Genomic DNA, 228390 nt, shown 5'->3' on the forward strand with positions numbered 1-228390 from the left:
GTGAGACACGAGGACCTCCTGATCGAAAACCGGAACCTAGACAGCTCCACTCTCGATCGGAGGTCCTCCTCGCGTCCAGAACCTACGACGCGTCCTCACACATCAACCAACGTCCCTGGGCAGTACATCTAGCGACGCGGCACAGGGCGGATACGCGCAGACCCGTCGCATCGTGGGGGAGTCGCCGTTTCGTGCGAGTTCCAGGGGCGGTCCCCAAACTGTGCAAGCAGCTGCCTCCGTAGCGTCACGGAACGGAAGGCGTCGGCGCTCATTGATTTTGACTCCCCCTCCCTGGTCAGGCGCGGCCGGTTCCAGCCGCGGTGCGCGTTTCTCCGGCGTTGCCGTGCCGTCTGCGGGTGCTCGGCCGGCGGGGGGCTCGTCGGACCGCCAGCGGGCGCCGTGGGGCTGCTGACGGTCTGGCCGTTTCCCGTTCCCAGAGGCAGAGCTTGGGAGGTTCATCGTGGGTTCACCTCTCGTGTGCGTTTCGGTCGTTGTCTCTGGCTCGGAGTCTTCCCACCCCAGACGCCCGCTGGCTCTCTATGGGTGCGCTGATAGGAGCCGCACGCTTCAAGAACTGAACAACTTCGGCAAGCACGCGCGGCCGCTGCTGCCTCGTCTGGATCATCCGAGATCCAGGCGAGGGGATGGTCTGAGGACTGGCACGGCACGGGGTCGGTGGCGACGGTGATGGCAGCGTGCAGAGTCTCCAGGTCGCGAGCCTTTCGAGGGCTGAGACGTGGCGGAGCGGTCGGCCTGCCCGTTGTGCCCGTGGTGGGGGTGCTGGTGGTCATGGGTGTCCCTCCGTGGGGGTGTGGCAGGTGTGTGGGGCACGGCGGCTGACAGTCCACCCGGCGGGTGTCTTTCGCAGGTGGGGCTTGCAAGTGAGACAGGGGATGGGTTGGCCGGCTTCGTCCTCTCCCAGCCACCCGCCCTCGCAGCGGTGCGGAGCAGGGGCCGGCTTCCAGGGTGAGAGCCCGAGGTCAGTGGGGTCGCGCTCGTTCGATGTCCGGAATAGTGGCTCGCTCATGCCGACTTCACCTCAGCGCAGCCGTTGCAAGTTCTCGCGCCCGTCGGGTACCCCACAAGGGGTGCGAGGCAGACTGAGCATTGAGGCTGGTGCTTGCCGACGTACCGGAGATCCCGTTCCCCTACCTTGCGATCTGCCTGACAGGACCGGCAGTTCGCCGCCGCTTCAGTCGGATGGTCCTCGCACTTCGCCCCCGCCTCGAACACGGACCGGCGCTGCGCTTTGACGGCGTCCCGGCAGTGCGCGAGGTACGCGGGCAGCTGGAGTCTCCGGCGAGGTGTCGTCGTCGTCGTGCTGTCGTCCAGTGCATGCGACAGGACAGAATTCGCCTCATCGTCGTCGAGGCCGGCCCCGGCGAGGTCTTTGAGGATCAGAGCTTCCTCCCCCTCCCGTTTATCAGCCGATGCGCGGCTGACGTTTCGATTTGGTGGGGAGACGGGCTCCTGGTTGGTGAAAATTGATTGGTGTAAGTGATTGGTGGGGTGCAGCCCACTGCGAGTGGTCGAGCCTAAAACTGCGAGTGATGGAGTTGAAAGCTGCGAGTGATCAGATTGATCACTCGCAGTGGACTGCGACTGATCAGCATTCGCCCCGCGGTCATCACTCGCAGTGGGTTGCGAGTGATCAATCGAAGGAAGATCGTCGCTGTGCAGGTCAAGGAGTGTCATACGGTCGGATAGGTCGCTCGGAAGCGTGAGCCGATACTCTGTCGCGAAGCCCCGGCCACCTGCGCCGCGCCCGCCTTTCCTCACTAGTTCGAGGAGCCCGACGTCGCACAGCTCGTCCAGCGCGCCGTCGATTGTCCGCACGCTTTTCCCGATCACAGTCGCGAGCCGTTCACGTCCTGGGTGGATCTGTCCGCCCGTCTCTGCCGTCGAATATCGGGCGAGGACCCATCCCACGTACTTAGTTGTCGGTTTGATGCCGAGTGGACCGGTGGGGACGCGCTCGAAGATACGCTCCCAATCGAACCGACCGACGCTCTTTAGGTGCCTGATTCCCTCTGGGTTAGTCACTGTTCCCGCCGCCGTCGTCTAAGGGAGCCTGGGCGGCGGCTATGCAGTCATGGGTGTACATATTCATTGCGGGGCCGGCAGCGGGGCAACTGCTGGCGTTCACGCGGACACCTGCGTGTCTCCAGTCCGCTGGCGGGTCTGCCCGTCAAGCCATGCGTTGATGTCAGATTCGCGGTACCGGACTGCGCGCCCGATCTTGACGAACTTCGGGCCCATTCCCATGTACCGCCACTGTGCGAGCGATGCGGGAGTCTTGTTGAGCTTCGAGCCGAGTTCTGCGGGGGTGTAGATCCTGTCCTCCACGATGTGATTCCCTTCGTTTTCAAGTAACCGTTTATTCGGTTACTTGGTCGAAGCGAATCACAGTATTTCAAGGCTTGTCAAGTATCCTGTTTTCCGGATACTCTTCCTTCATGTCTGAACCCATTACCCTTGCCCTCGCTGTCGGGCAAAGTGCTCGAAAGATTCGCATCGACAACGCGGTAACGATGGATTCGCTTGCCGCCGAGGCACGGAAGGTCGGGCTCAAGTGGTCCACAGCGCGCGTGGGCGATTTGGAGCGGGGGAAACTCAGTCCGACCCTGCCCATGCTGTTAGCGCTCTGCCTTGCGCTCGGACGAGCCACGGGACAGGAGCTCCGGTTAGCCAACCTGGTAGACATCGACGGGCAGATAGAGGTCAACGAGAAGCTGACAGCGCCTGGCGGGGAACTGCAGGGCGTCCTGAAGGGGAAATCCGTGCGGTTCTGGGATCGCACGTTGAGTGCCGTTGGCGAAGCTGCGGAAGCGCTCCCTGGCAGCGTCCATGCGTTGAGGGACGCGTTCGAGTGGGAGCGGTTCGGTCTCGGTGACGAACGGGCCGCGCGGAAGCTAGGGCTGACCAAAGAGGAGATGTTCCGGAGATCTGCCGCTCTGTGGGGGCACAACCTCTCAACGGAGCGGGATAAGCGTTCAGGTACCGACGCGAGTGCGCAGAAGCGTGGCCAGGTGACGCGGGCTCTCTTAGATGAACTGCGGAGAGCTGCTGATGGCGACAGTTGAGCCTTATGACACGAAGGGCGGCCGACGATATCGGGTCATCTACCGGACACCGGAGCGGAAGCAGACGAGCAAGCGGGGCTTCCGGACGAAACGGGACGCGGAGCTGTTCCTCGCATCGGTCGAGGTCTCGAAAGCTCGTGGCGAGTTCATAGACGCCGGCGCGGCTCGCGTCACGATCGGCCAGCTCGGCCCCGATTGGCTGCGCCGGCAGTCGCACTTGAAGCCGTCCTCTTACCGGCCCGTCGAGGCGGCGTGGCGTAACCATGTGCTGCCGGAATGGGGCGGCACGCCTGTCTCTGAGATTCGGAAGACGGCAGTACAGCAATGGGTGTCGGGCCTGACCACCGGCGAGGAAGAGGCCATGCCGCCGCGCAAGCCGAAGTCGGCAACTGTCGTCATCCGCGCCTATGGCATCCTCGCGGCGATCCTCGACGGGGCCGTGGACGATCGGCGGGTCCTGTCGAATCCCGCGCGCGGCGTGGTGCTCCCCCGCAAGGGCAAAAAGGCGCACGTGTACCTGTCGCACGCGCAAGTGCACCTACTGGCCGAGGAGTCCAAGCACGAGACGCTGGTCCTCACGCTGGCCTACTGCGGGCTGCGGTGGGGCGAAGCTGTCGGGCTGCGCGTCAGACACCTTGACATGCTGAAACGGCGAATCCGTGTCGAAGAGAACGCCGTCGAGGTCGGAGGCCGCGTAGAAGTCGGCACCCCGAAGAACCATAAGCGGCGGACGGTGCCCTTTCCTCGCTTCCTCGCGGAGCCATTGGCGAGGCAGTGCGAGGGTAAGGGCCGTGATGACCTGGTGTTTCCCGGCGAGGACGGCGGCTACCTGCGGTCCACTCGGGTGCAAGAGGATCGGGGCGGCTGGTTCTCGGGTGCTGTGAAGCGGGCGGGGATTCCACGGATCACGCCGCATGACCTCCGCCATAGTGCTGCGAGCTTCGCGGTGTCGGCCGGGGCGAACGTTAAGGCGGTGCAGAGGATGCTCGGGCACAGCTCGGCGGCCATGACGCTGGACATCTACGCGGACCTCTTCGACGCGGACCTGGACGCCGTTGCGGACGCCCTAGATCACGCTGTCTCTGCTGCGGGTGTTGCCAAAAGGTTGCCGCTCGCCTGATCCGGGCAAAGCGAAAGGCCGGTACTTCCCCTGTTTCTAGCGGAAGTACCGGCCTTTCCTTGCTGTGGCAGATGAGGGATTCGAACCCCCGTAGGCGTTGCCAGCTGATTTACAGTCAGCCCCCTTTGGCCGCTCGGGTAATCTGCCGAACGTCTTCTCAAGAAGACCACCCGCAGCAAGCGCGGGCAAGACAACTTTACAGACAAACCTCCCCGCTGACGAATCGGCGACGCTAGAGACCTGCCGCGACCCGCCGTTCGATCTGGGCGTAGAAGCCGTCCGCCTGCTGCGACGTCACCATCCGCAGCAGGACGGCCTGGTCCAGTTCGGCGCGCACCCCTGCGAGCCGCTCGGTCGAGGACGGCGCCCCCGACGCGGTCGCCACGGCCGACCGGATAACTGGCGTCGACGCCGCATCGCGTTCGAGGAGGACGTCGCCGGCGTCGTAGTCTGTGGCCGACGCCGCGAGGACCGGTGGGGCGGCCTGAGCAGGAGCCGCCGCGAAGCCCAGAGCGGAGGTAGCGGTCGCAGCTGCCAGGAACGTCCCGGCCACGGCCCTCCGGAGCCGAACGGGGTGGCTGGGTTGATCGGTCTCGGACATGATGCGCGCTCCTCGTGTTCCCGACGGGTGGACCGGCTGACGGTTCCACCCTGCTCCCCGGGTGTGTGCACGGGCCCGGGGAGGACTGTCAACTCCCTGTGAACGGCCGGACGTCCGCGAGGAGGCGTTGAGGATAGTCTTGATGCCAGGAAACCCAACCATCCCTAGGAGGCATCGTGGCAAGCGAATCCACATTCGACGTCGTCAGCAAAGTGGACAAGCAGGAGGTCGCCAACGCGCTCAACCAGGCGCAGAAGGAGCTCGCGCAGCGGTACGACTTCAAGGGGGTCGGCGCGGAGGTGGACTTCAGCGGCGAGAAGATCCTGATGAAGGCGAACTCCGAGGAGCGCGTCATGGCCGTTCTCGACGTCCTGCAGTCCAAGATGATCAAGCGCGGCATCTCCCTCAAGTCCCTCGACACCGGAGAGCCCTACCCCTCCGGCAAGGAGTTCCGGCTGGAGACCTCAATCAAGGAGGGAATTGCCCAGGACATCGCGAAGAAGATCAACAAGCTCATCCGTGACGAGGGTCCCAAGGGCGTCAAGTCCCAGATCCAGGGCGACGAGCTGCGTGTGAGCTCGAAGTCACGTGACGACCTCCAGGAGACCATGACGCTCCTGCGCGGTTTCGACGAAGCCGATCTCCAGTTCGTGAACATGCGCTGACCCGATCAGCGTACCGACAACAGCACGGACGACGGCGGCCCACCTCCTGCGAGGAGATGGGCCGCCGTCGTCGTAGCCGGCGTCGAGCGTCAGCGCAGTCGGCGCCCGGCCATCCCCTCGAGGCGGGCGATGCGCTGGTCCATCGGCGGATGCGTCGCGAACATCTTCGCCACACCACCGCCCTTGAACGGATTGGCGATCATGAGGTGCGAGGTGTTGACGAGGCGCTGGTCCTGCGGGAGCGGCGCACGTTGGGTACCGGTGGCCAGCTTGCGGAGCGCCGACGCGAGCGCCAGCGGGTCGTCGGTGAGGATGGCGCCGTCCTCGTCGGCGTCGAACTCGCGGGTGCGGCCGATCGCCGTCTGGATGAGTCCGGCAGCGAGCGGCGCCAGGACGGCGAGCAGCAGTGCGCCGATCGCGTTGCCGCCCTGATTGCGGTTGCCGCCCATCAGGCCGGTGAAGGCGAACATCTGGGCCACCGACGTGATCACGCCGGCGACGGCTGCCGCGATGGACCCGGTGAGGATGTCGCGGTTGTAGACGTGCATCAGCTCGTGCCCGAGGACTCCCCGCAGCTCCCGCTCGTCGAGCAGGCGGAGGATTCCCTCGGTGCAGCACACCGCCGAGTTCTCGGGGTTGCGGCCCGTGGCGAAGGCATTGGGCGCGGCGGTCGGCGAGACGTACAGCCGGGGCATGGGCTTGCCGGCGCGCGTGCTGAGCTCACGGACGATCCGGTACATGGCCGGCTGCTGCTGCTCCGTGACCTCCACGGCGCGCATGCTGCGAATGGCGATCTTATCGCTGTTCCAGTAGCTGTAGGCGATCGAACCGACGCCGATCAGGGCGAACAGCCAGATGAACATGGAGCTGCCCGTGGCCCCGGCGATGACCGCTCCGAAAACGAGGAAGATGCCCATGAGGGCGCCGAACAACAACGCCGTCTTGGCACCGTTGAAGTGGTTGTGCACGTCTGACTCCTTGTGGTCCCGGGGCTTCCCGCCCGATCAGGAGAACGGAGGACGGAAGCCGCCTGTCCCACTCATCGTAGGCCGTCACCCTGCGGCGACGCTGGGAGGGACAGCGCGGTCAGGGCTCGGGGCTGCGCGAATCGTACTGCGCGAACCGCGGCTGCCACCGGGCCACGGCGAGCACCAGGACGATGCAGGCGGCGCCGCCCACGACGGCGGTCCAGCCCTCACCGAGCCAGGTGGCCTGGCCGCCGGCCACCATGTCCCCGAGGCGCGGCCCCCCGGCGACGACGACGATGAACACGCCCTGGAGCCGCCCCCGCATGGCGTCCGGGGTGGCCGATTGCAGGATGGTGTTGCGGAAGACGCTGCTGACGGAGTCCGCGATACCGGCGAGCACCAGGCAGGCAGCGGCTGCCCACACCCACGCTGACAGCTCGCCCTCACCCGGTGTGGGCAGGGTGGACGAACTGGCCATCACGACCACAAGCCCGAAGCCGCACACCGAGGCGCCCCAGCCGACGATCGACCAGATGACGGCCTTTCCGTGCCGGTGGATGCGGCCGAGCGGGCCGGAGAAGAGACCTGCCAGGACGGAGCCGAAAGCCCCGGAAGCGAGCAGGAGGCCGACGGTCAGCTCTCCCCCGCCGATGAGGACCGCGCCGACGGCGGGCAGCAGCGCGCGCGGCTGGGCCGTGATCATGGCGATCAGATCGAGGATGAAGGTCATGCGGATGTTGGGCCGTGTGCCGAGGAAACGGAAACCCTCGAGCACCGTCGCGAGACCGGCGCGTCGCTGCGGACCCTCGGGCGGCAGCGGGGGCAGGCGGTACAGGGCCCACAACGCGAACGTGAAGGTGACGACGTCGACCGTGTACGTCCAGGCGTACCCCACCTGCGCCACGAGGACTCCGGCGAGCAGCGGGCCCACGGTGAACGCCAGCCCGAACGTGATCATGCTGAGCGCGTTGGCGGCGGGCAGCAGCTCCGGCCGGACGAGGCGCGGGATGATGGAGCTGCGCGTGGGCTGGTTGATCCCGGCGGCGCCCGACTGGACGGCGATCAGGAGGTAGAGCAGCCCCACACTGTCCAGGCCGATCCAGGCCTGCGCAGCGATGGCCATGGTGGTGGCCCACAGCGCGAAGCCGGAGTACAGGGCCACCTTGCGACGGTCCTGGGCATCCGCGATGGCACCCCCGCACAGGCCGGCGACCACCAGCGGCACGAGCGCGAAGAGGCTGAGCAGGCCCACACTGAGGGTCGACTGGGTGAGCGCGTAGATCTGCAGGCTCACGGCCACGATGGTGAGCTGGGTTCCGATGGCCGAGAGCGCCGTCCCGATGTAGAGCCTGCGGAATGCCGGGGACTCCTTCAGCGGGGTGATATCGGCGAGGAGTCTGGGCACGGGGAAAGTCTAGTCGCGCAGTGGTTCGCGTCAGCAACCATTGTCCTAGGACGCCGCGGGCACCACTGTTCCATCCGACCGGCGCACGCCTGCGAGCTCCAGCCGCACCGTGGCCAGGATCCGGTACGCAAGGCTCTCGCCGACGCCCAACGCCTCGGCGTCGTCGGGTTCGATGTGCTGTGTCCGGGCACCGTTCCCGTCCGAGTAGGGCCAGTCGAGGGGCCCACAGACGGCGAGCAGCCCGCCCTCGTACTGGATGCCGACGGCGACCATCCTCTCGTTGGACGCCGTGGCGACGAAGGCGCTCTGGCCCGCGGGCAGGACGAGACGGCTTGCCACCCGCTGGGGTGTGGCGGCCAGCCCCGCCTCGAGGCTCTCGACGACGTCGCAGGCCGTCGGAGGAGCGCTGACCGCGCGCACCGGCCGGCAGGCGCCGCTGACGGGCTCGCAGATGATCGCGGACCCCGTGGTGCCGGTCAGGCCGTCGGGCAGGAAACGAACCCGAGGAAGCCGTAGGGCCACGAGACGGCCGTGGAGGCCGCACCCCCGAGGCAGAGGAGGGCGACGCCGGCGAGCACCCGCTGCCGCACCCCACCGATGCTGCCGCGCCGGGTGGACGCCCTCGCCGTCACTGCTCCCCCGCCGCGATGGCGCGGTCGACCTCCTGCAGCACGCGGGCGTCGGCGATGGGGCGGAAATGACCCATCGTGTCGAGTTGGATGTTGCGGGCACCGTCCACGAAGCTGCCAGCGGGGATGTGCGGATCAAAGCGGCCGTAGATGGACGTGATGCGTCCGTTGAGTGCCCGGTTGTCCCGCAGTGTGCGCAGCGTGGGGTTCTGCGGCGAGAACGCCCGAATGCTGGGAAGGATGAAGAAGCTCGCGTAGATGGAGCCGGAGAACGGTGTGTTGATGGCCACCAGCCGGCTCACGCGCCCACCGGCGCTGGACATGGTCATGAGGAACTTGCCGATCAGCCCGCCCTTGCTGTGCGCCACGATGACGACGCCCGTGAGATCGTGCTCCTCGAGGTAGCCGGCGGCGAGCTGGGCCATGGCCTCGACGGTTCCCCGGTTGTACCCGAGCTTCTGCACCACGTGGACGGGGTGGCCCGCGCGGTGCAGGTGCTCGGCGACGGGGCGCATGAACTGCCAGGTCTCGTAGATGCCGGGAATCAGCAGCACGGGCGCCTTGCCGCCGGGGGCTCCCTCGGGAGGGACCAGATAGGCAGCGGGATCGGCCCGGACGAGCAGCGCGTGGACCTGCCAGAACCCGACGTATGCATAGTCCAGCGCCCAGGCCCAGCCGCGCTTGATGAGATTCACCCTGCCAACGGTACCCATCCCCGACGCCGCTCGGGGCGCAACTTAGCCCCGCCTTATTATGAGTTGATCAGAATTACTGGTTGACTGAGACCATGATGCAACCAGCAGCGACGCACGAGGGCCACGAAGCCCAGTGGTCAGCTGCCCTGCACGCGGCCGGCCGGCGTGTGACCCGTCAGCGACTCGCCGTCCTCGCCGCCATCGATCGTCTCCCGCACGCCACCGCGGACGACGCCGCAGCCGCCGTGCGCGCCGGCCTCCCGCAGATCACCGTGCAGTCGGTCTACGTGGTCCTCGCGGATCTGACGGACCTCGGCCTGCTGCGCCGCGTCGAGACACCCCACTCCCCTGCACGCTACGAGACGCGCGTCGGCGACAACCACCACCACGCGGTCTGCACCGGTTGCGGGCGGATCGAGGATGTCGACTGCGCCGTGGGCCACGCACCCTGCCTCACGCCCGAATGGTCACCCGGCGCCCGCCGCATGACCATCCAGATCGCGGAGGTCGTCTACCAGGGCCTCTGCGACGACTGCCGCGCGGCAGTCCCCAGCCACCAACCAGCCACACCACAGGAATAGGAGCACCATGTCCGCCAACTTCAGCACGACACAATCCGGCGCCCCCGTCATCGATGACAGCAACTCGTCCGTCCTCGGCCGCGACGGCGCCATCCCGCTGACCGACCACTACCTGATCGAGAAGCTCGCGCAGTTCAACCGCGAGCGTGTCCCCGAGCGCGTGGTCCACGCCAAGGGTGGCGGAGCCTTCGGTGTCTTCGAGACCACCGAGGACGTCAGCATGTACACGCGGGCGGCGCTGTTCCAGCAGGGCACCACCACGGAGACGCTCCTGCGCTTCTCGTCCGTGGCCGGCGAGCAGGGCTCCCCCGACACATGGCGCGACCCCCGCGGCTTCGCGCTCAAGTTCTACACCTCCGAGGGGAACTACGACCTCGTCGGCAACAACACGCCGGTGTTCTTCATCCGCGACGGCATCAAGTTCCCGGATTTCATCCACTCGCAGAAGCGGCTTCCCGGCACCAACCTGCGTGACGCCGACATGCAGTGGGACTTCTGGACGCTGAGCCCCGAGTCCGCCCACCAGGTGACCTGGCTCATGGGTGATCGCGGCCTGCCGAACTCCTGGCGCACCATGAACGGCTACGGCTCGCACACCTACATGTGGATCAACGAGTCCGACGAGAAGTTCTGGGTCAAGTACCATTTCAAGTCCAACCAGGGACACGAGGTCCTGACGGTGGACGAGGCCGAGGCTCTCGCCGGCTCGGACGCCGACCACCACCTGCGCGATCTCTCCGAGAACATCGCGAAGGGCAACCACCCGAGCTGGGACCTTAAGGTCCAGATCATGCCCTACGACGACGCGAAGAACTACCGGTTCAACCCGTTCGACCTCACGAAGGTCTGGCCCCAGGCCGACTACCCGCTGATCCCGGTCGGCAAGCTCACCCTGAACCGGAACCCGGAGAACTACTTCGCGCAGATCGAGCAGGCCACGTTCGCACCGTCGAATTTCGTGCCCGGTATCGCCGCCAGCCCGGACCGCATGCTGCAGGCCCGCATCTTCTCCTACGCGGACGCGCACCGCTACCGCGTGGGTACCAACCACGCACAGCTGCCCGTCAACATGCCGAAGAACGAGGTGCGCAACTACTCGAAGGACGGCGCCGCGCGCTACCACTTCAACTCCTCCTCCACCCCCGTGTACGCCCCGAACTCCGTGGGCGGACCGGCAGCGGACCCGGCCCAGTACGGCGCGCACGGTGGCTGGGAGAACGACGGCGACCTCGTGTACGCCGCGCACTCGCTGCATGCCGAGGATGACGACTTCAGCCAGGCCGGGACGCTCTACCGTGATGTCTTCGACGACGCGCAGCGCGCCCGCTTCCTCGAGACCATCACCGGGGCCGTGGGCGGAGTGCAGAGCGACGACATTCGCGCCCGCGCCATCCAGTACTGGACGCACGTCGATACCGAACTCGGCGCGAAGCTGGCTGCCAACCTCGGCCACGGCGTCACACCGGCCACCGAGTCCGAGGCCGCGCTCTACTAGGCGCACCGCACCACCGCATCACCTGAAGGAGGGCGGGCCCGCATGGGTCCGCCCTCCTTCGTCCTTCCACCCCGCGTCGGCATCCGGATGCCGGCGCCGGCGGGACGGCAAAACAACTCAGCGGCGCGCCTCCCCCAGCAGGTCGACGGTCACCTCCCACAGTCGGTCCGCGTTCTGCGGATCGAGCGCGTACGGGCGCACGCCCGAGACGCCGTCGATGATCGCGGGCACGACCTCCGCCTCCCGGCAGTCCTCGAGATAGAGCCCGCCGACGCCGTCGAGCAGCGGCGAGGTCGCTGCGAAGACGGATGTCGCAGCGCCCTGTTGCGGGGTCTTGGCGCTCATCCCGGCGGCGGCCGCGCGCGCCTTCGTCGCTGCAAGGACCTCCGGATCCCAGTGGCGCTGCAGGTTCGTCCAGATGCCGCCCGGCATGACGGCGTTCGCGGTGATGCCGTCCGCCTCCCAGCGGCGCGTCGCTCCGACGGCGAGGAGGACGTTCGCGGTCTTGGACTGCCCGTAGGCGTGGCCGGCGTCGTAGGGCCGTTGCCGGAAGAAGAGGTCCTCGTACACGATGTCGGACATCCCGTGACCGCTGGAGCTCACGGAGATGATCCGCGCCCCGTCCGCCTCCGCAAGGGCACCGTGCAGGCCGATCGCGAGCGCGGCGTGACCCAGGTGGTTCGTTGCGAACTGGAGTTCCCACCCGAGGGGCGTGTGCAGTTCGGGCGTCATCATGATGCCCGCGTTGTTGACCAGGAGGTGCAGGGGCCCGGTCCATTCGGTCGTGAAGCGGTCGACGGCGGCGATGTCCGCGAGGTCCAGCGGACGCACCTGCACGACGGCGCCGCCGCTGGATCGGGCGATGTCGTCGGCGACGCGACGGCCGGCGTCGAGATCGCGGACCGCGATCGTCACGTCGGCGCCGGCGTGGGCCAGCGCCCGCGCGGTCTCGATGCCTATCCCCGATGCGGCGCCCGTGACGACTGCGGTGCGGCCGGTCAGGTCGATGCCTTCCACCACCTCGAGAGCGGTACTCGCAGCTGTGAAGGGGGAGTCGAACGTGTTCATCGTGAGGGTCCTGACTGTCGTCGTGGTGTGCGGGCTGTTCCTCATGCTCCGCGCGTCGAGGAGATACCGCCGTCGACCGCGAGGATACTCCCGTGCACCATCCGGGCGGCGTCCGAGGCCAGGAAGAGCACGCCGTCGGCGATGTCGGCCGGGCGCACGACGACACCGGCCGGAGTCCCTGCCGTCATGGCGTCCAGCACCGCGCGCGCGGCCTCGTTGCCCGGCGTGAGTGTCGCTCCCGGGGACATCGTGTTCACCCGCACTCCCCGTGGGCCGAACTCCGCGGACCAGGACCGTGTCAGTTGCTCGACGGCAGCCTTGGTCGCCGTGTACATGGCGGCGAACGGGTTGCCGACCGAGGCCATCCAGGACCCCACGTTGACCACCACACCGCTGCCGCGCTGCGCCATCGCCGGGAGGATCTCCGCCGCCAGGACATGCGGGGCGCGGACGTTGACGGCGAGCATCGCGTCGAGGTCGGCGTCCGCGAGGTCGGGTGTGGTGGGAGCCGGGTAGATGCCGGCGTTGTTGACGAGGATGTCGATCCGGCCCCCGAGCAGGGCGGTCGCTTCAGCAACGAAGGCGCGCAGGCCGGCATAGGAGCCTCCGAGGTCGACGGCGAGGAAGCGTGCGCTGCCGCCGTCATCGTCGATCTCCTGCACCAGTTCCCGGCCACGCGCCTCGCTGCGGCCGGTGACCAGGACAGTGGCGCCTGCCGCCGCGAGCGTCCGGGCGATGGCCGCGCCGATACCGCTGGTGGCTCCGGTGACGAGGGCGGTCCGGCCGCCGAGGGGGGCATGGGCGGCAGGGGAAAGTGCTGGTGAAGGTGAAGCGATGGATGTCATGCTCCAGTTCTAGGCCGGTACACGCAGCAGGCACCAGAGCACGTCCAACCGGGGCATGGCAGGACCACGCTGGGCCCGCCACCACGGCCTAGAGTGGCATCATGCCTGCAGACCGGTCCCAGCTCGGCGCCTTCCTCCGCGCGCGTCGTGACGGCCTGACCCCGACTGCCGCCGGCATGCAGCCCTTCCCCGGTCCCCGGCGGGTCCCCGGCCTCCGCAAGGAGGAACTGGCCGTCCTTGCGGGAGTGAGCGCCGACTACTACAGCAGGCTCGAGCAGGGTCGGCAGGCGAACGTCTCCCGCAGCGTGCTCGACGCGCTGGCGCGGGCGCTCCGGCTCGACGAGGTGGAACGCGCGCACCTGTTCGTCCTGGCGGACCCGACAATTGCACGGCGAGCGCACCCTACCGCCGTGCAGCAGCCCGATGCGGGGCTGCTGCGGCTGATGACCGCGCTCGACCACCTGCCCGCCCTGATCCTCGGGCGCCGCGGCGAGATCCTCGCGACGAACACCCTCCTGACCGCAGTCCTCCGGGACCTGCCGCCGTCGTCATCGCTGGTCCGGTTCATGTTCTTCGACCCCCTGGCACGTGAGCGGATCATCAACTGGGAGCACTTCGCCGCTACCTGCATGTCGGCGCTGCGCGGCGAGCTCGGCCGCCATCCGGAGGACGTGCAGTTGGTGGCGCTGATCGACGAACTCCGGACCGGGGATCCCGACGCTGCGCGATGGTGGGCGGACCATGGTGTCCAGGACTACGCGTCGGCGCCGAAACGCATCCTGCATCCGGTGGCCGGCGAGCTGTCCTTTGACATCGAGACCGTCCTCCCGCCCCGGACCACCGAGCAGGTCCTGATCATCTACACCGCGCAACCTGACTCCCCTACCGCGCGCACCCTCCCGCTCCTGGCGAGCTGGAACGCAGTACAACCGGCCGCACGATGACGCGGATGCCCGTCCGGACGTTCCATGGGACCGCGACGGGCCCGATGCCCCTCCCCGCCTCGTAGGCTGGGGCGATGCAGTCCTTCCCGCCGTGCGCCGAACTCCATCTCCACATCGAGGGCACGCTCGAACCCGACCTCGTGTTCGAGCTCGCCGCCCGCAACCGCATCACCCTCCCCTACGCGGATGCCGCGGACCTCGCGGCCCGCTATGCCTTCACCGACCTGCAGTCCTTCCTCGACCTGTACTACGCCACCATGGACGTCCTGCGCACCGAGGCGGACTTCGCGGACATGACGCGCGCCTATCTGCGCAGGGCCGCGGCCGCCGGGGTGCGCCACGCCGAGATCATGATGGACCCGCAGGCACATCTCATCCGTGGCATCCCCCTCGCCACCTGCGTGAACGGTGTGTCCTCCGTCCTGGCCACGAGCGAGGCCGAGTTCGGCGTCAGCACTCTCCTCATCGCGGCCTTCCTGCGCGACCGCCCTGCAGCGGAGGCACTCGACGTCCTGCGGGACCTCCTCGACATGAAGGCACCGATCGTCGGCATCGGCCTCGACTCGGCGGAGGTCGGCTACCCGCCGTCCCTCTTCGCAGAGGTGTACGACGTCGCCCGTTCGGCAGGGCTCAGGTGTGTTGCCCACGCCGGCGAGGAAGGCCCGCCGTCGTACATCCGGGAGGCGCTCGACGTTCTCCGCGCGGAACGGATCGACCATGGTATCCGATGCCTCGAGGACGAGGCCCTCGTGGAGCGGCTCGTCGCGGACCGCGTGCCGCTCACCGTGTGCCCGCTCTCCAACGTCCGGCTCGGCGCTGTCGACGACCTCCCCGCTCATCCCCTCCCGGTAATGCTCGCCCGCGGGCTGAACGTGTCGGTGAACTCCGACGACCCCGCCTACTTCGGGGGTTATCTCGACGACAACCTCATGGCAGTCGGGGAGACCTTCGGGTGGGGTGCCGCGGAGCTCGCGATCGTCGCGGGGAACTCCCTCCGGTCGGCGTTCCTCGACGACGCCCGGCGCTCCCTGCTGCTCGCGGAGCTCGAGGTGTGGGCGTCGGAGCAGGAGCGCGACGGCGTGGTTCAACACCCGCGGACCAGATGATGGGAGACTTCACCTCGGAACGCCTGCGCTGGTAGGTGCTGATGAGGGAGGCGCCATCCTGCAGGACTTCGCGATCACCGACGACGACCGCATCGTCGAGATCCTCTGGCGCCCGGGCATCGTGATCGGTCCCCCTGAACTCGACGTCCTCGGGAACACCATCACACACACCTCGGGGTGGCTCGTCAGACCCGTCCTGATCCACCTCGACCTGATCCATCACATCACGCCACCTGCGCGTCAGATGCTCCTCGCGTACCGGCACCGGGCGCCGATCGCGCTCACCGGTTCCGACCCGGTTGATCGGGTCCTCGCGGCGTTCATCGCTCAGTCGCGCAGCCGGACCAGGTACTTCACCGATCCGGCGGAGGCCCGCGAGTGGCTGTCCGGGATCCTGGCGGAGACGATCAGCACCCCGGACGGCCGGGCCCGGACCCTCCAGCCATAGGCATGGCCCCCGCTCCCCACTAGACTGACGAACCAGGAATGGGGGCAGGATGGCGACAGCTCACGCGCGCTTCTCGGTGACGGTCGACGACGCGCACCTGCTGCGCGTCCGGTGGCAACCCCGGATCGTGCTGCGGGACTGCGACGGCGAAGTACTGACGGCAGCCATCCGGGAAGCACTCCCGGGCCGCCGCGTGCACCTGATGATGTTCCTCAACGGGATGGAGTCGCTCAGTCAGGACGCACTGGCGTTCTTCGCGCGCAAGGCTCCGCTCTCGGCCGTCGCTCTGATCGGACCGTCCGTGCTCGACGAGGCTCTGATCGAGCTGTACCTGGAGGTGTACCTTCCACCGTTCCCCGTCGCGTACTTCGACCACGAGGACGACGCCGGGGACTGGCTGGCTGCCCGACCCGCGCCCTGATGCTCCCGCCGTCGACCCCCGGCCCCGAGGCCGGCCACAGCGGCTAGTCTTGCGTCCCGCCCTCCCTGCCGAGCAGCTTCGCGCCTTCGACGTCCACATCGGGAAGGATGCGCTGCAGCCAGCCGGGTAGCCACCAGGCGTGCTTCCCGAGCAGGTACATGGCGGCAGGGACCAGGGTCATGCGCACCACGAACGCGTCCAGCAGCACGCCGAACGCCAGGCCGAAGCCGATGGGCCGGACCATCGCCAGGTGCGAGAAGACGAAGCCGGCGAACACGGACACCATGATGATGGCCGCCGCGGTCACCACCCGGGCACCGTGACTGAAGCCGATCCGCACCGCGGCCTTCGGATCGTCCCCGTGCACGAAGGCCTCCCGCATCCCCGACACGAGGAACATCTGGTAGTCCATCGCGAGGCCGAAAAGCACGCCGATGAGGATGATCGGCAGGAAGCTCAGGATGGGCCCGGGATTCGTGACGCCGAAGACGTCCCCGAGCCAGCCCCACTGGTAGATCGCGACCGTCGCCCCGAAACTGGCGAGCAGCGAGAGCAGGAACCCGGCCGTCGCGATGATCGGGACGAGAATGGATCGGAACACGAGCAGCAGCAGGATCAGCGACAGCCCGACGACGATGCCGAGGTAGACCGGCAGTGCCTCCATGAGCTTGGCGGAGACGTCGATGTTCGCGGCGGTCTGGCCGGTCACGGCGATCGCGACGCCGGTCTCCTCCTCGAAGCGGTCGGTGGAAGCCCTCAGGTCGCGTACGAGGCTCTCCGTGGTCTCGCTGGCCGGTCCCTCCTCCGGGATGACCTGGAAGATCGCGGTGCGCCCGTCCTCGCTGACCGCCGCCGGGACCGAGGCCGCGACGTCGGGAACCTCGAGGAGGAGGTCGTTGACGTCGAGCCGCAGGGCGGTCTGCTCCGCCTCGTCCGCGGTCTCAGGGAGGGAGCCCACCACGATCAGGGGACCGTTGGTGCCGGCACCGAACCTGTCCCCGATGGTGCTGTAGGCCTGGAACGCCGTGGAGTCCGCCGGCTCCGTGCCGCCGTCGGGCAGCCCGACGCGCAACTGGGCGGCGGGGACGGCGATCACGCCGAGCAGCACCACGCCGGCGAGGACCGTCAGCACGGGCTTCCGGGTGACGAGTCCACCCCAGCCCGCGCCCATCGCGGCGCGCTCGTCCGCCAGCGAGGTACCGCCGTCGGCGGCGACGGGCGCGGCAGCGGAGTGACGGGGCCCGGCTGCCCGGGCCCAGCGGCGCTTGGAGACGACGCGACGGCCCATGAGCGCCAGCAGCGCCGGCGTCAGGGTGAGCGCCACGAGGACGGACACGGCGACCGTCCCGGCCGCCGAGAGACCCATGACCGTGAGGAAGGGCAGCCCCGGGACGGCGAGCGCGGCGAGGGCCACGATCACGGTGATACCGGCGAAGAGCACCGCATTTCCCGCCGTACCGGTGGCCCGGGCGATCGACTCCTGCAGCTCCATGCCATGCAGCAGCTGTGTCCTGTGCCGGTTGACGATGAACAGCGAGTAGTCGATCCCGACGGCCAGGCCGAGCATGAGGGCGAGGACGGGCGAGATGCTGTTCATCTCGATGATGCCGGACAGCGCGAAGGTGAGGCCCACGCCTACCCCGACACCGATGACGGCCATGAGCAACGGGAGCCCTGCGGCGATGAGGGTGCCGAGCATCAGGATCAGGACGACGGCGGCGACGGCGAGGCCCACGGCCTCCGTGGCGCCGACGATGCCGGAGACGTCCTCGACGATCTCCTTGCTGTAGTCGACGGTGATCCCCGAGCTCTCGGCCTCGGCTGCGGTTTCCTGCACGGCTTCACGCAGTTCGGGTGAGACCCCGTTGATCTGCTGTTCGAACTGCACGCTGGCAACGCCCGTCGAGCCGTCCTCGGAGAGGAGGCTCACGCCGGAGGTCGCCTCCAGCTGCCGTTGTGCCAGATCGAGCTCCGTGCGACCGGACTCGAGCTGCTCCCGGCCCGCCTCGAGCTCGGTGCGACTGGCGTCGAGCTGGGCCTGGCCCTCGGTGAGCCGCCGCTCGGTCGCGGTCGCCCGCTGCGGCGGGAGCTGGTCGCGGGCCTGGTCGAACTGCCGGCGCTGCGCGTCGAGGTCCGCCTGTCCCTGCGTGAGTTGCTGCTCCCCTGCGGTCAGCTGCTCGTCGCTGGCCTCGAGCTCCGCACGGCCCGCCTCGAGCTCCTCGGTGCCGGCAGCCACCTGATCGGCGACATCGAAGGGATCGACGACGCCGCGGATGCCGTCGAGGTCTGCGATCTCCGCGAGCGCCGACTGGACGTCATCGCGCTGCTCGGTGGAGAAGGCCGAGCCGTCGTCGGTCGCGAAGACCACCGTGCCCGTGCCGCCGACGGCCTCGGGCAGCTCGTCCCTCAGCCTGTCGGAGATGCGCTGCGACTCCGTCCCGGGGATGGTGAAGTTGTTGGTGAGCGTGCCGGAGAAAGCGACCGCGGCGCCGCCCACGGCGAGCATGATCGCGAGCCAGGCGGAGATCACCCACCAGCGCCTGCGGAACGCGAATGAGCCGAGCCGATAGAGCAGAAATGCCATGAAGAGGTCCTCGGGGGAGAAGAGGTGGTGCGGACGTGGACGGGTACGGCTCAGGCGAGCCGGTGGGGCGGTGGGACTGCGGCCTCGGCGGGCTGGCTGCCGGCACCATCGCCCGCACCCGCGGTGCCATCTGCGAGCGGGACGGCGACAGGGCCCGAGAACCCGTCACGCAGCATGGTCAGCGCAGCGAGGATGCGCGCTTCGAGCTGCTCCCCGGAATCCGTGGCGTCCTCTGCCGTGGTGGCAGCCCAGTCGCGCATCGCGGCCTTGGTACAGGAGAGGACGGAGCCCACCAGCGCGGTCAGGTAGAGATCGTGCGTGGCAGGGCCGAGGCGGCGCCTGAGGGCCTCGGCGATCAGCACCTCCGCGCGTTCCCAGGAGTGCAGCTGGGCGCGCAGCAGATCCGGGTCGGAGTTCGCCATGCGGAAGAGCTCCCCGTGCTGAGAGAGCCCCTCCATGCGCGTGGTCTCGCTGAAGGCTCGGATGATCGAGTCGAAGAGCGGCTCGTCCTGGGGCAGACGCCCGAAGACCCCCAACGCCAGTTCGAGGAAGCCGTCGATCCGGACGGCCAGGGCGTCCTCGGCACTGTGGAAGTAGTTGAAGAAGGTGCGGCGGGAGACGCCTGCCCGGGCGGCGATCTGCTCGGCCGTGAAGGCGCCGGGCCCCTCCGAGCGTGCGAGGTCGAAGGCGGCGTCGGCGATGGCCCGCCGCGTGTCGATCTTGTTCTGTTCGCGGCGACCCACAGGCTCCGCGCTCTCCGTCGTACTCAGCACGAGCCAAGCCTAGGCGAATAGTTGCACGCCGTGCAATCTGGTGCTGCAGTCGCCGCTCTCGCGCGCCCGATCGGCGTAGGCTGGCCGAAGAATCACACCCCACCCCTCGACTCCCCAAGGCGGCCCCATGAAGACCATCACCCTCGGTTCCGGCCTCGACGTCTCGCGCCTCGGGCTCGGCTGCATGGGCATGTCGGCGTTCTACACCGGGAGCGGCCAGGACGATGCCGGTGCGACGACGACGCTGCACCGAGCGCTCGAGCTCGGTGTCACCTTCTTCGACACCGCGGAGATGTACGGCCCCTACACCAATGAGGAGCTGCTCGGCCGTGCCCTCAGGGGCCGGCGCGACGACGTCGTCATCGCGACGAAGTTCGGGACCATCCGGCACACAGCCGGTGACGCCATGGGGCTCGACGGCAGCCCGGAGAACGTGCGGCTCTCGGTCGAGGGCTCCCTTCGACGGCTGGGCACCGACTACATCGATCTCTACTACCAGCACCGGATGGATCCCTCGGTTCCGGTCGAGGACACCATGGGCGCCCTCGCCGGTCTCGTGCAGGAGGGCAAGATCCGGCACATCGGCCTGTCCGAAGCCGCACCCGACACGATCCGTCGAGCGAACGCGGTCCATCAGGTGACGGCGCTGCAGACCGAGTACTCCCTCTGGAGCAGGGACCCGGAACGTGAGATCCTCCCCCTCGTCCGGGAGCTCGGCATCGGTTTCGTCCCGTACTCGCCGCTGGGTCGCGGCTTCCTGACGGGTAGCATCCGCTCCGTCGACCAGCTCGACGAATCCGACTTCCGGCGCAACAACCCCCGCTTCGCGGGTGAGAACCTCCAGGCCAACATCCGGATCGTCGAGCAGGTGGACGAGGTCGCCCGGCAGGTCGGCGCGACCGCCGGCCAGGTGGCGCTCGCCTGGCTCCTCGCCCAGGGCGACGACGTCTCACCCATCCCCGGGACGAAGCAGGTGCGCTACCTCGAGGAGAACGTCGCTGCCGACGCGCTCAGCCTGACGTCGGATCAGCTGGCGGCCCTCGATGCCGTGGCGGCGCCGGTCGGGGACCGCTACGAGGACATGTCGAGCGTCAACCGCTGACGGCCGGGCCGCGCTTCCGGCGCCGCTCGGGGAGGCTCCCGGTGTTCGCCAGTTCGTCGGCCACGGCGAGGAGCTTCGTGTTCGTGTCGGTGGATACCCGCACCAGCATGAGGAATGCCTGACCGGACGTGATGCCGTACCGCTCCATCAGGATTCCCTTCGCCTGGCCGATCAGGTCACGGGTGGCAATGGCATCCTCGAACTGGTGCAGCTTCTGCGCGTCCGCGAAGGCCACGGCGGCATGCGAGGCCACGAGCGCTCCCACGTACTCGGACTCCGCCGTGAAGGCGTTTGGTGCGCAGCCGATGAGGTTGAGGGCGCCGAGGTTGTCGCCCTCGACGAAGAGCTGGAAGGAGAGCATGCTCCCGGCACCGGCATCGGCGGCCCTGGACGAGAACTCGGGCCAGCGCCCCTCCGTCCGCAGGTCCGGTACCCTGACCGTCCGTTCGTCGTACACCGCGCTGAGGCAGGGTCCCTCCCCCGTGCGCTCCTGAAGTTCGTCGACGAGCCGCGCGAGTTCGCTCGACGGCGCTCTCGACGCGACCCTGCGCCTCGCTGTCACGAGCGTGATCGAGGCTTCGTCCGCCCCGGGCACCAGGTCGATGGCCGCCCGGACCAGGCGGTCGAGGACGGCGGCCTCCGAGTCCTCCCGCTGCAGGGAGCGGGCGAAATCGCTCAATTTGCTCGCGACGTCGTCCTGCGGGGCGCTCCAGCCACCCTCCCGCGCGTCCGAGCCGTCATCCGAAGCCATGAGCTCTCCTGCCGTCATCGGTACCGTGCAGCGTGCGGACGTGCCGCCCGCCCGGTGGCCGCGGACCCTCACCGTACCAGCGGGCACTGCTCCACGTTCGCTGTTCACGCACCGCTGTACTCTCGGTACATGGGTTCGCACCACCACACCAGTCCGACGTCGGCCCCGCGGGGACCGCTGGCCGCCGCTCTCGGCATCACCCTCGGCGTCTTCGTCCTGCAGGTGATCGGAGCGGTCTGGACCGGAAGCCTTGCCCTCCTCTTCGACTCCGTCCATGTCCTGACCGACGCTGCGGGCCTCGCCATGGCCCTCGGGGCAGCAACGCTGGCAACCCGCCCGACCACACCCCGACGCTCCTGGGGCTTCCGGCGCGCCGAGGTGATCGCGGCCCTCCTGCAGGCGGCGTTCCTGCTGGCGGTGGGCGCCTACGTGCTGGTCGAGGGCGTACGCCGGCTCATCGATCCGGAGGACGTCGCGGCACCGCAGCTGATCATCTTCGGCGTCGTCGGGCTCGCCGGCAATCTTGCGGCGCTCGCGATCCTCACGCGGCATCGCGCCGCGAACTTCAATCTGCGGGCCGCTTTCCTCGAGGTCCTCAACGACGCCCTGGGGTCGGTGGCCGTGATCGTGGCCGCCGTGGTGATCACCCTCACGGGCTGGATGCGGGCGGACGCCGTCGTGGCGATGCTCATCGGCGTATTGATCATCCCGCGGACGCTCACCCTCCTGCGCGAGACGATCGATGTCCTGCTCGAATCGACCCCGGCGGGTATCGACCTCGAGGACGTCCGCGCGCACATGGCCCGTCTTCCCCAGGTGCGTGATGTGCACGATCTCCACATCACCCAGATCGCCACGGGCCTGCCGGTCCTCACAGCACACATCGTGGTGGACGATGCCTGCTACCGGGACGGCTCCGCCCACGCCGTCCTCGACCAGCTGCAGGAGTGCGTGGGCCAGCACTTCGAGGTGGGTATCGATCACTGCACCTTCCAGATCGAACCGCTCGGCCACATCCCCCACGAGACGGAGTTGAGCCACTGATGCTGCAGGCCATGCCGTCCCTGTCCGCGCTCGTGGTGGAGGCCCGCCACCGGGACAACACCCGCGTGACGATCTGATCGGTCGCCTGATCGGCTACACAGGAAGGGCCCGGTGGACACCGTGTCCGCCAGGCCCTTCCCCGCGAGGCCGGCTACTGCATCAGGCGTGAACGGATGAGGAACCTCTTCCCTTCGGGTGCCTCGACGGAGAAGCCGCTTCCCCTCCCCGGAACGACGTCGACCGTCAGGTGCGTGTGGCGCCAGTACTCGAACTGCTCCCTCGACATCCAGAAGTCGATCAGCCGGGGGGCGCCGTCCTCCTCGGGGCCGGCCCTGCCCGCGCTGCCCGATGTGATGTCGAGAACACCCAGCAGGACGTCCGCCTCGGCGGTGATGAACTCTCCTGCCGGATAGCACATGGGCGATGAGCCGTCGCAGCACCCGCCGGACTGGTGGAACATCAGCGGCCCGTGGATGAGCCACAGCTTGTCCAGCAGCTCGACGGCACCGGCGGTGAGCGCCACGCGGGAGAAGGTCTCCCCCGGGATGGTGACGGAAGCCTCGACGGTCATCGCATCTCCTAGAAGAACCCGAGCTTGGATTCCGAATAGCTGACCAGGAGGTTCTTGGTCTGCTGGTAGTGATCGAGCATCATGGCGTGGTTCTCGCGCCCGATGCCCGAGGACTTGTAACCGCCGAACGCCGCTCCTGCGGGATAGGCGTGGTAGTTGTTCACCCAGACACGCCCCGCCTGGATCTCGCGGCCGGCGCGGTACGCCACGTTGCCGTTCCGGGACCACACGCCGGCTCCCAGCCCGTAGAGGGTGTCATTGGCGATCTCCATGGCCTCGGCGTAGTCGCTGAAGCGCGTCACGGACACCACGGGCCCGAAGATCTCCTCCTGGAAGACATGCATGTTGTTCGTTCCCTCGAACACCGTGGGCTTCACGTAGTACCCCTCCGCGAGATCGCCGTCGAGCATGTTCCGCTCGCCGCCGATCAGGACCTTCGCCCCCTCCTGCCTGCCGATGTCCATGTAGGAGAGGATCTTCTCGAGCTGGTCGTTCGAGGCCTGTGCTCCGACCTGCGTATCCGTGTCCAGCGGATTGCCCTGCACCATCTTCTCCACGCGGGCGATCGCGTCGCTCATGAAGGAGTCGTAGATGGAACCCTGGACGAGCGCGCGCGAGGGACACGTGCACACCTCGCCCTGGTTCAGGGCGAAGAGCGCGAAGCCCTCGAGTGCCTTGTCGTAGAACGAGTCGTTGCTGTCGGCGACGTCCGAGAAAAAGATGTTCGGGCTCTTTCCACCGAGCTCCAGGGTGACCGGGATCAGATTCTGGCTCGCATACTGGCTGATGAGCCGGCCCGTCGTCGTCTCCCCGGTGAAGGCGATCTTACGGATGCGCTTGCTCGACGCCAGCGGTTTGCCCGCCTCCACACCGAACCCGTTCACCACATTCACCACACCGGCCGGCAGGATGTCGCTGATCAGCTCCATGAGGACCAGGATCGACGTCGGCGTCTGTTCCGCGGGCTTCAGCACGACGGCGTTGCCGGCAGCGATGGCGGGCGCCAACTTCCACGTCGCCATGAGGATGGGGAAGTTCCACGGGATGATCTGCCCGACGACGCCGAGCGGCTCATGGTAGTGATAGGCCGTCATGTCCTCGTCGAGCTGGGACAGATGGCCCTCCTGCGCCCGGATGGCGCTGGCGAAGTACCGGAAGTGGTCGACGGCCAGCGGCATGTCCGCTGCGAGGGTCTCGCGGACCGGCTTGCCGTTGTCCCAGGTCTCGGCGACCGCCAGCAGCTCGAGGTTCTCCTCCATCCGGTCCGCGATCCGGTTCAGGAACGAGGCACGCTCGGCGACGGAGGTCTTGCCCCACGCCGGAGCCGCCTTGTGGGCGGCGTCGAGGGCGAGTTCGATGTCCTCGGCCGTTCCACGCGCCACCTCGCAGAAGGCCTTTCCCGTCACGGGCGAGATGTTCTCGAAGTACTGTCCCTTGATGGGTGGAGCCCACTCACCGCCGATCCAGTTCTCGTAGCGCGGCTTGAAACTGACCTTCGATCCATCCTGGCCAGGCTGGGCGTAAACAGTCATTGTCCAACTCCTTGAACTCCGTGTGTGCAGGACGTCGTCGTCCCTGCTGCACAGCGTAGAAGTCAGATGGTTGCATCAACGTTGCACGACTGCGGCACCCTCCGCCAGGAGGCCGGCACGTACTCGGTGCGGTCGGCCTAGCCCTGGGTGGTGGCCGGAACCGGGGTCGCGCTGCCCGGTTCCGCCTGGCCGGTCGCGGGCTCGGCTGCCGGGACGGATTCGCTCGCGGGGGACGTCGGCAGGCCCTGCTCAGGCTCGGCAGGATCCCCACAGGGGTCCTCCTCGGTCCCGGCAGCCGGCGGAATGTCCGTACCCGGCACAGCACCCGTACCCGGTGCAGCACCCGTACCGGGAGCGGCGTCGGTTGCCGGCACGGAGTCGGCCGTCGGTGCTGCCCCGGCGCCAGTCGTCGCGTCGGTGCCTGCAGTTGGATCGCCCGCGATGTCGCCGTCGGCAGGGTCCGTCGCGGGTCCATCTCCCGATGACGGGTCGGTGTCGCAGGACGCCGCCGGGTCCGGATCGGACGGGGTCGCATCCGGCGCGACGACGACGGGGGGAACATCGACAGGGGGCGTCGGAACGGTCGGAAGATCGACGGGCGGCTTCGCACCTGGCGTCGTGCCAGGCTTGGTCGCATCCGGCACCTGCACATCCGGCTTCGTCGTGCCCGGCTTCGTCGCATCCGGCACCTGCACATCCGGCTTCGTCGTGCCCGGCTTCGTCGCATCCGGCACCTGCACATCCGGCTTCGTCGTGCCCGGAGTCAGGGCGGGCTTCTGAGTCCCGGGCTTCTGTGTCCCAGGAACCGTAACGACAGGCTGTGGCGCCGCAGGCGCCTTGACCGGCCCTGATGATGCCATCGGCCCAGCCGGGCTAACACTGCCCGCGGCGATACCGGACGGCAGGCCCGAGAGTCCCGAGGGGACGGGCAGCACGTCGATGTCCGCCGTCGGTGCGGGCTGGTCGGAGCGTGTCGAGGACTGCGCCCAGGTCGGGACGTCGGTGGCGGCCCCGCCGCCGGGCGTGTAGTCCTTCATGTCACCGTCGCGCGTGCCGTGGCTCGTCTGCACGAGCGTCCACCGGAGGGGGTCGACGTGCTCCCCGTCGAGGATCGTCTCCAGATGGAGATGACATCCCGTCGAGGAACCGGTGGTGCCGACCTCGGCGATGGGATCGCCACCGTTGACGGTGTCCCCCTGCACGACGGAGATGCCCTGGAGGTGGTTGTAGGTGGTGATCAGGCCGTTGCCGTGATCCACCTCCACGCGGTTGCCGCCGCCCCACGGGTGCCAGCCGACGGCCCGGACGGTTCCGGCATCGGCCGCGTGGACGGGAGTACCGCACGGCGCCGAGTAGTCCTGGCCGGTGTGGAACTCGCCGGCCTCCCCCGTGATCGGGCTGGTGCGGAAACCGAACGGCGACGACGGCGTGAGCTCGTCCAGCGGCGCGAAGAGGGTGCCGGCCGCAGGGTGTTTGACGTTCTGTGCCGAGATCGACTCGGTCGAGGCGGGCGTCTCACCGGCCGCCGCGGCCGCGGCTGCGCCGTCGAACGTGGCGGGGTCGAGGGTGTCGACCGCTGTGATGCGCTGAAGGAGTTCCGTACCGACGGTTCCTGTGGGCGACAGCGCGTCGTCGGTGAGGATTTCCGTGAGGCTGGTGCGGGGTGCGTCGGGGCCGATGGCCGACGCCGCTTCCCAGGGCTGCGGAACGATTCCCTGGAATCCGACGAAGCAGACCACCATCGCGAGGCTCGCGTTCATCTTCGTCCGGGACGTGATGGCGGACCGCGCCTGCACCTTCGACGTACCCAGGTGCTTCTGAGCCTGCTTCACGAATATTCCCCTTGTTGATCCACTGCGAGCGGCGGTCCGTGCCGTGGGCATCCTCGCCCGCCGAAATCGTCAGCCACCATGCACAACGTTAGCTGTACCACGGTCGCTTCGGCGACGATTTATCTCAATCCGCTAACAAAATTTGGCAGAAGTTGAGGTTCAGGCGCGTTCCCACCCCAGGTCCGCCTCGAGGCGCTCAACGTGCGCCACGACGACCGCCCGCCGAGGTGACCGGCGGGGCAGCAGTCGAAGGGCGAGCCGCCACGCCTCGACGTCGTCCTCGGCCTCCGCAAGGCCGAGGTAGTGCAGCACGATATCCGGGGCGCCGTCCCCGAGGACGGCGTCGCGCAGGAGCGTCGAGACCTCGCTGCGCAGGCGGACGATCGCCGGGGACTGCGATCTCGGCAGGACAGGACCCCGATAGATGGCGAGCGCCATGCGGTGGGCCCCCCGGTGCAGGTAGTTGAGCACCTGCACCGCGTCGACGACCAGCTCGTCCGGCAATCGATAGGGCCGCGACCGGGGCATCACTCCGTCGGACTGATCGGCGAGCACCCGGCGCAGGCGCAGCATCTCCGCGCGGACGGTCGTGGCGGACGCATCCTCCGGGTAGGCCATGACCGCCATCTCGTCAGCGCTGAGCCCCTTGGGATGCAACGCCAGGAGCGTGAGCAGTTCGGCGTGCCGCAGACTCAGCTCGAGCGGGGGTCCGCCGGCGTGGACCATGCCGTGATCGGTCCCGAGAATCTGGAGGCTGGGCCGGTACAGCGCGGTCGGGGTGTGCGGGGAATGCTGGCGACGCGTTCTCGGAAGGCGGCTCCGCAGCCGGTGAACGCTCAGCTCGGCCTCCGCGGCAGCCACGGCCGCCTCCACCAGCGCGAGCGTGTGCGTCGCTACGGCCTCGGCCCTGCCCGTGATGTCGATGACGCCGAGCACGGCGCCGGAATCGGGGTCGTGGAGCGGCACCGCCGTGCAGCTCCACGGATGAACGACGGGGTTGAAGTGCTCTGCACCGGCGATTTGGACGCTGCGCTTCAGCGCCAGTGCAGTGCCGGGCGCGCTGGTACCGACCGAGGCCTCCGACCAGTCCGCGCCGGCCACGAAGAGCATGCCCTCCGCCCTCCGTCGGAGCTCGAGGTCGCCATCGACCCAGAGGAGGCGTCCGTTCTCGTCCCCGACGGCCACGAGCATGCCGGCGTCGAGGCTCGGCTGGACGAGCAGGCGGTCGATGACGGGCTTGATCGCGGCGAGGGGGTGCGCCTGGCGATAGAGCTCGAGTTCGTCCTCGGAGTAGAACAGGCTGGCGTGCGCTGTGGCGGGATTCGGGAGGAAGGCGAGGGAACGGCGCCAGGAGTCCTGGACGAGCCCCCGGACGCTGCCGCCGACACTGCCGTCCTGGCCGAGCGCCTCATGCGCCGCGAAGGCGTTGCGCTGGAGCGTGTCGGAGGACAGCTCCACATCTGCGTGTGAACGGGACGGCGACATCGGCACTCCGCTTCATGACCTGCCCCGCGGACGGCGTGGGGCAGGTCACAGTCTAACCGGACTACTCACCGCGGGAAATGGCGACCATGTCCTCACGGGGTACCAGCTTCACGCGCTCCCGCACGAGCTCCGCATTGGCCGAGGTGTTCACGAAATTGGCACCGGACTTCAGCTCGTGGGCATCCAGCTTCAGCCAGCCGTCCCAGGTGGTGTACCGGACACCGCGTTCCTCGAGGAGATCGATGATGGCGTTCTCCGACGGGTTCTCCGCGGGCGGCAGGTTCAACCGGTCCTCGAGCAGGTATCCGATGGTCTCGAGGGCGTCTCCCTTGGTGTGGCCGATGAGCCCGACGGGTCCGCGCTTGATCCAGCCGGTCGCGTAGATGCCCGGGACGGGCCTGCCCGTCTCGTCGATGACGCGGCCGCCCTCGTTGGGGATGACCCCCCGCTTGTCGTCGAACCCCACCTCGGGCAGTTCGGATCCGAAGTAGCCGATGGCCCGGTAGACGGCCTGGACGGGGTAGTCGACCATTTCGCCGGTTCCCCGTACGCTTCCGTCCCCGGTCAGCTCGGTGCGCTCGAACCTCATTCCGGCCACTTTGCCCGGGGTCTCCGCGGAGTCGTGGATCTCGACGGGTGAGTGCAGGAAATGGAGGTGCAGGCGGCGTGAGGCGCCGGTCGGCTCGTCCTCGACGAGCCAGTTGGTCAGCGTCTTGACCATCGTCTTGGTCTGGTTGTTCGTGGCGATCTGCGCTTCCGAGCCGGCGTCGAAGTCGAAGTCCTCGGGGTAGAGCACGATGTCGACGTCCCGCGAGTGGGACAACTCCCGCAGTTCGAGCGGGGTGAACTTCACCTGTGCCGGCCCGCGGCGGCCGAAGACGTGGACGTCGGTGACGGGTGAGGCCTTCAGCCCCCGGTACACGTTCTCGGGGATCTCGGTGGAGAGGAGGTCGTCAGCGTGCTTCGAGAGGATGCGGGCGACGTCGAGGGCCACATTGCCGTTGCCGATCACCGCGACCTCCTTCGCGTCGAGTGGCCAGTCACGGCTCACATCAGGATGTCCGTCGTACCAGGACACGAAGTCGGCTCCGCCGAAGGACCCCTCGAGGTCGACGCCGGGGACGTCCAGCTCGGCATCCCTGATGGCGCCCGTCGCGAAGATGACGGCGTCGTAGAACCGCCGGAAATCGGACAGCGTGAGGTCCCGCCCGTAGTTGATGTTCCCGAGGAACCGGATGTCTCCGCGGTCCAGCACCTTGTGCAGGGCGTTGACGATCCCCTTGATACGGGGATGGTCAGGCGCCACACCGTAGCGGATCAGGCCGTACGGCGCCGGGTACTGGTCGAAGAGGTCGATGCTGACCGCGAAATCGCCGCCCTTCACCTCGTTCGACTTCGTCAGGATGTCCGCGGCATAGACGCCCGCCGGACCGGCGCCGATGATCGCGACCCGCAGCGGCCGTGCCGCAGCTGAGGTAGACACTGAAATAGCCCTCTTCCCGGTGGAGATGCTCCTGCTGATTGCCGTGACGCGGAATTAGCGCACAGGTCACTATTCTAAATGGAATCGATCCGTCCGGATCATCGAAGTGGCACGCGTCTCCTTCCGCCGGATGCCCACCTCCCGAGCGGGTGGGAATAAAGGGCCCGCACGCCCCGTTCCCGACCTCGTGAACGGAACAGGAACAAAGGCAGAGCGGCAGCCGCGGAGCGAGAACTCCACCGGCATCCTCTTCGGTGTCAGCGCCTACGGCCTCTGGGGGCTCCTCCCGCTCTACTTCCTCATCCTCGCGCCTGCCGGGCCCACCGAGATCGTGGCCAACCGCGTCCTGTGGTCCCTGATCTTCTGCGCGATCCTCCTGACGGTCCTCCGCTCGTGGCGACCGGTGATCGCCGCCCTGCGCACGCCGCAGATCTCCGGCACCCTGGCCGTCGCCGCACTGCTGATCGCCGTCAACTGGTTCGTCTACACCTACGGCGTCACCTCCGGGCAGGCCATTGAAGCGTCGCTCGGGTACTTCATCAATCCGATCGTGTCCGTGCTCCTCGGTGTCTTCGTCCTGCGGGAGAAACTGCGCCCCCTGCAGTGGGCCGCCATCGGCATGGGCGTCCTCGCCGTGGTGGTCCTGGCCGTCGGGTACGGGTCCGTGCCGTGGATCGCCCTCACACTCGCCTTCTCCTTCGGTCTGTACGGGTTCATGAAGAAGCGGGTGGGCTCGCGCGTGGACGCCGTCTCCAGCCTCAGCATCGAAACGCTGGTGCTCACCCCCATCGCGGCCGTCGTGATGCTCTGGCTCGCATCTCGGAACGAGGCCACGCTCACCACCGAAGGCCCCGGTCACTTCTGGATCATGGCAGCCTCGGGCGTGATCACCGCGGTTCCGCTGATCTTCTTCGGTGCGGCGGCACGCAGGCTTCCGCTGACCACCATCGGGCTGCTCCAGTACCTGGCCCCGGTGCTCCAGTTCCTCCTGGCACTCCTGGTCCTCAAGGAGGAGATGCCGTTCGAGCGGTGGATCGGCTTCAGTCTCGTATGGGTGGGGCTCATCCTGCTGACGATCGACATGCTCCGGACGGTGCGCCGCCAGCCCCGGCTCGCGAGGGCGCCCGAGCCGGCCGCAGCAGGGTGACACGATGCCGTCGCATCGACCCTCGGGTCTCCAGGACGGCGTCGTCCTCCGGGGACGGCTACTCCCCCACTGCCGGTGAACCTGGCACCCCGGGGAGCTCCGCCATCAGGTAGGCCTCGTTGAAGCGTGCCAGCAGGTCGGCGAGCTCGACGATCTCGACCGTGGGCCAGCCGCGGAGCTGCGCCCTGAAGTAGGTCCGCCGTCCGGTCCGCGCTCCGTCCACGCGACGGCGACCGTCGTCCGTCAGCGTCACGCGGCGGGAGCGCTCGTCCTCGACGGCCTCCACACGGCCGACGAATCCGAGCCCCGCCAGGGCTGCGACATGTCCGCTGATGGCCGAGGCGCTCATCCCCAGTGTTACCGCGAGGTCCGTCACCCGGCAGGGGCCGAGCCTCCGGGCGGCCGCGAGGACACTGTAAGCTCCCGGTTCCATCGCGGCGCTCACGCCGCGAGCGAGGGTCCAGCAGACCCGCTGCTCGTTCCGGCACATGGCCGCGGCACTCTCCTCGAGGGCGCCGAGCACCGTGTCCCGCGGGCTGCTACCGCCCCACCCGCCGTCGCCGCCCATGACCGGATTCTAGGCGCGGGGAACCCGCCCGGGAACAGATCCGCCCAGCATTACCCAGGATGTCAGCGTTCTGCTCGAACCCAGTCGCGGGGCACGACGACCATGGGTACGGGGAGCGCGCGCAGCATCTTGTTGGCGGTGGCCCCGAGAAAGATCTGGCGGTGCTGTGCGAGGCGGCTCGACCCCACGATCACGAGTTCGCCCGCGTCCCATTCGATGTCGTCGATGGCCTGCTCGATGGTGCGACCGTGCGCCACGATGATCGACGCCTCGTGCCCCGGGGGCAACTGCCCGGCGGCGCGGGCCAACACCGAATGGGCGTGCTGATGGGCCTGATTGATGGCCTCGCCCGAGTCGGGGGCTTCGTGGACGTCGAGCGCCACGAGGGAGACGAGCCGCAGCGGGAGGCCTCGGCGTGCGGCCGACTCGACGGCGACGTCGACGGCGCCCTCGGCACCCGGGCGGGTACCGACAGCGCAGGTCATGCGGCTGAAGGTGGCCCGGTGGCGGTAGCCGCGGGGAGCGAGTGCCACGGGCACCTTCGAGCTGTGGAGCACCGCATTCGCGACGCTGCCCACGGTGAACCGGCGCAGGAGGCCGCTGCTGGAGGCACCGATGACGATCAGTCCGGCGTCGACGTCGTCCGCCAGTTCGAGCAGTCCCTGCGCGAACGAATCCGCCAGCCGGACATGCGTGGCGACATCGACGCCGTCGGGCACGCTCTCCCGGGCGCGATCAAGAGCCTCCTGGGCCCGGCGACCGCCGGGCGCCATGCTGCCGTCCTGCGGCCAGTCCAGCACCGTGACGAGGTCGATACCAGCCGATTGCGTGAGCGCCATTGACGTGGCCAGCTCGAGGGCGTCCTGCCCGCGGTCATTCTCGGTATAGCCAACGACATAGCGCACGGCGGGTTCTCCTCGGTGTGAACGGTGCGGGATCGCCCCGCGCAGGGTGGCTGGCGCCACGCGCGCGGCAGGCGCTGCACGGAGTCGATTCACTCTAGCGCAGCGCCCGCCGGGCGATACCGTCCCTACTCCTTCGGCGCCGCGCCCTGCGTGAGGACCTCCTGCCGGAAGAACGCCGGGTTGATGCGGGACCAGACCAGCATCAGCACGGCGCCGAGCAGGATCACGCCGATACCGAGGATGAACACCATGCCGATCCCGAAGAGCTCGGAACCCGAGCCGTATCCGGGGTCCATGGAGTCGACGGCCGTCTTGAAGAACATGACCAGCAGGATCACGCCGCCGAGCAGCGGTGCCAGGAAGCGGAACACCGTGTTCCTGACGCTCGAGAAGGCCTGGGCGCGGAAGTACCAGACGCACGCCAGTGCGGTGATGCCGTAGTAGAAGCAGATCATGAGGCCGAGAGCCGTGATGGTGTCCCACAGCGCGTTCTCGGAGACCAGCCGGGTGAACACGTAGAAAGCGGCGGCTGCCACCGCGGCGGCCACCGTCGCATAGCTGGGCGACTTGTGGGCGGGGCTGATCCGCCCGTAGCCCTTGGGCAGGGCCCGGTAGTGGCCCATGGCCAGCAGCGTGCGGGCCGGCGAGACGAACGTCGACTGCAGGGATGCTGCCGAGGAGCTGAGGACGGCCATGGACATCAGGATCGCGAAGGGGCCCATGACGGGACCCGCGAGCGTCGCGAAGATGCTTTCCTGGTTGTCCGGGTTGCCGGCGCCGAGGTCGCCGTCGCCCACGCCCGCGAAGGAGAGGGTGGCGAGCGCGACGGTCAGGTAGATGACCACGATCACGACGACGGTGAGGGCGCCCGCACGTCCCGGTGTCTTCTGCGGGTTGGTGGTCTCCTCGTTCATCGTCAGGGTCACATCCCACCCCCAGTAGATGAAGATGGACAGGGAGACGCCGGCCGCGAAGGCGGAGAAGGAGCCGACGGCGAAGGGGTTGAACCACTCGGCGCTGATGCTCGTGGCGTCGAAGGCCGTGCCGTTGGCCACGTGGATGAAGGCCGCGATCGCGAACCATGCGAGCACCACGAGCTGGAAACTGACGAGCACGTACTGGACGGTCTTGGTCGCCTCCATGCCGCGGTACGAGACGTAGCAGGCGAGGGCGATGAACACGAGGGTCGTCGCGATGTTCACCGGGAGGTCGAGGGTCAGGTCCGCGATGCCAGGGTTGTCGAGCAGTTGCGCCAGCATGAGGTAGAAGAAGTCGACGGCCACGGCTGCGAGGTTGGAGAGCACGATCACGGTGGCCGCGATGAGACCCCAGCCTCCCATCCACCCGATCCACGGACCGAAGGCACGCGTGGCCCAGGTGAACGAGGTGCCGGAGTCGGGCATGGAGCTGTTGAGCTCCCGGTAGCCCAGCGCCACGAGCAGCATCGGGATGAATCCCACGAGGAAGATCGCCGGGAGGTTCACCCCGACCTCCGCGACCGTGGGGCCGAGGGCCGCGGTGAGGGTGTAGGCGGGGGCCACGCAGGACACCCCGATCACGACCGCTCCCAGGAGACCGACCGTGCCCGAGTCCAGGCCCTTCTTGCTGAGCCCCGTTCCCCTTTGTGTTGTCTCGTCGATACTCATGCATCCGCCTCTGTGGATAAGGGGCCCGGGCCGGAGGTGGTTCCGGGCGTTGCGTACGTACGCGGGACGACGACCATGGGGATGGTCAGCGTACGCAGGATCTTGTTGGCCGTGGAGCCGAGGAAGAGCCGCATGTGCTGTGCGAGCCGACTCGAACCGACGAGCAGCACCTCGCCCTCGTCCCAGGCCAGGGCTTCGATGGCGTCCTCCACGGAGGAGCCGTGCGCCGTCTCGACGCTCACGCGGCCGCCGGCCGCGAGTGACGACGCCGCCTCCGCCAACCGGCGGTTCGCCTCGTCCTCCGCACCGCCGGAGTCGGGTCCGCCGGCGTCGAGCGCCACCAGCGAGACGAGGCGCAGGGGCAGGCCGCGCCGCTCCGCGGAGGACACCGCGACGGAGATGACGTCGTCGGCGCCGGCGCGCCGGCCGACCGCGCAGGTGAGGCGCGTGACCGGATCGGTGCGGCGGTACCCCTGCGGCGCCAGCGCGACCGGGACCGGCGCGGCGTGCAGGAGGCCGCGGGCCACGTTCCCCACGTTGAAGCGAGCCGCAAGGCCACGCGAGCTCGCGCCGATGACGATCAGCGACGCCTCCGTGTCCTCGGCGGCCCTGATGAGACCCTCGGCGTTGGACTCGGCGCGAACGACGACACCGCGGGCCGTGACGTCGTCGGGGACCAGGGCGAGGCCCTCGTCCATCCACTCGCGCATCTGCCCGGAGAGGAGCGTGTCGAAGCCCTTGTCCGGCGGATAGGTACCGGAGAAAAGGGAGTGCTCCGGTGTAACGAGGACGAGGTCGAGGGTGGCGTCCTGGCGCCGGGCGAGGGCGACGGCGAGGCAGATGGCGTCGTGCCCGCGCTCGTCCGCGGTGTAGCCGACGATGTAGCGCATGCTCAGGCCCCCTGCGCGGTGCCGGCGGACTGCAGTCCGGAGGACAGCTCGAGGTGGATCGTGGTCGCGGTCCGCTGACCCATGCGGATGGCACCGTCGACGTGCTGGTAGCCCTCCGCCGCGATGTCGGAGCAGGACCAGTAGATGGGGCCGACCGGCGTTCGCTGGTCCCGGCCGTACCGGTGCAGGCCGCCGAGGTCGTAACTGGAGGCGTAGGCTCCGCGGGTCCACTCCTCGGAGGCCCAGTCGGATTCGTAGTAGACCTCGGGTTCGAGGGCCTGCGGGCCGAGGAACCCGGCGATCGAGGACAGGATGCGCTCCCGCCGCTCGTGCGGGGCGAGCTCGAACATCGCGTCCGCCTTCTCGTCCGAGACGAAGCCCACGAGGGTGCCGCGCGGATCCTCGTAGTTCGAGTTGTCGTAGACCTCCTGCACGATCGAGCCCGCACTGAAGCCCGTGCCGCACAGTCCCTCCTGCCGCCAGAACGGCGTCGCGTACACGGCATGCACCTTGATGACGAGGCCCAGGGACTGGTGCTGGTGCATCTGGTGCTGCCGCCGGGGCAGCGGCGGTTCGTAGCTGATGCGCGAGTACAGGTTGGGTGGGACCGCGACGACGGCGTAGCGCGCGTGGACCGTCGTCGTGTCCGAGACGACCGTGACACCCTCGACGCCGTCGCGTCCGTCCATGCCGCTCCAGCGCAGCGTGCGCACGGGGCTCGAGAGGATGACGTCCTCGCCGAGATCCGCTGCCATGCGCTCGGACACGGACTGCATACCGCCGACCACCCGCCGGTCGAGGATGAAGTCCTCGTCCACCAGGTTCGAGAAGGACCCGGCCGTCGCAGCCATGAGGATGGCCTGGAGGGCGGAGAAGGAGTGCGCGGGCTTGGTCAGCATGCCGCCGGCGATGAAGAGGCCGATGTTGTCGCACGCCTCCTCGTCGTCGGACTGCTGCCGGAGCCAGTGGTGGAACGAGATGGTGTCGAGGGCCCGCGCGTCCGGGTGGTTCCACGGTGCCTCGGGACCCGCCTCCGCCACAAGCCGGTCGAGGAGATCGATCAGGCGCTGCATCTCGTCCCGTGTGTAGTCGTTCACCGGGAACATCTCGCCCGCGTAGCGGATCGGCTCGCCGTCGGGCCCGATGTAGATGGAGTCACCCTCCCGGTAGCGGGGGAAGGTCGACATGCCCAGTTCGTCGAGGAGCCCGATCAGGGCCGTCTGGTCGGGCGAGACCCACTGGCCGCCCACCTCGAACACCGCTCCGTCGATGATGTCCGTGTGCGTCCGCCCGCCCACGCGGTCCCGTGCTTCGAGGACGGCGACGCTGTGTCCGTCCCGCTTCAGGGCGCGCGCTGCGGTCAGGCCCGAGGGCCCTGCTCCGATGATGACGACGTCGCGTTCGATGATGTTCACGTGATCCTCCCGGCCGCATGACGCGGACCACAAAATGAATGGCGTTCATTATTTCGCCCTACTATAGCGATGGGCGCGTCCGGAGGGAAGGGCGCAGCCCTAGAGTTAACCGCGACGCAACGAGAGGACAGAAGCCGTGACTGCTTCCACCCCCGAACCCCGACGGGCGGGCAGGCCGCCGCGCAGCGTGCTCTCGAAGGACCGCATCACCGGTGCCGCCCTCGATCTCATCGCCGCAGAAGGGTACGAGGGCCTCACGATGTCGGGACTCGCGCGCAGGCTGAAGGTGGCGCCGTCGGCACTGTACAACCACGCGGGGTCCAAGCAGGAAGTCCTCGGATGGGTACAGGACCACGTCATGACCATGGTGGATTTCAGCGCGTTCTCCCGGCAGCCGTGGGACGAGGCGGTGCGCCGGTGGGCGTGGTCCTACCGTGAGGTCTTCGCCCGACACGCGCCACTGGTGCCGGTGATCGCCGTCATGCCCGTGACCGATGCCGCGCAGACACTGAGGATGTACGAGGAAGTCGCTCGCGGCTTCCTCGACGCGGGGTGGCCCGAGGACAGGATCGTGCCGGCGATCGTGGCACTCGAGTCCTTCATCTACGGGTCGGCCCTCGACGTCGCCGCGCCCGGGGACATCTTCGATTCGGGAACCCTGGGCGACCAGTTCCCGGTCTTCACCGCGGCGGTCCGCCGTGCAGCAGCGGTGCCGGGCGCCGACAGCGCCGCGGACGCCGCCTTCCGGGCGGGCCTCGACGGCATGATCACCGGCCTCCGGGCACAGCTGGCCACCTACTCGTCCTGACGCGCGGGGCGCACGAGGCGAACCATCCGGTAGGCGGTGGAGTGGAGGACGTCCACGAGGGATGCGCCCTCGGACGTGAGCCAGTCGGTGAGCGCCAACTCGAACACCGTGACCGCGTAGCGTGCGACCATGCGGGCCTCGTCGCCGTCCACTCCGTGCCGACGCTCGAGCGCCTCCCCGATGACGTCGCCGAGCAGGACGTTCTTCAGCAGTCCCCGCTCCCGGAGGCCCTGATCCGACCCGATGATGGCGCGTCGGATCAGAAGGTCCTCACGCCGCCCCTCGAACAGGCCCGTCGCCACCGCCTCGAACCCGTGCATCACGAGGGCCAGTGGTGACAGGAAAGCAGGAGCACCGGCCACCAGCGCCGCGACATCAGCGGGGAGCTCCCGCTCGCGCAGGAAGAGGACGTCGCGCTTGTCGGGGAAATGCCGGAAGAACGTGCGCGTGGTGAGACCTGCGCGAGTGGCGATCTGCGGCACGGATGTGCCGGCGTACCCCTGCTCGGTGAAGAGGTCGACGGCGGCGCGCTCCAGGCGGAGAGCGGCGTCCGGGGCCCATCTGCTCATGGGTCCACCGTACTCGATGACATTGTGTGTCATAAAGTACGGGAGGATGATGACACGCCGTGACATCCCGGACCTTTCCGGGTCGTCAAGGCTCATTCGGTCATTCCTGCGGCTGCCGAGGCTGGCCCGTGCCGGCCCTCGCCGAACTGCCCGGCGGGGTGCTCGCCGGTCTTCTCGGTCGTGAGTACCAGCGCGCGAAACCTCCGTGAGGCAGCCCATCGTGATCCGCCGGCGGCCGGGACGCAGAAAGGCCCCGCAGCTCGATGCCGCAGGGCCTTTTCCGTATCGGACGTGTGGTGGGTCAGCCCGCGTTCACCGTGCGGATGGCCTGCTCGAGGACGTCGAGGCCGTCGGCCAGCAGCTCGTCGGTGATGACGAGCGGCGGCAGGAGACGGACCACGTTGCCGTAGGTACCGCACGTCAGGATGATGACACCCTCGCGCAGGCAGTGGGCCGCGATGGCCTTCGTGGCATCGGCGTTGGGGGTGCGACCGCCGCCCTGCTCGACGAACTCGATCGCCAGCATGGCCCCGCGGCCGCGCAGCTCACCGATGATGCTGCCGTCCCCGAGGTCCGCCTGCAGTGCTCCGAGCCGCTCGGTCACCTGGGCCTCGATGTGACGGGCACGCCCCGCCAGGTCCTGCTCCTTCATGGTCCGGATCGCGCCGAGCGCTGCCGCGCACGCCACGGGGTTGCCGCCGTACGTGCCGCCGAGGCCGCCCGCGTGCACGGCGTCGAGCAGGTCCGCGCGACCGGTGATCGCCGAGAGCGGCATGCCGCCCGCAATGCCCTTGGCCATGGTGATGATGTCCGGTACCACGCCCTCGTGGTTCACGGCGAACCACTCGCCCGTGCGGCAGAAGCCCGACTGCACCTCGTCGGCGATGAACACGACGCCGTTGGCCTTGGCCCACGCAGCCAGCGCCGGGAGGAATCCGTCGGCCGGGACGATGAAGCCGCCCTCCCCCTGCACCGGCTCGATGATGATGGCGGCGACGGAGTCCGAGCCGATCTGCTTCTCGATCATCGTGATGGCACGCTGCGCCGCCTCGGCACCCGTGATGGCGGGATTCTCCTCACGGAACGGGTAGCTCATCGGGACGCGGTAGATCTCCGGCGCGAAGGGCCCGAAGTTCGTCTTGTACGGCATGGACTTCGCGGTCAGGGCCATCGTCAGGTTCGTGCGGCCGTGGTAGGCGTGGTCGAAGGCGACGACGGCGTTGCGGCCCGTGGCGAGGCGCGCCACCTTCACGGCGTTCTCCACCGCCTCGGCACCCGAGTTGAACAGGACGGTCCGCTTCTCGAAGTCGCCGGGGGTCAGCTCGGCGAGCTGCTCAGCGACCGCGATGTACCCCTCGTAGGGCGTGACCATGAAGCACGTATGGGTGAAGTGCTCCACCTGGTCCTTCACGGCGCCGACGACGGCCGGATCCGAGGCGCCGACACTCGTGACGGCGATGCCGGCGCCGAGATCGATGAACGAGTTGCCGTCCACGTCGTGGATGATCCCGCCGTCGGCGTCCGCCACGTACACGGGGACGCCGGAGGCGACACCCTTCGCGACGACGGCGGCCCGCCGGGCGGCGAGCTCGGTGGACCGCGGTCCGGGGAAGTCCCCGGTGATGCGCCGCTTCTGCTCGAGCCGGAAGCTCGGTGCGGTGACGCCGGGAGTGGTTGCGTACGTGGTCATCGTGAGGTCCTTTGTCTCGGGGACGACTAGGCGTCCAGCACGCTCATGACGTGCTTGATGCGGGTGTAATCCTCCACGCCGTACATGGAGAGGTCCTTGCCGTAGCCGGAGTTCTTGAAGCCGCCGTGCGGCATCTCGGCGGTCAGCATGATGTGCGTGTTGATCCAGACGGCCCCGAAGTCGAGGTCCCGGGAGACACGCATCGCGGTGCCGTGGTCGGTGGTCCAGACGCTGGAGGCGAGCGCGTAGTCCACGCCGTTGGCCAGCTCCACGGCTTCCTCCTCCGTGGCGAAGGTCTGGACGGTGAGCACGGGACCGAAGGTCTCCTGCTGCACCACCGGATCATCCTGCCGCGCCCCGGTGATGATGGTGGGCTCGAAGAAGTAGCCCTTCTCCCCCGCGCGCTTGCCACCCGTCGCGATGCTGCAGTGTGCCGGCAGTGCGTCCATGACGGAGGTCACCGCGTTGAAGTGGTTGATGTTGTTGAGCGGCCCGAAGTAGTTCTCGGAATCGTCGGAGCTGCCCGTCCGCAGGGTCGCCGTGTGCTCGACCATCGCGGCGACGAGTTCGTCGTGCGCCTCCTCCTGGACGAGGACACGGGTGATCGCGGTGCAGTCCTGGCCCGCGTTGAAGAACGCGAACTCGGTGATGGCCTCCGCGGTCTTCCTCAGGTCGGCGTTCGCGAAGACGACGGCGGGAGCCTTGCCCCCGAGTTCGAGGTGCGCCCGCTTGAGGCCCTTCGCGGCGCTCGAGGCGACGGCGATACCCGCGCGGACGGACCCGGTGATGGAGACGAGGCCCGGTACGGGGTGCTCGGTCATGGCCGCCCCGGTCTCGCCGGTCCCGAGGACGACGTTGAGGACGCCGTCGGGCAGGATGCCCTGGGTCAGGCGCGCCAGGACGAGGGTCGACTCGGGGGTGGTGTCGCTCGGCTTCAGCACCACGGTGTTGCCGGCCGCGAGTGCGGGCCCGATCTTCCAGATGGCCATGAGGAAGGGGTAGTTCCAGGGTGCCACCTGCGCGACCACACCGATCGGCTCGCGGCGTACGTAGGAGGTGTGTCCCTCCATGTACTCACCGGCGGACTTGCCCTCGAGGATGCGCGCGGCTCCGGCGAAGAACCGCAGCTGGTCCGCGCCGACAGCTACTTCCTCCGCCGCGATCATCTCGCGGACCTGGCCGGTGTTGCGGTGCTGCGCCTCGACGATCTCGTCGCTCGCCGCCTCCACGGCGTCGGCCAGTTTCAGGAGCAGAAGCTGACGCTGGCTGGGCGTGCTCCGCTTCCACGTGGTGAAGGCCCTTTTGGCCGCCTGCATGGCGTCATCGACGTCCGCTGCAGTGGAGACGGGCGACTGCGCCACGACCTCGCCGTTGGTCGGATTGACGATGTCGAGGAGTTGATCGCGAGCGCCGGCGGGCGTCACGAACGCGCCGTCGATGTAGTTCTGAAGGGTCTCGGCCACGCTGCAGTACCTTTCACAAGAGGTCTCGCGCTGCTGCCCAGGACGCTGGGCGTGCGCGTTTCGTGAAAACGCTACCGGTGGGCCGCACCGCCTGCCACGTGTACCTGCACAGTGAGACATAGTCCGGGCGGTGCAGTGGTACAGCTCCGGGTCTACGCTGATCCCATGGCCATCACTCTGCCCGTCCTCCTCGCCGACAGCGCCCTCGGACTCGTCGCCCAGGGCCGTGCCGAAGCACCGAGCCAGCCGGTGCAGTGGGTTGCCGTCACGGAGCTCGAGGACCCGCGTCCATTCCTCAACGGGGCCGAGGTGGTGCTCACCACCGGCGTACGTCTCAAGACCGGGACGGCGCAGCGGTCCTTCGTCCAACGGGCCCACGAGGCGGGAGCCCTCGCCATCGGCTTCGGCGTGGACCTGACGCACCGCCGGGTCCCCACGGCGCTGGTGGCGGAGGCGGACCGCGTCGGCCTTCCCGTGTTCAGCGTCCCGTACGAAGTGCCCTTCATCGCGATCGGGAAGAAGGTCGCCGACGCCCTGTCCGCGGCACAGTATGCCGGACTTGAGGAGCTCCTCGAGGGGCACGCCGTCCTCGCATCCGCACTCCTCGGCGCGGGCGGGCTCTCCTCGCTCCTCGGCGAGCTCGCGCGCATGCTCGGGACCGACGTCGCCCTGCATCAATATGGCACGCGGATCGCAGGCGCCGAGGCTCCGCGCTCCTCGGGCGGGCCCCGGCTCGACGGCGAGGCCTCCCCCGGCTCGCCCGACGCCGCGTCGGGCCCGACGGCGGGGTGGCACCGGGTGCCGATCGCCACGGGGCTGAAGGACCGGTGCACCCTCGCCATCGCCGAGCCGTACACGCGCGCCGCCGTCGTCGACTACGCCCAGAGCCTCATCTCGGTCGAGCTGACCAACCAGGCCCGGAACCGGACCGGCACCCGCACCGCCACGGGCCAGCTGTTGCTCGATGTGGTGCGCGGCACACTCGCCGGCCCCGAGGCGGCAGCCCGGCTCGTGAGCTCGGGAATCGACACGACGGTGCGCCACGGCGTCGTCATCATCGACGTCGCCTCCGGTCAGCGCCGGGCGCTGCGAACCCTGCCGCTGCCGCACGGCTGGGCGCCGGCCTCCGCCGGGCTCGTGGAGGACCGGCTCGTCCTGGTGGCAGCCGCCTCGCTCGCCGCCGAGCCAGCCGATCTGGCCGGGTACCTGCACGGGGCAGGACTGACGGCACGCATCGGCGTCGGCGGGGCGTATGCGCAGCCCAACGGTGTGCGCTGGAGCTATTTCGAGGCACGTGAGGCCCTGCAGCGGGGCCAGTCCATCAACCTGGCGGATCGCCTCAGCCTGACCTCTCTCCTGATGTCCAGCGCAGACGTCCCGCTCGCCGACCTCGCCGCCGAGACCCTGCGACCGCTCGAGCGGTTCGATGCCGCCCACGGTACCGATCTGCTCACCACACTGCAGCGATACCTCGATCTCGACGGCTCGGTGGCGGCCGTCGCCGCGGACCTCTCCCTGCACCGCAACACCATCCGGTACCGGCTGCAGCAGGTGATCACCCTGACCGGGTACGACCCGTCGGTCACCTCCGATCGCGTACACCTGTATCTGGCGCTCCGGGTCAGGGCCCTGGGGTGAACGAGCAGCACCTCGTGCACCGGCCCGGAGCCCTACCCCGGTACCAAGGGTGCTGAGGACCCATCCGGCCCGGATTCCCCGCCGAAGAGCAGCCGGGTGCACTCCGTGTCCTTCGCACTCGTGGAATAGTTGGGCCTACATACACCGGTCTCTAGGTTGTTCGGGGGTATAGACATGTCGCTGCGGCACGCCGAGGATATGGAACTGCAGGAGCTCGCCCGGCAGGCGGTCCTGCAGGAGTACCGGCTGCCCTACGGGGAAGCCGACGGCCTGCCGATCGAGAAACCCGACTACGAGACCCCTTCGGAGCTGCTCGATCTCGTGAAGCTCGCGGTGCGGGTCACCGGCATGGACTTCGGCGTCATCAACATCATCACTGCGGACAAGCAGCACCAGATCGCGGCGGTCGGGGTGGACGCGGGTGTCTGCTCCCGTGAGGACTCCATGTGCTCGAGGGTCTTCACCTCCGGCTCCATCACGGCTGTCGCGGATGCCTCGCTCGATCCCCGTTTCTCGGACAACCCGTTCGTCAACGGCGGCATTGCCGACGTCCGTTCCTACGCGTCGATGCCGCTCGTCACGGAAGAGGGCTACGCGCTCGGATCCCTGTGCGTGTTCTCCCCCCGCGTCCTCGGACTCGATGCCGACCAGCGCGAGGGGCTCGAGATCCTCGCACGGCAGGTGGTGGAGATCATCGAGCTCCAGTTCAGGACGCGGCAACTGGTCGAGGCCCTGGAGGTGGTCCGCCGCAGCAACGAGGATCTCGCCGGGTTCGCCGCGCGCGTCAGCCATGACCTGCGGAATCCCCTGACGGCGATCCTCGGCTACACCGAACTCAGCGAGCAGGACTCGGACGTCGAGGCGTCGGGCCCGGCGGCACGGTACTTCAGCATCATCAGGGGAAGCGCCAGCCGCATGCTGACCACGGTCGAGGAGGTCCTGGAGTTCTCGAGGATCGGCGGTGCGATCACTCGCCGTCCCGTCCGACTGACCACCATGATGCATGCCGTCCTCCAGGACGTGCTGCCGCTCACCAGCTCGTGCGACGCCGTGGTCACCCTGCAGGACGCCGAGCTGCGCGTGGACGAGGCGCAGGTCACCGCGCTGCTGCAGAACCTCGTGTCCAACGCTGTCTCGTACTCGACGCCGGGGTGCCCGCCGCACATCGAGGTGATGGCCGCCGTCGGGGACACCCAGGTACTGCGCGTGATCGACCACGGCAAGGGCATCGCACCGGAAGATCGCCGCCGGGTCCTCGAACCCCTCGTCAGACTGCACCGCGACGGAGATCCGGCCGGCAGCGGAATAGGACTCGCGACATGTGCCCGGATCGCCGCGGCGCACGAAGGGTCGATCACGCTGACCGAGACCCCCGGCGGCGGGACCACGGTGACGATCGACCTGGGCCCGGCCTGACCCTGCCGCCGGCAGGACGCCCGCCATTCGCCTGCCGGTGTGACGGGCGGAGGAGGTCGGTTGCGTCCTACTGGTCCTGTGACTGCAGCCGGTGCTCCTGGAGGCCGTCGCGGGCACCAGGGCTGTCCGCAGGCGCCAGCGGAAGGCGGAAGGAGAACACCGACCCTTCGCCCTCGACGCTGCTGCAGGAGATCGTGCCTCCGTGCCGCTCCACGATCGCCTTCGAGATGGCGAGCCCGAGCCCCACACCCGGGATGGCGGCGTTGCGGGCCGCTGACGTGCGGAAGAACTTCGAGAAGACGCCCTGCAGCTCCTCCTCGGACATCCCGCTGCCCTGGTCCGTGACGGTACACGTCACATGGCTGTCGGACTGTGCTGCCTCCACCGTCACGTGGCCACCGGCGGGCGAGTACTTGATGGCGTTGGACAGGAGGTTGTCCAGGACCTGGGCTATCCTCGCTCCGTCGCACAGCGCCACGAGACCGGACTCCGAGCGGTCCTCGAAGGTCACCAGCGGATTGGCGTTGCGGAGCTCCGCCGTCGCGATCCGCTCCCGCACGAGCGCCGAGAAGTCGGTGGGAACCGGCACGATCTCCGGTGCGCCCTCCGCCGTCGCGAGGAGATCCACGACGAGCTTGTGGAGGCGCTCGGAGTTGCGGGAGACCACTTCGAGACCCGACGCCACATCGGGCTCGAGTCCCGGCGTGCCCGTGAGCAGCTCGAGATAACCGCGGATCGCGGTGAGCGGCGTGCGGAGCTCGTGCGAGACCGTCGCCACGAACTCGTCCTTGGCATTGAGGGCCGTGACCAGCTCCGTGACGTCGTTGAACGTCACCACGGACCCCTCCCGCTCACCGGACTGGTTCCGCATCAGGCGCGACGACGTCGACAGCACACGCTGGTCCGGGCCGTCACCCCACCAGATCAGATAGTCGGAGAAGACCTGGCCCTCCGCGGCCCGCCGTGTCGGCCGCCGGGCGTCCGCCATCACCGTCTCGCCGTCCTGCTGGTAGAGCCGGAGTTCCGATTCCCCCGTGTCGGGAGCGCCTCCGGCAGCGACCCGGAACTGGCCGAGCTTGCGGTTCGTGAGCATCGGCTTTCCCGTCTCGTCGACGGCGATCAGTCCGATGTCCACGCTGTTCACCACGGTGTCGAGCAACCGCTCCCGGCGGGCGCTCTCCTCGAGCAACACCTGCAGGGCGCCGTCCTTCTCCTCCACCATCTTCTGCTGCGCCATCATGCTGGCCGTCATCACCCGGATGGTCACGCCGATCGCGAGCATGATGAAGGGCAGCAGGAACGATTGCGTCAGGGACTGCGACGTGACGGCGGTGTCCGTCACGAAGACGGGCACCCAGACGATACCGAGCGCGGCGAGGAATCCGGCAGTGAGGGCCGCGCGGGGATACCGGCCGGACGCCGCCAACCAGATCACGGGAAAGACGGTGAGCAGCCCGACACCCGTGATGACGGTTCCGGCGCCGTAGCGCATGAGGCCGATCGGGATGAAGTCCAGGAGCGGGATGACGAGGAAGGCGGGGTACGGCAGCCGGTCCCACGGGACGACGACGCAGGCGGCCAGCAGGACGGCCTGCAGTGCGATGCCGATGACGAAGGGCTGACTGGCGAAGAGATCGCGGTGGAAGAAGAAGCCGCCTACGAGGATCAGCACCACGGTCAGCGACAGGGGCAACTGGCTGAGGACCACGCGCGAGCGCATGGTCAGTTCGTGGAACTGGCGGGTGTTGAACGTGAGGTAGGAGAGAACCCGGTCCATCGTCCTGCCTTTCCCCTGATCGTCGTGCGCGTCCGCCGCGAGAGACGGGAAAGCGGGCGCACCCCGCGCCGGCTCCCACAGAATAACGCGGCCGCCGGTCGATTCCGGGGGCGGACCGCAGTCGTCTTCCTCAAGATCAGCTCAACTTCGGCGCAACAACCCGGGCAACGCCGACGCGGCCCATCGAACGGCTCGACGACGCGTGTTCGTAGCGTTTAATGAGGACCATGACTGCCGCCCCGGAGCTTCGCCGCGCACTCGTCGTCGAGGACGACGTCGACATCCGGGGCCTGCTCGTGCAGATCCTCACACGCGAAGGATTCGAGGTCGCCGAGGCCGCCACCGCGAAGGAGGGCCTGGAGAAGGCCCGTGCAGGCGCAGATCTCATCACCCTCGACCTGAACCTCCCGGACGGGGACGGCGTCGAGATCTGCCGTGAGGTCCGGACGTTCTCCGATGCGTACATCCTCATGATCACGGCCCGCACGGACGAGATCGAGCGGCTCACGGGGCTGGAGACCGGCGCGGACGACTACATCAGCAAGCCGTTCAGCCCCCGCGAGCTCGTGGCCCGCATCAACTCGCTCTTCCGCCGCCAGAGCCGCCAGGCCGCCGCCGACGTCGCCAACGCGGACGAGCGCCAGCGTGCAGCCGAAGTGCAGCAGAATCTCCTGCCGCGCGAGAAGCTCGCGGTCCGCGACTACGAACTCGCGGGCCGTTTCCGGCCGTCGAGGAGCGTCGGAGGGGACTTCTACGACTGGTACGGCACCTCCGACGGCCTCCACCTCACGGTCGCGGACGCGATGGGGAAGGGAATGGGGGCCGCCCTGATCGCGGCCACCGTCCGCGCGATCATGCGCTCGGTCTCGTCCCAGCCGAGCCTCGATACCGCCTTCGCCACCGCCGCGCGGGCCACCGACGCCGACCTCGAACAGACAAGTTCCTTCGTGACCCTCTTCCACGGGCGCCTCGAAGCATCCTCAGGCACCGTCGGCTACGTCGACGCCGGCCACGGGCTCGCCCTCCACGTCGCGGCGGACGGCAGCGTCAGCCGGCTCCCCTCCTCGGGACCTCCCGTCGGCGCCTGGCCCGACCAGGCCTGGCCCTCGGGCGTCGTCACCCTCGGCCCCGGCGACTCGCTCGCGATCGTGAGCGACGGCCTGCTGGACATCTACGAGACCGTCGACCAGTTCACCGTGGCCGTCGCCGAGGTCGTCGCCTCGGCCGCGAGCGCCGAGGACGCCTGCGCGGTCCTGCTCGGCATGGCGGACGTCCCCGAGGTCGCCGACGACGTCACGGTGGTCATCCTCCGGCGGTCCCCGGCCTGACCGGGCCGTTCCCGCCTCGTCGCCACCCCGGCTGCGGACTGCCAGCCCACGGCTCACGCATCGCATCGCAAACGCATCGACCAAGGAAGTGCACATGGAATTCACCACGCAGGACAAGGGGCTCTACACGGAGGTCTCCGCCAACGGACGGCTCAACATGGTGGCGGCGCCGAAACTCCGCGAGGTCATCGCGGGAGTGGTCGACGCCGGAGGCAAGCGCATCGTCGTGAACCTGACGGACACCACGTTCATGGACTCCTCGGGACTCGGGGCGCTCATCGGCTGCCTCAAGCTCGCCCGGCAGTCGGGTGGCGATCTCCGCATCGCCGCGGTGCAGCCGCAGGTCAACATGGTCCTCGAACTGACCAGCATGCACCGGGTACTCACGCCTCACAGCACCCCGGAAGAAGCCTTCCGCAATGACTGACGTCGTCGCGCGCCGCACCCTCCAGGAGCCTGCCACCGATCAGGCCATCGAGGACCTGCACGACGCACTCGACCAGCTCTGGGTCGACGCCGGCTTCGTCCCCGCAATGGACCAGATGGCGTTCACGACGGCTGTGATCGAAGCTGCCAGCAACGTGGTCCAGCACGGTGTGCCGGCCGAGGGCGCCGAGCTGAATCTCGGCGTCGAGCTCACGGTCTCCTCGGAACGGCTCCGCGCCGTCATCAGCGAGATCGGGGCGGCGGCACTGGATCCCGTGCCGGATCTCGACGGCTCCGCTCCCTCCGCCGACGCGGACGACGACGCGCTGCTGGAGGACTTCGACGAATCCGGCCGCGGTCTCTCCATGATCCGGGCCCTCGTCACCACCGTGACGGTGGAGCGCCAGGGCGACACCAATGTGTGGGTCCTCTCCAGGGACTCCACCGGGTCCTGACCGGCGCAGGTCCGCACCGCGATCGAGGAGCCACCCGCTCCTGCCCTACGGCAGAGCGGGGCGGCCGAGGAACGCGGCGATGTCCGCGTAGACCTCCCTCGACTCCGGCAGGCGCGGGAACGCCGGGAAGACGTGGAAGCCCCCGGGGTAGACCGTCATGGTGACGTCAGCCCCCGCGGCCACCGCCCGGTCCCGGAACACCGTCGCATCAGCCATGCAGACATCGCGCGTTCCCTGGTAGATGCGGGTCGGAGGCACCGTCGCGAGCATCTGCTCGGGAGCGCACGCGGGGCTGACGAGCGGGGTGCGGGGATCGTCGCCGCCGGCCCACCAGAGCCCGGCCTGCACTCCGCCGGCCACGGACAGCATCGGGTCGACGGCGTCGTACTTCGGGATCTCGGGGTTGGTCCCCGTCACATCCAGCCATGGCGAGAAGGCGACGATCCGTCCCGGGGACGGCAGTCCGGCATCGCTGAAGGCCCACGGTTGCGCGATCGCGAGTCCGCCGCCCGCGGAATCGCCCATCAGGGTCACGTCCTCGGGCTCCGCCGTCCGGAGGACCTCCCGGTACACCGAGACGAGGTAGGGGAAGGCGTCACGGTAGGTGCTCTCCGGTGCCAGTCGGTAGAGCGGGACCGTGACCGCAGCGCCGGTTCGCCTGGTCAGCTCGGCGATGATCCACCAGTGCGGCCTGCCCAGCTCGTTGATGTAGATGCCGCCGTGCGTGTAGATGATGTGTGAGCGCGTGGCGCCGAGCAGGGGGCGCACCGTGATGGTGCGGACGCCGTCGATCCGGGTCTCCTGGATGGTGTGCGTCTGCTTCAGGGTCCAGGAGATGGCCGCGGTGGGCGGGTAGGTCCGCCCGGGGTACTTCGCGTTGACCCATTCCGTGCCGTTGAGGTTCCTCTTCGTCGGCAGGAGGCCGATCAGGCTGCATGCCACGCGCATGGCCCGCGAACCGTCCTTTACGCTCGGCTCGACCGTTCCGGGACCCGCTGCGTATCGGCTCGTCATGGGCCCAGCCTAGTGCGGTACACGGGCGCGTGCGCCTCTGTCATGCTGGTCGGGGTCGTCCGGACGGCGGTCGGCCGGCTCGTCGAAGGCATGCGCGCATCAGCGGTCGGGCTGCCTGCCCGCGCGGCCCGTGATCTGTCCGCTGGAGGCGGGCTTCGTCGAGAAGAAGGAGTTGCACGCACAGATGGACGCTGCCTCGCACGTGGGCCTCGCCGCCGATCTCCTCGGCGTGTTCTTCTTCGCGGTGTCCGGCTCCCTGCTGGCGGCACGCAAGGGCTTCGACCTCGTCGGCTCGTTGCTGCTGGCGTCCCTCGCCTCCCTCGGCGGAGGAGTGGCGCGCGACCTCATCATCGACGTGCCTCCGGCGGCCTTCAACAATCCGCTCTATCTCGTCCCTCCGCTGCTCGCCACCGTCCTCGTGTACTTCGTCTTCTCCGGCGTCGAGCGGGTCAAGCGGGTCCTCGTGATCTTCGACGCCGGCGGACTGGCCCTGTTCTGCATCACCGGCAGCGTGAAGGCGCTCGACGTCGGCCTCAATCCCGTGGCCGCCGTGCTGCTCGGCGTCACCACCGCGGTGGGCGGCGGGCTGCTGCGCGACGTCGTCGCGAACGAGATCCCCCAGCTCTTCGACCCGCGCGACATCTACGCGCTGCCCGCCCTGCTCGGCGCCGTCGTCGTCACCGCCCTGTACCTGACCGGGACCCTGACCCTCATCACCGGCACGCTTGCGGCGTCGCTCGTGTTCTCGCTCCGTGTCCTCGCCTGGCGCTACGGCTGGCATGCACCCCTCGCAGCACGGACGTGGAGCGCGCGGAGGTAGCCCGCGCGAGGTAGGTGGCGGCTAGGATGGAGCTATCCCCACCACCACTCCTGGAGTACTTGTGACTGAGCTGTTTTCCGACAAATTCCGCGCCCTGGTGCCCTCGTACTTCGAGGACGACTGGGCCGAGGAGGACGGCCTGAGCGAGGACGAGCTCGCCGAGATGCTCGAGGGCAAGGACTTCGACCTGCCCCTGGCACTGCGCGATTTCTACCGCGCGGTCGGTGCCACCGAGGACATCATGGAGGCCTTCCACTTCTTCTGGGATCCCGACGAGCTCGAGATCGAGGACGGCTTCCTCCTGTTCCTCGAGGACGAGGACGAGCAGTACACGTGGGGCATGCGGGCCGATCAGCTCGACGTCCCCGACCCGATCGTCTGGCGCCGGAACAACGCGCGCGGAGAATGGCAGAGCGAGGAGGGCACCTTCACGGAGTACGTCCTCGACCTGTTCGAGTGGGTCTTCGAGGAGAACGAGGAGGACTGATGGAGTTCGCCCACCATGCGCCCGAGGGGTATCGCTGCCCCTTCTGCGATCTGGCGGCCGGGGACTTCAGCAATCCAAAAAACCTCTGCCGCCCCGGCGACGTCATCTACTCGGACGATCTCGCGCTCGCCTTCATCGCCTCGCACGGCTTCGACCCGAACCCCGGCCACGTGCTCATCACCCCGCGGGCGCATGTCGAACTCCTGTACGAGCTGCCGGACGACGCCGCCGCCCGCATCATGACGCTCACGCGTGATATCGCCGTCGCCATCAAGCGAGCCTGGGAGCCTGACGGCGTCTCGACGCGGCAGCACAACGAACCGGCCGGCAGCCAGCACGTCTGGCACTACCACCAGCACGTCCTCCCGCGCTGGCACGACGACGGCTTCTACTTCACCCCCAAGCGGCCCATCGTCGACCCGGAGGTCAGGGCGCGCAAGGCGGACGAGCTGAGGGCGTTCCTCCCGGCATCGTAGGCACCGACGCCGGCTATTCACGGCTGCTGCGGCCTCGTGCCGCCCACCGGGCATCGTTCCGAAGCTGCTGCGGCCTCGAACCGCCCACCGCGCATACTTCCGGAGCTGCTGCCCCCCTCGTGCACGCGCTTCCGCCCTCAAAGCGCGTGTCGCGCCGGGACACGCCAGTGGCCCGGAGCAGTCGGCCCGGAAGGGCTTGCACGAAGCAGCAGCCGGGCACACCATCAGCGGACGGGACGGCGTCCGAGGGCCGTGAGGACCATCGCGAGGACATCGTCCGGCTGGAACATGACGTCCTCGTAGCAGAAGCGCAGCACCAGATAGCCGCCGATCACCGTCATGTTGTTCCTCCTGCGGTCCCGCCGGAGCGCCTGCCGGTCCGAATGGAACGCCGCGCCGTCGATCTCGACGATGAGGAAGCCCTCCACCAGGAAGTCGACCCGACCCACTCCCGCGATGTGGACCTGTGGGCGGACGTCGAGGCCGGCACCGCGCAGTAGCAGCCGTGCCACCACCTCGATCGCGGACTCGCCGGTGAGGTCCACCGACCCGAGGGCGGCGCGAGCCCGGCCGTTGAAGGGACCGGTGAGCCTCGACTCGATGAAGGCCGCCGTCGTGGCACCGCGTCTGAGCGCGGATTCCACCAAGGGCACCGACTCCTCGGCCGGCCGGCACCGCAGGACGTGGACGAGGACATCGGCGAGCCCGACGAGCGGCAGGCGGGGGTGCGGAGGGACGGTTGCCGCCCGGTGGTTGATGCACCCCTCCGCCGATCGCCCCAGGCGGCTGACATGCAGGTCCGACGACGGCCGGACACACCAGAGCCCGTAGTGGGTGGCAGCGGACAGGCAGGTCAGGCGTGCTCCTGCCGCCAGCGCACGGATGAAGTCGGGCGGCGCATCGGGAAGGGCCAGCACTCCCCGCCGGATGCGGAGGACCCGGCCGTCGTCGATGGAGCGCTCGATCGCGCGCTCCCCCACCCCATGCTGCAGGAGGGTGTCCGTGCGGGCCACCCCGCCGGAGGACTGGAGGATCTGCTCGGGTGTCATGAACCCAGCCAAGGTGCTGCCGCCGGCCGTCGCCACAGGCTCCGTGGCTATGTGGATCGGCCGAGCCGATGCGACCGGCAACAGCGCACGTGGCGTCGTGCACGCGCTTCAGCAGGCAAAGCGCGTGTCGTGGTGCGACACGCCGGGCATCGACGGCGACCGGGCGGAAAGCCCGTGCACGAAGCCGCGGAGGTAGGGAGGACCGGGCTAGACGTCCCGGCTGACGACCGCCTGAGCGAAACTCTCCAGCGCCTGCTTCACGACGCTGTCCGGCAGGGGCCGGAGGGCGGCGACGGCGTCGTCCGCCCACTGCTGCGCCACACCCCAGGCCGCCTGCGTCTGCGGGTGCGTGCGAACGGCCGCAACGGCCTCGGCCAGGGCCTCGTCGGAGCTGAGATCACCGTCGACGAGCGCGACGACGTCGGCCGCAGAGGAGTCACCCGCAGCCGCTGCACGGCGCAGCAGGATGACCGGAAGGGTGGGAACACCCTCGCGGAGGTCCGTGCCGGGCGCTTTCCCGGACTTCACCTTCAGGCCCGTGACGTCGATGACGTCGTCGGCGAGCTGGAACGCGACGCCCACCTTCTCGCCGTAGGACACCATGACATCCACGACCTCGCGGGGAGTATCCGCGAAGAGCGCACCGAGCTGGCCGGACGCGGCGACGAGGGAGCCGGTCTTGTCGGCGATGACGGAGAGGTAGTGCTCGAGGTCGTCCTGGCCGTCACGCGGTCCGACGGTCTCGTGCAGCTGGCCGATGCAGAGGCGCTCGAAGGTCCTCGCCTGGATGCCGAGGGCTTCCCCACCGAGTTCGGAGACGAGGATGGACGCCCGGGCGAAGATCAGATCGCCGGTCAGGATCGCCACCGAGTTGCCCCACACCTCGTGCGCCGTCGGTGCTCCGCGACGGTACGGCGCGGAATCCATGACGTCGTCGTGGTAGAGCGTGGCGAGGTGGGTGAGCTCGACGACGACGGCGGCCTGCACCACCTTCGCGCGGGCGGGGTTGCCGAGGTGCGCGGCCAGGATGGTGAGGAGGGGACGGATGCGCTTGCCGCCCGCTTCGACGAGGTGGCGGCTCGTGGCATCCGCCAGCGGGTCCGAGTTCGAGATCGCGCTGCGCAGCTGCTTCTCCACCTCGGCGAGGCAGGACGAGACGGACGGGCCGAGGTCGGGATCATCGGCGATGAGCGCGAAGCCGGGAGGCAGCCGCAGGGCCTCGGCGTCGTCCGGGGACTCGGCGGTGTCCAGGGCGCTGCCCCGACCCACACTGGCCCACCCGGAGCTGAAGGATTGTGTCACCGTCTAAGACTAACCACGTGCGACGGCGCCGCGCGCACGCAGATGACCGCTGATGGACGGCTGGTTGGTGGTCGGCGGGACCAGTGCCTCGAGGAGGTGGATGACGCGGTCCTCGAAACCGCGTCCTCCGGCGTCGGTGAGGTTGGCGAGCATCCGCACCACGAACCGCATGAGCAGCGGGATGGGCATCCCGGTACGCAGCGCCAGGGACAGGATGGCCGGCTTGCCGATCAGCTGGGCGAAGATGCGGCCGAGCGTGAAGTGGCTACCCCACTGAGCGCGGACGTGGGGGGCGTACCCCGACATGACCTGATCGCGCCCGATCGGCGAGGAGACCGCCTGGGCCCGCTCGATGAATTCCGCCGCGTACCGCGCGGACTCCATCGCATAGGAGATGCCTTCGCCGTTGAACGGCGACACCATGCCGCCGGCATCACCGAGCAGCAGCAGCCCGGGGCTGTAGTGGGGCGTGCGGTTGAACCCCATGGGCAGCGCGGCGCCGCGGATCTCCCCGACCTGGTTCTCGGGGGAGAACCCCCACTCCGACGGCATGCCCGCGGTCCAGTCGCGCAGCACCTGCTTGTAGTCCAGCTTGCCGAACTCCGCGGAGGAATTGAGGATGCCGAGGCCCACGTTCGAGGTGCCGTCGCCGACCCCGAACACCCACCCGTACCCGGGCAACGGCTTCCCGGTGGCGTCCGGCAGTTCGAGCCAGCCCTCCATCCAGTCGTCGTCGCTCCGCGGGCTCGTGAAGTAGGTGCGGACGGCGACACCGAGCGGCCGGTCATCCCGCTTCTGCATCCCGAGGCTCACGGCCGTCCGGGTCGAGTTGCCGTCGGCAGCGAGGACGACGTCGGCCGTGAAGTCGCGGGTCTCGCCCGTCTTGCGCCCGTCGGCGTCGAGCAGGTTCACGGTGACACCCGTGACCCGGCCGGTCCTGTCCCGGAGGGCCGTCGACACCGAGTGGCCCTCGAGGATCGTCGCACCCGCCGAGCGGGCGTGCTCGGCGAGGGCCTCGTCGAAGCCGAGCCGGGTGCGGACCAGCCCGTAGTCCGGGAAATCGCTGAGTTCCGGCCAGGGGACCTCGACGGTGCGCTTGCCCGCGATCAGGCGCAGGCCCTTGTTGCGGCGCCAGCCCTCGCTCTCCTCGTGCGGGAGCCCGAGCAGCTGCAGCTCGCGGGTGGCGCGCGGCGTGAGGCCGTCGCCGCATACCTTCTCCCGCGGGAACCAGGTCTTCTCGAGGACGGTGACCTCGATGCCCGCGCTCGCGAGGTAGTAGGCCGCGGTGGAGCCGGCCGGACCGGCACCGACGATCAGGACTGACATCTAGTCCGCCGCCGACGTGCGACGGCGCAGCCGGACCTGCCCGGGGAGCAGTGGTTCCTCGCCGGGTGCGGCGGGAGCCTTGGTGGCACGGTGCACGGCGACGATGCCGCCGTTCAGGTTGCGGTACGCGACGTCGTTCCAGCCGCTGTCGCTGATCCAGGCCGCCAGCTGGTCCTGGTCCGGCCAGGCACGGATGGATTCCGCGAGATACACGTAGGCGTCCGGGTTGGAGCTGACCTTGCGGGCGATCGCGGGCAGCGCACGCATCAGGTACTCGGTGTAGGTGGTGCGCCAGAGGGCCACGGTGGGCTGGGAGAACTCGGCGATGACGAGCGTGCCGCCGGGCCGCGTGACCCGCAGCATCTCGGCGAGCGCCTTCTTCGGCTCGTTCACGTTGCGCAGCCCGAAGGAGATGGTCGAGGCGTCGAACGAGTTGTCGGCGAAGGGCAGATTCGTCGCGTCCCCGGCGACGAAGTCGATGTCCGGCCGCCGGCGCTTGCCCACCTTCAGCATGCCGAGGGAGAAGTCGCAGGCGACGACGTCGACCCCCGCGTCGGCGTAGGGCTCGCTCGACGTCCCGGTGCCGGCGGCCAGGTCCAGGACGCGCTGTCCCGGCTCCGCGCCGACGGCGTCCACGACGATGCGCCGCCAACGGCGCGTCTGTCCCATGGACAGGACGTCGTTGACGACGTCGTACTTGGGCGCCACGTCGTCGAACATGGCTGCTACTTCGTCAGGGCGCTTCTCCAGCGATGCACGATTCACCCTCACATTGTCTCAAACAATGCCGCGCCGTCCGACCGGCATCGAGTGGTGTGACGTGGCAGCAGGAGTGGGGACGGCGCCCGGGCACAGGATCGCGGGCCCGCACGCACGCGCGACGTGCCCAACCTCACGGCGGAGGCCCTGAGGCAGCGGGGAGGCGGGAGAAGCCGCCGGAGTACGCTTGGACCATCATGAGCACTCCGTCCCTCACCGCGCTGACGCCTGCGCCCGGACAGTCCCGCGGGCTCCGCAGCATCACGATGGCTCGCGGCGACATGGACCCCCGGACCGGTCTCCTCGACTACGTGGTGCGCAACGACGCCCACACCTGGATCCGGCGCGGTGGAGGGCTCGTCGCCTATGGCGAGACAGCACGCTTCACCGTCACAGGGCCGGACCGCTTCACCCGGGCACAGGAGTGGTGGCGCAGTGAACTCGCGGGAGCGGAGGTCGAGGACCACCTCGGCGTCCCCGGGTCGGGGCTGATCGCCTTCGGCTCCTTCGCCTTCTCGAAGACGTCGCCCCACGAGTCGCGCCTGATCGTCCCCCGGGTGGTCATCGGCTGCAGCGAGGGCCGCACCTGGCTGACCTACATCACGGACGACGCCGAGGCAGAGCTGACCGCGGAGTCCGCGGAAGCGGCACTTGCCGCCTATCTCGCGGAGCCCGCCCCGGACCGGGTGCCCGATGCGGCGGACCGTCTCGGCCCGGGTGTGCTCAGCGAGGACCAGTACAAGCTGGCCGTCGCCGACGGCGTGCAGCACGTGCAGGCCGGCGAACTGAGCAAGCTCGTACTGGCCCGCGACGTCGTCGCGCACCTTGGAGGCCCGGTCGCCACGGCCCAGGTGCTGCGGGAACTCGCCGTGCGCTACGAGGACTGCTGGACCTACGCCGTCGACGGCCTGATCGGATCGACGCCGGAGATGCTCATCAAGGTGGAGAACAACACGGCCCGCGCGCGCGTCCTCGCGGGGACGCTCGACCGGAAGAACGCTCCGCAGGGCGATCCCGATTATCCCAACCGGGTCCTCGCGGGATCGGACAAGCAACTGCACGAGCACCAGATCGCGATCGACTCGCTCACCGAGACCCTGCAGCCGTTCACGAGCTCCATGACCTCCCACAGCGAGCCCTTCGTGCTCCAGTTGCCCAACGTCTGGCACCTTGCGTCGGATGTCACCGCGGAACTGGTCGCGGACGAGCGCGGCGAGGTGCCGACGTCGCTGGCCCTCGTCCAGGCCCTGCATCCCACCGCCGCAGTCTGCGGCACCCCGACCACGGTGGCCGGGGCCCTCATCCGTCAGCTCGAGCATCTCCAGCGCGGACCGTACGCGGGTCCGGTGGGCTGGATCGATGCGGGCGGCAACGGCGAGTGGGGCATCGCCCTGCGCGGGGCCGTGGTGGAGACGCCCACGCGTGTCCGCCTCTACGCGGGCTGCGGCATCGTCGAGGGATCGCAGCCGGAGGCCGAACTCGCCGAGACCTGGAGCAAGTTCCGGCCCATGATCGAGGCCCTGGGCCTCACGGGCCCGTCCGGATCCTCTGGTTACCAATAGGCAAGACATGTAGCCTGTGATGCACATCTCGTTTTCCTCGCTAGAATCAGCAGGACCTTTTTCCAGACACCGATCACACCCGCACAAGTGAGGCTCCCATGCTTTCGAAGAACACTGCACTGCTGGCCGCCCTGGCCGCCGGCACCCTTGCACTCAGCGCCTGCGGCGGAGGCTCCGACGACGCCGGCACGGGTTCGGGTTCTGCCTCGGCGGCAGCCGGCGGACTCGACCTCGTGGCCGAGGGCACGCTGACCGTCTGCTCGGACATCCCCTACCCGCCCTTCGAATTCGAGGAGAACGGCGAGTACACGGGCTTCGACATGGACCTGATGCGGGAGATCGCCACCGGGATGGGCCTCGAGCTCGCGGTCCAGGACGTCGGGTTCGACGGACTGCAGAGTGGCGCCGTCCTGGGCGCCGGCCAATGCGACATCGGTGCGAGCGCCGTGGCCATCACGCCGGAGCGCGAGGCGAACCTCGCGTTCTCCGACCCCTACTACGACTCCCTGCAGTCCATCCTCGTGCCCGAGGACTCGGACATAGCATCCATCGACGACCTCGCAGGCAAGAAGGTCGGCGTGCAGCAGGGCACCACCGGAGCCGACTACGCCGCGGAGAACGCACCCGAGGCCGAGCTCGTGCAGTACCCCTCCGACGCCGAGATGTACGCCGCGATCCAGGCCGGCAACGTCGACGCCCTGCTGCAGGACCTCCCGGTCAACCTCGGCCACACGGAGGACGGCGCCTTCACCATCGCCGAGGAACTGCCCACCGACGAGCAGTACGGCTTCATCATGGTCAAGGACGGCAGTGAGGACCTCGTCGCCGCCGTCAACGAGCAGCTGACCGCACTGCGCGACGACGGCACCTACCAGGACATCTACGACTCCTACTTCGCGGAGTAGACCGCTTCCACCGCCAGGGCCCCGGTGACCACCGGGGCCCTGGCGGTGCCCTCCCCGAAGGAAGGTAGTTCCCCGCGTGAAACGTTCAACCCGCAGGCGGCTGACCCAGGGCATCCTCTACGCAGTGTTCGCCGCCGTCATCCTCTTCATCCTCCTCTCCGCCGACTGGGGCCGGATCCAGCCCTACTTCTTCAACCTCGGCGTGGCGCGGGAGACCTTCCCGGAGATCCTGACGGTGGCTGCGAAGAACACCGTCATCTACACGGCGATCGCGTTCGTGGGCGGCATGCTCTTCGGACTGCTCCTGGCCCTCATGAAGCTCTCCCCCGTGCTCCCGTACCGCTGGCTCGCGACCGGATACATCGAGCTCTTCCGCGGTCTGCCGGCCCTGCTCGTGATCTTCGGCTTCGCCTTCGCGGTGCCGATCGCCTTCCAGTGGCAGGCGCCGGGCGGCAGCGTGGGCGCCGGCCTGATCGGGCTGATCGTCGTGTCCGCGGCCTATATCGCCGAGACCATCCGCGCCGGCATCGAGGCCGTCCCCAAGGGCCAGGTCGAGGCGGCACGATCCCTCGGCATGAACTCGGTGTGGACCATGATCACGGTGGTCCTCCCCCAGGCCTTCCGCATCATCACCCCTCCCCTGACCAACGAGCTCGTCATCCTCATCAAGGACACCTCGCTCCTGTTCATCGCGGGCATGGCCATCGCGGACCGCGATCTGACGACCTTCGCGCGCGATTCCCTCACCAACCAGGCCAACGCCACCCCCCTCGTGGTGGCTGCACTGCTCTACCTGGTCATCACGCTCCCGCTCACGCAGCTGGTCGCGAAGCTCGAACAACACAACAAGAGAGGCCGGTGATCCAGGTGTCCCACACAGCACCGGACGCGACAGGGCACGGATCAGGAGCAGCGGTACCGGCCATCGAGGTCAGGGCCCTCTGCAAGAACTTCGGGGACAACGAGGTCCTCAAGGGCATCGACTTCCATGTGGAGCAGGGCGAGGTGGTGTGCGTCATCGGCCCCTCCGGCTCCGGCAAGTCCACCCTCCTGCGCTGTGTGAACCGCCTGGAGGAGCCGACGAGCGGGACGGTCATGGTCGAGGGCATCGACATCACGGACAGTGAGACGGACCTCGACGACGTCCGCACCCGCATCGGCATGGTGTTCCAGCAGTTCAACCTCTTCCCGCACCTCAGCGTGCTGAGGAACCTCACCCTCGCCCAGCAACGGGCCAAGAAACGCGGCAGGGCCGAGGCCACCGAGGTGGCGCGGCGCAATCTCGAGAAAGTGGGCCTGTCGGAGAAGGCGGACGCCTTCCCTGCGCAGCTCTCGGGCGGACAGCAGCAGCGCGTCGCCATCGCCCGCGCGCTGTCCATGGATCCCGACATGATGCTCTTCGACGAGCCGACCAGCGCGCTGGACCCCGAACTCGTGGGCGACGTCCTCGAGGTGATGAAGCAGCTGGCCCGTGAGGGGATGACCATGATGGTGGTCACGCACGAGATGGGCTTCGCCCGGGAAGTGGGTGACCGCGTGGTCTTCATGGACGGCGGCGTCGTGGTGGAGCAGGGCAAACCCGAGGACGTCCTCGGCAATCCCCAGCACGAGAGGACAAAGCTGTTCCTCTCGAAGGTGCTGTAGCTAGAACACCGTCACGGCCGCCACGGTCCGGCGGATCCGTGCGTGCAGGTCACGGAGCGTCCTGCGCTCCGTCCGGACCTCGAGGATGGAGCGGCCCCTGATGGGCCGCTCCATCGCCGTATCCAGCTCGTCCAGCGTGGTGGCGTGCTCGTACCGGAGCCCGTAGGCCGCTGCGAGCGCCGCGACGTCGACCGTGTGCGGTGTCCCGAACAGGCGCTCCACCGCGGCACCGTACCGCGCCGTCGTCGTCTCGGCACCGTGCTCGAGGAGCCCGAAGATACCCCCGCCGCCGTCGTTGAGGACCACGATGTGCAGGTCCGGCTGCGGTTCACCGGTTCCGATGAGCAGGCCGCCGACATCGTGCAGGAACGTGAGGTCCCCCAGCAGGACCCGCGTGGGAATCCCTGCTGCCAGCGCGACCCCGGTGGCGGTCGAGATGGTGCCGTCGATCCCGGCCAGCCCGCGGTTGGCGAAGACCTCGAGGGGGTGCCAGTCCGTCGCTGCGACGAGGTCGACGTCGCGGATGGGGTTCGACGAGCCGAGCACCAGGTTGCCGTCCGTGTGCTCCCACACGGCGTCGGCCACGTGGAGGCCCGTGATGTGCTCCTCGTCGGCGAGGAGCGACTGGATGGACGCATCGGCTGCCGCCCCGGCCTCCCGCCAGCGCCGCAGCCAGCCGTCCGCACCGCGTCCGGCGAAGTCGATCAGCTCGGGGAGGGTGCCGATGATGCGTTCGATCCGCCGTCCCTCCTCGAACCAGGCGACGGGCTCCGGCACGTACAGTGCATGCTCGACGTCGCTCCTCGCGAGCAGCGCGGTGACCGGGCGCGAGAGCGTCGGTCTGCCGAAGGTGACCACACGCGTGACCGCCGGCCCGAGATGCTCGAGCAGCAGCCGGTAGGGCGCTATGGCGCTGCTGCCGAACCGGGCGTTCGAGGAGGGTTCGGCCAGCAGGGGCAGGTCGAGATGGGCGGCGAAGACGGCCGCGATGTCCCCCGCCCCGTGCCCGGCGACCACCACGGTGGTCCTGCCCGGGGCGAGGCTCCCACCGGCCCGGTCGGAACGCGCGGATCGATGACCGGCATCGTCTGCGGGAGGGGACACCGAGGAACGGGCCCACGTCGCCTCCGCCCTTTCCGCCGCACCGTCCAGCACGGGGTCGGGAGCGCGGTCGCCGGGAGTGCCCGCAGCTCCCGCAGTGCCGGCACTGCCCGTAACTACCGGCGATCCGCCCTGGGGCACGAGCGGGTCGCGGGAGGCGAGATTCAGGTGCACGGGCCCGGCCGGGCGGGTCGCCCTGCCGCCGACGGGACGACCCAGGGCGGCGTGCAGGGCGTCGGCGATCGCTGCCCCCGGGTCCTCCCCCGCGGCGACGTCGAGGCTCGTGCGGACGTGCACCCCGAAGAGGTCCGGCTGCACGGTGGTCTGGTTCGCGCCCGTACCCCGCAGTTCCTCCGGGCGGTCGGCCGAGACCACCACCAGGGGCACCGCCGCATGATTGGCCTCCATCACGGCGGGCAGCAGTTCACCGACCGCGGTGCCCGACGTCGTGACGATGGCTGCGGGCCGTTGCCCGCCGAGGGCCAGCCCGAGTGCCGTGAACGCGCCTGATCGTTCATCGGTCCGCACGTGGAGCGTCACCCGCCCCGCTGCCTCGGCGTCCGCGAGGGCGTAGGCCAGCGGGGCGCTGCGCGAACCGGGCGCGACGACGACGTCGGTGACCCCTGCAGCGACGAGTGCCGCCACCGCTCGGGCGGCCGCCGTCGCGGAATCGAGGGACGGGAGGGAGGGTTCGGCTGCAGTCACGCCTCCATCCTCACATCCCGCAGCAGAACGCACCCCCTCCGCCGAAGGGGTGCTTCTGCGGTGCCGTGCGCTGCCTACTTGCCGTCGCGGCTCTCCCGAGCACTGCTGACGCCCGACGTCGGCCGCGGCTTGCCGGGCGAGCGCCGCCCGCGTCCGCGGTGGTCCTCGGCGGACGATCCCGTACCGCGGTAGACCTGGATGACGGAGGGGCGGGGAATCGCGGCCTCACCCTTGCCGGGCCGCCCACCGAGCGGCACGTAGTCCGGGAAGAGGGAGGCCTGCTGGCCCCAGCTGCCGTCCTCGCCCGGGTGCTGGACGGCCACGAAGACACTGCCGTCCTGGTCCCGGATGATGGGTCCGCAGGTCTCGGCGTCGCGCGGGACGGCCAGGAACTGCTGCACCCGGCCGCGTTCGGCCCCCTCGAGGCCCACCTTGAACAGCCCGTCGTTGAAGCCCACGGTGCCGGGCTGTCCGTCCGTCGAGATCCAGAGGTTGCCCTCGGAGTCGAACGCCACGTTGTCGGGGCAGGAGATCGGGGACACCCTGTCCTTCGGGTACCCGCTGAAGTAGGTCGCCGGGTTGCGCGCCGGATCACCGCAGACCAGCAGGAGGGTCCAGGTGAAGCGGGTGCCCGACGCATTTCCACCGGCCTCGGTGATCTCCACGACGTGGCCGTCGCGGTTCTGCGTGCGGGGGTTCGCTTCGTCGGCGACAGCGTTGGAGCCGATACCGCGGTTCGTGTTGTTGGTGCAGGCGATGTACACCTTCCCGGAGACGGGGTTCGGCTCCACGTCCTCGCAGCGGTCCATCTTGGTGGGACCCACGGTGTCGGCGGCCAGCCGGGTGAAGACCGAGACCTCTGCTGCCGTCATGCCGGGCACCACGGACCGGTTGTCGATGAGCAGCGGCAGCCACTCGCCGACGCCGTCGAACGCGCCGTCGGACGGGAGCGAGCCGCTGCCGTCGATCTCGGCGACGGAGTTGCCCTGGAGACGTGCCACGTAGAGGGAACCCTCGCTCAGGAGCGTCATGTTGGCGCGGCGCGCGGCCGGGGACGCACCGGGTGTGACCCTCCTCGTCGAGACGAACTTGTAGAGGTAGTCGAACCTCTCATCGTCGCCCATGTAGGCCACCACCCGCCCGTCCGCGGCGACCGTGACGTTGGCTCCCTCGTGCTTGAACCGCCCCAGGGCCGAGTGCTTCTTCGGGGTGGAGGTCGGATCGAAGGGATCGACCTCCACGATGTAGCCGAAGCGGTTCGTCTCGTTCTCGTAGCCCGGGTTCCGGGTGTCCCAGCGAGGCTCGTCGATCTCCCAGCCGCGCGCCGTCGGGCGGCTGCTGATGCCGTACCGGCGGTCCCCCGCGCTGGTGCCGGGTGAGACGAAGTAGCCGTTGAAGTTCTCCTCGCCCGAGAGGATGGTGCCCCACGGCGTGGTGCCGCCCGCGCAGTTGCCCAGCGTGCCGAGGATCGTGCGGCCCGTCGGATCGTCCTTGGTCCTGAGCAGATCGGAACCGGCGGCGGGGCCGGTCACCTCGTACGGCGTCGTGGTCAGGTAGCGGCGGTTGAGCGGCGCACCCTGCACGTAGGACCACGGCTTGTTGGCGTTCTTGCGCTCCAGTTCGACGACGGAGAGGCCGTGGGCGGCCTTGCCGATCCCCCGTACCTCGGCCGCCGGGAGAGTGGGCGGAACCATGATGTTCTCGTTGGTGTACTCGTGATTCGCGAAGAGCACGGCGCGCCGCCCCTTGCTGCCCTCGATCTCGATGATGTCCGTGTAGTCGCAGTTGTAGCCGAACTGCAGTGCCTGCGCGGCGGCCGTCTGGTTGTCCGCGTCGAAGGCGGGCGAGGACGTGAAGAGCGGATCCCCCCAGCGGATCACGGGCTTCCAGCCGTAGCCCTGCGGCACGGTCATGTCATCCACGAGGGCGTCGACGGGCTCGATCGCCGTGAAGGCGAGCGCTCCTGCAGGCTTGCCCGGCTTCTGCCCGGGGGCGGCGACGGCGGCACCCGCTCCGGCGTGCGTGCCGATGAAGAGCGTCAGCGCTCCGGCGGCACCGGCGCCGAGCGCGCTGCGGCGGGAGAATTCGCTGGAGACGATGTCGCGGAAGTAGTCGTTCTTCGACGTGTTGCAGACAGCTGCGGAGCACGCATTGTCACACTTCAGCGCGCAGGTCACGGCGCTGCGCTTGCCCTTCGTGTGACCGAGCATGGGCAGCAGGCGGCGCGTGATGTCGGTCATGGGGTAGTACCTCTCACAGGGATGAACGGGTTCGGGCCCCACCCTTCCGAGGGCAGCTGAACAACCCTGGTGACCTGCGGTGAACGAGGCGTGAACGCCGATCGAACAGCCTGCCGTCCTGGCCTAGGCGATCTGCGCGGCCTGCCGCTCGGACAGCACCGCGTGGACCCGGCCGAGGCGCCCCAGCCACCACGACGTCCGGGAGTCCGTCGCGGCGAACCGCTCCAGCCTGTCCTCGGACACCACGACGTCGCGGACGGGCAGCCTCCCTGCCTGCGGGACCAGCGATTCCTCCGTGACGTCCCCGTCCATGAGGGAGACGGTCGCCAGTCCGCAGGCAAAGGGAAGCTCGGGCAGGGCGGCGGCGAGGGCCACACCGGCGCGGATGCCGACGGAGGTGTCGAGGGCGGAGCTGACGACCACGGGCAGTCCCGCCTGACCGATGATCCCGAGGGCCTTCCGCACGCCGCCCAGGGGTGCGGACTTGATGACGAGGAGATCGGCGGCGTCCTCCCGCGCCACCAGCAGGGGGTCCTCCTGCCTCCTCACGCTCTCGTCCGCTGCCACGAGGATGGCGTGACCGCGGCGCCGCAGCTCCGAGCGGACGGCACGAAGACCCGGGATGTCCGGCACCGGCTGCTCCACGTACTGAAGGTCGAACCGGGCCAGCTCCTCGAGCGCGACGAGCGCACCGGCCACGTCCCACCCGCCGTTCGCATCCACCTTCACGGCGGCGGCAGGCAGCAGGCGGCGCACCTCGGCGAGCCGTGCGACGTCGTCCGCCAGCGTCTGGCCCCGCTCCGCGACCTTTACCTTGACGGCATGGACGTCGCCGAACCGGGACAGGACGCCTTCCACGGCGTCGGGGCCGACGGCGGGCACTGTCGCATTGACCGGGACGCTCGTCCGCACAGGTTCGGGGAACCCCAGCCAGGCGGCGTCGACCGCTGCCGCGAGCCAGGGCGCCGCCTCGTCGTCGTCGTACTCGAGGAACGGGCAGAACTCGCCCCACCCCGCGGGTCCGCGCACCAGCAGCACCTCCCGCTCCAGCACTCCACGGAACTTCACGCGCATCGGGACCGAGACGACGCGCGCCGTGGCCCGCAGCTCCTCGAAGGGCGGGAGCTCGGGTGGGGGTGGGGTCTGCGTGATCACGGGTTCAGGCTACGTCAGGCGACCTATGCCGCACGGGCCACGCGGTGGTCACGGGACGGTGACGGCGCTCTCTGGGCGATGTGGAACGATTGGGGTGATGACCTCGCAGAGACCCTACAGGACCACCGCGCGGGCGGCACGCTCACCGCACGTGTTCCTTCTGGCCGCGGTGGCCTGCGCCGTGGCGCTGGGCTGGACCTACTGGGCCTTCGTCCGGACCACGACCGGGCAGTTCGCCGACGAGTCCGCGTGGCAGGAGGCCGGGGTCGCCGCACCCGACACGCAACTGCCGTTCCTCCGGTTCCTCGACACCCTGCCCGTCATCTCGGTGGTCCTCGCCGCTGCGGCCATCCTGTACGTCGTCGTTCGGCGTCAGCGGTATCTCGCTGCGAGCATTGCCGTCGCGGTCATCGGGACGTCCAATCTGACCACCCAGGTGCTGAAGAATCTTGTCTTCGACCGCCCGGACCGGGGCATCGCCACCCTGGATTTCAACTCATTACCTTCAGGGCATACAACGCTCGCGGCCTCTGCGGCTGCAGCCGTCTTCATCATCATGCCGCCACGGTGGCGCCCCTTCGCAGCGGCGATGGGCGGCGCCTACTCCGTTCTGGCGGGCGTGGCGACCTTCATCAATCTCTGGCACCGCCCCGCGGATGTCGTCGCGGCACTCCTCGTCGTCGGTACCTGGACCCTGGTCGGCGGCCTGATCATCATGCGCACGGGCGACGGATGGAACAACTGGCAGGGCTTCGGACGCGGGTGGGCCTCGGCCCGGGGCTGGCTGGCCGGGTGCTGGCTGGTGGGGCTCGGCAGCCTCGTGGTCTCCGGCGTCCTCTACTTCGCCGTGCAGGCCATCGGTCCGGCCCCCGTTCCCGGGACCGCCACCCTTCCCCTGTTCTTCTGGTGGGGCCTCACCTGGATCGTCGGCGTAGGCTTCACTCTCTCCGCCGCGGCGGGCTGGCTCTTCTCGGCGCAGGCCCGCCGCACACCGGCCCCCGAGCGTCGCCCGTAACCGCCGTCGACAGCCGGCACGCAGCCCCGCACGCGCGACCCACACCCGCCCTGCCCTCGGCATCGTTTCTCCCACAGAGGCTCCTCCGTCGCCGGGGGAGGGGCGTTCGTGCCCGTCGGCCGCGCGCCGCCAGCGGGACCGACCGCAGGGCCGGCCGTGCGGTCACCCCTTCGACACCGCCGCCTCCGCCGAGCCGGGGGCAGCACGCGGGATCCAGTACCAGAGCACCGCCGCTCCGAGGAAGCCGAGGGCGCCCGTGGCCCAGATGCCGGCCGAGAGGGTGACGAGCGCCGTCACGAGGGAGAGCAGCGCCGGCCCACCCATGGTCCCGACATCGGTGAGCAGACGCCAGATGCCGAGGAACTGGGGGCGGCCGGGCGACGGCGAGAAATCCGCGCCCAGCGTCATGACGATGCCCGAGCCGATCCCGTTGCCGAACCCGATCAGGAGGGCGACCAGCAGGAGACCCACCGCACTGCCGGTGAACGGCAGCAGGACCAGGGCCGTCCCCATGATCAGCATGCAGGGGACGGCGATCCAGCGGCGGCCCCTGAGGTCCATGATCTTGCCGGAGGGGTAGAAAATGAGCATGTCGATGGCACCCGAGAGACCGTAGATCAGCGCTGTCGCGGAGGCGTCCAGCCCGATGCTCTCGGCCCAGAGCGGCAGCACCGCCTGCCGGGTGGCCCGCACCGCGGCGATGAGCAGCACGCCGATCCCGACCGTGAGGAACACGCGGGAGTGGTGCCGCATGATGGAGCGCACCGTGGGGGCGTGGTGGGCTGCCGGGTCCGACGTCGGGGACAGCGCGGCTTCCAGCGGTGTTGCGGCCGTCAGGGCGACGCGGCCCGGGGCTCCGAGCTCCGGGACGCGCCAGCTGAGTGCTGCGGCAGCGAGGCTTGCACCCCCGCCCACCCAATAGGCCCCGTCGAGGCCGATCCGGCTCATGGCGAGAGCCACCGCGAAGGGTCCGAGGAAGACGCCGATGCGCGTGACTCCGCCGAGCGTGGAGAGGGCACGCGCCCGGAAGCGGGCCGGCACCGCCTCCGTGAGGTAGCTCTGCCGTGCGAGCCCGAAGACCGCGCCGGCCATGCCCACCATGAAGATGGCGGCGGCGAAGACCGGCAGGGTCGGAGCCGCGATGGCGAGGAACATCGCCGCCGCGCACCACAGGGCTGCCCCCACCAGGGCCTTCCGCTCTCCGAAGCGCGTCGCGATGAGCGTCGCGGGGACGTTCGTGACGAGGGACCCGATGCCCGAGAGGGTGATGACGAGGGCGGCCGTCGCGAGGTCGGCACCGAGATCCCGTGCCGTCAGGGCGATGACCGGGAGGATGGCTCCCGTCGCGACCCCGTAGAGCAGCGAGGGCCCGTAGGCTCCCACCGCGATTCCGCGAAGATCAAAGGTTTCCTTGGGCACCCTTCGAGCCTAGTCGTGGGGCACCGCGGCGCTCTAGGCGATGAGGAGCCCGAGCCACAGGCCGACGCCGGCAGCGATGAGCGCCGCCACAGCCGTGCCGACGCCGGAGGCGAGGGCCGCCCGCACGGAGCCCGACCGCAGCAGGCGGACTGTCTCGTGGCTCGCGGTGCTGAAGGTGGTGTACCCGCCAAGGAATCCCGTGCCGACGACGAGCGTCCACGTCGGCGAAAGGGCCGCCGCCAGCACCAGGCCCGTCAGGAACCCGAGGAGCAGGGACCCGGTGACGTTGATCGTGATCGTGCCCACGGGGGTGGACGTGCGGACCCGCGACCGGATGACGCCGTCGAGCACGAAGCGCGCGACCGAGCCGAGCCCGCCCGCGCCACCGAGGACCAGGACGAGGACGATGCTCACCTGGACTCCGGCCCGGGATCGGGCTCGATCCGGGGCGTCGACCCCGAATCCCAGGCACCCGTTTCCGTAGCGCCTACCTCCGACGATCCCGCGTCCGGGGCGCCCGCGCCCGACGAACCCGCGTCCGACGACGGACCAGCGGCGGCACGCACTCCGCTCCCGGCGGCGATCCCGGCCGCTGTCGCCAGGAGGCCCAGTGCCACCGACAGTGCGAGGTAGCCGACCCCCTCGATGGCCCGGCCGTCGGAGACCAGGAGCGCGGAGTCGGCCGCGAGCGCGCTGTAGGTCGTGAAGCCGCCGAGGAATCCGGTTCCGGCGAAGAGCCGCAGGGCCCGGCGCGATCCCACGTCCGGTCCGCGACGCGCGAGGGCCTCGAGGAGCAGGCCCAGGGCGAAGGCGCCTGCCAGATTGACCAGGAGGATGCCGACCGGCAGGCCTGCAGGCGCTGGGAGGGCCTCGGCGAGCCCGAAGCGGGCCAGTGTGCCGCCCATTCCCCCGAGGAAGACGAGGCCGAGATATGCAGGGCGGAGATGTACGGCACGTCCGCCGGGCGCGGTCCGGGCGGCTCCCTGATCAGGCAAGGTGCTGTGCGAGGAAGTCCAGCGTGCGGCGCCAGGCGTCGTCCGCGGGAGCGGCACGGTAGGCGAAGCGGTTCGAGTCGTTGAAGAAGGCGTGCCCGGCATCGGGGTACACGACCGCCTCGAACCGGACCCCGGCGCGGTGCATTGCAGCCTCGAGCGCGGGCAGCTCCGCGGTGAGGCCCGTGTCGTCCTGACCGTAGAACGCGAGGACGGGTGCGGCGATGCCGGCGAGCTCCTCGGCCGAGAAGTCTGCGTGCCCGTAGAAGGGTACGCAGGCGAGGAGGCGCGGCTCGTGCACGGCGAGGGAGAAGCTGTAGCTCCCGCCGAAGCAGAAGCCCGTGATGCCGACCCGCCCGGCGACCTCCTCGTCGTCGTGGAGGTACGAGAAGCAGGCGCGGACACGCTCGGTCGTGAGCGCGCCGAACCCGGGGTCCTGCAGGGGTGCGAGGAGCGCGCGGAGCTTCGGCTGCGCCTCGTTCCGGGCCTCGTCGTCGGGTCCTGCGATCGCCTCACCGAGCCCGAGCGTCGTCTCCTCGGTGACGCCCTGGTCCGCGAGGAGATCGGGGGCGACGACGGCGTAGCCCTCACGCGCGAACCGGTCGGCGACATCGCGCGTGTGGCCCACCAGCCCCCAGACCTCGTGGATCAGCACGAGCCCGCCCTTCACCGGCCCCTCGGGCCGCGCGACGTAGGCGGAGACTGTTCCGGAGGGGGTCGCGATGTCCTGGAGGGTGTTCACCCGCCTAGGCTTGCACGCCTGACGATGCCGCGCCAGCCGGCCCTCGGCGGTGAACGACCGGCCATGACCGACGAGGGTCTGCCACGACGGCGGCGCACCGGCCGCGCCGATGCTGGGCTACAGTTGCGCGGGTGTCACGCCCTACCCTGCCGTCCGGGACCGCCCTGCGCCTGCTCACGCCCGCCGACGCGGGCGCACTGGCGGCGGCCTACCGGGACCACCGGGCGCACCTGGCACCGTGGGAGCCCCTGCGCACCGAGGATTTCTTCACTCCCGCGGGACAGGCCGAGCAGATTGCAGCGAGGCTGGCGGATCTGGCCGCGGGTACCGAGATCCCCTGGGTCCTGGTGGCGGAGGACGGGATCATCGGCACCATGACCCTCACGGGGATCGTTCGTGGGCCGTTCCTCAGTGCCCACGTGGGCTATTGGGTGGACACGCGCCTGCAGAACCGGGGGATCGGCTCGACCGCACTGCACCTGGCCCTCCTCCACGCGCAGGAGGAACTCGGCCTGCATCGCGTGCAGGCATCGGTGCTGCCGCACAACACGCCGTCCCGGGCGGTTCTGCAACGGGCCGGCTTCACGATGATCGGCATGGCGCCGTCCTACCTCCGGATTGCCGGGCGGTGGCAGGATCACCTGCTCTACCAGCGCCTGCTCTCCTGATCGTGCCGCTCGGCGCCACGTGGGAAACCCCTCCGCCGCATCATCAGTAGCCCGGTCCGCCACCCGACCCTCCAGCCATTGATGCAGGACCACCCGACTGTTAGGTTGTGACGCAACACACAGTGACGTGCGGAGGCTGAACCATGAGTCATCAGTCCGAAGAAGCAGGGACCAGGAACGGGACGGCGAACGGCAGGCCGGATGCGACGGACCCTCCGCAGTCCGCGGGCAGGCTCTGGCTGATGCGGGGCCTCGGCCTCGTGATCGCCCTGGCGATCTACCTCCTGCTGGGCGGCTCCGACCTCAGCAACGACGGCAGGATCGTCGCCGCCGTGGCGGGTCTCATGGCGGTGTGGTGGATGACGGAAGCCCTGCCCCTCCCGGTCACCTCGCTGCTGCCGATCGTCCTCCTACCGATGCTGACGGAGTCGACCGTCGCCGAATCGACGGCCCCCTACGCCAACGCCATCGTGTTCCTCTTCCTCGGTGGCTTCCTCATCGCCATCGCGATGCAGAAGTGGAACCTCCACCGACGGATCGCCCTGCTCACACTCCGCCGCGTGGGGACGCACCCGCGCCGGATCATCCTCGGCATCATGATCTCCACGGCCTTCCTGTCGATGTGGGTCTCCAACACCGCGACGGCCCTCATGATGCTGCCGATCGCGCTCAGCGTCCTGACGCTCGTCGTCGAGAACAGTCGTGGCAGCACCGCCACCCGCGGGGCCACCGGAGAGGAACTCGCCGCCGGCAGGGCCGTCAGCGAGGTGGTGGAGGACAGGGAGGTGCGCATCTTCGGCGTCGCCCTGATCCTCAGTGTCGCCTGGGCCGCGACCATCGGAGGGCTCGGGACCCTGCTCGGCAGCCCACCCAACGCGATCGTCGCCGGCTACATCAGCACCGAACTCGGGGAGGACGTCGGCTTCGTCCAGTGGATGATGCTCGGGGTGCCGATCGTCATCGTCTTCATCGGGCTCGCCTGGCTGCTCATCACCCGCGTCATGTTCAGGTTCGCGCTGCAGGAGATCCCCGGGGGCAGGGAACTGATCGACACCGAGATCGAGAAGCTCGGCCGGATGAGCCAGGGCGAGAAGGTGGTGCTCGCCGTCTTCTCCGGCGCCGCCTTCCTCTGGATCGTGCCCGGGCTGGTCTCGAACATCGGCTGGGTCGCCGCCGCCCTCCCCTGGCTCGGCTCCTTCGACGACACTGTCATCGCCATCGCCGCCGGAATTGTCCTCTTCATGATCCCCGCGGACAGGAAGGGGAACATGACACTCGTCTGGAAGGACGCCGAGAACGGCCTGCCGTGGGGCGTGCTCCTGCTCTTCGGCGGAGGCCTCTCCCTGGCGGGCGCCGTCGCGCGCACGGGCCTCGATGCGTGGTTCGGCGAGCGCGTCAGCGGCCTCGGCGCCCTGCCGATCATCCTCGTGCTGGCGATCGTGGTGACCATCGTGCTGTTCCTCACGGAGATCACGAGCAACACCGCGACGGCGGCCACGTTCATCCCGATCCTCGGGGGCGTCGCCGTGGGCATCGGCATCGATCCCCAGACGCTGCTGATCCCTGCAGCGCTGGCCGCCACCTGCGCCTTCATGCTCCCGGTCGGCACCCCACCGAACGCCATCGTCTACGCCACGGGCAACGTGAAGATCTCCGAGATGGTGCGGGGCGGCATCGTGCTCAACATCGTCGGCATCATGCTCATCACCCTGTTCACGGTGCTGATCGGACCGTTCGCACTCGGTCTCGTCCTGTGAGCCGTGCCGCGACACGCGGACCGGGACCCCGCGGCGGGTAGGACGGCGTACCATCGGTGCAACCACCCGCAGTCAACGACGACGGACGCGTGATGATCGCTCGACTCCCTGTTCCCATCGGCATGCTCTGCATCGCGCTCAGCAGCCTGGCCCTGATGGCCGGCGATCGGGGCATCTCCCTGCTCCTGCTGGCGCTCGGCGGCTTTCTGCTCGCCCGGTCCTGCTTCACCTGCGGAGGTGCTCCCCCGACGTCCCTGCGGTCGGCCGACGACGCCCGCGCCCCGTTCCCGGTAGCATCCCTCGGCGACTGCCCGCCCGAACGCCTCCGTGAGGCCCGCGAGCTGGCCGCCCGGGTCGCGGACTCGACCCGTGACGCCCGCCGGAAGGCGCGCGATGAGCAAGCGGTAGGCCCCAGATCTCGCGCCGGCGAGTCACCCCGGCGCCGAGTAGGCCCGTGAGGCGCGTCCTGATCCTCGGCGGTACCGCCTGGCTCGGCCGTGAGCTCGCACGGGTGTTGGTGCGCGACGGCGATCACGTGACCTGCCTGGCGCGCGGGATCGCCGGGCCGCCGGCGGAGGGGGCCGTGCTCGTCGCCGTCGACCGGGCACAGCCAGGTGCCTACGCAGCAGTGCGCGGTGAGGAGTGGGACGAGGTCATCGAGCTGTCGTGGAACGTGCAGCACGTGACCGATGCCCTCGCCGCGCTCGCCCCCGGGGCCGCCCACTGGACGCTGATTTCCTCCTGCTCCGTGTACGCCTCCGATGCGGAGGTGGGCCAGACCGAGGCGGCCGCCCTGATGGAGCCGGGTCCCGATCCGGACATCGAGGACTACGCAGTCGCGAAAGTGATATGCGAGCGGGTCTCGGAGGCGGCCCTCGGCGGACGCCTCCTGACCGTGCGGGCAGGGCTCATCGTGGGACCGGGTGACCCGAGCGACCGCTTCGGCTACTGGGTCTCGCGCTTCGGGCTCACGGGCGACGGCGCCGTCCTCACGCCGACGCTCGCCGGCCGCCACGTCCAGGTGATCGACGTCCGCGACCTCGCCGCGTGGACGGTCGGCGCCGGCCGCAGGGGCACCACCGGCGTGGTCAACGCCGTCGGCGAGATCCACGCCTTCGGCGAGGTGGTGGCGCAGGCCCGGTCGATCGCCGGCCACACCGGCCCGGTGCTGGAGGCGGCGCCGGGGTGGCTCGTCGAGCAGGGTGTGGCCTACTGGGCGGGCCCGCGGTCGCTGCCCCTGTGGCTGCCCGAGAGCTTCGGCGGCTTTTTCCGCCGCAGCAACGCCACGTTGCTCGCAGCCGGCGGCGAGCTGCGGGACATCCGAGGCACTCTCGAGGACACGCTCGACGACGAACGGGCACGGGGACTTGGGCGCGACCGACGGTCCGGACTCACCCGACCCGACGAAGTGGAGCTACTCACCGCACTGGTGAGCACCGGGTGACGGGCGGGGAACGGCGCTTCCGTGTGTTCCGTTGAGGGAGTTACCCGGGTCCGACCGGCCACTCATGAAAGGCACTCCCCTGCGCATCCTCCTCATCGGCATCGACGGTTCCGGCAAGAGCACGGCGGCGCGGAAGCTTGAGGAGGCCGTCGCAGCCCGGGGCCGGGCTGCCAGGGTCTTCAGGAATCCCGCCGGACGCCGGACGATGGCGGGCTGGTGGGCGGTCCTCTCCTGGACGCCAGGCCCACGGGTTCTCGACGCCTTGGAGACCAGCGCCAGGGTGACCAACGTGCTGGTCAACCAGATGCGTCTGCGGAGGTTCGACGGAGTCGCCGTGCTCGACAGGGGCCTCGAGTGCCAGCTGGCGCTGCGCGCCGCTCGCGGCCTTCCGCGCGGCGTCGTGCTGCCCTGGCTCCTGCGCGCCCTTCCCGCTCCCGACGTCGTCGTCTTCGTCGATGTCCCCGTCGGGCTGGCGCTGGAACGGGTGGGGACCCGCGCCACGGACCATGAGGACCCTGCCGCGCTCGCAGCGCTGGACGAGGGATATCGCGGGCTGCCCGGGTTCTCCTCGTTCACCGCGGTCGACGGAACCCGAACCGCGGCGGAGGTCCTCGGCGACCTGCTCGCACTCGTCGAGGGGACTGCCCCTGCGGTGTCGACGCACCGTGGGCCGGCCGCCTGACGCTGCAGTGTCCGTCTCCGCGATCGTGGCGCGCGCCTACAACGCCGTGATCGTCCAGCCTGTCCGGTGCGTCTCGCCCTGTGCAAGCACCACGAGGTCCTCGCCGGAGTTGAAGGCCTCGGGCGGGCACGTCATCGGCTCCACGGCGAGACCGAGGCGCGTGCTCTCGGGCTTCTGCGGGAGGTCGGCCGTGTGGATCTGCACCCAGGGACACGTGGTGTCGAAGATCATGGCGGTCCCCGTGCCGGCCCGCGGGTCCGTGACGCGCACGCTGGCGAGACCTGCCGCATCCCGGCGGATTCCCGTGAAGGCATGGTCGATCTGCACGTCGCCGAGCGCATGCGCGGACCGGAAGTCGAAGGGCGTTCCCGTGACCGGTTCCTTGGCGACCGGCAGCAGCCGGTCGGGCGTCACGGTGAGGACGGTGTCCGCGGGGAGCTCCAGCACCCAGTCGTCGAGCGGAGACGTCCCCGCCAGGAGGTAGGGGTGGGGACAGACGCCGTAGGGGGCGCGCGCCGTCCCGGTGTTGAGGGCTGTGACGTCGGTCCGGAAACCCGACCCGTCCACGGCGAACCGGACCTCGAGCGCCAGCTCGAACGGGTAGGCCTCGGTGGGCCGGATGGTGCAGGACAGCGTCACCGAGGACGCCGTGTGGTCCACGAGGTCCCAGGGGACATCGAACACCAGCCCGTGCAGGGCCGTGCCGCGTTCGGGCTCGTTGACGGCCAGCTGGTGATCGGCCCCATCGAACGAGTAGCGCCCGTCGGCGATCCGGTTGGGCCACGGGGCCACGAAGGCACCGCGGAAATTCGGCATCTCCTCGTGGGGCCCGAAACCGACCACGAGCGGACGCCCGCGGTAGGTGAGTTCGCGGACGGCTGCTCCGAGACCGAGGACGACGGCCGTGTAGCCGTCGCCCTCGATCCTGTATTCGGCGTGGGTCATGCGAGGGATACAGCCGTCCACGACACGGGGGGCAGCGTGACGGTGACGGCGCCGCCGTCGAGCGTCACTGAGGTGTTCGGTGTCATGGTCACGCGCTCGGGCTCCTCGAGAGTGTTCTTGGCATATACGTCCGAATCGTACAGCGACTCGGCGCTGACCTGCGTGAGGCCGTCGAGGGCGGCGACATCGATCGTCACCGTGAGTTCCTCCGTCTGCGAACGGTTGACGAGGAAGACGGCGGCGGCGCCCGTCGTGTCGTCGTGCGTCGCCACGGCGTCCACGAGCGGGACGACGCCGTACTCGCCGGTCTCGTAGGTCCCGGCGTCGAGCTTGAGCTCGAGGACGGAGCCCTGCGCGAGCCGCGACGTGATGGCGAAGGGGAAGAAGGTGGTCTGGCGCCAGGAGGGGCCGCCGGGCTCGGTCATGATCGGCGCGATCACGTTGACGAGCTGTGCCAGGGACGCCGAGGTGACGCGGTCGGCGTGCTTGAGCAGGGAGATCATCAGGTTCCCGAACACCACGGCGTCGGCGACCGAGTAGTTGTCCTCGAGGAGGCGGGGTGCAACGGGCCAGTTGTCGAGGCCCTCGATCTTGTCGACGTTCTCGAAGCGGCTGATGTACCAGACGTTCCACTCGTCGAAGGAGATGTTGATGGTCTTCGAACTGCCGCGGACGGCCTTCACGTGGTCCGCGGTCGCGACGACCGACTCGATGAAGTGGTCCATGTCGACGGCCGAGGCGAGGAAGGACCCGAGGTCACCGTTCTTCTCCTCGTAGTAGGCGTGGCACGAGATGTAGTCGACGTCGTCGTACGTGTGCGAGAGGACCACGCGCTCCCATTCGCCGAAGGTGGGCATGTGGGCGCTCGAGGAGCCGCACGCCACGAGTTCGATGGAGGGGTCGAGCTGGCGCATGGCTTTCGCGGTGCGGGAGGCGATCTTGCCGTAGTCCTCGGCGGAGCGGTGGCCGAGCTGCCATGGCCCGTCCATCTCGTTGCCGAGGCACCAGATCTTCACGTCGAAGGGGTCGGGGCGGCCGTTCGCCATCCGCTGGTCGGCCAGGGCCGTGCCCTTCGGCAGGTTGGAGTACTCGAGGAGTTCGAGGGCCTCCAGCGTGCCCCGGGTTCCCAGGTTCACGGCGAGCATGAGGTCGCTGCCGACCTTCTGGAGCCAGGCCGCGAACTCGTGCATGCCCACCTGGTTGGTCTCCGTGGAGTGCCATGCGAGGTCCAGGCGCGTGGGTCGTTCGTCGCGCGGGCCCACGCTGTCTTCCCAGCGGAAGCCGGAGACGAAGTTGCCGCCCGGGTAGCGGATGGTCGAGACGCCCATCTCCTTGACGAGGTCGATCACGTCCTGGCGGAAGCCGTCGTCGTCCGCCGTGGTGTGGCCGGGCTCGTAGATGCCGTCGTACACGTGGCGTCCGAGGTGCTCGACGAATCCGCCGAAGATGTTGCGGTTGATCCGCCCGACCGTGAAGTGGGGGTCGAGGGTGAGGCGTGCGTTCTGCATCGAACTACTTTCTGTGCGGAGGTCGGGGTGGTGTGGCGGTCGGCCGGGCTACTTGAGCGAGCCCAGCGAGAGACCGCCCTGCCAGTATTTCTGGAGGGAGAGGAAAGCGATGATCAGCGGGATGATCGAGATGAAGGCGCCGGCGGTGATCAGGTTCCACAGGGCCTCGCCACCACTGCCCGCGTTGGACAGGGCCGTCCAGCCGTTGAGCCCCACGGTGACGGGCAGCAGCAGCGGATCGGTGAGCACGGCGAGCGGCAGGAAGAAGTTGTTCCAGGTTCCGACGACGGACAGCAGGAGCACCGTGACGATGCCCGGGCGGAGCAGCGGGAGCGCGATCTGGAGGAACGTCCGGAACTCGCCGGCCCCGTCGATCCGAGCCGCGTCGAGAAGTTCGTCCGGCACGCTCTCCTGGGCGAAGACCCTCATCAGGTAGACGCCGAAGGGACTGAGGAGCGAGGGCAGGATGACGGCCCAGATGGTGTTGACCAGGCCGACCTCGCTGAGGAGGACGAAGGTCGGGATGACGAGGGCCGTGAGGGGCACCATGACGGCGCCGAGGAGGATGCCGAAGAAAGCGGTGCGGCCGCGGAACCTGTACTTCGCGAAGCCGTATCCCGCGAGGACCGCGAGGACGGTCGCACCCACACCACCGGAGATGGCGTACAGGAAAGAGTTCCCGAGCCACCGCCAGTAGATGCCGTCCTGCCGTTCGAACAGGCCCTGGACGTTGCTGAAGAAGTGGAACTCGTTGTCGAACCAGAGCGGCCCGCCGCTTCCACCGAACAGTCCGGCGGTGTCCTTGGTGCTCGCGACGGTCAGCCACCAGAGGGGCGTGATGAAGTAGATGACGAGGATCAGCAGGAAGATGTGCGAGCCGATCCTGGGGCCACCGTTGCGGGCCCGGTTCCGGGACGCGGTGCCACGGGGCTTCCGCCGTCCGGCCTGCTGCTGGGGGGTTTCTGTGCCGAGTGCCATGGCTTATTTCAGTCCGCTCTGCTTGCGGGTCAGGAAGAGGAAGAAGAACGAGAACACGAAGACCACGATGCCGAGGGCGAAGGAGATCGCCGACGCGTAGTTGAACTGGCTGTAGGAGAACGCCAGGGAGAACGCGTACATGTTCGGGGTGTAGGACACCGGGATTGCTCCCTGCGCCACGGCGCGGAGGACCTGCGGCTCGGTGAAGAACTGCAGGGTGCCGATCAGGGCGAAGATGATTACCATGACGAGCGAGGAGGAGATCATCGGGATCTTGATGCGCGCCGCGATCTGCCGGTCCGAGGCGCCGTCGAGCACTGCGGCTTCGTAGATCCCGGGGTCGATGCCGCGGAGGGCCGCGTAGATGATGATCATGTAGTACCCGGCCCACTGCCAGGTGACGATGTTCACGAGGCTGCCGAAGATGTTGTCCTGGGAGAGGAATTCAGGGGCAGCGAGGCCGACGAGGTTGAAGATGTTGGAGGCCGGACCGAACCGGGGGCTGTAGAGGAAGCCCCACATGAGGGCTCCGATGACCACCGGTACCGCGTACGGGACGAAGATCATCAGGCGCGAGAACTTCGACGCCCACGTGGCCAGGTTGTCGAGGACGAGCGCCGCCAGCAGGGCGACGATCATCTGCGCGGGGATCATGATGAGCGCGAACTTCGCCACCGTGCCGAGGCCCTGGAGGAAGATCGGGTCGGTGAACGCCTTCACGTAGTTGGCCGCGCCCACGAAGTCGGTGCCCGCGGCGAGGGTGTTGGTGAACAGGCTCATCCGGAAGGCGAAGGCCAGCGGGAGGATGAGGAACGTGACGAAGATGAGCGCGAAGGGGGCCACGAAGAGCCAGCCCCACCGTTGTCTGCGTCGGTAGTTCCGATCGGGGCGGTGGTCGGCCTTCTGGGGCACATCGGCGCGGTGGGACGACGTCGGCGCGGTGGTCGTAGCCATGAACAGTCTTTCTCGGGCTGGCGGATGACGCGGGTGGGACGGCCGCTGGGGCCGGGAGGGAAGGTGCCCGCGCAGCGCGCGGGCACCTTCTGCTGCAGTTACTTGATCGTGAAGCCCTGCTCCGTCGCGTACTGCTCCAGCGACGACTGCAGGTCGTCGAGCGCCTGGTCGGCGTCCTTCTCGCCCTGGACCATGGCGTAGATCTGCTCGGTGAGCTGATCGTAGGCGTAGTTCTGGAACGGGCTGAAGGTCGCGCCCTCGTAGCCTGCGGCGGCGTCGAGGAAGACGTCCTTGTTGATCTGCTGACCGCCGAAGAACTCGTACTCCTTGTTCTCGAACTCGGGGGACTCGAGGACGGGGAGGTAGGACGGGAAGAGGGCTCCCTCGTCCACGCCGAGGTTCATGCGCTCCTCGTTCCCGAAGATCTCCATGGCGACCCGGGCTGCGAGCTCCTTGTTCTCGGCCTGCTCGGTCACCGCGAAGGTCGAACCGCCCCAGTTGACCTGCACGGGGTTGGCTTCGTCCCACAGGGGAAGCGGAGCCGCACGCCAGACGGCGTCGGGGTCGGAGTCGGACAGGCCCTGGAGGTAGCCGGGACCCCACGCGGCGGCGAGGTAGACGGCGTAGGAGCCGTCGACCAGCTTGGTGTTGTAGTCCGCGGTGAAGGCGTCATCGGTGGCGACCAGTCCGTCCTCGACGAGGCCGTTCCAGTACTCGAGGACCTTCTTGGCGCCGTCGTCGTTGACCGTGATGCCGATCTCCTGCGGGTTGGCGGAGTCGTAGACGAACGGCTCGGAGCCGGCCTGGGCGAACAGTGCCTGATTGAAGGCGCGTCCGTTGGTCGGGAAGTCCGCGATCACGGCCCCGTCGCCCGAGTCCTTCAGGGTTCGTGCTGCCGCCTCGAACTCTTCCCAGGTCGTGGGGACTTCGATGCCCGCGGCGTCGAAGATGTCCTGTCGGTAGAGCATGCCCATGGGACCGCCGTCGACGGGAATCGCGTACACGGCGTCTCCGCTCGATGCGTCCTCCCATGCACCCTCGGCGTAGTCACCCTCGACGTCGTTCGCGCCGTACTCGGTCAGGTCCACGAGGGCATCGCGGATGGTGAAGCTGGAGAGCACCTCGGACTCGAGCTGGATGACGTCGGGGGCGCCCGAGCCGGACTCGATCGAGGTCGAGAACTTGGTGTACTCGTCATTGCCCTGGCCGGCGTTCGTCCAGCAGATCTGGACGTCGTCGTTCGCGTTGTTGAAGTTGTCGACCACCTGGTCGAAGGCGGGGTACCAGGCCCACACTGTCACCTGGGGCGCTTCGGCGTTGACGATCGTGTTGGTGCAGGATGCGGCCTCGGAGCCGCCGCCGTCGCCGCCTCCGTTTCCTCCGGAGCAGCCGGTCAGTGCTACAGCAGTGGCGGCGACGATGCCTGCCGATGCCAGGAACTTGGCTTTCATATCTCTTGCTTCCTCTCGCGGTGGCGTTCCACCGTGGTCCGCCCGCAGGCGGCCGGTCCAGGTGCTGCAGGGAGGAGGATCGCTCGGGGCAGCTACGCCACCCGCTCGAATCTTCCTTGATCCGGGTCCGTCCTCCTGCAGGAGCACCTCGTGATGAGAGGGTTCCGCAGGCGTCCGTCCGTCATTTACATCGTTGTAGGTAAACGATGTAGAAGAAGCATGCAGAGTGAGGCGGGTCACTGTCAAGCATCGTGGGCTCACGAAGCGGGCCGCAACCGAACCGTTATGGTCGCCGCTCCCCCGGCAGCTGCGAGGATTCGCGCTCGATGACCTCGAAGCGCGCCTCGAATTCGCGGGGCGCGGCATCGCTGTCACGGCGGGAGATCCGCTCCTGCAGCACCCTGACCGCGGTGTCCGCGATCTCGACACGACCGGGATCGATCGTGGACAGCGTGGGCAGCGAGTACCGGCCCTCGTCCAGATCGTCGAACCCGATCACGGCGACGTCGTCCGGGATGCGGCGGCCCGCCTCCTGCAGCACGCGCATGGCACCCAGCGCCAGGGTGTCGTTCATACCGAACATCGCGTCGAAGGCGACCCCCGACTCGAGGAGCTCGCGCATCGAGGTGGCGCCGTTCGCCCTGTGCCAGAACGTCGTGTAGGCCACGAGCGCGGGGTCGAAGGGGATTCCCGCCTCCTCCAGCGCCTGCTGGTAGCCGCGCAGCCGGAGGCCGGCGGAACCGATCACCTCGCCCCGGTGTCCGCCGACGACGGCGATGCGCCGTCGTCCCTTCGAGATGAGGTGTGCCGTCGCAGCCCGAGCGGACTCGACATTGCTCATGGTCACGTGGTCCGTGGGACCACCGAAGATCCGTTCTCCGAGGAGGACGAGCGGGAAGTTGACGTTCAGGTAGTGGGCGTCCTCGTTCGCCATCCCGAGCGGGCTGAAGAGGAGGCCGTCCGTCATCTGCAGACGCGGGCTCGAGAGGATCTCGAGTTCGTGCGCGCGGTCGCCGCCCGTCTGCTCGATCAGCACCTTCAGGCCGCGGCGCTCGGCCGCCTTGATGATCGAGTCCGCGAGTTCGGCGAAATAGCTGAGGGACAGCTCCGGCACGGCGAGACCGATGACACCGGTCTTCCCCGAGCGCAGGCTGCGCGCGGAGAGATTGGGGCTGTAGCCCAGCTCGGAGATGGCCTCCATGACGCGTTGCTTGGTGTCGGCGCGGATGTGCTGGTAGTCGTTGATGACGTTCGAGACGGTCTTGATCGAGACACCGGCCGCCAGCGCAACGTCCTTCAGTGTGGCAGCCATGCCGCTCCCTCGATCCACCGGTGATGCCCTGTACGTCACGCGTCCAGCGAGTGTACAACGTTGTAAGATGGCCGGGCACCTACCGCACGTGTTGTCGCAGCGTCCACTCACCGGAGGCACGGCACCGGCCAGAGAAGGACCACCATGATCGAGGAACAGGTACGGGACCGGCTCAACTGGGCAGGCAACTACGAATACCGCGCCCGGAGCCTCGAGCGGCCCACGTCCCTCGCCGAACTGCAGCGGGCCGTCGGAGAAGCCGGCACCGTCAGCGCCCTCGGCTCCCGCCACTCGTTCAACGACATCGCGGACTCTCCGGGAACCCTCGTCTCACTCGACCTCCTGGACCCGGCGGTGGACATCGACGAGGCGGCACTCACCGTCACGGTCGGCGCCGGGGTGCGCTACGGGGTCCTCGCCGAACACCTGCAGCGCCGGGGGTTCGCCCTGCACAACCTGGCCTCACTCCCCCACATCTCCGTCGGCGGCGCCATCGCGACGGCCACCCACGGCTCCGGCGACGGGAACGGGAACCTGGCCACGGCCGTCGTCGCGCTGGAACTCGTCACCGCGTCCGGGGACGTCCTCACGGTCGCGGCGGGTGATCCCGACTTCGAGGGGATGGTGGTGGGTCTCGGGGCCCTCGGCGTCACCCATCGCGTGACCCTCCGGGTGGAACCGACGTTCGACGTGCGGCAGGACGTCTTCACGGGCGTGCCGTGGGACGCGGTCCTGGCGGACTACGACGCCGCCACCTCCTCGGCCTACAGCGTCAGCCTCTTCACCGACTGGGCGGGTGACACGATCGGGCAGGCCTGGCTGAAGAGCCGTCTGGACGGCGGGCCCGTTCCCGCCGAGTACTTCGGAGGCATCGCGGCTGACCGTGCCCTGCACCCGGTTCCCGGGGTCGCCGCGGATCACTGCACGCAGCAGCTGGGCGTCGCCGGACCGTGGTCCGACCGGCTGGCGCACTTCCGTCTCGCGTTCACCCCGAGCAACGGGGAGGAGCTGCAGACCGAGTACCTCGTGGGCCGGGAGCACGCCGTCGAGGCCATCCAGGCGATGCGCTCCCTCGCACCGCGCATCACGCCCCTGCTGCAGGTGTCGGAGATCCGCTCGATGGCCGCCGACGAGCTCTGGCTCAGCAACAACTACCAGCGGGCCGGGATCGGCCTGCACTTCACCTGGAAGCCGGCGCAGCCCGAGGTCGAGGCCCTCCTGCCGGAGATCGAGGCCGCGCTCGCGCCGTTCGCGATGCGGCCGCACTGGGGCAAGCTCTTCGTGGCGGACGCCGCCCAGCTCGCGCCCCTCTACCCGCGCTTCGACGACTTCCGCGCCCTGGCCCACCGCATGGACCCCGACGGCAAGTTCCGCAATGCGTTCCTCGACCGCACGGTCTTCGGGCAGTAGGGGCACGGAGCGGGGATTCCGCCCTGGCTCCTAGTGCTTGCGCGTCAGCCACTTCCAGTGCGCGAGGGTGCGCAGCCGGATGAGGAGGGCACGCGACTGCTCGGGGCCGTACGGAAGGATCGGGATGGCCTTGGTCATGTCCACCGAGGCCTCGTCCATGGCGAGCCGTGTCACCCGGACGGCACTGCGCATCTTGTTCATCTGCGTCGTCACCTCCGTCACGCCGACGGGCGCCCCGTGGCCGGGAACGAAGACGTCGTAGAGGTCCTCGAGTGCCACCATCTTGCCGAGAGTCCGCACCCAGTCGATGGGGAAGGAGTCCTCGAAGGCGGGATCGGTGCCCTCCTCGACGAGGTCACCGGCGAAGAGGACGTTTCCTGCACCCACGAGGAGATCGTGGTCGGTGTGGCCGCGGCCCAGGTGGAAGAGGGTCACGGACACCCCGCCCAGGTCCAGGTCCACGGGCTTGCCCTCCACGAGCCGCGTGGCGGGGACGATCGCGGTGTGCTCGCCGTCGCCGGCCGCCATGGCGGGTTCGACGGCGGCGACGAGTGAACGCTGCTCCTCCCCCGTCTCGGCCTGCACCGCGCTGCAGCGGGACGTCGCCCAGAAGTCCTCGACCCCGTGCCCGGCGAGATAGGCATTACCGAAGAAGTGGTCCGCGTGGGCGTGCGTGTTGACCGCGATGACGGGAAGATCGGTGACCTCGCGGACGTGGGCGAAGATCCGGGCGGCGGCGGCGGGGCCGGCACCCGTGTCGACGACCAGCGCGCGGTCGGCGCCGACCACGAGTCCGACGTTCATGCGGAAGCCGGCCGTTGTCAGGACATAGATTCCCGGTGCCAGCTCGCGCCAGGGACGGTCGGTCTCGGCGCTGGGTGCCTCGGTGGTCATGGAGTCCTCTCGGTGACGGCGGGGATTCCAGTCTAGGTGGGAGCCCACGGGGCAGGACCGTCGCGCCGCGGCGGTCCTCGACGCCCGCGACGTCGTCAGGTGCCGGTGACCACCGTGTCCGGAACGGCGGAGGGCCGCTCGGGAACCCGGAACACAGGCAGCATGAGATTGATCAACGGTCCGATCAGCAGCGCGAAGGCCACGGTCCCGACACCCACCGTGCCGCCGAGCAGCCAGCCCAGGAGGAGGACGGTCCCTTCGATGCCCGTGCGGACCAGCCAGATCGGGAGACCGAACCGCGCGTGGAGCCCGGTCATGAGGCCGTCGCGCGGGCCGGGGCCGAGGCGCGCCCCGATGTACAGGCCGCTCGCGACCGCGAGGAGCACCAGGCCACCCGTGAAGAGCAGGATCCGCGCCCACAGCGCCGAGGGTTCGCCGAGCAGGGCAAGTCCCACTTCGGCGCTCGGCCCGACGAGCAGCACATTGAGGATGGTCCCCACGCCGGGTCGCTGGCGGAGCGGGATCCAGAGCAGGAGGACGATCAGGCCGATGATGTTGGTCATGAAGCCGAACGGGATGCCGGTCTGCAGCGACCCGCCCTGGCTCAGGACGTCCCAGGGGGAGACGCCGAGGGTGGCGCGGATCATCATAGCGAGCGAGAAACCGTAGAGGAAGAGGCCGATCAGCAGTTGCAGGCCGCGTCGGACACCGAGGAAGGTCATACCTCAGTAGAACCGGTGATTGGACTGACAACAAGAGGCCAATCATGGCATCGTGGCCTGATGATGATTCTCCCGGCCCGTCGCCTCGCCGCCGATCTCGGCTCCTGGCGGACCTCCGGACCGGCCTATGCGGCGCTTGCCGATCGGATCCGCCTGCTCACCCTCGACGGCCGGATCCCGCTGGGGACCCGGCTGCCGGCGGAGCGGGAACTCGCAGCACACCTGGCCGTCAGCCGCACGCTCGTGGCAGCTGCCTACGGGCGGCTCCGCGACGCCGGGTACGTCGAGAGTACGCGCGGCTCGGGCAGCGTGGTCGCCATGCCGGGCAGGGGTACTCCCGAGCACGACGACGGCGGGGCCGCCGTCGTGCTCGATCTCAGCAAGGCGGCGCTTCCCGCCGCACCCCAGGTCGGCGAGGCGGCGGCGCGGGCCGCCCTCCACCTTCCCGCCTACCTGAACGGCGACGGCTACGATCTGCTGGGGCTCCCCCGCCTGCGCCGGGCGTTGGCCGACCGCTACACCGCGCGCGGGGTGGCGACGTCACCCGAGCAGGTGATGGTGACCCTCGGCGCCCAACATGCCATCTCCCTTCTCGCCCGGACCCTCCTGACGCGCAGCGACACCGTGCTCGTCGAGGCGCCGAGCTACCCGCATGCCTACGAGGCACTCCGCTCCGCCGCGCGCCGACTGGTTCCCGTCAGCGTTGACGCGTCGGAGGGCTGGGACGAGGACGGCCTGCACCAGGCGATCGCCCGCGCGAACCCTGCCCTCGCCTACCTGATGCCGGACTTCCACAATCCCACCGGGGCCGTGATGCCGGCTGTGCAGCGCGAGCGCCTGATGGCCGCGGCCGTCCGCCAGGGCACGATCGTGGTGGCCGACGAGACGATGGCCGAGCTGCGCATCGAGGGTGGCACCGAGCTGCCGCTGGCCGCGTTCGGCCCGGCCGTGCTGATCGGCTCGATGGGCAAGACGGTCTGGGGTGGCCTGCGCATCGGCTGGATCCGGGCGGAGCCGGAGCTGATCCAGCGGCTGCACCAGGCCCGGTACGGGCAGGATCTGGGAACCCCCATCCTGGAACAGCTGATCGCCCTGGAGATGCTCGGGGACTACGACGCACTGCTGCGGTTCCGCGCCCAGCAGCTCGCCGACGGCCAAAAGGCCCTCGCGCAGCTCCTGGCGAATACGTTCCCTGCGTGGGAGGTCCCGAAGGTCGCGGGAGGACTCTCCACCTGGGTCAACCTCGGGGCTCCGCGGAGCTCCGACCTGGCGCTCGCGGCTCGGGATCGCGGGCTGCTGCTCGGCGCCGGCCCCCGCTTCGGCCTGAACGGGGTGTTCGAGCGGTTCCTCCGCATTCCCTTCAGCTATCCCGCCGAGGACACCCGGCGCGCGGTCGCGATCCTCTCCGAGGCGTGGCTCTCGCTGGGTGATCATGTACCGGCGTGCGACGACTTCGCACCGGCCCTGGTGTAGCTCCTCCTCGCCGGCACCACCTCGGGGCGGCCGCCGTCCCTGGAAGCCAGCCGGGCTAGCGACCACCCCGAGTCCCTACCCGATAAGGGCGGACGAGTCGACGCAACGGGCCGCGGAGCCGGCCTCGAGGTGGGCCGCGAGATAGGGCGCCGTGATGCTCGTGCCGGCATCGAGCCGCGCGATCTGCCCCGGCGTTCCGGTGGCGACGATCGTCCCGCCCGCGGAACCGCCGCCCGGCCCGAGGTCGATCACCCAGTCCGCCGCCGCGACGACGGCCATGGTGTGCTCCACCACCACCACCGTGTTCCCGGCCTCCACGAGCCGGTGCAGCTGGGCAAGGAGCAGCACCACGTCTGCCGGGTGGAGCCCGGTGGTCGGTTCGTCCAGCAGGTAGAGCGTGTGGCCGCGTCGCGCTCGCTGGAGCTCCGTGGCGAGCTTGATGCGCTGGGCCTCACCGCCCGACAGTTCGGTGGCAGGCTGGCCGAGCCGGAGGTACCCCAGGCCCACTTCGCGGAGCGTCCCGAGGGCACGTGCTGCTGCCGGGATGCCACCGAGGAACTCCGCCGCGTCGTCGACCGTCATGGCGAGCACGTCGGCGATGCTGCGGCCGTCGAGCGTGACCGCGAGCGTCTCCTCGTTGTAGCGAGCTCCGTGGCACGTGGGGCACGGCCCGTAGCTGCCGGGCAGGAAGAGCAGCTCGACGGATACGAACCCCTCGCCCTGGCATGTCTCGCAACGGCCGCCCTGCACGTTGAAGGAGAAGCGCCCGGCGCCGAAGCCCCGAGTGCGGGCCTCCTCGGTGGCCGCGAAGGCCTTGCGGACGGCGTCGAAGAGGCCCGTGTAGGTTGCGAGGTTGGATCGGGGCGTCCGGCCGATCGGCTTCTGGTTGACGCTGACCAGGCGGTCGATGGCGTCGAGCCCCGTGATCCCCCCGACCACTGCCTCGCCGCCCGTGTCCGTCTGCTCCTCGGTGTCGTCTCCCTCGTCCGGGGTGTCGTTCCGGACGTGCGCGCCCACGGCTTCGGCGAGGACGGTGCTGACGAGGGTCGATTTCCCCGAACCGGACACACCGGTCACCGCGGTCAGGACACCCACCGGGATGTCGGCGTCGAGCCCCGCCAGGTTGTGGCGGTGGATACCGGTGAGGCCGAGCCAGGCCGACGGCGAGCGCGGCTCGCGCCCGTCTGTGCCCGCCGTGCCGCTCCGGGAGAGGAACGGCGCGGTGAGCGATTCCGGCACCGAGGCGAGGCCGCCCACCGGGCCGCTGTAGAGGACCGTGCCGCCGCCCTCGCCCGCGCCGGGTCCCACGTCGACGATCCAGTCGGCACGGCGTACCACGTCCATGTTGTGCTCGACGACGAACACGGAGTTCCCGGCGTCCTTCAGCGCTGCGAGGACGGCGAGGAGCGGCTCGACGTCGGCCGGGTGCAGGCCGGCCGAGGGCTCGTCGAGGACGTAGACGACGCCGAACAGGCCGGAGCGCAGCTGCGTGGCGATCCGGAGTCGCTGCATCTCGCCGGGAGAGAGCGTGGGTGTGGCCCGGTCCAGGCTAAGATAGCCGAGTCCGAGGTCCACCAGGACGGTGAGCCGCTGGACGAGGTCCCGGCTGATGGTGACGGATACCTCCGTCCCCTCCCCCGAGGTCCAGGACCGGTGGGCGGCGGACGGGTGTTCGAGGGTCGCCGCGGGGCCGAGGTGCGCGGCGAGGTCGGCGAGCGGCAGGGCGTTGGCGTGCGCGATCGAGCGGCCGGCGAAGGTGACCGCCAGGGCTTCGGGGCGCAGTCCGCTCCCGCCGCAGAGCCCGCACGGCCCGGACTCCATGAACGGCAGCACGCGGTCGCGCATCTGCGGGCTCTTCGAATCGTGCAGGGTGTGCAGGACGTAGCTCTTCGCACTCCAGAAGCGCCCCTTGTAGGGCTTGGCCACACGGTCCCGCTGCGGCGTGACCTCCACGACCGGCTGCTCCTCCGTGAACAGGAGCCATGTCCGAGCGTCCTCGGGCAGGTCCTGCCAGGGGACGTCGATGTCGTACCCGAGTTCGCTGACGACGTCGCGCAGGTTCTTGCCCTGCCAGGCGCCCGGCCAGGCGGCGATGGCACCGTCGCGGATGCTCAGTGTCGGATCCGGTACGAGGGACTGCTCCGTGACGTCCCGCGCGATCCCGAGGCCGTGGCACCGCGGGCAGGCACCCGTGGCGGTGTTCGGCGAGAAGGCGTCCGATTCCAGCCGGCCGGCGGCATCGGCCGGATACGTACCGGCACGCGAATAGAGCATGCGGAGCGAGTTCGAGATGGTGGTCAGCGTACCGACGGTGGAGCGGGCGCTCGGCGTCCCGCGGCGTTGCTGGAGCGCGACGGCGGGGGGAAGCCCTGTGATCGATCCGACGTGCGGCGTGTGCCCCTGCTGGATGAGGCGCCGCGCGTAGGGCGCCACCGACTCGAGGTACCGCCGCTGGGCCTCCGCGTAGATGGTGCCGAACGCGAGGGAGGACTTGCCCGAGCCTGAGACGCCTGTGAAGGCGACGACGGCGTCACGCGGGCAATCGACGTCCACGCCGCGCAGATTGTTCTCGGTGGCGCCGAGCACCCGGACGAAGCCGCCCCGGGTGGCCTGCTTCTCGGAGGGTGCGGTTTCTTTTGATTCGATCACTGGTCCCACCCTACGGCCCTCAGGACGCCGGGCTCCGTCACGACGGCGGACAGGCGCTGACAGCCTGAGCCGCCCATAACGGTGCTGTTGCGGATCACCCGTTCCGGGGTGATCTGCAGCACGGGGTTGCTATCGTCGGACGCATCGCCGGCCGGCACCAACCAGGGGAACACCATGAATGCATCGACCTTGACCCGGAAGACTCTTCGTGCCGGCATCCTCGTGGGACTTGTCGGACTGGCCGTGATGATCGCCACCGGTCCCTGGCTGAACGGGCTGTACCAGAACGGATCGATCCAACCCGGAACGTTGATGCTCCTCAGCTCCCTGATCTCCGCGATCGGCTCGTTCTGCCTGCCCTTCAGCGCCGCCCTCATCGCGGCGTCGCTGGTCATGAGGCACAGGGACGGCTCGGAGGGCGGAGCGGTGGGCGACCGGCGAAATCCGGAGGGCGCCTCCGAGGACGCGACGCGTGGCGTTCCCGCAGCACCGAAGGACCACGGATCATAGGTCGCCGCGCTCGCGGGTGGAAGGCCCGGCGCGGAGGCAGCAATCCGTCGCGGAGCGTGATGCCCCTTCCTAGGGTGGAGGGATGGCTGACATCAACGAAGAGTTCCCGACCCTGGACGACCTCAACCCCGACAACGACGCCCTGCCGCAGCCCTCACCCCGGACCCACGGCAAGTCCGACGACCACGTGGACGACGACGCCCTGGCGCTCGCGACGGAGCGCGAGGAAGTGGCCCTGGGCCTGAAGAACTACGTCCCGGACGACGTTCCCGACGCCACGGATCCACTGCCCGAGGAGGCCGCGCCGGACGCCGACCTCGCGCAGCGCGGGCTCCTCGGCGACCCGGACGGGACCTGACGCCTCGACCTCGGACGGCTCCTTCGCACCGGAGGGACCGGCAGTACGCCGTCCTCACCTGCAGCTGAGACCTTTACTTTGTTTCTACAGAGCGTAGAATACCCCCACACACTGTGTGGAACAGGACAGTTTCCATTGTCCACCGTTGTGCAGGGTTCATTCCGATTCTGTGCAAAGGAGCACCATCATGATCCCAGACAGCCTCACGCAGGCCCAGTTCGATACCGTCTACAACTCCCTGTCCCTCGTGATCGCGTCGCAGTTGTTCACCGCGATCTTCCTCATCCTCGCTCTGCCCCGGGTGCTGCCCCGATACCGCCAGGCGATGGTCATCGCCGCCGTGGTGTGCGGCATAGCGGCCTACCACTACTTCCGCATCTTCGACTCCTTCAAGGGCGCCTTCGTCACTGACGCCGTGGGTGGGCGGGGAACCTACACCCAGGCCGAGGGCGTCTCCTTCAATGAGGGCTACCGATACGTGGACTGGCTGCTCACCGTGCCACTGCTCCTCGTGGAGCTGATCGCCGTCCTCGCGCTCGCGCGACGCGTTCAGGCGTCGCTTCTCCGGAAACTCATCCCGGCTGCCACCCTCATGATCGTGCTCGGGTATCCGGGGGAGATCAGTTCGACGGATGGCGCCCGCGTGCTCTGGGGAGTGCTCTCGACCATCCCCTTCCTCTTCATCCTCTACGTCCTGTTCGTCGAGCTGACCAGATCCCTGGACCGCCAGCCCGTCGCCGTGAGGGCGCTGATCAGCCGGCTGCGCATCCTGCTGCTGGCGAGCTGGCTCGTCTACCCGCTGGCCTACGCCCTCCCCGTGCTGGGCATCTCCGGCGCCGACGCCTGGGTGCTCAAGCAGGGCGGCTACTCCCTCGCGGACATCGCAGCCAAGGCGGTCTACGCACTGATCATCTATCGGATCGCGCGGCTGAAGTCCTACGAGGATGACCCGGCCTTCGCCGCCGTCGAAGGCGAGCCGACGGAAGGGAGCACGACAGTGTCCACTCCGACGGCCGGGTAGGAGGTCCCAGCAGCAGAGCCGCGCGAAACTCCGAAGGGTTTCGCGCGGCTCTGTCCGGGCAGGATATCCATGCGGTCAGGACCGGGTTAGAGGTCGGCCAGCATCCCGCCCGGATTCTCCATGGCATCGGCGACGAAGCGGAGGAAGCCCCCCGCCGTTCCGCCGTCGCAGACGCGGTGATCGAACGCGAGCGTCAGCTCGGTCACCTTGCGGACCGCCAGCTGACCGTCGACCACCCAGGGCCGGTCCATGATGCGCCCCATGCCGAGGATCGCTGATTCCGGGTAGTTGATGATCGCGGCGCTGCCGTCCACACCGAAGACCCCGTAGTTGTTGAGCGTGAAGGTGCCGGAGGACAAGTCTGACGGCGTCGCCTTCCCCTCCCGGGCCAGCGTGGCCAGCCGTCGGATCTCCAGGTCGAGCTCGCGCGCGGTCATGGTGTCGGCCCGGCGGACGCTCGGGACCACGAGGCCGCGTCCGGTCTGCGCGGCGATGCCGAGATTCACACCGTCCACACGCACGAGTTCCTGGCTGCCGTCGTCGCCCGTGGCGATCCTGCTGTTGAGTTCCGGGTAGCGGGCCAGCCCGGCCACCACGAAACGCGCGACGAACGCGAGGATGCCGGGGACGCCGTCCGGCGTGCGGCGCTTCAATCCCTCACGGAGGTCGACGAGAGCCGTGACGTCGACGTCCACCCAGACGGTCGCCTCGGGGATCTCGCGACGACTGCGCGACATGGCGTCGGCGATGGTCCGGCGGACCCCGCGCAGGGGCGCCCGGTCGAGGACAACCAGGCCGGAGCGGGAGTCCCGCCCGGCGGCGGGGGCCGCGGTCTCGGCGGGTGACCCGTCCCGGGCAGAACCCGCCGGTCCGGATCCTCCCTCGATCTCGGCAGCCACCGGGGCACCCGGCCGCGCCTCGATGAGGGCATCGATGTCCCGTCGGAGAATGAGCCCCTCGTCGCCCGACCCCGCGACGTCGGCGAGCCGGATCGCATGATCACGGGCGAGCTTGCGGACCAGCGGCGAGATGCAGAGGGGCGCCCGCCGGTCCGACGGTTCCCCGGCAGGCGCCGGGATATCAGCGTGCGGCGCCTGACCATCACCCGGCACGGCGCCGACCTCACGGCTCCTCCGTGCGGCGCCCTTCCGTGGACGCGTCCGCCCTCCGGTCGGACCTCCGGGCGTGCCGTAGCCGATCAGGACGTTGCCGGAGCCCTCGCTCACGGTGGGCGCGTGATCGTCGGGGCGCGTAGCCGTGGTCGGGACCCCTGCATCCTCACGCAGACCGGCCGCGGCGTCCTCGATCTGCTCCTCAGCCGGAGCGGGCGCCTCCATACCCTCGGGCCGGACGGTCAGGAACGGCGCCCCCACATCGAGCACTTCCCCCGGCCGCCCGTGCAGCACGGCGACCGTCCCGGCGAAGGGCGACGGCACCTCCACGACGGACTTCGCGGTCTCGACCTCTGCGACGGGCTGGTCGACGGCGACCGCGTCCCCTTCCGCGACGAGCCAGGACACCAGTTCCGCCTCGGTCAGACCCTCCCCCAGGTCAGGGAGCAGGAAGACGAGAAGCTGCTGGGCAACGGTGGGCGTGGTCATCTCAGTCCTCCCACTGCAGGCTGTCCACCGCATCGAGGATGCGGTCCACGCTCGGCAGATGGAAGTGCTCGAGCTTCGGCGAGGGGTACGGGATGTCGAAGCCTGTCACGCGGAGTACGGGAGCCGCGAGTGAGTGGAAGCATCTCTCCTGCACCCGCGCGACGATCTCGGAGGCCACGGAGGCGAAACCGGGAGCCTCGGCGACGACGACGGCGCGTCCGGTGCGCCGCACGCTCTCACAGACGGTCTCGTCGTCGAAGGGCACGATGGATCGGAGATCGATGACCTCGATCGAGCGTCCCTCCTCGGCGGCAGCTGCCGCCGCGGCGAGCGCCGTGGGGACCGAGGGTCCGTACGTGATCAGGGTTGCGTCGGCACCTGCGCGGGCGACCACGGCCCGGCCGATGCGTCGCGGCGCCTCCCCCTCGTCGTAGGTCCTGCGGAGTTCGGCGAGGTCCACGTCCTCCTTGGACCAGTACAGCTTCTTGGGTTCGAGGAAGACGACAGGGTCGGGTGACGCGATGGCTTCGCGGAGCATCACGTAGGCGTCACGGACCGTCGCGGGGGCCAGCACGGTCAGCCCGGGTGTGTGCGCGTAGTACGCCTCGGAGGAGTCGCAGTGATGCTCCACCCCGCCGATGCCGCCCGCGTACGGGATACGGATCACGATCGGCAGGCGCACCTTGCCGCGCGTCCGGTTCGCCATCTTCGCGACGTGACTGACCACCTGCTCGAAGGCCGGGTAGGCGAAGGCGTCGAACTGCATCTCGACGACAGGCTTCATCCCGTTCATCGCCATGCCCACAGCCATGCCCATGATGCCGGCCTCGGCGAGGGGGGTGTCGAAGCAGCGTTCCTCGCCGAACCGCGCGGTGAGGCCGTCGGTGATGCGGAAGACGCCGCCGAGCACCCCCACGTCCTCGCCGAACATCAGGACCGAGGCGTCAGCCTCCATGGCATCCGCGAGCGCCGCGTTGAGTGCCTTCGCGAAGGTGGAGGTGGAGGTGGATCGGGATGCCGCCGCTGTGGTCTCGCGTACAGGCGCGTCCGTGGTCTGCGTCATGGCGTGTCCCCCTCCGTGCCGTCACCGGGCTGCTCGCCGGCGCCCGCGGCGTCCCGCGCGAGTTCCTCGCGCAACTGCTCCGCCTGCTCACGCAGCTGCGATGTCTTCTCGGCGTACACGTACTCGAAGAGCTCTGCCGGGTTCACCTCGACCTCCAGATTGAGTCCGTTGCGGATGGCGGCAGCGATGCTGTCCGCCTGGTCGCTGAACGACCGCTCGCCGTCGCCGTCCAGCAGGTTGAGCGCCGTGAGGTAGGTGCGCATCCGCAGGACCGGGTCCCTGGGCACCCACCGCTCGACGTCGTCGGCCGATCTGTAGCGCGTGGCGTCGTCCGCATTGGTGTGCGCCTGCATCCGATACGTGTGTGCCTCGATCAGCGAGGGTCCGCCGCCGTCCCGGGCGCGGTCGACGGCGATACCGAGCACCGACAGGAGCGCCGCGAGGTCGTTGCCGTCCACCCGCTCGCCGGGCATGCCGTACCCGATGGCCTTGTGCGCGAGCGACGGCGCGACGGACTGGTGCTTGAGCGGCACGGAGATCGCAAACTCGTTGTTCTGGATGAAGAACACCACGGGGACGTGGAACACGGCGGCGAAATTGAGGGCCTCATGGAAGTCCCCCTCACTGGTGGCACCGTCACCGCACATGGCGAGGACCACGGTCGATTCCCCGCGCAGCTTCGCGGCATGCGCCACTCCGACCGCGTGCAGCAACTGGGTGGCCAGTGGCGTGGCCTGCGTGGCGACCCTGTGCTCGTACGGGTCGTAGCCGCCGTGCCAGTCGCCGCGGAGGAGCGTCAGCACCTCGAGCGGGTCCACGCCGCGGGTGATCACCGCCACCGTGTCGCGGTAGGTGGGAAACAGCCAGTCCTGGTCGTCGAGGACGACGGCGGCAGCGACCTGGCACGCCTCCTGTCCGTGCGACGACGGGTAGACGGCCATGCGGCCCTGGCGGACGAGGGCGTTCGCCTGGTCATTGATGCGGCGCCCGGTCACGAGGCGACCGTAGGCACTGAGCAGGCTCTCGCCGTCGGGCAGGGGATAGCGATCGTCATGGACGTGCCGCCCGTCCGCGTCGATCAGCTGAACCGGAGTGGACGACGGCAGCAGGGCGGTATCCGCCGTCGGCTCTGTGGCGCCGATGGGCATCTCGCCCATCAGCCGTCCGCGGTCCTCGTTGGTCGCCGTGCTCATCTCGCCTCCATCGCCGGCCGCTGACGCGGCACCTCCACCGTGCGCCGGCAGGAGCCGACGCGCTGGATACTGTGTGGCTCCAGTATGGCCATTCGTCCCGTTTTGTATCCAGAGAAGGTGCGAAGTGTGGATATTGCATGAGCTGGAGGCGTAGTGTGTGGACGAAACGGCAGTGTGAGCTGGATTACGCGAAGGAGCGTGGACACGTGGTGGACGGCAGGCTGGACGACGTCGATCGGAAGATCCTCGCGGAGCTGACCCGGGACGGCCGCGCATCTGTCACCGCTGTCGCCGAGCGCGTCCACATCTCCCGGGCGCACGCGTACTCGCGGATCGCCAGACTGACGGAGGACGGGGTCCTGACGCGGTTCACGGCGATCATCGATCCGACGAAGGCCGGCCTGCGCTCGTCGGCCTACGTCACCCTGAAGGTCCGGCAGCACTCCTGGCGCGAACTCCGGGACACCCTGCGGAATGTGCCGGAAATCCACCACATCGCCCTGGTCGGTGGGGACTTCGACGTCATCCTCCTGGTGCGCGCCGAGGACAACGTCGGCCTGCGGCGCGTGATCTTCGACCAGCTGCAGTCGATGCCCGGCGTGCTCGACACGCAGACCTTTCTGGTGTTCGAGGACCTCGACACGCGCTGAGGCCGTCGCGGCTCCACGCTGTCGCGCTTCCCCCACGGCGGGGTGGCCGCGCAATCGTCGTGCTGGGAGCACTGGTCCGGCAGTCCCGAGCTGTGCGCGTTCACCCTCTGGCAGGCATGAAGTACAGCAGCAGCCGCCGAGTGACCGATCAGCCTATTGGCCCCCGAAGCGGGGCTGGCGCTTCTCGCGGAAGGCTGCGAGGCCCTCGCGGTAGTCCTCGGAGCTGCCGAGCACTCCCTGGGCGTCGTTCTCCCCGCGGATCGCCTCCCACAGGCCCAGGCGCTCGTCGCGGATACGCCCGACGAGCTGATGGGAGGCGACGAGCGACTGCAGCGGACCGCGCGCGGCCCGGTCAGCCTTGGTCCGTGTGAACTCGAGGAGGTCGGCCGCGGGGACGGCGCGGCTGAAGAGGCCACCGGCCACGGCGTCGGCTCCGGTCATGAGATCGCCCGTGTACATCAGGTCGAGGGCACGGTGCGAGCCGAGCCGTTCCGTGAACAGCCAGTGCCCGCCGGAGTCCAGCATGAGCCCGAGATTGGCGAAGGGCGAGCCGATCTTGGCGTCCTCGGCGACATAGACGACGTCGGTCGCGATGAGCAGCCCGAGCCCGACGCCGAGGCATGCGCCCTGTGCTGCGGCGAACGTCGGCGCGGGGAAGGCGGCCATGGTCCGGAGCAGGGGAGTCAGCGTCGCGTCGAGGAACTCGTACGCGTCGTCGTCCTCGAAGGTGATGGCTCCGAGGTTCCTGCCGGCGCAGAACGCGCGCCCCTCGCCCCGCAGCACCAGGGCCCGGACCGTACCCTCCTGCACCCCGGCTGCGGCCTCGTCGTAGGCGGCGGCGAGGTCCTCGAGCGCCCGGACGTCGACGGCATTGAGCCGGTAGGGCGCATCCAGCACCACCTCGGCGATGCCGTCCGCGATCACCAGCCGGACCATGCTGTCCGCGCTGTTCCCGCCGCTGGTCGATGGATCTGCAGGTGCCGCGTTCATGGCTGCTCCTAGGCGTCGTAGTCGACGGTGACGGCGTCGCTGGTGGGGTGGGCCTGACAGGTCAGCACGAAGCCCTTCGCCACCTCGTCGGGCTCCAGCGCATAGTTCTCCGTCATGTCCACGGTGCCTTCCACGACCTTCGCGCGGCACGTGCCGCACACTCCGCCGGCGCAGGCGAACGGTACGTCGGGGCGGACGCGCAGGGCTGCGTTGAGAATGGACTCGCGGGCGTGGGTGGGGCTCTGGACGGATCCCTGGAGGCCGTCCAGGTTGAACGAGATGGTGTAGTTCTCACCACTCTCCGCGGGCGCGACCGGACGCCCGATGCTGCCCTCCGGGCGTGTTGGCTCGCCCGTCGTGAACAGCTCGAATCGGATCTTCTCCGCGGGGACGCCGCGCTCAGCGAGCGAATCCCGGCAGAGCTGCACCAGCTCGAAGGGGCCGCAGAGGAACCATTCGTCCACCCGCTCGGCGGCCAGGACCGTCCCGAGCAGCTTCTCCAGCTTCTCGGCGTCGATCCGTCCGGACAGCAGCGGCGAGATGCGCTGTTCGCGGGACAGGACGTGGTGCAGCGCGAACCGCGAGGGGTAGCGGTCCTTGAGGTCGGCGAGTTCTTCGAGGAACATCACGTCCATCGCGGCCCGGTTCGCATAGATGAGGTCGAAGCGCGCATTCGGGTTTCCCGCGAGCATGGAGCGGGCGATCGCGATGACCGGCGTGATCCCGGACCCGGCAGCTACGGCGACGAGCGAGACGGCCTGCTCCCCCGGCGTCGTCCGCGGGGTGAACTGCCCCCGCGGACTCATGACGTCCAGGGTGTCCCCCGCCGCCAGCGACTCGTTGGCCCACGTCGAGAACACCCCGCCGAGATCGCGTTTCACGGCGACACGGAGCTCGCCCGGCCGGGGATCCGCGCAGATCGAGTAGCTGCGGCGAACCTCCTTCAGTTCGCCGTCGACGTCGAGCGTCGTCCGGAGCGCCACATACTGCCCCGGGAGGTAGTCGTACCTGTCCTGGAGCTCGGCGGGCACGTCGAGGGTCACCTCCACGGCGTCCTCGGTGAGGCGACGCACCGCACGCACCGTGAGGCTGTTGAAGGCGCTCCTCCGCTTGGTGGAGGGGGCGAGGACGACGGCCATCAGTGCACCTTGAAGTAGTCGAAGGGTTCCCGGCAGTCGTTGCAGACGTACAGGGCCTTGCAGGAGGTGGAGCCGAAGCGCGTCATCTCGCGCGTGTTCAGCGACGAACACTGCGGGCACTTCACGCTCAGCCCGATCCGGACGGGGCCGGCGGCGGCCGTACCCGTGGGCGGGGCGATGCCGTACTCGGCGAGCTTCGCCCTGCCGTCGTCGCTCATCCAGTCCGTGGTCCAGGCCGGGGCGAGAACCAGGCGCACGGCGACGTCGTCGTACCCGGCGCCCGTCAGCGCGGCGGTCACGTCGTCGCGGATGGCATCCATGGCGGGACAGCCCGAATAGGTGGGCGTGATGGTCACAAGCACCTGCCCGGTCGCGGCCACGTGGGCGTCGCGCAGGATCCCGAGGTCCTCGATGGTGAGGACGGGAATCTCCGGATCGCAGACCGTCGCCGCGATGTCCCACGCAGCAGCATCGACGGCGGAGGCGGGTCGCAGGTCGGTGACGGTCACCATGACGCTCCGGGATACTCCCTCGCGAGCACCTGGAGCTCGGCGAGGATGTAGCCGAGGTGTTCGCTGTGCCGGCCGAGGCGCCCACCGCCCACGGAGCCGGGCACCTGCGGCACCTCCAACTCCGCCTCTGCGAGGACGGCCTGCACGGCCGCGTCGAACGGCTCCCTGAGGCTGCTCGGCCGGACTCCCGCGTCACCGAGCTCGTCGACGAGCGGGTGGTCGGCGAAGAGTTCCTCGACGTAGGGCCAGGTCAGCGAGAGACCGGCGACCATCCTGCGGCGTGACTCCTCGGTGCCCTGGCCGAGGCGGAGGACCCACTGGATGCTGTGGTCCCGGTGATAGTCGACCTCCTTCACGGCCTTCGCGGCGATGGCGGCGAGGGTCGGGTCGCTGGAGTGGACCAGGCGCGAATACAGCTCCCACTGGTAGAGCGCGACGACGAACTGCCGCGCGATGGTGCGCGCGAAGTCCCCGTTGGGCTGCTCGACGAGGTGTACGGAACGGAACTCGGGTTCCCGCCGGAAGTAGGCGAGATCGTCCTCGGTCCTGTCCCACGCCCGGCCCGCGTAAGTGAGGAACGAGCGTGCGTGGCCGATCTGGTCCAGTGCGATGTTGGCGAGCGCCACGTCCTCCTCGAGTTCGGGCGCGCGGGAGATCCACCAGCCGAGCCGCTGGGCGAGGATCAGGGCGTCGTCACCGAGCCACAGCGCGTACTGCGCGACGGCGTCCGCAGGCTTCGTGTCCAGCAGCGCGATGTCCTCGGGCCGCAGGGCGTTGCCCGGGGTGATGCGGGTGGCACTGGCATTGGCCTCGCTCACAGGTGCTTCACTCCCTCGCTCTTCGTGTAGTACGTGGCATGCCGATAGTCCTTGCCCTGCGGGGACTCGAAGAACTGGTCCTTCGCATAGGGATCACTGGTGATGATCGCGGTGGCCGGGACCACCCACAGGCTGACTCCCTCGTTGCGGCGCGTGTAGAGGTCACGTGCGTTGCGCACCGCCATCTCGGCGTCGGGCGCGTGCAACGACCCGGCGTGGACGTGCGAGAGACCGCGAGAGGACCGCACGAACACTTCCCACAGCGGCCATGCAGCGCGCGGTTCCTGCGGGCCCGACGACGGTGCGGTCGCGCCGTCGTCTCCCGTGGTCGATCCGCCGGTCATCTAGGCCGCCTGAGCGTGCTTGAGTGCCTGCTTCTCCGCGTACGCCGCCGCGGCCTCGCGCACCCAGGCGCCGTCCTCGTGCGCCTCGCGGCGCCGTTCCATGCGCTGGGCGTTGCAGGGCCCGCGACCGGCGAGCACTTCCTTGAACTCGTTCCAGTCCAGGGGCCCGTGCTCCCAGCGGCCGGTCTCCTCGTTGAAGCGGACGTCCTTGTCGGGGAGTTCGAGGCCGAGAACCCGGACCTGCTCGACCATCATGCCGACGAAGCGCGAGCGCAGCTCGTCGTTGGAGAAGCGCTTGATGTTCCACAGCATCGACTGCTGCGAGTTGGGCGAATCCTCGTCGGGAGGGCCGAACATCATGAGCGACGGCGCGTACCAGCGGTTGACGGCGTCCTGGGCCATGGCGCGCTGTTCCGGGGTGCCGTTGGCCAGTTCGAGCAGGATCTCGAATCCCTGCCGCTGGTGGAACGACTCCTCCTTGCAGATGCGCACCATCGCGCGCCCGTAGGGCCCGTAGGACGCGCGGCAGAGGGGCACCTGGTTGCAGATGGCGGCGCCGTCGACGAGCCAGCCGATCGCACCGATGTCGGCCCAGGTCAGCACGGGGTAGTTGAAGATGCTGGAGTAGCGGGCCTTGCCGGCGATCAGGTCCTCCGTCATCCTGTCGCGTGGCGTCCCGAGGGTCTCCGCTGCGGAGTAGAGGTAGAGGCCGTGCCCGGCTTCGTCCTGCACCTTCGCCATCAGGACGGCCTTGCGCTTGAGCGACGGCGCCCGCGTGATCCAGTTGGCCTCGGGCTGCATCCCGATGATCTCGGAGTGCGCGTGCTGGGAGATCTGGCGCGTCAGCGACTTGCGGTAGTCGGCCGGCATCCAGTCGCGCGGTTCTATCCGGGAGTCCTGGGCGATGAGTTCGTCGAACTGCCGCTTGCCGGCGGCGTCGTGGTCCTCGCGGCTCCGCGCGTCAATTGCTGTCGTCGTCATCGTGCTACCTCGCTCGTCTGGGCATCGGGCGTATTTACCGACCGTTCGTTCAGTATAGGGAGCGGGGCGAGTGCCAGTCAACGAATCGGATCGTCTCCGGGCATGGATCGCCTCTCCTTGAGACGCTCCTCCAGCCAGCAGCAGGCCTGCTCGGCCGAGGTGAAGTAGCGGGTCGGATGGACGGCCTTGCAGGCGCCCGCCGCCAGCACCTCGTCCATCGGTCCGTCGCCGAGCAGTGCTGCGGCGACGACGAGCGTCTCCCCATTGAACACCTCGCGTGCACGGGGTGGGAGATCCACCGTCGTCGTCATGTCGACGAGGATCGCGTAGGGACGACCGCGCGAGATGCGTCGGCTCGCGGCGAGGACCGACAGCGCGTCACCACGGTCGATGTGGACACGCGGGCTCCAGACGAGATGGTGCAGGTCAGGCGCGACGACGGAGAGTGTCGCCCGTCCGCTCGCCGCCACAACTGTCTCCATGGACTTCCTCGCCGGCCGCCCTGCCGGCCCCGGGGACGTCCGGGCCCTTGCTGCGCTGCACGTGCGCAGAAACTATCACGGCCGACCGCGCTCCGTAAGGGGTGCCGGAACAGGCTCAGACGGTGTGGGAGAGCCCGCCGACGGCAACAGCATCGAGGATCGAACGCAGCGCACGCAGCGGCTCGGTCTCGGCGCCGCGGCCGGAGAGTTGCGCGTGCATCCACAGAGCGAGGCGCTTCTCGCCCGCCGACGTCGGCGATGCCAGGGAGGGCAACCGCCCCTCCTCCTCGAGGAATTCCGCCAGACTGGCGACCCTCAACCAGGCGGTCCCCGTCCGCGGCGCGGCTCCGTCGTCGCCGGCGGCAAGGACGCCAGCCTCGCGCAGTCGGTCCTGGCGAAGGATCGCGAGGCGGCCGGATCGAGCCGCCTTACGCTGCTCGTCCAGCCACAGCGCCAGCCGGTGCTCGCCGGGTACCACCGATCGCGTCGAGGGCTCGCGGCCCTCGGCTTCGCGGAATGCGGTAAGGGCGTGCAGGCGGAGGTCCCAGGATGTGGTCGGCACGGATGCGCCCTTTCAGAGATGGTGCGGAGTGACGATAGTAAGGCTACTACTAGCTAGGCAAACGAAGGATTATGTTGGAATGTGACGGGACGCCCTGGTCGGGCTTCCTGACTGAACGTTCGTGCAAAAATGGGCCTATGACCGTCGCCGGAGCCTCGCCATCCCCCACCGCGCGGAGAGGGAGACCCGGCTACGACCAGCAGTCGGTCCTCGCCGTGGCCGTGGCGGCTTTCAACCGGTACGGCTACGAGGCCACCTCGATGGGCATGCTGGCCGAGGAACTAGGCATCAGCAAGTCGGCGATCTACCACCACGTCCCGTCCAAGGGTGACCTGCTGCGGCTCGCCCTCGACCACGCCCTCGGCGGCCTGGAGTCCATCCTCGACGACCCCCGCGCGGGCGAGGGCGCCGCCGATGCCCGTCTCGAATTCGTCCTCCGCGGCACCATCGCCGTGCTGACGGAGCGGCTTCCCTTCGTCACCCTGCTGCTGAGGCTGCGCGGAAACACGGAGATCGAGAGGGAAGCCCTCGAACGCCGTCGGACCTTCGACCGGCAGATCGCCGCGCTCGTCGATGCGGCGCGTCAGGAGGGCTCCATCCGCGACGACATCGACCCGCGAACCACCACGCGACTCATCTTCGGGACCATCAACTCGATCGTCGAGTGGTACCGGCCCGGAGGCCCGCTCACCGCGGACAAACTGGCCGACGACGTCATCCTGATGGTGTTCGACGGCCTGCACCGCCGCTGACCGGGGCCCGTCCGGCTCTTCCGCGGCGTCGTTCGCTCCCACGCGCCGGCGCCTTGAGTGGGAATGTTCGAACACTCCCACCCACACAGGCACGAAGTGGGACACTGCCACACGTCCGACGGCGATCAGGCGCCGCTCCCACGCGCCGGCGCCTCGGATGGGAATGTTCGAAAACTCCCGCCCACGCAGGCACGACGTGGGACACCGCCGCACGTCCGACGTCGATCAGCGCCGCTCCCACGCACCGGCGCCTCGAATGGGAATGTTCGAACACTCCGCCCACCGAGGCACGGAGCGGGACTCTGCCGCACGTCCGACGTCGATCAGGCGTCTCTCCCACGCACCGGGTGTCCACATAGCGCTTGTCCCGACGCCGGACGTACCGCATGCTGACCAAGCTGACCCCATGGATATTGTTCGGTTGCTGACGGAGCGCGGTGGTTCCGCACGCGCCAGGGATCTCGTCGCCGCAGGAGCAAGCGGCTCGGCTCTCACGAGGGCCTGTCGGCAAGGAGACGTCGTCCGGGTCGTGCGCGGTGTGTACGCGCTTTCTGAACGGGACGAGGACGCACTCACGGCGCTGCGCGTCGGAGCTCACCTCACATGCATCAGCGCCGCCGTGCAGCGGGGGCTGTGGGTGCTGCGCGCACCCGGGTTGGTCCATGTCGCCGTCGATCACGGCCGGCCGCTCGGCTCCGACCGGCTTCGCAGACATCGATGGGAGGGACCTGTCTCGGCGTTGACATTTTGCGTGCACGCGGTCCGCTGCCTCCCCGAACTCGACGCCCTGTGCATCGTCGAGTCCGCCGTCGTACTCGGGCAGGTGCGCCTGGGCGACCTACGGACGCACGCAGATCGACCGCGGGCACGCGCCCTTCGCACCGTCGTCGAGCTCATCGACCCTCACGCGCAGTCCATTCTCGAGACCGCAGCCCGGTACCTCCTGGTACAGGCCGGTTTCACCGTGGCATCCCAGGTGCACGTTCCTGGCGTCGGTCGGATCGATCTCTTCGTCGACGGCGTCCTCGGGATCGAAGTAGACGGACGCCACTTCCACAGCGACCGTCGTGAATTCGAGGAGGATCGACGCCGATGGAACCTCCTGACCGCTCGCGGCATCCCGATCCTGCGCGTCACCAGACAGCTTCTTCTCGGCGAACCCGGCCGCTTCGTCCTCGTGATTCGCGCCGCCCTGGCGGCACAGCAGGCGTCCAGACCCAAGGACTCGCCTGCCAGCATCCCAGTGGCTCCGACGTCGCGAGGACCTGTCGCGCGATGATGAACGATGCGGTCCGCTGGTCCGTGGTGCGCGGCTCAGCGGACCCTGCGACCCTGCGACCCTGGGCCCTCGTCGACCACACCATCCACTCGCCCGCCAAGCGCCCGGCGACGCGCCCATCGCCGCCCGGCAGGGATGGGAATGTTCGAACATTCCCATCCCTGCGATTCCAGCGCGGGATCGACGGACCGATCGCTCCGAGTCGTCCCCCGGCAGGAACGGGGCTACTTCTGCACGAGGGTCAGGACGTCGTAGGTCGCCACGATCTCGTCGTCCTGGTTGTGCAGCACGGCGTCCCAGGCGACCTCCCCGTATTCGTCCGTCTCCCGCGGCGTGATCCGCTTCGCCGTGAGCGTCACCCGGATCGAGTCGCCCGCGGCGACCGGCGTGATGAAACGCAGGTTCTCCAGGCCGTAGTTGGCCAGCACGGGTCCGGGCTCGGGATCGACGAACAGCCCCGCACCCCAGGAGAGGAGCAGATACCCGTGTGCCACGATGCCCGGGAAGAACGGATTGGCGGCGGCGGCCTCCTGGTTGGTGTGCGCGTAGAAGGTGTCACCCGTGGTCTCGGCGAAGGCGCTGATATCCGCCAGCGTGACCTGGCGGAGGTCGGAACGGACGCTGTCGCCGATGCGTAGCGTCGCCAGGTCCTTGCGGAACGGGTGGACGTCGTCGAACCGGCGGTCGGCACCCGTGTGCCACTCCCCCGTGATGCTCGTGAGCATGTTCGGGGACCCCTGGACGGCGGTGCGCTGCATGTGGTGCAGCACGGACCGCATGCCGCCGAGCTCCTCGCCGCCGCCCGCGCGTCCCGGCCCGCCGTGCACGAGGTGCGGGACGGGCGAGCCGTGGCCCGTCGAGGAGCGCGCGTCCTCGCGGTTCAGGATCAGGACACGGCCGTGGTGCGCGGCGATGCCGAGGACCAGCTCCTGCGCGACGGCGGGATCGTTGGTGCAGACCGTGGCGACGAGCGATCCCGATCCGAGGGCCGCGAGGCGGACGGCGTGCTGGACGTCGTCGTACCCGATCACCGAGGCAACCGGACCGAAGGCCTCGACCGAGTGCAGCGCGCCGGCCTCGACGTCCTTCCAGGTCAGGAGCACGGGCTCCATGAAGGCCCCGTCGGGCGCCTTGCCGGACGTGTTGTCCCCGAGGACGACGTCGGGCGCGTCGAGCGAGCCGAAAGCGAGGGACGCACCGCCGTCGAGCAGTGCGCGCACGGCGTCCTGCACCCCCTCGAGCTGGCCGAGGGAGGCAAGCGCTCCCATCGTGACGCCCTCGGCACGCGGATCCCCGAGTGTCACCCGTTCCCGGATGCGGTCGCCGGCCGCACGGACGACGTCCTCCACGAGGGCCTCGGGCACGATGGACCGGCGGATGCTCGTGCACTTCTGGCCCGCCTTGACCGTGATCTCGGTGACCAGTGACTTCACGAAGGCGTCGAACTCGGGGGTGCCGGGGACGGCGTCGGGGCCGAGGATCGCGGCGTTCAGCGAATCCGTCTCGCACGTGAAGCGGACGCCGCCGCGGGCGATCGACGCGTGCGACTTGAGGTGGTTGGCCGTGGAGGCAGACCCCGTGAAGGACACGAGGTCGCGGTAGTCGAGGTGGTCGAGGACGTCGCGTGCCGGTCCGGAGATGAGCTGCAGCGCGCCCTTGGGCAGGATCGCCGAGCCGATGATGAGCTTCACGACGGCGGCGGTCAGGAATCCCGTGGGGGTCGCGGGCTTGACGAGGGTCGGCACGCCGGCGAGGAACGCGGGGGCCAGCTTCTCGAGCATCCCCCAGACGGGGAAGTTGAAGGCGTTGATCTGCACGGCCACGCCGGGGATACGCGTGTGGATGTGCGTGCCGAGGAAGGAGCCGTCCTTGGAGAGCACCTCGGGCGGTCCGTCCACGATCACGTGCGAGTTCGGGAGTTCGCGGCGGCCCTTGGACCCGAAGGTGAAGAGCACGCCGATGCCGCCGTCGATGTCCACCATGGAGTCGATCCTCGTGGCGCCGGTCTTCGCGGACAGCTCGTACAGCGGCTCGCGGTGCGCGTTGAGGTACTGCGCGAGCTCCTTGAGCTTGAGGGCACGCTCGTGGAACGTGAAGCGGCCCAGCTCGGCCTGCCCGGTGGTGCGTGCGAAGCCGATGGCAGCTGCGGTGTCGAGCCCCGCGGTGCTGACGATCGCGAGTTCCTCGCCGGTGCTGGCATCCCGCACCACGGTCCCGTCGCCGTCGGCCGCGGAGCGCTCGGGCGTCCACCAGGCGTCCTCGATGAAGCTGGGGACGACGTCGATCTGTACTCGTTCCGGGGCGGTTGTCATGGCCGCTCGCCTTTCGCTGGTTGTGCCGGGGATACGGGAGCGGACGCGCCGTCCTCCCAGTCGAAGAAACCGCGGCCGCTCTTGCGTCCGAGGTGTCCGCGGGCCACGGTGTCGCGCAGGATGGCCGGCGGGGTGAAACGGGGGCCGAGCGTGGACTCGAGGTACTCGGCGATGCCGAGGCGGACGTCGAGGCCCACCATGTCCGTGGTGCGCAGTGGTCCGACCGGGTGGCGGTATCCGAGCACCATGGCGGCGTCGATGTCCTCCGCCGTCGCGACGCCCTCCTCGAGCATGCGCATGGCCTCGAGCGCGAGTGCGACACCGAGCCGCGAGCTGGCGAAGCCGGGAGTATCCCGGACGACGACGGCTGTCTTGCCGAGCGCGCCCACCCAGGCCCTGGCCGCTTCCTCGAGCTCCGTCGAGGTCCGCGCGCCGAGCACCACCTCAATCAGGGTCGACGCCGGCACCGGGTTGAAGAAGTGGAGGCCGCAGAACCGTTCCGGTCGCTGCAAGGCAGCGGCCAGCTCGTCGACCGAGAGCGAGGACGTGTTCGTGGCGAGCCAGGCGCCGTCGTCGAGCACGTCCTCCACGGCCCGAAGCGCATGCCGCTTGAGCTCGGGGTCCTCGGGGACCGCCTCGACGACGAGCCCGCAGGCGGCGAAGGCGGCGTGGTCCGTGGACACGGAGACGCGGGCGGTCAGCGCGGCGAGGTCCTCCGGTGTGGTGCCGCGATCCACGCTGCGGCCGAGGGCCTGGGTGACGCGTTCCAGCCCGGCCTCCGCCGCGGCGCCGTCCCGCTCGACGACGACGACGTCGGCGCCCGCGAGGCAGAAGGCGTGCGCGATGCCGGCGCCCATGCGCCCCCCTCCGAGGACGCCGACGTGCGCCGGGATGCCGGTCGGCGTCGTCATGAGCCCTTCTTCCTGTCGAGGAACTGCTGCATGCGGTCGAACTTGGCGTCCGACTCGAACAGGATGGCCTGGGCCAGCTGATCGATCATGGGGTGGGCCTCCCGGGGCGCGTGGAACACGCTCTTGGTGATGCGGACGGCCAGGGGATCCTGGCGTGCGATGCGGTCCGCGAGGTCGTGGGCTGCCCGGAGGAGCTCGTCGGGTTCGTGGATCGAGGTGATGAGTCTCGCGTCGAGGGCTTCCTCCGCGGTGAGGATGCGCCCGGCCAGGAGGATCTCCTTCGCCAGGGGCTCCCCCACGAGTTCCTTCAGCCGCCAGGTGGCGCCGGCGGCCGGCAGGATGCCGAGCCCCGTCTCCGGGTTGCCGATCCGGAGTCGCGGTGTGGCGATCCGGAAGTCCGCGGCGAAGGCCAGTTCCGCACCGCCGCCGAGGGCGTACCCGTCCAGTGCCGCGATCACGGGCATGGGAAGGGCCGCGATGCGCGCGAAAAGGGTCGAGTTGATGCCAGCCAGGGCGTCGTCGCGCCGGCGCTCCCGCAGTTCCGCGATGTCGGCGCCCGAGGCGAAGATCCCGCCGGAGCCGGTGATGATCAGCGTCCGGGGTCGCTCCTCGAGGTCGCCGCAGACGCCGTGCAGGTCGTCCACCATCCTGCGGTCGATCGCATTGCGGACCTCGGGCCGGTGGAGTTCGACGACGAGGCGGTCCTCGGTCTCCGTGACGTGCAGCGCCGCGGGCATCAGATCCCCTCGACGAGCATGGCCGTTCCCTGGCCGACACCCACGCACATGGTCGCGAGGCCGATCCGGCGGGAGGCGCCGGCGAGTTCCCGCTCCATGCGCCCGAGCAGCGTGACGGCGATGCGGGACCCGGAGGAGCCGAGGGGGTGACCGAGAGCGATGGCACCGCCGTCCCGGTTCACGAGCTCCTCGTCGAGCCCGAGGCGGCGGATGCACGCGAGCGACTGCGTCGCGAACGCCTCGTTGAGTTCGACCGCGCCGAGATCCGCGATGGAGAGTCCGGTGCGGTCGAGCACTTTCCGGGTGGCCGGGACGGGGCCGATGCCCATGGTCTCGGGCGGCACACCGGCCGAGGCGCCGTCGAGGATGCGCGCCCGGGGCGTCAGCCCGTAGCGCTGCAGTGCCGCCTCCGAGGCGACGATCACGGCGGAGGCGCCGTCATTGAGCGAACTAGAGTTGCCGGCCGTGACGATCCCGTCCGGCCGGACGACGGGCCGGAGCTTCCCGAGCACCTCGAGGGTCGTGTCGACCCGCGGTCCCTCGTCGGCATCGACGGCGAACGACGTCCGGCCGCGATTGACCTGGACGGACACGATCTCGTCGTCGAAGCGCCCGGCCTCCATGGCGGCCAGCGCCCGCTGGTGCGACCGGAGAGCGAAGGCGTCGGCGTCGTCGCGCGTGATGCCGTCCACCGCGGCGACTTCCTCGGCCGTCTCGGGCATCGAGTACGTGGTCTTGTCCTGGGCCGCGAGCAGCGGGTTGGTGAAGCGCCAGCCGATGGACGTGTCGAACACGTCGCCAGGTTTCGCGAAGGCCCGGTCCGGCTTCTCCATGACCCAGGGCGCGCGGCTCATGGACTCGACGCCGCCGGCGATCACGATGTCCGCGGCACCCGCCTTGATCATGTGCGAGGCCATGATGATGGCCGAGAGTCCCGACGCGCAGAGACGGTTGACGGTGATACCCGGGACCGTGACGGGGAATCCCGCGAGCAGTGACGCAAGACGGGCCACGTTGCGGTTCTCCTCGCCGGCGCCGTTGGCGTTCCCGAGGATCACCTCGTCGACGGCGGCGGGGTCGAGCCCGGCACGCTGCACCACGGAGGAGAGCACCAGGGCTGCGAGGTCATCGGGGCGGACCCCGGAGAGGGCACCGCCGTACCGCCCCACGGGTGTGCGGACTCCCCCCACCAGGAATGCCTCGGCCATGGTCGTCTCCCTCGTCGTCTCGGCCCCGTCACCGTCACCGTCCCCGTCGCCGGGATCGAATTACTGAACGCTCGTTCTGTAAAAGCCTGCTCCAGAATTGCATGCCCGTCCGGTCGGGTCAACCGGTCCACAACGCTGGGCCGGGACAGCGCCGGCGGTCCGTGGGGCCCGCACCCGCGGTGGCAAGATGGGAGCCATGACCGCTGACACCACCGCACCTGTTGTCCCCGTCCCGCCCGCAGCCACGAAGGTCCCCCTCGAACGCACGCATCACGGTGACACCGTCGTGGACGACTACGAGTGGATGCGGGACAAGGAGAGCCCGGAACTGATCGAGTACCTCCAGCGCGAGAACGCGTACACGGAAGCCGTCACCGCTCACCAGGCCACGCTGCGCGAAGCCATCTTCGCCGAAATCAAGGACCGGACGCAGGAGACGGATCTCTCGGTGCCGGCGCGCAAGAAGGGCTGGTGGTACTACTCCCGCACCGAGGAGGGACGGCAGTACGGCATCCAGTGCCGTGTCGCCGCCGAGGACACGGGCGATCTCACCCGCGACTGGACCCCGCCCGAGGTGGTGCCCGGCCGTCCCGTACCCGGTGAGCAGGTTCTGCTGGACGGCAACGAGCTCGCCGAGGGCAAGCCTTTCTTCTCCCTCGGCGGGCTGTCGGTGACCGAGGACGGCACACTGCTCGCGTACTGCGAGGACAACGCCGGCGACGAGCGCTTCACGCTGCGCGTCAAGGATCTCGCAACCGGTGAGCTCCTGCCGGACGAGGTACCGAACATCTTCTACGGTGTGTCCTTCTCCCCCGACGGATCGCGCGTCTACTACACCGTCGTCGACGACTCGTGGCGCCCGTATCAGGTGCGCTCGCACACGCTCGGCACGCCGGTGGCTGACGACGTCGTCGTCTTCCAGGAGGACGACGTCGCCATGTGGACCGGTTTCGAGATCTCGGCCGACCGGACGCAGCTGCTCATCAGCATCGGCTGCTCCGAGTACAGCGAGTACCGCGTGCTGGATCTCGCGCACCCGGATGGCGGCCTGACCACCCTGGTATCCCGGGACGAGCGGATCCTGTACGACGCCGAGCCCGTCACGATCGGCGGCGTCCCGCACTACCTCCTCACCCACAACCGCGACGCGACGAACTCGATGGTGAGTCTGGTCGCCGCGGAGCAGTTCACCCGGCCGCTCGCCGACCAGGAGTGGACGACCGTCGTTCCGCATGACGACGCCGTCCGCGTGAACGGCCTGACGGTCACACAGACGCACGTGGTGCTGTCGGTACGCAAGGACACCATCGAGCGCGTGCAGGTCCTGCCGCTGGCAGGGCTCGGAACGGCGGAGCAGGATCTGCCGACGGAGCCCGACTTCGACGAGGAGCTCTTCACGAGCAATCTGGCGAATGCGGAGTTCGACTTCCCGATCATCCGTTTGTCCTATGCCTCGTACCTGACCCCTCCGCGCGTCTACGACTACGTGCTCGAGGACGGATCCCTGGAGCTGCGCAAGGAGACCGAGGTGCGGGGCGGCTACGATCCCGCCGACTACGTGGCGGAGCGCCGGTGGGCGCCGGCCGCCGACGGCACGCTGATCCCGCTCTCGGTGGTCCGCCGCGCGGATCTCGCGCAGGACGGCACGAATCCCGCGGTCATCTACGCGTACGGCAGCTACGAGGCCAGCATGGACCCGGCTTTCTCCATCGCACGGCTCTCGCTGCTGGACCGCGGGATCCTCTTCGTGACCGCGCACATCCGCGGCGGCGGCGAGATGGGACGGACCTGGTACGAGCAGGGCAAGAAGCTCACGAAGAAGAACACGTTCACGGACTTCGTGGACGCCACCACGTATCTCGGCACGTCGGGCTGGGCCGACCCGGAACGCATCGCGGCCATCGGCGGGTCGGCAGGGGGCCTGCTCATGGGTGCCGTCGCGAACCTCGCACCGGAGAAGTACCGGGCCATCGTGGCGCAGGTGCCGTTCGTGGACGCCCTGACCACGATCCTCGACCCTGAACTGCCGCTCTCCGCGCTCGAGTGGGAGGAATGGGGCGACCCCATCACCGATGCCGAGGTCTACCGGTACATGAAGGAGTACACGCCGTACGAGAACGTGCGGCCCGTGGCCTATCCGCGCATCGCGGCCGTCACCAGCTTCAACGACACGCGGGTGCTCTACGTCGAACCGGCCAAGTGGGTTGCGCGGCTGAGGGAGACGACGACCGGCTCGGAGCCGATCGTGCTGAAGACCGAGATGGACGGCGGCCACGGCGGCGCCAGCGGCCGCTACTCGCGCTGGCGCGACGTGGCCTGGGACTACGCGTTCGCCGCGGACGCGGTCGGCGCCACGGAGGTGCTGGCACGTTCCACGAGCTCGGTCGAGTAGATCACGGGCTCCGGGTGGGAGCCCGGAGCCTCGATCTCCTCGAGGAGCATGGTGCCGGCTTTGACCGCCATCTCGACCATGGGCTGGGTGATGGTGGTCAGCGGGGTCGAGGCGGTCTCCGCAACGGCATGGTTGTCGTAGCCCATCAGCGCGATATCGCCCGGCACCGTCTTGCCTGCCGCCTGGATCGCCTCCATGACGCCGAGGGCCATCAGGTCGGAGGCAGCGAAGATCCCGTCGATGTCCGGGTGCTCGGCGAGCAGCCTCCGCGCTGCCGCGGCTGCGCCCTCGGTCGTGAAGTCGGCGTGGACCACCGGGCCCGCGGGCAGGCCCGCCGCTGCGAGTCCCGACGTCCAGCCTCGCAGCCGGTCGACGGCCGCGGTCATGTCGGCGGGCCCGGCAACGGTCGCGAGATGTCGTCGGCCGATACCCGCGAGATGGCGGGCCGCCAGCCGGCCGCCGCCCTCGTTGTCGGTATCCACATAGGTGACGTCGGCCTGCATGTCCCAGGGGCGTCCGATGAAGATGGTCGGGAGCCCGGTCTCGGCGAGTGATCTCGCCCAGGAATCGGACTCGTGGTGCGAGACCACGATCGCGCCGTCGACGTGCCCGCCGCGCAGGTACCGCAGGGTGCGCGCCGAGTCGTCGTTGGTCCTCGACATCAGCAGCACCAGCTGGACGTCGGTCTCCCGGAGCGCCTCGGTGATACCGGTGATCACGACGGCGAAGAAAGGGTCCATCATGACGCGGACATCGGGCTCGGGGATGACGAGCGCGATGGACGATGTGCGGCGGGTCACGAGGCTCCGCGCGGCCCTGTTCGGGATGTACCCGAGCGCCAGGACCGCACGATCCACTGCGGCCTGCGCTTCCGGGCTCACCCGGTCCCCGCCGTTGATCGCCCTCGAGGCCGTGGAGCGCGACACCCCTGCGGCCAGCGCCAGGTCCTCGAGCGTGGGGCTCGGGCGGCCTGGCACCTGGCGCAGTGCCCGGGGCAGTGATCGGGTCGGAGACGTGTCCATCACCTCGACAATACGACACCCACCTTGCCGGCGTCGGGCTCCGCGGAGTCGGGGGACGCCTCGTCCTCGGCCTGCCCGCGGCCCGCGGCGTCAGCGTCAGCGTCAGCGTCAGCGTCAGCGTCAGCGGGGATCGTGTTCGACGCGGCCAGGCGTGCGTACCAGAGAGCGCTGGCCTTGGGAGTGCGCTCCTGGGTCTCGTAGTCCACCCGCACCAGGCCGAAGCGCTGGTGGTACCCCCAGGCCCACTCGAAGTTGTCCAGCAGGGACCACGCCAGATAGCCCCGCAGGTCCACGCCGTCGTCGATCGCGTCCTTCATCGCCCGCACGTGGACGTCGAAGAAGGACAGCCGCTCCTGGTCGTCGACGAACCCCGCCTCGTCCGGGGAGTCGTCGTAGGCCGCCCCGTTCTCGGTGATGTAGATCGGGATTCCCGCCGGCCCCGTGTACTCGTGCTGCAGCCGGTTCAGCAGTCGGCGCAGCCCGTCGGGCTGCACTTCCCAGTCCATGGCGGTGACCGGCAGACCGCGCGGCACCGAGCGTACGCCGTGGGCGGCGACGTAGGGCGAGGACACCGGCCGTTCGAGCGGCGCGTGGCCCTCCTGCGGCGCGGACCCGCCCGACGGCGTCCTGGTCACGGCCTCGCCGTGGTAGTAGTTCACGCCCAGGACGTCGATCGGGGCCGAGATGATCTCGAGGTCGCCCGCGCGGACGTGGTCGGTCAGGCCCAGGTGCCCGACATCGCGGAGGACATCCTCCGGATAGGACCCGCGCAGCACCGGGTCCAGGAAGATCCGGTTGAACTGTCCGTCGATGCGACGCGCTGCATCGCGATCGGCGTCGCTCTGCGGATCGAGCGGGTCCGGCACCGTGAGGTTCAGGGTGATCCCGAGCGTGGCCTCGGCGTCCCGGCGCCGCAGCTCCTGCGTCGCCAGCCCGTGGCCGAGGAGGAGATGATGCGCCGCCGCGAGTGCCGCCATCGGCTCCTGCCGCCCCGGCGCGTGGACACCGGCCGCGTAGCCGAGGAAGGCCGCGCACCACGGTTCGTTCAGCGTCGTCCAGATCCGCACGCGGTCTCCGAGCGCCTCGTGCAGCACGGCTGCGTACTCGGCGAAGCGGTAGGCGGTGTCCCGGTTCGTCCACCCTCCCTTGTCCTCCAGGGCCTGCGGGAGGTCCCAGTGGTACAGGGTGAGCCAGGGCTTGATACCGGCTGCCAGCAACTGGTCCACCAGGTCGGAGTAGAAGCGGATTCCCTCGACGTTCGGGGTCACGCCGTCCGCCATGCAGCGGGACCACGACGTCGAGAATCGGTAGGCCTGCAGGTTGAGGTTCTTCATCATGGCGACGTCGTCGGCCGACCGGTGGTAGTGGTCGCACGCCACGTCGCCGTTGTGTGCATCCGCCACGGCTCCCGGGACCCGCGAGAAGGTGTCCCAGATGGAGGGCCCCCTGCCGCCCTCGTCCGCCGCGCCCTCGATCTGGTACGCGGCCGTCGCTGCTCCCCAGAGGAAACCCTCGGGGAAGGTGATGTCCTTGCTGCTCATCCTTTGACTGCTCCTTGCATGATTCCTGAAACGAGTTGGCGTCCCGCGACGGCGAAGAGGAGCAGCAGCGGGATGGTGGACAGCACCGCACCGGCGAGCACGATCGAGTAATCGACGAAGTGCGCGGCCTGAAGCAGCTGCAGCGCCACCGGGAGGGTGGGGTTGGAGGGATCCAGCACGATGAACGGCCAGAAGAAGTTGGTCCACGTGGCGACGAACGTGAACAGCGCCAGCATGGCCGCGGCCGGCCGGGCCGCCGGCAGACCAACGTACCAGAACGCCTGGATCATCGAGGCGCCGTCGATGCGGACGGCCTCGATCAGTTCATCCGGCAGCGCGTCCCGCAGGTACTGGGTCATCCAGAAGACGCCGAAGGCCGTGACGACACCGGGCACGATGACGGCCCAGAGAGAGCCGGTCCACCCCAGCTTGGCCATGACGATGAACAGGGGCACCACACCGAGCTGCGTGGGGACCGCCATCGTCGCGATCACGAAGACCAGCAGCACCTTGCTGCCCCGGAATCGGAGCTTGGCGAAGGCGAACCCGGCGAGGGTGGAGAACAGCACCACGGATGCTGCCGTCACCGTGGACACGATGATGCTGTTACCGAGTGCCTTCCAGAACGGGATGCTGTCCAGGACCGTGGATGCGTTGGCGAGGAAGTTGCCGCCCGGGATGAGGGGGACTCCCTTGCTGATCACCGAGCTGTCGTGGGTTCCCACCAGGAACGACCACCAGAGTGGAAAGACCGAACCGAGGATGACGGCCCCGAGGAATCCGTAGGTGAGCGCGCCGGGCCGGCGCATCGTACCGCCTGGGCCACCCCGGCGTTTCCCGCCGAGGCCCCTCTGCGCAGCGCGGGCGGCCCCCTTGCCCGCGGTCTGCTCGATCATGGGGATGGAGCTCATCGTCGACCTCCCTGGGTTGCGATGCGGCGGGTGATCAGGAAGTTAGCCATCGCGATGATGATGATGATCAGGAAGAGGAGCCAGGCGACCGCCGAGGCCCTGCCGAAGTTCCGCTGCCCCCAGCCGAGCTCCCAGATGTACATGGTGAGCGTCTGCCACTGGCGGTCGGCCCCACCGAGACCCGCCTGGTCGAAGACCCGTGCCTCGTCGAAGATCTGGAGTCCGCCGATGGTGGCGGTGATGACCACGAAGATGATGGTCGGCCGCAGCATCGGGACGGTGACGGAGAAGAACTGCCGAAGGCGTCCTGCGCCGTCGATGGTCGCCGCCTCGTAGACGTCCCTGGGGACGGCCTGCATCGCGGCGAGGAAGATGAGGGCGTTGTAGCCCGTCCAGCGGAAGTTGACCATCGTCGCGATGGCCGCGTGACTCGCGAGCGAGTCGGCGTGCCAGCGGACCGGCTCCAGCCCCAGCCCCGTCAACATCTCGTTGAACAGGCCTGCCTGGTCAGCGAAGAGGTTGTTGAAGATCAGCCCGACGGCCACGGGGGCCACCACGAAAGGTACGAGCACGCCCATCCGCCAGAACGTCCTGGCCCTCAGGTTGGCGTCGAGCACCGCGGCGATGGCGATGGCGAGAACGACCTGCGGGACGGACGAGAGGAGGAAGATGCTGAACGTATTGCCTACGGCATTCCAGAAGAACGGCTGCGAGAGCACGAACTGGAAATTCTCGAATCCTGTGAACGCGCCCTGGCCACCGATGAGGTTCCACTCATGGAGCGAGACCCATGCCGTGTACAGCAGGGGGAACAGCCCCGTGATGGCGAAGAGCAGGAAGAACGGCGAGATGTAGAGATACGGGGACAGTTTGACGTCCCATGTCGATACCTTCTGGGAGAACGCCAGCCGCTTCACGTGCGTGGTGCGCGGCCGCTGGTTCGTGTCGGGGGGTGGGGTCTGGACCCGGTCCGTGACTGCCATGCGCTACAGGGCGTTCACAGCGGTGACGAACTTGTCCCAGGAGGACGCGGCGTCGTCGGTGTTGTCGACGTCGACCCGGGTGAGGGCCTGCTGCATCGCATCGTTGATCGCGAAGTACTTGGGTCCCTTGAACGGGGTGACTTCGACGGCGGTCGCGCGGTTGGCCAGGATCTCGCCGGTCGGTGCGTCATTGAAGAACGGATCGACCTGGCCCAGGAGTTCGTCGCTGTCGAGCGCATCGACCTGGCTCGGGAACGTGCCCTTGGACTCGAAAGCCTTGATCTGCTGCTCCGGAGCGGTGAGCCATTCGGCGAGCTTCTTGGCTTCGGCCTGGTGAGCACCCTGGGTGGGAACGGTCAGGTAGGAACCGCCCCAGTTGCCGCCGCCACCGGGGAAGACATCGGCGATGTCCCAGCCCTCGATCCCCTCGGCGTTGCCCTCGATAATGCCGAGCATCCAGCCGGGGCAGAGCTTCGTGGCGAAGGCGTCGGACTGGAAGCTCGCGGTCCAGTCGTCCTCCCACTGCGTGAGGTGGGCCGAGAGGTCGTCCTCGACGGACGCCTGCAGGACCTGCTCGTAGATGTCCTTGACCTCGGAATTCTCCGTGGCCATGACGGTTCCGTCGTCCTCCTCATAGGCGTTCTGGACCTGGTTGATCATGCCCTGGTAGGTGGCTCCTGCCGAGTCGAACCAGGCCACGCCGTCGCTGGCGGCGACGAACTCCTTGCCGGCGTCGAAGTAGTTCTGCCAGTCACCCTCGAGCATCTTCGCGACGGACTCCCGATCGCTCGGCAACCCGGCTGCCTCGAAGAGGTCGGCGCGATAGCAGACGCCCTGGGGCCCGACGTCCGTTCCGTACCCGATGAGCTGTCCGTCCTCGGTGGTGGCCGCGGCGGTCTTCCAGTCGAGCCATCGCCCCTCGACCGCGGGGTCGGTCAGGTCGACGAACTGGTCGGGGTACTCGAGGAGCTCGGGAAGCCAATCGACCTCGATGCCCTCGATGTCCGAGAGTCCGGACCCGGCGGCGAGCCGCGTGGTCAGATTGTCGCGGGCCTCGTTCGACGTCGCGGCCTTCTTGTGCTGGATGGTGACGTTCGGGTTGAGCTCCTCGTATTCGCCGAAGAGTTCCTCGTAGCCGAATTCGTTGAACGTGCCGATGGAGAGGGTGACGTCCTCGGTCCCGGTCTCGCCTTCGACGCCGGCGCTGTCGGAGCCGTCGGATCCGCCCGAACCGCAGGCGGTCAGGGCCATGGCGAGGCATGCGGCGGCGGCGGACAGTGCGGTGATGCGTGCTCTGCTGTGCACGGGTGACTCCTTTGTCAGATTGATGCCCTGCGAGCGCAGGGAATCGGGGTGTATCGGCGGGCGATGGTGCCTGGTCCGGGGTTCCCTGCGCTCGGCAGGGGAGCCCGGTGTCCTGGGGGTTGCGGCGGCGGATCGCGGAGCACCCGCGACCCACCGCCGGTGCGAGTGGATGGCAGTCGCGGAGCTTTCCCTGCAGGATGATCAGTCCCGGTGGGAGCGCTCTCACTCTGTGCGATCATCCTGACTATGACCTACACCACTGTCAAGTGGGAGCGCTTCCACCGAGGGTGGGCGGGATCGGAAACCGCGCATCACCGCAGGTCAGAAGCACCTCGCTGGTCTGTACGACACCGAATCGTTACCGGTCCGTCGATTTTTCGGGCCGACCACGGGCACGCGCCAACCCGCTAGAGTGGCCGACGACCGACCCCTCGAACCTCGCCTGGAGCATGTCATGACGCACGAGCCCCTCCCCCCGTGGACCATCACCCTCGGCGAGCTCGACGAGAAGATGGGCGTCCAGATCCTCGAACAGTCAGTGGACCGCGTCGTCGCGACCATGCCGGTCGAGGGCAACCGCCAGTCGTTCGGCCTTCTCCACGGCGGGGCCTCGCTCGCGGTGGGCGAGGCCGTCGGCTCCTGGGCCGCCGTCATCCATGCCTCCACCCTCGGCCGGACCGCCGTCGGCGTCGACGTCTCGGCGACCCATCACAAGGGGGCACGGGAGGGCTCCGTGACGATCACCGCCACCCCCCTCCACCTGGGCAGAACGCTGACCACGCACCAGGTGCTGATCACCAATGCGGCAGGTCAGCGCCTGTGTACCCTGCGGATCACGAATCTCCTGCTGGACAAGCACTGATCCGCGAGTACCGTTGGGCCATGACTCCCCCCGCGCGCACCCCCCGGAAGCACCTCCTCAGGTTCATCACGTTCGCCGCGACAGCGGGCATCCTCCTGTCCGGTGGTGCCGGACCGGCCGTTGCCGCCCCGAAAGCCCCCCTCTCCTACGTGGCGCTCGGGGACTCCTACGCCTCCGGTTTCGGCGCGGGCTCCTATGCGGCCTGCGGCCAGTCACCGCTCGGCCTGCCGGGGCTCCTCGACCGCAAGAAGCAGGTGGAGCTCATCGGGAACGCGACCTGCGCCGGAGCGAAGGTCGTGACGGAGCCGGGAGGCGCGCTCGACCTCCCGGAGCAGGTCACGCGGGCGCGAGGGGCCGGAGCGCTGTCCCCCGCCACGGATCTGGTCACCATCTCGGCGGGTGGGAACGACGCCGGCTTCGGAGAGGTCGCCGGTGTCTGCGCCACCCAGCCCACCGAGGTCTGCATCCGGGTCATCGCGGGCCAGAACGCGGCCGCCCTGCCGGTCCTGAGCCGGAATCTCGACACCCTCTACACTTCGATCGAGTCGGCCGCCCCCGGCGCCACGGTGGTGGTCACCGGATACCCGCACCTGTTCTCCCCGGAGTTCGGGAACCCCGTCATTCCCCTCGCCTCCCAGACGGCGTTCAATGCGGGTACCGATGCGCTCAACAGCGTCATCCGCCAGCAGGCCGAAGCACACGGCTTCACCTTCGTCGACGTCGTCCCGAAGTTCCGGGGCCACGGACTCGGTTCCCCGGATGCCTGGATCACGTTCCGCGTCGGTGCGGAGGACAACCTGCATCCCACGGCCGAGGGCTACGCGTCGGGCTACTTCCCTGCTGTGCGCAGCTCGGTCAACCTCGCCCAGCTCCAGCGCTGACCGCTCACGGGGCGGGAGTCCTGCCCAACCGGATCGTCACGGCCGGCGAGGCACCGGGCCCGGTCCGGTGAGCCGTTCCCTGAGCAGGCGGAGATCGCGGTCGCTCACTCCGGCGTGGGCGAGGAAGCGGCCGGCATCGAGCGCTGCGAGGAACTCCGCGAGGTGTGCCCGCGTGTGCGCAAGCCACGCGTCGAGTTCCTCGTCCGAGCGCGGCCTCTCGTGGGGCACCTCCTGCGTCCGGTACCGATCGTTGATCGCCCTGACCGCAGCGGCGTAGTCCTCGACGATCGCCGCGTGGGGCACTCCCACGGCGTCGAGCAGCAGCGCCACCACCATGCCGGTGCGGTCCCTGCCCGCCGCACAGTGGATGACCACGCCACCCGGTGGCGCAGAGATCACGGCCCGGACGATCTCCGCGAACTTGGCGGGCCATCGGTCGAGGTTCTCGCGGTAGTGCTCGGGAGTGCTCAGATAGGGGCCGGTGAGTGCCAGGAATTCCTCGTTCGAGCGGTCCTCCGTGGGCAGGTTCAGCACCGAGAAACGCTCGAGCACACCTGGCTCGACCACGGGGTCGGCCTGTCGCCTCCCGAGCTCGAAAGGATTTCGCAGGTCGATGACGGTGCGCACGCCCTGGTCCCAGGCCTGGTCCCAACCCGTCGCAGTCAGCCACTCGTGACGGCCCATGCGGTAGAGGCACCCGGGAACCACCGTCCCGGTCCCGCCGAGATCCCGGGCGTTGACGGCTCCCTCCCACAGCGGACCGCGAGGGCCGGGCGTGGCGATCGGTGCGGCGGCGCCGGACAGAGCCTGCGCCACCGCCGGGGACGGGGAGACGGGAGTGGCTTCCATGGGCGAAGCGTAGCAAGCACGATCCCGCGCGCGAGGGGCAGGCACAGGGCGGACAGACGTTCGCGGCCGGCTCCATCCGTCGCACACCGGGCGGGCGTGGGCCGGTCCCGCGCGGCTAGACTCGTCGGGTGACTTCAGAGCTCCCGCCGACGGTATCCGACATCTTCGACCCCTTGCGGTGGAGGCTCGTGGCGGGGTTCGAGGACTTCGCGGACATGACCTACCACCGCGAGGTGGAGCGCGACGCGGACGGCACCGTGATCCGGGACCTGCCGACCGTCCGGATCGCGTTCGACCGGCCCGAGGTCCGCAACGCCTTCCGGCCCGGGACCGTCGACGAGCTCTACCGGGCCCTCGACCACGCACGCATGACACCGGACGTCGCCACCGTCCTGCTCACGGGCAACGGGCCGAGCCCCCGCGATGGCGGCCACTCGTTCTGTTCGGGCGGCGACCAGCGCATCCGGGGCCGTGACGGCTACCGCTACGCGGAGGGCGAGACCAGGGAGACCATCGACCCCGCGCGGGCGGGCCGCCTCCACATCCTCGAGGTGCAGCGCCTCATCCGGACCATGCCGAAGGTCGTGATCGCCGTCGTCAACGGGTGGGCGGCGGGGGGCGGGCACAGTCTCCACGTCGTGGCCGACCTCACCATCGCTTCCGCCCAGCACGGGAAGTTCAAGCAGACGGATGCAACCGTGGGAAGCTTCGACGCCGGCTACGGGTCCGCCCTCCTCGCACGGCAGATCGGTCAGAAGAAGGCGCGGGAGATCTTCTTCCTCGCGCGGGCGTACTCGGCAGCCGAGATGGTGGAGATGGGCGCCGTCAACGAAGCCGTGGACCACGCCGAGCTGGAAACCGTGGCACTCGGTTACGCGGCCGACATCGCACGGCAGAGCCCCCAGGCCCTCCGGATGCTCAAGTTCGCCTTCAACCTCGCGGACGACGGCCTCGCGGGCCAGCAGGTCTTCGCAGGGGAGGCGACACGCCTGGCCTACATGACGGACGAGGCGGTGGAGGGCAAGGAGGCCTTCCTCGACAAACGCGCGCCCGACTGGTCCTCGTTCCCCTACTACTTCTAGGAGCGGCGTGGAACTTCTTCCCGTCCACACCCCCGACGGCTACGACCCCCTCGAGCTGCTGAAGCCGCTTGCGGCTGCCCTCGCCGGAGAGGGACCCGCCGTCGCACCGCATGCGGTGCCCGGCCAGGTGTTCGAGGGCACCCTGCCGAATGACGAGATAGCCGCCGTGATCAGCACCTCGGGGTCCACGGGCACCCCGAAACAGACCATGCTGAGCGTCGATGCCCTCGCGGCGTCCGCCATGGGCACCGCCTTCGCCCTGAAGGCCGAAGGCCAGTGGCTCCTCACGCTGCCCGTCCACTACGTCGCAGGGTTCCAGGTCCTGGTCCGTTCACTCTTCGCCGGCACGCAGCCCTGGGTCATGGACGCCTCCCACGGCTTCACTCCGGAGTCCTTCACCAAGGCCGCGGCCGAACTGACGGACCGCGTCCGCTTCACCTCGCTGGTCCCCACGCAACTCCACAGGCTCTTGACCGACCCGACTCCCGAGACCCTGCGCCTGTTGCGCCGGTTCGACCGCATCCTGCTCGGTGGAGCGCCGGCCGGTGCTGCACTGCGGTCCCTCGCACGGAGCCATGACCTGAAGATCACGGAGACCTACGGCATGAGTGAGACGTGCGGCGGGTGCGTCTACGACGGCACCCCGCTCGACGGCGTCGAAATCACCTCGGTGGGCGGCCGCCTGCGCATCGGCGGGGGCGTCCTCGCGGACGGCTACCTCGGCTCGGCCTCCCTGACCGAGGAGAAGTTCGTCTTCAACAGCGGACGGCGCTGGTTCGTCACCGACGACGCCGGCGACGTGGCCCTGGACGGTACCGTCACCGTGCACGGACGGCTCGACGACGTCATCATCACAGGCGCCCTCAAGGTGTCGGCCGCCAGGGTGACCGACGTCATCGAGGAGCTTCCCGGCGTCGAACAGGCCATGGTCATCGGCATCAGCAGCGAGGAATGGGGGTCTGCCGTCGCTGCGGCGATCGTCGGCGACGTCGACGCGGAGGTCATCCGCCAGGCCGTGCACGTCGAACTGGGTGCGCATGCGGTGCCGAAGGCGATCGTGACGCTGGATGCGTTCCCGCTGCTGCCCGGCGGCAAGCCAGACCGCAGGACCGTCCGCGCCCTGCTCGAGCGCGCCTAGGACACTGCCCGGGGGAACCCCCACCAGCACTCTCACCAGCACGGATCTCCAACACCGACTTCCGCCCCGCTCGACCCGTTCGACCGACCCGAAGGACTTTCCTGTGGCAACTGCCGCCCAGTGGCTCGAAGGAGCCCGTCCCCGCACGCTGCCCCTGGCGTTCGCCCCCGTGATCATCGGGAGCGCCGCGGCCTTCGGACTCGGCTCGTTCGCGCCGGTCAACGCCGTCCTCGCCGCGGTCGTCTCCGTTCTGCTGCAGGTGGGCGTCAACTACGCGAACGACTACTCGGACGGCATCCGCGGGACCGACGACGAACGTGTGGGTCCCCTGCGACTGACCGGCTCCGGCGCAGCCGAGCCCCGCCAGGTGAAGCTCGCAGCCTTTGCCAGTTTCGGCGTCGCCATGCTGGCCGGACTGGTGCTGATCATCCTGTCCGGCGCGTGGTTCGGCCTCCTCGTCGGCGTGGGCTGCATCGCGGCGGCCTGGGGCTACACGGGCGGCAAGAACCCCTATGGTTACCGCGGCCTCGGTGACGTCTTCGTCTTCGTGTTCTTCGGGCTCGTCGCCACGCTCGGCATCACCTTCACGCAGGCCGACCGGTTGAGCGCCGCCGCCTGGGTGGGCGCCGTCTGCACGGGGCTCATAGCGACCGCCCTCCTGATGGCCAACAACGTCCGTGACATCCCGACGGACAGCGTGGTGGGCAAGAAGACGCTCGCAGTGCGGCTCGGGGACACCGCCGCGCGTGCCAGCTACGTGGTGATGCTCGCCGTCGCCATCCTGCTGCCACTGCTGCTCAGCCCCACGTATCCCTGGATACTCCTGGTCCTGCTGCTCGTCCCGGTATGCGTGGTGCCGATCAGGCTGATGCTCACCGGAGACAAGCGTGCGAGCCTGATCCCCGTGCTGAAGCAGACGGGACTCATCAATCTCGCCTTCAGCCTGCTGTTCGCCGCAGGCATCGTCCTCACCGTGGTCATCGCGTAGCCGGTCCCGCGCTCAGCCGATGTGCGGAGTGACGCTCGCACCGGGCTCCTCCGATCGCGCGCGTCCGGGGCAGCTCACCGCCGCTTGCGGTCCGTGTTGACCGGGGTGTTCGGGTCCAGGGCGTCCTCCGCCGCGGCGTCGTCGAGTTCCACGGCCGTCCGGACCGGAGGGGCGCCGGGCGTGAGCCTTCGCTGCAGGGTAGCCGCTGCGGCGTCCCTGAGATCGCGGGCGAAGAGGTAGGTCACGCACCAGGCGAGGATCGCCGCCACGACGGCGGAGAAGAAGATGCCCAGACCCAGCAGCATGCAGGCTACATAGAACACGACGATCAGCAGGAGGCGCAGGGCGCTGAATTTGAGGAAGGCCACGCTTCAAGGTTACTCGCCTACACTTGGCAGATGCCCCGCCTCCTGCTCTTCGCCGCGATCCTGGGGGTCGCCGTCATCATCTACGCGCTGATCGATTGCGTGATGAGCCGCAAACACGAGGTGCGGAGCATCTCCAAGACGGCCTGGTTCATCACCATCCTGGTCCTGCCGATCATCGGGGCCGGTATGTGGTTCCTCTTCGGCCGGCCCCGGGGGGAAGGGCCCTCCGGTCCGCGCCGTCCCGCACCACGGAAGCCGACCGCGCCGGACGATGATCCCGCCTTCCTGCAGAACCTGGAGACACAGCGCCGGCAGCAGGCCCGCGAGCAGGAACGGCGGCGTCGGGAACGCGAGGAGCGGGATCGTGCGGCCGAGTCGAAGGAGAACGGCCAGGACAAACCCGTGCAGGACGGAAAACAGGACGGAAAGCCGGACGGCGAGGGCAACGACGACGCCGGATCGGGGTCCACCGGCGCTCACCGGCCCTGAGGGATCGCGGCGCCCGCCTCCCGAACGAACGAAGGCAGGGGACGAGACGGCCCTCGCCCATGCACACGAACCGAGCAGACCCACCACGAAGCCCCGCGGCTGCAGTCGCGGGGCTTCGTCATTCGGTAGCCGTCCTCAATATCGGTCCTCGGTATCGGTCTTCAGTGTCGATATTCAGTGTCGATACTCAGTGTCGATCCGGTCCGTCGAGGCTGCACAGCTACTCCTAGACGCCGGAGTAGCTGTGCAGTCCCGAGAAGTAGATGTTGACGATCGTGAAGTTGAACACGATGCAGAGGTAGCCGACGATCGAGAGCCATGCCGCGCGCGTACCCGTCCACCCGCGGGTGGCCCGGGCATGCAGGTACCCCGCGTAGACGGTCCAGATCACGAACGTCCAGACCTCCTTGGTGTCCCAGCCCCAGTACCGGCCCCAGGCCTGCTCCGCCCAGATGGCACCCGCCATGAGGGTGAACGTCCAGCCGACGAAGGCGATGGCGTTGAGACGGTAGGAGAGGTTCTCCAAACTCAGGGCGGACGGCACGAGGCGGAGGAACCTGGCCGTGTCCGTCCTGCCGGCGAGCAGCTTCGCCTCGCGGGACGTCTGCAGGAGCTGCAGGACCGACATGGCGAAGGTGATGGTGAACAGGGCCGAGGAAGCGACGGCGATGGAGACGTGCACGATCAGCCAGTAGCTCTGCAGGGCCGGGATGAGCCGGGCGACGGGTGTGGGGAAGCCCACGGTGGCCGCACACAGCATGACGACCACGAGCCCCAGGACGAACGAACCGACGAAACGCAGGTCCTTGCGCGTGAGCGTGATCAGGAAGATGGCCGCGACGAGGAAGGCGCCCGTGGTGCAGAACTCGTACATGTTGCCCCACGGAACGCGGTGAGCAGCGATGCCCCGGGTGACGACGGCGGAGCCGTGGATGATCGCCGCGACGACCGTCAGGGCGACGGCGATGCGGGCTGCTCCACGGCGTGGGCCGGCGCCGTAGTCCATCGAGTCGTCGGCCGTGGCCGGCATGGATGACGGGACGGACTCCGCGGTGCCGCCGCGTCCGCCGACCCCTGCGAGGCTGCGCTCCGGAGCGGCCTTCCCGCTCGCGAGCCCGGACTCGAGGGTGCCGATGGTCGTACTGGACTTCACGAGGTCCAGGACGAAGAAGATGAGGGCCACCACATAGGCGATGGAGGCCAGCAGCATGAAGAGCTCGCTGATCTGCCCGAGCTCGGCGTTGACGGGTTGTGGCATCAGTTGTCCTTAGTCATGGTGCGTGAGTCCCCCGTGCCGGCGGCCGTCGGAACGGTCTCCTGCACGCTATTTTCCCCTGCGGTGCCGCTCGGCACCAACCAGTGATCCGCGAGCAGCTTCTCGACGGCCTCGCCCTCACCGGACAGCCGGTGGTCCTCACCGCGTGCGAGCAGTCCGTACTCCACCAGGATCCGGCCGTCCGGGTGTTCGCCCGTCCGGACCCAGAGCCGGCGGCGCCCGATGAACAGGGACGCCGTCAGGCCGAGCAGGGCCGAGGTCGAGAACACGAGCGCCCCGACCTCCCCGGGGTCGTGGTGGATGTCGAGGGCCACGTAGCGCCTCAGCCCGTCGAAGGTGACCGAGCCCTTGCCCTCCGGGAGGTCGTAGGTCTCGCCGACACCGAGGACGATGCCGCCGTCGTCGTTGTTGCGGCTGTTCAGCTCCGTCAGGCTCTCGGTGTCGAGGACGTACACGTTCTCCGGCGTTCCGTCGTCGAGCCCGAGATCACCGTAGTAGGAGTTGAGGTTGAGCTGCGGGTTGAACGGATCGGGATCCCGCGAGAAGGAGACCCCCTCGTCGTCGACGAAGGCGGTGGGCAGGAAGAACCCCACGAAGCCGAGCTGGTCCGGCTTCGCATCGGGTGCCTTGATCACGATCAGCGAGGTGTAGAGACCGTCCGACGGCACGGAGACGACCGGTCCCTCGGATGCGATGTTCCCCTCGCCGTCGCGCACGGTCACCATGGGCGCGTAGCCGTTGCCCACGAGGTACACGTTCGTTCCCCCGATGGTCACGGGTGCGTTGACCTTGAGGACCTGCTGCTCCTCCGCGGCGCCCGGCCCGTCCTGCGTGGTGATGTTGGCGGTGAAGTCCAGCGGCTGGCCGTAATGGCTCGTCTGCTCGCGATCGAACCGCACGTCGAAGGAATCCAGGGTGATGGAGTAGGGCTCGAGCCGGTTCGCCGAGAAGTTGGAGCCGGGGTTGAAGCTGTCGTAGCCGATCAGGGTGTTGACGAAGCTGTCGCCCTCCACGACCACCTTCTGCCCGTTGTAGCCGAAGAGGCCGCCGATCGCGACCGACACGAGCACACCGATGAGGGAGGTGTGGAACACCAGATTGCCGAGTTCCTTGGCGAGCCCGCGTTCCGCACCGACCGAGGGTCTGTCGGTCGCCGCATCACGCACGTCCACCCGGTAGCCGCGCTTCTTGAGGAGGACTGCGGCCTGCTCGGCCGCGCCGGACGGCGTGAGGCCCGCCGCGCGCGCGCGCTCGGCAGGTACCTCGAGCGTCCCGTGGACGGGAAGCCGTGACAACCGCTTGGGCGTGCGTGGGGGCGTGGAGCGTACGGCCCGGAAGTGTGCCCGGGCCCGGGGCACCACACAGCCGATGAGGGAGATGAAGAGCAGGAGGTAGATCGCGGAGAACCAGACCGACGAATAGACGTCGAAGAGCTGGAACCAGTCGAGGACCGGGCCGGTGTCCGGGTTGTCCTGGATGTACTGCGTGACCACCGCGGGATTCGCGGGCCGCTGCGGGAAGAGTGATCCGGGGACGGCCGCGACGGCCAGCAGCAGCAGGAGGAAGAGCGCCGTGCGCATGCTCGTGAGCTGCGTCCACGCCCAGCGGAGGGTGCCGAAGAATCCGAGGGAGGGCAGGACGACGTCGGCCCGGGCGGTAGCCGCCCTGCCCTCCGTGCCCTCTGCGGCGTCCTGCTTCACTGTGCCCTTCCCGTTCGTCGATTCCCGTACCGGCCTGCTCCGCTGACACGCGTCATATCGGCAGCACCACGTTCCCGATCAGGAGGTCCTGCAGCCGGGTGATCCAGGTGTTCCAGAGTCCCGTGACCATGAGCACGCCGACCAGGACCAGCAGGCCTCCCCCGGTGCGCTGCAACAGCAGCCGGTGCCTGCGGAAGAAGGCGAGCGCTCCCATGCCCCGCCGCACTCCGAGCGCGATGAGGAGGAACGGCACACCGAGTCCGAGGCAGTAGGCGAACGTCAGCAAGGCGCCTTTGAGCGCCGTCGCGTCGTTGCCCGAGATGGCCAGGAGCTGGACGGCGCCGAGGGTCGGGCCGATGCAGGGCGCCCAGCCGAGACCGAACGTGAGGCCGAGCAGCGGGGCTCCCAGGAGACCTGCCGGCACCCTGGCGTGGACGCGGCTCTCGCGCTGGAACCAGGAGAAACCACCCATGAACACGATGCCGAGGAGGATCACCACCACGCCGAACACCTGGATGAGCCAGCCCTGCGAGACGCGCAGGAAGGCGCCGAGTTGGCCGAACAGCGTGCCATAGGCCATGAAGATCACGGAGAAACCGAGCACGAACAGCCCGATGCCGGCGAACATCCGTCCCCTGCGCTGCTTCTCGAGGTCCACTCCGGTCAGTCCGGTGACGTAGCCGAGGTAGCCGGGGACGAGGGGCAGCACGCAGGGCGAGGCGAACGAGACGAAACCCGCCAACAGCGCGACCGGCAGGGCGAGGAGCATGGAACCGTTGAGGACGGCGTCGGCGAAGGCGTTCCCCACGGTGAGGGGAACGACGGCGGAGGACGACACTGCACTCGCCAGGATCACGGGTGCCGTTCGCGCGGAGCGCTACTCGGCGAGAGCATCGGTGATCAGTGCCTTGAGCGTGCTGCGGTCCGCGAGGCCGAGGATCCGCGCGGCCACCCGACCCTCCTTGTCGAGGACGATCGTGGTGGGGACGGCCTGCGGCGGCACGTACTGCGTCATGTCCAGCAGCACCCCGCCGTCCTTGTCCTCGAAGCTCTGGTACGGGATGCCGAAGCTCCGCTCGAAGGCCTCGGCGGTGGCCTGTTCGTCCCGGATGTTCACGCCGTAGAACTCCGCCCCCTGGGGAGCGTACTCGTCGTGCAGGGAGACCAGGTCGGGGGCTTCCGCGCGGCAGGGGGCGCAGGACGCGTACCAGAAGTTGAGGACGGTCACCTGGCCGTCCCACTCCGTGCTCGACACCGTGGTGCCGTCGAAGAGTGTTCCGGTGACGTCCACCGGCTCCCCACGGTCGTCGGCCGCGTACTCGGTCACGGATCCATCGCCCGCGATGTAGTTCTTGCCGTCGCCGGCTGCCGCCTGCTGTGCCAGCGGGTCCTCCGCGGCGCAGGACGTCATGACCAGCGACACGGGCACGCTGAGGGCCAGAGCCACGCCCAGCCTGAGCAGGGGGCGGCGCCTCGTGGAGCGGGCGTTATCGGTCACGGCTTCTTCCGTTGATTTCTACGACGTGTAGTAATTCTATTACGCGCCGGGGACATTCGCGGCACCGGGGAGCAGGTCCGAACAGGGCTCGCTGTAGCGCACGCGCCGGATGGCCTCCCCGTCGAAATCGAGGGACGTCACCGATGTCAGTGTGCACTCGCGCTGACGCGGGTCGTGCCAGAGCCTGCGGTGCTCGGCCGCGAGCCGCGTCACCCAGATGGGGAGCTGGTGGCTCACGAGGATTGCCTCGGGCGGCGCTTCGCCCCCGGCCGAGCCGGCGCCGGGGCCGGCGAGCGCCAGGGCGGCACGGCGCGCGGACTGCACTCCCTCCAGGACGCGGGAGACCTGCTGGCTGTAGGGCTCGCCCCAGGAGGGGAGAAAGGGATTGACGAGCAGTGGCCAGTACCGCGGCTGGCGGAGCCTGCTCTTGATGCGGGACATCCCCTCGAAGCGGTTCTCCGCCTCGATGATGCGCTCGTCCGTGGTGATCGGGAGACCGAGTGCCTCCGAGACGGGCTGCGCGGTCTCCTGCGCCCGGGTCAGGGGGGACGCGACGAGCAGCACGATGTTGGCGCCGCCCTCGCGCCGCTGCTCGAAGTAGCCGGCCATCTGGTCAGCCATACGCCGACCCAGCTCCGAGAGGTGGAACTCGGGGAGGCGCCCGTACAGGACACCCTCCGGGTTGTGGACCTCACCATGGCGCACCAGGTGGACAGTAGATCGCTGCATCCCCCCAGTTTCCCGCATCGGCCGCGCGACGGCCAATCACCTCGGTCGGCCCCAGGGCATGACGGGGACGGACGGCTCTCGTGCACCACGCCGTGGCGGACCGGGGATTTTGTTGAACCTTTGATAGAAAAGGTGGAATAAAACATGCATACGCATGCTTTTGCTCTTCGTAAGCATTCAGCCCACCCTCACAGGAGTTCATCATGACTGTCCCCACAGGCCTCACCTCCGGCACCTGGTCCTTCGATCCCGCGCACAGCGAGGTCGGCTTCAGTGTCCGCCACGCCGGCATCAGCAAGGTGCGCGGCTCCTTCAAGGACGTCGACGCATCGCTCGCGGTCGGCTCGTCCCTCGAGGACTCCGCCATCACCGTCACGATCATGACAACCTCCTTCACCTCCGGCGACGAGAACCGCGACGGCCACGTCAAGGGCGCCGACTTCTTCGACGTCGAGCAGTTCCCCGAGATGACCTTCGTCTCCACGTCCCACGCGGGATCGGGCGAGAGCTACAGCATCACCGGTGACCTCACCATCCGCGGCATCACCCACTCCGTGGTCCTCGACGCCGAGTTCAACGGAGTGGCCGTCGATCCCTTCGGCACCACCCGCGCCGGCGTCACGGCATCCACCACCATCTCCCGCAAGGAGTTCGGCCTCACCTGGAACGCGGCCCTCGAAGCCGGCGGCGTGCTCGTCGGTGACAAGGTGACCATCAGCATCGAGGCGGAGTTCGTCGCACCGGTACCCGCCGCGGTCTGACCCGCGCACTCCATCCCGCAGGAGCAGCCAGGCCGGCGCCGTCCCCGTGACGGCGCCGCCTGCCGCTCGGCGCGGGGCCGGCGCGGGGCCGGCGCGGCCGACCCGTCGTGCGTCCTGCATCGGCGCCTGCCACGAACTAGGCTGGGTCCACCACATCCGCCGGGGAACGTCCATGGGGGCACCTGCGCGGATGACCACCCACCAGTACGACGGAGGACGCCGCGATGAGTACACCACAGGACACCCCGGGCCACGGACGGGACGACAGCAGACCGGATGGCCAGGGCTGGAACCCGCCCGGACCGGACGGCAACCAGCATCCGTATGGACAGCGGAACGACGGCGGCCAGTACGGGTCCCCGCAAGGCCCGACGTCGGGTTATGCCTACCCCTCGTCCGCGCCCGAGGTCGGCACGAGGGACAAGGGTCCCGCTCCCAAGGAGGTGATGCGGGCCTACTACCTGATCCTGGCGGCCGGCATCCTCTCACTGGTGGCGTCGCTCGTCTCCGCCTTCTCCGCGCCCTCGTCGGACATGGCGATGGCGGGCGTGGGTATCGGCATCACCCTGGTCTTCGCCGTGATCGTCTCTGCCATCTACGTGGTTCTCGCCGTGTTCATCCGCAAGGGTCACAACTGGGCACGCATCACGGCTACCGTCTTCGCCGCCCTGAGCGTGCTGGGCGTGCTGGGGACACTCCTGCTCCTGCCGCTGGCGAGCCAGGCAGCAGAGACGAGCGGGCAGCAGCTGCCGCCCGTCTCCGGTCTGGGTACCGCGCTCGACGTCGTCGTCATGCTCCTCGGCGTGGCCGGCGTCGTCATGACGTACCTGAAGCCCGCACGCCCCTACTTCGCTGCGCAGAAGCTGGGCTACTGACCCTCGGCCCCGATGATCACTGGGCGCGGGAGACCGGACCGAGGTCCGGCTCCTGCGCCCTTTGCGCGTGATACGCGAGGATCTGCAACTCCGTCGACATGTCCACCTTCCGCAGTTGCACGTGCGGCGGCACCTGGAGCACCACCGGGGCGAAGCTGAGGATGCTCGAGATTCCCGCGGCCACCAGCCGGTCGCACAGTTCCTGTGCAACGGACCCGGGAACCGACAGCACGGCCATGTTGGTGCGTGTCCGCTCGATGACCGTCTCCAGATCCACCACGGCGCTGACCTTGAGATACCCGACCTCGGTGCCGACCACCAGCTGGTCCGCATCGAACAGCGCCACGATCTCGAACCCCCTCGACACGAACCCGGAGTAGCCCGCGAGCGCGCGGCCGAGGTTTCCCGCTCCGATGATGGCCACCCGCCAGTCGAGCGTCAGACCGAGCGCCACGGAGATCTGGCGGTTGAGGTACTGGACGTCGTAGCCGACACCGCGTGTTCCGTACGAGCCGAGGTAGGAGAGGTCCTTGCGCAGCATCGGCGAGTTCACGCCGGCGGCGTCGGCCAACTCCTCGGACGAGACGCGCTCCGTACCCTCGGCCAGAAGGGAGTTCAGTGCGCGCAGATAGATGGTCAGCCTCGCCAGGGAGGCCGGCGGGATGTGGCGCACAGGATCATCCACGGGATGGAGGCCCGGCGCGTGGGGCACGCGCGGCCTGTCCGGCATTGTCACTGTCATCGGCTCCGTTGCTAGCGCTGCCTCGCCTCACCGGCGGGAGCGGGTCTTCCGGTCCCTCGACGTCGCGAGCGGCGGTGACCACCACTGTATGCCGACGATGCGGGGGTACCAAGCCGGTCGGAATGCGCGGGCCTGCACACGCCTGCACGGCCAGGGCTCCTGCTCCGACCGGTCAGGCCGGCGAGAGCAGCCGCCGCAACCGTGCCTCGTCGATGGACCAGAAGTCGCGCTGCACACCGTCGATGAACAGGACCGGCAACTCCTCCGCGAACCTCCGCCCCAGGTCCGGCGCATCCGCCACCGACACCTCCCGCCAGCCCAGGCCGAGATCAGTGGTGACACGCTCGACCACGAGCCGGGCGTCCTCGCACAGGTGGCATTCGGCGCGCGTCAGGAGCGTCACGCCGGGACCGGGGACCTCGTCCTCTTCTTCCATCCCACCACCGTACTGCCGCGCCGCGCCGGGACGGTCGGCCGCGAGGAGCCCTGTCGGAGCGACGAACTAGACTCGGAGCATGCCGGACGCAGCCCGGGCCACGAAGCCCACGCCACAGCCTCCGGCGACCGCGGGCGAGGCCGCGTTCTTCGACGTCGACAACACGCTGATGCGCGGCGCGAGCCTGTTCCACGTGGGCCGCAAGATGTACCAGCGCAGAGCCTTCACCCTCCGATTCGCCGCGGGGCTCGCCTGGAAGCAACTGCGCTTCATCATGCGCGGCGAGACCATGACGGACGTCAACTCGGTGCGGGACGCTGCGCTCGCCTTCGCGATCGGCATAGCCCACGAGGACATCCTGGCCCTCGGCGAGGAGGTGTACGACGAGATGATCGCCTCCAAGATCTGGCCCGGGGCCCGAGCCCTGGCCGACCACCACCTCTCCTCGCAGCGCCAGGTCTGGCTCGTGACGGGAACGCCCGTCGAGGTGGCGGGGGTGATCTCGAGCCGCCTGGGACTGACGGGTGCCCTGGGGACGGTCGGTGAGGTCGTGGACGGCCTGTACACGGGGAAGCTGGTGGGCGATTTCCTTCACGGCCCCGCGAAGGCCGCTGCCGTGCTCGCCCTCGCCGAACGCGAGAACCTGGACCTCCAGCGGTGCTGGGGCTACAGCGACTCCTACAACGACATCCCGCTCCTGACGGTCGTCGGCCATCCTGTGGCGATCAATCCCGACGCCAGGCTCCGCCGTCATGCCCGGGCCAACAACTGGCCCGTCTACGACTTCCGGAGCGGCAGGAGGGCCGCGACGCTCGGCCTGCGCGCGGCGACCGTCGCCGGATCGGTGTACGGGTTGTGGCGGGGGTTCGCCCGCTTCCGGAGCCGCTGAGCCGGGCGCCGATCGGCTCCGACACAGCACAGGAGGCGCGGGAACGACGACGGCCCGGCACCTCCGCTCGAGCGGAGAACCGGGCCGGTCTGCAGATCCGGTGTGGAGCCGGACCCTGACTACTTCTTGTTGCGGCGCTGGTGGCGCGTCTTGCGAAGCAGCTTGCGGTGCTTCTTCTTGGCCATCCGCTTGCGGCGCTTCTTGATTACTGAACCCATAGAGTCCTCACAGACTGTTGTGGTGCCAGCGCACTCTCCGGCCGGGAGCCGGGACCGTGCACTGGGGTGGCGAAGGACGCGTGCCTGCTGGCAATCGCCCGGATGATGCTGTACCTCGAGCGGGCCTGTGCCCGCCCAAAACGCTCCTTAACAGGGTACATGCGTTTGGCGAACGGTCGGGACGGCTCAGGCGCTCTCCGGGTGGGAGTCGACCTGCGCGCGGTGGAGGAACTCCTCGACGGAGGATTCGGGGACGCGGTAGGAGCGGCCGAACTGCACGGCAGGTAGATCACCCGCGTGGACAAGCCGGTAGACCGTCATCTTCGACACCCGCATGAGATCGGCGACTTCCGCGACCGTCAAGAACTGCACATCCGAGAAGTTAATCCCGTCTGCCATTTCACCACTATTCCTTTGCATGGGAGCCTGTACGTCATCCTGAGACCGGCGTCGTGACCGACACCCGCGAGCGACACCGGGCTGCCTCGCCCTGCCGCCTGAGGACTATCCGCCCAGAGGATCACTGTAGTGGCTGATGTGACCAAAGTGAAAGGACGCGAGCCATCCGGGGGCACTGCTGCTGCGTGTGCCGGCTGGAGCACCCCGGTGCTGTGGGACACCTCCGGCTCGCCCGCAGCCGCGTCAGGGGCGCTAGGCCGACGGGTCGCGCCGACGCCGTAACTGCGAGATGAGGTCCGCAGCCCGCTCGGCGGCGCGTCCCACGGTGCGGCCTATCGGCGGCCGTGAGGCAGCGCCGCTCGACCCCTCCACGTCCGATCCGATGCCGACCGGCGGACCCGCGTGCGCCTCCTCCTCGACAGGGGCATCACCGCCGTCAGCCACGGGCCCTGCGAGGACGGCAGCGGCGAGCAGTCCTCCGTCCACGCTCGAACCATCGGAGACGAGCGGTGCGATCGGCTCGCCCATCGCGCCGCCTGCCGACGGGGACGGTGGGGTGGCTGCGCCTATCGGGGTGAAGGCGCTCAGCCACTCCTGCACCCGCTCCAGGGGCGTCGTCTCGAGCGAGTAGAACCGCTTCTGCCCCTGGGCCCTCATCGTCACGAGGCCTGCCTCGCGGAGGACCTTCAGATGCTTGGACACCGTCGGCTGGCTCACCTGCAGCTCCACGACGAGCTCCCCTACCGCTTTGTCACCGGCGCGCAGACTCTCCAGGATCTGCCTGCGCGTGCCTTCGGCGATCACCGCGAACACACCATCGATACCCATTCGACCACCCTAGCGATATATACGCCGAACAGCATCCTGGTTCGGCGTCGTCAGTCGAACCACGGGTCGAGGCCGTGGAGCGGAAAGACAGCCCTGCGCGTGGCCATCACCGTGCGGTCCAATTCGTCATTGGGGTCGTAGCCGATCTCCCAGGACCTCCACCACGTGTCCGCGCCATCACCCATGAGCCGTGGGGTATCGATGCCATGGCGCTCCAGTACGTAGTCCCGCCAGGCGGCAGGCACCGGCGTCGACGGTGTTGTCGTCGCACCGGCGGCGACCGCGACGAGGAGCGCCCATGATCGCGGCACCACGCTCGCGAGCGCGTAGCCGCCTCCCCCGGTCGCGATCCATCGACCACCGCACAGGCCGTCGGCCAGTTCCCTCACGGCCAGCATAAGCGCGTACTGGGCGTCCACGCTCACCCTGAGGTTGGTGAGCGGGTCCTCCCGGTGGGAGTCGCATCCGTGCTGACTCACGATCACCTCGGGTGCGAAGGCCCTGGCGAGTTGGGGCACCACGGCATGGAACGCCCGGAGCAGCGCGGCATCACCCGCCGTGGTCGGCAGCGCCACGTTCACCGCATAACCCTCTGCTCCCGCGCCGCCCATCTCGTTGGCGAACCCGGTGCCCGGGAAGAGGCTCATCCCCGTCTCATGGAGGGAGATGGTCATGACGCGGGGATCGTCCCAGAAGATGCTCTCCGTACCGTCCCCGTGATGGGCGTCCACGTCGACGTACAGCACGCGCTGCGCACCGCGGTCGAGCAGGCGCTGGATGGACGCGGCGGCGTCGTTGTAGATGCAGAAGCCGCTGGCGCGGGACCGTGCGGCGTGGTGCATCCCGCCGCCGAAATTGACGGCCCTGACCGCGCCCCCGCCCAGGATCGTGTCCGCTGCCCCGATCGACCCACCGGCGAGCCGCGCGCTCGCCTCGTGCATGCCCGCGAACGCCGGATTGTCCTCCGTGCCGAGCCCGTGGGCGGCATCGGAGACGTCGGGATTGCTGCTCACGTGCCGCACCGCACGGATGTAGTCGGGGCTGTGCACCGTTGCCAGGTCCCCGTCGGAGGCGACGACGGGAGCGGTGACCCGCACGCCGTCGAGGGCGAGCAGCCCGCAATCGCGCACCAGGCGGGCGGTCAGGTGGAGGCGCTCGGGGTTCATGGGATGCTGTCCGCCGAAGTCATAGGCGAGCATGGCCTCGTCCCAGACCACCTGGAGGGGCACCGCCGGCCCGGAATGCGTAGACATCACTGCAAGGCTACGCGATGCCGGATCTTCCGACGATGGACCCGGGTGAGATGCTTTACTACTGCAGGGACAATGAGGGCAGCCGCTTCGGCGGAAGGACCAGGACACGGGGCAGAGCGGACGCCAATGGTAAGTCAACAGCCGCGGTGGCTGACGGACGATCGACGCGGGTACGTCAGGCTGCTGGCCTCGGTCCGCGACTTCGTCGACTCGTTCGCCAACAGCTCGCCGGCGCGGCTGGCACTGTTCATCTTCACGGCCGTCATCCTGGTCTTCACGGCGCTGTTGAGCCTGCCGATGTCCGCCGCCGACGGCGAGGTGACGGCCCTGCACGATGCCTTCTTCACGGCGGTGTCCGCCGTGTGCGTCACCGGGCTGACGGTCGTCTCCACAGCCTCCCACTGGTCCTTCTTCGGGCAGCTCGTGATTCTCCTCGCCATCTTCATCGGCGGTCTCGGAACGCTGACGCTCGCGTCGCTCCTCGCTCTGATCGTGAGCAAGCGGCTCGGTGTGCGCGGCAAGCTCCTCGCCCAGGAGGCCCTCAACAACGCGAGCCGCCTCGGCGAGATCGGTACGCTCCTGCGGATCGTCATCACCACCTCCGTCGTCATCGAGGTCGTGCTCGCAGCCGCCATGATCCCCCGCTTCATGGTGCTCGGCGAGCCGTGGTGGCTGGCGATCTGGCACGGCGTCTTCTACTCGATCTCCGCCTTCAACAATGCCGGCTTCACGCCGCACAGCGACGGACTGGTCCCCTACGAGACGGATCTCTGGATCCTCACGCCCATCATGCTCGGCGTGTTCCTCGGCAGCCTCGGGTTCCCGGTCATCATGGTGCTCGTCCAGGTGCGGCACCACTTCAGGAAATGGACCCTGCACGCCAAGCTGACCGTCTCGGTCTCGCTGATCCTGCTGGTCGCGGGCACCTTCGCCTGGGGCTTCCTCGAATGGGAGAACGAGGAGACGATCGCGAACCTGAGCGTCACCGATAAAGCGATCCACGCCCTGTTCGCCTCCGTCATGACGCGTTCTGGTGGCTTCAACCTCGTGGAGCAGACGGACATGAGCACCACGACGATGCTCCTGACGGATGCCCTCATGTTCGCGGGCGGTGGGTCCGCGTCGACCGCCGGCGGTATCAAGGTCACCACGATCGCCGTCATGTTCCTCGCCATCGTGGCGGAGGCGCGCGGCGACAACGACGTCAGGGCGTGGGGCCGCACCATCCCGTCGGGTGCCATGCGCGTCGCCATCTCCGTGATCTTCATGGGTGCCACCCTGGTGCTCGTGGGGAGCGCCCTGATCCTCAGCCTCACCGACGAGCCCCTCGACAAGGTGGTCTTCGAGGTCATCTCCGCCTTCGCCACATGTGGCCTCAGCACCAATCTGAGCGCCGAGCTCCCACCGGCCGGCAAGTACGTCCTGTCCGCCCTGATGTTCGCCGGGCGCATGGGTACCATCACGCTCGCCTCCGCCCTGGCGCTGAGGCAACGCAGCACGCTCTACCGCTACCCCGACGAGAGGCCGATCATTGGCTGAGAGACCCGCCCACAACGCCCCCGTCCTCGTGATCGGCCTCGGCCGCTTCGGGGCCGCCACCGCCGAGCAGCTGGTCCGCCAGGGCCGGGAGGTCCTCGCCATCGAGCGGGATCCCCAGCTCGTGCAGAAGTTCGCCAGTATCCTCACGCACGTCGTGGAGGCCGACGCGACGAACATCGAGTCCCTCCGGCAGCTGGGTGCCCAGGAGTTCTCCGCCGCCGTCGTCGGGGTGGGAACCTCCATCGAGTCGAGCGTGCTCATCACCGCCAATCTCGTGGATCTCGGGATAGACCACCTGTGGGTCAAGGCGATCACGCCCTCGCACGGGAAGATCCTCAAGCGCATCGGCGCCAACCACGTGATCTACCCGGAGGCCGACGCCGGTCAGCGCGCAGCGCACCTCGTGGGTGGTCGCATGCTGGACTTCATCGAGTTCGACGACGGCTTCGCGATCGTGAAGATGTATCCGCCGAAGGAGACGCAGGGATTCACCCTCGCGGAGTCCGCTGTGCGGTCGAAGTACGGCGTCACCGTGGTCGGCGTGAAGTCGCCCGGTGAGGACTTCACCTACGCTCGGCCCGACACCAAGGTCTCCGGGCGGGACATGCTCATCGTGTCCGGGCACGTGGACCTGCTCGAGCGCTTCGCCGGCCGGCCGTAGGACGCCCGCCTTCTCGTCAACGGCTCCGTCACTGCGAACGGTCCGTCGGTGCGACTCGTCAGGAAACCGGCCCTGCCAGTTCCCGCGTGATCTCTGCGGCGCGCGCGGTCGCCGCGCGGGCTCCGCTGCCGATGATCCCCTGCAGCCCCAGCTCCTCGAACGTCTCGATGGCGCTCTGGGTGGTCCCGTTGGGGCTCGTGACGGCGCGGCGGAGCGCTGCGGCGTCCGCGCCCTCCTCCGCCAGCATGAAGCCCGCCCCGGCAACGGTCTCCCGTGCGATGAGCGCCGAGAGCCCGGGGTCGAGGCCCAGGTCCACGCCGGCCGCTGCCATGGCCTCCGCGAGGTAGAAGGCGTACGCCGGACCGGACCCGCTGACGGCCGAGAGCGCGTCCACCTGGGACTCCGGGATCTCGACCACCGTGCCCGCGGGCGCGAGGAGAGCACGCGCCATGTCCATCAGCTCCGGCGTCGCCGAGGATCCGGCCGAGATCGAGAGCACTCCCCTGCCGAGCCTCGACGGGGTGTTCGGCATGGAACGGACGACCGGCTGGCCCGCGGGTAGCTCGGCCTCGATCATGGCCAGGGAGACCGCAGCGGCCACGCTGATGACGACGGCGGTCGGCCTGAGGGCGGGAGCGATCTCCCGGGCGAGCGGGACGATCCCCACGGGCTTCACCCCGAGGATCACGACGTCGGCCTCCCGGACCGCCCCTGCGTTCGCGGCGTCGTCCTCGCCGGTGGCGAGCACCGTCACACCGTGCCGTGCGCGAAGCTCCTCTGCGCGGTCCGCCCTGCGGACGGTCGCCGTGACACTTCCGGGCGCCCTGCCTGCAGCGAGCAGGCCGGCGAGGATGGATTCGTTCATGGAGCCGCAGCCGAGGAAGGCGATGCGCGGGGCGGTGTCGGCAGTCATGGACCCATCCTTCCATGCGCGGTTCACAGGCTACTCCCAGCGGTTTTCCTGTTGCAGCACAAGGAGGCGCCCTAGTGTTCTAAGTACCTCATAAGGGTGCGAGTGATGAGGACCGGAATTCCTGATCCGGTCCGGCGTCGGTGGCAGCAGATGATTCCCCCAACATCTGTCCAGGCCACCGGCGCCATCTCTCTTTAAGCACCTTCGGATCGCGTGGGCAAGGACAGCCCTGCCGGGGCGGCTGCTAGTGCTGCAGGTGGGTTCGCGCGTACTGCAGGGTCTCAGCCAGCCAGTCCTCACGTTCACCGGCGCCACGGGCACGGCGCGTGCTCACCTCGACGGCCACCACGCCGTCCCACGCCGATTCGGCGAGGAACGAGAGCGCCTCGGCACACCGCTGCTGGCCCTGGCCGGGCAACAGGTGCTCGTCCTTCCCGTTCGGCGTCCCGTCCGTCAGATGGACGTGCGCGAGCCGTTCCCCCAACCCGCGGATCTCCTCGAAGGAGTCCATGCCGGCGATCGCCGCGTGCGAGAAGTCCCACGTGAGCCGCTCGTACGGCTCCGGCACGGGGTTCCAGTGCGGCAGGTACGCCTTCGCCTCGCGGCCCCTGACCTTCCACGGGTACATGTTCTCGACGGCGATCTCGACGCCGTACTCCGCCGCGACGCGCCGGATCCCCTCGGGGAACTCCTCGGCGTACCCGGTCTGCCATCTGAAGGGCGGGTGGGTCACCACGGTCTTGGCCCCCACCTCCGCCGCCATCGCCGCCGAACGCTCGATCTTCGTCCAGGCCTTCCCCCAGACCTGCTGGGTGAGGAGCAGCGTCGGTGCGTGGATCGCGAGGATGGGCATCTCGTAGCGTTCGCTGAGCACGGCGAGCTGGTCCGGGGCCTGGCTGACGGAGTTGTTGGTCACCATGACCTCCACGCCGTCGTAGCCGAGGTCCTGGGCCAGCGCGAACGCATCGTGGACGGCGAGCGGGTACACCGAGGCACTCGAGAGGGCCACCGGGATGGAGGGGAGCGCGTCCGTGGGATGCACCATGTCAGGCCCCCTCGGGCACGGCCACGGGCACGCGCCGCGTCGAGTCGAGCTGGGCATGGCCCACTCCGGCTCCCGGCAGCGGCTCCTCGGCATCGAACATCTTGGCGTCGAAGCGCCGCAGCAGCAGGCCCTCGCGCAGGGCCCACGGGCAGATGTCCATCGAGGGCACACCGAAGAGATCAAGGGCGCATTCCGCGACCAGTGCCCCGGCGAGGACCTGCGGTGCGCGGAGCTCGGAGACGCCGTCGAGGTTGGATCTGTCCTTGGCGCTCATGGCAGCGAGGCGCTTGGTCCAGAGAGCCAGATCCTCCAGGCGCAGCTCCCGCCGGACGAAGGGACCCGCGGCCGACGGCGCCGCCCCCGCGATGCGTGCGAGCGAGCGGAACGTCTTGGACGTCCCCGCGACGAGGTGCGGCCTGCCCAGGTGGGCGAACTGCGGTACCGCCTCGCGGAGCGTCGCCCTGATGTAGCGGCGGAGTTCCTTGACGCTCTTCGCCGAAGGCGGATCACCGTGCAGCCAGTCCCGGGTCAGCCGGCCGGCCCCCAGCGGTACGGAGAGGGCCACCTCGGGCAGCTCGTCCGTACCCATCGCCAGCTCGAAGGAACCACCACCGATGTCGAGATTGAGGATGGATTCGGCGCCCCACCCGTACCAGCGCCGGACGGCCTGGAAGGTGACGGCTGCCTCCTGGTCCCCGGACAGCTCCTGGAGGTCGACGCCGGTCTCCTCCCGCACCCGGGCCAGCACGTCACGGCCGTTGCCGGCCTCGCGGATCGCGGAGGTGCAGAACGCGAGGAAGTCCTCGGCGTCGTGACCGTCCGCGAAGGCACGCGCCTCCTGCACGAATCCGATGAGCTCGTCCTGGCCCTTCCGGGAGATACGGCCCTGCTCGTCCAGATAGGCCACCAGCTGCAGGGGCTTCTTGTGCGATGCGAAGGGCACCGGCCTACCACCCGGGTGGGCATCCACGAGGAGCAGATGGACCGTGTTCGACCCTATGTCCAGCACACCTAGCCGCATTGTTCCCGCGCTTCCAGCTCATCCCCCGCCAATATCATTGCCCCGCGCCGGACGGCGCTATTTGCCCGCCGCCGTCTTGCGTTTCGCCGGAGCCCGCCGCGTGGTCTTCTTCGGAGCCGGGCCCTTCGCCCGCTTCTCCGCGAGCATGTCGATGGCCTGCTCACGCGTGAGCTCCTCGATGGCCATGGAACCCGGGACCGTGATGTTCGTGATGCCGTCCGTGATGTACGGGCCGAAGCGGCCGTCCTTCACCACGATCGGCTTCTCGCTCACGGGATCGTCGCCGAACTCCGCCAGCGGCGGGGTCACCGTCCGGCCGCCACGCTGCTTGGGCTGCGCGTAGATCTCCAGGGCCTGCTCACGGGTGATGGTGAAGATCTCCTCCTCGGACCCGATGGACCGGGAGTCGCTGCCCTTCTTGAGGTACGGGCCGAAGCGTCCGTTCTGCACCGTGATCTCCTTGCCCTCCTCGTCCGTGCCGAGCACGCGCGGGAGGTTCATGAGCTTGAGGGCCTCCTCGAGCGTCACGGTGTCCACCGACATGGACGTGAAGAGCGATCCGGTGCGCGGCTTGACCTTCACGGGCTTCTTCGGCGGCTTGGGCTTGCCGTTCTTGTAGTACTCCACCGGCTGGCTCGCGAGTTCCTCGGCCGTGACCTCGGGGATCAGCTCGATCACGTAGGGGCCGTACCGGCCGTCGCGGGCCACGATCGAGCGTCCGGTCTCCGGATCGGTGCCGAGCACGCGCTCCTGCGACGTCGGAGCCTCCATGAGCTCGACCGCCTTCTCAGCCGTCAGCTCGTCCGGGGCGAGGTCCTCGGGGACATTCGCGCGCTGGGGCTCCGTGCCCTCGGGTGCGTCAGCGGGCAGCGGCTTCTCCAGGTAGGGGCCGAACTTGCCGACGCGCAGCGTGATGCCTTCGGCGATCTCCACCGAGTTGATCCGGCGGGCGTCGATCTCACCGAGATCGTTGACGATGGTGTGGAGCCCGGTCTCCTTGCGGTCACCGTAGTAGAAGCTGGTGAGCCACTCGACCCGCCCCGCCTCCCCGCGGGAGATGCGGTCGAGATCCTCCTCGAGTTCCGCCGTGAAGTCGTAGTCCACGTAGTCGTTGAAGTGCTCCTCGAGCAGCCGCACCACCGAGAACGCGATCCAGCTCGGCACCAGTGCCTGGCCGCGCGTCCGCACGTACCCCCGGTCCATGATGGTGGACATAGTCGCCGCGTAGGTGGACGGACGGCCGATGCCGCGCTCGTCGAGGACCTTCACGAGGGAGGCCTCGGTGTAGCGCGGGGGCGGGGAGGTCTCGTGGCCGACAGCCTCGATGGCCTTCGCTCCGAGCGCGTCACCCTTGGCTACGTTCGGCAGGCGCGTGCCCTGCGTGTCGTCGTCGGCGCCGTCCTCCGCGCGGTCGGCATCGCGCCCCTCCTCGTAGGCGGCCATGAACCCGCGGAAGGTGATGACCGTGCCGGAGGCCGCGAACTCGGCGTCCCGCCCGTCGGTGCTCCTCGCACCGAGTCGCAGCGACGCCGTCGAGCCCTTGGCATCGGCCATCTGCGAGGCGACGGTGCGCTTCCAGATGAGCTCGTAGAGGCGGAACTCGTCACCGCGCAGGGACTGCGCCACCTGGGCGGGGGTGCGGAAGGAGTCACCGGCGGGCCGGATGGCCTCGTGCGCCTCCTGCGCGTTCTTGGCCTTGCCCTTGTAGACCCGACGCGCCTCGGGCACGTACTCGGGTCCGTACAGCTCCGACGCCTGCCGGCGGGCGGCATTGATGGCCTGGTCGGACAGCGCCGACGAGTCGGTACGCATATAGGTGATGTAGCCGTTCTCGTACAGCCGCTGCGCCACCTGCATGGTGACCTTCGAGCTGAAGCGCAGCTTGCGGGCCGCCTCCTGCTGAAGAGTCGACGTCGTGAACGGCGCGGCGGGACGGCGCGTGTAGGGCTTGGTCTCGAGGGACCGCACCGCGAACTCGGCCGTCTCCAGGCCCGAGGCGAGGGACCGCGCGGCGTCCTCGTCGAGCCGGACGGCATTCGAGGCCTTCAGTTCGCCACGGTCGGAGAAGTCCTTGCCGGAGGCGATCCGGCTGCCGTCGACGGCCACCAGCTTCGCGGGGAAGGTGCTGCCCTTCGCGGAATCCTCCGGCGTGAACGTGCCGGTCAGGTCCCAGTAGGACGCGGACCGGAACGCCATGCGCTCCCGCTCGCGCTCGACCACGAGGCGCGTCGCGACGGACTGGACGCGGCCTGCGGACAGGCCGCGCGCCACCTTGCGCCAGAGGACGGGCGAGATCTCGTAGCCGTAGAGGCGGTCCAGGATGCGCCGGGTCTCCTGCGCGTCGACCATGGGGATGTCGACCTCGCGCAGTTCGCCGAGGGCCCGCGTCACGGCTTCCTTCGTGATCTCACCGAACGTGAGTCGGTAGACCGGGACCTTCGGCTTCAGGACCTGCAGGAGGTGCCACGCGATGGCTTCGCCCTCGCGGTCGGCGTCGGTCGCGAGGTAGAGCTCGTCGGCGTCCTTCAGGGCCGCCTTCAGCTCCGCGACGGTCTTCCGCTTCTCGGGGGACACGACGTAGTACGGTTCGAAATCCTTGTCGAGGTCCACGGCGAACTTGCCCACGGAGGATTTCTTGAGCTCCGCGGGGAGGTCCGACGGCTGGGGGAGATCACGGATGTGCCCCATGGACGCCGCGACCTGGAAACCCTCACCGAGATACCCCGAGATGCTCTTGATCTTGCTGGGGGACTCGACGATGACGAGCTTCTTGCCGTGCTTCTTGTCCGTGGCCTTGGTCGGCACTTCTCTCCTATATATACGGGTGCGATACCTCAGCGTCGAAGGCGGGTCTCCGGTCAGGGACCCCCTGCTGGGCTCACCACACAGTATGCGTCATGCGTACCTGCACAAGGGTAACGGCTGGTTTCAGGGGGCCGGAATCAGGAATCCCTCACGGATCAGCTGCTCGACATCGACCAGCAGCTCGGCGGTGAAGGCCGGATCGGGCCGGTCGAGGAGCATGGCGAGCGCACCTGCGATCTGACCTGCGGTCAGATCTCCGTCGCACGCGGAGGCGAATCCGGCGAGTTCCGTGCTGAGGAGTGACGTGCGCCGGAGCCCTGCTCCCTGCCGGAGGAGGATCACGCCGGGATGTTCCGCGCCCGGCCGCTGGTGGCGTTCCTCGGTGACGTCGTCGGCCACCAGGAGGAACGCGTCGGCGATGCCGGTGCCCGACGCCGCCTGCTCGGTCCGCGCGGCGAGCCAGTCGCTGCGCGCGACGGCGGCGGACAGGTGCGGGCCCACCGGCTGCTCGATCTCGTGGGTGATCTCCTCCAGCGTCACCCGCACCAGGGCCCCCGGAGAACTCGGGCGCCTGAGCCAGATGGACCCGAAGCCGATCGCCTCGACGTCGCGGGAGGAGAAGTCGGCGAGGTATGCCGCGAAGCTGTCGAGGTACGCCGACCGGTCGCGGTCCTCCGCAGCGTCGCGGAGCCACGTCTCGGCGTACTGCACCGGGGAGAGCTGCTCACGCTGGATGACCCAGGCGTCGACGCCGGCCGGTACGAATCTTCCGACCCTCCGGTCCCACGGTGTTCCCTCGGTGATCTCCCAGTTGCCGAGCAACTGGGCCGCCCCGCCGGGCGCGAGTACCCCGGGGAGCTCCCGGACCAGGGTCTCCACGATGGCGTCGCCCGCCAGACCGCCGTCGCGGTAGGTGTAGGCGTCCGCGGGCGAGCCCGTGCGCGGGGTGATCACGAAGGGCGGGTTGGAGACCACGAGATCGAAGCGCTCACCGGCGACCGGTTCGAGGAGACTGCCCAGACGCAGAGCGACCCGCTCCTCGAGCCGCTGGGGGTCGAGCCCGAGTGCTGGCGCGTTGAGCAGGAGGTTGAAGCGGGCGAAGGCGAGCGCACGCTCCGAGATGTCCGTGGCGGTGACGTGCCGCGCGTGGGACAGCAGGTGGAAGGCCTGGATGCCGCACCCGGTGCCGAGATCCAGCGCCCTGGCCACCGGGTTCCGCATCACGGTCTGCGCCAGCGTCAGCGATGCACCGCCGATCCCGAGCACATGGTCGTGCCGGAGCGGACCGGGTCGCTGCTCCGAGCCCAGGTCGCTGGCCACCCACAGCCCGCCGCCGACGTCGGAGCCGTAGGGGCGCAGCTCGACGGCGGCTCGCCACCCGGCCGCGCCGTCCGAGGTTCCGGCGCCCGGACCCTCGGATGGTTCGATGAGCCGGAGCCTCTGGAGACCGGCCCTCCCGGTCCGGGGGAAGGCCACGCCGAGGTCGGCCCCGTCCACCGTCTCCCCGAGGAGCCAGAGCAGCACGGGGACGATGCCTTCGCGCGCCCCGTCGGACATCCGCCGGGCCTCGAGCAGTGCAGGAGCGAGGTGTCCCCGTCCGAGCGCCGCGTAGGCGGCGGCACCGAGGAGTGCCTCGACGCCGTCGACCGTGTACGCGAGCTCCGCGAGATCACCGGCCAGGGCTTCCAGCAGCGCGGGTTCGCCGCTCGCGGGCGCCGACGGTACGTCGGCCTCGAAGACAGCAGTCATGCTGCACCCACGGCGGTTGCTTCGGCCTCGTCCGGCTCGCATCCCTGCGGGCAGCGGAGCGTCACGGGGTCCGCTGCGCACCCCTCGCAGTAGAGCGTCAGGTTGCGGCACTCCGGATTCGAGCAGTTCGCGAACGTGTTCGTCGGGGCCTCGCACCGCACGCAGCGGCCGAGCGTGACCGCGTCATCGCTGAACTCGAGGTGCATGCGCTTGTCGAAGACGTACAGGGAGCCCTCCCACAACCCGCGGTCACGGTACGTCTCGCCGTACCGGACGATCCCGCCGTCGAGCTGGTAGACCTCCCGGAACCCGCGGTTGACCATGAGGCTCGACAGCACCTCGCAGCGGATTCCTCCGGTGCAGTAGGTGACCACGGGCTTGTCCTTGAGGTCGTCGTACTTGCCCGACTCGAGCTCGCGGACGAAATCGTGCGTCGTCCTCACATCGGGGACCACCGCTCCCTTGAAACGGCCGATCTGGGCTTCGAGGGCGTTGCGGCCGTCGAAGAAGACGACCTCCTCACCCGCCGCCCGCCTGGCGTCCACCAGGGCGTGAACCTCCTCCGGAGCGAGGTGCTTTCCTCCGCCCACGACACCGCTCTCATCCACGACCAGCTCCCCGGGCGCACCGAACGACACGATCTCGTCCCGTACCTTCACGCTGAGTCGCGGGAAGTCCTCGGCCCCGCCGTCGGACCACTTGACGTCCAGCCCCGTGAACCCGGGGTACTCGCGTGTGGTCCGGACGTACTGCTTGACCGCAGCGACCTCACCGCCCACGGTGCCGTTGATGCCGTCCTTCGAGATGAGGATGCGTCCGCGCAGACCCCATTTCTCGCACAGAGCCCGCTGCCACAGCCGGATCGCCTCCGGATCGGGAAGGGGTGTGAAGGCGTAATACAGGGCAATACGGTTCGTGGACACGGTTTAAAGCCTACTTTGCGTCTCAAATAGGTCACCTTCGCGGCCGCCTATGTCATCGATCGGCCCCGAGAACTATGGTTCAGCACATGGGCGCACATGCAGACGATGACCTCCTCCAGACCTGGATCTCGGGATGGTCGGCGTGTCGGGGTTATGAGCCGCAGCGGGACGGACGGAGCACCTCCGTCCTGCTGACCGACGAGGAGGGCCGGACCGAGCATTTCCTGTTCGAGCCCCCGACGGAACGGTTCAGGGAACTGGCAGCCGAGACGCAGCAGGACCCGCAGCGCGTGCTGACCGTCGTGACCAACAGGATGCAGGACCTGATCGACGAGGCGGAGGCGCTCGGGCTGCGGGTCACCGACCGCCAGCAGTCCCTCATGAAGGTCGACATGCACGGTCAGGACGTCGAGGACCCGCGGCCTCCGGGTGACGAGTTCACGCTCTCCCGGGACAAGGACGGCTGCTGCCGTCGCGTCACGGTCCATGCCGGGGACGCCGTGGCTGCCCGCGGTTCCGTCTCCGTGGTCGGCGAGCACGCGGTCTACGACCGCATCGTCACGGAGGAGGACTTCCGACGTCGTGGTCTGGGGAGCTTCCTGATGCGAGCCCTCACGGCGGGCGTCCTCGAGGACGACGTGACCGCCGGCCTGCTGATGGCATCGGCCGACGGGCGTGCGCTCTACGAGTACCTCGGGTGGCAGCACGTCGCCGACGTGTTCGTCGTCAGAGGATAAGGGCGCTCCCTGCCCGTCCGTGCCCCGTGCCGGTGCGAGAATGGCGGCGTGGCTGCGCGCGACTCCCTGATCCCCCTGCTCGGGGGCGGACCGGACCCCGAGCAGCTCCTCCATGTCCGGGAGATCCCTGCCCGTCAGGCCGATCATGCTCCCTGGCCCGACTGGGTCCATCCCGACGTCGTCGAAGCGTTCACCGGACGCGGCGTCCACGAGCCGTGGCGCCACCAGGTGGAGGGCGCGACCGCCGCCCATGACGGGGCACACACGATCGTCGCGACGGGAACGGCCTCCGGGAAATCCCTGTGCTACCAGCTGCCCGTGCTCGACGAGATCCACCGCAGTGAACTCGCCGACCGGTCGACGCTCGCGCCGAGCGGCTCCGTGGCCCTGTACCTCGCACCGACCAAGGCCCTCGCCGCGGACCAGCTCTCGGCCGTCAACGCCCTGGGGCTTCCGACGGTGCGCGCCGAGACGTACGACGGCGACACCGAATCGGGCGCACGCCGCTGGATCCGGGACCACGCCAACCTCGTCCTCGCCAATCCCGACATGCTCCACTACGGGATCCTGCCGAACCACACCTGGTGGGCGAGGTTCTTCCGGCGGCTCAAGTACGTCGTCATCGACGAGGCACACAGTTACCGGGGCGTCTTCGGGTCGCACGTCGCCAACCTGCTCCGACGCCTGCGCCGGATCTGCGCGAGCTACGGTGCGCATCCCGTCTTCATCGGCGCCTCGGCCACGTCGTCCGAACCGGCGGCTTCCTTCGGCAAACTCATCGGGGCCCCTGTGCGAGCGGTGGACCGCGACGCCTCCCCGCACGGTTCGACGACGGTCGCCTTCTGGGAGCCGCAGCTCACCGGGATGAGGGGTGAGAACGGGGCCGCCACCCGACGGACCGTCATCGCGGAGACGTCGGATCTGCTCGCGAACCTCGTCTCGTCACAGGTGAGGACGATCGCCTTCATCAAGTCCAGGCGCGGGGCCGAGAGTATCGCCCAGACATCGCGACGGATGCTCGAGGACGTCCACCCGAGCCTGCCCCACCGCGTCGCCGCCTACCGATCCGGCTACCTGCCGGAGGAGAGGCGAGCGCTGGAGTCGGCGCTGCGCAGTGGGGAACTTCTCGGCGTCGCCAGCACCTCCGCCCTCGAACTCGGCATCGACATCTCCGGTCTCGATGCGGTGCTGGTAGCCGGTTGGCCCGGCACACGCGCATCCCTCATGCAGCAGATCGGACGGGCCGGGCGCTCCGGACAGGACGCGATCGCAGCGTTCGTCGCGAGCGACGATCCGCTCGACACCTACCTGGTCCATCATCCGGAGGCAGTCTTCGACCTCGCCGTGGAGGCCACGGTCTTCGATCCGTCGAACCCCTACGTGCTCGGCCCGCACCTCTGCGCAGCAGCTGCCGAACTACCCATCACGGACGAGGACCTCGATCTGTTCGGGCCGACCGCGCATACCCTCCTGGGGACGCTGTGCGAGCAGGGATTCCTCCGTCGGCGACCCGCGGGCTGGTTCTGGACGCACCCTCAGAGCGCCGCGGCCATGGTCAACCTGAGGGCGGACGGCGGTGGCCCGATCAACATCGTCGACGCCGACTCGGGTGCCCTGCTCGGGACGATGGACTCGCCCCAGAGCCACTACCAGGCCCACCCGGGCGCCGTGTACGTGCACCAGGGCCGCACCTACGTGGTCCAGGACCTCGACGAGCAGGACCACTGTGCGATCGTCTCGAGAGCACACCCCGACTACTACACGCAGGCGCGTGACGTCACCCAGATCGAGGTCATCGACCGCGATATCAGCGCGCTGTGGGGTGGGGTGCTCGCCAGTTTCGGCGATGTGAAGGTCACGACCCAGGTGGTCTCCTTCCAGCGGAAGGCCTTCTCCTCCAACGAGATCCTCGGCGAGGAGCCCTTGAATCTGGAGGCTCGGGATCTGTTCACGAAAGCGGTGTGGTTCGAGATCAGCCCGGCGCTGCTCGAGGCCGAGGGCATCTCGGCCGAGGAACTCCCCGGTGCCCTGCATGCTGCCGAGCACGCAGCCATCGGACTGTTACCCCTGGTCGCGTCGAGCGATCGCTGGGACATCGGCGGTGTGTCCACGGCCCTGCACGCCGATACCGGCCAGCCCACGATCTTCGTGTACGACGGGCATCCGGGCGGCGCCGGGTTCGCGGAGCGCGGGTTCCAGGCCGCTCGCACCTGGTTGTCCGCGACCCGCGATGCCATCGAGTCCTGCGAATGCGAGTCCGGATGCCCCTCGTGCGTCCAGTCCCCGAAGTGCGGGAACCGCAACAACCCGCTGAGCAAAGGCGGGGCCGTGGCGGTGCTCTCGCTCATCCTGCAGCAGGCTGCGGGCGCCGCTCCTCCAGCTGCTGACCCGGTGGACGTCGGCCCGTACCCCCTCCCCGATACCGCACCGTCGGCCCGGTAACCCTGTCGGCACCATCTCCGAACGGTCCACCCGGGACCCCGGCACCACCTACGGCGGTGCGCCTGCCCGGGCAGCACCCGCGGCGCGCGGCAGCAATCCCGGTCCGTCGACGGTCACCCGGATCAGGACCGTCCCGGTTGCCGGGTCCTCCACGAGGCACTGCTCCACCCGCGCGCCATGCTGCGCGGCGACGGTCCCGGCGATCTCGCAGGGTTGGCCGGGTGCCAGGCCCCTCGCGGAGTCGGCGGCGGCCAGCGCGGCCAGATCGGCCGCCGTCGCAGCCTTCGACGCCGCCGATGCTGCGAGGACGAAGACACCCGCCACCGCCACCAGGATCAGCGCGAGCAGCGCTATCCCGGTCATGAGGGCGGTCCCCGCTCCCCTCTCGCTCCAGGAATCCCCCGCACGCGACTCGCCCCACCTCGCGTCACCCATCACTCTCCTCCCGGCCCGCCGCGGAGGCGACGAGCTCGACACCGAAGATTCCGACGACGGGCCCTGTGACGCGTGCCCGCACCACCACGGTCGTCCACCCGCCGTCGGACGACGTGCTCGTCACCGCGTCCCGCCCGGCAAGCCTCCGAACCGTCTGCTGGACGGTCGTGCTGCTCTCACCCCGCATGACCTCCCGGGCTCCGGCCCGCGCCGCCTCCTCGATCCGCAACTGCACGACGCCTACCTGCGCCATCCCGAGGATGAGGGCGACGAGAACCACCAGGGCGGGGAGGACGACGGCCACCTCGGCGGTGACGGACCCGCGGTCGGACACGGAACCCTGACCGGATGGTCCGCCACGACGGACGGGCCACCTGGTGGACCGGGACCGGGAGCCGTCCTGCCGGCCGGCGGCTCCGCTGTCTCCGATGGCTCCGAGGGCTCCGGTGTCCGACCGCGGCGAGGGCACGTGGCCCACCCGGCTCGCGGTGTGGTCGATCAGCCCGCCCTGGTGGCTGCCCATCAGCCGAAGTTCAGGGCCGAGGTGATCAGGGACATCAGCAGGCCCTTGATCTCACCGCTCGACAGGACTGCCACGAGCAAGGCGGCGAACCCGACGGCCGCGAGGGTGGCGATCGCGTACTCGGCCGTCGCCATCCCCGCCTCACGGTCGGGCAGGACGATCAGGCGACTCCGGAGCACCCGATCGTTGGATCGACGCCGCCGCGCCGCGGACCGGCGCGCTGCTCGGTCGACGTCGATCTCCGCCTGTCTCCCCACGGGCAGACGGGGCTCGCCGTCGCACACGGCTTGTATCGCCGGCACCGACCCGTCCCGGCAGAAGGGTGTTTCCCCGGGCCGGACGGCCGGGGTCGAGACGGCTGACGACGGCGCCGGGACGGACCGGTCGGGACGGGTGCCGCGCCCCGATCGCGGGACCTCGACGTCCGCACCGACGTCAGCCGCTGGTCGCCCCTGACCGGCTTCCCTGCCTACGTATGACTGCGCTGCCATGACTCCTCCTTCGTCCGTGACGTGGCAGATGCTCCACGTCGTGTGTGCGACGGTCGCCGCACGGTCAACTCTCGCGAGTGGGCGGCGCCCGGTGGCCGCCGGTGCGGGCTAAGTGGATAAGTGCCACCCCAACGGTTGGCGAGTCGAGGCGGCCCTAGAGATCCGGCAGGAGTCCCAGAACGACGGGTACCACGCCCAGGCAGATGAAGGCGGGGAGAGAGCACAGTCCGAGCGGCAGCACGAGGTGGACTCCGAGGGTCGCCGCCCGTTTGTCCGTCTCCCGGTTGAGTCGGCGCCGCATCTGGGCAGCATGGGCGTGCAGCAGGGCGGCCGACGGTGCTCCCGTCGAGGTGGCGAAGCGGAGGCCCTGTCTGATGTCCTCGACGGTACGCGCTCGCGCAGCGCCATCCAGCTGCTGTGCGTGGCCGGGTCTGCGCCTGCCCGTCCCGGCCACGATGGCCGTCGCACCCGGTGTGCCGACGTCCCAGGCCGCCTCCCAGGTGGCGCCGAGCAGCCGGGCCGCTCGCACCCTCTGAAGGGCTGGACCGACGGACAGGTCGCACGCCTCTGCCACCACCGAGAGACCGTGCTCCACCGAGGCCCCTGCCGTGAGCATCGATCCGAGCAGATCGAGGATGAGCGGTCCGTCCGTGAGGCCTGGTCGCGAGGGGACGGCTGGTCCTGCCCGTTCGCGTGCACCCTGCCTCCTCGAGACGGAGAGCACGACGAATCCGAGGAACAGGAGCGCGAACACCGTGATGCCCGCCATCAGGATGGCTCGACAGCCCGCTGCACCAGGCGCCCGGACCAGAGTCGCGCGACGACCATCAGCACGGTACCGGCGCCGAGAGTCAGCAGGCCCAGTGGTGAACCGAGAAGGACCTGGACGGGATCGACACCGAGCGCGAACCCGAGCACCAGGCCGATCACCGGGAGCCACGCCAGCAGCACGACGGTTGCACGGGGCCCGGCGAGGACCGTCTCACGCGCGGCAGCACTGTCGAGACCTGCCTCCAGGTGCGTTGCATAGCGTTCGAGGATCGCGGCGAGCGGGACGCCGCTCCGCTCGGCGACGACGAGGCACCCGGCGAGATCGACCCACAACCCGATCGCCCGGTCCGCATTCACAGGTGCACGGGCCTGTCCGGTTGCACGCCCGCTGGCGGCCCGCAGGGCGTCCGGGACATTCAGCCCGAGGTCGGCCGCCCGACGCGCCGTCGCGATGACGGGCAGCGCGGTCCGGGCGAAGACGGTCGGGGTTTCGGAGTACACCCGCTCCATGTCCGACCAGAGGAGATGCGGGGGCCGCCCCGCGCGAAGGAGCCCCGCCAACTGGTGGATGAACAGAGGCATGTCGTGAACGTCGAGGACCTGTCGGCGGAGACGGATACGCAGGCGGCCCAGGCCCATGGGGAGGTCCTGCGGATGGGTACGGCGGACCGCACGTTCATGACCACCCCGCGGTCCGCCACGTGGCTCCGTACCCCCGTGACTCAAGATTGTGACGACGGCGGCGCCGAGCAGCAGTGCCACGATCAGGCCGGTCATCAGCCGGACACCGGATCGGGTGTCGACGCGATCGTGCGTGCTCCTGGTGTCCGCTCGGCCGGAGTGGCTGCGTGGGCCACGGTCTGCAGATCGCCATCCGACCATCCCACGGCGTGTGCGAACTCCGCCCAGCCCGCTCCGCGCTCGCACCCCTGCCCGAGGGAGGACAGGACCGGCGTGACGACCAGCGCCGTCCCCCGCTCCACATGCAGCAGATTCAGGCTCTCCACGCGCCGACCGCGAGGATCACGCGTCAGGTGGACGACGACGTCGACGGCACTGGCGCCTGAAGAACGAGTGCTTCCGGTGTGAGGCCCGCGAGAGCCGCCAGGGCGCTCAGCCTGGCGGGCACGGCGTCGGCGGAATTCGCATGGATCGTCGCCCCTCCACCGTCGTGGCCCGTGTTCATGGCCGACAGCAGATCGCGGATCTCGGAGCCCCTGCACTCACCGACCACGAGTCGATCGGGCCTCATCCTCAGCGCCTGCCTGACGAGTTCCCCCAGATCGAACACGCCCGCGCCCTCGAGATTCCCGTGCCGGGCCTGCAGACCGACGGTGTGCGGGTGGGCCGGTGCGAGCTCCGCCGCGTCCTCGACCAGGACGATCCGCTCATGGGGTGCGGCGAGCCCGAGCAGCGTGGAGAGCATCGTCGTCTTGCCCGTACCCGTGGCGCCGCTGATGAGGAAGTTGAGCCGTTTCCTGATCATCAGGGTGAGTGCCAACGCGGCAGTGGGCTCGACGCCACCGGCGTCCACCAGCTCCTCCAGGGTGAAGACCTGTCGGCGTCGGATCCGGATCGACAGCAGTGTTCCCCCCGTCGAGACGGGCGGAAGGACGGCATGGACCCTGAAGCCGTCGAGCTGGACGTCCACGGCAGGACACCCGTCATCGAGCCGCCTGCCTCCCGCGGCGACCAGCCGGACCGCGAGGGCCCGGACGTCCTCGTCGGTGCCGAAGACCCGGCCGGTCCGGCGAAGGCCATGCGCACCGTCCACCCAGACATCGCCCGGACCGTTCACCAGGATGTCCGTGACGGATGGGTCGAGGAGCAGATGCTCGAGGGGCCCGAGCCCCTTGAGTTCGGCGCGGACACGATCGAGTTCGGTCAGCACCCCCTCGGAGCCGAGGAATCGGCCGCTCGAGCCCACAGCCTCGGCAAAGGCAGCGCCACCCACCCTGACGTCCGCCGAGAGCACCGCCCGACGGACGGCGTCCACCATCGACTCCACTCCGGGGTGGGGCGTTGCCGAGACGGTGGCCCCGCCGTGCTCCGCAGGGGTCGCGCCACCCTGCGCGGCCCGCCGCTGGCGACGCGTCCGCGAGCCCGGCACGCTCATCCCCGTCATCGGAACTGCTCGATGGTGCGCGTCACGGCTGCGACGGCTTTGCGCGCCCGTCGGGGAATGCCGGCGTCGAGCATCCCACCCCGTGCCTCGACGGACGCCGCGTCCCGCACGAAGGGCAGGTGGGCGAGCGGTTCGGGGCGACCGATCAGTTCCGCCACCCGCCAGGCGTCCAGGCCGTCGGCCACGGGACCTCGCAGGACGACGGCGACAGGGAGGAGGGAATGCTCCTCGACGAACACCTCGGCGGCAGCGACCCCTCGCTGGCGGGAGGGGACCAGGAGGACCAGACCGTCGCACAACCCTGCCCATGGGCGCGCAGCCATGCCGCACCCGAGGTCGACGAGCGTCATGGGGAAGGCTCCTCGCGCGGCCTCGAGGACGGCTTCCACGGACGCAGACGCCTCACCCTGCCCCGCTGGAACCCCCGGGGCGCCGTGCGACAGGAGGGACAGCCGACCCGCAGCCGGGAGCGCCGACCGGAGATGCTCCGAGTTCAGGGAACCGCGGACATCGGTGAGGTCGTGCCATCTCACCCCGGGGAGCTCCTCCGTGCCGAGCGCGAGATCCAGGCCCCCTCCTGCGGAAGGGCCGTCGACGAGCAGGGTCGCCGTCCCTCCCGCTGTCAGCCCCAGTGCACACCAGAAGGCCAGCGAACTGATACCGCATCCACCCACCGCACCGACGAACCCGATGAGCGTGCCGCGGGCCGTCGTCGTCATCCGTCCCCCGAGATACTCGGCGAGCCAGCCACCACCCTGCGGCAGGACGACGACCCGGGACGAGGAGAAGTGCACGGCGGTCCCCCACGCCCTCGCCTCATCGTCCGCCGATGCCACGACCACGACGTCGTGCGCGCCGGGCAGGCGCTCGACCGCCTGATCGGCGGTGACGAGTAGGACTGTCGGGTTCAGTGCAAGCGCTTCGCCCATCCCGGGAACGAAAACCGGCCTGACACCGGCTGCAGCGCACGAGCGCGCCACCTGGTCCTGGATGTACTCCGATCCGCCGGCGAGCACCGCGAGCCGCCGCGTGTCGTCCGGTAGCCAGGTCTTCTGGGTCATGCTGCAAGCCTGGCCTCCGGTCCTGCGGCGTGGCAGGTCTCCGGCACCCTATGTGGACAACCCGCCGATTGCAGGAATGGCACCGCCACCGCCGACAATGTGTCCATGTACATCGCTGTGGCGCCGCCGTCGCCGGGACGCCACGCCGGCGGCGCCCGAGTGGCGCTCCAGCGCCTCGACGCCGACGGCACGGCCCGTGGTGAAGCGGCTGTGCTGGCGAGGTCGGCGCTGTCGGCCGCCGTCGCCGAGGCAGAGACCGGACGACCGCGCTGGATCTGGGCGGGTACCAGGAGCTGGTATCCCGAGCTCCTCGCGGCCGGTGTGACGGTGGATCGCTGCTGGGACCTGGGCCTGAGCAGGGCGATCCTGGCCTCCACGCCGTCGTGCCGGTCCTCGCCCTACATCGACCGGTTGCGCTCGGGCGCGCAGTCGGCCGACGGCGTCGAACCGCCCCGGACCCTGCTTCCGCCACCACCTCCCCCGAACCAGCACTCGCTGTTCGAGGAGCCGCGCGCACAGGTAGGACCGTTCCTGGACGACGTCGTCGAGGAGTTCCGCCTGCAGATGGACGCCGTCGAGCACTCCAGGGACCCACGGCGGTTGAACCTCCTCATCGCGGCGGAGTCGGCGGGCGCCCTGATCGCCGGGGAGATGGAGCATGAAGGACTGCCGTGGCGCAGGGATGTCCATGAGGAACTGCTGGAGTCGATGCTCGGGCCCCGCCCGCCCGAGGGTGGCCGTCCGGCAGCGATGGAGCGGCTCGCAGCGGAACTCCGCGCTGCACTGGGCAACCCGGGGCTGAACCCTGACTCGCCCCAGGACGTGTTGCGGGCCCTGCACCGCGCAGGCATCGAGGTGAAGACCACCCGGTCCTGGGAGCTCGAGCAACAGCAGCACCCGGCTGTCGGGCCGCTTCTGGCCTACAAGAAGCTGTCCCGCCTGCTGACGGCGAACGGCTGGACCTGGCTCGATACGTGGATCCACGACGGACGGTTCAGGCCGGAGTACGTGGTGGGCGGTGTGGTGTCCGGTCGGTGGGCATCGCGCGGTGGCGGCGCGCTCCAGATCCCGCGACAGGTGCGCGACGCCGTGCGTGCGGACGAGGGCCACGTCTTCGTCGTGGCGGATGCCGCCCAGCTCGAACCGAGGGTCCTGGCCGCGCTCGGCCGCGATTCCGCCCTGGCCGCGGCCGCCAGGGGCCGGGACCTCTACCAGGGCATCGCCGACCAGGGTTTCGGTGGTGACCGGGCCAAGGCCAAGCTGGCCATGCTCGGCGCCATGTACGGCGCAACCAGTGGTGAGTCGGGGCGCCTGATGCCGCAGCTGACCCGCTCGTACCCCGACGCCATCGCCGTCGTCGAGGTCGCCGCGAGAGCCGGTGAGGCGGGCGACGGCGTCTCCAGCCATCTCGGGCGCGGATGCCCGCCCGCGTCCGAGGCATGGCGGCAGAAACAGCGTACGACGACGGCGGAGGAGCAGCGGCGGGCGGACGGCGCGGCCCGCGCGCGGGGGCGCTTCACGCGGAACTTCGTGGTGCAGGCGTCCGCTGCCGAGTGGGCCCTCTGCTGGCTGGCAGAGATCCGACGGCGTCTTGCCGCAAGCGACATCCCGAGCCCCCGGAGCCGCATCGCGTTCTTCCTCCATGATGAAGTGGTCCTGCATGTGCCGGCACCCCTGGCTGCGCAGGCCGAGACGATCCTGGAGGACGCAGCACGGGCCGCGACGCGCCTGATCTTCGGCGACATCCCGTTGGAGTTCGCGATCTCGGTCGTCTCCGTCACCTCGTACGCAGACGCGAAGTAACAGGAGCCCGCCCGTCACACCCGGAGCAGACCGTTGTGTCCGCATACGCGACGCCCCTCGCCGACCGGCCCGGGCAGGCTCACAGCGGTGCGGGTATCTCCATCGACTCGTCCCACGGGAGCGTCCAGCCGAGACCCTCGAAGACCGCGTCCAGCAGCATCGCCGTGAAGCCCCAGATGACGACGTGGGGCGTCAGGAACGCCGGTGTCCGACTGACGAAGCCTTCACGGTGGAGCACGGCCGTCCTCCGGTTGGCCGCGTCCAGGAGGGCGTCGACGGAGCACCGGAACACGTGCTCGGACTCGCCCCTGTCCATGACCCGGACCGGTGACTGACGAGCCCACCAGCCGAGCACCGGGGTGACCATGAAGTTGCTGATCGGCAGACCGACCTCGGGAAGCAGTCCCAGGATCTCGACGCCCGAGGGATCGAGGCCGGTCTCCTCCTGCGCCTCCCGCAATGCGGCCGCCCCCTCGTCCACATCACCGGCATCGGTGGCGCCACCGGGAAACGCGACCTGTCCGGGATGGTTCGACAGTCCGGCCGACCGCATCACGAACAGAAGGTCCAGGCCGTGCAGGGCGTCCGCCGGGCCCGAACGGCTCGGATCGGCGCCGCCCCGTCCTGCACCGGCCCCGCTCGGGGCGTCGCCGAACAGGATGAGCACCGCCGCCCGTCGACTCGTCAGCGGATCGAGCGCAGCGAGTTGCCATCCGTCGCGGCGCAGGAGCCCCGTCCCCGACGCGGCCGTCGCCCGGACCCAGGCGGCCACGTGGTCGCGGAGCGTTCCGGGCCCGGTCCCGGCTCCAGGGCCGGAACCGTCGGCCGCACCATCGAGGCGCGGTCCTTGCCCCGCACCGGTCGAAGGGCGCGGGTGCTCAGGCACCCAGACCGTGGCCCGCAGCACGCAACTCGGCGCGACTCTTCCCGGACCGCATGAGCTCGAGCAGTTCTCCACGGCCAGGTGCCAGTTCGTATTTGAGCAGCTTCGCCGCCTTGATCGGGTCCACCTCGCCCTCTCCATAGGCAGGGCAGAGCGCGGCGACAGGGCACACGCCGCAGGCCGGCTTCTTGGCGTGGCAGATCCGACGCCCATGGAAGACCACGTGATGGGACAGCGCCGTCCAGTCCTTCCGGTCGAAGAGGACGCCGACGTCGAGCTCCACCTTCACCGGATCGTCGGATGTGGTCCAGCGGAAGCGGCGGGCCAGCCGGCCGAAATGTGTGTCCACGGTGATACCGGGCACATCGAACGCGTTCCCGAGCACCACATTGGCCGTCTTGCGGCCCACACCGGGGAGGGTCACCAGATCGTTCAGTCGCCCGGGTACTTCGCCGTCGAACTCGTCGACAAGACGTCGCGAGAGCGAGAGCAGACTGTTCGCCTTCGCCCGGTAGAAGCCAGTGGGCCGGATGATCTCCTGGAGTTCCGACTCATCCGCCTCGGCCAGGGCACGCGCGTCCGGATACCGCGCGAACAGCGCCGGTGTCGTGAGGTTCACGCGCACGTCGGTCGTCTGCGCGGACAGGACGGTGGCCACCAGCAACTCGAACGCGTTGTGGAAGTCGAGTTCGGCCACAGCGTAGGGATAGGTCTCCGCGAGGATGCGATTGATCCTGCGAGCGCGTCGCTTCAGGGCGACGGGCGCCTCCTCCTCGATCTTCGCTTTCCTGCCTGCCACGGTGGATCTCCTTCCAGCGGAAACGATCGGACGTCGGCCGAGCCGGCCGGGAACCGGCCGGCTCGGTGGTCAGTCGCGCGGAGCGCGCTCGATGTTGCGAAGATCCCGGAGTATCCCGACGGCCCCCGTGCGCTTGTCCTGTACCAGGAAGTCGTGGCCGCGATCCTCGATGCCCACTTCCCAATCACCGGGCTGCAGGACGAAGACCTGGCGGCCGGTGTCCTCGTCGAAGACCGGACGCGGGGACCCGACCGCGAACCAGAAGGCCTCGACGACCGGCTCCTCGTCGGCGGACCGGGTCGCCGTGATGGGCTCCTGGCGGTTCTTCCCGGAAACGGCGTCCGTCTCCCGCGTGGCAGCAGGGTCATCGCGGACGACGTCCTGCGCCCTCGTCGCGTCCACGCCGTCGGGGGACCCCTGGTCCTCGTCCCCCGTCTGTTCATTCCTCTCGCTGGATGCATCCGGGCCGACAGCGTGCGATCCGCTCTCCGACGCGTGCTGCTCGCGGTCCGGGCCCTGCGCATCAATGCCATCGCTCGGGGACTCGGCGTCCCCGAGGGACTCTGCAGCCCGGCGTTCGAGCCCGGACTGCCCGGACGCCGCCGGCCCTGCACCGACTGCACCCGCTCCACCCGCACCGTAGAGCCCTGCTCCGTTCTGCCGCACGGCAGCAGCGGCCGGATTGATACCGGGTTCGGAATAGTCCGCGGAGGCCGATGGTGAATCGTCCGCGGTGGAACCCCGCCCGGTCATCGCTCCGATACGTGCACGCAGACCCGATCCGAGCTTGCCTGCAGCCGTGCCGGTGCCGTCCGTCGCGCCGCTGTCGTCCGCGTCCCGAGTGCTGCCGAACGCCTCGCCAGGGTGCTGCTCGTCCTTCGGGGACGACGTGGATGCCGACGGACGGGGGCGCGCAGTGGTGATGGGCCGCGCCGCTGCATGCGCGACGACCTCGGGGCGCTCCGCGAAATCGTTCCTGAACACCGGCAGGAAGGGCCCGACGACGGTGGTGGCCAGCATGGCGAGCGCACCGAGCAGGGCTACCAGCGGCCCTGCGTGGAACGCGGTGACCGTGCTCAGGAAGAAGAAGGTGGTGGCGAGGACCGCCGCGACCGAAGCGAACTGGTCGACGGACAGGGAGCCCACCCGGAGTCCGTCCGAGCCCAGGCGGCGACCTGCAAGGAGCGCAAGCGCAATGACCGGCAGCAGGATGCCGATGCCGATGAAGAACAGCGGCTCACTGTTCCAGAAATTCACGTAACGCACCATGCCATCGAGGAACGGAAGCAGAGTTCCGATGAAGACGAGGGCCACCCCTCCTCCGAAGACTGTTTCCCGAAGCGTGAACGGCCCCACGGCGGCGTGACTCGGCCCGCCGAGATCGCTCTCCCCAGCGGCTCGCTGCCCCTCGGATGCTTCGGTCATGGCGTTCTCCCGTTCGTAGCGCTGGTCGTCCGACACGGGAAAGGCCCGCGGACACTGAGTACCTGCTTCCACCCTAGCCACCGCCCCGGTCCTTCTCCACCAATCGGGGCCCCCGCCGGAGCGCCGCTCACCGCACAATCGCGGCAGCTCGGCTAACCGCGTGTGACGCCCGGCACACGCGGGGCGGAAGAAGTCGGTAGTGTTCCCGTGGAGCACACCGGGGTGCGGCGATTCCTCACAGCACCGCCGGATCGCTCCATCGAATCTGTCATCGGACACGTCACAAAGGGGTACAACACGAGCGCCGATCGCCAGGGCGATGCCTTCGAGAACCTGCTGCACGAGGAGCGCCGTTTCCCGCCCAGCGAGGAATTCGCCGCGCACGCCGTAGCCCAGCCGTCCCTCTACGACGAGGCGCGCGAGCAGGGCTCCGAGTTCTGGGCCCACCAGGCGCGCGAGCTGCTCACCTGGGAGACGGACTTCACCCAGACCCTCGACTGGACGGACGCACCGTTCGCCAGGTGGTTCGTCGGCGGGACGGTCAATGCCGCCTACAACGCGCTCGACCGCCATGTCGAAGCAGGCCTCGGCGGCCGCGTGGCCATCCACTTCGAGGGCGAACCCGGCGACACCCGAACCATCACCTACGCGGAGCTCACCCAGGAGGTCAAGAAGGCGGCCAACGCCTTCGAGTCGTTGGGCGTGCAGAAGGGCGATCGCGTTGCGGTCTACCTGCCCATGATCCCGGAAGCCGTCGTCACGATGCTCGCCTGCGCGCGGATCGGCGCGGTGCACTCGGTGGTCTTCGGCGGCTTCTCGGCTGATGCGCTCCGCAGCCGGATCGACGACGCCGAGGCCAAGCTCGTGGTGACCTCGGACGGCACGTACCGCCGCGGCAAGCCGAGCGCCCTCAAGCCGGCGGTGGACGGCGCCCTCGAGAAGGAGGGGCACACGGTGACCAACGTGGTGGTCGTCCGCCGCAACAACGAACCCGTGGAGTGGACCGAGGGACGTGACCTCTGGTGGCACGACGTCGTCGACGGCGCGTCGGACGAGCATACGGCCGTGGCCCACGACGCCGAGCATCCCCTGTTCATCCTCTACACCTCCGGGACGACGGGTAAGCCGAAGGGCATCCTCCACACGACCGGTGGCTACCTGACGCAGACCGCCTTCACGCACCGGAACACCTTCGACCTGCGGCCCGAGACGGACGTGTTCTGGTGCACCGCGGACATCGGGTGGGTGACGGGCCACAGCTACGTCGCGTACGCACCGCTCGTCAACGGCGCCACACAACTCATGTACGAGGGGACACCGGACACCCCGCACCAGGGCCGCTGGTGGGAGCTCGTCGAGAAGTACAGGGTCTCCATCCTGTACACGGCGCCGACGGCCATCCGGACCTTCATGAAGTGGGGCCGGGACATCCCCCGGAAGTACGACCTCTCCTCCATCCGGGTGCTCGGGTCCGTCGGTGAACCCATCAATCCCGAAGCGTGGATGTGGTACCGCGACGTGATCGGTGGAGGCAACGCTCCGATCGTCGACACCTGGTGGCAGACGGAGACAGGTGCCCACATGATCGCTCCCATGCCCGGCGTGACGGCGACGAAACCCGGCTCGGCCCAGGTCGCCGTCCCCGGCATCGCGATCGACGTCGTCGACGAGATGGGTGCGTCCGTCCCGAACGGCTCGGGCGGGTACCTCGTCATCCGCGAGCCGTGGCCTGCCATGCTGCGTGGCATCTGGGGGGATCCCCAGCGTTTCAAGGACACGTACTGGTCCCGTTTCGACGCCATGTATTTCGCGGGCGACGGCGCCAAGAAGGACAGCGACGGCGATATCTGGCTGCTCGGGCGGGTGGACGATGTCATGAACATCTCGGGTCACCGCCTCTCGACCACCGAGATCGAATCGGCCCTCGTCAGCCACCCGTCGGTCGCCGAAGCCGCCGTCGTGGGTGCGAGCGACGAGACGACGGGCGAGGCCGTGGTCGCCTTCGTGATCCTCCGCGGGTCGGCGAAGGACGACGACGACATCGTCACGACCCTCCGGAACCACGTGGGCAAGGAGATCGGGCCCATCGCGAAGCCGCGGAACATCCTGGTGGTCCCGGAACTGCCGAAGACCCGCAGCGGGAAGATCATGCGCCGGCTGCTCAAGGACGTCGCGGAGGGCCGCGAGGTGGGTGACGCGACCACACTCTCCGATCCGACGATCATGCAGCAGATCGCCGTGTCCCTGCGGAAGTAGCGCGCACGAGCCGGAACCGACAGGACGGGCGCAGGGCAGGGACGCGGAAGGCCCCGGCAGGTGCCGGGGCCTTCCGCGTGTCCTGGCGCGCTCAGCCGATCGTGGCGTCGACCGTGACCTCGATGTTGCCGCGGGTCGCATTCGAGTAGGGGCACACCTGGTGCGCCTGCTCGACGAGGGCGTCCGCCGTCTCCTGGTCCACGCCGCCGATCTCGGCGTGCAGGGCGACGGCGAGCTGGAAGGCGCCGCCGTCGACCGGGTTGATGCTGACCTCGGCCGTGACCGCGGTGTCGCTGATCTTCGCCTTGCTGCGACCGGCCACGAGCTTCAGCGCGCTGTGGAAGCAGGCAGCGTAGCCGACGGCGAAGAGCTGCTCGGGATTCGTTGCACCGCCGGCACCGCCCATCTCCTTCGGAACGGCCAGATCGACCACGAGCTGCCCGTCATCGGTGCGTGCCTCGCCGTTACGCCCGTCGCCCGTCGCGGTGGCCACTGCCGTGTAGAGAGCACTCATGGTCTCGATCCTTTCGTCGCGGCTGCCTCGATGGCACCCGATGCACAAGTAGACTAACTAGTAACTCTACTTTCCCCAAATCTCCCCCGCCCCCTTTCGAGACGCCACAATGGAGCATGATGACCGCTCAGCTACCCGTCCGCGATCGCATCCTCGCCTCGGCGACCACGCTGTTCGACACCACGAGCATCCGCTCGGTCAGCGCCGACCGCGTCATCGCCGACGCCGGCACCACCAAGGTGACCTTCTACCGGCACTTCCCTTCGAAGGACCACCTCGTGGTCGCCTACCTCGACCGGCACCTGGACCTGCTGCAGGAAGCCGTCGAGAAGGAGCGCGCCGCCGGCCACGACGCCTGCACCATCCTGCTGCGGCTCGCCGCAGCGAACGGCAGCGCCGCGTGCCGGCCGGGATTCCGCGGCTGCATTTTCATCAACGCCGCCGCGGAGTACCCGGCCGAGGGCAATTCGGTACGCGGCGCCGTCGCCAGGTACCGCGTCTGGCTGCACGGCGTCGTCGTCGGCCTGCTGCGGGACCTCGGGGTGGACGAGCCGGACGTCGTCTCCGATCAGCTGATCATGCTGCGCGACGGCGCCATGGTGCATGGCTACATGGCCGATCCGACCGCCGTGGCCGAGTCGCTGGTGACGGCGGGACGCGCGATCATCGGGGCACATCTCCGCAGCCCGCTGCCGGCCTGATCCGGCGGCAGTCTCCCCGCCAGTGTGACGTTCGTCCTGAAACGTGGCCCGCCCGCCGGTGCGGGAGGACAATCTTCACCGTGTCCACTACCGTGCAGCAGCCCCCCGTCACGAATCCGCGCATGGCCCGCCGCGTCGCCGGTGCCTCCTTCGTCGGAACAGCCCTCGAGTCCTACGACTTCTACGTCTTCGGCACGGCCGCCGCACTGGTGTTCAATGTCGTCTTCTTCACCGGGCAGGATCCCGTGGCCGGCACGCTCTCGGCCTTCCTCGTCTTCGCGATGGGATTCGTCGCCCGACCTCTCGGCGCCATCCTCTTCGGCCACCTCGGCGACCGGATCGGCCGGAAGCGCACGCTGATCTGGACCATCACCCTGATGGGCCTCGCCACGGGGACCGTGGGCCTGCTGCCGGACTACAACGCCATCGGCATCTGGGCGCCCATCATCCTGACGGCGCTGCGGTTCATCCAGGGACTGTCCCTGGGCGGTGAGTGGGGAGGCTCCATCCTCATCGCGACCGAGCACGCCGAACCGCGCAAGCGCGCGCTCTACGCGTCCATCCCCCAGCTCGGCTCACCCGTGGGCACCATGCTCATCTCGGCCATCTTCCTGGTGCTCGCCGTCGTCGCCCCCGACATCATGACCACCTGGGGCTGGCGGATACCGTTCCTTCTCGCCTTCCCCTTCCTCGCCGTCGCGATCTACCTCCGCCTCGCCATCGACGAGACCCCTGTCTTCAAGCAGGCGAGCCAGGGCCACCAGCTGCCCCGTATCCCGTTCGTCGAGGTCCTGAAGTCCCAGCCCGTCGCCATCGTCGTCGCCATCGCGTCCGCGGTCCTCGGGATCGGCTCCTACTTCCTGATGGTCACCTACACGCAGGCCTACGGCACGGAGACGCTCGGCCTGTCCGAAGCGACCGTCCTCAACGCAGCGCTCATCGGCTCGATCCTCCAGCTCGTCACGATCCCGGCGTTCGGCTATCTCGCGATGCGCATCGGATCCGCGAGGGTGGTCGCGGGCGGCGCGCTCGGGACGGCGCTGATCGCGTTCCCCCTGTACTGGGTCATCAGCATCGCCGACGAGCCGATGTACATCGCCGCGATCATCCTGGGCGGCATCCTGCCCACCGCGAGCTGGGCGGCCCTCGGCGGTCTCATGGCGGACATCTTCAAGCCGGCGACAGCGTTCACCGCGCTCTCCTTCGCCTACAGCATCGCCGCGATCATCGCAGGATTCGCGCCCTCGATCACCCAGCAGTTCGGCATCGCGACGGATGGAGCGTGGTGGCACCCGGGCGTCGTCCTCGCCGCCATGAGCCTGATCACCCTGGCGGGCGCACTCGGCGCCGTCGGGTTGCGCTCACGGCTCGCCGATCCGGCGGCCGCCGGCACGCGTGGGGCATAGTGGGGGCATGACGCCGGTACGCATCCCCAGCATCCTCGTGGTCAACGGTCCCAACCTCAATCTGCTCGGCACGCGGGAGCCGGCCGTGTACGGGACGGCGACGCTCGACGACGTCGTCCGGCTCGCCGACGACACCGCGCAGGCGGCCGGCTGCGCGACGACGGCGGTGCAGTCCAACCACGAGGGTGAACTGATCGACGCCATCCACGCCGCAAGGACCACGTCCGACGGCATCGTGATCAACGCCGGCGCCTTCACGCACACGTCGATCGCCATCCGGGACGCCCTCGCCGGAGTCGGCCTTCCCGTCGTCGAGGTGCACATCAGCAACGTCCACCGCCGCGAGGACTTCCGGCACCACTCCTACATCTCCGGGGTCGCCGACGCCGTGATCGTGGGAGCCGGGATCGACGGCTACCGCCTCGCCGTCGAGCACCTCGCGCGCCGCCTCACCGGCGTCTGACGCCGGGGCGGGCTCGGCCGGATCGAACCCGGCCGATCCCTCGCTCGCCTGCACCCTGCCGCTCCGTCGGATGCCCGGGGCCGGGCGCTGCCCAGGGCATCGTTCCCGAAAAGTTAGCCCGCCCTGCGCCGGTCGGGCGAGGATGACCCCGGCCATAGGGCACGATGGTGCCATGACGGACATCACTCCCGCCGGGTACGCGACCGACCAGCCCGAGAACCTCGACGCGCCCCTGCTCGAAGTACGGAACCTGGCGGTGAGCTTCCGGACCACGCACGGCGAGGTCCAGGCCGTGGAAGACGCCAGCTTCACCCTGAAGCGCGGGAGCGCGCTCGCGATCGTGGGCGAGTCCGGTTCGGGCAAGTCGACGACGGCGATGGCCTGCATCGGCCTGCTGCCCGGAAACGGCCGCGTCACCTCCGGGAGCATCCTCTTCGAAGGCCAGGACCTCGTGCACCTGTCCGAGGCGAAGATGCGGACCATCCGTGGCCGCGCCATCGGCCTCGTCCCGCAGGACCCGATGTCCAACCTGAACCCCGTGACGAAGATCGGGACGCAGGTCGCCGAGACACTGCTGGTCCACGGCATGGCGACGAAGAAGAACGTGAAGCAGCGCGTCATCGACGTCCTCACGGCAGCAGGTCTCCCTGACGCCGGCGAGCGCGCGAAGCAGTACCCCCACGAGTTCTCGGGCGGCATGCGCCAGCGTGCCCTGATCGCCATCGGCCTCGCCTGCCAGCCGCGCCTGCTGATCGCCGACGAGCCGACGTCCGCCCTGGACGTGACCGTGCAGCGCACCATCCTCGATCAGATCGACACGATGACCGAGCAGCTGGGCACATCGGTGCTCCTCATCACCCACGATCTCGGCCTCGCCGCCGAACGGGCGTCCCAGCTGGTGGTGATGCACCGGGGCCGTGTCGTCGAGACGGGTCCCGCCGACCAGCTGCTCAACGACCCGCAGCACCCCTACACGCAGTCCCTCGTCCGAGCCGCCCCCAGCGTCGCCGCGGTCCGGCTGCGCCCGGCCGCGTTCACCGCCGACGCCGCTGCGCGCCTGAAGCTCGCAGAGGCCGCCTTCGAGGAGCACGAGGCAGGACACGAGACAGGACACGGCGCCCGGCATGCGGCGGACCACGGGTCCGGCCATGAGGGCGCGGCAGGCGGATCGGCGGCCGGCCCTGAAGCGGCCACCGCTGAAGCGACCCCCGGAACCGGCGCGCACGCCGCCACGTCATCGTCCGACCGATCGACGGCGCCCACCCCCGGGTCCGCAGCACACACCCCGCCGGTGAACATCGTGAAGATCCGCGATCTCACGAAGGTCTACAAGCGGCGTGGCAGCAAGGAGGACTTCTACGCGGCGAAGAACGTCACGCTGGATGTCCCCCGCGGCCAGACCGTCGCGATCGTGGGCGAGTCCGGCTCGGGCAAGACGACGACGGCGCGGATGCTGCTCAAGCTGATCGAGCCGACGTCGGGCACCATGACGTTCGACGGCATGGACGTGGCCACCCTCGACAAGACGCAGCTCAACGATTTCCGGCAGCGCGTGCAGCCCATCTTCCAGGACCCGTACTCGTCGCTGAACCCGATGTTCACGATCGAGCGCATCGTCGAGGAGCCGCTCAACGCCTACAGGCGCGGCTCGAAGAAGGAGCGGTCGGCCCGCGTCCGTGAACTCATGGACCAGGTGTCCCTCCCCCAGAACGCCCTGCGGCGCTACCCGGCCGAACTCTCGGGCGGGCAACGGCAGCGCGTCGCGATCGCACGGGCCCTCGCCCTGCAGCCCGAGCTGATCGTGTGCGACGAGCCGGTCTCCGCGCTCGACGTCCTCGTGCAGGCGCAGATCCTCAAGCTCCTCGGGGACCTCCAGTCGGAGCTGGGCCTCAGCTACCTCTTCATCTCGCACGACCTCGCCGTGGTGCGCCTCATCTCGGACTACGTGTGCGTCATGAAGGACGGCGAGCTCGTCGAAGCGGCCAGCTCCGAGGAGGTCTTCCAGAACCCCCGCCATCCCTACACGCGGAAGCTCCTCGCGTCGATCCCCGGCAACGAACTCAACATCGGCGAGGATCTGGCCTCCTAGACCGGGTCACCAGCTGATCCGCTCGAAGGCGTCGCGCAGCTTCTTCCCGCGCAGGGCATTCAGGGAGGAGACCCAGGCGATGCGCCCCGCCAGGTGCGAGCGGAAGTCGCCCTGGCCGCGGCTCTGGGACTCCGGCCCGTGCAGCGTGCAGTTGTGCAGGATCGCCTTCAGCACCTCGTACTCGGTCCGGGCGACGTTGGGGCGCGCGTTGACGACGATTCCGGTCACGGACTGGCGGACGCTGCTGCCGCGCACGCGCGTCTTGCGCGGATTCACCGCGTGGCCCTCGGCGGTGACGATGCGGTCCGCTCCCCGGACGAAGGCATCGGCCCGCCGAGCCAGTTCGGCCGGGCCGCTGAACGCGAGGTCATCGGCGTAGCGCGTATAGACCCCGCCTGCCGCCTCGGCCCAGCCGGTGAGTCGCGCATCGAGACGCCGGACGGCCAGGTTCGCGAGTGCGGGCGACGACGGCGCCCCCTGCGGGAGGTGGGGAGCCCGAAGTGCCTGCGTGAGACCGAAGCGCTCCTCCGCGGTGCCGCCGTCGGGCATGGCCCGGAGAACGGCCTCCGGCACGGAGTGCGTGCACAGCCCGGTGAGGACATGCGCCGTGGCCTCCGGGTAGCCGGCCTGCCGGAACACGCCGAACACGCGGCCGGGCGTCACGCGGGCGAAGAACGAGACGAGGTCGAGCGTGATCACGACGGCGGAACCGGTGTGCAGCGTAGCGCCGCTTCGAGCACTGCGACCGGGCACGAATCCGTGGGCCGCTGGATGCAGCGGGATCGGGAGGAGGTGCCGGTCGAGGACACGGCGCTGCACCGTCCGAAGCCGGATACCGGGCACCTCGAGGAGGCGCGGGACCCGACCGGGCCGGGACCGCCAGACATACCGGTAGTGCTGCAGCAGCAGGCCGGCGCGACGGTTCCAGTGGCGCGTGTCGGCGAACCACTCGAGCTCACCCGGGGGCAGTCCCAGCTCCCGGGCGAGCCAGGCGAGGTCCCTGCACTCCGCCTCGGAGGCCTCCGGGTCTTCGGGCGTCCTCGGCCCGTCCCGTTCCCCCACGAGGTACCGCACCGGGACGATCGGCCGTCCTGCGGCGCGTGCCGTCGACACGGCCTCGACGAAGACCGGCTGTGCCTCGATCCACCGGGCCAGTTCCCGGGGCGCCCCGCCCGGTCTCCGGGGGTAGCCCCCGAGGACACCGCGTAGCAGCGGGCCGAGCCAGCGACGCCGGGCCCCGAGCAGTTCCGCGCCGACCCGCACCAGCTCCTCACGCTGCCAGGCGGACGCCTCGAGGAAGGCCTCGGCGAGGAGCAGCGCGAGGCCCGCGGTGCCCGGGTCCGGCGTGCGCGCCAGCGCTCGGGAAGCAGCCGACGTCGGCGCTGTCGCACGTGAGATCAGCGCAGGGCGTCCCGGTGCACCGGGCGCGCCGTCGCTTCCCCGGTGATGACCACGCTCGTCGGACACCACGCCGTCGTCCCCTGTTCCCCTGCCGTCCGTGGCTCCCCCTCGGCTCGTCGGACTCGTCCTGCCGCACGACGGATCCCGGCCGACCTGTCCTCCTGTTCGGGCGCTGAGCTGCGCGAAGCGCAGTCAGGTGCCTGAGGCGCCGTGTGCTGGTCGGTCTGCGTGCCCCGGGGTAGCCCCGGAGAGGAGCGCGCACTGCGTACGCGCACCGCCTCGGCCGGGATCCGTTCGGGCCACCCTAGCAAGGCGGCCCGACATCGCGGCGTCATGGACTGCACAGGCGTCGGCACGGCGCCTACAGTGGCGGGAACAGCAGTCGGACCGGACGGCAGGGGACACCATGAGCGGAACCGCGAACACGGCAGGGGCGACGACGGAGGACGGATGGCCCGCGCTGCGCGTCGACGCATGGGAGGACACGCGGACCACGCTGCACATGTGGCTGCAGGTGGTCGGCAAGATCAGGATGGTGCATGCCCCGCTCGTCAACCACTGGTGGCAGGTGCCGCTCTACGTGACGCCGCGCGGGCTCGGAACGTCCTCGATCCCGTACCGGAACGGGATGTTCGACCTGGAGTTCGACGTCGTGGCGCACCGCCTGCTGATCCGCAGCAGTTCCGGCGAGGACCGCGCCGTGCCCCTCGAACCGCAGAGCGTCGCCCGGTTCCACGACCGGACCATGGTGGCCCTGGCCGAGCTCGGGATCGAGGCGCCCATCCGTCCCGTCCCCACGGAGGTGGAGCCCGCCGCGCCGTTCGCGGAGGATCACGCGAACGCCTCGTACGACGCCGGCGCTGTCGCCGCCTACTGGCGTCAACTGATCCAGGCGGAACGGGTCATCACGCGGTTCCGGTCGGAGTTCCTCGGGAAGGTCAGTCCGGTGCACTTCTTCTGGGGTGCGATGGATCTCGCCTGCACGCGCTTCTCGGGCAGGCCCGCACCGACGCATCCCGGCGGCGCCCCGAACTGCGCCGACTGGGTCATGGAGGAGGGCTACTCGCATGAACTCTCGAGCTGCGGTTTCTGGGCCGGCGGTGGTGAGGAGGGCGCTTTCTACTCGTACGCCTACCCGGAACCGGACGGGTACCGGGAGACGGTGATCGGTGTGGACGGGGCGTTCTACAGCGACGACTTCCGGCAGTTCCTGCTGCCCTACGAGGCCGTGCGTACCGCCGCCGACCCCGACGCCGTCCTCCTCGAGTTCCTGCGGGCCACCTACCGGGCCGCAGCAGTGGCGGGAGGCTGGGACGAGGGCCTCGTCATCGATCCGCACCGGCTGGACCGGCACGGCCGCTGAGCCGCGGTACCCGCCGCGGAGACGCGAGCGGCCACCGCCCGCCCGGGTGGTGGCCGCCGTCGTGCACGCATGGTGCACGAGGGGTGCGGTGGAGCTACTTCCGGCGCGTCTTCGGATCGAGCGCCTCACGCAGGGATTCGCCGAGCAGCGTGAACCCGAGCGCCGTGATGGCGATGCAGGCTCCCGGCAGGAACGCCAGCTGCGGGGCCACGGCGAGCTCGGCCTGAGCATAGGTGAGCATGCGGCCCCACTCCGCAGCCTGCGGGAGACCGCCACCGAGGCCCAGGAAGGACAGCGCTGCGGCGTCGATCACGGCGGTCGCCAGGGTCAGTGTCGCCTGCACGATCACGGGCCCCATGCTGTTCGGCAGCAGGTGGCTCATGGTGATGGTCCGGCGGCTGAGGCCGAGCGTCTGCGCCGCCAGGATGTAGTCCGCGCCCCGCTGCGACAGCATCGAGGACCTCAGGAGCCGCGCGAAGATCGGGATCTGCGAGACACCGATCGCGATCATGATCGCGTACGAGCTCTGGCCGAGCACCGCCGCGATACTGACGGCGAGCAGCAGGTTGGGCACGGACAGCAGGATGTCGACGAAGCGCATGATCACGTTGTCCACCCATCCGCCGAGACCGCCGGCCAGGACGCCCAGCAGCATGCCGCCCGCGAGTCCCAGCGCCGTCGAGACGACGCCGATCAGGAGCGACGCCTGGGCGCCCCAGATGAGCTTGCTGAGGACGTCACCGCCGAAGCGGTCGAGGCCCAGCGGGAAACCGTCGATCTCCCCCGGCCCCGGGATGGTGGTCGGCGTGATGGACGTGCGGCCCGGCAGCTCGTTGCCTCCGTAGGGCGCGAGGATCGGGGCGAGGATCGCCACCAGCAGGAACAATCCGATGATGACGGCGCCGACGATCGCCTGCGGATTGCGGCGCAGCCGGAGGAAGGCGTCCTTCCACAGCCCGGTTCCACGGCCGGAGTCCAGGCTCGGGCCGGTGGGCTCGGCCGGTCCGCCGGCTCCGGTTGGCAAAGTGACACTCATTGCACACGCACCCTCGGGTCGATGACGGAGTAGGACAGGTCGACGATCAGGTTGATCAGGGCGTACAGGATCGCGATGAAGATGATGAAGCCCTGGAGCACGGGGTAGTCCAGGCCGAAGATGGCATCCCGGAGGAAGCGGCCGATGCCGTTGAAGGCGAAGACCGTCTCGGTGAGCACCGCGCCGGAGATCAGCAGGCCGAGCTGCAGGCCGATGGTCGTGACGACGGGCAGCATGGCGTTCCGCAGGATGAAGCTCCCCCGGATGGTGCGCTCCATCAGCCCCTTGGCGCGGGCGGTGCGGACGTAGTCGGCGTTCTGCACCTCCAGGACCGAGGCCCTCGTGATGCGCACGATGATCGCCAGCGGGATGGTACCGAGGGCCAGCCCCGGGAGGATGAGGTGCAGGAAGGCATCCCACGCGGCGTCGTACTCACCCGTGAGCATGCCGTCGAGGACATAGAACTCCGTGACATGAGTGGCGTCGATGCGGGGGTTCTGCCGCCCGTCCGGGGGCAGGATGCCCCACTGGATGGCGAAGATGTACTTCAGGATGAAGGCCAGGAAGAAGACCGGCACGGTGATCCCGACGAGGCTGAGCACCACGGAGCTGTGGTCGAGGAACCGGCCGTAGTACCGGGCCGCGAAGTAGCCGAGGGGCACCCCGACGCCGATCGCGAAGACGAGGGCGACGACGGTCAGTTCCAGCGTGGCGGGGAAGCGCGTGGCGAACTCCTCGAGTACCGGCCGGCCCGTGTTGATGGAGACGCCGAAATCGCCCTGCAGCAACCGGCCCACATAGGTCAGGTACTGCGTGAGCAGGGGACGGTCGAAGCCGTAGAGCTCGTTGACCCGGGCGATCGCCTCAGGCGTGGCCTTCTCCCCGAGCAGGGCGGTCGCGGGCCCGCCGGGCGGGCTCCGCACCCACAGGAAGAGCAGGATGGACAGCCCGATCAGGGTGGGTATCAGCAGGGCTATCCGTTTACCGATGACGCGTAACACTCGCGTGGATCCTTCCGGTTGACCGGCCGCGGCCGGGCAGGGGGTGTACAGCACGATGGAGCCGGTCCCCCGAAGGGGACCGGCTCCATGCGGGTACTGCTTGCTACTCGCTCAACTCGATCTCGGTGAAGACCTCGTCGTTGACGGGGCTCGCCGGGTACGAGGTGACGCGGGGGGCGAAGGCGAGCGACGGGGCGGGGTGCGCGAGCGGGATGGCCGGGTTAAACTCGGCGATCTGCTCGTTGATGTCCTTGTACAGCTCCGTCTGCTGCTCGCGGTCGCTGATGCCGCGTGCCTCGTCGAGGGCCGAGAACAGCTCCGGGTTGTCGAAGCCGAATTCGAGCTTCTCCTGCCCGAAGAACACGCCGATGAAGTTGTCGGTGTCGTTGTAGTCGCCGGTCCACCCGAGGAGGTGCAGACCGTGGTCGGGCGTGCCCTGGACCTGGTTCAGGTAGTCGGGCGACCATGCGGCGGGAGCGGGCGTGACGGTGATTCCGACGTCGCTGAGCTGTGCCTGGAGGTTGGTGAAGACCTGCTCCGGAGTGGGCATGTACGGGCGTGAGACGTTCGTCGGGTAGTTGAACGTGACCTCGAAGCCGTCGGGATAGCCGGCCTCCGCCAGCAGTTCCTTGGCGCGCTCGGGGTCGTACTCGTAGGTGGTGACGTCCTCGTTGTAGCCGTCGACGACCTCGGGGATGAACTGCGTGGCGACCTTCGTTCCCTCAGGGAGGGTCTGCGCCACGAGGGCTTCCTTGTCGATCGCGTGGGCGATGGCCTCGCGGACCTTCGGATCCGCGAGCTCGGGGATGGCCTGGTTCATGCCCAGGTAGAGGATGGTGAAGGGGTCGCGCGGGGTGATGTTGTACCCGGCGTCCTTGAGGGACTGCGTGTCCGCGGGCGCCACGAGGTCGTACCCGTCGATCGTGCCGGCCTCGAGGGCCTGGCGGCGCGCCTGGGGATCGTCGATGATGCGGAAGATCGTCTTGGCGATCTGGCCCTTGTCGCCCCAGTAGTCGTCGTAGATCGAGATCTCGAGCTGCTGCCCGACGTTCCAGGAGTCGAACTTGAAGGGACCGGTTCCGACCGGATGCCCGAGCGCGTACTCGCTGAGCGAGGGTGCCTCGGCGGTTCCGCCGATCTCGTCCGCCGAGTACTCCTCCAGCGCCGTGGGGCTCTGCATGGCGAAGGCGGGAAGTGACAGCGCGGCGATGAAGCCTGCGAACGGCTTGGCGAGGTTGATGGTGACCTCGTTGTCACCGTTGGCCTCGCAGGACTCGTAGACGGCGTCCTCGGGGCTGTCCGCGAACCCGCGGAAGAGCGAGCCGTAGTAGTACGAGGTGGTCTCGGCCTGCTGGATGCCGGTCCAGTTGTACCAGCGGTCGAAGTTGAAGCAGACGGCCTCGGCGTCGAACGGCGTGCCGTCGTGGAAGGTCACGCCCTCCTTGAGCTGGAAGACCGTGGACAGTCCGTCCTCGGCGGTCTCCCAGGACTCCGCGAGCAACGGCGCGGGGTCGGCGGTGCCGGGTTCCACGCCCACCAGGCCCTCGAAGATCTGGCGGCTGACGCGGAAGGACTCGCCATCGCTGGCGAAGGCCGGGTCCAGCGACTTCGGATCGGACGACGCGGCGAAGACGAAGGTCGAATCGACGGCGGAATCGCCCTCGGCGCCGGTGTTCTCCTCGCGCTGGCTCTGCACGCAGCCGGTCAGGAGGAGTGCTGCGATGGAGACCCCTGCTGTGAGCGCCGCGCGTTTCCTTGCGGCAGAGCCGCGCACGGATGTGCCTCGGTTGGACATGTGTTGCTCCCTGGTGAACGAGTGATTCCTACCGGATCTACCGGTATCCATGGGGATCACAGCGGCGACCGCGCTGATCCGTGTGACGAGCCTAACTTCCACGACGGCGGCGAGCCGCATTTCCCGGCGATCAGTGGTTACGATTTGGCATCACGACCGCCCGCGCACCCGGTGGTGACGAGCCGGAAATGTCCGTGTAACCGGAGGACCGATGACCGCAGCAGAAACGGCGACCGCCGACCGCTACAGCCGCTTCGCGGAGCTCGAGGCGCGCGGCTACTCCCCGCTCTACGACGACTGGTGCTCCGGTGTCAGCACGGATGGCGAGGTCCTCGCCCTGCTCGACACGCTTCCGCCGGCCCGCCGCCAACCCGTGCTCTTCCTCGCGGCCGCCCGCTTCGTCGGGGCTCCCCTCGGGGACTACGGCACCTTCCGCCCGTTCGTCGTCGCCCACTGGAGTGCCATCAGCCAGGTCATGATGCGGCGTACCACCCAGACGAACGAGGCCGGGCGCTGCGCCGTCCTGCTCCCCTCGCTCGCGGCGATCAGCGCCGACGAGGGCCGGCCGCTGGCACTGATCGAGGTGGGGGCGTCGGCCGGAGCCTGCCTCTACCCGGACCGCTACGCGTACGACTACACGCCCGGACGGCGGCTTGCACCCGACGGCGGGTCCGCCGTACCGCCTCTCGCCTGCTCGACGGCGGGTGGGGTACCGCTCCCTGCCGCCCTCCCCGACGTGGTCTGGCGGGCGGGGATCGACCTGAACCCGCTGGATGCCGGGAACGACGACGACGTCCGCTGGCTCGAGGCGCTCGTCTGGCCGGAGCATGCCTTCCGTGCCGAACGGCTCCGCGCCGCCCTGGCCCTCATCCGCGCCGACCCGCCCCTGCTCGTCCGGGGTGACCTCAACGACGAGGTCGAACCGCTCGTGGAGCGGGCGCCGACGGACGCCGTCGTCGTCGTGTTCCACAGTGCCGTGCTCGCCTATCTCGACCCGGCCGGGCGCGCACGCTTCCGCGACACCATGCAGCGCCTGGCAGGCAGCCGTGCCAGGCCGGTCCACTGGCTCTCCCACGAGGGCTACGGCACGCTCGCCGGCGTGGCCGGGGCGATGGAGAAGGCACCGGGCGAGGCGGATGGCAGGTTCGTGCTGCAGCACAACGGCACCACGGTGGCCCGCACCGGACCCCACGGTCAGTCGATCGAGTGGCTCTAGCACCGGGCGGCCGCCGCAGCGGACCATCGCGCCGGGCCGGCTCCGGGGTCAGAGGCGCAGGCGCAGCTCGTGGCGCACCATGCGCGCTATCAGGTGGGCGAAGGTGTCCCGGGGACTCACGTAGCAGCGCGGCAGCGTGTACCGGTCGCCCGGCCGGTAGTCGCCGATCACGCAGCCGTGGTCGTAACCGGCTGCCCGGACGGCCTCTGCCGCGGCCGCGTCGAACTCTCCGTAGGGATAGCAGAAACTCGTGACCTCGGCCTGCAGGATGTCCTGCAGGGCGTCGCGGCTGCCGCCGATCTCGGCGCGGAGCACCTCGGCATCGGCCCCGCCGAGGTGCTGGTGGGTCATGGTGTGGCTGCCGATTTCGTGACCGGCGGCCGCCACCGCCCGGAACTGATCGGCGTCCATGAGGCCGAGCCGCGGGCCGTCGTCCCACTCGTTGGTTCCGCCCAGGCGTCCGGCGACCGCATACAGCGTGCTGGTCATGCCGTGCCGCCGGAGGACCGGGAGGGCGTGATCGACGTAGTCGGTGTACCCGTCGTCGAAGGTGAGTCCGACCAGGCGGCGCGCTGCCCCGCGCTCGTGGGCACGCAGCAGCTCCGACAGCGACACCCCGCGCAGGCCGAGTCTGCGCAGCAACCGCAGATGGCGGTCCAGACGGTTCGGGTGCACCCGGAGGCGGTAGGGGTCCGGCAGGGTCGACGGGCTGATCGAGTGGTACATGAAGACCGGGGGCAGTGCCATGCGCCCCCCGACAGGGGGCTCGGCTGGTGCGTCGGACACGGTTTCACCTCGGGCAGGAGACGGACACGAGGTGAAAGCCTAACAGCGTGCCCCTCAGCCGCGCGTGCACTGACCGGCGGAGACGGCGTCGTTCAGCTGGGGCGCGGATTCTGCGATGGGACGCAACTCCTCGAGCGACAGCGCGTAGCCGACAGGGGCGTTGGCTGTGGACTTCGCGAAGACGACACCCGTGACCCGGCCCTGCAGATCGAGCAGGGGACCGCCCGAATTGCCCTGCTGCACGTTCGCGGCGAGGCTGTACACCTGCAGTGGCTGGGGGTCCGCTCCGTAGATGTTGTTCACGAGGACCGGGGAGAGGTTCTGCACGCTCGCGGGCTGGATACGGTACGGCCCGCCGGCAGGGTACCCGGCGAAGGCCGCCGTCGCACCGTTGTCGAGGTCGTCACCGAGCTGAAGGGCCGCGGCAGGCAGGCCCTCGACGGCGATCACGGCGATATCGCGCGCGGTATCGAGGCTCACGACGCGGCCCGGCAGGGCGCCCGCCCCCGGCACCTCGACGACCGGCTCGTCGACACCCGCGACCACGTGCGCGTTGGTCACCACGCGATCGGGCGCGACGACGAACCCCGAGCCGGTCTGGTTCTGCCCGCACTGGAACGCGGTGCCGGTGATGCGGACCACCGACGAGGCTGCTGCGGCCAGCTCGGGCGTATCGACCGACGCATCCGGCACCTCGGCGGGGGCGACCGGCCCCACGCTCTCGAGGATGGTCGGGATGCCGTCGTCGACGGCGAGGGTGCGCAGCTGGGCCATCCAGGTCCGCACCGGGCCAGGGGTCGCGGTGTCGATGCCGCGGATCACCTGCGAGGCGGCGAGCTGCTGGGAGAGGAACGGGACCCCGAGGGAACTGACGCTGAAGGCCAGCATCGAGAGTACGAGCGCCGCGACGACGACGTTCACCACTCCGCCGAGAAGACGGTCGATCACGCGCAGTGGCGGGAAGTCCGACCAACGGCGGATCGAGGCACCCAGCGCGGATCCGACGCTCTGCCCGACGATCACGAGGACGATCACGGTCGCGATGACCGCGATCAGGCGCCATGGTGCGTCGGGCACCCAACCGGAGACGAGCGGGATGGCGAAGAAGGCGGCAACGGCTCCCGCGACGAAGCCCACGATCCCCCCGAGCGTCACGAGGAACCCGTTCCGGAGGCCCGCCACGAGGTACCCGAGAAGCACCACCACCAGGACGAGGTCGAGGAGAGTGAACCCCTCGAGGCTGAATTCCGGCACGAACGTTCTCCCCTGGCTATAGACACCGGCAAGGACGATCGCAGTCCGGCACTGCGGATGAGTCTACGGGCGAAGCATGGGAGGACCGTGGGAGCTGGACATCCCGGCACCCCGTGATACACCCCACCGGGCGGGCATCAGCAAGGGCCCGGCGCGGATCCGTCGTGTATCAGTCGTCACATCTGCTCCGGTACGGCAAGATGGACAGGAGAAGACAGCGCGGACCACCGCGGATCGACGCATCACAGACACATCAGGAGAATTCATGGACATCGAGGTACTGCGCCGGGCGCCCCTCTTCGCATCACTGGGAGACGATGTCTTCGCCGCACTGACGGATGAGCTGATCGAGGTGGACCTCCCCCGCGGTTCCTCGGTCTTCCGTGAGGGCGACCAGGGCGACCAGCTCTACTTCATCGTCTCCGGCAAGATCAAGCTGGGCCGGACGGCGCAGGACGGCCGCGAGAACCTCCTCGCGATCCTCGGCCCGGGCGAGCTGTTCGGTGAGATGGCCCTGTTCGATCCGAGCCCACGGACGGCGACGGCGACGGCCGTCTCGGAGACGCGCCTCGCCGGCCTGAAGAACGAGAACCTGCGGACGCTGCTCGAGACGCGACCCGAGGTGTCCGCCCAGTTGCTGCAGGCTCTGGCCCGCCGACTGCGCCGCACCAACGAGTCGCTCGCGGATCTGGTGTTCTCGGATGTCCCCGGCCGCGTCGCGAAGGCCCTCCTGGACCTCGCGGACCGCTTCGGCCGCCCGGCGACCGACGGCATCCTCGTGGCGCACGAACTCACGCAGGAAGAACTCGCGCAGCTCGTCGGGGCCTCGCGCGAGACGGTCAACAAGGCCCTCGCCGAGTTCGTGCAGCGCGGCTGGCTCCGCCTCGAGGCACGCGCCGTGGTCATCCTGGACATTCAGCGGCTGCGCCAGCGGAGCCGCTGACCGCGCGCGATTCCAGCACGGAGGGCACCTGCCGATCGGCGGGTGCCCTCTGTGCGATCAGCGCCCCCGCTGCACTCCGCCCTCGGTCAGCTTGGGGCACTCGACCTGCAGCATGAGATCACCGTCGAGCTGCGCCAGCTCGGGGTGGTAGACCTTCACGGGACGCTTGTGCGACAGATACGCGATGCATCCGCGCGAGGAGCCGATCTTCTCCAGGATGATCTCGACGGCAGGTACGGCGAGATCGCTGAGCGTGCGACCCACCGTGTTCGGCTGGGCGACCTCGTCGCCGAGCCTCGTGGTGTCGCGGTCCGCGATCTCCCGGGCGGCCCACCGCCACTGGCCCCAGATCCCCTTGCTCCCGAGGATGCTGGGTTCCTGGTTCACGGGCTGAGCCGCGGCGAAGTAGTGGGTGTCGAAACGGCGGTGCGCGAAATCGGGCGTCAGCCAGTGCGAGAGCGGTTTGATGAGATCGGTCCGCACGCCCAGCCCGCGGCGGGAGAGGATGTCCGCGAAGCGGCACTCCCCCTCGTTGATGGCCTCCCGCGCCTTCATCCACTCCCTGGCCTGTGTGCCCTCGATCAGCGAGGACGCATCAGGACCCGCGAGCAGGACCCCGGTCTCCTCGAACAGTTCGCGGATCGCGCACAGCACGTGACGACGTGCGGCACGGTGGTCGTCGAGCCCGAGCGTCTTCGCCCACATCGACGGGGTCGGCCCGTACCAGGCGACGTCGTCGTCGTCGGACTCGTCGATGCTTCCGCCCGGGAAACCGATGACTCCGAGCGGCGACTGGCCGCGGCGGTAGGTCAGGTAGGCCTCGGTACCCACCGCCGAGTCGCGCAACAGGACCACGGACGACGCCGCACGGGCCTTGAGCGGCGTGCGGTCACCGTGATCGATCCAGCTCTGCGCGGCGGTGCGCTGATCCGGAGGCACGGGGAAGAGCCTGGTGCAGAGACGGTCCACGGCCTAGACGAACTCCGCGATGATCTCGACCTCGACGGGCGAGTCGAGAGGGAGGACCGAGACACCGACAGCGGACCGGGCATGGACACCGGCGTCGCCGAGCACGGCGCCCAGCAGATCGGACGCCCCGTTGATGACGCCGGGCTGCCCGGTGAAGGAGGGATCGGACGCGACGAACCCGACGACCTTCACGATGCGCGTGATGCGGTCGAGATCGCCGATCTGGCCCTTGATCGCGGCGAGCGCGTTGACGGCGCAGGTGGCGGCGAGCCGCGCAGCAGCCTCCGGGTCCACGTTGCCGTCCTGTGTCCCGACCTTGCCGGAAGCTGGGAGTTTGCCGTCAATCATCGGGAGTTGCCCCGAGGTGAAGACGTGGTTGCCGGAGATCACGGCGGGAACGTATGAGGCGAGCGGGGGCACGACGGCCGGCAGGGTGATGCCCCGTTCGGACAACCGCCCTTCGACCGCGGAAACAACCGGATCTGCAGCAGACACCGCTAGCTCTTCTCCCTCTTGAGATACGCCACGAGACCCTTCCCGTCGGGTCCGGGAACCACCTGCACGAGCTCCCAGCCGTCCTCGCCCCACTGATCGAGGATCTGCTTGGTGGCGTGGATGATCAGCGGAATCGTGGAGTACTCCCATTTCTTCATGGGGAAAGCGTAGCGGGTGCTTGTAAACTGGAATAATGGCTGCGCGCAAATCCCCTCTCTTCGACACGGCTACCACTCTCGGCAAGATCATTGCATTCCTCGGAATCAGTGGACTCGCGGGCGTGCTCGCCGCAGGTCTCCTCGTCCCGGTGGCGGCTGCCGCCGGTACGGGGGCATCGGCCTCCATCCAGTTCTTCGAGGAACTCCCGGTGGAGCTGGAGCGCGAAGCGCTCGCCCAGCCGACGAGGATCCTGGCCGCGGACGATTCCCTGATCGCGACGCTGTACGAGGAGAACCGCCAGCCCGTCACGCTCGACCAGGTCTCGCCCACCATGAAGGACACCCTGATCGCGATCGAGGACTACCGGTTCTACGAGCACGGCGGCGTGGACCTCGAGGGCATCATGGGAGCCATCGCGAGCAACGTGTCGAGCGGGACCAGCCGCGGCGCCTCGACCCTGACCCAGCAGTTCGTCACCAACGTCCTGAACGACACCGCCCGCCAGAACGGCGGGACCGTGACATTCAACGGCCAAGGGAAGTCCGTGGGTGACAAGCTCCGCGAGATGAAGCTGGCCATCGCCGTCGAGAAGGAACTCTCGAAGGACGAGGTCCTCGAGGGTTACCTCAACATCGTCCAGTTCAGCGGAACCAGCTACGGCATCCAGGCCGCCTCGAAGTACTTTTTCGATGTGGACGCGAAGGACCTCAACATCCAACAGAGCGCCCTCCTCGCGGGTGTGGTCAACGGCCCGACCTACTACAGCCCCACCGAGAATCCGGAGCGCGCCCTGGAGCGGCGCAACCTGGTGATCGACGCGATGCTGACCCGCGGCAAGATCACGCAGGAAGAGCACGACGCCGCGATCGTCACGGATCTCGGCCTGAACGTCACTCCGACGATCAGCGGGTGCGTGGGCGCGGCCCAGGCCCCCTACTTCTGCGACTACGTGACGCACCTGATCATGAACGATCCGGCGTACGGCGAGACCATCGACGAGCGGGAGAACGTCCTCTACCGCTCGGGGTTGACGATCAAGACCACGCTCGATCCCCGCGTGCAGAGCGCAGCGCAGACCGCGGTGAACGAGACGGCGAACCCCGACACGACGGACGGCAAGGTGGGGCACACCATGCTGAGCCTGGACCCGAAGACCGGAAATATCCTGTCCATGGCCCAGAACACGCGCTACAACCCGGAGCTGGCCCAGGGCAACACGGTCCTGAACTTCAACGTGGACCAGTTCGACGGCGGCGATCCGAGCAAGAGCCTCGGCGGCGGTGGCGGTTTCCAGCCAGGATCCACGTACAAGCCCTTCACCGTGGCCGCCTGGCTCGAGGACGGACGGTCACTCAACCAGGTGGTCAACGGAAGCAAGCGGACCTACCCGCAAGGCGACGAATGGGAGGCGAGCTGCGCCGAGGGCGGCGAGTTCACGATCTTCGAGGAAGACGGCTACACCCCGCAGAACTACGGCGACGTCAACTACCGCAATACGACGGTCCTCGAGGGACTGGCGCAGTCGCTCAACACCATCACGATGTCCTCAGCACGCGAGCTCGACCTTTGCCGCATCCGCGACATCGCGTACGACCTCGGTGTGCATCAGGCGAAGAGCTCGAGTGGCCAGGAGGAGCAGTTCATCATCGACCCATCGGCCCTGATCGGTGGCGGCGGTGAGGCTGCTCCCATGTCCATGGCCACGGCCTACTCGGGGTTCGCCAACGACGGCATCGTCTGCGAACCTCGCGCACTGACGGACGTCACCGCCGTCGACGGCACCAGCTACCCCGTCCCTGCCGTCGACTGCGATCGCAAGATTCCCGCGGACGTGGCGCACGGCGTGAACTACGCGACGCAGCGCGTCATGTCCGAAGGTTCCGGCCAGCTCCTCGAGTACGGCGACATCCCCATGGCGGGCAAGACCGGTACCAACGACGCGCGGTCCCAGACGTGGTTCATGGGCTACAACTCGGGCATGGTGACGGCCAGCTGGATCGGGAACTGGCAGGGCGAGGGCGCGAACAGCGGACTGGGTGGCCTCCAGATCGGAGGTCAGGTCTACCCCGAGATCGACGGCTCCCTGATCGCCGCCCCCTCCTGGGCCCGGTTCATGCGGCAGATCCCCGGACTCTACGTCGGTGCGCCCTTCGAGAACCCTCCGGCCAGCATGCTCACCACGCGGCAGCGAACGAGCACCTCCCAATTCGGCAACCCGAACCGTTCGGACAGCACCTCGAACAACGGCGGAACTGGCACCGGTGGCGTCCTGGGTGGTACCACTGGAGGAAATACCGGGGACGCCGGCAGCAACGGCAATGGAGGAAACGGCTAGCGTGACATCGACCCACACATCCCGGAGCGGGGCCACGCTCGGCTGGGCCGCCGGTCTCACCCTGACCGCCGCAGCAGCAACCCTCGGCTACGCCGCCGCCGTGGAGCGCACGCTCTACGAGGTGCGGACAGAAACGCTGCCCATCCTGCCTCCGGGTGCGTCGACCCTGCGGGTCCTGCATCTCTCGGACATCCACATGGTGCCGGGCCAGAGGTCGAAGGCCGACTGGCTGCACGGCCTCGCGGGCCTGAAACCCGACCTCGTGGTCAACACCGGGGACAACCTCAGTCACAGGAAGGCCGTCGGGCCGCTGCTCGAGGCACTGGAGCCGCTCCTGAAGGTGCCGGGCGTCTTCGTGCCCGGCTCCAACGACTACTACGCGCCGGTGGTCAAGAACCCGCTGCGGTACTTCGCCGGTCCGTCCATCCCGCCGAAGGAGTTCGAGCGGCGGGACCTTCCCTGGAAGGACATGTTCAGCGCGTTCGGCGCCGCCGGCTGGGTGGACCTCACGAACCGGTCGCAGTCGATCGGCTTCAGGAACATGCGGATCGACTTCACGGGGGTGGATGACCCGCACCTCGACCGTGACCGGTACGCGGGCTACCCCTCGGGGAGCAGCACGTCCGCCGAGGCGCCCCACCTCCGGGTGGCTGTCGCTCACGCCCCCTACCAGCGCGTCCTCGACTACTTCACGGCGGACGGCGCGGACCTGATGCTCGCGGGCCACACGCACGGCGGCCAGGTCTGCGTGCCCCGCTACGGAGCGCTGCTGAGCAACTGTGATCTGCCCACCTGGCGTGCGCGGGGACTCACGCAGTGGGACCACGAGGGCCGATCGGTGCCCCTCAACGTCTCGGCGGGCATCGGCACCTCCCGTTTCGCTCCCGTCCGCTTCGCCTGCCGGCCGGAAGCCGTCCTCCTGACCCTTACACCGCGGCTCCCCCGCTAGCCAGGGGGCATCAGCTCCTGCCTGCCTCCGAAAACGTGATCGGCGTGACAGCACTCCTGACCTAGGATGGTTGCTGAGGGACACGAACAACCATCGATCACCGAAGAGATGGCATGACGAACCAGAACACGCTGTGGCAATCGCTCGGACGGCTCTACCCGCACGTGAGGCCCATCATTCCCCGGCTGGTTCTCGGTCTTCTCTGCGCGCTCGGCGCCAGTGTCATGGCGCTGGCCATCCCCCAGGTCCTGCGCGTCCTCATCAATGACGCCCTGGCCGAGGGCGGATCGGCGCGCACCGTGTGGGTGGCCTCCGGCGTCGTCCTGCTCCTCGGCGTCCTGGAAGCCACCTTCGTGGCGCTGCGCCGCCAGTTCGTCATCACGCCGGCGACGACGGTCGAGACGAAGATGCGGACCTCCTTCTACCGTCACCTCCAGAACCTGACGGTCGAGTTCCACGACCGCTGGGGTAGTGGCCAACTGCTCTCGCGCGCCATGAGCGATCTCAACCTCATGCGGCGGTGGATGGCGTTCGGCCTCATCATGCTCGTGGTGACCTCGCTGACGGTCGTCATGGGCGTGACCATCATGTTCTTCACCAGCTGGGCCCTCGCGCTGATCTTCGTCGCGGCCGCCGTGCCCCTCATCATCTACGGCTACCGCTTCCGCACCTCGTACAGCCGCGTGTCGCGCAAAAGCCAGGACCAGGCCGGCGATCTCGCGACCACGGTGGAGGAATCTGTCCACGGCATCCGCGTGTTGAAGGCCTTCGGCCGCAGCCGTGAAGCCCTCGAGGACTTCGAGGAGCAGGCGGAGGAGCTCCGCCGGACCGAGATCCACAAGGCGAGGTCCCTCGCGAACTTCTCGATGATCGTGACCCTCCTGCCCGAACTGGCCCTCGGCGCATCGCTCGTGGTCGGGGTGACCCTCGCGGCGAGCGGTGACGTCTCCATCGGGGCACTGGTCGCGTTCTTCGCCACGGCAGCCGCCGTCGCCGGGCCGGTCGAGTTCATCGGGCCCCTGCTCGCCATGACCTTCACCGCGAAGACCGCAATCGACCGGCACTACGAGGTGATGGAGGCGGAGAACACCATCACCGACGCCGCAGCCCCGGTGCACCTCGATGCACCGCGGGGCGATGTCGTATTCGGGGACGTCCATTTCCGCTACCCCGATGCGCAGGCCGACGCCGACGACGTCCTCGACGGCATCGACCTGCGACTCAGGGCGGGCGAGACCATGGCACTGGTGGGCGTCACCGGGTGCGGGAAGAGCACCCTGCTCCAGCTGGTCCCGCGCCTCTACGACGTCACGGGCGGAGCCATCACGATCGACGGCGTGGACCTGCGCAGCTTCAGCCTCGAGGATCTGCGCAGCCTCGTCGCCGTCGCCTTCGAGGACACCACCCTGTTCTCCACGTCCGTCCGCGACAACGTCCTGATGGGCTCGGATGCCACGGGCGCCGAGGCCGACCGCCTGCTCGAGGAGGCGCTGGACGTGGCGCAGGCACACTTCGCCTTCGAGCTCCCCGAAGGACTGGACACCCTGATCGGAGAGGAGGGCCTCAGCCTCTCGGGTGGCCAGCGCCAACGCATCGCGCTCGCGCGGGCCATCGCCGCGCAGCCGACGGTCCTGGTCCTCGACGATCCCCTGTCCGCCCTCGACGTCGCCACCGAGGAGCGGGTGGAGGTGGGCCTGCGGTCCATGCTCACGTCGACGACCACGCTCATCGTCGCGCACCGCCCCTCGACGGTGGCTCTCGCCGATTGCGTGGCCCTCATGCAGGACGGCCGGATCGCCGATGTCGGGACGCACTCCGAGCTCCTGGCCCGCAACGATCACTACCGCTACGTGATCGCGAGCCTGGACGACGAGGAGATCGCACAGCTCGGCCGTGCGGTCCAGCCGGCGCTCGACGACGAGGGGGCACTCGCATGAGCCGCACCACCACAGCCGCCGGTGACACACCGGAGGACCGCAAGCCCGGCGGGTCCACCTCCGCGGGCGTGCTCAACGAGGACGACGTCCTGCTCGACCGCGCGCAGAGCAAGTCTGTGCGCTCGCGGTCCTTCCGGCTGCTGGGCTCCCTCATCCGCCCGAACCGTCGGCAGTTCGCCTGGACCGTCCTGCTCGTGGTCGTCTCCCAGGCGGCCCGCGTGGCCGGGCCCGCCATCATCGCGTTCGGCATCGACCGGGCCCTCCCCGCCCTGATCGCCGGGAACCCGCTGCTGCTCTGGGTTGCCGGTGGCACCTATCTCCTCGCGGCGGTCCTCGCCTCCGTCCTCACGGCCGGCTACCTGCGGGCGACGGCACAGCTGAGCCAGGCCATGCTCCTGGACCTGCGGGTGCGGGTCTTCCGGCACACGCAGCGCCTGAGCCTCGAATTCCACGAGAAGTACACGTCGGGGCGCATCATCTCCCGCCAGACCTCCGACCTCGAGGCGCTGCGCGAGCTCCTCGACTCGGGGGTCAGCTCGCTCGCGTCCGGGGCCGTCTTCATGCTCTTCACCGCGGCCACCATCTTCGCGCTCGACTGGCGAACCGGGTTCCTGATCCTCGCCGCAGCGGTGCCCATGTTCCTGCTGGCCCGGTGGTACCAGAAGCACTCGCAGATCGCCTACCGCGAGTCGCGCGTCGTCTCGGCGAAACTGATCGTCCACTTCATCGAGACCATGACGGGCATCCGCGCCGTGAAGGCCTTCCGCCGCGAGACGGTCAACGCCCGCCGGTACGACGAGCTGGCGGAGGACTACCGGACGGTCACCGTGCGCTCCATCAACCTCAACGGTGTCTTCCAGCCCGGACTGGTGCTCATCGGCAACGTGACGGTCGCCGTCGTGCTGGTGTTCGGCGGCTTCCGCGTCCTCGGCGGCACCCTCGAGGTCGGCGCGCTCCTCGCCCTCCTCCTGTACAGCAAGCGCTTCTTCCAGCCGGTGGACCAGATGGCGATGTTCTACAACTCGTTCCAGTCGGCGTCCGCCGCCCTCGAGAAGGTCTCGGGCCTGCTCGAGGAGGTCCCCACGGTACGGCCCCCGAAGAACCCCGTGCCCCTCCCGCATCCACGCGGTGCCATCGCGTTCCACGACGTCCAGTTCCGCTACGGCACCGGACCGGTCGTGCTGCCCACCCTGGACCTGTCCATCCAGGCGGGCCAGACCATCGCCCTGGTCGGACAGACGGGCGCCGGGAAGTCCACCCTGGCCAAACTGATCGCCCGCTTCTACGACGTCTCCGAGGGCCGGCTCACGCTCGACGGCGTCGACCTCCGTGAGCTGGCGCCGACCGATCTGCGGCGTGCCGTCGTCATGGTCACGCAGGAGGCCTTCCTGTTCAGCGGCTCGGTGGCCGACAACATCGCCCTCGGCAAGCCCGACGCGGGTCGCGACGAGATCATGGCGGCGGCACGCGCCGTCGGTGCCGAGCAGTTCATCCTCGAACTCCCCGAGGGCTTCGACACGGACGTGAACAAGCGTGGCGGCCGCGTCTCGGCCGGGCAGCGGCAGCTCATCAGCTTCGCGCGCGCCTTCCTCGCCGACCCGGCGGTCCTGATCCTCGACGAGGCGACGTCGTCCCTCGACATCCCGAGCGAGCGCCTCGTGCAGGAGGGGCTCCAGAAGCTGCTCGGGAACAGGACGGCGCTCATCATCGCCCACCGGCTGTCCACCGTCGCGATCGCGGACCGCGTGCTCGTGGTGCATGACGGGCGCGTGGTGGAGGACGGCACACCGGCCCAGCTCATCGGCGGGACGGGCCGGTTCGCGACGCTGCACGCGGCGTGGAAGGACTCGCTCGTCTGACGCCGGCGGCAGCTGACGGTCCGGTTTTCCTCGCCGCTGATCCTCCGCTATTCTTGGACAGTTGCTGTTCGGGAGGTCCATCCTCGCGTCGGCGGCACCGGGGTGTGGCGCAGCTTGGTAGCGCGCGTCGTTCGGGACGACGAGGTCGCAGGTTCAAATCCTGTCACCCCGACCGGAGATAGGCGGAAGGCCCGCTGGGAGACCAGCGGGCCTTCCGCGTATCAGGACCTGATCACGATCCGACTAGCGGGCCGGCGCCGTCACCACTTCGAAGCCGCCCGGGTCCACCGCACCGAACTTCGCATTCGCGAGGGCCAGGGTGTTGCCGAACAGCGCCACCGTGGTGGGCACCTCGAACAGCGGGCTCGTGATGACGTCTTCCACGTCTCCGCTCGTGCGGTCCGCCGACAGGTCGATCCGGCTCACCTGGTTGATCCTGTTCTGCACCGCGTACACCGTGCCGCCCCGGGCGAGGATGCCGTCGACGTTCGGCAGCGCCTCGGTGGCGATCACCGCACTGACGCCGGTCTCCGGGTCCACCGTGTAGAGCGCCTGGTTGGCCGAGTGCGCCACGATCAGCGTCCGGCCGCCGTCCACGGACGTGATGCCGTTCAGGTTGAATCCCGCGGTCACGAGGGCCGCGGGGCCCGACAGCGCAATGGTCTCGACGTCCCCGAGGGCTCCGCGCGGGCCCACGGGCACGAAGTACAGCTCGGCGCTGCGCGAGTTGGTGAAGTAGGCGCCGTCCTTCGTCAGGGTGACGTCGTTGATGAACGCGTCACCGGTGGCCAGTTGGAGCTCCGCGACGGATTCACCGGTCCGCGTGTCGTAGACGTAGGCCTGGCCGGTGAGACCGCCCGAGACGAACAGCAGGTCGTTCCTGACATCGGCCTTGAGCCCGACGGCGACCCTGCCGTCCGGGGCGTCGATGAAGACGTCGGCCGTGCCCCGCCGGATGTCGCCGCGGTAGATGTCACCGTCGCTCAGGTCTCCCGCGTAGAAGGTGCTGCCCTTGCCTGCGGCGATGCCCTCCGCGCCGCCGGCGCCCGGCAGCGGGATGAACGCACCCTGCCGGCCGGCGGCGGCAGTCGGGGCCTGGGAACCTGCGGGGGGTGCTGCGACCGCGCCTGCAGCGGGCGCGAGCAGGACCCCGGTGGCGACCGCCGCGACGGCGGCCCGGGCGAGTGCCCTGCGGCGCGTGGTGCTGGAGATGGAAGGGGAGGTGTTCACGGTGCTCCTCGAGTGTTCCGCGCGGACGGGCGATCCGGGGACGTTCCGCACCGCGCTGTGTCGAATGTGTCCTGGCCGCCCGGTGGGCGGCCCGTCATCGTGTACCACGGCCGGGAAGGGCCGTCGGCCGGCGGAGTTCGGGAAACGGATGCCGTGCCACTGCGGACAACGCGCGGGTCGCCGTCATCGTCCCCGTCGCCACGCCTCGCATGGCATGGCATCGGGATCCGCCGGGACCCGTCGCCGGGTCAGGCGAACGTGCGGCCGGTCAGGCGCTCGTACGCCTCGATGTACCGGGCACGGGTGCGCTCGACGACGTCGTCCGGCAGTGCCGGCGGCGCGGCGGAGCGGTCCCACCCGGAGGCGTCCGACGTCAGCCAGTCGCGCACGAACTGCTTGTCGAACGAGGGCTGCGCCTGCCCGGGGGCGTAGAGGGCCGCGTCCCAGAAGCGCGAGGAGTCGGGGGTGAGGACCTCGTCGCCCAGCGTGATGGCGCCGGTGGACGGATCGAGCCCGAATTCCACCTTGGTGTCGGCGAGGATGATGCCGCGCTCCCGGGCGATCGCCTCGGCCCGCATGTAGATGTCGAGGGTGAGGGCGCGCAGCTCGGCCGCGGCGTCGTCACCCACGGTCATGACGACGGCGTCGTAGGTGATGTTCTCGTCGTGCTCGCCGACCTCGGCCTTGGCCGACGGCGTGAACAGTGCGGGTTCCAGCCGGGAACCGTCCACCAGGCCCTCGGGCAGGGGCAGGGCGCACACCGTGCGCGAGTCCCGGTACTCGATCAGGCCGCTGCCGGTGAGGTAGCCGCGGGCAATGCACTCGATCGGGTACATGACGAGCCTGCGGCAGATCATCGCCCGGCCCTCGACCGCCGCCGGCACTCCCCCGGCGGCGTCGGCAGCGAGAACGTGGTTCGGGATGCCACCCAACCGCTCGAACCACCAGAGGCTCAGCTGTGTCAGCACGCGCCCCTTGTCGGGGATCTCGGTGGCGAGCACGTGGTCGAAGGCGCTGATGCGGTCACTGGCGACCACCAGGACGACGTCGTCGCGGCCGTCCTCCGGCTCGTACAGGTCGCGGACCTTGCCGGAGTAGACATGGCGCCAGCCCGGAAGCTCGAGGTGGGTAGGGGCGAAGGAGCTCACGCCGTGGCCGCCGCGGGACCGGTGACCGTGACCTCGGCGCGGGAGGCCTTGAGCGCGATGTCCGTGCGGTACTGCCCACCCTCGAGGTCGATCAGGGAGAGGCTCTCGTACGCCGTGGAGCGCGCCGCGTCGAGGGAGTCCCCCAGCCCGACGACGGCGAGCACGCGCCCGCCGGAACTGACCACCTTGCCGTCCCGCTGCGTGGTCCCGGCATGCAGGACGTGCGCGCCCTCCACCCGGCCGGCCTTCTTGAGGCCCCGGACCCGCCGGCCCGTGACCGGTGCATCGGGGTAGTTCTCGGAGGCGAGGACGACGGCGACGGCGGTCTTCGGCGACCAGTTCAGCTGGTCGATCTGGTCGAGGGTCCCCTTCGCAGCAGCGAGGAGCACGCCGCCCAGCGGCGTCGTGAGCCGGGCGAGGACGGCCTGCGTCTCCGGGTCCCCGAAGCGCGCGTTGAACTCGATGACCCGCATGCCGCGCGAGGTGAGCGCGAGGCCGACGTAGAGGACGCCCGCGAACGGCGTGCCGCGGTGGGTCATCTCGTCGATCACGGGCTGCGCCACCCGGGTGACGACCTCCTCCACGAGGCTTGCGGGAACCCACTCGAGGGGTGAGTACGCACCCATGCCTCCCGTGTTGGGGCCCTGGTCGCCGTCCGAGATGCGCTTGAAATCCTGGGCCGGGGCGAGCGGCACCACCGTGTGTCCGTCGGAGAGCACGAACAGGGAGACCTCGGGTCCGTCGAGGTACTCCTCGATGACCACTGTGCCACCGGCCGCGAAGCATGCGGCGGCGTGGGCGCGCGCCTCGTCGAGGTCCTCGGTGACCACGACGCCCTTGCCTGCGGCGAGCCCGTCGTCCTTGACCACGTAGGGTGCCCCGAACGTGCAGAGGGCCTCGCGCGCCTCGTCGTCGTTCGCGGCCACGCGGGCCATCGCGGTGGGGACCCCGGCGGCGGCCATGATCTGCTTGGCGAAGGCTTTGGAGGCCTCGAGCTGCGCCGCGGCCCTCGTCGGACCGAACACGGGGATGCCTGCCTCGATCAGGGCGTCGGCCACGCCGGCCGCGAGGGGCGCTTCCGGCCCGATGACCACGAGGTCCGAGCCCAGGCGCCGGGCGAGGTCGGTGACCACCGCCGGGTCCTGGGCGTCGATCTCGTGCGTGGTGACGTCGTCCGCGATCCCGGCGTTGCCGGGAGCTGCGTGCACCTCCCGGACGAACGGATCGGCCAGCATGGCCCGGACAAGAGCGTGTTCGCGGCCGCCGGGGCCCAGCACTAGAACCTTCACAGTAGGACAGCGTACTGGAGGGGTCCCCGCCACCGTAGTGCGCGGTCCCTGTTACGCCGGGCGGCTACCCATACAGGTCGGCGCGCTCTCCGAATACCTGCCATGAGCTCCTCCACCAAGCCCCGCCGCGGCCTCTCCGCCCTCGCCGCCCTTGCCGGCATCATCGCCGCCGGAGTGGTGCTCGGAATCGCAGAACTCGCCGGCGCGTTCTTCCGTGCCAGCGCCACCCCGGTGATCGCGCTGGGGTCGACCTTCATCGACTTCACCCCGCCGTGGATGAAGGACTTCGCGATCGAGACGTTCGGCACCAATGACAAGCTGGCCCTGCTCGTGGGGATGGGCATCACCATCGCCCTGCTCGCCGCGGTCCTCGGGATCGTGGCGTTCCGGAGGTGGGTGCTCGGCGTCGCGGGCGTGCTGCTCATGGGCGCGATCATCCTGGCCAGCGTCCTCACGCGCGCCGGCAGCTCCCTGCCGGATGCCCTGCCCACGATCGTCGGCACCGCGGCCGGCCTGCTGGCTCTCCGCGTCCTCATCGCCCGCCTCCGCCGCACCGCTGTGGGTGATCCCGCCGGGGCTTCCACCGCGACGACGGCGATGACTGCTGCTACCGGCGGACGCGGAGCGACAGGCGTCACCGTCACGGAGAAGGACGACGCCGCGACCGGGCAGGACGGCAACGAGCGGGAAGGTGCCACTGCAGCGTCCCTGCCGTCCGCCGGCACCTCGCGGCGCGGCTTCTTCGCAGCGGTCGGGGTCACCGCGGTGGTCGCCGCCGTCGCTGCGGGCGGCGGCCGCCTCCTGGCGGGCGCGCGCAACAACATCGCGGCCGTCCGGGACAGCCTGGCGTTCCCGGCCCCTGCCAGCCCGGCCCCCGCCCTTCCCGCCGGTGTGCATCCCCCCGTCCCGGGCCTCACCCCGTTCGTGACCCCGAACGACGACTTCTACCGGATCGATACGGCCCTGAGCGTTCCGCAACTCACCGCCGACGACTGGGTGCTGCGCGTGCACGGCATGGTGGAGGAGGAGTTCGAGCTCAGCTTCCGCGACCTCCTGGACGCGGATCTGATCGAGCGCCATGTCACCCTGACCTGCGTCTCCAATCCCGTGGGCGGTTACCTCGCCGGCAATGCGAAGTGGCTGGGCTACCCCCTGCGGGAGGTCCTGGCCCGTGCCCGACCGCTCGACGGCGCCGACATGGTGCTCTCGACGAGTTCCGACGGCTTCAGCGCCTCCACCCCCCTGCCCGTGCTGCAGGACGAACGCGACGCCATGCTGGCGGTGGCCATGAACGGGGAGCCGCTGCCCGTGGAGCATGGATTCCCCGTCCGCATGGTGGTGCCGGGACTCTACGGATACGTCTCGGCGACGAAATGGGTCGTCGATCTGGAGGTCACGCGATTCGCGGACAGGACGGCCTACTGGACCGACCGCGGCTGGGCGGAGAAGGGCCCCATCAAGACCATGGCCCGCGTCGAGGTCCCGCAGTCGTTCGCGAGCCTCGAGGCAGGAACCGTGATGATCGGTGGCACCGCCTGGTCGCAGCACCGCGGCATCACGAAGGTGGAGGTCTCCGTGGACAACGGCGACTGGGAGGAAGTGACCCTCGCAGCCGAGGCGTCCGTGGACACCTGGCGGCAGTGGTCCCACGAACTCTCCCTCGAGTCCGGCCTGCACACCGTCCGGTCGAGGGCCACCGACGCGGTGGACGGACTCCAGACCGAAGAGCGCGCCGACACCGTTCCGGACGGCGCCTCGGGCTGGCAGTCGGTGCAGTTCACCGTGAAGTAGGGAGGTCCGTGGCTCCGGCACGGAAGCCCGCGAACCCGCGGCGCCCGGCGGCGCCGCACCGGCCTGCGCCCACCGGATGAACCGTCCCTCCGGTGGGCGCAGCTGCGACCCGCACCGTCCGCCGGCCGACCGGACCGATAGGGAATACTGGGATCATGCCCTCCACCTTCACCACGGCTGACGCCGTGGACTTCGCCGTCCTCGAACGCAATGGATTCATCGAGTCCCGCCACGTGGGCGCCGCCGTCGTGCTCGCCGCGGACGGCTCCGTCGTGACGGAACTCGGCGACATCAGCAGCCCGATCTTCCCGCGGTCCACCCTCAAGCCGTTCCAGGCGCTGGCGAGCATGAAGGCCGGCGTCCCGCTGCGCGGACCGCAGGTGGCCCTCGCAGCCGCGAGCCATGTCGCGAGCAACGCCCACATGGACGTGGTGCGCACCATGCTCGAGGCAGCCGGGGTGACCGAGGACCACCTGCAGTGCCCCGAGGACTGGCCGCAGGACGAGGAAGCGCGCAACGACCTCGTGCGCAGCGGGCGGGGCAAACAGCGCATCGCGTTCAACTGCTCCGGCAAGCACGCCGCCTTCCTCTGGGCCTGCACCGAGAACGGGTGGGACACCGACACCTATCTGGAGCCCTCCCACCCGCTCCAGCGCTCGGTGGCCTCCGTCATCGAGGAGTACACGGAGGAGTCCGTGGCGGCCTGGGGCGTGGACGGCTGCGGCGCCCCCGTTGCCGCCGTGTCCCTCACGGGCCTCGCGCGCGGAATCGGCAAGGTGTCGCGGGCGCCGTCGGACAAGCACGCCGATGCGCGCGCGGCGACGATCGCCACGGCGATGCTCGACTACCCGTGGGCCGTCCATGGCACCGGCATGGAGAACTCGGTGGTCATGGAGGACCTGGGCGTGGTCGCGAAGAGCGGCGCCGAGGGCGTCCTCGTGCTCGGCGCCCGGACCGGCGCCTCGCTGGCCCTCAAGGTCCTCGACGGGAACAACCGCGCGGCGACCCTCGTGGGTCTCACCCTGTTCGCCGCGTCCGGCGCCATCGACGCCGAGAAAGTGGGGCCCGTGCTGGAGAAAGTGGTGCAGCCGGTCCTCGGCGGCGGCCGCCCGGTCGGCAGCCTGCGGCTCGCCACGCCCGTCATGTCCCTGCTCGACTAGGCCGGGTCATGGCTCGACGACGCATCACGTCAGAGGACGGACGCCAGGCCCTGGAGTCCGTCGCGGCCGGTTCGGCAGGCCGGGCGGACCTCGCCATGGCCGTCCGCTTCGCTCTCGAGGAGCTCGCCGAACGTGCGCCCGGCAACAGTGTCGAGGTGCGCGTCCCGCCGTTCGGTGTGACGCAGTGCGTGGAGGGCCCCCGCCACACGCGGGGCACACCGCCGAACGTCGTCGAGATGGACGCGGCCACCTGGCTCGGCCTCGTGGACGGTTCGATCAGCTGGCCGGAGGCCGTCCGCGCCGGGAGGGTGGCCGCCTCCGGGCAGCGTGCAGACCTCAGCGCCTGGCTCCCGCTCCTCGGACGACACCCATGAACACCGGTGAGCACCGCCCGGCGGGAAGGGCCGAGCCCGGCCCGGCGACGGCACCCGAGACCCCCGGGGACGAGCCAACGGCCGCGGGCCCTGAAAGCCGCCTCGGCTCCCTGCACGGTCCCGTCGTCGCCTCGCTCCGCCAGCAGCCTCCCGCTGCCTGGCTCGCGGGTCTCCTGGCCACGCTCCTCTACACGATCTTCTCCGTCACCCAGTGGAACCAGCTCGTCTCGCCGTCGTGGGACCTCGGGATCTTCACGCAGCTCGCGAAGGCCTATGCCGCCCCCGGGGCGCCGATCGTGCCGATCAAGGGCGAGGATTTCAACCTGCTGGGCGACCACTTCCACCCCCTACTGGTGCTCCTGGGACCGGCGTACGCGCTCGCGCCGTCGGGCCTCACCCTCCTGATCGTGCAGAACGTCCTCTTCGGGCTGTCCGTGGCCGTGGTCTCCCGAGCGGGCATGCGCCTCCTCTCCCCCGCTGCCGGGCTCTGCGTCGGAATCGCCTACGCGCTCTCCTGGGGGCTGCAGTCCGCCGTGGCCGCTCAGTTCCACGAGATCGCCTTCGCCGTCCCCCTCCTGGCACTGAGTGGTGAAGCCGTGCTGCGGCGTCGCGTCCTTCCCGCGGTCCTGTGGGGCGGGCTACTGGTCTTCGTCAAGGAGGATCTGGGGCTCACCGTGATGATGCTGGGGCTCGTCATCGCGTGGCGGCTCCGCACGGTCGCAGGGCTGTGGCTGTCCGTCTGGGGGGCGCTGTGGCTGATCGTCTCGGTGCGCCTGGTCCTCCCCGCACTCAACGCGGCAGGACAGTACGACTACTCGGACCGCATCGACGTCGGGGCGATGATCACGGACCCGGCGGGCGCCGTCGTCGACCTCGTCTCCGGGACGGCCAAGCACGAGACGCTGCTGCTGCTCCTGATCGCGGGCGGATTCCTGTTCCTGCGGTCCTCGCTGGCCCTGGTCCTGCTGCCCACGCTGCTCTGGCGTTTCGCCTCCGGACAGGAGAGCTACTGGGGGCCCGAATGGCATTACAGCGCGGTGCTCATGCCGGTGCTCTTCCTGTCACTGCTCGACGCCGTGCGTTCCCTCCGCGGTAGCCGGCGCGCCTGGAGCCGACGCGTCGCGCTCATCGGGGTTCCGGCTGCGGTGGCGGCGTCCCTCGTCCTGCTGCCCACGCAGAAATTAGCACCTCTCGCCGAACCCGCCACCTACCGCCAGTCGGAGCGCTGGGATGCCGCGCACCGCATGATGGACCTCATCCCCCACGAAGCGACGGTCGAATCCGGGGTCGTGCTGATGGCCTATCTCGTGCCGGACACGCGGGTGTACTGGCTGGGCAACGTCAATCCGGCACCGGACTACCTGATCGTGGACGCCGACGACTGGAGCTGGGGTCCCGTCAGGCCGGGTGACGCCGAGGCCCACGCGGAACAGCGGTATCCGGGGACGGACTACGCGCTGGTGTTCGACGAGGCCGGCTACCAGCTCGTCCAGCGGCAAGGCTGAGGCCCGGTAGCCTTAAACCCATGACCTCCGAGGAGCCCACGCCGAACAGCACGCCCGCGCAGCCGTCGCAGTCCCCGGAACCGTCCGCGTCCGACGACCGCGCCGACTCCTCGTCCGCCTACCGCGAGGTGACGGTCCGCAGGGCACCGAAGTTCGTGCCGTTCATGGCGGTCGGCGCGATCCTCGGATTCCTCGCCGCCCTCGTCATCGCGTACACCGGCCCGGTGGACCCCACCCTCACACGCGAGTCGGTGCTCGGCTTCTTCACCGTGGCCCTCGCCCTGCCCGGGGCGCTGCTGGCAGCCCTCCTCGTCCTGCTCATCGACCGGCGCAGCGTCAGGCGCGCCGAACGGGCGCGCGCGCAGCGCCTCAACGACGACGCCTGAGCGGTCCGCCACGCTCCACCCGGTGAGTGCCTTACACCGGCCCGCGGGCTGCCGACAGTACAACCCGATGGGGGACTGTCGACCCGAAAGAAGGATTGTGCCGTGAAGGCATTTGCATGTGGAGACGTAGTACCCGGCTGTGACTCGCGCTGGGTCTGCAGCACCGAGGACGAGATCCTGGTGGAGGTGAGCCGGCACGCCGCATCGTCGCACGGCCTGACGGAGCTCACGCCGGACCTCGCGAGCGCCGTCCGCGGCAGCATCGTCGCCGTCTGAGCCACCCCAGGTGGATGACCCGAACCCGGGCGAGGACACGCGGGAGGACACCGAGCTCTCCGCCGCATGCCTCGGCAGGGGGATCGCCTCCGCCTACCAGCCCATCATCGACACCGCCCGCGGTTCGGTGGTGGGCTATGAGGCCCTCCTCCGCTTCCCCGGCTACAGCGAGCAGAACCCCGAGGTGTGGTTCGCCCGCGCACGTCGTGCAGGGCGCGCTGCCGACCTGGAGGCAGCGGCCCTCCGCTGCGCCTTCGCCCACCGCAGCACCCTTCCGGGGAACTGCTTCCTCACCGTGAATGTCTCCCCCGCCCTGCTCTCCTCACCCGTGGTGCGCCGGGTGTGGGCGGAGCAGGGCCCCCTGGGCGGCGTGGTCGTCGAGCTGACCGAGCAGACCCCGATCGATTCCTACGTGCAGCTGGAACCGCACCTGAACGCCCTGCGCGCCGCCGGCGCCATGATCGCGATCGACGACGCCGGTTCCGGCTACGCGGGCCTGCAGCACCTGCTCAGCCTCCGTCCGTCCATCATCAAGATGGACCGGGAGCTGGTCCGTGACATCGACACGGACGAGGCCAAGCGCGCCCTGATGGAGATGATCGGCCTCTTCGCCAGCAGGGTCGACGCCTGGATCCTCGCGGAGGGGATCGAACGCGTCGAGGAACTCGACACCCTCGTCTCCCTCGGCGTCCCGCTCGTGCAGGGCTACCTGCTGGGCCGGCCGGCACCACCCTGGCAGGGCCTCGACCTCGATCTCGCGCTCCGCCTGTCCACGCGGTCGCACGACGCCGCCGCGTCGACGGTCCGGGGCGTCGTCGAGCCGGCGGCCACCGCAGTGTCCCTTCCCGCGGCGGCCGGCCTCTTCCGCGCCGATCCGGAGCTCACCGACGTCGTCCTCCTGGACGGGCAGAGACCGCTCGCGCTCCTGACCGAGGACACCGCGCGCCTGGGTATCGTCGCACCGGGCCTGGTCGTCAATGTCGACACCGCTGTGGACGAGGCGCTCGCCCGCTCGGTCACCCGCGACCAGGCCTCACGGTTCTCACCCCTGCTCGTGACGGACAACGCCGGACGGTTCGTCGGACTCGCCCGGATGGAGCGGCTGATCGGGAAGCTCGCAGGCTCGAGCTAGGACCCGCGGCATTGCGCGCCGTGAGAGAATGTGGCCATGGTGCGCGGCGACGGACAACTCTCCCACGATCTTCTTCCCGGCGAAAAAGGACCACAGGATGCCTGCGGTGTCTTCGGCGTCTGGGCGCCCGGTGAGGAGGTCGCCAAGCTCACCTACTACGGCCTCTACGCGCTGCAGCACCGGGGGCAGGAATCAGCCGGTATCGCGACCAGCGACGGCCGCCGGATCAACGTCTACAAGGACATGGGCCTCGTGTCGCAGGTCTTCGACGAGTCGACGCTGAACACGCTGACCGGACACATCGCCGTCGGGCACTGCCGGTACTCGACCACGGGGTCCTCCCACTGGGCCAACGCGCAGCCGACGCTCGGTGCGACCGCCGCCGGCACCGTGGCACTCGCCCACAACGGCAATCTCACCAACTCCGCCGAGCTGTACCAGATGGTGCTCGCACGGCACGGCAAGCCCCGCGCGGGCGAGCTGGCCCAGGGCAACACCACCGACACCGCGCTGGTCACCGCCCTCCTCGGCGGCAACGACGGCCGCACCCTCGAACAGACCGCCATGGAGCTCCTGCCGAGTATCCGCGGCGCGTTCTGCTTCGTCTTCATGGACGAGGGCACGCTCTACGCGGCGCGCGACGCATACGGCGTCCGGCCCCTCGTGCTCGGCCGGCTCGAGCGCGGCTGGGTGGTCGCCTCCGAGCAGGCGGCGCTCGCGACCGTGGGCGCGAGCTTCATCCGCGAGATCGACCCCGGCGAGTTCATCGCCATCGACGAGGACGGCGTGCGCAGCAGCCGCTTCGCCACCCCGACCGCCGCCGGCTGCGTCTTCGAGTACGTCTACCTCGCGCGGCCCGACGCCGCGATCGCGGGCCGGTCGGTCTACGAGTCCCGCGTGGAGATGGGCCGGCAGTTGGCGCGCGAGAACTCCGCCCCGGGAGACATCGTGATCCCCGTCCCCGAATCCGGCACCCCGGCGGCCGTCGGCTTCGCGGAGGAGTCCGGCATCCCCTTCGCCCACGGCTTCGTCAAGAACGCCTACGTGGGCCGCACCTTCATCCAGCCGAGCCAGACGTTGCGTCAGCTCGGCATCCGGCTGAAGCTCAACGCCCTCGAATCCGTGATCCGCGGCAAGCGCATCATCGTCGTGGACGATTCGATCGTCCGCGGCAACACGCAGCGCGCCGTGGTCCGGATGCTCCGCGAGGCCGGGGCCGCCGAGGTCCACGTCAAGATCTCCTCACCCCCCGTGCGCTGGCCGTGTTTCTACGGAATCGACTTCGCCTCACGCGCCGAACTGATCGCCAACGGTGCAGCGGTCGACGAGATCAGCGCCTCGATCGGCGCCGACAGCCTCGCCTACATCTCCGAGGACGGCATGATCGATGCCACCCAGCAGCCCCGCGAGCGCCTCTGCACCGCGTGCTTCACCGGGACCTATCCCATCGAACTGCCCGACGACGACCGCCTCGGCAAGAATCTGCTGGAGCGGCTGGACCCCGCCGACAAGGCGGGCGCCACCGGGTGCGATCCCGGCCCGGACGCCGAGTTCGAATCCGTCCTGACAGCCGAAGACAAGAAGGAACGGGTATGACCGCCACCAGCCCCATCACGTACGCCGCCGCAGGAGTGGATGTCGAGGCCGGTGACCGCGCCGTCGAGCTCATGAAGGACGCCGTCCGGGCCACGCACGGCGAGCAGGTCATCGGCGGGGTCGGCGGATTCGCCGGGCTCTTCGACGTGTCCCGGCTCCTCACGTACACGCGGCCGCTACTGGCGACGTCGACGGACGGCGTGGGCACCAAGGTGGCGATCGCGCAGGCCATGGACATCCACGACACCATCGGGTTCGACCTCGTGGGCATGGTCGTGGACGACATCGTGGTGGTGGGCGCCGAGCCGCTGTTCATGACCGACTACATCGCCTGCGGCAAGGTGGTCCCGGAGCGGATCGCGGATATCGTCCGCGGCATCGCGGCCGGCTGCTCCCTCGCCGGCACCGCTCTGGTAGGCGGCGAGACGGCCGAGCACCCGGGTTTGCTCGGCGAGCACGAGTACGACGTCGCCGGTGCCGCGACCGGTGTCGTCGAGGCCGATCGGGTCCTCGGCCCCGAGCGCGTCCGTGCGGGGGACGTCGTCATCGGCATGGCCTCCTCGGGCCTGCACTCGAACGGGTACTCCCTGGTACGCCGCGTGATCAACCAGGCGGGCTGGGCGCTCGACCGCCAGGTTTCGGAGCTCGGCCGTACCCTCGGCGAGGAACTGCTGGAACCCACGCGCATCTATGCCGCGGATTGCCTTGCCCTGGCGCGCAGCGAATCGGCGAGGGTGCACGGCTTCAGCCATGTCACGGGCGGCGGCCTTGCTGCCAACCTCGCGCGCGTGCTGCCCCGCGGCCTCGAAGCCACGGTGGACCGTTCCACCTGGGAACTGCCCGCCATCTTCACTCTCGTCGCCCAGCTCGGCTCCGTGCCCCTGCCGGACCTCGAACGCACCCTGAATCTCGGCGTCGGGATGCTTGCGATCGTCGACGCGTCCGGCGCCGACTCCGCCCTCGCGCAGCTGAACGCTGCCGGTGTGCCCTCGTGGGTCATGGGCAGCGTGCAGGCCGCGAGCGGTGCGAGCACCGACGGCCCCGACTACGTCCAGGGCGCCAAGGGCGTGGACGGCGGCTCCGTCCGGATGCTCGGCTCCTACGCCTCCTGAGGCCGATGCTTCCGCGGCCCGCCCGGAGCGAAGCCCCCGCCCTCTTCGAGGAGGACGGGGGCTTCGCTCTTCCGTGGACGGAGTCAGGGCTTGCCGTGCTGCTTCCGCGTGACCACGACGTCGAACGTGCTGGTCCGGGTGTTCCCGGCCTCGTCGGTCGCGGTGCAGGTCACCGTGGTGGTACCGATCCTGAATCGCGTGCCCGACGCCGGCAGGCAGTCGAGCGGCACCACGCCGTCGAGCGTGTCGATGGCCGAGGGCAGTGAGTACGCCACCTTCGCGCCGCTCACGCCGTTCGAGACCGCCGCGACGTCCGCGGCGTCCGCGATGCGCGGCGGCAGGACATCGGCGGGGCGCGCCGGCAGCCGGGACGGATCGACGATGCCCCAGTAGGCCGGGGTGACCTGCAGGTCGTCGTCGAACGGAAGGGGCTGCTCCCACGGACGGGCCATCGGCCAGGTGCGCAGCCAGGTACGTGCGTTGCTGATGCCCCAGAAGGTCACCGACTCCACCGCGTCGCCATGCTCGGTGAGCATCGCGAACAGGTCCCGGTAGTAGTAGCCGACCTCCGCCGCGGCGTCGGCGTCGTTCTCGAACGCCGGGCTGTAGGGATCGGTCGGCGTACCACTGACGTCTGCACCCTGGTTCTCGGTCGAGGCGTTGACGTCGAGCTCGGTGATGGCCTGGAGGAGCGTGGGGTCAAGGGCCTCGACGCCCTCGATGGAGTCCTCGAGCCACTGCACGGGGCGGGCGACATCCACGTGCGCCTGGTGCCCCACGCCGTCGATCGGCACCGCCCTCGCCTGCAGTGCCGCGATGAGGCTGAGGTAGTCGGCCCGCTTCTCGGGCATCTCGGTGTTGTAGTCGTTGATGAACAGCGCCGCGTCGGGGAAGTACCTATCGGCGAGGCGGAAGGCCTCGTCGACGAAGCCCTCACCGAGGACCTGGAACCACCGGCTGTCACGCATGTCGTGCGGGTTGTCCGTGTCGCCGTCGGCGATCACCTCGTTCACCACGTCCCAGGCCCAGATGGGACTGTCACCATTCGGATAGCGCGCGTCGATGTGGTCGGCGATCCCCTTGATGTGCGCTTCCATGCGTGCCTTCAGCAATGCCTGGTCCGCCGGGCTGTCCGTGAGATCGCGCTCGCCGTCGCGGAAGAACCACGCCGGGGTCTGGGAGTGCCAGGCGAGCACGTGACCGTACACCTCGATGCCGTTCGCGTCCGCGAAGTCGAGCAGCTGGTCGAGCTGCGTGAAGGCGAACTGGCCCTCCACGGGCTGGACGCTCTCGGGCTTGCCGGCGTTCTCGGGGGTGAAGGCGTTGTAGTGCTTGCGGAGGAGGTCCGCCGCCGTGCCCACGGTCTCCCGTGCGTCGATGGCCACACCCACGTGCTCGATGCCCTGCTTCCCGAGGACGTCCTGCAGCGCGGGCACGTCGTTCTGGATGGGCGTCTCCACGATGGGCGCGACGCTGACGTCGTCGAGCAGGAAGTCCACCCCGACAGGGCCTTCGACGTAGATCTGCGCGCGGTCCGCGGCAGCCGCGAGCGTGTAGGTGCCCTTCAGCTGCACCCACGCGTCGGAGGTGACGGACGCCCCGGCGCCGGCGACGCCGTCGTAGGCGCTCCCGCCGCCGTTGTCACGCTGCACGGACACCTTGAGCGATGCGGGGGACTGGCCCGGAGCAAGCTTCGCCCACACCGAGACCGCCACCGCGGTCCCGACGGGCAATCCGTCCGTGACGTCGAGGGCCGCCCCGTGCCATGGCTGCGTGCGGTTCGTGACGAGCAGGCTGCCGGAGCCTGTACGGGCGTCGGCGCTCAGGGCGACCGAGACGCCGTCGCCCCTGGCGGTCCAGCCGTCGACGCCGGTCTCGAAACCGCTCGTGATGCCGGCCGTTGCGCCGTCGGCCGCGCCTCCCCGTGGGAGGGTGAAGGTCCAGCCCTCGGCGAGCTTCTCGGTGACGACCGTCGCGACCGCCTTGACGGTGTTCGAGCGGTCGCCGCCGCCGTCGTGGGCGAGGACCACGGCACCGGGTGTGAAGGCCTTGCGGAGGTTCGCGGTCAGGGTCTCCTCGCTGAGGTCGTTGCCGTCCCAGTCGAAGATGACGTTGCCGAGGCCCAGCGGCTGCATGCCGAGCGCTGCAGCGACCTCGCCGGTTGCGCCCCAGCTCCCGTTCGGAGCCCTGAAGTAGGGCACCTGCTGCTCCGGGTTGCCGAGCGCGTCGCGGATGATGCGGAGATTCTCCTTGAGGTCCGTCTCGACCTCGTCCCTGGACCATGAGCCCATGTCGGCGTAGGACGTGCCGTGGTTGCACAGCGTGTGCCCCTCGGCGACGATCCGCTGCAGGAGCTCGGCACCCCCGGCAGCCTGGACATTCTGCCCGATGATGCAGAAGGTCGCCGTGATGCCACGGTCTCGGAGGAGATCGAGGACGGCGCCGGTCTCCCCGGGGTTGGGTCCGTCGTCGAAGGTCAGGGCGGCCACGTCGCCCGTGCCACGAGCCGCGGATGACGGCGTGGCCGTCGGTGCGCTCGCGCCACCGAGCACGAAGGTGGGATCCGGCGTGGGCTGCCACGCGCCGCCGTCGGCCGGGGCCGCCGTGCCGCTGATCACGACGTCGTCCACGAGGTAGTCGTACGGTCCACCGAGGTCTCCCGTTCCGAGGTAGGCCCGCAGGGTCGCGGGGTCGGCACCGGCCGGTGCAGCGAAGGTCCCGCTCACCGTGGTCCAGGTGTCGGCGGAGACTGTGGTGTTGCCGACCCAGGTGTAGGCGGGTTCGACGACGAAGCGCGCCGACGTCGTCGTCCCCGCAGGGGCGGCCAGCCGGACCTGGGCGGAGAAGGTGTATGCACCGCCCGCCCGCAGGAGGTTCGCCGGGGTCTTGATGCCGTCGTAGTCGTTGGCGCGGCCCTGCACGAGGAGTGCCTTGTCCCCGTCGGCGTCGACGACGGACAGGGTGGCTCCGCCGTTCTGTACGAGGGGGCTGAGATCGCCGTCCTCGAAATCCTCGTTGAGGAGCACGATCGGCTCCTCGGGCTCGGCGGCCTGCACGGACGGCAGCGCGAGGGCGCCGGCTCCGGTGATCAGGCCGAACGCCGTCGCTCCTGCGATCAGACGTCGTTGTCTCATGGTTCTCCTTCGTCGGGTGTCCGCGCACGGAGGCGCGGACCAGGCCGCTGGGTGCAGCCGGTGGGGGGGGGTGATGCGTGGGTGGTGCAGAGGTGGTGCCGCTTGGAACCGGTGATGCGGTCGGCGACGGGTGGCGGCGACGGGGCAGGACGGGCGCGGTCCCCCTCCGCGCCCGCCCTGCCGATCCGTCGCTCTACCGGTTGCCGCGCCCGGGTGACGCCTGCTCGAGCGTCGTCTGGAGCGCGTAGTAGGCGGGCTTCCGGGTGAAGTCCTCCTCCATGACCGTGGCCTCCCCCTCGCCACTGAAGAACACGGGGACCCACGAGTAGGTGTCCGTGAAGCCCCAGATCGTGAAGGAATTGCACTCGTCCACCGCCACGCAGGCTTCGAGGGCGCGCTGGTAGTAGCTCGCCTGCTGCGCCAGCTGCGCGGCCGTGGGTTCGGTACCGGCGACGACGTCCATGCGCACGTCGATCTCGGTGATCGCTGTCTCCAGCCCCAGGTCGTCGAAGCGCTGGAGGTTGGCCCGGAGATCGCCCGGGAAGCCGTACCGGGTGCTGAGGTGCCCCTGGATGGCGAATCCGTCGATCGGCACGCCCTGTGCCTGCAGCCGCGGGATGAGCTCGAGATAGGCGTTGCTCTTCGCGTTGAGGCCCTCCACCCCGTAGTCGTTGAAGAACAGCTTGGCCTTGGGGTCGGCCTCGTGGGCCCAGCGGAAGGCATCGGCGATGATGTCGGGGCCCAGTTCGCGGATCCAGATGTTGTCCGTGGTCCGCAGGGTCCCGTTGTCGTTGAAGATCTCGTTGGCCACATCCCACTGCTGGATCTTGCCCGCGTAGCGGCCGACCACCGTCTGGATGTGGTCCTTCAGGATGGCCCGCAGCTCCTCCTTGGTGAAGTCGCCTTCCTCGAGCCACTCCGGGTTCTGGCTGTGCCAGAAGAGCGTGTGCCCGCGGACCACCTGCTTGTTGGCTTGAGCGAACTGCACGATGGCGTCCATCTCGGCGAAGCGGTACGTGTCCTGCTCCGGGTGGACGAACTCCCACTTGAGCTGGTTCTCCGGCGACACGGAGTTGAATTCCGCGGCGAGGCGCTCACGGTAGGGCTGGTCGTAGGTGAACGGGTCCGGGTAGGCCTGGGTCTCGTGGTGGCCGCCGCCGGCGACGGCGGAGCCGATCCTGAGATCCTTCGGAGCCACCCACCGCAGGGTGTCCTGCTTCTCGATTCCCGGCGGTCGGGGTGCCGGCGGTGCGGCGAGGGTCGGAGCCGCGGACGGCAGGAGGATGGCCGACGCGAGAACCGCGGCGGCGAGGGAGGTGCGAACCTTCATGAGCTCTCCTTTGAGGTACGTGAGGCGGAACTGGTGCTCGGGGTTCGACTGCCTTCCGGCTGTGGCCCGTCGCGTTTCCGGTAAGGTTCCGGAAGTTTCCGGAAATACCGTTGCTGTAGGTTAGGAACACAGCACCGCCGAGGTCAAGGGTGCAGAGGAAATTGTGTCGGGGGCGCAGAGTGGCCGCTCCCCGCGTACAGGAGGACGACGTGCAGGACAACAGGGAGCCCGCGGTGACGATCTCCTCGATCGCATCGGCTGCCGGGGTGTCGGTCCCCACCGTCTCGCGCGTCCTCAACGGTCGCTCCGACGTCGCGCCCGCCACGCGGGAGCGGGTCGAGACGCTCCTGCGTGAGTACGGGTACCGGCGCCGCGGGTCCGCGCAGGCGGCCCCGGCCGGACTCGTGGACCTCGTGTTCAACGACCTGGACAGCCCGTGGGCCGTGGAGATCATCCGAGGCGTGGAGGAAGCCCTCAATGCGGAGGGGCTCTCGGTGGTCGTCTCCGCGATCCATCGCCGCGGTAGCGCGGACTCGACCCGCAAGTGGCTCGATACCTTGAGCGCGCGGGCGAGCGACGGCGCCATCCTCGTCACCACGGACCTCGACTCCTTCCTCCACGCCGAGCTCCAGCGACTGCACCTCCCCGTGGTGGTCATCGACCCTGCGGGTGTGCCGGATCTCGACGTGCCGACCATCGGCGCGACGAACTGGACGGGCGCGGTGAATGCGACGGAGTACCTGATCCAGCAGAACCACCGCCGCATCGGCTTCGTGGCCGGCCGCCCGGGGATCTGGTGCAGCCGCGCTCGCCTCGACGGGTATCGGGCCGGGCTCGAAGCCGCCGGGATCGCCGTCGACCCGGAGCTCGTGCACGGCGGGGACTTCGACTACGCCTCCGGCTTCGACGCCGGGCGGGCGCTCCTCGCCCTCCACGACCGCCCGACGGCGATCTTCGCGGCCAGCGACCAGATGGCCCTCGGGGTCTACGAGGCCGCCCGGCAGCAGGGCCTGCGCATTCCCGACGATCTCAGCGTGATCGGCTTCGACGACCTCCCGGAGGCCGGCTGGGCCTCCCCTCCCCTCACGACGATCCGCCAGCCCCTGTCAGGCATGGGCACGCTGGCGGCACGCACGCTCGTCCGGCTGATCCACGGCGAGACCGTCGAGAGTCCGCGCGTCGAACTGTCCACCCGCCTCGTGCGGCGTTCGAGCGTGCAGGCCCTTGGACCCCAGGACCGATTTCCTGCTTGACTCCCGGCAGAAAACGAATATGTTTATTACGACAACATATTAGTCACAACCCCTGGAGCACTCAATGGCGATCGAGCCCACCCGCGACGACAAATTCTCCTTCGGCCTCTGGACGGTGGGCTGGGAAGCCCAGGACCAGTTCGGATCCGCGACCCGCCCACCCCTCGACGTCGTTGAGGCCGTCACCCGCCTCAGCGACCTCGGCGCCTACGGCATCACCTTCCACGACGACGATCTCTTCCCCTTCGGCTCCAGCGCCTCGGAGCGCCAGAACCAGATCGACCGCCTGAAGGGCGCCCTCGATTCGACGGGCCTGATCGTCCCGATGGTCACCACGAATCTCTTCAGCCACCCGGTCTTCAAGGACGGCGGCTTCACGAGCAACGACCGCGGCGTGCGGCGCTTCGCACTCCGCAAGGTGCTCGACAACATCGATCTCGCCGCCGAACTCGGTGCGAAGACCTTCGTGATGTGGGGCGGGCGTGAAGGCAGTGAGTACGACGCCGCCAAGGACATCCGGGGCGCCCTTGAGCGCTACCGCGAGGCCGTCAACCTGCTCGGCGACTACGTCACCGACAAGGGCTACGACATCCGCTTCGCCATCGAGCCCAAGCCGAACGAGCCGCGCGGAGACATCCTGCTGCCCACGCTCGGACACGCGATGGCCTTCATCGAGACCCTCGAGCGCCCCGAGCTGGTCGGCATCAACCCCGAGACGGGCCACGAGCAGATGGCGGGCCTGAACTTCACGCACGGGATCGCGCAGGCGCTCTACCAGGGCAAGCTGTTCCACATCGACCTCAACGGGCAGCGGAGCATCAAGTTCGACCAGGACCTCGTGTTCGGACACGGCGACCTGCAGAACGCCTTCTCCCTCGTCGACCTGCTCGAGAACGGCGGGCCCGACGGCGGCCCGGCATACGACGGTCCCCGCCACTTCGACTACAAGCCGAGCCGCACCGAGGACATGAACGGCGTCTGGGACTCCGCCGCAGCCAACATGCAGACCTATCTGCTGCTCAAGGAGCGCGCCGCAGCCTTCCGCGCGGATCCCGAGGTCCAGGCAGCCCTCACCGCCTCGCGGGTCTCCGAGATCAACGAACCCACGCTGAACGGCGGCGAGGGCTACGAGGCGCTCCGCGCCGACCGGTCCTCCTACGAGGACTTCGACGCCGATGCCTACTTCAACGGCAAGGGTTTCGGTTTCGTGAAGCTGCAGCAGCTCTTCATCGAGCACCTTCTCGGAGCCCGCTGACCCATGGCCCTCGTCACCGGCGTCGACTCCTCGACGCAGAGCTGCAAGGTCGTCGTCGTCGACACCGTGACCGGCGCCGAGGTCCGCACCGGCCGTGCCCTCCACCCGGAGGGCACGGAGGTGGACCCGGACGCGTGGTGGCGGGCCCTTCTCGCCGCGCTGGAGGAGGCCGACGGGCTCGGCTCCGACATCGAGGGACTGGCGATCGCCGGCCAGCAGCACGGGATGGTGCTGCTCGGCCAGGACGGTCGGGTGTTGCGGGATGCACTCCTGTGGAACGACACCCGGTCCGCGGATGCTGCGCAGGACCTCATCGCTGAACTCGGCCTCGAGGAGCTGGTGACGCGGACCGGGTCTGCGCCCGTGGCGTCCTTCACCGGTACCAAGGTGCGGTGGGTCCGTGACGCCGAACCGGACGTCGTTCCGCGTATCGCCGCCGTGGCCCTGCCGCACGATTGGCTGACCTGGCGCCTGAGGGGCTTCGGCCCCGACGGCGATTCGCCGCTCGGACCGGTGCTCGGGGAACTCGTCACCGACCGCTCCGACGCGAGCGGTACCGCGTACTGGAACCCGACGAAAGGCGCCTACGACCTCGCGCTGTTCGAGCGGATGCTCGGCCGCCCCGCTCGCGAGGCGCAGCCCGACGGCACCGGGGACGGAGCGACGGACGCGGTCGTCCTCCCCCGCGTCCTGGGGGCGGCCGCGGCAGCAGGCACGGTGCACCCCGCACATCTCGCGGGCGCTGAGCACAGCATCACCCTCGGACCGGGCGCGGGCGACAACGCCGGCGCAGCCCTGGGGCTGGGCGCTGAGGAGGGCGACGTCGTCGTGTCCCTCGGCACCAGCGGCACGGTCTTCGCCGTCGCCGCCGACGCCGTGGCGGACGCGTCCGGGACGGTGGCCGGCTTCGCCGATGCCAGCGGCCTGTTCCTGCCCCTGGTGGCGACGCTCAACGCGGCGCGGGTCCTCTCGTCCGTCGCGGGTGTCCTGGGCGTCGATCACGACGGCTTCGCGGACCTGGCGCTCAGCGCGGAACCGGGCGCTGGGGGCGTGGTCCTCGTCCCCTACTTCGAGGGCGAACGCACGCCCAACCTGCCCACGGCGAAGGCGAGCTTCCACAATCTGAGCATCGCCTCGGCGACGCGCGGGAACATGGCCCGCGCGGCGATCGAAGGGATGCTCTGCGGTCTGGCCGACGCCCTCGACGCCGTCCGGGCGGCCGGTGTCGTTCCCCGACAGCTCCTGCTGATCGGCGGCGCGGCGCAGAACGGAGCGGTGCAGGAAACAGCGGCCCAGGTCTTCGACCTGCCCGTCCGCATCCCGGCGCCCGGCGAGTACGTCGCTCGGGGCGCGGCGGTCCAGGCGGCCTGGGTCCTCTCGGGGTCCCGCCCGGCCTGGCAAGTCGACACCCTTGAGGACCGCGCCTCGGATCACCGTCCGCTCATCCGCGAGCAGTACCGGGCCGCCCTGGCGACGATCTCGTTCTGACGGACCGCGGACAGCAGGAAGGCACCCCCGACAGGGGGTGCCTTCCTCGTTTCTACGGGACGCGCCCGTGCAGGTGCGGTGCGGCCTACCGGCGGGTCTGGTGGTCGATCCCGACCTGGTCCACCTTGCGGTGGAAGTGCATGCCCGCCTTGCCACCGAGGATCGCCGCGACGAGCGGGACCAGGACGGCGATGGCCAGGGCGATCAGCCCGCTGGTCGTCAGCGTGTCCTGATCGAACCTGATGCTGGGTGCTCCGTTGAGATTCGAGAGCACGTTGAACTGGTCACCGGCCACCGCGGCGAGGATCGCCAGGACGATCGCGACGATGATGCCCCACAGCCAGACGGCGAGACCCTGCTTGGCGCCGTCGAACCGGGCCATGCGGCCGGCGACGTAGCCGCCGCAGTAGTACGCGATGAACAGGACCACGGCGAGGACGATCCCGCTCACGATCCCGATGGTCTGGGCGTTCTGCTGGGCCTGGTCGGCAGCCTCGTTCACGGTGCTGGAATTGGATGCCCCGATCCCGACGCCGATCGCCGTCGCCAATGCGCTGAGGATGACGGTGAGGCCGATCGCCGTCAGCCAGCCGAAGAACGCCGACCCGAACTTGATGCCGCCGAATCGCTCCTTCTCGGCGGCGACGACGTCGTTCCGGCGACTCTTCGGGGTACTCGCACCCGAGGTGGGCTCTGTTGATGCCATGATGCTCGTGCTCCTTGATGAGTAGGGTTGATCGTCGTCCCGCCGCAGTGCAACGGGACGACGATCAGTCTGCTTACTACTCTGGCGACTTCCCCTCCCCCGGGCAAGCTCATTAAGTTGCCCTCCGTGCACACTCCCTGCACCTGGACGGTCGGGATGTGGGCGCCACCCGCGTCAGGGCGCGGCCTCCGGAACGACTGTCCGCCGGAGTGGTGTGCGGATCACACCCGCCCACGGCCCGGCGAGGACCACCGAGACCGATTCGTTCATTGCGGTGGATGGCCGATGCGGCTATGGGGCTGCCGCGAGCCGTGAACGGTGGACCGCGCCGTTCATCGCCTTCGAGGAGCAGAAGGCGCTGCGCAGTTCATCGTCGGACGCCTCTCGAAGGTTTCGACGAGTGACCCGAAAGTTTTGCCGTGTGCTGTGTGGACGTATCGGCACAGCGATCACCACCATGGGATGCGTGGAGGGTCACAAATCGGCGGCACCCGCACGCCGCTGGCGAATCGCCCCAAGGTAAGGTGGGCGTATGTCGATTCCGCCGGACGATCAGCGCGTCACCCTCGCCCACCTCGCGACGGCTGCCGGCGTCTCGCTCTCCACCATCTCGAAGGTGCTGAACGGCCGTTCGGACGTGGCTCCGAAAACCCGCTCGAAAGTTGAGGAACTGCTCGAGGAGCACGGGTACCGCCGCCGCAAGGTCTCCTCCACGCGGCCGGGTCTCGTCGAGCTCGTCTTCCACGAACTCGAGAGCGCCTGGGCGCTGGAACTCATCCGCGGCGTCGAGAACGTGGCACGGGAGCACGGGATGAGTGTGGTCCTGACCGAGACGGGCACGCGGCAGGCGCCCGGACCCGAGTGGATCGAGGGTGTGATGGCGCGGCGTCCGGCCGGCGTCGTCCTCGTCTTCTCCGACCTCCCCCAGGGATTCCGCACCAAGCTGGACTCCCGGTCCATCCCCTTCGTCATCATCGATCCTGCCGGCGACCCCTCGCCCGATGTCCCGTCCGTCGGCTCGGCGAACTGGTCCGGCGGCATGATGGCGACGCGGCACCTGATCGAGCTGGGCCACACGCGGATCGCCGCCATCAGCGGACCCGAGGACATGATGTGCTCGCTCGCGAGGATCGACGGCTACCGCTCCGCCATGGGCATGGCCTCCCTGCCCATCGAGCAGGACTACGTCCGCTACGGCAATTTCCACGTGGACGGCGGGCGCGACCACGCCTTCGCACTGCTACGCGGCCCCCTACCTCCGACGGCCATCTTTGCCGGTAGCGATCTGCAGGCGCTGGGCGTCCTGGACGCCGCGCGGCAGATCGGACTGCGCGTGCCGGACGAGCTCTCGATCGTCGGCTACGACGACCTGCAGCTCGCCCAATGGTCCAGCCCGGCCCTGACCACCGTCCACCAGCCCCTCATCCAGATGGCCGAGGAAGCGACGCGCATGGTGCTCCGGTTGCGGGACGGTGAGCGGCCCAACAACCTGCGCCTCGACCTCGCGACGAGTCTGGTGGTCCGCCAGAGCACGGCAGCCCCCTCGACGGCGGCTGCACCGGCCACAGCCCCGGCCCCGCAGCACGCCTGACCGGGCATATCCCGCCGACCGGCCGCTCAACCGCAGGCCGCTCCGCCGGCGGATCGCTACGATGGGGGCTGATCAGGTGTGCACCGGCCTCCTGCGAACGAAGGAGGCACCAGCGCCGTGCGGTCAGCCCAGGGGACAGCGAACGGCACGGAGGGCCTGCGGGCGCAGAACCTCTCCCAGATCCTCACCATGGTGCATCGCGACGGTCCGCTGTCCCGTGCGGAACTCACCCGGCGCACAGGCTTCAACCGCTCGACCGTCGGCGCGCTCGTGCTGGCCCTGACCGAGAAGAACCTGGTCCGGGAGACGGAGCCCGTCGGTGGCCGGGTGGGACGTCCGAGCCCCATCGTGCGGGTGAACCCCGGCATCGCCGCCCTCGCCGTCAACCCTGACATCGATGCCCTGACCGTCGGCGTCGTAGGCCTCGGCGGCCACGTGCACGCCCGCGTGCGGCGGGAGACCGCCGGCATCCCGACCCTCGAGGAGGCCGTCCGCCTGACCGGCGCCATGGTGTCCGAACTCCAGCCGGTGCTCGGCGGCATCGACCGGCTGCTGGGCGTGGGGATCGCGCTGCCCGGCCTGGTCAACGCCGGCACCGGTCGCGTCCTGGTGGCCCCTCACCTCGGCTGGCGGGACGCGGACCTCACCGGCCCCTTCGGCACCGCCGTGGATCTGCCCGCGGTCGCCGCCAATGACGCGTCGCTCGGCTCCCTGGCCGAGAGCATCTTCGGCGCGGCCGTCGGTGTGGCCGATTCCGTCTACCTCAACGGCAGCGCCAGTGGTATCGGCGGAGGCATCGTGACCGGGCGGACGCAGCTCGTCGGGAGTCGCGGATATGGCGGAGAGCTGGGGCACACCCTGGTGCGGCCCGGTGGCTCCTCGTGCCACTGCGGCCGGTCCGGCTGCCTCGACGCGGAGGTGAGGCTGGAGCGGCTGCTCGGGGCCGCGGGGCTCGACGGCGGCGGCATCGAGGCACTCGAGGACGTGCTGGCCGACAGCCCGGGTCCTGGCATCCGGAGCGAGGCCGAGCGCCAGGTGGAACTCCTCACGGTGGCCCTCGTGAATTTCGTCAACATCTTCGATCCCTCGTTGATCATCCTCGGCGGCTTCCTCGGTTCCCTCGTGGACTTCGCGGGCACGAGCCTCGAGGACCAGGTCAACAGCGCCTCGCTGGCGGGCCGTGTGACGGTCCGACGCGCCGCGCTCGGCCCGGAACTCCTCCTGGTCGGCGCCGCCGAACTGGCCTTCCAGCCACTGCTGGCGTCGCCGGCCTGATGGCACACGAACGGCGCACCGCCCTGTCGGGCTGATGCGCCGTCGTGTGATCCTGAAGATGAGCGCCGACGAAGGTCAGCCGGTGCGACGGGAGCCGCTCTCCTCGCCGTCGTCGTCGAGTTCGTCGCCGTACTTGTCCGCATACTCCGAGTAGTCGGGTTCAACCGGCTCGAGGGGTTCGGTACGTCGGGTGGAAGCACGACTACCCGGGCCTGTGAGCTCTCGCTGCAGTGCCGAATAATCTGTGGACGGGCTGAAGTACTTCATGTCCCGAGCCTGCTTGGTAGCTTTTGCCTTTTGACGGCCGCGCCCCATGGCGTGACCCCCTTTTTGCGTCGATCCGGAGGTGGTCACTGGGGCACAAGGCCCAAGGCTGCAGCGAGGCCCCGGAGTATTCGGTCAATTTGTCGTAAGTATAGGTTACATGCTTTCAGCGGCACCCGAATGCCGTGCTCACGCGGGCCTCATGCCGTGCCCATGCCGTGCCCTTGCCCGGCTTCCCGACAGGGAAGCCCCAGGGCCGACGACGCCGACGGGCAGCGGGCACCGGCGGGCAGCCCGCCCCGACTCCACCGCTGCCTTTGTTGGATAGAGTCGGCAGCAGGGCGGAGCGCGCCGGCTTCGAGCACAACACAGAGCCCGAGAGACGAGGAATCACCGGCCCCATGGACGACGAGCAGCAGTCATCGACGATGCCGGGGACCACTCCTGGCGCCGGGGGCTCCCCCACGGCGGGCGGACGGGGGTCCGAGATGTCAGCAGGTTCCGACGGAACCGTACCGCGCACGACCGCCTGGTCACCGACGGCGCCGCACGGCGCGCAGGATGACCTCCCCCGGCGGGACCGCAGCCGGGCCCGTCGCAACACCGTGCCGCTTCTGCTGATCATCGGCGGGGCCGTGCTCCTCGCCCTGCTCGTCTGGCTGCTCGTCCCGCTGTTCGGCGGGAACGACGACGAGGGCATCGTGGACCCGTCCTCGGTCGCAGCCGGCGGGTGCCTCGCGGACTTCACGGCGATCACGGAGGACGCCGTCCTCGTGGACTGCGACGAGCCGCACAATGCGCAGCTCGTCGCCAGCGAGAGCTACCCCGATGACGCCGAGTTCCCCGGCCGCGACCAGTTGGGCCTCCGCGCGGAGTCCGCGTGCGCCACGGCGTCCCAGGACATGGACCCCGACGTCGTGACGGACGGCCTCGAGGTGACGCTCCTCCGGGCGACGCCGACGGAGGGTACCTGGGCCGGCGGCGATCGCCGCGTGGACTGCTTCGCCGTCGTCGGCAATGGCGGTACCGTCTCACGGAGCCTGCTCGACTCCTGATCAGCGGGCCGCGTGCACCACCAGCCCGCCGGCGTCGGACCCGGCATTCAGGGCACCCGCGGCACCCGCGGCACCCGCGGCACCCTGCGCCTCCGGCGGCCTGCGGTCGACGACGACGGTGTCGCCGTCGACGATCTCGCCGGCGAGGATCCCCCGGGCGAGACGGTCACCGATCTCCCGCTGCACGAGCCGACGCAGCGGCCGCGCACCGTACGCGGGATCGAACCCCGTGAGCGCGAGCCACTCACTGGCGGCGGCACTCACCTCGAGGACCAGCCGCCGGTCGTGCAACCGGTCCGCCAGCGCGCGGACCTGGAGGTCCACGATCCTCGACAGCTCGTCGAGACCCAGCGGGTCGAAGACCACGACGTCGTCCAGCCGGTTCAGGAACTCGGGCCGGAAGTTCGCGTTGACCGCAGACAGCACGGCCGAGCGCTTCGCGGCATCGTCGAGCGACGGGTCCACGAGGAACTGGGAACCGAGATTGGAGGTCAGCACCAGGATCACGTTCCGGAAATCGACGGTGCGGCCCTGGCCATCCGTCAGCCGGCCGTCGTCGAGCACCTGCAGGAGCAGGTCGAACACCTCGGGATGCGCCTTCTCCACTTCGTCGAGCAGCACCACACTGTAGGGCCGACGACGCACGGCCTCGGTGAGCTGCCCACCCTCCTCGTAGCCAACATAGCCTGGAGGGGCACCCACGAGCCGCGCCACCGAGTGCTTCTCGGAGTACTCGGACATGTCGATGCGGATCATGGCCCGCTCGTCGTCGAAGAGGAAGTCCGCGAGCGCCTTCGCGAGCTCGGTCTTGCCGACGCCCGTGGGTCCGAGGAACAGGAAGGAACCGGTGGGCCGGTTCGGGTCGGAGACGCCCGCTCGCGCACGCCGGACGGCGTCGGACACGGCCGCGACCGCCTTCTTCTGTCCGATCAGGCGCGACCCGATGACGTCCTCCATGGCGAGGAGCTTCTCGCTCTCGCCCTGGAGCATGCGTCCCGCCGGGATTCCGGTCCAGGCGGAGATGACCTCGGCGATATCGTTCGCCGTGACCTCCTCCGCGACCATCAGCTCGGGTGCGGCCGCCCCCTGGGCCTCGGCCGCCTGGGCTTCGTGGAGCTCGCGTTCCAGCTGAGGGATCTCGCCGTAGAGGATGCGCGAGGCCCTTTCCAGGTCGCCGTCGAGCCGTGCGCGGTCAGCCTGCGACCGCAGATCGTCGAGCGAGGCCTTCAGATCGCCGACCCGGTTGAGGCCGGCCTTCTCGGCGTCCCACCGCGCGTTGAGGCCGTCGAGCTCCTCCTGGCGGTCGGCCATCTCCGCGCGCAGGGCCAGGAGCCGCTCGCGCGATGCCTCGTCCTTCTCCTGCGAGAGGGCCATCTCCTCCATGTTCATCCGCTCGAGCGAGCGCTGCAGCTCGTCGATCTCCACAGGCGCGGAGTCGATCTCCATCCGCAGGCGCGATGCCGCCTCGTCCACGAGGTCGATCGCCTTGTCGGGCAGCTGCCGGCCGGGGATGTAGCGGTTGGAGAGGGTCGCGGCCGCGACGAGCGCGGAGTCCGCGATCGAGACCTTGTGGTGAGCCTCGTACCGCTCCTTCAGGCCGCGGAGAATACCGATGGTGTCGGGCACGGACGGCTCCCCGACGTAGACCTGCTGGAAGCGGCGCTCCAGGGCCGGATCCTTCTCGACCCGTTCCCGGTACTCGTCCAGCGTCGTCGCCCCGATGAGGCGAAGCTCTCCGCGCGCGAGCATGGGCTTGAGCATGTTGCCGGCGTCCATCGATCCCTCGGAGGCGCCCGCACCCACGACGGTATGCAGCTCGTCGATGAACGTGACCACCTGGCCGTTCGACCCCTTGATCTCCTCGAGCACGGCCTTCAGCCGCTCCTCGAACTCGCCCCGGTACTTCGCGCCCGCGATCATCGATCCGAGGTCGAGGCTGATGAGGGTCTTCCCGCGCAGCGACTCCGGCACGTCCCCGGCCACCATGCGCTGGGCGAGGCCCTCCACGACGGCGGTCTTCCCGACGCCCGGCTCGCCGATGAGGACGGGGTTGTTCTTGGTGCGGCGGCTGAGTACCTGCACCACGCGCCGGATCTCGGCATCGCGCCCGATCACCGGGTCGAGCTTGCCGCTACGGGCCACCTCGGTCAGGTCGACGCCGAACTTCTCGAGCGCCTGGAACGTATTCTCGGGGTCGGGGGTGGTGACCCTGCGGTCTCCCCGGACGCCGGGGAGCGCCGAGGCCAGCGCCTCACGCGTCAGTCCGACGCCGCGGAGGACCTTCCCTGCGGATCCGCCGTCGGCGGCGAGGGCGAGGAGGAGGTGCTCGGTCGAGACGAACTGGTCGCCCAGCGTCTCCGCCTCCTGCTGCGCGGCGGTGACGACCTGCAGCGCTCCCCGGGAGAACTGCGGCTGTGCCACGGAGGATCCCGATGACGACGGCAGCGCCTTGATGGCCGCACTCGCCTGCACGCTGACGGTGTCGGGATCAGCGCCCGCCGCCCGGAGGAGTGCGACGGCGATGCCGTCGCGCTGGTCCATCAGCGCCTTGAGGAAGTGGGCGGGCTCGATCTGCGCGTTGCCCGCCGTCGAGGCGTTCATGGACGCCGCCGACAGCACCTCACGGCTTTTGGTGGTGAAGTTCGTGTCCACGGGCGGTTCCTTTCCTGGTTCTCCAGCTGGGCTCGTTTACATTGAGTGTACTCGACTCAACTTTGACCGAGGAAGAGGTATTCCCCCTGCTTCGCCGCAGGTGAACGGGGTCAGGTGCTCCCAGCCCGGGGCCCGGCGGGCACCAGGAGTTCGGCCAGGAGCTCCTCGAGCTGTTCGTGCGCGAAGGTGGAGGCGTCCTCACCGAAGACCCAACGGAGGTGTCCGGCCACCTCGACCGACACGATCCCGAGCATCCGGTGCCACCCGACGATGAACGGGCGGACCTCCCCCGCCCGCATCGGCAGCCCGAGGCGCGTCGCGGTGTCGAGCAGGGACGCCCGGACCCCCGGCGACAGCTGGTCGTCGTCGACCACGCGGAGCCTGCCCGCTGCGAGCGCCTCGACGAAGAGGGAGCCGAACAGGCCACCGAAGCGCTGCCCCGCCTCGACGGTCGGGCCGCCGACAGGCGCGGCGTAATGCATCAGGGGCGTGCCATACACCAGTCCGAACTCGGGACGGTGGTCGAGTGCCCAGGCACGGAAGGCGAGTGTGGCGGCACGGATGCGCCCCTCCACGTCGTCCGGCCGGCAGGTCTCCAGCGCGTCCTCGCACGCATCCGTCACCTCATCGGTGCACGCAGTGATCAACAGCGTCAGCAGATCATCGCGCCCGCTGACGTGGCGGTAGAGCGCGGGAGCGGTGACACCGAGGCGGCGGGCCACCTCGCGGACCACCACAGCGTCCGCCCCTCCTTCGACCAGCAGGGCACGGCTCGTCGCGACGATGGCGTCGACGGTGAGGGGCGGCGTCGGCAAGAAGGCACTCTCCCATATTGGACCTTGTGCAGTGAACAGTGTTCACCCTACACTCGGTGAACACTGTTCACCGGCATGAAGGAGACGTCCGATGCGCTACCTCTACCTGGTTCTCGCCGCTGTCGGAGCCATCGGGACATGGACCTTCAACGTCCGTTCCATCGCGGCCGGCGACGACTACCTCGCGGGATGGTTCGCCACCGCCGCATCGTCGTCGGCAGCCGTGGACGTCATCGTCGTCGCGATCGTCGCCTGCCTGTTCATGGTCGTCGAAGGCAGGCGCGTCGGCATGTCGCGGGCCGTCTGGCTCCTCGTCCCCCTCAGCTTCGTCATCGCCGTCGCCGCCACCTTCCCGCTGTTCCTCGCGTGGCGCGAGCACCATCTGGAGCGGACGGCGCATCGTGCGGGCCCGGTCCGGGCAGAGGCGGTGGCGTCGTGACAGGCTCAGCACTCCTGCGCGCGGGATGGCGGGTGAGCCCGGCTCTCGTGGTCCTGCTCGCGGGCGCCGTCGTCGTCCTGCCGCTCTCCGCGGTCCTGGCCATCGTCGATCCGACACAGGTCGCGGGAGTCCCCGCCTGGAACAAGCCACTCAAGTTCGCCCTGTCCTTCATCGCCTTCGTGCCGGTGATGCTCTGGATCTACGGCCGGATCGAGCGCGGCCGTCCCACCCGGGTGGCGCTCGAGGTGCTCGGCTGGGCACTGATCGTGGAACTCGCCGTCCTCGTCCTCCAGGCTGCGCGGGGCAGGGCGTCTCACTTCAACACGGCCACCCCGCTGGACACCACCCTCTGGGCGATCATGGGTGCCGGAATCGGGATCTTCTCCACCTGCGTCATCCTCGTCGGAGTGGTCCTGGTCCGGCGACGGCTCGACGGCGGCCTCGGCCTGGCGGTGCAGCTGGCCGTGCCGATCATGACGATCGGTGCACTCAGCGGCTACGTCATGACGGGCCCGCGTGGCAGCCAGACCGGTACGGGGCCCATGACGGGCGGCCACACGGTCGGTGCTTCCGACGGCGGTCCCGGCCTGCCGCTGCTCGGCTGGTCGACCGAGTTCGGGGACAACCGGGTGGCCCATTTCGTCGGCCTTCATGCCCTGCAGGTCCTGCCCCTGGTCGCCCTCGTCCTCGCCTGGCTGGTGCGACGCGGCGTCCTGCACCTGACGGAGCGCCGGCAGCGCCTGGTCGTCGCCGTGGCCGCCGCGTCCTATCTCGGCCTCATGCTCACCCTGTTCGTGCAGGCCCAGCGCGGGCAATCGGTGGTGGCGCCCGACGTCGTGACGCTCGGGATGGCGCTCGCTACCGTCGCCGTCCCCGCGGCAGCTGCGCTCGTCCTCGCCCTGCGCGGCGACGCGACACCGACAGGCCCTACGGTCCGCGCCGGAAGCGCCGGACGCGACACCGTCGCGTCCTGAGGCGGGCGGGCGGGCCATCGACGGCGCCGACGGCCGGCGTGAACGAGGACGGGAGCGAGACGTGCGGCGTTCTCGGACATAATGGGCGCTATGGGGAAATTTCGCCGTGCAACGGCCGTCCTGACCTGCGCCGCCCTGACCCTCACGGTGGCGGCCTGCACCGATGATCGTCCGACGGCGGAGGACGCGGCCCGGACCCTCGCGGAGGGCTTGTCCCAGCTCGACGTCGCACAGTCGGCCTTCGCGTCGGACCAGCCCGCCGAGATCAACGAGCAACTCACCGCGATCACCGACGGATTCGCTCCGGGAGCGCCAGGGGTGAGCGTCGCGGGCGTCGAGGAGACCGGCGACGACAGTGCGACAGCCACCCTCGACTACGTCTGGGACCTCGACTCCACGGACCAGGACTGGACCTACACCACCACCACGGAACTCACCCGGGTGGAGGACGTGTGGCAGGCGGCATGGTCGCCCGAGGTGTTCGTGCCGGACCTCCTGCCCGACGAGAAGCTGACCCTGACACGCGTTCCGGGTGACCGCGGTGACATCACCGGTGCGGGAGGCGAGGTGATCGTGACGCAGCGCCCCGTCATCCGCGTGGGAATCGACAAGACACGCGTGCCCGAGGCACAGCAGGCCGCGTCGGCGCGCGCACTGGCCGCCCTCCTCGACCTCGATCCGGCCGGCTACGAGGAGCAGGTACTCGGCGCCGGCGCGGAGGCGTTCGTCGTCGCGCTCGTCCTGCGGGACGACGCCACGCGGACCGTGACGGACGAGCAGATCGACGGGATCCCGGGCGCCCTGCGGCAGGCGGACACCCTCGAACTCGCCCCGACACGCACCTTCGCACGCGAGCTGCTCGGCAGCGTCGGTGAGGCCACGGAGGAACTGGTGGAACAGTCCGACGGCGCCCTCCGCGCAGGCGACATCACCGGACTCGGCGGGCTCCAGCTCCAGCACGACGCACAGCTCTCCGGCACACCGGGCCTCGAGGTCAACGCGGTTCCCCTCGCGGCACCTGCGACGCCCTCGCAGCGTCTGTTCGCGAAGCCCGCCGTCGACGGCGAGGACCTCGCCATCACGCTCGATCCACGTCTGCAGAGCCTCGGGGAGGAGGTGCTCGCGGACGAGCCCTCGGCGTCGTCGATCGTGGCCGTCCGCCCGAGCACGGGCGAGATTCTCGCAGCCGCGAACGGTCCCGGCAGTGCAGGCCTCCAGACGGCACTCCTCGGACAGTACCCGCCGGGCTCCACCTTCAAGGTGGCCACCAGTCTCGCACTGCTGCGTGAAGGATTCACGCCGGAGACACCGACCGCCTGCACGGAGGAGGTCACGGTGGACGGACGGACCTTCAACAACGCGAGCACCTACCCCACGCAGTTCCTCGGGACCATCCCGCTGCTCGAGACCTTCGCGCAGTCCTGCAACACCGGCTTCATCTCGGCCCGCGACAAGATCACGCAGGCGGATCTGACGGCCGCGGCCGCAGATCTCGGCATCGGGGTCCCGGCGAGCATCGGTACGCCGGCCTTCTTCGGCTCCGTGCCGACCGAGGCGGAGGGGACCTCGCACGCCGCAGCGATGATCGGCCAGGGCGAGGTACTGGTGTCCCCCCTCGCCCTTGCCACGATGGCAGCGTCCGTCGGTGCAGGCGCGCGGGTCACGCCCACACTGCTGCAGGAGGGCCAACCGGCCGGGGATCCGGCATCCTCCTCAGCTCCCTCCCCCGCGGCCTCCGCGTCCGCGCCGTCCCCGGACGGCTCCGCTTCCTCTTCCTCGTCCGATTCCTCTTCCTCGTCCGCTTCCTCGGAAGAGTCGGCTGAGCCCCCCGCACCCAGCGCCTTCACTGCTCCCGAGTCCTCGACGCTGAGGACACTCATGGCGGCCGTCGTCGCCCAGGGAGGCGCCCAACTGTTGCAGGACGTCCCTGGTGCGCCCATCCTGGCGAAGACGGGCACCGCGGAGTTCGGCAGCGACAGCCCCCCACGGACGCATGCCTGGGTGGTCGCGCTGCAGGGGGACCTGGCCGTCGCCGTCTTCGTCGAGGAGGGCGAGCTCGGCTCCACCTCGGGCGGACCACTGATGCAGGCATTCCTCACCGGCGCTGCGGCCTGAACCAGCGCAGGTAACGGTTTATCCACTTTCACGGCTCGGGGGTCAGAGAAGCGCAATGCATCGCATAGGTTGAGGTTCCAGGCGGTGTCACGTCCCGCACTCCCGGCAGTTCCAGCAGTTGACCGTTGAAAGGGTCGCAGTGGATTTTTCCTTCATACCAGTTGTCATCGGTGCCATCGTCCTCGTTTTCGTCCTCATCGTCGCGGCCATCCTCGCGAAGATGGCGCTCCACATCGCCAGCCCCGACCAGGCGCTGATCATCTCGTCCAAGGACAACAAGGGCCAGCCCGACGTCGACAGCCAGCGCGTCGTCTTCGGTCGCGTCTTCATCAACCCGTTCGCGCAGCGGGCGTACCCGCTGTCACTCGCGTCCCGCCAGGTGACGCTGCGCATCGAGGGCATCTCCCTCAACGGCATCAAGCTGCACCTCACCGGAGTGGCGCAGGTGAAGGTCGGCGGCGATGCCGACTCCGTCCGCAAGGCGGCACAGCGCTTCCTGAACCAGCAGGACGCCATCGACCACTACACGCAGGAGACCCTCTCGGGATCGCTGCGGTCCATCGTCGGCACACTGACGGTCGAGTCGATCATCCGGGACCGTGCCACCTTCGCGAAGAGCGTGAAGGAAGAGGCCGAGCACTCCATGCACAACCAGGGCCTGGAGATCGACACCTTCCAGATCCAGTCGGTGGATGACGACTCGGGCTACCTCAAGAACCTCGGACGCCCCGAGGCCGCGTCCGCGGAGCGCAATGCGAAGATCGCGGAGGCCCGTTCGGTGCAGGAGTCGGAGCAGGCACGCGCCATCTCCGACGAGCAGGTCGCCCTCGCCCAGCAGCAGCTCACCATCCGTCGTGCCGAACTCAAGGAGGAGGCCGACGCCCGCCAGGCACGGGCCGACGCCGCAGGACCGCTGGCCCAGGCCGAGCAGAACGAGCAGGTCATCATCCGCGAGCAGCAGGTCGCCCAGCGGCGCGCGGAACTGCGCGAACGCGAACTCGACACGGAGGTCCGCAAGCCTGCGGACGCCGACAAGTACCGGCTCATCCAGCAGGCCGACGCGAAGCTCGAGGAACGCCGTCGTGCGTCGGAGGCCACGGAGATCGAGGCCCGCGTGGACCTCGCGAAGCGGAAGCTGAGCGCCGAAGGTGACCGGGTGGCGGCCGAAGCCGACGCCGCGGCCAACACTGCGCGCGGTAACGCCGAGGCTGCGATCAACGAGGCGAAGGGCCGGGCGGAAGCAGCGGTCATCGCCTCGCGGGGTGATGCCGAGGCGCGGTCCACCGAGGCACGCGGAAAGGCCGAAGCGGCCGGAATCGCTGCGCAGGCGGAAGCCTACAAGCAGTTCAACCAGGCGGCCATCCTCTCGAAGGTCCTCGAGGTCCTGCCATCAATGGCCCGCGAGATCGCAGCGCCCATGTCCGCGATCGACACCATGACAGTCGTCTCGAACGACGGCGCGAGCCAGCTCAGCAAGAACGTCACGAGCGGCGTGCACCAGACCACGCAGATGGTCAAGGACACCACCGGACTGGACATCATCGGTCTCCTCGGCGACCTGCTGAAGAATGCGGACAAGCCGGGCGGCAACGCATCCGGTGGCTCCTCCGCCGTCGACCAGCAGGAGTAGCACGCGGTTCAACCCACAAGGGGCCACGACCTGTCAACGACAGGTCGTGGCCCCTTTGCTGTTCCCGTTCCGACCGCGTGTACGCCGGGAGAACGGGCCTCCTGACGGAAGCGGTCAGCGATAGCTCGGCAGGTACGTTCCCGACGTCGGGACGATCACCTTGCCGAGGGGGGCCAGCGAGACGGGGATCAGTTTGAGGTTCGCGATCCCCAGGGGGATACCGATGATGCTGACGAACATCGGGATGGCCGTGAGAACGTGGCCGATCGCGATCCAGATCCCCGCGACGAGCAGCCAGATAACGTTGCCGATGCTCGAGAACGCCGTGACCCGTCCCCCACGGTTGACGATGGTCTGGCCGAAAGGCCAGAGGGCGTAGACGCCGATCCTGAAGGATGCGATGCCGAACGGGATGGTCACGATCAGCACACAGCAGATGATTCCCGCGGCGAAGTAGCCCAGCGCAAGCCAGATGCCGCCGAACAGGAGCCAGATGACATTCAGGATGGCGTTCATGCATCCATTGTTCACTACCGCCCGAAACACCGCAGCCCCTGCACGGCGAAGGCCCCCTACCCGAACGGGGAGGGGGCCTTCACAGCGGAGTGACTAGCGCGGTCGACGATCGTTCGAAGCCGGGGCGCTCGCCCTGCGTGAACCACCCGAACGGCGTGCCCCGCCCTCGGCGCGGGGCGCCGACGACGAGGTGTGGACGCGCTGGCTTCCACCGGAAGGAGCGCCCCCGGTCGAGGGACGGCGCGTGCCGTCTGCGGCCCGCTGGCCCGTGGCTGGCCGACGACTGCGTGTGCTCGTCTCGGAGGTGGTGCGTGGCTCGGCCGTTCGGCGCCCTGAACCGCCCGCCTTCGGCGCGTCGGAACCGAAGCGAGGTGCCTGCGGCTGGTCCTTGCGGCGATCGGCGCGGTTGCCCTGCGCCGCCTGCGGATCGGCGGAGACGCGCCCGCGCCCGCCGCGACCGCCACGGCCACCGGCGACAGGAGCGGCTGCTCCGCGTCGGGCGCGCTTGCGCTGCGCATTGGCGCCCGTCGAGGTGCCTTCGCCCCGCGAGGTCTCACGCGAGGCGAGCAGGGCCGCCCGCGTCCGGGGGTCGATCTTGTCCGCGACGTCACCGGTCAGGGAGAGGACCAGCGGCGAGGTTGCCTTGACGGTTTCGAATGCGACGTCGACACCCGCGGCCTTCATCAGCTTGTGCACCTCGGACTTCTGCTCCGGGAGCGTGATCGTTACCACGGTTCCCGAGGAGCCCGCGCGGGCCGTACGGCCGGAACGGTGCAGGTAGGCCTTGTGCTCCGTGGGAGGGTCCACGTGGACGACCAGTTCGACGTCGTCGACATGCACGCCACGTGCAGCGACGTCGGTCGCCACCAGGACGCGGACATCTCCCGAGGAGAACTCCGCGAGGTTCCGGTCGCGTGCGTTCTGGGAGAGGTTGCCGTGGAGATCGACGGCGGGGATTCCGGCGTCGGTCAGGGTCTTCGCGAGCTTGCGTGCGTGGTGCTTGGTGCGCATGAAGAGCAGGCGGCGGCCGCTGCCGGAGGCGAGCTGGACGATCAGCTGCTTCTTCTGCGTCTGGTCACCGATCATGAGCACGTGGTGCTCCATGGTGGTGACTGCAGCCTGGGGATCGTCCACGGAGTGCGTGACAGGGTTGGTCATGTAGCGGTTGACCACTTTGTCCACGCCGTTGTCGAGCGTCGCGGAGAACAGCAGGCGCTGGCCATCCGCAGGAGTCGTATCCAGCAGCTTCTTCACGACCGGGAGGAAGCCGAGGTCGGCCATGTGGTCCGCCTCATCGAGGATGGTGATCTCGACGGACTCGAGCGTGATGAGCTTCTGGCGCATCAGGTCCTCGAGCCGGCCCGGGCAGGCGATCACGATGTCGACGCCAGCGCGGAGTGCCTTCTCCTGGCGCTGCTGGGAGACACCGCCGTAGATCACGGTGGTGTTGAGTCCCAGCTGCTTGGCGAGCGGCTCGACGGTCGCGTTGATCTGGGTGGCCAGCTCGCGGGTCGGAGCGAGGACGAGGGCCAGCGGGCGTCCGGGCTTGCGGCGGTAGGCCGCTTCCTGCTCGGCAAGGCGGGCCACCATGGGCAGGGCGAAGGCGAGGGTCTTACCCGAGCCGGTACGGCCACGCCCGAGGACGTCGCGGCCCGCGAGGGAATCCGGCAGGGACTTGACCTGAATGGGGAACGGTTCGGTGATTCCCTGCGCGGCGAGGTTCTCGACCAGCGCTTTGGGCACACCAAGGGCAGCAAAAGTAGTCATGTAAAGTACACGAACTTTCTTCTCATCTTCCCCGGCACCGGTTGGAGCCGGGGTTCGCCGAAGAAAAGTCAGACAATGTCCACCGCGCTCACGATTCTGGGAGCTGGATGCGGGACAAGGAATGCGTTCTATCGACGCAGGCTGCGCGCTGAACTGGCTGATGACACGCCGTGCGCAGGCAAGTGAAACCAGTTTATCAGTCGGACTGCTCCAAGGCCGCATCGCTCCCTCCCTGGCGCCCCGGCTCGGCACGTCAAACCCGGCGTGAAGCCCCCGCGCACCTGACACCCCGGCTCGGCGCGTCAGACCCGGCTCGGCGCGTCAGACCCGGGGCGCAGCGTCAGACCCGGGGCGCGGCGTCAGACCCGGGGCTCCACGGCACTCCCGCAGCCGGACGAACGGAGGGCAGGAAGGCCTGCCGGTAGCCTTGGTGATGATGGAGCCTCAACACCAGATCCCCGACCAGCCGCACCGCAGCCAGCCCGTGTCCTTCGTACGGAGGGGTTCCCGCCTCCAGGGCAGGCGCCGGGAGGCGTGGGACGAGCTCGCCGAGGCATTCCTCATCGACGTCCCGCGCGTCGAGAACGCGGATACGTCGGTGGCTCCGGGGTTCGTGCTCGACGTCGCCGCCGCCTTCGGACGCTCCGCTCCCCTCGTGATCGAGGTGGGGTCCGGGCTGGGCGAGGCGATCACGCATGCTGCGGAACTCGATCCCGACCGCGATCACCTGGCACTCGAGGTGTACCGGCCCGGCCTCGCGCAGACCATGCTGCGCATCAGCCAGAAGGACCTGACCAATGTGAGGACCGCCCAGGTCAACGCGGCAGAGGCCTTCGCAGGCATGATCCCTGCCCATTCCGTCGCGGAGCTGTGGACCTTCTTCCCGGACCCCTGGCACAAGGCACGCCACCACAAGCGCAGGCTCGTCAAGGAGGACTACGTCGATCTGGCCGCGCGAATCCTGGAGCCGGGCGGCGTGTTCCGCCTGGCCACGGACTGGTCGAGCTACGCAGTGCAGATGCGTGCGGTGCTCGACTCCCACGAGGCGTTCGAGAACATGCACGACGGCGAACGCACGGGCGCGGACAGCCCCCTCACACAAGTGTGGGAAAGCGGCGTCGAGGCCGTGGTGGGCGGCGCGCCGGTGCGGGAGGGCAAGGATCCCGTCAGCACCGGCAACACGGGCGTGAACGAGGGTGTCGACGCCGTCGGCGGCTGGGCGCCCCGCTTCGACGGGCGGACGCTCACCAGTTTCGAGAACAAGGCGATCACGGCAGGGCGGCTGGTCTTCGACCTCGCCTACCGTCGTCGCTGATCACGGACAGGCGGCTTCCGACGGGACTGCAGGACGGTGGTGGCGCCACCGGGAACACGAGCGAACACCGGGACGCAGGAGAGCGACGGGCGCGCCGATGAGCGCGGCCGCGTGGCACGGGCATGCGAAGGACTCTCCGGCCTACCGGCGCATGCTCCTCGCGCTCCTCTTCGCCGGCCTCGCGACCTTTGCTCAGCTGTATTCCCTGCAGGGCGTCCTCACCGGACTGGCCGGCGAGTTCGGCGTGTCTCCGGCCGATGCCGCGCTCTCCGTCTCCGCGGCAACGCTCGGCCTCGCCCTCGCCGTGATTCCCTGGTCCATCGCCGCGGACCGGCTCGGGCGTCGACGCACCATGACCTGGGCGATCGGAGCAGCCGTCGGTCTCGGCGTGCTCGCCGCCCTGGCGCCGAGCTTCGGCGCACTGATCCTCCTGCGCTTCCTCGAGGGCGTGGCCCTCGGCGGCGTGCCGGCGACGGCTCTCGTCTACCTGCACGAGGAAGTGCAGCAGCTCCACGCGGCCGTGGCCGCAGGGACGTACATCGCCGGAACGACGCTGGGCGGGCTCTCGGGCCGGCTCGTGGCCGGTCCGGTCGGAGACCTGCTGGGGTGGCGCGCCGGGGTCCTGACGGTCAGCGTCATGGCGGGAGTCGCCGCCCTCGCCTTCGTGGTGCTGGCTCCCCGACCACGCGGTTTCCGGCCGGCGGTCAGGGGCAGTGGACCGGGCGTTGTCCGCCGGCTCGCGGAGAACCTCCGGTCGGCTCGCCAGCTGGCCCTCTACGCACAGGGGTTCCTGCTCATGGGCGGCTTCGTCGCCGTGTACAACTACCTGGGCTTCCGCCTCGAGGCGCCGCCGTTCCTGCTCTCCGCGTCACTGGCCAGCCTGCTGTTCCTCGCCTACCTCTCGGGGACGGCGACGTCGCGGATCGCCGGGGGGTTGAGCGTGCGGTTCGGGCGGCTTCCCGTCCTGGTCGCGGCCGTGCCGGTGATCCTAGCCGGTCTCGCCATCACGCTCTCGGCGTCCATCCCGCTGGTGATCCTCGGGCTGGTCGTCTTCACCGGCGGATTCTTCGCAGCCCACGCCATCGCCTCGGGGTGGATTCCGGTCCTCGCGACCACGGGACGCGCGCAGGCCTCGGGGCTCTACAACTTCGCGTACTACGCCGGTTCGAGCGCTCTCGGCTGGGTGGGCGGGCTTTTCTTCGGCCGGTACGGGTGGCCGGGTGTCGCCGGCTTCACCGGAGCCCTCGCCCTGGCGGCCGGGGTCATCGCCGTCGTCGCCCTCCGCCATGCCCCCGGTAGCCGGGCACTCCCCCGCACCCCTTGACGGGCCGCGTCAACACGCCTCGGCCGTCTCCCCGTCCTACCCGCCGGCGGGTAGATTCGTCGAGGGGGCATCGCCCGGGTGGACCCGAACGCACTGCAGCGAAGGCAGGGACATGGGTATTCTGACCCGACGCAGGGCCCCTGGCAGGGGCCGGGACCCCATCGAGGCCTTCTGGCGCTGGTGGGCGGAGGACGGCGAGGGCCTCCTGACCACCGCGACGCGGGCCGGCGACTTCGATGCCTACGTGGAGGTGATGACCCGGCGCGTGAAACACATGGCCCGCGGGCTCGAATGGGAGACCCGTACCGGGACGGCCGCCGAACACACCCTCTGCGTCTCGAGCGGCGGCGACCCCTCGCTGAGACCCGTGGCCGAGCGCTGGTACCGTGCCTCCCCGCCGGCGACGAGAAGCTGGGAATTCGTGCCCGCGCGCCGTGCGCAGCCGGACATGCTCGATGCGACGATCACGTACCGCGGAAGGACGTTCGATCTCCGCCGCACGCGCGTCCATGCAGCGGTGACGCGAGCCGGAGACGGCCTGATCGTGTCCGTGTTCAATCCCGGCTTCACGGGGCAGTGGGACGACGAGTACGGTCTGTGCGTGCTGCTGCTCGAGTGGTTGCTGGGTGAGGACGACGTCGAACGCTGGCTCCGGCGGGTGGACTGCATCGTCACCGACGTGGTGGACAGCATCCCGGCCGTCGATCTGCCGGAGCGCGTACGGGAGCTCGCGGCCACCCTGCCCGAGCCCGGCTGGCTCGTCATGCAGGGCAAGCACGGCAGCGGGGAGCCGATCGTCCTGCGGGTACTTCGTCCGCTGCGCTGGATCGATCATCCACGCTTCGACCTGCACAGCGCCGTTCGCGCCATCTTCGACGCCGATGAGCAGGGCTTTCCCACGCCGGACGCACTGGCCGTCCTCGACGATCTCGAGGAGTCGATCGTCACCCCGATCGGCATGCGCGGCATGATCGTCGCGGTGGAGACCTCCAGGGGGGTCAGGACCTTCCACGTCTACTCCGACTCGGAGGACCAGAACGGCCGCGATGTCCTCGATACCGCTGCCCGGAAGCATCGATGGGCGGGCGTACGACACACGATGGACCCGGGCTGGAGGCGAGTGCAGGACTTCGCGTGACTTACCCGCCTTCGTCGGCCACCTCATCGGCGCATCCTTCGGGACGGTGTTCATCATGGTCATGGTGTCAGGTGTCCGCCGGCGCCGCACCGTCGGCGAGGGAGCGGATCGCCAAAGCCGCTATCGCGCGCCCCTCGGCGATCACCGGATCGACCTCGGAGCCCCTCAGGATCATGCCGAGGACTCCCGTGTAGACGAGCGAGATCCGGTGCGCCAGGACCCGCGCCGGCACGCCGGCGAGGTGCTCCTGGGCGATCGATTCGAGCCGGTCGACCAGAAGGCGCGTGTCGTCGGCCAGGGTGCTCGCCAGCTCACTGCCCGGGGAGGGCGTCTCCGCTGCGGCACCGAGGAACACGCACCATCGTGAAGGCGTGTGGGAGCTGCGGTGTCGGGCGAGAGCGGTGAAGAGGGCGAGCACTTTGTCCTCCGGTGTGTCCGCCTCGTCCACGCATGCCTGCCAGGTCACCTCCCATCGGGAGAGCCTGCGCCGGAGCGCCTCGACGACGAGGCCGTCCTTGTTGCCGAAGTGCGCGTAGAGCGTCGCCGGGGAGACCTGTGCCCGGCCGAGGATCTCATCCACGGGCGTGGCCCTCATGCCCTGACGCGCAGCCAGGTCATCCGCCGCGTCGAGGAGCCGTTCCCGCGCCGAAGGTTGTGGTGTCATCCCCCAAGGGTATAACGTTCGTTTCAATGAAACGGTCGTTATACCCCTTCTTTGCTGTCTCCGCGGTCACTGTCATCGCCGCTACCTACGGCCTGGCACGCCTGGGCTACGGGTTGTTCCTGCCCGCGTTCTCCCGCTCCTTCGACCTGAACCCCACCCTGGGCGGAAGACTGGCCTCCGGCGCTTCGCTGCTCTACTGTGTCGCCGCGATCATCGGCTTCCGCCATGCGCCGTCGAATCCTCGCCTGGTTACGGCCCTCGCCGGTATCACGGCGACGTCGGGCAGCGTGGGCATCGCCACGGCTCCGGCTGTGGCCGTCTTCGCGGCGGCGGTACTCCTCGCCGGCATGGGCGCCGGGTTCGCGTCCCCCGCCCTCGTCGAACTGGTACGCCGCAATACCGGGCAGGCCCGGCAGGGCCGGATGCAGTCGGTGGTCAACTCGGGCACGGGATTCGGCGTCGTCGGGGCGGGCGTCATGTCACTCGTCCTGGGCGACGCATGGCGGATGGCCTGGCTGATCGTCGCCGCCATCGCAGCGGTCTCGACGCTCGCCGTGCTCCGCCTCGACCGGACACCATCCCACGAGACCCGACACGACGCGCCGCTTCCCTCGCTGTTCGCGAAGTCGACCGTCCAGGGACTGTCACGGCCGCTCGTGGGATCCTTCGTCTTCGGGATGGGCTGCGCCGCCGTGTGGGTGTACGGGCGGTCCACCCTCGAGGAAGCCGGATTCGACGCGGAACTCTCCGCCCTGGCCTGGATCGCTCTGGGTGCCGGTGGTGCCGCCGCGGTGCTCCTCGCACCCTGGCTGGCGGGCATGACGCTCCACGTCACGTGGAGCTCCGCTGCCATCGCCACCGGCGGGGCGACTGCGCTTTTGGGCGCGGCACCCGGATCGGCGGTCCTCGCCTGCGCGTCCGCGGCCCTGTTCGGCCTGTCCTACACCGCGGCGACATCCGTGCTGATCCTGTGGGCCTCGTCGGCCGCGGACGGGCAGGGGTCGTCGGGCGCGGGAGGGACGTCACTGCTGTTCATCGCGCTGGTCCTGGGTCAGGCGGCCGGCGCGCCCCTGACGGGCGTCCTCCTGCAGACGGGCGGCACCGGAACCGCGTTCACCGCCGCGGCAGCGCTCTGCGCGGCGAGTAGCTGCGCCGTGGCACACCTTCGCCGTCGCGCCCGGCCGGCCCGAGGCGTTAGAACGCCGACGACGGCAGGTCCCGCTCGCCGTCCCGGATAGCCTTCACGATCCGCTCGGCAACGGCACCCGGGTCCTTGCCCTCGGGCAGCTTGGGTGCCTCGCCGGCGATGGGTCGCGTGGCGAGGCCGGTCTCGGTGTGCGGGGGACGCGCATCGAGGACGCGGACACCCTGCCGGCGGAGTTCGAGGGTCAGCGCTTTCCCGTAGGCGCTGAGGCCCGCCTTGGTGGCGGAGTAGGCCGCCATGCCGGCCGTGGGGCTCTCGGCGACCACGGCACTGATCTGCGCGATGAAGGAGTCCTTGCCGAGCCTCGGCGCCACGTCCCGCATCAGCCGCATGTAGCCGAGCAGGTTCACGAGCACGAGCTCGTCCAGGGTGTCGTCATCGACGTCCACGGCGGGGCCGAACGCGACGACGCCGGAGGCGAAGACCACGCCGTGCAGTTCACGGCCGTACACGGCTGCCGCGATGTCCGCCGGTCCGGCCGGCTTCCCGAGATCAGCGGCGACCGTGCCGACGACGGCGTCGCCCAGTTCCGTCCCCAGCGCGGCGAGTTTGTCCTCGGAGCGGCCGGAGAGGGTGAGCTGGGCCCCCTCCGCTGCGAGCCGGCGGGACACCTCGGCTCCGAGGACTCCGGTAGCACCGACGACCAGGACGTGGGAACCGCTCAGTTCAGTCATGGGGTCACTGTAGCAACGGGGTCCGACGCTCTCGCCGCGGCCGGATCGGCCGTGCGGCGTGGTCTCAGGAACGCTGTGGTGGATTCCCCCGGAGCCCCCGGCGCTTGATCTCGTCGAGCTGCTGCTGGGCTGCAGCCTCCGCCTCGAGCTCCTCGAAGGCCTGCTGAAGGCGGGGCGACGAAGGATCGGACCATGACAGCTCTTCGCGCGCCTGGGCCTGCGCCTCGAAGCGCCGGACCTCGAGTTCGGCGGACCGGCGGGCAGCCTCGATCGACGCCGCCTCGCGGGAGGATGAGGCCAGGGCCTCATGGACTCCGATGGCCGCCTGTGCCGCCGCGCGCCGAGCCAGCATGGCGTCGTACTCCATGGCGTTCTGCCGGACACGCTGCTCCAGACGCTGCACGTCGTCGTGCAGCCGGCGGGCCTGCTGCTCTGCCTCCCGCAACTGTGCCGTGAGCGTGTCGAGGCGGCGTCGTGCCGTCATGGACTCCCTGATCGCGGCTCTGGCGGCGTCGTCGTCACCTCGCTGGACGGCCGCGGCAACGGCTGCCTCCACCCGGTTCAGATAGGCGGCCGCCTCGTTCGCGGCGAGACCCACCCGGTGATGGTGGGCCGCGACGTCCGCTGCGCCGCGCCTGGCCTGGTCGAGCAGGGAGCGTTGCGCTGCCTGCGCGTTCTGTGCCTCGATCCGCGGGTCCTGCTGCGTTTCCGCGGCAGCGTTCCGGTTGGCCTTCACGATGCGCGTGATGCGGCGTTTGATCGACACGTGGACCCCCGTGGTTCCTCAGAAAGTTGTGTGCGGCTACCTGTCCGAACCGATCACCAGTCCGGGCGGTTCCCGTAACTGTCCCGCCAGGTACTCATCGCGGAGATCTCCCCGCGCAGACGCGTGGTCGCCTGGTCGAGCTGCAGGGTGTCGATGGACCGGGAGGTCCGCAGGAGGCAGCGACGCAACTCGGCCGACA

212 protein-coding genes and 2 tRNA genes (1 of these 214 only partly in view) are annotated in these 228390 nt (G+C 69.3%); 90 read left to right on the forward strand and 124 right to left on the reverse strand.

The window, feature by feature from the left end; translation table 11 throughout:
• Window positions 1–455 precede the first annotated feature (455 nt).
• From FJV46_RS15765 to FJV46_RS06925, 3 genes are all read right to left on the reverse strand, one after another.
• On the reverse strand, window positions 456–791 hold the full coding sequence (locus tag FJV46_RS15765; protein WP_087028085.1) for a WhiB family transcriptional regulator: 336 nt from the start codon (window positions 789–791) through the stop codon (window positions 456–458).
• Window positions 792–1023: 232 nt separating this feature from the next.
• A complete protein-coding gene (locus FJV46_RS15770) occupies window positions 1024–2043 on the reverse strand; it encodes a helix-turn-helix domain-containing protein (protein WP_369126897.1) in 1020 nt (339 codons plus the stop codon).
• Between the two features lie 99 nt (window positions 2044–2142).
• The gene (locus tag FJV46_RS06925) at window positions 2143–2346 is read right to left on the reverse strand and encodes a helix-turn-helix transcriptional regulator (RefSeq protein WP_179195207.1); all 204 of its coding nucleotides are present in this window, start codon (window positions 2344–2346) and stop codon (window positions 2143–2145) included.
• A 110-nt stretch (window positions 2347–2456) separates the two neighbouring features.
• On the opposite strand from FJV46_RS06925, the gene FJV46_RS06930 reads away from it, so the two are divergent.
• Window positions 2457–3083, forward strand: a complete 627-nt coding sequence (locus FJV46_RS06930) for a hypothetical protein (RefSeq protein ID WP_104150517.1) — start codon at window positions 2457–2459, stop codon at window positions 3081–3083.
• Window positions 3070–4203, forward strand: a complete 1134-nt coding sequence (locus FJV46_RS06935) for a site-specific integrase (RefSeq protein WP_087028091.1) — start codon at window positions 3070–3072, stop codon at window positions 4201–4203. Before FJV46_RS06930 ends, FJV46_RS06935 begins: the two co-directional genes overlap by 14 nt.
• A gap of 65 nt (window positions 4204–4268) precedes the next feature.
• Here the strand turns inward: FJV46_RS06935 and FJV46_RS06940 are convergent.
• Together FJV46_RS06940 and FJV46_RS06945 are read right to left on the reverse strand one after the other, a co-directional pair.
• Window positions 4269–4350 (reverse strand) — tRNA-Tyr (locus FJV46_RS06940).
• Window positions 4351–4435: 85 nt separating this feature from the next.
• Window positions 4436–4804 carry a hypothetical protein gene (locus FJV46_RS06945; protein WP_087028092.1) on the reverse strand — a complete coding sequence of 123 codons (369 nt, stop codon included), beginning with the start codon at window positions 4802–4804 and terminating at the stop codon, window positions 4436–4438.
• Window positions 4805–4980: 176 nt separating this feature from the next.
• Between FJV46_RS06945 and FJV46_RS06950 the strand changes: the two genes are divergently transcribed.
• Entirely contained in the window at window positions 4981–5469 is a 489-nt protein-coding gene (locus FJV46_RS06950; RefSeq protein WP_087028094.1) for a YajQ family cyclic di-GMP-binding protein, read from the forward strand.
• 89 nt (window positions 5470–5558) lie between these two features.
• Here the strand turns inward: FJV46_RS06950 and htpX are convergent, their stop codons facing one another.
• From htpX to FJV46_RS06970, 4 genes are all read right to left on the reverse strand, one after another.
• The gene (htpX, locus tag FJV46_RS06955; RefSeq protein WP_087028095.1) at window positions 5559–6437 is read right to left on the reverse strand and encodes a zinc metalloprotease HtpX; all 879 of its coding nucleotides are present in this window, start codon (window positions 6435–6437) and stop codon (window positions 5559–5561) included.
• A gap of 118 nt (window positions 6438–6555) precedes the next feature.
• Window positions 6556–7842: an MFS transporter gene (locus FJV46_RS06960; RefSeq protein ID WP_087028097.1), complete on the reverse strand. Its 1287-nt coding sequence runs from the start codon at window positions 7840–7842 to the stop codon at window positions 6556–6558.
• A 45-nt stretch (window positions 7843–7887) separates the two neighbouring features.
• Entirely contained in the window at window positions 7888–8364 is a 477-nt protein-coding gene (locus FJV46_RS06965) for a hypothetical protein (RefSeq protein WP_126130635.1), read from the reverse strand.
• Between the two features lie 106 nt (window positions 8365–8470).
• Window positions 8471–9166 (reverse strand): esterase/lipase family protein, encoded by a 696-nt coding sequence (locus tag FJV46_RS06970; protein WP_087028099.1) that lies wholly within the window; start codon window positions 9164–9166, stop codon window positions 8471–8473.
• A 92-nt stretch (window positions 9167–9258) separates the two neighbouring features.
• Here FJV46_RS06970 and FJV46_RS06975 point away from each other — a divergent pair, with 92 nt between their 5' ends.
• Both FJV46_RS06975 and FJV46_RS06980 read left to right on the forward strand, forming a co-directional pair.
• Window positions 9259–9747 (forward strand): Fur family transcriptional regulator, encoded by a 489-nt coding sequence (locus FJV46_RS06975; RefSeq protein ID WP_087028101.1) that lies wholly within the window; start codon window positions 9259–9261, stop codon window positions 9745–9747.
• 7 nt (window positions 9748–9754) lie between these two features.
• Window positions 9755–11242: a catalase gene (locus FJV46_RS06980; protein ID WP_087028102.1), complete on the forward strand. Its 1488-nt coding sequence runs from the start codon at window positions 9755–9757 to the stop codon at window positions 11240–11242.
• 117 nt (window positions 11243–11359) lie between these two features.
• Here the strand turns inward: FJV46_RS06980 and FJV46_RS06985 are convergent, their stop codons facing one another.
• Both FJV46_RS06985 and FJV46_RS06990 read right to left on the reverse strand, forming a co-directional pair.
• Window positions 11360–12355 (reverse strand): SDR family NAD(P)-dependent oxidoreductase, encoded by a 996-nt coding sequence (locus FJV46_RS06985; protein ID WP_232008473.1) that lies wholly within the window; start codon window positions 12353–12355, stop codon window positions 11360–11362.
• Entirely contained in the window at window positions 12352–13155 is an 804-nt protein-coding gene (locus tag FJV46_RS06990) for an SDR family NAD(P)-dependent oxidoreductase (RefSeq protein WP_087028105.1), read from the reverse strand. The genes FJV46_RS06985 and FJV46_RS06990 overlap by 4 nt, the downstream gene beginning before the upstream one ends.
• 101 nt (window positions 13156–13256) lie before the next feature.
• Between FJV46_RS06990 and FJV46_RS06995 the strand changes: the two genes are divergently transcribed.
• The 4 genes from FJV46_RS06995 (at window position 13257) to FJV46_RS07010 (ending at window position 16074) form a co-directional block, all read left to right on the forward strand.
• Window positions 13257–14099: a helix-turn-helix transcriptional regulator gene (locus FJV46_RS06995; RefSeq protein WP_087028106.1), complete on the forward strand. Its 843-nt coding sequence runs from the start codon at window positions 13257–13259 to the stop codon at window positions 14097–14099.
• A gap of 74 nt (window positions 14100–14173) precedes the next feature.
• Complete coding sequence (locus tag FJV46_RS07000) at window positions 14174–15205, forward strand: adenosine deaminase (RefSeq protein WP_087028108.1); 1032 nt, start codon at window positions 14174–14176, stop codon at window positions 15203–15205.
• A gap of 121 nt (window positions 15206–15326) precedes the next feature.
• Window positions 15327–15653, forward strand: coding sequence for a hypothetical protein (locus FJV46_RS07005; protein WP_087028109.1), 327 nt, complete (start codon window positions 15327–15329; stop codon window positions 15651–15653).
• Between the two features lie 49 nt (window positions 15654–15702).
• Window positions 15703–16074 (forward strand): DUF7793 family protein, encoded by a 372-nt coding sequence (locus tag FJV46_RS07010; protein WP_087028111.1) that lies wholly within the window; start codon window positions 15703–15705, stop codon window positions 16072–16074.
• A 43-nt stretch (window positions 16075–16117) separates the two neighbouring features.
• Here the strand turns inward: FJV46_RS07010 and FJV46_RS07015 are convergent, their stop codons facing one another.
• Together FJV46_RS07015 and FJV46_RS07020 are read right to left on the reverse strand one after the other, a co-directional pair.
• Window positions 16118–18658 carry an MMPL family transporter gene (locus FJV46_RS07015; RefSeq protein ID WP_087028112.1) on the reverse strand — a complete coding sequence of 847 codons (2541 nt, stop codon included), beginning with the start codon at window positions 18656–18658 and terminating at the stop codon, window positions 16118–16120.
• A gap of 50 nt (window positions 18659–18708) precedes the next feature.
• The gene (locus FJV46_RS07020; RefSeq protein WP_087028114.1) at window positions 18709–19431 is read right to left on the reverse strand and encodes a TetR/AcrR family transcriptional regulator; all 723 of its coding nucleotides are present in this window, start codon (window positions 19429–19431) and stop codon (window positions 18709–18711) included.
• Between the two features lie 127 nt (window positions 19432–19558).
• Between FJV46_RS07020 and FJV46_RS07025 the strand changes: the two genes are divergently transcribed.
• Window positions 19559–20533: an aldo/keto reductase gene (locus tag FJV46_RS07025; RefSeq protein WP_087028115.1), complete on the forward strand. Its 975-nt coding sequence runs from the start codon at window positions 19559–19561 to the stop codon at window positions 20531–20533.
• Here the strand turns inward: FJV46_RS07025 and FJV46_RS07030 are convergent.
• Window positions 20523–21284 carry a GAF and ANTAR domain-containing protein gene (locus tag FJV46_RS07030; protein ID WP_087028117.1) on the reverse strand — a complete coding sequence of 254 codons (762 nt, stop codon included), beginning with the start codon at window positions 21282–21284 and terminating at the stop codon, window positions 20523–20525. The two genes, FJV46_RS07025 and FJV46_RS07030, sit on opposite strands and share 11 nt — an antisense overlap.
• A gap of 129 nt (window positions 21285–21413) precedes the next feature.
• Here FJV46_RS07030 and FJV46_RS07035 point away from each other — a divergent pair, with 129 nt between their 5' ends.
• Entirely contained in the window at window positions 21414–22328 is a 915-nt protein-coding gene (locus tag FJV46_RS07035; protein WP_087028118.1) for a cation diffusion facilitator family transporter, read from the forward strand.
• Between the two features lie 151 nt (window positions 22329–22479).
• On the opposite strand, the gene FJV46_RS07040 is transcribed toward FJV46_RS07035, so the two are convergent.
• The 5 genes from FJV46_RS07040 to FJV46_RS07060 form a co-directional block, all read right to left on the reverse strand.
• Window positions 22480–22899 carry a DUF779 domain-containing protein gene (locus FJV46_RS07040; RefSeq protein WP_087028120.1) on the reverse strand — a complete coding sequence of 140 codons (420 nt, stop codon included), beginning with the start codon at window positions 22897–22899 and terminating at the stop codon, window positions 22480–22482.
• A gap of 8 nt (window positions 22900–22907) precedes the next feature.
• Window positions 22908–24431 (reverse strand): acetaldehyde dehydrogenase ExaC, encoded by a 1524-nt coding sequence (exaC, locus tag FJV46_RS07045; protein WP_087028121.1) that lies wholly within the window; start codon window positions 24429–24431, stop codon window positions 22908–22910.
• A gap of 137 nt (window positions 24432–24568) precedes the next feature.
• Window positions 24569–26263, reverse strand: a complete 1695-nt coding sequence (locus tag FJV46_RS15385) for a M23 family metallopeptidase (RefSeq protein ID WP_240046476.1) — start codon at window positions 26261–26263, stop codon at window positions 24569–24571.
• Window positions 26264–26422: 159 nt separating this feature from the next.
• A complete protein-coding gene (locus FJV46_RS07055; RefSeq protein WP_370684670.1) occupies window positions 26423–27721 on the reverse strand; it encodes a GAF domain-containing protein in 1299 nt (432 codons plus the stop codon).
• Window positions 27722–27809: 88 nt separating this feature from the next.
• A complete protein-coding gene (locus FJV46_RS07060; protein ID WP_087028124.1) occupies window positions 27810–29231 on the reverse strand; it encodes an FAD-dependent oxidoreductase in 1422 nt (473 codons plus the stop codon).
• Window positions 29232–29361: 130 nt separating this feature from the next.
• On the opposite strand from FJV46_RS07060, the gene rarD reads away from it, so the two are divergent.
• Entirely contained in the window at window positions 29362–30378 is a 1017-nt protein-coding gene (gene rarD, locus FJV46_RS07065) for an EamA family transporter RarD (RefSeq protein WP_087028652.1), read from the forward strand.
• A 58-nt stretch (window positions 30379–30436) separates the two neighbouring features.
• Here the strand turns inward: rarD and FJV46_RS07070 are convergent, their stop codons facing one another.
• From FJV46_RS07070 to FJV46_RS07090, 5 genes are all read right to left on the reverse strand, one after another.
• Complete coding sequence (locus tag FJV46_RS07070; protein WP_087028125.1) at window positions 30437–30946, reverse strand: MarR family winged helix-turn-helix transcriptional regulator; 510 nt, start codon at window positions 30944–30946, stop codon at window positions 30437–30439.
• Window positions 30947–31008: 62 nt separating this feature from the next.
• Window positions 31009–31851, reverse strand: a complete 843-nt coding sequence (locus FJV46_RS07075; protein ID WP_087028127.1) for a universal stress protein — start codon at window positions 31849–31851, stop codon at window positions 31009–31011.
• Between the two features lie 125 nt (window positions 31852–31976).
• Window positions 31977–33497, reverse strand: a complete 1521-nt coding sequence (locus tag FJV46_RS07080) for an APC family permease (RefSeq protein WP_087028128.1) — start codon at window positions 33495–33497, stop codon at window positions 31977–31979.
• The gene (locus FJV46_RS07085; RefSeq protein ID WP_087028130.1) at window positions 33494–34387 is read right to left on the reverse strand and encodes a universal stress protein; all 894 of its coding nucleotides are present in this window, start codon (window positions 34385–34387) and stop codon (window positions 33494–33496) included. The genes FJV46_RS07080 and FJV46_RS07085 overlap by 4 nt, the downstream gene beginning before the upstream one ends.
• 2 nt (window positions 34388–34389) lie before the next feature.
• Window positions 34390–35802, reverse strand: coding sequence for a flavin monoamine oxidase family protein (locus FJV46_RS07090; protein ID WP_087028132.1), 1413 nt, complete (start codon window positions 35800–35802; stop codon window positions 34390–34392).
• 136 nt (window positions 35803–35938) lie between these two features.
• Here FJV46_RS07090 and FJV46_RS07095 point away from each other — a divergent pair, with 136 nt between their 5' ends.
• Entirely contained in the window at window positions 35939–36610 is a 672-nt protein-coding gene (locus tag FJV46_RS07095) for a TetR/AcrR family transcriptional regulator (RefSeq protein WP_232008476.1), read from the forward strand.
• On the opposite strand, the gene FJV46_RS07100 is transcribed toward FJV46_RS07095, so the two are convergent.
• The 3 genes from FJV46_RS07100 to FJV46_RS07110 all read right to left on the reverse strand — a co-directional run bounded on the left by FJV46_RS07100 (window position 36598) and on the right by FJV46_RS07110 (window position 40332).
• Entirely contained in the window at window positions 36598–37179 is a 582-nt protein-coding gene (locus tag FJV46_RS07100; protein WP_087028656.1) for a TetR/AcrR family transcriptional regulator, read from the reverse strand. The two genes, FJV46_RS07095 and FJV46_RS07100, sit on opposite strands and share 13 nt — an antisense overlap.
• A gap of 301 nt (window positions 37180–37480) precedes the next feature.
• Complete coding sequence (gene gabT / locus FJV46_RS07105; RefSeq protein WP_087028133.1) at window positions 37481–38869, reverse strand: 4-aminobutyrate--2-oxoglutarate transaminase; 1389 nt, start codon at window positions 38867–38869, stop codon at window positions 37481–37483.
• Between the two features lie 26 nt (window positions 38870–38895).
• Complete coding sequence (locus FJV46_RS07110; RefSeq protein ID WP_087028135.1) at window positions 38896–40332, reverse strand: gamma-aminobutyraldehyde dehydrogenase; 1437 nt, start codon at window positions 40330–40332, stop codon at window positions 38896–38898.
• Between the two features lie 165 nt (window positions 40333–40497).
• Between FJV46_RS07110 and FJV46_RS07115 the strand changes: the two genes are divergently transcribed.
• Entirely contained in the window at window positions 40498–41970 is a 1473-nt protein-coding gene (locus tag FJV46_RS07115; protein ID WP_087028136.1) for a PucR family transcriptional regulator, read from the forward strand.
• A 198-nt stretch (window positions 41971–42168) separates the two neighbouring features.
• Window positions 42169–43386, forward strand: a complete 1218-nt coding sequence (locus FJV46_RS07120; protein WP_232008478.1) for a sensor histidine kinase — start codon at window positions 42169–42171, stop codon at window positions 43384–43386.
• A gap of 67 nt (window positions 43387–43453) precedes the next feature.
• Here FJV46_RS07120 and FJV46_RS07125 read toward each other — a convergent pair whose 3' ends face one another.
• A complete protein-coding gene (locus tag FJV46_RS07125; protein ID WP_087028139.1) occupies window positions 43454–45163 on the reverse strand; it encodes a sensor histidine kinase in 1710 nt (569 codons plus the stop codon).
• Between the two features lie 227 nt (window positions 45164–45390).
• Between FJV46_RS07125 and FJV46_RS07130 the strand changes: the two genes are divergently transcribed.
• From FJV46_RS07130 to FJV46_RS07140, 3 genes are all read left to right on the forward strand, one after another.
• A complete protein-coding gene (locus FJV46_RS07130; protein WP_087028141.1) occupies window positions 45391–46491 on the forward strand; it encodes a SpoIIE family protein phosphatase in 1101 nt (366 codons plus the stop codon).
• A 94-nt stretch (window positions 46492–46585) separates the two neighbouring features.
• Complete coding sequence (locus tag FJV46_RS07135) at window positions 46586–46918, forward strand: STAS domain-containing protein (RefSeq protein ID WP_087028142.1); 333 nt, start codon at window positions 46586–46588, stop codon at window positions 46916–46918.
• Window positions 46911–47372 (forward strand): ATP-binding protein, encoded by a 462-nt coding sequence (locus tag FJV46_RS07140; protein WP_087028144.1) that lies wholly within the window; start codon window positions 46911–46913, stop codon window positions 47370–47372. The genes FJV46_RS07135 and FJV46_RS07140 overlap by 8 nt, the downstream gene beginning before the upstream one ends.
• A 45-nt stretch (window positions 47373–47417) precedes the next feature.
• On the opposite strand, the gene FJV46_RS07145 is transcribed toward FJV46_RS07140, so the two are convergent.
• On the reverse strand, window positions 47418–48386 hold the full coding sequence (locus FJV46_RS07145; RefSeq protein WP_087028145.1) for an alpha/beta hydrolase: 969 nt from the start codon (window positions 48384–48386) through the stop codon (window positions 47418–47420).
• Between the two features lie 184 nt (window positions 48387–48570).
• Between FJV46_RS07145 and FJV46_RS07150 the strand changes: the two genes are divergently transcribed.
• The 3 genes from FJV46_RS07150 (at window position 48571) to FJV46_RS07160 (ending at window position 50169) form a co-directional block, all read left to right on the forward strand.
• Window positions 48571–49206 (forward strand): trimeric intracellular cation channel family protein, encoded by a 636-nt coding sequence (locus tag FJV46_RS07150; protein ID WP_087028658.1) that lies wholly within the window; start codon window positions 48571–48573, stop codon window positions 49204–49206.
• A 61-nt stretch (window positions 49207–49267) separates the two neighbouring features.
• Window positions 49268–49693 carry a hypothetical protein gene (locus FJV46_RS07155; RefSeq protein WP_087028147.1) on the forward strand — a complete coding sequence of 142 codons (426 nt, stop codon included), beginning with the start codon at window positions 49268–49270 and terminating at the stop codon, window positions 49691–49693.
• Complete coding sequence (locus FJV46_RS07160) at window positions 49693–50169, forward strand: HIT family protein (RefSeq protein WP_087028149.1); 477 nt, start codon at window positions 49693–49695, stop codon at window positions 50167–50169. The genes FJV46_RS07155 and FJV46_RS07160 overlap by 1 nt, the downstream gene beginning before the upstream one ends.
• Window positions 50170–50393: 224 nt before the next feature.
• Here the strand turns inward: FJV46_RS07160 and FJV46_RS07165 are convergent, their stop codons facing one another.
• The 4 genes from FJV46_RS07165 to FJV46_RS07180 all read right to left on the reverse strand — a co-directional run bounded on the left by FJV46_RS07165 (window position 50394) and on the right by FJV46_RS07180 (window position 54611).
• The gene (locus FJV46_RS07165) at window positions 50394–51218 is read right to left on the reverse strand and encodes a DUF559 domain-containing protein (protein ID WP_126130636.1); all 825 of its coding nucleotides are present in this window, start codon (window positions 51216–51218) and stop codon (window positions 50394–50396) included.
• Between the two features lie 207 nt (window positions 51219–51425).
• Window positions 51426–52487 carry a polyprenyl synthetase family protein gene (locus FJV46_RS07170; protein WP_232008708.1) on the reverse strand — a complete coding sequence of 354 codons (1062 nt, stop codon included), beginning with the start codon at window positions 52485–52487 and terminating at the stop codon, window positions 51426–51428.
• Window positions 52488–52529: 42 nt separating this feature from the next.
• The gene (locus FJV46_RS07175; protein ID WP_087028155.1) at window positions 52530–53846 is read right to left on the reverse strand and encodes a geranylgeranyl reductase family protein; all 1317 of its coding nucleotides are present in this window, start codon (window positions 53844–53846) and stop codon (window positions 52530–52532) included.
• A complete protein-coding gene (locus FJV46_RS07180) occupies window positions 53847–54611 on the reverse strand; it encodes a demethylmenaquinone methyltransferase (RefSeq protein WP_087028157.1) in 765 nt (254 codons plus the stop codon).
• Between the two features lie 260 nt (window positions 54612–54871).
• Here FJV46_RS07180 and FJV46_RS07185 point away from each other — a divergent pair, with 260 nt between their 5' ends.
• The 4 genes from FJV46_RS07185 to FJV46_RS07200 all read left to right on the forward strand — a co-directional run bounded on the left by FJV46_RS07185 (window position 54872) and on the right by FJV46_RS07200 (window position 58716).
• The gene (locus tag FJV46_RS07185; protein ID WP_232008709.1) at window positions 54872–56167 is read left to right on the forward strand and encodes an isochorismate synthase; all 1296 of its coding nucleotides are present in this window, start codon (window positions 54872–54874) and stop codon (window positions 56165–56167) included.
• A 98-nt stretch (window positions 56168–56265) separates the two neighbouring features.
• Window positions 56266–57072 carry a transporter substrate-binding domain-containing protein gene (locus FJV46_RS07190; protein ID WP_087028160.1) on the forward strand — a complete coding sequence of 269 codons (807 nt, stop codon included), beginning with the start codon at window positions 56266–56268 and terminating at the stop codon, window positions 57070–57072.
• A 76-nt stretch (window positions 57073–57148) separates the two neighbouring features.
• Window positions 57149–57934 carry an amino acid ABC transporter permease gene (locus FJV46_RS07195; RefSeq protein WP_087028161.1) on the forward strand — a complete coding sequence of 262 codons (786 nt, stop codon included), beginning with the start codon at window positions 57149–57151 and terminating at the stop codon, window positions 57932–57934.
• Window positions 57935–57939: 5 nt separating this feature from the next.
• Entirely contained in the window at window positions 57940–58716 is a 777-nt protein-coding gene (locus FJV46_RS07200; protein ID WP_087028660.1) for an amino acid ABC transporter ATP-binding protein, read from the forward strand.
• Here the strand turns inward: FJV46_RS07200 and menD are convergent, their stop codons facing one another.
• The 3 genes from menD to FJV46_RS07215 form a co-directional block, all read right to left on the reverse strand.
• Entirely contained in the window at window positions 58717–60522 is a 1806-nt protein-coding gene (menD, locus tag FJV46_RS07205) for a 2-succinyl-5-enolpyruvyl-6-hydroxy-3-cyclohexene-1-carboxylic-acid synthase (protein WP_087028163.1), read from the reverse strand.
• Between the two features lie 74 nt (window positions 60523–60596).
• The gene (locus tag FJV46_RS07210) at window positions 60597–62762 is read right to left on the reverse strand and encodes a PhoX family protein (protein WP_087028164.1); all 2166 of its coding nucleotides are present in this window, start codon (window positions 62760–62762) and stop codon (window positions 60597–60599) included.
• Between the two features lie 123 nt (window positions 62763–62885).
• A complete protein-coding gene (locus tag FJV46_RS07215; protein WP_256940809.1) occupies window positions 62886–63917 on the reverse strand; it encodes an o-succinylbenzoate synthase in 1032 nt (343 codons plus the stop codon).
• 97 nt (window positions 63918–64014) lie between these two features.
• Between FJV46_RS07215 and FJV46_RS07220 the strand changes: the two genes are divergently transcribed.
• Window positions 64015–64932, forward strand: a complete 918-nt coding sequence (locus FJV46_RS07220; protein WP_087028166.1) for a phosphatase PAP2 family protein — start codon at window positions 64015–64017, stop codon at window positions 64930–64932.
• A 162-nt stretch (window positions 64933–65094) separates the two neighbouring features.
• Here FJV46_RS07220 and FJV46_RS07225 read toward each other — a convergent pair whose 3' ends face one another.
• From FJV46_RS07225 to FJV46_RS07240, 4 genes are read right to left on the reverse strand one after another with little or no spacing between them, the layout of a single operon-like run.
• Window positions 65095–66351, reverse strand: coding sequence for an MFS transporter (locus tag FJV46_RS07225; protein ID WP_087028167.1), 1257 nt, complete (start codon window positions 66349–66351; stop codon window positions 65095–65097).
• A 33-nt stretch (window positions 66352–66384) separates the two neighbouring features.
• Window positions 66385–66765, reverse strand: a complete 381-nt coding sequence (gene crcB / locus FJV46_RS07230) for a fluoride efflux transporter CrcB (RefSeq protein ID WP_087028169.1) — start codon at window positions 66763–66765, stop codon at window positions 66385–66387.
• Window positions 66762–67346: a fluoride efflux transporter FluC gene (locus tag FJV46_RS07235; protein WP_232008480.1), complete on the reverse strand. Its 585-nt coding sequence runs from the start codon at window positions 67344–67346 to the stop codon at window positions 66762–66764. Before FJV46_RS07235 ends, crcB begins: the two co-directional genes overlap by 4 nt.
• Entirely contained in the window at window positions 67339–68085 is a 747-nt protein-coding gene (locus FJV46_RS07240; protein ID WP_087028172.1) for a dienelactone hydrolase family protein, read from the reverse strand. Before FJV46_RS07240 ends, FJV46_RS07235 begins: the two co-directional genes overlap by 8 nt.
• 131 nt (window positions 68086–68216) lie before the next feature.
• Between FJV46_RS07240 and FJV46_RS07245 the strand changes: the two genes are divergently transcribed.
• From FJV46_RS07245 to FJV46_RS07265, 5 genes are all read left to right on the forward strand, one after another.
• Window positions 68217–68753: a GNAT family N-acetyltransferase gene (locus tag FJV46_RS07245; protein WP_087028174.1), complete on the forward strand. Its 537-nt coding sequence runs from the start codon at window positions 68217–68219 to the stop codon at window positions 68751–68753.
• Between the two features lie 143 nt (window positions 68754–68896).
• Window positions 68897–70510 carry an SLC13 family permease gene (locus tag FJV46_RS07250; RefSeq protein WP_087028176.1) on the forward strand — a complete coding sequence of 538 codons (1614 nt, stop codon included), beginning with the start codon at window positions 68897–68899 and terminating at the stop codon, window positions 70508–70510.
• Window positions 70511–70602: 92 nt separating this feature from the next.
• Window positions 70603–70968: a hypothetical protein gene (locus FJV46_RS07255; protein WP_087028177.1), complete on the forward strand. Its 366-nt coding sequence runs from the start codon at window positions 70603–70605 to the stop codon at window positions 70966–70968.
• Window positions 70965–71954, forward strand: a complete 990-nt coding sequence (locus FJV46_RS07260; RefSeq protein WP_087028179.1) for an NAD-dependent epimerase/dehydratase family protein — start codon at window positions 70965–70967, stop codon at window positions 71952–71954. The genes FJV46_RS07255 and FJV46_RS07260 overlap by 4 nt, the downstream gene beginning before the upstream one ends.
• Window positions 71955–72018: 64 nt before the next feature.
• Window positions 72019–72636 (forward strand): AAA family ATPase, encoded by a 618-nt coding sequence (locus FJV46_RS07265; RefSeq protein ID WP_232008483.1) that lies wholly within the window; start codon window positions 72019–72021, stop codon window positions 72634–72636.
• Window positions 72637–72672: 36 nt separating this feature from the next.
• On the opposite strand, the gene FJV46_RS07270 is transcribed toward FJV46_RS07265, so the two are convergent.
• From FJV46_RS07270 to FJV46_RS07295, 6 genes are all read right to left on the reverse strand, one after another.
• Window positions 72673–73581 carry an aldose 1-epimerase family protein gene (locus FJV46_RS07270; RefSeq protein ID WP_087028181.1) on the reverse strand — a complete coding sequence of 303 codons (909 nt, stop codon included), beginning with the start codon at window positions 73579–73581 and terminating at the stop codon, window positions 72673–72675.
• Window positions 73578–75089 (reverse strand): arabinosylfuranosidase ArfA, encoded by a 1512-nt coding sequence (gene arfA, locus FJV46_RS07275; RefSeq protein ID WP_087028183.1) that lies wholly within the window; start codon window positions 75087–75089, stop codon window positions 73578–73580. Before arfA ends, FJV46_RS07270 begins: the two co-directional genes overlap by 4 nt.
• Before the next feature lie 48 nt (window positions 75090–75137).
• The gene (locus FJV46_RS07280; protein WP_087028185.1) at window positions 75138–76067 is read right to left on the reverse strand and encodes a carbohydrate ABC transporter permease; all 930 of its coding nucleotides are present in this window, start codon (window positions 76065–76067) and stop codon (window positions 75138–75140) included.
• Between the two features lie 3 nt (window positions 76068–76070).
• Window positions 76071–77021 (reverse strand): carbohydrate ABC transporter permease, encoded by a 951-nt coding sequence (locus FJV46_RS07285; RefSeq protein ID WP_087028187.1) that lies wholly within the window; start codon window positions 77019–77021, stop codon window positions 76071–76073.
• A gap of 98 nt (window positions 77022–77119) precedes the next feature.
• Complete coding sequence (locus tag FJV46_RS07290; RefSeq protein ID WP_087028189.1) at window positions 77120–78472, reverse strand: ABC transporter substrate-binding protein; 1353 nt, start codon at window positions 78470–78472, stop codon at window positions 77120–77122.
• 283 nt (window positions 78473–78755) lie between these two features.
• Complete coding sequence (locus tag FJV46_RS07295) at window positions 78756–79784, reverse strand: LacI family DNA-binding transcriptional regulator (protein WP_087028190.1); 1029 nt, start codon at window positions 79782–79784, stop codon at window positions 78756–78758.
• A 144-nt stretch (window positions 79785–79928) separates the two neighbouring features.
• Here FJV46_RS07295 and FJV46_RS07300 point away from each other — a divergent pair, with 144 nt between their 5' ends.
• Window positions 79929–81194, forward strand: a complete 1266-nt coding sequence (locus FJV46_RS07300) for an FAD-binding protein (protein ID WP_087028192.1) — start codon at window positions 79929–79931, stop codon at window positions 81192–81194.
• 30 nt (window positions 81195–81224) lie between these two features.
• On the opposite strand, the gene FJV46_RS07305 is transcribed toward FJV46_RS07300, so the two are convergent.
• The gene (locus tag FJV46_RS07305; RefSeq protein ID WP_087028194.1) at window positions 81225–82088 is read right to left on the reverse strand and encodes an MBL fold metallo-hydrolase; all 864 of its coding nucleotides are present in this window, start codon (window positions 82086–82088) and stop codon (window positions 81225–81227) included.
• A gap of 95 nt (window positions 82089–82183) precedes the next feature.
• Entirely contained in the window at window positions 82184–82810 is a 627-nt protein-coding gene (gene yczE, locus FJV46_RS07310; protein WP_087028196.1) for a membrane protein YczE, read from the reverse strand.
• A gap of 60 nt (window positions 82811–82870) precedes the next feature.
• Between yczE and yczR the strand changes: the two genes are divergently transcribed.
• The gene (yczR, locus tag FJV46_RS07315; RefSeq protein ID WP_087028198.1) at window positions 82871–84283 is read left to right on the forward strand and encodes a MocR-like transcription factor YczR; all 1413 of its coding nucleotides are present in this window, start codon (window positions 82871–82873) and stop codon (window positions 84281–84283) included.
• 75 nt (window positions 84284–84358) lie between these two features.
• Here the strand turns inward: yczR and FJV46_RS07320 are convergent, their stop codons facing one another.
• Window positions 84359–86929: an excinuclease ABC subunit UvrA gene (locus FJV46_RS07320; protein WP_087028666.1), complete on the reverse strand. Its 2571-nt coding sequence runs from the start codon at window positions 86927–86929 to the stop codon at window positions 84359–84361.
• Between the two features lie 177 nt (window positions 86930–87106).
• Between FJV46_RS07320 and FJV46_RS07325 the strand changes: the two genes are divergently transcribed.
• From FJV46_RS07325 to FJV46_RS07335, 3 genes are all read left to right on the forward strand, one after another.
• The gene (locus FJV46_RS07325; protein WP_087028201.1) at window positions 87107–87442 is read left to right on the forward strand and encodes a hypothetical protein; all 336 of its coding nucleotides are present in this window, start codon (window positions 87107–87109) and stop codon (window positions 87440–87442) included.
• 82 nt (window positions 87443–87524) lie between these two features.
• A complete protein-coding gene (locus FJV46_RS07330) occupies window positions 87525–87800 on the forward strand; it encodes a hypothetical protein (RefSeq protein ID WP_087028203.1) in 276 nt (91 codons plus the stop codon).
• 187 nt (window positions 87801–87987) lie between these two features.
• Window positions 87988–88821 (forward strand): bacteriorhodopsin-like, encoded by an 834-nt coding sequence (locus tag FJV46_RS07335; RefSeq protein ID WP_087028205.1) that lies wholly within the window; start codon window positions 87988–87990, stop codon window positions 88819–88821.
• Window positions 88822–88907: 86 nt separating this feature from the next.
• Here the strand turns inward: FJV46_RS07335 and FJV46_RS07340 are convergent, their stop codons facing one another.
• Genes FJV46_RS07340 through pdhA form a run of 3 tightly spaced genes read right to left on the reverse strand, consistent with a single transcriptional unit; the run spans window position 88908 to window position 92642 of the window.
• Window positions 88908–90422 carry a dihydrolipoamide acetyltransferase family protein gene (locus FJV46_RS07340; protein ID WP_087028206.1) on the reverse strand — a complete coding sequence of 505 codons (1515 nt, stop codon included), beginning with the start codon at window positions 90420–90422 and terminating at the stop codon, window positions 88908–88910.
• A 1-nt stretch (window position 90423) separates the two neighbouring features.
• A complete protein-coding gene (locus FJV46_RS07345; RefSeq protein ID WP_087028208.1) occupies window positions 90424–91485 on the reverse strand; it encodes an alpha-ketoacid dehydrogenase subunit beta in 1062 nt (353 codons plus the stop codon).
• Window positions 91482–92642 carry a pyruvate dehydrogenase (acetyl-transferring) E1 component subunit alpha gene (gene pdhA, locus FJV46_RS07350; protein WP_179195211.1) on the reverse strand — a complete coding sequence of 387 codons (1161 nt, stop codon included), beginning with the start codon at window positions 92640–92642 and terminating at the stop codon, window positions 91482–91484. The genes FJV46_RS07345 and pdhA overlap by 4 nt, the downstream gene beginning before the upstream one ends.
• A 242-nt stretch (window positions 92643–92884) precedes the next feature.
• Here pdhA and FJV46_RS07355 point away from each other — a divergent pair, with 242 nt between their 5' ends.
• Window positions 92885–93328, forward strand: coding sequence for an Lrp/AsnC family transcriptional regulator (locus FJV46_RS07355; protein WP_232008711.1), 444 nt, complete (start codon window positions 92885–92887; stop codon window positions 93326–93328).
• A gap of 153 nt (window positions 93329–93481) precedes the next feature.
• Here FJV46_RS07355 and FJV46_RS07360 read toward each other — a convergent pair whose 3' ends face one another.
• From FJV46_RS07360 to FJV46_RS07395, 8 genes are all read right to left on the reverse strand, one after another.
• Window positions 93482–94264, reverse strand: coding sequence for an enoyl-CoA hydratase/isomerase family protein (locus FJV46_RS07360; RefSeq protein ID WP_087028668.1), 783 nt, complete (start codon window positions 94262–94264; stop codon window positions 93482–93484).
• 62 nt (window positions 94265–94326) lie between these two features.
• On the reverse strand, window positions 94327–95457 hold the full coding sequence (gene paaE, locus FJV46_RS07365; RefSeq protein WP_087028213.1) for a 1,2-phenylacetyl-CoA epoxidase subunit PaaE: 1131 nt from the start codon (window positions 95455–95457) through the stop codon (window positions 94327–94329).
• Entirely contained in the window at window positions 95457–95969 is a 513-nt protein-coding gene (paaD, locus tag FJV46_RS07370) for a 1,2-phenylacetyl-CoA epoxidase subunit PaaD (RefSeq protein WP_087028215.1), read from the reverse strand. Before paaD ends, paaE begins: the two co-directional genes overlap by 1 nt.
• Window positions 95963–96787, reverse strand: coding sequence for a 1,2-phenylacetyl-CoA epoxidase subunit PaaC (paaC, locus tag FJV46_RS07375; RefSeq protein ID WP_087028216.1), 825 nt, complete (start codon window positions 96785–96787; stop codon window positions 95963–95965). The genes paaD and paaC overlap by 7 nt, the downstream gene beginning before the upstream one ends.
• Window positions 96784–97131, reverse strand: a complete 348-nt coding sequence (gene paaB / locus FJV46_RS07380; protein WP_087028218.1) for a 1,2-phenylacetyl-CoA epoxidase subunit PaaB — start codon at window positions 97129–97131, stop codon at window positions 96784–96786. The genes paaC and paaB overlap by 4 nt, the downstream gene beginning before the upstream one ends.
• Complete coding sequence (gene paaA / locus FJV46_RS07385; protein ID WP_087028220.1) at window positions 97132–98112, reverse strand: 1,2-phenylacetyl-CoA epoxidase subunit PaaA; 981 nt, start codon at window positions 98110–98112, stop codon at window positions 97132–97134.
• A gap of 77 nt (window positions 98113–98189) precedes the next feature.
• Window positions 98190–98594, reverse strand: a complete 405-nt coding sequence (locus FJV46_RS07390; RefSeq protein ID WP_126130638.1) for a DUF7793 family protein — start codon at window positions 98592–98594, stop codon at window positions 98190–98192.
• Between the two features lie 115 nt (window positions 98595–98709).
• Window positions 98710–99156 (reverse strand): helicase associated domain-containing protein, encoded by a 447-nt coding sequence (locus tag FJV46_RS07395; RefSeq protein ID WP_087028223.1) that lies wholly within the window; start codon window positions 99154–99156, stop codon window positions 98710–98712.
• Between the two features lie 137 nt (window positions 99157–99293).
• On the opposite strand from FJV46_RS07395, the gene FJV46_RS07400 reads away from it, so the two are divergent.
• Both FJV46_RS07400 and FJV46_RS07405 read left to right on the forward strand, forming a co-directional pair.
• Window positions 99294–99908: a TetR/AcrR family transcriptional regulator gene (locus FJV46_RS07400; RefSeq protein WP_087028225.1), complete on the forward strand. Its 615-nt coding sequence runs from the start codon at window positions 99294–99296 to the stop codon at window positions 99906–99908.
• A 406-nt stretch (window positions 99909–100314) separates the two neighbouring features.
• Window positions 100315–101187: a type IV toxin-antitoxin system AbiEi family antitoxin domain-containing protein gene (locus FJV46_RS07405; RefSeq protein ID WP_158250136.1), complete on the forward strand. Its 873-nt coding sequence runs from the start codon at window positions 100315–100317 to the stop codon at window positions 101185–101187.
• A gap of 224 nt (window positions 101188–101411) precedes the next feature.
• Here FJV46_RS07405 and paaZ read toward each other — a convergent pair whose 3' ends face one another.
• From paaZ to FJV46_RS07425, 4 genes are read right to left on the reverse strand one after another with little or no spacing between them, the layout of a single operon-like run.
• Complete coding sequence (paaZ, locus tag FJV46_RS07410) at window positions 101412–103499, reverse strand: phenylacetic acid degradation bifunctional protein PaaZ (RefSeq protein ID WP_087028228.1); 2088 nt, start codon at window positions 103497–103499, stop codon at window positions 101412–101414.
• On the reverse strand, window positions 103496–104410 hold the full coding sequence (locus FJV46_RS07415; protein WP_087028229.1) for a 3-hydroxyacyl-CoA dehydrogenase family protein: 915 nt from the start codon (window positions 104408–104410) through the stop codon (window positions 103496–103498). The genes paaZ and FJV46_RS07415 overlap by 4 nt, the downstream gene beginning before the upstream one ends.
• Window positions 104407–105147 carry an enoyl-CoA hydratase/isomerase family protein gene (locus FJV46_RS07420; RefSeq protein WP_087028231.1) on the reverse strand — a complete coding sequence of 247 codons (741 nt, stop codon included), beginning with the start codon at window positions 105145–105147 and terminating at the stop codon, window positions 104407–104409. Before FJV46_RS07420 ends, FJV46_RS07415 begins: the two co-directional genes overlap by 4 nt.
• Window positions 105147–106355: a thiolase family protein gene (locus FJV46_RS07425; RefSeq protein WP_087028233.1), complete on the reverse strand. Its 1209-nt coding sequence runs from the start codon at window positions 106353–106355 to the stop codon at window positions 105147–105149. The genes FJV46_RS07420 and FJV46_RS07425 overlap by 1 nt, the downstream gene beginning before the upstream one ends.
• Window positions 106356–106551: 196 nt before the next feature.
• Here FJV46_RS07425 and FJV46_RS07430 point away from each other — a divergent pair, with 196 nt between their 5' ends.
• The gene (locus tag FJV46_RS07430) at window positions 106552–108747 is read left to right on the forward strand and encodes a S9 family peptidase (RefSeq protein WP_087028234.1); all 2196 of its coding nucleotides are present in this window, start codon (window positions 106552–106554) and stop codon (window positions 108745–108747) included.
• Here FJV46_RS07430 and FJV46_RS07435 read toward each other — a convergent pair.
• Genes FJV46_RS07435 through FJV46_RS07455 form a run of 5 tightly spaced genes read right to left on the reverse strand, consistent with a single transcriptional unit; the run spans window position 108678 to window position 114455 of the window.
• Window positions 108678–109769: a LacI family DNA-binding transcriptional regulator gene (locus FJV46_RS07435; RefSeq protein ID WP_087028236.1), complete on the reverse strand. Its 1092-nt coding sequence runs from the start codon at window positions 109767–109769 to the stop codon at window positions 108678–108680. The genes FJV46_RS07430 and FJV46_RS07435 overlap by 70 nt on opposite strands.
• On the reverse strand, window positions 109769–111310 hold the full coding sequence (locus tag FJV46_RS07440) for a GH1 family beta-glucosidase (protein ID WP_087028238.1): 1542 nt from the start codon (window positions 111308–111310) through the stop codon (window positions 109769–109771). The genes FJV46_RS07435 and FJV46_RS07440 overlap by 1 nt, the downstream gene beginning before the upstream one ends.
• A complete protein-coding gene (locus tag FJV46_RS07445; RefSeq protein WP_087028239.1) occupies window positions 111307–112221 on the reverse strand; it encodes a carbohydrate ABC transporter permease in 915 nt (304 codons plus the stop codon). Before FJV46_RS07445 ends, FJV46_RS07440 begins: the two co-directional genes overlap by 4 nt.
• Window positions 112218–113204: a carbohydrate ABC transporter permease gene (locus FJV46_RS07450; protein WP_087028241.1), complete on the reverse strand. Its 987-nt coding sequence runs from the start codon at window positions 113202–113204 to the stop codon at window positions 112218–112220. The genes FJV46_RS07445 and FJV46_RS07450 overlap by 4 nt, the downstream gene beginning before the upstream one ends.
• Window positions 113205–113207: 3 nt before the next feature.
• A complete protein-coding gene (locus FJV46_RS07455) occupies window positions 113208–114455 on the reverse strand; it encodes an ABC transporter substrate-binding protein (RefSeq protein WP_370684676.1) in 1248 nt (415 codons plus the stop codon).
• A gap of 508 nt (window positions 114456–114963) precedes the next feature.
• Between FJV46_RS07455 and FJV46_RS07460 the strand changes: the two genes are divergently transcribed.
• Complete coding sequence (locus FJV46_RS07460) at window positions 114964–115371, forward strand: PaaI family thioesterase (RefSeq protein WP_087028244.1); 408 nt, start codon at window positions 114964–114966, stop codon at window positions 115369–115371.
• A 20-nt stretch (window positions 115372–115391) separates the two neighbouring features.
• Window positions 115392–116252 carry an SGNH/GDSL hydrolase family protein gene (locus tag FJV46_RS07465; protein ID WP_087028246.1) on the forward strand — a complete coding sequence of 287 codons (861 nt, stop codon included), beginning with the start codon at window positions 115392–115394 and terminating at the stop codon, window positions 116250–116252.
• 36 nt (window positions 116253–116288) lie between these two features.
• Here FJV46_RS07465 and FJV46_RS07470 read toward each other — a convergent pair whose 3' ends face one another.
• The gene (locus FJV46_RS07470; RefSeq protein ID WP_087028247.1) at window positions 116289–117101 is read right to left on the reverse strand and encodes a tyrosine-protein phosphatase; all 813 of its coding nucleotides are present in this window, start codon (window positions 117099–117101) and stop codon (window positions 116289–116291) included.
• 128 nt (window positions 117102–117229) lie between these two features.
• Between FJV46_RS07470 and FJV46_RS07475 the strand changes: the two genes are divergently transcribed.
• The 3 genes from FJV46_RS07475 to FJV46_RS07485 all read left to right on the forward strand — a co-directional run bounded on the left by FJV46_RS07475 (window position 117230) and on the right by FJV46_RS07485 (window position 120309).
• Complete coding sequence (locus FJV46_RS07475; RefSeq protein ID WP_087028249.1) at window positions 117230–118183, forward strand: 1,4-dihydroxy-2-naphthoyl-CoA synthase; 954 nt, start codon at window positions 117230–117232, stop codon at window positions 118181–118183.
• Between the two features lie 7 nt (window positions 118184–118190).
• Entirely contained in the window at window positions 118191–119321 is a 1131-nt protein-coding gene (locus tag FJV46_RS07480) for an AMP-binding protein (RefSeq protein ID WP_087028251.1), read from the forward strand.
• Between the two features lie 103 nt (window positions 119322–119424).
• Window positions 119425–120309, forward strand: coding sequence for a 1,4-dihydroxy-2-naphthoate polyprenyltransferase (locus FJV46_RS07485; protein ID WP_087028253.1), 885 nt, complete (start codon window positions 119425–119427; stop codon window positions 120307–120309).
• A 74-nt stretch (window positions 120310–120383) separates the two neighbouring features.
• Here FJV46_RS07485 and FJV46_RS07490 read toward each other — a convergent pair whose 3' ends face one another.
• Window positions 120384–120677 carry a DUF4229 domain-containing protein gene (locus FJV46_RS07490; protein ID WP_087028255.1) on the reverse strand — a complete coding sequence of 98 codons (294 nt, stop codon included), beginning with the start codon at window positions 120675–120677 and terminating at the stop codon, window positions 120384–120386.
• A gap of 30 nt (window positions 120678–120707) precedes the next feature.
• Between FJV46_RS07490 and FJV46_RS07495 the strand changes: the two genes are divergently transcribed.
• Window positions 120708–121166, forward strand: a complete 459-nt coding sequence (locus FJV46_RS07495) for a PLD nuclease N-terminal domain-containing protein (protein WP_087028257.1) — start codon at window positions 120708–120710, stop codon at window positions 121164–121166.
• 226 nt (window positions 121167–121392) lie between these two features.
• Here FJV46_RS07495 and ccsB read toward each other — a convergent pair whose 3' ends face one another.
• The 5 genes from ccsB to FJV46_RS07520 all read right to left on the reverse strand — a co-directional run bounded on the left by ccsB (window position 121393) and on the right by FJV46_RS07520 (window position 126369).
• Window positions 121393–122424 carry a c-type cytochrome biogenesis protein CcsB gene (gene ccsB / locus FJV46_RS07500; protein WP_087028259.1) on the reverse strand — a complete coding sequence of 344 codons (1032 nt, stop codon included), beginning with the start codon at window positions 122422–122424 and terminating at the stop codon, window positions 121393–121395.
• Entirely contained in the window at window positions 122424–124142 is a 1719-nt protein-coding gene (gene resB, locus FJV46_RS07505) for a cytochrome c biogenesis protein ResB (protein WP_087028262.1), read from the reverse strand. The genes ccsB and resB overlap by 1 nt, the downstream gene beginning before the upstream one ends.
• A 52-nt stretch (window positions 124143–124194) precedes the next feature.
• Entirely contained in the window at window positions 124195–124950 is a 756-nt protein-coding gene (locus FJV46_RS07510; RefSeq protein ID WP_087028670.1) for a cytochrome c biogenesis CcdA family protein, read from the reverse strand.
• Between the two features lie 69 nt (window positions 124951–125019).
• Window positions 125020–125640, reverse strand: a complete 621-nt coding sequence (locus tag FJV46_RS07515) for a TlpA family protein disulfide reductase (RefSeq protein WP_370684671.1) — start codon at window positions 125638–125640, stop codon at window positions 125020–125022.
• A 39-nt stretch (window positions 125641–125679) separates the two neighbouring features.
• Window positions 125680–126369 (reverse strand): histidine phosphatase family protein, encoded by a 690-nt coding sequence (locus FJV46_RS07520; protein ID WP_087028264.1) that lies wholly within the window; start codon window positions 126367–126369, stop codon window positions 125680–125682.
• A gap of 203 nt (window positions 126370–126572) precedes the next feature.
• On the opposite strand from FJV46_RS07520, the gene FJV46_RS07525 reads away from it, so the two are divergent.
• Complete coding sequence (locus FJV46_RS07525; RefSeq protein ID WP_087028265.1) at window positions 126573–127130, forward strand: YceI family protein; 558 nt, start codon at window positions 126573–126575, stop codon at window positions 127128–127130.
• Between the two features lie 224 nt (window positions 127131–127354).
• Complete coding sequence (locus FJV46_RS07530) at window positions 127355–128005, forward strand: hypothetical protein (protein ID WP_087028267.1); 651 nt, start codon at window positions 127355–127357, stop codon at window positions 128003–128005.
• Between the two features lie 16 nt (window positions 128006–128021).
• On the opposite strand, the gene FJV46_RS07535 is transcribed toward FJV46_RS07530, so the two are convergent.
• Together FJV46_RS07535 and FJV46_RS07540 are read right to left on the reverse strand one after the other, a co-directional pair.
• Window positions 128022–128735, reverse strand: a complete 714-nt coding sequence (locus FJV46_RS07535; RefSeq protein WP_087028269.1) for a redox-sensing transcriptional repressor Rex — start codon at window positions 128733–128735, stop codon at window positions 128022–128024.
• A 184-nt stretch (window positions 128736–128919) separates the two neighbouring features.
• On the reverse strand, window positions 128920–129183 hold the full coding sequence (locus FJV46_RS07540; protein ID WP_087028271.1) for a glutaredoxin family protein: 264 nt from the start codon (window positions 129181–129183) through the stop codon (window positions 128920–128922).
• 79 nt (window positions 129184–129262) lie between these two features.
• On the opposite strand from FJV46_RS07540, the gene FJV46_RS07545 reads away from it, so the two are divergent.
• Entirely contained in the window at window positions 129263–130072 is an 810-nt protein-coding gene (locus tag FJV46_RS07545; protein WP_087028273.1) for an HAD family hydrolase, read from the forward strand.
• A gap of 119 nt (window positions 130073–130191) precedes the next feature.
• Here FJV46_RS07545 and FJV46_RS07550 read toward each other — a convergent pair whose 3' ends face one another.
• From FJV46_RS07550 to FJV46_RS07565, 4 genes are all read right to left on the reverse strand, one after another.
• Window positions 130192–130290: a 30S ribosomal protein bS22 gene (locus FJV46_RS07550; RefSeq protein WP_003792170.1), complete on the reverse strand. Its 99-nt coding sequence runs from the start codon at window positions 130288–130290 to the stop codon at window positions 130192–130194.
• A gap of 186 nt (window positions 130291–130476) precedes the next feature.
• Complete coding sequence (locus tag FJV46_RS07555; RefSeq protein WP_087028275.1) at window positions 130477–130689, reverse strand: helix-turn-helix domain-containing protein; 213 nt, start codon at window positions 130687–130689, stop codon at window positions 130477–130479.
• Window positions 130690–130941: 252 nt separating this feature from the next.
• Window positions 130942–131517 carry an ArsR/SmtB family transcription factor gene (locus FJV46_RS07560; RefSeq protein WP_087028277.1) on the reverse strand — a complete coding sequence of 192 codons (576 nt, stop codon included), beginning with the start codon at window positions 131515–131517 and terminating at the stop codon, window positions 130942–130944.
• A 50-nt stretch (window positions 131518–131567) separates the two neighbouring features.
• A complete protein-coding gene (locus tag FJV46_RS07565; RefSeq protein ID WP_232008486.1) occupies window positions 131568–132770 on the reverse strand; it encodes an acetoin utilization protein AcuC in 1203 nt (400 codons plus the stop codon).
• Window positions 132771–132896: 126 nt separating this feature from the next.
• On the opposite strand from FJV46_RS07565, the gene FJV46_RS07570 reads away from it, so the two are divergent.
• Both FJV46_RS07570 and FJV46_RS07575 read left to right on the forward strand, forming a co-directional pair.
• On the forward strand, window positions 132897–134309 hold the full coding sequence (locus tag FJV46_RS07570) for a TrkH family potassium uptake protein (protein WP_087028279.1): 1413 nt from the start codon (window positions 132897–132899) through the stop codon (window positions 134307–134309).
• Window positions 134302–134970: a potassium channel family protein gene (locus tag FJV46_RS07575; RefSeq protein ID WP_087028281.1), complete on the forward strand. Its 669-nt coding sequence runs from the start codon at window positions 134302–134304 to the stop codon at window positions 134968–134970. The genes FJV46_RS07570 and FJV46_RS07575 overlap by 8 nt, the downstream gene beginning before the upstream one ends.
• 58 nt (window positions 134971–135028) lie before the next feature.
• Here FJV46_RS07575 and proC read toward each other — a convergent pair whose 3' ends face one another.
• The 6 genes from proC to trhO all read right to left on the reverse strand — a co-directional run bounded on the left by proC (window position 135029) and on the right by trhO (window position 143426).
• The gene (gene proC / locus FJV46_RS07580) at window positions 135029–135883 is read right to left on the reverse strand and encodes a pyrroline-5-carboxylate reductase (protein ID WP_087028283.1); all 855 of its coding nucleotides are present in this window, start codon (window positions 135881–135883) and stop codon (window positions 135029–135031) included.
• Window positions 135884–136127: 244 nt separating this feature from the next.
• A complete protein-coding gene (locus FJV46_RS07585; protein WP_087028285.1) occupies window positions 136128–136928 on the reverse strand; it encodes a sugar phosphate isomerase/epimerase family protein in 801 nt (266 codons plus the stop codon).
• A gap of 1 nt (window position 136929) precedes the next feature.
• Entirely contained in the window at window positions 136930–137949 is a 1020-nt protein-coding gene (locus tag FJV46_RS07590; RefSeq protein ID WP_087028288.1) for a Ppx/GppA phosphatase family protein, read from the reverse strand.
• Between the two features lie 57 nt (window positions 137950–138006).
• Complete coding sequence (topA, locus tag FJV46_RS07595) at window positions 138007–140754, reverse strand: type I DNA topoisomerase (protein WP_087028290.1); 2748 nt, start codon at window positions 140752–140754, stop codon at window positions 138007–138009.
• 123 nt (window positions 140755–140877) lie between these two features.
• Window positions 140878–142503 (reverse strand): DUF7059 domain-containing protein, encoded by a 1626-nt coding sequence (locus FJV46_RS07600; RefSeq protein WP_087028292.1) that lies wholly within the window; start codon window positions 142501–142503, stop codon window positions 140878–140880.
• Window positions 142500–143426 carry an oxygen-dependent tRNA uridine(34) hydroxylase TrhO gene (gene trhO, locus FJV46_RS07605; protein WP_087028295.1) on the reverse strand — a complete coding sequence of 309 codons (927 nt, stop codon included), beginning with the start codon at window positions 143424–143426 and terminating at the stop codon, window positions 142500–142502. Before trhO ends, FJV46_RS07600 begins: the two co-directional genes overlap by 4 nt.
• An 86-nt stretch (window positions 143427–143512) precedes the next feature.
• Here trhO and FJV46_RS07610 point away from each other — a divergent pair, with 86 nt between their 5' ends.
• Together FJV46_RS07610 and FJV46_RS07615 are read left to right on the forward strand one after the other, a co-directional pair.
• Window positions 143513–144163, forward strand: coding sequence for a GNAT family N-acetyltransferase (locus FJV46_RS07610; RefSeq protein WP_158250137.1), 651 nt, complete (start codon window positions 143513–143515; stop codon window positions 144161–144163).
• 48 nt (window positions 144164–144211) lie between these two features.
• Window positions 144212–146605: a DEAD/DEAH box helicase gene (locus FJV46_RS07615; RefSeq protein ID WP_087028299.1), complete on the forward strand. Its 2394-nt coding sequence runs from the start codon at window positions 144212–144214 to the stop codon at window positions 146603–146605.
• 48 nt (window positions 146606–146653) lie between these two features.
• Here the strand turns inward: FJV46_RS07615 and FJV46_RS07620 are convergent, their stop codons facing one another.
• The 8 genes from FJV46_RS07620 to ssd all read right to left on the reverse strand — a co-directional run bounded on the left by FJV46_RS07620 (window position 146654) and on the right by ssd (window position 152011).
• Window positions 146654–147040 (reverse strand): Rv3654c family TadE-like protein, encoded by a 387-nt coding sequence (locus FJV46_RS07620; protein WP_087028301.1) that lies wholly within the window; start codon window positions 147038–147040, stop codon window positions 146654–146656.
• Window positions 147033–147563, reverse strand: a complete 531-nt coding sequence (locus FJV46_RS07625) for a TadE family type IV pilus minor pilin (RefSeq protein WP_087028303.1) — start codon at window positions 147561–147563, stop codon at window positions 147033–147035. The genes FJV46_RS07620 and FJV46_RS07625 overlap by 8 nt, the downstream gene beginning before the upstream one ends.
• The gene (locus FJV46_RS15570; protein ID WP_232008488.1) at window positions 147563–148054 is read right to left on the reverse strand and encodes a DUF4244 domain-containing protein; all 492 of its coding nucleotides are present in this window, start codon (window positions 148052–148054) and stop codon (window positions 147563–147565) included. The genes FJV46_RS07625 and FJV46_RS15570 overlap by 1 nt, the downstream gene beginning before the upstream one ends.
• 154 nt (window positions 148055–148208) lie before the next feature.
• Window positions 148209–148823: a type II secretion system F family protein gene (locus tag FJV46_RS07635; protein ID WP_087028305.1), complete on the reverse strand. Its 615-nt coding sequence runs from the start codon at window positions 148821–148823 to the stop codon at window positions 148209–148211.
• On the reverse strand, window positions 148823–149407 hold the full coding sequence (locus FJV46_RS07640) for a type II secretion system F family protein (RefSeq protein ID WP_158250138.1): 585 nt from the start codon (window positions 149405–149407) through the stop codon (window positions 148823–148825). The genes FJV46_RS07635 and FJV46_RS07640 overlap by 1 nt, the downstream gene beginning before the upstream one ends.
• Before the next feature lie 194 nt (window positions 149408–149601).
• A complete protein-coding gene (locus FJV46_RS15575) occupies window positions 149602–149832 on the reverse strand; it encodes a hypothetical protein (RefSeq protein ID WP_232008733.1) in 231 nt (76 codons plus the stop codon).
• 23 nt (window positions 149833–149855) lie between these two features.
• Window positions 149856–150950, reverse strand: a complete 1095-nt coding sequence (locus tag FJV46_RS07645; protein ID WP_306298278.1) for a TadA family conjugal transfer-associated ATPase — start codon at window positions 150948–150950, stop codon at window positions 149856–149858.
• Entirely contained in the window at window positions 150947–152011 is a 1065-nt protein-coding gene (gene ssd / locus FJV46_RS07650) for a septum site-determining protein Ssd (protein WP_087028309.1), read from the reverse strand. The genes FJV46_RS07645 and ssd overlap by 4 nt, the downstream gene beginning before the upstream one ends.
• A 105-nt stretch (window positions 152012–152116) precedes the next feature.
• Here ssd and FJV46_RS07655 point away from each other — a divergent pair, with 105 nt between their 5' ends.
• Window positions 152117–153814 carry a bifunctional 3'-5' exonuclease/DNA polymerase gene (locus tag FJV46_RS07655; protein WP_087028311.1) on the forward strand — a complete coding sequence of 566 codons (1698 nt, stop codon included), beginning with the start codon at window positions 152117–152119 and terminating at the stop codon, window positions 153812–153814.
• 79 nt (window positions 153815–153893) lie between these two features.
• On the opposite strand, the gene FJV46_RS07660 is transcribed toward FJV46_RS07655, so the two are convergent.
• The 3 genes from FJV46_RS07660 to FJV46_RS07670 all read right to left on the reverse strand — a co-directional run bounded on the left by FJV46_RS07660 (window position 153894) and on the right by FJV46_RS07670 (window position 156921).
• Window positions 153894–154586 (reverse strand): NUDIX hydrolase, encoded by a 693-nt coding sequence (locus tag FJV46_RS07660; RefSeq protein WP_170212728.1) that lies wholly within the window; start codon window positions 154584–154586, stop codon window positions 153894–153896.
• A 106-nt stretch (window positions 154587–154692) separates the two neighbouring features.
• Complete coding sequence (nth, locus tag FJV46_RS07665; RefSeq protein WP_087028313.1) at window positions 154693–155496, reverse strand: endonuclease III; 804 nt, start codon at window positions 155494–155496, stop codon at window positions 154693–154695.
• Window positions 155497–155565: 69 nt separating this feature from the next.
• A complete protein-coding gene (locus FJV46_RS07670) occupies window positions 155566–156921 on the reverse strand; it encodes a hypothetical protein (RefSeq protein WP_126130640.1) in 1356 nt (451 codons plus the stop codon).
• Window positions 156922–157179: 258 nt separating this feature from the next.
• Between FJV46_RS07670 and acs the strand changes: the two genes are divergently transcribed.
• Complete coding sequence (gene acs / locus FJV46_RS07675) at window positions 157180–159177, forward strand: acetate--CoA ligase (RefSeq protein ID WP_239961523.1); 1998 nt, start codon at window positions 157180–157182, stop codon at window positions 159175–159177.
• Window positions 159178–159268: 91 nt separating this feature from the next.
• On the opposite strand, the gene FJV46_RS07680 is transcribed toward acs, so the two are convergent.
• Window positions 159269–159691 carry an organic hydroperoxide resistance protein gene (locus FJV46_RS07680; RefSeq protein ID WP_087028317.1) on the reverse strand — a complete coding sequence of 141 codons (423 nt, stop codon included), beginning with the start codon at window positions 159689–159691 and terminating at the stop codon, window positions 159269–159271.
• Window positions 159692–159807: 116 nt separating this feature from the next.
• Between FJV46_RS07680 and FJV46_RS07685 the strand changes: the two genes are divergently transcribed.
• The 4 genes from FJV46_RS07685 (at window position 159808) to FJV46_RS07700 (ending at window position 164350) form a co-directional block, all read left to right on the forward strand.
• On the forward strand, window positions 159808–160392 hold the full coding sequence (locus FJV46_RS07685; protein ID WP_197715696.1) for a TetR/AcrR family transcriptional regulator: 585 nt from the start codon (window positions 159808–159810) through the stop codon (window positions 160390–160392).
• An 80-nt stretch (window positions 160393–160472) separates the two neighbouring features.
• A complete protein-coding gene (locus FJV46_RS07690) occupies window positions 160473–161798 on the forward strand; it encodes an MFS transporter (protein WP_232008491.1) in 1326 nt (441 codons plus the stop codon).
• Window positions 161799–161805: 7 nt separating this feature from the next.
• The gene (aroQ, locus tag FJV46_RS07695; protein WP_087028321.1) at window positions 161806–162261 is read left to right on the forward strand and encodes a type II 3-dehydroquinate dehydratase; all 456 of its coding nucleotides are present in this window, start codon (window positions 161806–161808) and stop codon (window positions 162259–162261) included.
• A gap of 172 nt (window positions 162262–162433) precedes the next feature.
• Complete coding sequence (locus FJV46_RS07700; RefSeq protein WP_087028323.1) at window positions 162434–164350, forward strand: dipeptide ABC transporter ATP-binding protein; 1917 nt, start codon at window positions 162434–162436, stop codon at window positions 164348–164350.
• Between the two features lie 6 nt (window positions 164351–164356).
• Here the strand turns inward: FJV46_RS07700 and FJV46_RS07705 are convergent, their stop codons facing one another.
• A complete protein-coding gene (locus FJV46_RS07705; RefSeq protein WP_104150518.1) occupies window positions 164357–165820 on the reverse strand; it encodes a reverse transcriptase family protein in 1464 nt (487 codons plus the stop codon).
• A 337-nt stretch (window positions 165821–166157) separates the two neighbouring features.
• On the opposite strand from FJV46_RS07705, the gene FJV46_RS07710 reads away from it, so the two are divergent.
• On the forward strand, window positions 166158–167114 hold the full coding sequence (locus FJV46_RS07710; RefSeq protein ID WP_087028327.1) for a DUF5996 family protein: 957 nt from the start codon (window positions 166158–166160) through the stop codon (window positions 167112–167114).
• A 94-nt stretch (window positions 167115–167208) separates the two neighbouring features.
• On the opposite strand, the gene FJV46_RS07715 is transcribed toward FJV46_RS07710, so the two are convergent.
• From FJV46_RS07715 to FJV46_RS07725, 3 genes are all read right to left on the reverse strand, one after another.
• Window positions 167209–168150: an ABC transporter permease gene (locus FJV46_RS07715; protein WP_087028329.1), complete on the reverse strand. Its 942-nt coding sequence runs from the start codon at window positions 168148–168150 to the stop codon at window positions 167209–167211.
• Window positions 168147–169151 (reverse strand): ABC transporter permease, encoded by a 1005-nt coding sequence (locus FJV46_RS07720; RefSeq protein ID WP_087028331.1) that lies wholly within the window; start codon window positions 169149–169151, stop codon window positions 168147–168149. Before FJV46_RS07720 ends, FJV46_RS07715 begins: the two co-directional genes overlap by 4 nt.
• A 103-nt stretch (window positions 169152–169254) precedes the next feature.
• Window positions 169255–170946, reverse strand: coding sequence for an ABC transporter substrate-binding protein (locus FJV46_RS07725; RefSeq protein ID WP_087028333.1), 1692 nt, complete (start codon window positions 170944–170946; stop codon window positions 169255–169257).
• Between the two features lie 211 nt (window positions 170947–171157).
• On the opposite strand from FJV46_RS07725, the gene FJV46_RS07730 reads away from it, so the two are divergent.
• Window positions 171158–172162: a DUF2332 domain-containing protein gene (locus FJV46_RS07730; RefSeq protein WP_087028335.1), complete on the forward strand. Its 1005-nt coding sequence runs from the start codon at window positions 171158–171160 to the stop codon at window positions 172160–172162.
• Window positions 172163–172210: 48 nt separating this feature from the next.
• On the opposite strand, the gene FJV46_RS07735 is transcribed toward FJV46_RS07730, so the two are convergent.
• Both FJV46_RS07735 and FJV46_RS07740 read right to left on the reverse strand, forming a co-directional pair.
• The gene (locus FJV46_RS07735; protein WP_197715697.1) at window positions 172211–172948 is read right to left on the reverse strand and encodes a polysaccharide deacetylase family protein; all 738 of its coding nucleotides are present in this window, start codon (window positions 172946–172948) and stop codon (window positions 172211–172213) included.
• Between the two features lie 54 nt (window positions 172949–173002).
• Window positions 173003–174202 (reverse strand): MarP family serine protease, encoded by a 1200-nt coding sequence (locus FJV46_RS07740; RefSeq protein ID WP_087028338.1) that lies wholly within the window; start codon window positions 174200–174202, stop codon window positions 173003–173005.
• A gap of 265 nt (window positions 174203–174467) precedes the next feature.
• On the opposite strand from FJV46_RS07740, the gene FJV46_RS07745 reads away from it, so the two are divergent.
• Window positions 174468–175145, forward strand: a complete 678-nt coding sequence (locus tag FJV46_RS07745) for a Crp/Fnr family transcriptional regulator (protein ID WP_087028341.1) — start codon at window positions 174468–174470, stop codon at window positions 175143–175145.
• Window positions 175146–175202: 57 nt separating this feature from the next.
• Here FJV46_RS07745 and FJV46_RS07750 read toward each other — a convergent pair whose 3' ends face one another.
• From FJV46_RS07750 to sp36, 3 genes are read right to left on the reverse strand one after another with little or no spacing between them, the layout of a single operon-like run.
• Window positions 175203–176114, reverse strand: a complete 912-nt coding sequence (locus FJV46_RS07750) for an NUDIX hydrolase (protein WP_087028344.1) — start codon at window positions 176112–176114, stop codon at window positions 175203–175205.
• Between the two features lie 3 nt (window positions 176115–176117).
• A complete protein-coding gene (locus FJV46_RS07755) occupies window positions 176118–176609 on the reverse strand; it encodes a RidA family protein (RefSeq protein WP_087028346.1) in 492 nt (163 codons plus the stop codon).
• Window positions 176610–176611: 2 nt separating this feature from the next.
• The gene (gene sp36 / locus FJV46_RS07760) at window positions 176612–176767 is read right to left on the reverse strand and encodes a Sp36 family protein (protein ID WP_087028348.1); all 156 of its coding nucleotides are present in this window, start codon (window positions 176765–176767) and stop codon (window positions 176612–176614) included.
• Window positions 176768–176802: 35 nt separating this feature from the next.
• Between sp36 and FJV46_RS07765 the strand changes: the two genes are divergently transcribed.
• From FJV46_RS07765 to FJV46_RS07785, 5 genes are all read left to right on the forward strand, one after another.
• Complete coding sequence (locus FJV46_RS07765) at window positions 176803–179103, forward strand: transglycosylase domain-containing protein (RefSeq protein WP_087028350.1); 2301 nt, start codon at window positions 176803–176805, stop codon at window positions 179101–179103.
• Window position 179104: 1 nt separating this feature from the next.
• Complete coding sequence (locus FJV46_RS07770; RefSeq protein ID WP_370684672.1) at window positions 179105–180052, forward strand: metallophosphoesterase; 948 nt, start codon at window positions 179105–179107, stop codon at window positions 180050–180052.
• A 113-nt stretch (window positions 180053–180165) separates the two neighbouring features.
• Window positions 180166–181989 carry an ABC transporter ATP-binding protein gene (locus FJV46_RS07775; protein WP_087028354.1) on the forward strand — a complete coding sequence of 608 codons (1824 nt, stop codon included), beginning with the start codon at window positions 180166–180168 and terminating at the stop codon, window positions 181987–181989.
• The gene (locus tag FJV46_RS07780) at window positions 181986–183848 is read left to right on the forward strand and encodes an ABC transporter ATP-binding protein (protein WP_087028356.1); all 1863 of its coding nucleotides are present in this window, start codon (window positions 181986–181988) and stop codon (window positions 183846–183848) included. The genes FJV46_RS07775 and FJV46_RS07780 overlap by 4 nt, the downstream gene beginning before the upstream one ends.
• A gap of 98 nt (window positions 183849–183946) precedes the next feature.
• Window positions 183947–184020 (forward strand) — tRNA-Pro (locus tag FJV46_RS07785).
• 71 nt (window positions 184021–184091) lie between these two features.
• Here FJV46_RS07785 and FJV46_RS07790 read toward each other — a convergent pair.
• The 3 genes from FJV46_RS07790 to purD form a co-directional block, all read right to left on the reverse strand.
• Window positions 184092–185078, reverse strand: coding sequence for an NHL repeat-containing protein (locus FJV46_RS07790; protein ID WP_232008493.1), 987 nt, complete (start codon window positions 185076–185078; stop codon window positions 184092–184094).
• A gap of 248 nt (window positions 185079–185326) precedes the next feature.
• A complete protein-coding gene (locus FJV46_RS07795) occupies window positions 185327–186226 on the reverse strand; it encodes a phosphoribosylaminoimidazolesuccinocarboxamide synthase (RefSeq protein ID WP_087028358.1) in 900 nt (299 codons plus the stop codon).
• The gene (purD, locus tag FJV46_RS07800; RefSeq protein WP_087028359.1) at window positions 186223–187515 is read right to left on the reverse strand and encodes a phosphoribosylamine--glycine ligase; all 1293 of its coding nucleotides are present in this window, start codon (window positions 187513–187515) and stop codon (window positions 186223–186225) included. The genes FJV46_RS07795 and purD overlap by 4 nt, the downstream gene beginning before the upstream one ends.
• Before the next feature lie 102 nt (window positions 187516–187617).
• Here purD and FJV46_RS07805 point away from each other — a divergent pair, with 102 nt between their 5' ends.
• The 9 genes from FJV46_RS07805 (at window position 187618) to purM (ending at window position 196847) form a co-directional block, all read left to right on the forward strand.
• Complete coding sequence (locus tag FJV46_RS07805) at window positions 187618–189306, forward strand: molybdopterin-dependent oxidoreductase (RefSeq protein ID WP_087028361.1); 1689 nt, start codon at window positions 187618–187620, stop codon at window positions 189304–189306.
• Window positions 189307–189461: 155 nt separating this feature from the next.
• Complete coding sequence (locus tag FJV46_RS07810; RefSeq protein ID WP_087028363.1) at window positions 189462–190466, forward strand: asparaginase; 1005 nt, start codon at window positions 189462–189464, stop codon at window positions 190464–190466.
• 8 nt (window positions 190467–190474) lie between these two features.
• Window positions 190475–190840: a sterol carrier family protein gene (locus FJV46_RS07815; RefSeq protein WP_087028364.1), complete on the forward strand. Its 366-nt coding sequence runs from the start codon at window positions 190475–190477 to the stop codon at window positions 190838–190840.
• Window positions 190837–192345: a DUF2079 domain-containing protein gene (locus tag FJV46_RS07820; RefSeq protein WP_087028366.1), complete on the forward strand. Its 1509-nt coding sequence runs from the start codon at window positions 190837–190839 to the stop codon at window positions 192343–192345. Before FJV46_RS07815 ends, FJV46_RS07820 begins: the two co-directional genes overlap by 4 nt.
• A 20-nt stretch (window positions 192346–192365) precedes the next feature.
• Complete coding sequence (locus tag FJV46_RS07825) at window positions 192366–192731, forward strand: hypothetical protein (RefSeq protein ID WP_232008495.1); 366 nt, start codon at window positions 192366–192368, stop codon at window positions 192729–192731.
• A 102-nt stretch (window positions 192732–192833) separates the two neighbouring features.
• Window positions 192834–193007: a DUF1059 domain-containing protein gene (locus tag FJV46_RS07830; protein WP_087028367.1), complete on the forward strand. Its 174-nt coding sequence runs from the start codon at window positions 192834–192836 to the stop codon at window positions 193005–193007.
• 10 nt (window positions 193008–193017) lie between these two features.
• Window positions 193018–194139: an EAL domain-containing protein gene (locus FJV46_RS07835; RefSeq protein WP_087028369.1), complete on the forward strand. Its 1122-nt coding sequence runs from the start codon at window positions 193018–193020 to the stop codon at window positions 194137–194139.
• A gap of 36 nt (window positions 194140–194175) precedes the next feature.
• Complete coding sequence (purF, locus tag FJV46_RS07840; RefSeq protein WP_087028370.1) at window positions 194176–195735, forward strand: amidophosphoribosyltransferase; 1560 nt, start codon at window positions 194176–194178, stop codon at window positions 195733–195735.
• Window positions 195732–196847, forward strand: a complete 1116-nt coding sequence (purM, locus tag FJV46_RS07845; protein ID WP_087028372.1) for a phosphoribosylformylglycinamidine cyclo-ligase — start codon at window positions 195732–195734, stop codon at window positions 196845–196847. Before purF ends, purM begins: the two co-directional genes overlap by 4 nt.
• Window positions 196848–196930: 83 nt before the next feature.
• Here the strand turns inward: purM and FJV46_RS07850 are convergent, their stop codons facing one another.
• Window positions 196931–199981: an endo-1,4-beta-xylanase gene (locus tag FJV46_RS07850; protein WP_087028374.1), complete on the reverse strand. Its 3051-nt coding sequence runs from the start codon at window positions 199979–199981 to the stop codon at window positions 196931–196933.
• A 193-nt stretch (window positions 199982–200174) separates the two neighbouring features.
• Window positions 200175–201311, reverse strand: a complete 1137-nt coding sequence (locus tag FJV46_RS07855; protein ID WP_087028376.1) for an endo-1,4-beta-xylanase — start codon at window positions 201309–201311, stop codon at window positions 200175–200177.
• Window positions 201312–201520: 209 nt separating this feature from the next.
• Between FJV46_RS07855 and FJV46_RS07860 the strand changes: the two genes are divergently transcribed.
• The 3 genes from FJV46_RS07860 (at window position 201521) to FJV46_RS07870 (ending at window position 205307) form a co-directional block, all read left to right on the forward strand.
• Entirely contained in the window at window positions 201521–202564 is a 1044-nt protein-coding gene (locus FJV46_RS07860) for a LacI family DNA-binding transcriptional regulator (protein WP_087028687.1), read from the forward strand.
• A gap of 64 nt (window positions 202565–202628) precedes the next feature.
• Window positions 202629–203819: a xylose isomerase gene (xylA, locus tag FJV46_RS07865; protein ID WP_087028378.1), complete on the forward strand. Its 1191-nt coding sequence runs from the start codon at window positions 202629–202631 to the stop codon at window positions 203817–203819.
• Window positions 203820–203822: 3 nt separating this feature from the next.
• Complete coding sequence (locus FJV46_RS07870) at window positions 203823–205307, forward strand: xylulokinase (RefSeq protein WP_087028380.1); 1485 nt, start codon at window positions 203823–203825, stop codon at window positions 205305–205307.
• Between the two features lie 85 nt (window positions 205308–205392).
• Here FJV46_RS07870 and FJV46_RS07875 read toward each other — a convergent pair whose 3' ends face one another.
• Window positions 205393–206013, reverse strand: a complete 621-nt coding sequence (locus tag FJV46_RS07875) for a hypothetical protein (RefSeq protein WP_087028382.1) — start codon at window positions 206011–206013, stop codon at window positions 205393–205395.
• Between the two features lie 532 nt (window positions 206014–206545).
• On the opposite strand from FJV46_RS07875, the gene FJV46_RS07880 reads away from it, so the two are divergent.
• Both FJV46_RS07880 and FJV46_RS07885 read left to right on the forward strand, forming a co-directional pair.
• On the forward strand, window positions 206546–207604 hold the full coding sequence (locus FJV46_RS07880; protein WP_087028384.1) for a LacI family DNA-binding transcriptional regulator: 1059 nt from the start codon (window positions 206546–206548) through the stop codon (window positions 207602–207604).
• Between the two features lie 117 nt (window positions 207605–207721).
• Complete coding sequence (locus FJV46_RS07885; protein WP_087028386.1) at window positions 207722–208879, forward strand: ROK family transcriptional regulator; 1158 nt, start codon at window positions 207722–207724, stop codon at window positions 208877–208879.
• Window positions 208880–208954: 75 nt separating this feature from the next.
• Here the strand turns inward: FJV46_RS07885 and FJV46_RS07890 are convergent, their stop codons facing one another.
• Complete coding sequence (locus FJV46_RS07890; protein ID WP_087028388.1) at window positions 208955–209194, reverse strand: DUF3073 domain-containing protein; 240 nt, start codon at window positions 209192–209194, stop codon at window positions 208955–208957.
• Window positions 209195–209544: 350 nt separating this feature from the next.
• Between FJV46_RS07890 and FJV46_RS07895 the strand changes: the two genes are divergently transcribed.
• Entirely contained in the window at window positions 209545–210198 is a 654-nt protein-coding gene (locus FJV46_RS07895; protein WP_087028389.1) for a septum formation family protein, read from the forward strand.
• On the opposite strand, the gene clpB is transcribed toward FJV46_RS07895, so the two are convergent.
• A complete protein-coding gene (clpB, locus tag FJV46_RS07900) occupies window positions 210199–212850 on the reverse strand; it encodes an ATP-dependent chaperone ClpB (RefSeq protein ID WP_087028391.1) in 2652 nt (883 codons plus the stop codon). It abuts the gene before it with no gap.
• A gap of 110 nt (window positions 212851–212960) precedes the next feature.
• The gene (locus FJV46_RS07905) at window positions 212961–213665 is read right to left on the reverse strand and encodes a TetR/AcrR family transcriptional regulator (protein ID WP_158250139.1); all 705 of its coding nucleotides are present in this window, start codon (window positions 213663–213665) and stop codon (window positions 212961–212963) included.
• 91 nt (window positions 213666–213756) lie between these two features.
• Here FJV46_RS07905 and FJV46_RS07910 point away from each other — a divergent pair, with 91 nt between their 5' ends.
• The 4 genes from FJV46_RS07910 to FJV46_RS07925 all read left to right on the forward strand — a co-directional run bounded on the left by FJV46_RS07910 (window position 213757) and on the right by FJV46_RS07925 (window position 218823).
• Window positions 213757–214104, forward strand: a complete 348-nt coding sequence (locus FJV46_RS07910; protein WP_087028394.1) for a DUF2834 domain-containing protein — start codon at window positions 213757–213759, stop codon at window positions 214102–214104.
• Complete coding sequence (locus tag FJV46_RS07915) at window positions 214101–215078, forward strand: hypothetical protein (protein ID WP_126130641.1); 978 nt, start codon at window positions 214101–214103, stop codon at window positions 215076–215078. Before FJV46_RS07910 ends, FJV46_RS07915 begins: the two co-directional genes overlap by 4 nt.
• A gap of 90 nt (window positions 215079–215168) precedes the next feature.
• A complete protein-coding gene (locus FJV46_RS07920; RefSeq protein WP_087028398.1) occupies window positions 215169–217193 on the forward strand; it encodes a penicillin-binding transpeptidase domain-containing protein in 2025 nt (674 codons plus the stop codon).
• Window positions 217194–217332: 139 nt separating this feature from the next.
• Window positions 217333–218823 carry a flotillin family protein gene (locus tag FJV46_RS07925; RefSeq protein WP_232008496.1) on the forward strand — a complete coding sequence of 497 codons (1491 nt, stop codon included), beginning with the start codon at window positions 217333–217335 and terminating at the stop codon, window positions 218821–218823.
• Between the two features lie 114 nt (window positions 218824–218937).
• On the opposite strand, the gene FJV46_RS07930 is transcribed toward FJV46_RS07925, so the two are convergent.
• Entirely contained in the window at window positions 218938–219339 is a 402-nt protein-coding gene (locus FJV46_RS07930) for a YccF domain-containing protein (RefSeq protein WP_087028399.1), read from the reverse strand.
• Between the two features lie 93 nt (window positions 219340–219432).
• Window positions 219433–221106: a DEAD/DEAH box helicase gene (locus tag FJV46_RS07935; RefSeq protein ID WP_087028401.1), complete on the reverse strand. Its 1674-nt coding sequence runs from the start codon at window positions 221104–221106 to the stop codon at window positions 219433–219435.
• A 433-nt stretch (window positions 221107–221539) separates the two neighbouring features.
• Between FJV46_RS07935 and trmB the strand changes: the two genes are divergently transcribed.
• From trmB to FJV46_RS07950, 3 genes are all read left to right on the forward strand, one after another.
• On the forward strand, window positions 221540–222421 hold the full coding sequence (trmB, locus tag FJV46_RS07940) for a tRNA (guanosine(46)-N7)-methyltransferase TrmB (RefSeq protein ID WP_087028402.1): 882 nt from the start codon (window positions 221540–221542) through the stop codon (window positions 222419–222421).
• A gap of 97 nt (window positions 222422–222518) precedes the next feature.
• Window positions 222519–223745, forward strand: coding sequence for an MFS transporter (locus tag FJV46_RS07945; RefSeq protein WP_232008497.1), 1227 nt, complete (start codon window positions 222519–222521; stop codon window positions 223743–223745).
• 112 nt (window positions 223746–223857) lie between these two features.
• On the forward strand, window positions 223858–224883 hold the full coding sequence (locus tag FJV46_RS07950; RefSeq protein WP_158250140.1) for a DUF695 domain-containing protein: 1026 nt from the start codon (window positions 223858–223860) through the stop codon (window positions 224881–224883).
• A 67-nt stretch (window positions 224884–224950) separates the two neighbouring features.
• Here FJV46_RS07950 and FJV46_RS07955 read toward each other — a convergent pair whose 3' ends face one another.
• Window positions 224951–225547, reverse strand: coding sequence for a TetR/AcrR family transcriptional regulator (locus FJV46_RS07955; RefSeq protein WP_087028403.1), 597 nt, complete (start codon window positions 225545–225547; stop codon window positions 224951–224953).
• 26 nt (window positions 225548–225573) lie between these two features.
• Between FJV46_RS07955 and FJV46_RS07960 the strand changes: the two genes are divergently transcribed.
• Window positions 225574–226785 (forward strand): MFS transporter, encoded by a 1212-nt coding sequence (locus FJV46_RS07960; RefSeq protein WP_087028405.1) that lies wholly within the window; start codon window positions 225574–225576, stop codon window positions 226783–226785.
• Here FJV46_RS07960 and FJV46_RS07965 read toward each other — a convergent pair.
• The 3 genes from FJV46_RS07965 to FJV46_RS07975 all read right to left on the reverse strand — a co-directional run.
• Window positions 226742–227425: an SDR family NAD(P)-dependent oxidoreductase gene (locus tag FJV46_RS07965; protein ID WP_087028406.1), complete on the reverse strand. Its 684-nt coding sequence runs from the start codon at window positions 227423–227425 to the stop codon at window positions 226742–226744. The genes FJV46_RS07960 and FJV46_RS07965 overlap by 44 nt on opposite strands.
• A gap of 64 nt (window positions 227426–227489) precedes the next feature.
• A complete protein-coding gene (locus FJV46_RS07970) occupies window positions 227490–228191 on the reverse strand; it encodes a PspA/IM30 family protein (RefSeq protein WP_087028408.1) in 702 nt (233 codons plus the stop codon).
• 53 nt (window positions 228192–228244) lie between these two features.
• Window positions 228245–228390, reverse strand: partial view of a hypothetical protein gene (locus FJV46_RS07975; protein WP_087028409.1) — the final stretch only. The gene runs 421 nt beyond the window's last position; only the last 146 of its 567 coding nucleotides appear in the window; the start codon falls outside the window, past its right edge; its stop codon occupies window positions 228245–228247.

It is taken from the genome of Arthrobacter agilis, from assembly GCF_006494655.1.
Taxonomy (GTDB): domain Bacteria; phylum Actinomycetota; class Actinomycetes; order Actinomycetales; family Micrococcaceae; genus Arthrobacter_D; species Arthrobacter_D agilis.

Coding starts and splice junctions, on each gene's coding strand:
- FJV46_RS15570 (WP_232008488.1), bottom strand. CDS start 148,054: ATGGCAGCGCAGTCATACGTAGGCAGGGAAGCCGGTCAGGGGCGACCA.
- FJV46_RS07870 (WP_087028380.1), top strand. CDS start 203,823: ATGGCCCTCGTCACCGGCGTCGACTCCTCGACGCAGAGCTGCAAGGTC.
- FJV46_RS07325 (WP_087028201.1), top strand. CDS start 87,107: ATGAATGCATCGACCTTGACCCGGAAGACTCTTCGTGCCGGCATCCTC.
- FJV46_RS07700 (WP_087028323.1), top strand. CDS start 162,434: ATGACGGACATCACTCCCGCCGGGTACGCGACCGACCAGCCCGAGAAC.
- FJV46_RS07135 (WP_087028142.1), top strand. CDS start 46,586: ATGGAATTCACCACGCAGGACAAGGGGCTCTACACGGAGGTCTCCGCC.
- FJV46_RS07880 (WP_087028384.1), top strand. CDS start 206,546: ATGTCGATTCCGCCGGACGATCAGCGCGTCACCCTCGCCCACCTCGCG.
- FJV46_RS07270 (WP_087028181.1), bottom strand. CDS start 73,581: ATGACCCACGCCGAATACAGGATCGAGGGCGACGGCTACACGGCCGTC.
- FJV46_RS07010 (WP_087028111.1), top strand. CDS start 15,703: ATGGCGACAGCTCACGCGCGCTTCTCGGTGACGGTCGACGACGCGCAC.
- FJV46_RS06935 (WP_087028091.1), top strand. CDS start 3,070: ATGGCGACAGTTGAGCCTTATGACACGAAGGGCGGCCGACGATATCGG.
- FJV46_RS07455 (WP_370684676.1), bottom strand. CDS start 114,455: ATGGCCCTGACCGCCTGCGGTTCGGGCGGATCCGACGGCTCCGACAGC.
- FJV46_RS07000 (WP_087028108.1), top strand. CDS start 14,174: ATGCAGTCCTTCCCGCCGTGCGCCGAACTCCATCTCCACATCGAGGGC.
- FJV46_RS07335 (WP_087028205.1), top strand. CDS start 87,988: ATGATCCCAGACAGCCTCACGCAGGCCCAGTTCGATACCGTCTACAAC.
- FJV46_RS07440 (WP_087028238.1), bottom strand. CDS start 111,310: ATGAGCAGCAAGGACATCACCTTCCCCGAGGGTTTCCTCTGGGGAGCA.
- FJV46_RS07525 (WP_087028265.1), top strand. CDS start 126,573: ATGACTGTCCCCACAGGCCTCACCTCCGGCACCTGGTCCTTCGATCCC.
- FJV46_RS15765 (WP_087028085.1), bottom strand. CDS start 791: ATGACCACCAGCACCCCCACCACGGGCACAACGGGCAGGCCGACCGCT.
- FJV46_RS07685 (WP_197715696.1), top strand. CDS start 159,808: ATGATGACCGCTCAGCTACCCGTCCGCGATCGCATCCTCGCCTCGGCG.
- FJV46_RS07645 (WP_306298278.1), bottom strand. CDS start 150,950: ATGACGGGGATGAGCGTGCCGGGCTCGCGGACGCGTCGCCAGCGGCGG.
- FJV46_RS07810 (WP_087028363.1), top strand. CDS start 189,462: ATGCCCTCCACCTTCACCACGGCTGACGCCGTGGACTTCGCCGTCCTC.
- FJV46_RS07545 (WP_087028273.1), top strand. CDS start 129,263: ATGCCGGACGCAGCCCGGGCCACGAAGCCCACGCCACAGCCTCCGGCG.
- FJV46_RS07035 (WP_087028118.1), top strand. CDS start 21,414: ATGGGTTCGCACCACCACACCAGTCCGACGTCGGCCCCGCGGGGACCG.
- FJV46_RS07390 (WP_126130638.1), bottom strand. CDS start 98,594: ATGGAGACAGTTGTGGCGGCGAGCGGACGGGCGACACTCTCCGTCGTC.
- purM (WP_087028372.1), top strand. CDS start 195,732: ATGACCGCCACCAGCCCCATCACGTACGCCGCCGCAGGAGTGGATGTC.
- FJV46_RS07920 (WP_087028398.1), top strand. CDS start 215,169: ATGGGGAAATTTCGCCGTGCAACGGCCGTCCTGACCTGCGCCGCCCTG.
- FJV46_RS07345 (WP_087028208.1), bottom strand. CDS start 91,485: ATGACGCAGACCACGGACGCGCCTGTACGCGAGACCACAGCGGCGGCA.
- FJV46_RS07470 (WP_087028247.1), bottom strand. CDS start 117,101: ATGGAAGCCACTCCCGTCTCCCCGTCCCCGGCGGTGGCGCAGGCTCTG.
- paaZ (WP_087028228.1), bottom strand. CDS start 103,499: ATGACAACCGCCCCGGAACGAGTACAGATCGACGTCGTCCCCAGCTTC.
- proC (WP_087028283.1), bottom strand. CDS start 135,883: ATGACTGCCGACACCGCCCCGCGCATCGCCTTCCTCGGCTGCGGCTCC.
- FJV46_RS07680 (WP_087028317.1), bottom strand. CDS start 159,691: ATGAGTGCTCTCTACACGGCAGTGGCCACCGCGACGGGCGACGGGCGT.
- gabT (WP_087028133.1), bottom strand. CDS start 38,869: ATGACCACGTACGCAACCACTCCCGGCGTCACCGCACCGAGCTTCCGG.
- FJV46_RS07295 (WP_087028190.1), bottom strand. CDS start 79,784: ATGGCTGCCACACTGAAGGACGTTGCGCTGGCGGCCGGTGTCTCGATC.
- FJV46_RS07190 (WP_087028160.1), top strand. CDS start 56,266: ATGCTTTCGAAGAACACTGCACTGCTGGCCGCCCTGGCCGCCGGCACC.
- FJV46_RS07025 (WP_087028115.1), top strand. CDS start 19,559: ATGAAGACCATCACCCTCGGTTCCGGCCTCGACGTCTCGCGCCTCGGG.
- FJV46_RS07730 (WP_087028335.1), top strand. CDS start 171,158: ATGACCGCAGCAGAAACGGCGACCGCCGACCGCTACAGCCGCTTCGCG.
- FJV46_RS07560 (WP_087028277.1), bottom strand. CDS start 131,517: ATGGGTATCGATGGTGTGTTCGCGGTGATCGCCGAAGGCACGCGCAGG.
- FJV46_RS07435 (WP_087028236.1), bottom strand. CDS start 109,769: ATGGACACGTCTCCGACCCGATCACTGCCCCGGGCACTGCGCCAGGTG.
- FJV46_RS06930 (WP_104150517.1), top strand. CDS start 2,457: ATGTCTGAACCCATTACCCTTGCCCTCGCTGTCGGGCAAAGTGCTCGA.
- FJV46_RS07640 (WP_158250138.1), bottom strand. CDS start 149,407: ATGCCTCTGTTCATCCACCAGTTGGCGGGGCTCCTTCGCGCGGGGCGG.
- FJV46_RS06975 (WP_087028101.1), top strand. CDS start 9,259: ATGATGCAACCAGCAGCGACGCACGAGGGCCACGAAGCCCAGTGGTCA.
- FJV46_RS07550 (WP_003792170.1), bottom strand. CDS start 130,290: ATGGGTTCAGTAATCAAGAAGCGCCGCAAGCGGATGGCCAAGAAGAAG.
- FJV46_RS06980 (WP_087028102.1), top strand. CDS start 9,755: ATGTCCGCCAACTTCAGCACGACACAATCCGGCGCCCCCGTCATCGAT.
- FJV46_RS07895 (WP_087028389.1), top strand. CDS start 209,545: ATGGACGACGAGCAGCAGTCATCGACGATGCCGGGGACCACTCCTGGC.
- FJV46_RS07210 (WP_087028164.1), bottom strand. CDS start 62,762: ATGACCGACATCACGCGCCGCCTGCTGCCCATGCTCGGTCACACGAAG.
- FJV46_RS07585 (WP_087028285.1), bottom strand. CDS start 136,928: ATGGTGCATCCCACGGACGCGCTCCCCTCCATCCCGGTGGCCCTCTCG.
- FJV46_RS07620 (WP_087028301.1), bottom strand. CDS start 147,040: ATGGGTGACGCGAGGTGGGGCGAGTCGCGTGCGGGGGATTCCTGGAGC.
- FJV46_RS07635 (WP_087028305.1), bottom strand. CDS start 148,823: ATGGCGGGCATCACGGTGTTCGCGCTCCTGTTCCTCGGATTCGTCGTG.
- FJV46_RS07120 (WP_232008478.1), top strand. CDS start 42,169: ATGGAACTGCAGGAGCTCGCCCGGCAGGCGGTCCTGCAGGAGTACCGG.
- FJV46_RS07535 (WP_087028269.1), bottom strand. CDS start 128,735: ATGCCGGACAGGCCGCGCGTGCCCCACGCGCCGGGCCTCCATCCCGTG.
- yczE (WP_087028196.1), bottom strand. CDS start 82,810: ATGACCTTCCTCGGTGTCCGACGCGGCCTGCAACTGCTGATCGGCCTC.
- FJV46_RS07930 (WP_087028399.1), bottom strand. CDS start 219,339: ATGAACGCCATCCTGAATGTCATCTGGCTCCTGTTCGGCGGCATCTGG.
- paaD (WP_087028215.1), bottom strand. CDS start 95,969: ATGGTGACCGTCACCGACCTGCGACCCGCCTCCGCCGTCGATGCTGCT.
- FJV46_RS07100 (WP_087028656.1), bottom strand. CDS start 37,179: ATGAGCAGATGGGCCCCGGACGCCGCTCTCCGCCTGGAGCGCGCCGCC.
- FJV46_RS07875 (WP_087028382.1), bottom strand. CDS start 206,013: ATGGCATCAACAGAGCCCACCTCGGGTGCGAGTACCCCGAAGAGTCGC.
- FJV46_RS07145 (WP_087028145.1), bottom strand. CDS start 48,386: ATGACGAGCCGATACGCAGCGGGTCCCGGAACGGTCGAGCCGAGCGTA.
- FJV46_RS07405 (WP_158250136.1), top strand. CDS start 100,315: ATGGATATTGTTCGGTTGCTGACGGAGCGCGGTGGTTCCGCACGCGCC.
- FJV46_RS07570 (WP_087028279.1), top strand. CDS start 132,897: ATGGTAAGTCAACAGCCGCGGTGGCTGACGGACGATCGACGCGGGTAC.
- FJV46_RS07825 (WP_232008495.1), top strand. CDS start 192,366: ATGACCTCCGAGGAGCCCACGCCGAACAGCACGCCCGCGCAGCCGTCG.
- FJV46_RS07265 (WP_232008483.1), top strand. CDS start 72,019: ATGAAAGGCACTCCCCTGCGCATCCTCCTCATCGGCATCGACGGTTCC.
- sp36 (WP_087028348.1), bottom strand. CDS start 176,767: ATGAAGAAATGGGAGTACTCCACGATTCCGCTGATCATCCACGCCACC.
- FJV46_RS07185 (WP_232008709.1), top strand. CDS start 54,872: ATGGCTCGCGGCGACATGGACCCCCGGACCGGTCTCCTCGACTACGTG.
- FJV46_RS07610 (WP_158250137.1), top strand. CDS start 143,513: ATGGGCGCACATGCAGACGATGACCTCCTCCAGACCTGGATCTCGGGA.
- yczR (WP_087028198.1), top strand. CDS start 82,871: ATGATGATTCTCCCGGCCCGTCGCCTCGCCGCCGATCTCGGCTCCTGG.
- xylA (WP_087028378.1), top strand. CDS start 202,629: ATGGCGATCGAGCCCACCCGCGACGACAAATTCTCCTTCGGCCTCTGG.
- FJV46_RS07655 (WP_087028311.1), top strand. CDS start 152,117: ATGTACATCGCTGTGGCGCCGCCGTCGCCGGGACGCCACGCCGGCGGC.
- arfA (WP_087028183.1), bottom strand. CDS start 75,089: ATGCAGAACGCACGCCTCACCCTCGACCCCCACTTCACGGTCGGGCGG.
- FJV46_RS07945 (WP_232008497.1), top strand. CDS start 222,519: ATGAGCGCGGCCGCGTGGCACGGGCATGCGAAGGACTCTCCGGCCTAC.
- FJV46_RS06985 (WP_232008473.1), bottom strand. CDS start 12,355: ATGAGGAACAGCCCGCACACCACGACGACAGTCAGGACCCTCACGATG.
- FJV46_RS07890 (WP_087028388.1), bottom strand. CDS start 209,194: ATGGGGCGCGGCCGTCAAAAGGCAAAAGCTACCAAGCAGGCTCGGGAC.
- FJV46_RS07040 (WP_087028120.1), bottom strand. CDS start 22,899: ATGACCGTCGAGGCTTCCGTCACCATCCCGGGGGAGACCTTCTCCCGC.
- FJV46_RS07115 (WP_087028136.1), top strand. CDS start 40,498: ATGGCCATCACTCTGCCCGTCCTCCTCGCCGACAGCGCCCTCGGACTC.
- FJV46_RS07555 (WP_087028275.1), bottom strand. CDS start 130,689: ATGGCAGACGGGATTAACTTCTCGGATGTGCAGTTCTTGACGGTCGCG.
- FJV46_RS07955 (WP_087028403.1), bottom strand. CDS start 225,547: ATGACACCACAACCTTCGGCGCGGGAACGGCTCCTCGACGCGGCGGAT.
- FJV46_RS07140 (WP_087028144.1), top strand. CDS start 46,911: ATGACTGACGTCGTCGCGCGCCGCACCCTCCAGGAGCCTGCCACCGAT.
- FJV46_RS07130 (WP_087028141.1), top strand. CDS start 45,391: ATGACTGCCGCCCCGGAGCTTCGCCGCGCACTCGTCGTCGAGGACGAC.
- FJV46_RS07965 (WP_087028406.1), bottom strand. CDS start 227,425: ATGACTGAACTGAGCGGTTCCCACGTCCTGGTCGTCGGTGCTACCGGA.
- FJV46_RS07175 (WP_087028155.1), bottom strand. CDS start 53,846: ATGTCAGTCCTGATCGTCGGTGCCGGTCCGGCCGGCTCCACCGCGGCC.
- FJV46_RS07400 (WP_087028225.1), top strand. CDS start 99,294: ATGACCGTCGCCGGAGCCTCGCCATCCCCCACCGCGCGGAGAGGGAGA.
- paaB (WP_087028218.1), bottom strand. CDS start 97,131: ATGACCGGCGGATCGACCACGGGAGACGACGGCGCGACCGCACCGTCG.
- purF (WP_087028370.1), top strand. CDS start 194,176: ATGGTGCGCGGCGACGGACAACTCTCCCACGATCTTCTTCCCGGCGAA.
- FJV46_RS07450 (WP_087028241.1), bottom strand. CDS start 113,204: ATGGCAGTCACGGACCGGGTCCAGACCCCACCCCCCGACACGAACCAG.
- FJV46_RS07340 (WP_087028206.1), bottom strand. CDS start 90,422: ATGACCACGCCCACCGTTGCCCAGCAGCTTCTCGTCTTCCTGCTCCCT.
- FJV46_RS06995 (WP_087028106.1), top strand. CDS start 13,257: ATGCCTGCAGACCGGTCCCAGCTCGGCGCCTTCCTCCGCGCGCGTCGT.
- FJV46_RS07820 (WP_087028366.1), top strand. CDS start 190,837: ATGAACACCGGTGAGCACCGCCCGGCGGGAAGGGCCGAGCCCGGCCCG.
- FJV46_RS07165 (WP_126130636.1), bottom strand. CDS start 51,218: ATGACACCCGAGCAGATCCTCCAGTCCTCCGGCGGGGTGGCCCGCACG.
- ccsB (WP_087028259.1), bottom strand. CDS start 122,424: ATGCCACAACCCGTCAACGCCGAGCTCGGGCAGATCAGCGAGCTCTTC.
- FJV46_RS07855 (WP_087028376.1), bottom strand. CDS start 201,311: ATGAAGGTTCGCACCTCCCTCGCCGCCGCGGTTCTCGCGTCGGCCATC.
- paaE (WP_087028213.1), bottom strand. CDS start 95,457: ATGGCCGTCGTCCTCGCCCCCTCCACCAAGCGGAGGAGCGCCTTCAAC.
- FJV46_RS07430 (WP_087028234.1), top strand. CDS start 106,552: ATGACCGCTGACACCACCGCACCTGTTGTCCCCGTCCCGCCCGCAGCC.
- ssd (WP_087028309.1), bottom strand. CDS start 152,011: ATGACCCAGAAGACCTGGCTACCGGACGACACGCGGCGGCTCGCGGTG.
- FJV46_RS07085 (WP_087028130.1), bottom strand. CDS start 34,387: ATGCGCTACATCGTCGGCTACACCGCGGACGAGCGCGGGCACGACGCC.
- FJV46_RS07250 (WP_087028176.1), top strand. CDS start 68,897: ATGAGTCATCAGTCCGAAGAAGCAGGGACCAGGAACGGGACGGCGAAC.
- FJV46_RS07565 (WP_232008486.1), bottom strand. CDS start 132,770: ATGTCTACGCATTCCGGGCCGGCGGTGCCCCTCCAGGTGGTCTGGGAC.
- aroQ (WP_087028321.1), top strand. CDS start 161,806: ATGACGCCGGTACGCATCCCCAGCATCCTCGTGGTCAACGGTCCCAAC.
- FJV46_RS07540 (WP_087028271.1), bottom strand. CDS start 129,183: ATGGAAGAAGAGGACGAGGTCCCCGGTCCCGGCGTGACGCTCCTGACG.
- FJV46_RS07460 (WP_087028244.1), top strand. CDS start 114,964: ATGACGCACGAGCCCCTCCCCCCGTGGACCATCACCCTCGGCGAGCTC.
- FJV46_RS07300 (WP_087028192.1), top strand. CDS start 79,929: ATGATCGAGGAACAGGTACGGGACCGGCTCAACTGGGCAGGCAACTAC.
- FJV46_RS07290 (WP_087028189.1), bottom strand. CDS start 78,472: ATGAAAGCCAAGTTCCTGGCATCGGCAGGCATCGTCGCCGCCACTGCT.
- FJV46_RS07330 (WP_087028203.1), top strand. CDS start 87,525: ATGGCTGACATCAACGAAGAGTTCCCGACCCTGGACGACCTCAACCCC.
- FJV46_RS07070 (WP_087028125.1), bottom strand. CDS start 30,946: ATGGGCGGCGACGGCGGGTGGGGCGGTAGCAGCCCGCGGGACACGGTG.
- FJV46_RS07590 (WP_087028288.1), bottom strand. CDS start 137,949: ATGCGGCTAGGTGTGCTGGACATAGGGTCGAACACGGTCCATCTGCTC.
- FJV46_RS07725 (WP_087028333.1), bottom strand. CDS start 170,946: ATGTCCAACCGAGGCACATCCGTGCGCGGCTCTGCCGCAAGGAAACGC.
- FJV46_RS07420 (WP_087028231.1), bottom strand. CDS start 105,147: ATGCCCGCGGCGCTGCACGTCACGGAGACCGAGGACCGCCTCGTCGTC.
- trmB (WP_087028402.1), top strand. CDS start 221,540: ATGATGGAGCCTCAACACCAGATCCCCGACCAGCCGCACCGCAGCCAG.
- FJV46_RS07775 (WP_087028354.1), top strand. CDS start 180,166: ATGACGAACCAGAACACGCTGTGGCAATCGCTCGGACGGCTCTACCCG.
- FJV46_RS07780 (WP_087028356.1), top strand. CDS start 181,986: ATGAGCCGCACCACCACAGCCGCCGGTGACACACCGGAGGACCGCAAG.
- FJV46_RS07160 (WP_087028149.1), top strand. CDS start 49,693: ATGGAGTTCGCCCACCATGCGCCCGAGGGGTATCGCTGCCCCTTCTGC.
- FJV46_RS07950 (WP_158250140.1), top strand. CDS start 223,858: ATGGGTATTCTGACCCGACGCAGGGCCCCTGGCAGGGGCCGGGACCCC.
- FJV46_RS07530 (WP_087028267.1), top strand. CDS start 127,355: ATGAGTACACCACAGGACACCCCGGGCCACGGACGGGACGACAGCAGA.
- FJV46_RS07960 (WP_087028405.1), top strand. CDS start 225,574: ATGAAACGGTCGTTATACCCCTTCTTTGCTGTCTCCGCGGTCACTGTC.
- FJV46_RS07280 (WP_087028185.1), bottom strand. CDS start 76,067: ATGGCACTCGGCACAGAAACCCCCCAGCAGCAGGCCGGACGGCGGAAG.
- FJV46_RS07910 (WP_087028394.1), top strand. CDS start 213,757: ATGCGCTACCTCTACCTGGTTCTCGCCGCTGTCGGAGCCATCGGGACA.
- FJV46_RS07285 (WP_087028187.1), bottom strand. CDS start 77,021: ATGGCTACGACCACCGCGCCGACGTCGTCCCACCGCGCCGATGTGCCC.
- FJV46_RS07815 (WP_087028364.1), top strand. CDS start 190,475: ATGGCTCGACGACGCATCACGTCAGAGGACGGACGCCAGGCCCTGGAG.
- FJV46_RS07080 (WP_087028128.1), bottom strand. CDS start 33,497: ATGAGTATCGACGAGACAACACAAAGGGGAACGGGGCTCAGCAAGAAG.
- FJV46_RS07935 (WP_087028401.1), bottom strand. CDS start 221,106: ATGACTACTTTTGCTGCCCTTGGTGTGCCCAAAGCGCTGGTCGAGAAC.
- FJV46_RS07465 (WP_087028246.1), top strand. CDS start 115,392: ATGACTCCCCCCGCGCGCACCCCCCGGAAGCACCTCCTCAGGTTCATC.
- FJV46_RS07625 (WP_087028303.1), bottom strand. CDS start 147,563: ATGGGCAGCCACCAGGGCGGGCTGATCGACCACACCGCGAGCCGGGTG.
- FJV46_RS07220 (WP_087028166.1), top strand. CDS start 64,015: ATGACCTCGCAGAGACCCTACAGGACCACCGCGCGGGCGGCACGCTCA.
- FJV46_RS06945 (WP_087028092.1), bottom strand. CDS start 4,804: ATGTCCGAGACCGATCAACCCAGCCACCCCGTTCGGCTCCGGAGGGCC.
- FJV46_RS07425 (WP_087028233.1), bottom strand. CDS start 106,355: ATGGCCGAGGCATTCCTGGTGGGGGGAGTCCGCACACCCGTGGGGCGG.
- FJV46_RS07745 (WP_087028341.1), top strand. CDS start 174,468: ATGGACATCGAGGTACTGCGCCGGGCGCCCCTCTTCGCATCACTGGGA.
- FJV46_RS07710 (WP_087028327.1), top strand. CDS start 166,158: ATGAGCGGAACCGCGAACACGGCAGGGGCGACGACGGAGGACGGATGG.
- FJV46_RS07805 (WP_087028361.1), top strand. CDS start 187,618: ATGAGCTCCTCCACCAAGCCCCGCCGCGGCCTCTCCGCCCTCGCCGCC.
- FJV46_RS07360 (WP_087028668.1), bottom strand. CDS start 94,264: ATGGTCCGGCTGGTGATCGCGGACGGCATCGCCGAGGTGGTGCTGGAT.
- FJV46_RS07255 (WP_087028177.1), top strand. CDS start 70,603: ATGATCGCTCGACTCCCTGTTCCCATCGGCATGCTCTGCATCGCGCTC.
- FJV46_RS07125 (WP_087028139.1), bottom strand. CDS start 45,163: ATGGACCGGGTTCTCTCCTACCTCACGTTCAACACCCGCCAGTTCCAC.
- FJV46_RS07600 (WP_087028292.1), bottom strand. CDS start 142,503: ATGACTGCTGTCTTCGAGGCCGACGTACCGTCGGCGCCCGCGAGCGGC.
- FJV46_RS07445 (WP_087028239.1), bottom strand. CDS start 112,221: ATGAGCTCCATCCCCATGATCGAGCAGACCGCGGGCAAGGGGGCCGCC.
- exaC (WP_087028121.1), bottom strand. CDS start 24,431: ATGACTGTTTACGCCCAGCCTGGCCAGGATGGATCGAAGGTCAGTTTC.
- rarD (WP_087028652.1), top strand. CDS start 29,362: ATGCCCACCTCCCGAGCGGGTGGGAATAAAGGGCCCGCACGCCCCGTT.
- FJV46_RS07150 (WP_087028658.1), top strand. CDS start 48,571: ATGGACGCTGCCTCGCACGTGGGCCTCGCCGCCGATCTCCTCGGCGTG.
- FJV46_RS07305 (WP_087028194.1), bottom strand. CDS start 82,088: ATGACCACCGAGGCACCCAGCGCCGAGACCGACCGTCCCTGGCGCGAG.
- FJV46_RS07670 (WP_126130640.1), bottom strand. CDS start 156,921: ATGACCGAAGCATCCGAGGGGCAGCGAGCCGCTGGGGAGAGCGATCTC.
- FJV46_RS07015 (WP_087028112.1), bottom strand. CDS start 18,658: ATGGCATTTCTGCTCTATCGGCTCGGCTCATTCGCGTTCCGCAGGCGC.
- FJV46_RS06990 (WP_087028105.1), bottom strand. CDS start 13,155: ATGACATCCATCGCTTCACCTTCACCAGCACTTTCCCCTGCCGCCCAT.
- FJV46_RS07850 (WP_087028374.1), bottom strand. CDS start 199,981: ATGAGACAACGACGTCTGATCGCAGGAGCGACGGCGTTCGGCCTGATC.
- paaA (WP_087028220.1), bottom strand. CDS start 98,112: ATGACGACGACAGCAATTGACGCGCGGAGCCGCGAGGACCACGACGCC.
- FJV46_RS07765 (WP_087028350.1), top strand. CDS start 176,803: ATGGCTGCGCGCAAATCCCCTCTCTTCGACACGGCTACCACTCTCGGC.
- FJV46_RS07520 (WP_087028264.1), bottom strand. CDS start 126,369: ATGCAGCGATCTACTGTCCACCTGGTGCGCCATGGTGAGGTCCACAAC.
- pdhA (WP_179195211.1), bottom strand. CDS start 92,642: ATGGGCGAGATGCCCATCGGCGCCACAGAGCCGACGGCGGATACCGCC.
- FJV46_RS07715 (WP_087028329.1), bottom strand. CDS start 168,150: ATGAGTGTCACTTTGCCAACCGGAGCCGGCGGACCGGCCGAGCCCACC.
- FJV46_RS07030 (WP_087028117.1), bottom strand. CDS start 21,284: ATGGCTTCGGATGACGGCTCGGACGCGCGGGAGGGTGGCTGGAGCGCC.
- FJV46_RS07495 (WP_087028257.1), top strand. CDS start 120,708: ATGCCCCGCCTCCTGCTCTTCGCCGCGATCCTGGGGGTCGCCGTCATC.
- FJV46_RS07415 (WP_087028229.1), bottom strand. CDS start 104,410: ATGACGACGCCGACCGGCATCCCGGCGCACGTCGGCGTCCTCGGAGGG.